This window comes from Chryseobacterium lathyri (genome assembly GCF_003290185.1).
In the GTDB taxonomy this organism is placed as follows: domain Bacteria; phylum Bacteroidota; class Bacteroidia; order Flavobacteriales; family Weeksellaceae; genus Chryseobacterium; species Chryseobacterium lathyri.
In genome coordinates this window covers 1-185412 of record NZ_QNFY01000010.1, presented here as the reverse complement: position 1 = coordinate 185412, position 185412 = coordinate 1, and the positions used below count along the sequence as shown (strand labels likewise).

Annotated in this window: 167 protein-coding genes, 1 pseudogene and 3 riboswitches; of the genes and pseudogenes, 73 read left to right on the top strand and 95 right to left on the bottom strand. The window is 37.7% G+C overall.

The window, feature by feature from the left end:
* Positions 1 to 272: 272 nt before the first annotated feature.
* The 17 genes from DRF61_RS15700 to DRF61_RS15620 all read right to left on the bottom strand — a co-directional run bounded on the left by DRF61_RS15700 (position 273) and on the right by DRF61_RS15620 (position 23308).
* The gene (locus DRF61_RS15700; RefSeq protein ID WP_167409437.1) at positions 273 to 956 is read right to left on the bottom strand and encodes a hypothetical protein; all 684 of its coding nucleotides are present in this window, start codon (positions 954 to 956) and stop codon (positions 273 to 275) included.
* A gap of 1 nt (position 957) precedes the next feature.
* A complete protein-coding gene (rfbD, locus tag DRF61_RS15695; RefSeq protein WP_111958715.1) occupies positions 958 to 1821 on the bottom strand; it encodes a dTDP-4-dehydrorhamnose reductase in 864 nt (287 codons plus the stop codon).
* 73 nt (positions 1822 to 1894) lie between these two features.
* Positions 1895 to 2380 carry an acyl-CoA thioesterase gene (locus DRF61_RS15690; RefSeq protein WP_111958713.1) on the bottom strand — a complete coding sequence of 162 codons (486 nt, stop codon included), beginning with the start codon at positions 2378 to 2380 and terminating at the stop codon, positions 1895 to 1897.
* Positions 2381 to 2443: 63 nt separating this feature from the next.
* The gene (locus tag DRF61_RS15685; RefSeq protein WP_111958711.1) at positions 2444 to 2947 is read right to left on the bottom strand and encodes an OmpH/Skp family outer membrane protein; all 504 of its coding nucleotides are present in this window, start codon (positions 2945 to 2947) and stop codon (positions 2444 to 2446) included.
* Positions 2948 to 3014: 67 nt separating this feature from the next.
* Positions 3015 to 3575, bottom strand: coding sequence for an OmpH/Skp family outer membrane protein (locus tag DRF61_RS15680; protein WP_111958729.1), 561 nt, complete (start codon positions 3573 to 3575; stop codon positions 3015 to 3017).
* Positions 3576 to 3583: 8 nt separating this feature from the next.
* Positions 3584 to 6121, bottom strand: coding sequence for an outer membrane protein assembly factor BamA (bamA, locus tag DRF61_RS15675; RefSeq protein ID WP_111958709.1), 2538 nt, complete (start codon positions 6119 to 6121; stop codon positions 3584 to 3586).
* A 26-nt stretch (positions 6122 to 6147) separates the two neighbouring features.
* Positions 6148 to 6897 carry an isoprenyl transferase gene (locus tag DRF61_RS15670; protein ID WP_111958707.1) on the bottom strand — a complete coding sequence of 250 codons (750 nt, stop codon included), beginning with the start codon at positions 6895 to 6897 and terminating at the stop codon, positions 6148 to 6150.
* A gap of 5 nt (positions 6898 to 6902) precedes the next feature.
* Positions 6903 to 7793 (bottom strand): type IX secretion system protein PorG, encoded by an 891-nt coding sequence (gene porG, locus DRF61_RS15665; RefSeq protein WP_111958705.1) that lies wholly within the window; start codon positions 7791 to 7793, stop codon positions 6903 to 6905.
* A 213-nt stretch (positions 7794 to 8006) separates the two neighbouring features.
* The gene (locus DRF61_RS15660; RefSeq protein WP_111958703.1) at positions 8007 to 10511 is read right to left on the bottom strand and encodes an exopolysaccharide transport family protein; all 2505 of its coding nucleotides are present in this window, start codon (positions 10509 to 10511) and stop codon (positions 8007 to 8009) included.
* Positions 10512 to 10513: 2 nt separating this feature from the next.
* On the bottom strand, positions 10514 to 11371 hold the full coding sequence (locus tag DRF61_RS15655) for a polysaccharide biosynthesis/export family protein (protein ID WP_111958701.1): 858 nt from the start codon (positions 11369 to 11371) through the stop codon (positions 10514 to 10516).
* Positions 11372 to 11399: 28 nt separating this feature from the next.
* The gene (locus DRF61_RS15650) at positions 11400 to 12527 is read right to left on the bottom strand and encodes a glycosyltransferase family 4 protein (protein WP_111958699.1); all 1128 of its coding nucleotides are present in this window, start codon (positions 12525 to 12527) and stop codon (positions 11400 to 11402) included.
* A gap of 116 nt (positions 12528 to 12643) precedes the next feature.
* Positions 12644 to 13630: a glycosyltransferase family 2 protein gene (locus DRF61_RS15645; RefSeq protein ID WP_111958697.1), complete on the bottom strand. Its 987-nt coding sequence runs from the start codon at positions 13628 to 13630 to the stop codon at positions 12644 to 12646.
* Positions 13627 to 14403: an SGNH/GDSL hydrolase family protein gene (locus DRF61_RS15640; protein WP_111958695.1), complete on the bottom strand. Its 777-nt coding sequence runs from the start codon at positions 14401 to 14403 to the stop codon at positions 13627 to 13629. Before DRF61_RS15640 ends, DRF61_RS15645 begins: the two co-directional genes overlap by 4 nt.
* A gap of 11 nt (positions 14404 to 14414) precedes the next feature.
* A complete protein-coding gene (locus tag DRF61_RS15635; protein WP_111958693.1) occupies positions 14415 to 15482 on the bottom strand; it encodes a formimidoylglutamase in 1068 nt (355 codons plus the stop codon).
* Positions 15483 to 15641: 159 nt separating this feature from the next.
* A complete protein-coding gene (topA, locus tag DRF61_RS15630; RefSeq protein ID WP_111958691.1) occupies positions 15642 to 18185 on the bottom strand; it encodes a type I DNA topoisomerase in 2544 nt (847 codons plus the stop codon).
* Between the two features lie 272 nt (positions 18186 to 18457).
* Positions 18458 to 21886 (bottom strand): T9SS type A sorting domain-containing protein, encoded by a 3429-nt coding sequence (locus tag DRF61_RS15625; protein WP_146897148.1) that lies wholly within the window; start codon positions 21884 to 21886, stop codon positions 18458 to 18460.
* Positions 21887 to 22168: 282 nt separating this feature from the next.
* Positions 22169 to 23308, bottom strand: a complete 1140-nt coding sequence (locus DRF61_RS15620; RefSeq protein WP_223557662.1) for an EpsG family protein — start codon at positions 23306 to 23308, stop codon at positions 22169 to 22171.
* Positions 23309 to 23635: 327 nt separating this feature from the next.
* Between DRF61_RS15620 and DRF61_RS15615 the strand changes: the two genes are divergently transcribed.
* The 6 genes from DRF61_RS15615 (at position 23636) to DRF61_RS15590 (ending at position 30878) form a co-directional block, all read left to right on the top strand.
* The gene (locus DRF61_RS15615; RefSeq protein WP_111958685.1) at positions 23636 to 27289 is read left to right on the top strand and encodes an MMPL family transporter; all 3654 of its coding nucleotides are present in this window, start codon (positions 23636 to 23638) and stop codon (positions 27287 to 27289) included.
* A 43-nt stretch (positions 27290 to 27332) separates the two neighbouring features.
* Complete coding sequence (locus tag DRF61_RS15610; protein ID WP_111958683.1) at positions 27333 to 28247, top strand: EVE domain-containing protein; 915 nt, start codon at positions 27333 to 27335, stop codon at positions 28245 to 28247.
* Position 28248: 1 nt separating this feature from the next.
* Positions 28249 to 29388, top strand: a complete 1140-nt coding sequence (gene darB / locus DRF61_RS15605; protein ID WP_111958681.1) for a dialkylresorcinol biosynthesis protein DarB — start codon at positions 28249 to 28251, stop codon at positions 29386 to 29388.
* Complete coding sequence (locus DRF61_RS15600; protein ID WP_111958679.1) at positions 29388 to 29819, top strand: hotdog family protein; 432 nt, start codon at positions 29388 to 29390, stop codon at positions 29817 to 29819. Before darB ends, DRF61_RS15600 begins: the two co-directional genes overlap by 1 nt.
* Before the next feature lie 5 nt (positions 29820 to 29824).
* Entirely contained in the window at positions 29825 to 30268 is a 444-nt protein-coding gene (locus DRF61_RS15595) for a hotdog family protein (RefSeq protein WP_111958677.1), read from the top strand.
* Positions 30269 to 30608: 340 nt separating this feature from the next.
* On the top strand, positions 30609 to 30878 hold the full coding sequence (locus DRF61_RS15590) for a hypothetical protein (protein ID WP_111958675.1): 270 nt from the start codon (positions 30609 to 30611) through the stop codon (positions 30876 to 30878).
* A 74-nt stretch (positions 30879 to 30952) separates the two neighbouring features.
* On the opposite strand, the gene DRF61_RS15585 is transcribed toward DRF61_RS15590, so the two are convergent.
* Complete coding sequence (locus tag DRF61_RS15585) at positions 30953 to 33865, bottom strand: M16 family metallopeptidase (RefSeq protein WP_111958673.1); 2913 nt, start codon at positions 33863 to 33865, stop codon at positions 30953 to 30955.
* Positions 33866 to 34079: 214 nt separating this feature from the next.
* Between DRF61_RS15585 and DarG the strand changes: the two genes are divergently transcribed.
* From DarG to DRF61_RS15500, 17 genes are all read left to right on the top strand, one after another.
* A complete protein-coding gene (DarG, locus tag DRF61_RS15580) occupies positions 34080 to 34484 on the top strand; it encodes a flexirubin biosynthesis protein DarG (protein ID WP_111958727.1) in 405 nt (134 codons plus the stop codon).
* 65 nt (positions 34485 to 34549) lie between these two features.
* Positions 34550 to 35545 (top strand): BtrH-related acyltransferase DarH, encoded by a 996-nt coding sequence (darH, locus tag DRF61_RS15575; RefSeq protein WP_111958671.1) that lies wholly within the window; start codon positions 34550 to 34552, stop codon positions 35543 to 35545.
* Position 35546: 1 nt separating this feature from the next.
* Complete coding sequence (locus DRF61_RS15570) at positions 35547 to 36305, top strand: ABC transporter ATP-binding protein (protein ID WP_111958669.1); 759 nt, start codon at positions 35547 to 35549, stop codon at positions 36303 to 36305.
* Positions 36292 to 37560 (top strand): ABC transporter permease, encoded by a 1269-nt coding sequence (locus DRF61_RS15565; protein WP_111958667.1) that lies wholly within the window; start codon positions 36292 to 36294, stop codon positions 37558 to 37560. The genes DRF61_RS15570 and DRF61_RS15565 overlap by 14 nt, the downstream gene beginning before the upstream one ends.
* Entirely contained in the window at positions 37550 to 37975 is a 426-nt protein-coding gene (locus DRF61_RS15560) for an acyl-CoA thioesterase (protein WP_111958665.1), read from the top strand. The genes DRF61_RS15565 and DRF61_RS15560 overlap by 11 nt, the downstream gene beginning before the upstream one ends.
* Complete coding sequence (locus DRF61_RS15555; RefSeq protein ID WP_111958663.1) at positions 37975 to 39108, top strand: beta-ketoacyl synthase N-terminal-like domain-containing protein; 1134 nt, start codon at positions 37975 to 37977, stop codon at positions 39106 to 39108. The genes DRF61_RS15560 and DRF61_RS15555 overlap by 1 nt, the downstream gene beginning before the upstream one ends.
* 10 nt (positions 39109 to 39118) lie before the next feature.
* On the top strand, positions 39119 to 39658 hold the full coding sequence (locus DRF61_RS15550) for a 3-oxoacyl-ACP synthase (protein WP_111958725.1): 540 nt from the start codon (positions 39119 to 39121) through the stop codon (positions 39656 to 39658).
* 114 nt (positions 39659 to 39772) lie between these two features.
* Positions 39773 to 40030 carry a phosphopantetheine-binding protein gene (locus DRF61_RS15545; RefSeq protein WP_111958661.1) on the top strand — a complete coding sequence of 86 codons (258 nt, stop codon included), beginning with the start codon at positions 39773 to 39775 and terminating at the stop codon, positions 40028 to 40030.
* 87 nt (positions 40031 to 40117) lie between these two features.
* The gene (locus DRF61_RS15540; protein WP_111958659.1) at positions 40118 to 41317 is read left to right on the top strand and encodes a beta-ketoacyl-[acyl-carrier-protein] synthase family protein; all 1200 of its coding nucleotides are present in this window, start codon (positions 40118 to 40120) and stop codon (positions 41315 to 41317) included.
* A complete protein-coding gene (locus DRF61_RS15535; RefSeq protein WP_111958657.1) occupies positions 41314 to 42375 on the top strand; it encodes a beta-ketoacyl synthase N-terminal-like domain-containing protein in 1062 nt (353 codons plus the stop codon). The genes DRF61_RS15540 and DRF61_RS15535 overlap by 4 nt, the downstream gene beginning before the upstream one ends.
* Positions 42376 to 42436: 61 nt before the next feature.
* A complete protein-coding gene (locus tag DRF61_RS15530) occupies positions 42437 to 43192 on the top strand; it encodes a polysaccharide deacetylase family protein (RefSeq protein WP_111958655.1) in 756 nt (251 codons plus the stop codon).
* On the top strand, positions 43185 to 43811 hold the full coding sequence (lolA2, locus tag DRF61_RS15525) for a flexirubin biosynthesis/transport protein LolA2 (RefSeq protein ID WP_111958653.1): 627 nt from the start codon (positions 43185 to 43187) through the stop codon (positions 43809 to 43811). The genes DRF61_RS15530 and lolA2 overlap by 8 nt, the downstream gene beginning before the upstream one ends.
* Positions 43777 to 44418: a flexirubin biosynthesis protein LolB2 gene (gene lolB2, locus DRF61_RS15520; protein ID WP_111958651.1), complete on the top strand. Its 642-nt coding sequence runs from the start codon at positions 43777 to 43779 to the stop codon at positions 44416 to 44418. The genes lolA2 and lolB2 overlap by 35 nt, the downstream gene beginning before the upstream one ends.
* Position 44419: 1 nt before the next feature.
* Complete coding sequence (locus tag DRF61_RS15515) at positions 44420 to 45022, top strand: outer membrane beta-barrel protein (RefSeq protein WP_111958649.1); 603 nt, start codon at positions 44420 to 44422, stop codon at positions 45020 to 45022.
* Between the two features lie 4 nt (positions 45023 to 45026).
* Positions 45027 to 45407 carry an ApeI family dehydratase gene (locus DRF61_RS15510; protein ID WP_111958647.1) on the top strand — a complete coding sequence of 127 codons (381 nt, stop codon included), beginning with the start codon at positions 45027 to 45029 and terminating at the stop codon, positions 45405 to 45407.
* Complete coding sequence (locus DRF61_RS15505) at positions 45404 to 45880, top strand: restriction endonuclease subunit S domain-containing protein (RefSeq protein WP_111958645.1); 477 nt, start codon at positions 45404 to 45406, stop codon at positions 45878 to 45880. The genes DRF61_RS15510 and DRF61_RS15505 overlap by 4 nt, the downstream gene beginning before the upstream one ends.
* A gap of 4 nt (positions 45881 to 45884) precedes the next feature.
* Positions 45885 to 47057, top strand: a complete 1173-nt coding sequence (locus DRF61_RS15500) for a DUF2062 domain-containing protein (protein WP_111958643.1) — start codon at positions 45885 to 45887, stop codon at positions 47055 to 47057.
* A 26-nt stretch (positions 47058 to 47083) separates the two neighbouring features.
* Here DRF61_RS15500 and DRF61_RS15495 read toward each other — a convergent pair whose 3' ends face one another.
* The 8 genes from DRF61_RS15495 to flxA form a co-directional block, all read right to left on the bottom strand.
* Positions 47084 to 47449, bottom strand: a complete 366-nt coding sequence (locus DRF61_RS15495) for a DUF1648 domain-containing protein (protein ID WP_111958641.1) — start codon at positions 47447 to 47449, stop codon at positions 47084 to 47086.
* Positions 47446 to 49128 carry a C45 family autoproteolytic acyltransferase/hydrolase gene (locus DRF61_RS15490; RefSeq protein WP_111958639.1) on the bottom strand — a complete coding sequence of 561 codons (1683 nt, stop codon included), beginning with the start codon at positions 49126 to 49128 and terminating at the stop codon, positions 47446 to 47448. Before DRF61_RS15490 ends, DRF61_RS15495 begins: the two co-directional genes overlap by 4 nt.
* Complete coding sequence (locus DRF61_RS15485) at positions 49115 to 50650, bottom strand: phytoene desaturase family protein (protein WP_111958637.1); 1536 nt, start codon at positions 50648 to 50650, stop codon at positions 49115 to 49117. Before DRF61_RS15485 ends, DRF61_RS15490 begins: the two co-directional genes overlap by 14 nt.
* Before the next feature lie 154 nt (positions 50651 to 50804).
* Positions 50805 to 51689 (bottom strand): LpxL/LpxP family acyltransferase, encoded by an 885-nt coding sequence (locus DRF61_RS15480; protein ID WP_111958635.1) that lies wholly within the window; start codon positions 51687 to 51689, stop codon positions 50805 to 50807.
* 124 nt (positions 51690 to 51813) lie between these two features.
* Positions 51814 to 52068 (bottom strand): acyl carrier protein, encoded by a 255-nt coding sequence (locus tag DRF61_RS15475; protein ID WP_034727052.1) that lies wholly within the window; start codon positions 52066 to 52068, stop codon positions 51814 to 51816.
* 4 nt (positions 52069 to 52072) lie between these two features.
* Positions 52073 to 53293: a beta-ketoacyl-[acyl-carrier-protein] synthase family protein gene (locus DRF61_RS15470; protein ID WP_111958633.1), complete on the bottom strand. Its 1221-nt coding sequence runs from the start codon at positions 53291 to 53293 to the stop codon at positions 52073 to 52075.
* A gap of 100 nt (positions 53294 to 53393) precedes the next feature.
* Positions 53394 to 54125, bottom strand: coding sequence for a flexirubin biosynthesis SDR family reductase FlxB (gene flxB, locus DRF61_RS15465; protein WP_111958631.1), 732 nt, complete (start codon positions 54123 to 54125; stop codon positions 53394 to 53396).
* A gap of 78 nt (positions 54126 to 54203) precedes the next feature.
* On the bottom strand, positions 54204 to 55724 hold the full coding sequence (flxA, locus tag DRF61_RS15460) for a flexirubin biosynthesis tyrosine ammonia-lyase FlxA (protein ID WP_174772323.1): 1521 nt from the start codon (positions 55722 to 55724) through the stop codon (positions 54204 to 54206).
* A gap of 97 nt (positions 55725 to 55821) precedes the next feature.
* On the opposite strand from flxA, the gene DRF61_RS15455 reads away from it, so the two are divergent.
* Entirely contained in the window at positions 55822 to 57072 is a 1251-nt protein-coding gene (locus DRF61_RS15455) for an NAD(P)/FAD-dependent oxidoreductase (RefSeq protein WP_111958627.1), read from the top strand.
* Between the two features lie 81 nt (positions 57073 to 57153).
* Here the strand turns inward: DRF61_RS15455 and DRF61_RS15450 are convergent, their stop codons facing one another.
* The 3 genes from DRF61_RS15450 to DRF61_RS15440 form a co-directional block, all read right to left on the bottom strand.
* Positions 57154 to 57756, bottom strand: coding sequence for a hypothetical protein (locus tag DRF61_RS15450; protein ID WP_111958625.1), 603 nt, complete (start codon positions 57754 to 57756; stop codon positions 57154 to 57156).
* Between the two features lie 12 nt (positions 57757 to 57768).
* Complete coding sequence (flxY, locus tag DRF61_RS15445) at positions 57769 to 59061, bottom strand: flexirubin biosynthesis putative acyl-CoA ligase FlxY (protein ID WP_111958723.1); 1293 nt, start codon at positions 59059 to 59061, stop codon at positions 57769 to 57771.
* 85 nt (positions 59062 to 59146) lie between these two features.
* On the bottom strand, positions 59147 to 60835 hold the full coding sequence (locus DRF61_RS15440) for a M23 family metallopeptidase (RefSeq protein WP_111958623.1): 1689 nt from the start codon (positions 60833 to 60835) through the stop codon (positions 59147 to 59149).
* A gap of 336 nt (positions 60836 to 61171) precedes the next feature.
* Between DRF61_RS15440 and ileS the strand changes: the two genes are divergently transcribed.
* The 7 genes from ileS to trpS all read left to right on the top strand — a co-directional run bounded on the left by ileS (position 61172) and on the right by trpS (position 67947).
* Entirely contained in the window at positions 61172 to 64561 is a 3390-nt protein-coding gene (gene ileS, locus DRF61_RS15435; RefSeq protein WP_111958621.1) for an isoleucine--tRNA ligase, read from the top strand.
* 59 nt (positions 64562 to 64620) lie between these two features.
* Positions 64621 to 65001 carry a TraR/DksA family transcriptional regulator gene (locus tag DRF61_RS15430; RefSeq protein WP_048505480.1) on the top strand — a complete coding sequence of 127 codons (381 nt, stop codon included), beginning with the start codon at positions 64621 to 64623 and terminating at the stop codon, positions 64999 to 65001.
* A gap of 81 nt (positions 65002 to 65082) precedes the next feature.
* On the top strand, positions 65083 to 65328 hold the full coding sequence (locus DRF61_RS15425; protein WP_111958619.1) for a DUF6576 domain-containing protein: 246 nt from the start codon (positions 65083 to 65085) through the stop codon (positions 65326 to 65328).
* 20 nt (positions 65329 to 65348) lie between these two features.
* Positions 65349 to 65534, top strand: coding sequence for a DUF2683 family protein (locus tag DRF61_RS15420; protein ID WP_111958618.1), 186 nt, complete (start codon positions 65349 to 65351; stop codon positions 65532 to 65534).
* The gene (locus DRF61_RS15415) at positions 65534 to 66172 is read left to right on the top strand and encodes a lipoprotein signal peptidase (protein WP_111958616.1); all 639 of its coding nucleotides are present in this window, start codon (positions 65534 to 65536) and stop codon (positions 66170 to 66172) included. Before DRF61_RS15420 ends, DRF61_RS15415 begins: the two co-directional genes overlap by 1 nt.
* A gap of 15 nt (positions 66173 to 66187) precedes the next feature.
* On the top strand, positions 66188 to 66832 hold the full coding sequence (locus DRF61_RS15410) for a SanA/YdcF family protein (RefSeq protein ID WP_111958614.1): 645 nt from the start codon (positions 66188 to 66190) through the stop codon (positions 66830 to 66832).
* Positions 66833 to 66978: 146 nt separating this feature from the next.
* Entirely contained in the window at positions 66979 to 67947 is a 969-nt protein-coding gene (gene trpS / locus DRF61_RS15405) for a tryptophan--tRNA ligase (protein WP_111958612.1), read from the top strand.
* 3 nt (positions 67948 to 67950) lie between these two features.
* Here the strand turns inward: trpS and DRF61_RS15400 are convergent, their stop codons facing one another.
* From DRF61_RS15400 to DRF61_RS15365, 8 genes are all read right to left on the bottom strand, one after another.
* Entirely contained in the window at positions 67951 to 69243 is a 1293-nt protein-coding gene (locus DRF61_RS15400) for a sensor histidine kinase (protein ID WP_111958610.1), read from the bottom strand.
* Positions 69244 to 69915, bottom strand: coding sequence for a response regulator transcription factor (locus DRF61_RS15395; RefSeq protein ID WP_111958608.1), 672 nt, complete (start codon positions 69913 to 69915; stop codon positions 69244 to 69246).
* Positions 69916 to 70089: 174 nt separating this feature from the next.
* Entirely contained in the window at positions 70090 to 70539 is a 450-nt protein-coding gene (locus DRF61_RS15390) for a PepSY-like domain-containing protein (RefSeq protein WP_111958606.1), read from the bottom strand.
* Positions 70540 to 70792: 253 nt separating this feature from the next.
* Positions 70793 to 71488: a YjjG family noncanonical pyrimidine nucleotidase gene (locus tag DRF61_RS15385; protein ID WP_111958604.1), complete on the bottom strand. Its 696-nt coding sequence runs from the start codon at positions 71486 to 71488 to the stop codon at positions 70793 to 70795.
* Between the two features lie 204 nt (positions 71489 to 71692).
* A complete protein-coding gene (locus DRF61_RS15380) occupies positions 71693 to 72283 on the bottom strand; it encodes an RNA polymerase sigma factor (RefSeq protein WP_111958602.1) in 591 nt (196 codons plus the stop codon).
* Positions 72284 to 72480: 197 nt separating this feature from the next.
* On the bottom strand, positions 72481 to 72972 hold the full coding sequence (locus tag DRF61_RS15375; protein WP_111958600.1) for a hypothetical protein: 492 nt from the start codon (positions 72970 to 72972) through the stop codon (positions 72481 to 72483).
* An 83-nt stretch (positions 72973 to 73055) separates the two neighbouring features.
* Entirely contained in the window at positions 73056 to 74336 is a 1281-nt protein-coding gene (gene metK / locus DRF61_RS15370; RefSeq protein ID WP_111958598.1) for a methionine adenosyltransferase, read from the bottom strand.
* 229 nt (positions 74337 to 74565) lie between these two features.
* Positions 74566 to 75516 (bottom strand): LysR substrate-binding domain-containing protein, encoded by a 951-nt coding sequence (locus DRF61_RS15365; protein ID WP_111958596.1) that lies wholly within the window; start codon positions 75514 to 75516, stop codon positions 74566 to 74568.
* 132 nt (positions 75517 to 75648) lie between these two features.
* Between DRF61_RS15365 and DRF61_RS15360 the strand changes: the two genes are divergently transcribed.
* The 5 genes from DRF61_RS15360 to DRF61_RS15340 all read left to right on the top strand — a co-directional run bounded on the left by DRF61_RS15360 (position 75649) and on the right by DRF61_RS15340 (position 79955).
* Complete coding sequence (locus DRF61_RS15360; RefSeq protein ID WP_111958594.1) at positions 75649 to 77136, top strand: catalase; 1488 nt, start codon at positions 75649 to 75651, stop codon at positions 77134 to 77136.
* A gap of 104 nt (positions 77137 to 77240) precedes the next feature.
* Complete coding sequence (locus DRF61_RS15355) at positions 77241 to 78008, top strand: enoyl-CoA hydratase/isomerase family protein (protein WP_111958592.1); 768 nt, start codon at positions 77241 to 77243, stop codon at positions 78006 to 78008.
* A gap of 43 nt (positions 78009 to 78051) precedes the next feature.
* A complete protein-coding gene (locus DRF61_RS15350; RefSeq protein ID WP_111958590.1) occupies positions 78052 to 78474 on the top strand; it encodes a deoxycytidylate deaminase in 423 nt (140 codons plus the stop codon).
* Positions 78475 to 78480: 6 nt separating this feature from the next.
* Positions 78481 to 79395 carry a site-specific tyrosine recombinase XerD gene (gene xerD, locus DRF61_RS15345; protein ID WP_111958588.1) on the top strand — a complete coding sequence of 305 codons (915 nt, stop codon included), beginning with the start codon at positions 78481 to 78483 and terminating at the stop codon, positions 79393 to 79395.
* Positions 79396 to 79436: 41 nt separating this feature from the next.
* The gene (locus DRF61_RS15340; protein ID WP_111958586.1) at positions 79437 to 79955 is read left to right on the top strand and encodes an NUDIX hydrolase; all 519 of its coding nucleotides are present in this window, start codon (positions 79437 to 79439) and stop codon (positions 79953 to 79955) included.
* Positions 79956 to 80015: 60 nt separating this feature from the next.
* On the opposite strand, the gene DRF61_RS15335 is transcribed toward DRF61_RS15340, so the two are convergent.
* From DRF61_RS15335 to DRF61_RS15295, 10 genes are all read right to left on the bottom strand, one after another.
* Positions 80016 to 80474: a heme-binding domain-containing protein gene (locus tag DRF61_RS15335; RefSeq protein ID WP_111958584.1), complete on the bottom strand. Its 459-nt coding sequence runs from the start codon at positions 80472 to 80474 to the stop codon at positions 80016 to 80018.
* A gap of 4 nt (positions 80475 to 80478) precedes the next feature.
* Complete coding sequence (locus tag DRF61_RS15330; protein ID WP_111958582.1) at positions 80479 to 82233, bottom strand: Ig-like domain-containing domain; 1755 nt, start codon at positions 82231 to 82233, stop codon at positions 80479 to 80481.
* A gap of 23 nt (positions 82234 to 82256) precedes the next feature.
* Positions 82257 to 83519 carry a serine hydrolase domain-containing protein gene (locus DRF61_RS15325; protein ID WP_111958580.1) on the bottom strand — a complete coding sequence of 421 codons (1263 nt, stop codon included), beginning with the start codon at positions 83517 to 83519 and terminating at the stop codon, positions 82257 to 82259.
* Positions 83520 to 83672: 153 nt separating this feature from the next.
* Complete coding sequence (locus DRF61_RS15320; protein WP_111958578.1) at positions 83673 to 84602, bottom strand: 2-hydroxyacid dehydrogenase; 930 nt, start codon at positions 84600 to 84602, stop codon at positions 83673 to 83675.
* A gap of 44 nt (positions 84603 to 84646) precedes the next feature.
* Positions 84647 to 84805 (bottom strand): GxxExxY protein, encoded by a 159-nt coding sequence (locus tag DRF61_RS23060; RefSeq protein ID WP_307724886.1) that lies wholly within the window; start codon positions 84803 to 84805, stop codon positions 84647 to 84649.
* On the bottom strand, positions 84729 to 84929 hold the full coding sequence (locus DRF61_RS23055; RefSeq protein ID WP_338065568.1) for a GxxExxY protein: 201 nt from the start codon (positions 84927 to 84929) through the stop codon (positions 84729 to 84731). Before DRF61_RS23055 ends, DRF61_RS23060 begins: the two co-directional genes overlap by 77 nt.
* 190 nt (positions 84930 to 85119) lie before the next feature.
* Entirely contained in the window at positions 85120 to 85671 is a 552-nt protein-coding gene (locus DRF61_RS15310) for an acyl-CoA thioesterase (RefSeq protein WP_048500903.1), read from the bottom strand.
* A complete protein-coding gene (locus DRF61_RS15305; protein WP_111958576.1) occupies positions 85659 to 86411 on the bottom strand; it encodes an HU domain-containing protein in 753 nt (250 codons plus the stop codon). The genes DRF61_RS15310 and DRF61_RS15305 overlap by 13 nt, the downstream gene beginning before the upstream one ends.
* Positions 86412 to 86549: 138 nt before the next feature.
* The gene (locus tag DRF61_RS15300; protein ID WP_111958574.1) at positions 86550 to 88688 is read right to left on the bottom strand and encodes a TonB-dependent receptor; all 2139 of its coding nucleotides are present in this window, start codon (positions 88686 to 88688) and stop codon (positions 86550 to 86552) included.
* 300 nt (positions 88689 to 88988) lie between these two features.
* Positions 88989 to 89759 (bottom strand): WG repeat-containing protein, encoded by a 771-nt coding sequence (locus DRF61_RS15295; protein WP_228452679.1) that lies wholly within the window; start codon positions 89757 to 89759, stop codon positions 88989 to 88991.
* Positions 89760 to 90170: 411 nt separating this feature from the next.
* Between DRF61_RS15295 and DRF61_RS15290 the strand changes: the two genes are divergently transcribed.
* Both DRF61_RS15290 and DRF61_RS15285 read left to right on the top strand, forming a co-directional pair.
* Entirely contained in the window at positions 90171 to 92960 is a 2790-nt protein-coding gene (locus DRF61_RS15290; protein WP_111958570.1) for a bifunctional aconitate hydratase 2/2-methylisocitrate dehydratase, read from the top strand.
* A 314-nt stretch (positions 92961 to 93274) separates the two neighbouring features.
* Entirely contained in the window at positions 93275 to 95542 is a 2268-nt protein-coding gene (locus tag DRF61_RS15285) for an aconitate hydratase (RefSeq protein ID WP_111958568.1), read from the top strand.
* Between the two features lie 49 nt (positions 95543 to 95591).
* Here the strand turns inward: DRF61_RS15285 and DRF61_RS15280 are convergent, their stop codons facing one another.
* Both DRF61_RS15280 and DRF61_RS15275 read right to left on the bottom strand, forming a co-directional pair.
* Entirely contained in the window at positions 95592 to 96269 is a 678-nt protein-coding gene (locus tag DRF61_RS15280; protein ID WP_111958566.1) for a LytR/AlgR family response regulator transcription factor, read from the bottom strand.
* Complete coding sequence (locus DRF61_RS15275; protein ID WP_111958564.1) at positions 96256 to 97284, bottom strand: sensor histidine kinase; 1029 nt, start codon at positions 97282 to 97284, stop codon at positions 96256 to 96258. The genes DRF61_RS15280 and DRF61_RS15275 overlap by 14 nt, the downstream gene beginning before the upstream one ends.
* Before the next feature lie 189 nt (positions 97285 to 97473).
* Here DRF61_RS15275 and DRF61_RS15270 point away from each other — a divergent pair, with 189 nt between their 5' ends.
* Positions 97474 to 99600: an outer membrane beta-barrel family protein gene (locus DRF61_RS15270; RefSeq protein WP_111958562.1), complete on the top strand. Its 2127-nt coding sequence runs from the start codon at positions 97474 to 97476 to the stop codon at positions 99598 to 99600.
* A 69-nt stretch (positions 99601 to 99669) separates the two neighbouring features.
* Here DRF61_RS15270 and DRF61_RS15265 read toward each other — a convergent pair whose 3' ends face one another.
* Entirely contained in the window at positions 99670 to 102414 is a 2745-nt protein-coding gene (locus DRF61_RS15265; protein WP_174772324.1) for a TonB-dependent receptor plug domain-containing protein, read from the bottom strand.
* 290 nt (positions 102415 to 102704) lie between these two features.
* Positions 102705 to 102803: riboswitch (SAM-I-IV-variant riboswitch) on the bottom strand.
* Positions 102804 to 102925: 122 nt separating this feature from the next.
* On the opposite strand from DRF61_RS15265, the gene DRF61_RS15260 reads away from it, so the two are divergent.
* Positions 102926 to 105142, top strand: coding sequence for an outer membrane beta-barrel family protein (locus tag DRF61_RS15260; RefSeq protein ID WP_111958558.1), 2217 nt, complete (start codon positions 102926 to 102928; stop codon positions 105140 to 105142).
* 278 nt (positions 105143 to 105420) lie between these two features.
* On the opposite strand, the gene DRF61_RS15255 is transcribed toward DRF61_RS15260, so the two are convergent.
* The 12 genes from DRF61_RS15255 to DRF61_RS15200 form a co-directional block, all read right to left on the bottom strand.
* Entirely contained in the window at positions 105421 to 106131 is a 711-nt protein-coding gene (locus DRF61_RS15255; RefSeq protein ID WP_111958556.1) for a HesA/MoeB/ThiF family protein, read from the bottom strand.
* Positions 106132 to 106269: 138 nt separating this feature from the next.
* Positions 106270 to 107388, bottom strand: coding sequence for a 2-iminoacetate synthase ThiH (thiH, locus tag DRF61_RS15250; protein WP_111958554.1), 1119 nt, complete (start codon positions 107386 to 107388; stop codon positions 106270 to 106272).
* Positions 107389 to 107402: 14 nt separating this feature from the next.
* Entirely contained in the window at positions 107403 to 108179 is a 777-nt protein-coding gene (locus DRF61_RS15245) for a thiazole synthase (RefSeq protein WP_111958552.1), read from the bottom strand.
* Entirely contained in the window at positions 108176 to 108790 is a 615-nt protein-coding gene (gene thiE / locus DRF61_RS15240) for a thiamine phosphate synthase (protein ID WP_111958550.1), read from the bottom strand. Before thiE ends, DRF61_RS15245 begins: the two co-directional genes overlap by 4 nt.
* A 2-nt stretch (positions 108791 to 108792) precedes the next feature.
* Positions 108793 to 109542 carry a hydroxymethylpyrimidine/phosphomethylpyrimidine kinase gene (locus DRF61_RS15235; RefSeq protein WP_111958548.1) on the bottom strand — a complete coding sequence of 250 codons (750 nt, stop codon included), beginning with the start codon at positions 109540 to 109542 and terminating at the stop codon, positions 108793 to 108795.
* Entirely contained in the window at positions 109518 to 110105 is a 588-nt protein-coding gene (locus tag DRF61_RS15230; RefSeq protein WP_111958545.1) for a thiamine phosphate synthase, read from the bottom strand. The genes DRF61_RS15235 and DRF61_RS15230 overlap by 25 nt, the downstream gene beginning before the upstream one ends.
* The gene (gene thiC / locus DRF61_RS15225; protein WP_111958543.1) at positions 110102 to 111913 is read right to left on the bottom strand and encodes a phosphomethylpyrimidine synthase ThiC; all 1812 of its coding nucleotides are present in this window, start codon (positions 111911 to 111913) and stop codon (positions 110102 to 110104) included. The genes DRF61_RS15230 and thiC overlap by 4 nt, the downstream gene beginning before the upstream one ends.
* A gap of 25 nt (positions 111914 to 111938) precedes the next feature.
* On the bottom strand, positions 111939 to 112145 hold the full coding sequence (thiS, locus tag DRF61_RS15220) for a sulfur carrier protein ThiS (protein WP_111958541.1): 207 nt from the start codon (positions 112143 to 112145) through the stop codon (positions 111939 to 111941).
* Positions 112146 to 112204: 59 nt separating this feature from the next.
* Positions 112205 to 112302: riboswitch (TPP riboswitch) on the bottom strand.
* A gap of 144 nt (positions 112303 to 112446) precedes the next feature.
* On the bottom strand, positions 112447 to 113124 hold the full coding sequence (locus DRF61_RS15215) for an RluA family pseudouridine synthase (protein WP_111958539.1): 678 nt from the start codon (positions 113122 to 113124) through the stop codon (positions 112447 to 112449).
* Between the two features lie 3 nt (positions 113125 to 113127).
* Complete coding sequence (locus tag DRF61_RS15210; RefSeq protein ID WP_111958537.1) at positions 113128 to 113451, bottom strand: hypothetical protein; 324 nt, start codon at positions 113449 to 113451, stop codon at positions 113128 to 113130.
* Between the two features lie 3 nt (positions 113452 to 113454).
* Positions 113455 to 114270, bottom strand: a complete 816-nt coding sequence (gene panB / locus DRF61_RS15205; protein ID WP_111958535.1) for a 3-methyl-2-oxobutanoate hydroxymethyltransferase — start codon at positions 114268 to 114270, stop codon at positions 113455 to 113457.
* Between the two features lie 63 nt (positions 114271 to 114333).
* Positions 114334 to 115047 carry a Crp/Fnr family transcriptional regulator gene (locus DRF61_RS15200; protein ID WP_062652074.1) on the bottom strand — a complete coding sequence of 238 codons (714 nt, stop codon included), beginning with the start codon at positions 115045 to 115047 and terminating at the stop codon, positions 114334 to 114336.
* An 89-nt stretch (positions 115048 to 115136) separates the two neighbouring features.
* On the opposite strand from DRF61_RS15200, the gene DRF61_RS15195 reads away from it, so the two are divergent.
* The 10 genes from DRF61_RS15195 (at position 115137) to DRF61_RS15150 (ending at position 125638) form a co-directional block, all read left to right on the top strand.
* Positions 115137 to 117512 (top strand): heavy metal translocating P-type ATPase, encoded by a 2376-nt coding sequence (locus DRF61_RS15195; protein ID WP_111958721.1) that lies wholly within the window; start codon positions 115137 to 115139, stop codon positions 117510 to 117512.
* A 109-nt stretch (positions 117513 to 117621) separates the two neighbouring features.
* Entirely contained in the window at positions 117622 to 117849 is a 228-nt protein-coding gene (gene ccoS, locus DRF61_RS15190) for a cbb3-type cytochrome oxidase assembly protein CcoS (RefSeq protein WP_111958533.1), read from the top strand.
* A gap of 5 nt (positions 117850 to 117854) precedes the next feature.
* On the top strand, positions 117855 to 120116 hold the full coding sequence (gene ccoN, locus DRF61_RS15185) for a cytochrome-c oxidase, cbb3-type subunit I (protein WP_111958531.1): 2262 nt from the start codon (positions 117855 to 117857) through the stop codon (positions 120114 to 120116).
* A gap of 16 nt (positions 120117 to 120132) precedes the next feature.
* On the top strand, positions 120133 to 120333 hold the full coding sequence (locus tag DRF61_RS15180) for a cbb3-type cytochrome oxidase subunit 3 (RefSeq protein WP_111958529.1): 201 nt from the start codon (positions 120133 to 120135) through the stop codon (positions 120331 to 120333).
* A gap of 10 nt (positions 120334 to 120343) precedes the next feature.
* Positions 120344 to 121225: a cbb3-type cytochrome c oxidase N-terminal domain-containing protein gene (locus DRF61_RS15175; protein ID WP_111958527.1), complete on the top strand. Its 882-nt coding sequence runs from the start codon at positions 120344 to 120346 to the stop codon at positions 121223 to 121225.
* A gap of 97 nt (positions 121226 to 121322) precedes the next feature.
* Positions 121323 to 122777 carry a cytochrome c oxidase accessory protein CcoG gene (ccoG, locus tag DRF61_RS15170; RefSeq protein ID WP_111958525.1) on the top strand — a complete coding sequence of 485 codons (1455 nt, stop codon included), beginning with the start codon at positions 121323 to 121325 and terminating at the stop codon, positions 122775 to 122777.
* Between the two features lie 50 nt (positions 122778 to 122827).
* Positions 122828 to 123280 carry a FixH family protein gene (locus DRF61_RS15165; protein WP_111958523.1) on the top strand — a complete coding sequence of 151 codons (453 nt, stop codon included), beginning with the start codon at positions 122828 to 122830 and terminating at the stop codon, positions 123278 to 123280.
* Positions 123271 to 124026 carry a sulfite exporter TauE/SafE family protein gene (locus DRF61_RS15160; protein ID WP_111958521.1) on the top strand — a complete coding sequence of 252 codons (756 nt, stop codon included), beginning with the start codon at positions 123271 to 123273 and terminating at the stop codon, positions 124024 to 124026. The genes DRF61_RS15165 and DRF61_RS15160 overlap by 10 nt, the downstream gene beginning before the upstream one ends.
* Before the next feature lie 16 nt (positions 124027 to 124042).
* The gene (locus tag DRF61_RS15155; protein WP_111958519.1) at positions 124043 to 124783 is read left to right on the top strand and encodes a hypothetical protein; all 741 of its coding nucleotides are present in this window, start codon (positions 124043 to 124045) and stop codon (positions 124781 to 124783) included.
* 78 nt (positions 124784 to 124861) lie between these two features.
* Entirely contained in the window at positions 124862 to 125638 is a 777-nt protein-coding gene (locus tag DRF61_RS15150; protein ID WP_111958517.1) for a hypothetical protein, read from the top strand.
* Between the two features lie 79 nt (positions 125639 to 125717).
* On the opposite strand, the gene serS is transcribed toward DRF61_RS15150, so the two are convergent.
* The 9 genes from serS to DRF61_RS15105 form a co-directional block, all read right to left on the bottom strand.
* Positions 125718 to 126986 carry a serine--tRNA ligase gene (serS, locus tag DRF61_RS15145; protein ID WP_111958515.1) on the bottom strand — a complete coding sequence of 423 codons (1269 nt, stop codon included), beginning with the start codon at positions 126984 to 126986 and terminating at the stop codon, positions 125718 to 125720.
* Between the two features lie 66 nt (positions 126987 to 127052).
* Positions 127053 to 127562 carry a hypothetical protein gene (locus DRF61_RS15140; RefSeq protein WP_111958513.1) on the bottom strand — a complete coding sequence of 170 codons (510 nt, stop codon included), beginning with the start codon at positions 127560 to 127562 and terminating at the stop codon, positions 127053 to 127055.
* A 26-nt stretch (positions 127563 to 127588) separates the two neighbouring features.
* A complete protein-coding gene (locus DRF61_RS15135) occupies positions 127589 to 128833 on the bottom strand; it encodes an oligosaccharide flippase family protein (RefSeq protein ID WP_111958511.1) in 1245 nt (414 codons plus the stop codon).
* On the bottom strand, positions 128830 to 129966 hold the full coding sequence (locus DRF61_RS15130; RefSeq protein WP_167409436.1) for a glycosyltransferase family 4 protein: 1137 nt from the start codon (positions 129964 to 129966) through the stop codon (positions 128830 to 128832). Before DRF61_RS15130 ends, DRF61_RS15135 begins: the two co-directional genes overlap by 4 nt.
* A gap of 377 nt (positions 129967 to 130343) precedes the next feature.
* The gene (locus DRF61_RS15125; RefSeq protein WP_111958507.1) at positions 130344 to 130832 is read right to left on the bottom strand and encodes a hypothetical protein; all 489 of its coding nucleotides are present in this window, start codon (positions 130830 to 130832) and stop codon (positions 130344 to 130346) included.
* A gap of 101 nt (positions 130833 to 130933) precedes the next feature.
* On the bottom strand, positions 130934 to 131719 hold the full coding sequence (locus tag DRF61_RS15120; protein WP_111958505.1) for a (Fe-S)-binding protein: 786 nt from the start codon (positions 131717 to 131719) through the stop codon (positions 130934 to 130936).
* 71 nt (positions 131720 to 131790) lie between these two features.
* Positions 131791 to 133134, bottom strand: coding sequence for a 4Fe-4S dicluster domain-containing protein (locus DRF61_RS15115; RefSeq protein WP_111958503.1), 1344 nt, complete (start codon positions 133132 to 133134; stop codon positions 131791 to 131793).
* A gap of 7 nt (positions 133135 to 133141) precedes the next feature.
* A complete protein-coding gene (locus DRF61_RS15110; RefSeq protein ID WP_111958719.1) occupies positions 133142 to 134092 on the bottom strand; it encodes an MlaD family protein in 951 nt (316 codons plus the stop codon).
* A 126-nt stretch (positions 134093 to 134218) separates the two neighbouring features.
* Positions 134219 to 136372 (bottom strand): peptidylprolyl isomerase, encoded by a 2154-nt coding sequence (locus DRF61_RS15105; RefSeq protein WP_111958501.1) that lies wholly within the window; start codon positions 136370 to 136372, stop codon positions 134219 to 134221.
* A 260-nt stretch (positions 136373 to 136632) separates the two neighbouring features.
* Here DRF61_RS15105 and lon point away from each other — a divergent pair, with 260 nt between their 5' ends.
* Both lon and DRF61_RS15095 read left to right on the top strand, forming a co-directional pair.
* Positions 136633 to 139038: an endopeptidase La gene (lon, locus tag DRF61_RS15100; protein WP_111958499.1), complete on the top strand. Its 2406-nt coding sequence runs from the start codon at positions 136633 to 136635 to the stop codon at positions 139036 to 139038.
* Positions 139039 to 139278: 240 nt separating this feature from the next.
* The gene (locus DRF61_RS15095; RefSeq protein ID WP_111958497.1) at positions 139279 to 140391 is read left to right on the top strand and encodes an AI-2E family transporter; all 1113 of its coding nucleotides are present in this window, start codon (positions 139279 to 139281) and stop codon (positions 140389 to 140391) included.
* A 66-nt stretch (positions 140392 to 140457) separates the two neighbouring features.
* Here DRF61_RS15095 and DRF61_RS15090 read toward each other — a convergent pair whose 3' ends face one another.
* Positions 140458 to 140697 carry a bacteriocin-like protein gene (locus tag DRF61_RS15090; RefSeq protein WP_111958495.1) on the bottom strand — a complete coding sequence of 80 codons (240 nt, stop codon included), beginning with the start codon at positions 140695 to 140697 and terminating at the stop codon, positions 140458 to 140460.
* Between the two features lie 157 nt (positions 140698 to 140854).
* Here DRF61_RS15090 and DRF61_RS15085 point away from each other — a divergent pair, with 157 nt between their 5' ends.
* The gene (locus tag DRF61_RS15085; protein ID WP_111958493.1) at positions 140855 to 141232 is read left to right on the top strand and encodes a DoxX family protein; all 378 of its coding nucleotides are present in this window, start codon (positions 140855 to 140857) and stop codon (positions 141230 to 141232) included.
* A 97-nt stretch (positions 141233 to 141329) separates the two neighbouring features.
* On the opposite strand, the gene DRF61_RS15080 is transcribed toward DRF61_RS15085, so the two are convergent.
* Positions 141330 to 142688 (bottom strand): acyl-CoA dehydrogenase family protein, encoded by a 1359-nt coding sequence (locus tag DRF61_RS15080; RefSeq protein WP_111958491.1) that lies wholly within the window; start codon positions 142686 to 142688, stop codon positions 141330 to 141332.
* Between the two features lie 207 nt (positions 142689 to 142895).
* Between DRF61_RS15080 and DRF61_RS15075 the strand changes: the two genes are divergently transcribed.
* From DRF61_RS15075 to DRF61_RS15020, 12 genes are all read left to right on the top strand, one after another.
* The gene (locus DRF61_RS15075; protein ID WP_111958489.1) at positions 142896 to 143798 is read left to right on the top strand and encodes a DUF4349 domain-containing protein; all 903 of its coding nucleotides are present in this window, start codon (positions 142896 to 142898) and stop codon (positions 143796 to 143798) included.
* Positions 143799 to 143956: 158 nt separating this feature from the next.
* Complete coding sequence (locus DRF61_RS15070) at positions 143957 to 144826, top strand: TraB/GumN family protein (protein ID WP_111958487.1); 870 nt, start codon at positions 143957 to 143959, stop codon at positions 144824 to 144826.
* A 25-nt stretch (positions 144827 to 144851) separates the two neighbouring features.
* Positions 144852 to 145361: an RNA polymerase sigma factor gene (locus tag DRF61_RS15065; RefSeq protein ID WP_111958485.1), complete on the top strand. Its 510-nt coding sequence runs from the start codon at positions 144852 to 144854 to the stop codon at positions 145359 to 145361.
* On the top strand, positions 145351 to 145959 hold the full coding sequence (locus tag DRF61_RS15060) for a hypothetical protein (protein WP_111958483.1): 609 nt from the start codon (positions 145351 to 145353) through the stop codon (positions 145957 to 145959). Before DRF61_RS15065 ends, DRF61_RS15060 begins: the two co-directional genes overlap by 11 nt.
* Positions 145960 to 146165: 206 nt before the next feature.
* Entirely contained in the window at positions 146166 to 147806 is a 1641-nt protein-coding gene (pgi, locus tag DRF61_RS15055) for a glucose-6-phosphate isomerase (RefSeq protein WP_111958481.1), read from the top strand.
* 3 nt (positions 147807 to 147809) lie between these two features.
* Positions 147810 to 148634, top strand: coding sequence for a class I SAM-dependent methyltransferase (locus tag DRF61_RS15050; RefSeq protein WP_111958479.1), 825 nt, complete (start codon positions 147810 to 147812; stop codon positions 148632 to 148634).
* Between the two features lie 22 nt (positions 148635 to 148656).
* Positions 148657 to 149541 carry a bifunctional 5,10-methylenetetrahydrofolate dehydrogenase/5,10-methenyltetrahydrofolate cyclohydrolase gene (locus tag DRF61_RS15045; RefSeq protein ID WP_111958477.1) on the top strand — a complete coding sequence of 295 codons (885 nt, stop codon included), beginning with the start codon at positions 148657 to 148659 and terminating at the stop codon, positions 149539 to 149541.
* Positions 149542 to 149548: 7 nt separating this feature from the next.
* The gene (locus DRF61_RS15040) at positions 149549 to 150178 is read left to right on the top strand and encodes a 7-carboxy-7-deazaguanine synthase QueE (protein ID WP_111958475.1); all 630 of its coding nucleotides are present in this window, start codon (positions 149549 to 149551) and stop codon (positions 150176 to 150178) included.
* Between the two features lie 176 nt (positions 150179 to 150354).
* Positions 150355 to 151725: an exopolysaccharide biosynthesis polyprenyl glycosylphosphotransferase gene (locus tag DRF61_RS15035; protein ID WP_111958473.1), complete on the top strand. Its 1371-nt coding sequence runs from the start codon at positions 150355 to 150357 to the stop codon at positions 151723 to 151725.
* Between the two features lie 118 nt (positions 151726 to 151843).
* Positions 151844 to 152596, top strand: coding sequence for an MlaE family ABC transporter permease (locus tag DRF61_RS15030; protein WP_111958471.1), 753 nt, complete (start codon positions 151844 to 151846; stop codon positions 152594 to 152596).
* Complete coding sequence (locus DRF61_RS15025) at positions 152596 to 153411, top strand: ABC transporter ATP-binding protein (protein WP_111958469.1); 816 nt, start codon at positions 152596 to 152598, stop codon at positions 153409 to 153411. The genes DRF61_RS15030 and DRF61_RS15025 overlap by 1 nt, the downstream gene beginning before the upstream one ends.
* On the top strand, positions 153395 to 154009 hold the full coding sequence (locus tag DRF61_RS15020; protein ID WP_111958467.1) for an outer membrane beta-barrel protein: 615 nt from the start codon (positions 153395 to 153397) through the stop codon (positions 154007 to 154009). The genes DRF61_RS15025 and DRF61_RS15020 overlap by 17 nt, the downstream gene beginning before the upstream one ends.
* A gap of 33 nt (positions 154010 to 154042) precedes the next feature.
* Here DRF61_RS15020 and DRF61_RS15015 read toward each other — a convergent pair whose 3' ends face one another.
* Both DRF61_RS15015 and DRF61_RS15010 read right to left on the bottom strand, forming a co-directional pair.
* Complete coding sequence (locus DRF61_RS15015; RefSeq protein WP_111958465.1) at positions 154043 to 154351, bottom strand: hypothetical protein; 309 nt, start codon at positions 154349 to 154351, stop codon at positions 154043 to 154045.
* Between the two features lie 94 nt (positions 154352 to 154445).
* Complete coding sequence (locus DRF61_RS15010) at positions 154446 to 155252, bottom strand: M48 family metallopeptidase (RefSeq protein WP_111958463.1); 807 nt, start codon at positions 155250 to 155252, stop codon at positions 154446 to 154448.
* 108 nt (positions 155253 to 155360) lie between these two features.
* Between DRF61_RS15010 and DRF61_RS15005 the strand changes: the two genes are divergently transcribed.
* Positions 155361 to 155912, top strand: a complete 552-nt coding sequence (locus DRF61_RS15005) for a DUF4251 domain-containing protein (protein WP_111958461.1) — start codon at positions 155361 to 155363, stop codon at positions 155910 to 155912.
* Here the strand turns inward: DRF61_RS15005 and meaB are convergent.
* Positions 155909 to 156892: a methylmalonyl Co-A mutase-associated GTPase MeaB gene (gene meaB, locus DRF61_RS15000; RefSeq protein WP_111958459.1), complete on the bottom strand. Its 984-nt coding sequence runs from the start codon at positions 156890 to 156892 to the stop codon at positions 155909 to 155911. The genes DRF61_RS15005 and meaB overlap by 4 nt on opposite strands.
* Positions 156893 to 157033: 141 nt before the next feature.
* Here meaB and DRF61_RS14995 point away from each other — a divergent pair, with 141 nt between their 5' ends.
* Entirely contained in the window at positions 157034 to 157324 is a 291-nt protein-coding gene (locus tag DRF61_RS14995; RefSeq protein WP_111958457.1) for a c-type cytochrome, read from the top strand.
* Positions 157325 to 157345: 21 nt separating this feature from the next.
* Positions 157346 to 157633 (top strand): cytochrome C, encoded by a 288-nt coding sequence (locus tag DRF61_RS14990; protein ID WP_111958717.1) that lies wholly within the window; start codon positions 157346 to 157348, stop codon positions 157631 to 157633.
* A 144-nt stretch (positions 157634 to 157777) separates the two neighbouring features.
* Here the strand turns inward: DRF61_RS14990 and DRF61_RS14985 are convergent, their stop codons facing one another.
* From DRF61_RS14985 to scpA, 8 genes are all read right to left on the bottom strand, one after another.
* A complete protein-coding gene (locus DRF61_RS14985; protein ID WP_111958455.1) occupies positions 157778 to 158767 on the bottom strand; it encodes an enolase C-terminal domain-like protein in 990 nt (329 codons plus the stop codon).
* A gap of 72 nt (positions 158768 to 158839) precedes the next feature.
* Positions 158840 to 159343 (bottom strand): hypothetical protein, encoded by a 504-nt coding sequence (locus DRF61_RS14980; protein ID WP_111958453.1) that lies wholly within the window; start codon positions 159341 to 159343, stop codon positions 158840 to 158842.
* Positions 159330 to 160028 (bottom strand): peptide chain release factor H, encoded by a 699-nt coding sequence (gene prfH, locus DRF61_RS14975; protein WP_111958451.1) that lies wholly within the window; start codon positions 160026 to 160028, stop codon positions 159330 to 159332. The genes DRF61_RS14980 and prfH overlap by 14 nt, the downstream gene beginning before the upstream one ends.
* Before the next feature lies 1 nt (position 160029).
* Complete coding sequence (locus DRF61_RS14970; protein WP_111958449.1) at positions 160030 to 160581, bottom strand: hypothetical protein; 552 nt, start codon at positions 160579 to 160581, stop codon at positions 160030 to 160032.
* Positions 160582 to 160657: 76 nt separating this feature from the next.
* The gene (locus tag DRF61_RS14965; protein WP_111958447.1) at positions 160658 to 162049 is read right to left on the bottom strand and encodes an RtcB family protein; all 1392 of its coding nucleotides are present in this window, start codon (positions 162047 to 162049) and stop codon (positions 160658 to 160660) included.
* A 25-nt stretch (positions 162050 to 162074) separates the two neighbouring features.
* Positions 162075 to 162809, bottom strand: coding sequence for a hypothetical protein (locus tag DRF61_RS14960; RefSeq protein ID WP_111958445.1), 735 nt, complete (start codon positions 162807 to 162809; stop codon positions 162075 to 162077).
* 457 nt (positions 162810 to 163266) lie between these two features.
* Entirely contained in the window at positions 163267 to 163767 is a 501-nt protein-coding gene (locus DRF61_RS14955; RefSeq protein ID WP_111958443.1) for a hypothetical protein, read from the bottom strand.
* Positions 163768 to 163823: 56 nt separating this feature from the next.
* Positions 163824 to 165941, bottom strand: coding sequence for a methylmalonyl-CoA mutase (gene scpA, locus DRF61_RS14950; protein ID WP_111958441.1), 2118 nt, complete (start codon positions 165939 to 165941; stop codon positions 163824 to 163826).
* Between the two features lie 440 nt (positions 165942 to 166381).
* Here scpA and DRF61_RS14945 point away from each other — a divergent pair, with 440 nt between their 5' ends.
* The 5 genes from DRF61_RS14945 to DRF61_RS14925 all read left to right on the top strand — a co-directional run bounded on the left by DRF61_RS14945 (position 166382) and on the right by DRF61_RS14925 (position 170161).
* The gene (locus DRF61_RS14945; protein WP_167409435.1) at positions 166382 to 167905 is read left to right on the top strand and encodes a helix-turn-helix domain-containing protein; all 1524 of its coding nucleotides are present in this window, start codon (positions 166382 to 166384) and stop codon (positions 167903 to 167905) included.
* 128 nt (positions 167906 to 168033) lie between these two features.
* Positions 168034 to 168270 carry a hypothetical protein gene (locus DRF61_RS14940; protein ID WP_111958437.1) on the top strand — a complete coding sequence of 79 codons (237 nt, stop codon included), beginning with the start codon at positions 168034 to 168036 and terminating at the stop codon, positions 168268 to 168270.
* 17 nt (positions 168271 to 168287) lie between these two features.
* Positions 168288 to 168716: a helix-turn-helix domain-containing protein gene (locus DRF61_RS14935; protein WP_111958435.1), complete on the top strand. Its 429-nt coding sequence runs from the start codon at positions 168288 to 168290 to the stop codon at positions 168714 to 168716.
* Complete coding sequence (locus DRF61_RS14930; RefSeq protein WP_111958433.1) at positions 168692 to 169027, top strand: helix-turn-helix domain-containing protein; 336 nt, start codon at positions 168692 to 168694, stop codon at positions 169025 to 169027. The genes DRF61_RS14935 and DRF61_RS14930 overlap by 25 nt, the downstream gene beginning before the upstream one ends.
* A 213-nt stretch (positions 169028 to 169240) precedes the next feature.
* Complete coding sequence (locus DRF61_RS14925; protein ID WP_111958431.1) at positions 169241 to 170161, top strand: hypothetical protein; 921 nt, start codon at positions 169241 to 169243, stop codon at positions 170159 to 170161.
* 57 nt (positions 170162 to 170218) lie between these two features.
* Here the strand turns inward: DRF61_RS14925 and DRF61_RS14920 are convergent, their stop codons facing one another.
* The 11 genes and pseudogenes from DRF61_RS14920 to DRF61_RS14870 all read right to left on the bottom strand — a co-directional run.
* Positions 170219 to 172327 (bottom strand): prolyl oligopeptidase family serine peptidase, encoded by a 2109-nt coding sequence (locus DRF61_RS14920; protein WP_111958429.1) that lies wholly within the window; start codon positions 172325 to 172327, stop codon positions 170219 to 170221.
* An 87-nt stretch (positions 172328 to 172414) separates the two neighbouring features.
* The gene (locus DRF61_RS14915; protein ID WP_146897151.1) at positions 172415 to 173089 is read right to left on the bottom strand and encodes a hypothetical protein; all 675 of its coding nucleotides are present in this window, start codon (positions 173087 to 173089) and stop codon (positions 172415 to 172417) included.
* Between the two features lie 89 nt (positions 173090 to 173178).
* Entirely contained in the window at positions 173179 to 174264 is a 1086-nt protein-coding gene (gene prfA / locus DRF61_RS14910) for a peptide chain release factor 1 (RefSeq protein ID WP_111958425.1), read from the bottom strand.
* A 137-nt stretch (positions 174265 to 174401) separates the two neighbouring features.
* The gene (locus DRF61_RS14905; RefSeq protein ID WP_111958423.1) at positions 174402 to 175697 is read right to left on the bottom strand and encodes an APC family permease; all 1296 of its coding nucleotides are present in this window, start codon (positions 175695 to 175697) and stop codon (positions 174402 to 174404) included.
* Between the two features lie 7 nt (positions 175698 to 175704).
* A complete protein-coding gene (locus DRF61_RS14900; protein ID WP_111958421.1) occupies positions 175705 to 178125 on the bottom strand; it encodes a TonB-dependent receptor plug domain-containing protein in 2421 nt (806 codons plus the stop codon).
* Positions 178126 to 178222: 97 nt separating this feature from the next.
* Positions 178223 to 178331: riboswitch (SAM riboswitch) on the bottom strand.
* Between the two features lie 102 nt (positions 178332 to 178433).
* Complete coding sequence (locus DRF61_RS14895; RefSeq protein WP_111958419.1) at positions 178434 to 181268, bottom strand: alpha-amylase family glycosyl hydrolase; 2835 nt, start codon at positions 181266 to 181268, stop codon at positions 178434 to 178436.
* Positions 181269 to 181592: 324 nt separating this feature from the next.
* Positions 181593 to 182141 (bottom strand): hypothetical protein, encoded by a 549-nt coding sequence (locus DRF61_RS14890; protein ID WP_146897153.1) that lies wholly within the window; start codon positions 182139 to 182141, stop codon positions 181593 to 181595.
* A gap of 598 nt (positions 182142 to 182739) precedes the next feature.
* Positions 182740 to 182907: pseudogene (locus DRF61_RS14885) on the bottom strand (RHS repeat-associated core domain-containing protein); the annotation flags it as partial.
* A gap of 135 nt (positions 182908 to 183042) precedes the next feature.
* On the bottom strand, positions 183043 to 183591 hold the full coding sequence (locus DRF61_RS14880; protein ID WP_111958415.1) for a hypothetical protein: 549 nt from the start codon (positions 183589 to 183591) through the stop codon (positions 183043 to 183045).
* A gap of 237 nt (positions 183592 to 183828) precedes the next feature.
* Positions 183829 to 184302: a hypothetical protein gene (locus tag DRF61_RS14875; protein WP_076354404.1), complete on the bottom strand. Its 474-nt coding sequence runs from the start codon at positions 184300 to 184302 to the stop codon at positions 183829 to 183831.
* Positions 184277 to 185412, bottom strand: a 1136-nt coding sequence (locus DRF61_RS14870) for an RHS repeat-associated core domain-containing protein (protein WP_167409434.1), incomplete at its 5' end; no start/stop codon positions are given. The genes DRF61_RS14875 and DRF61_RS14870, both read right to left, overlap by 26 nt.

Genomic DNA, 185412 nt, shown 5'->3' with positions numbered 1-185412 from the left:
CAACTTTTATTTATTAAAATATTGCTAAGCTTTTTCTCCTGATTCCTGTAAGCTTTTTTAAATACCTATCGCTTATCTAAAAGCTCTTCTGCGCTACTGTTCCACTCTCGTTTTTCAGTGCGGCAAAGATAACAACTTATTCAAACGCAAAACAAACTTATTTAACATAAAATTCATAATTAAGTAATATAAATTCATAAGCTACTGGTAAGCAGGTAGAAAAATTTTAAACTTATGTTTAATTTTCACTTACTTTGATTATCAATATTATCTTATTGCTTATTTTGAACGTATATAACGCTTAAAAATTCTGCATAGGATTTTTCTAAACCTATAATATCGCCGGACTTCAAATTTAAACCGCCTGTTCCGGAAGTATCTGATTTTACTTTTAACGAGGAAGCCTGAAAGTATAGATTTTCATCACTTCCTTTGGGCTGAACTTTAATAGTAGAGCCTAAAAGCTTCTTTGTTGATATGGTATACACTTCTCCTGGTATGATATCCAGAGTAATATAAGATCTGGGGGTAAGCAGGTAATCTTTCTTATTGATATTAATCTTCTGATCTTTATCTGAGGAAGCAAAGACATAAAGCTTTCCATTCTGATCTCTCAATTTTTCTTTGGGAGTATAGTATAGAGCCATCCTATAGTTAGCTGGGTTGAGGGGCTGAGGAGTGCCATCTATATTTTCAAATGGTTTCAACGAAAAGGTATTGGCACCTATTTCTTTTGCTTTTTTATATATTAAGGAAAAAACAGCTGCATCATCTCTTGAAAATCCCTGGACTTCAATTTCTCCCAAATATTCGGCGTCAACTGTAGTTGACGCTTTTTTATACAGGAATTTATCTGTATTGTCGTTGGTTTTTTCAACTTTTGAAAGGTATACACTTTGGGCATGACACAAATGGACACAGAATATGGAAATGGCAACTGCCAGGTTTTTGATCATACTATTGTTGTGTTAATATTTTGACAGATTCTTCAAGGCTGTTTTCCCAATGCTTGAGTTCTATTTTATATATTTCTTCTATCTTATCTAATGACATTGTACTTCTTGCCGGTCTTTTGGCAGGAGTAGGATACTGTTCTGTTGTAAGAGGATTCAGTTTTACTGAAGAGTTTGAAAATTCAGCAATTTTTTTAGCGAAATCAAACCAAGTGGTTTCAGGATAGTTTGAAAAATGAAAAATACCAAAGGTTTTGTTTGGAGTTTCTATAATCCTCATGATTGCTTCTGCGAGATCATTTGCATTGGTAGGCTGCCCAAACTGATCCGCTACAATCCCAAGTTCTTCTTTCTGAGAAAAGAGATTCAACATTGTTTTAACGAAATTCTTATTGAACTCCGAATACAGCCAAGAGGTTCTCAGAATAATAGTTTTTGGATTGATTTCGAGAGCTAACTCTTCACCCTTTCTTTTTGACTCACCATATATTCCGGTTGGATTGGTAAAATCATCTTCTGAGTAGGAAAGGTTTGTATCTCCGTCAAACACATAATCTGTAGAAACATGGATCAGGATACATTTATAATCTACACAGGCCTGAGCAAGATAGGCTACTCCATCAGCATTTACAGCAAATGCTTTATCTTTTTCCTTTTCGGCTAAGTCCACAGCAGTATATGCCGAAGCGTTAATACAATAGTCTGGTTTATTATCGTAGAAGAAATCATTAACCTGATCTTCGTTTGTGATATTCAGAGTCTGGGAATCTGTAAATAGGAACTCGTAGGTATTTTCAAAATCAGGGGCAATTTTTCTGATACAGTTCCCCAACTGCCCATTGCTTCCTATTACTGCTATTCTTTTCATCTATAATTTATTATTTTTGAGGTGTACTGTAATATCTGACTTACAAAACAGGACATTATCCAACATCAGCTGATTATGAATTTTTTGCGTTCTGTGATCTTAAGAATTTCACTCTAGGCTGGAAATCTTTCTGCTCTAAATCTACAAAGAACTTTCCAAAGGTTTCTCTTATGTCCTGGGGGTGAATTTCTGATCTTCTTGTTTTAAGATTGAAATAGATCACCGTAACCCATAGTACAGCATGAACTGTTTTTTCATCCAGGCTTTTCATGAGTATTTCCACTTTAGCCGTTCTGTCCTGCACTTCTATGGTTTTGCTGCTGATCACAACCTGGGTATTATATCTCACTTCTTTTAAATAAGCGATCTCATTTTGAATAGCAATCCATGTACAGCCGGTCTTTTTGGTATATTCTTCGTATGTAAATCCATAAAATGTTTCTACATGATCTTCTCTGGCATTGAACATATAGTCTAAATATTTTACATTATTCAAATGTCCTATCGGATCACAATCGCTGAACCTTACTTTTACGGTCGTTGATACTTCTTTTTCCATAGCGCAAAAATAAAAAAACCGCCTTTAAAAGAGGCGGTTAATTTATAAAACTTTGTTAATTTATTAGTTGATTCCTAATTCTTTCTTAACAGCAGCTGTAGCATCTGCACCAGATTTGTATACTAATGCTGAAGAGTTTGCATCCATGATAAATTCATATCCACCAGCTTTAGCCACTTTCTCGATTGCATCATTCAGTTTTTTCTCGATTGGTCCGAAAGCAACATCCTGTTTAGCCTGAAGATCTTTTTGAGCCTTCTCTTGCATTTGAGCAATTTCTTCCTGAATCTTTTGTAATTCTGTTTCTCTAGCTTTGTTTTCTTCAGCAGTTTTCTTAGGAGCTTCTTCACTGTACTGCTTTAATTTAGCCTGTCCAGCATCTGCTTTTTTCTTGATTTCAGCTTGTTTTGCATCTAAGAAAGCTTTTATGTCGGTATCTGCTTTTTTCTTTTCAGGCATTGCATTAAGAACTCCCATTAAATCTACAGTAGCTAATTTCTGAGCTTTTGCCATACTTACCGATACAACCATTATTACCGCGGCAAATAATACACTTAATTTTTTCATAATTGGTAAAATAAATAATTTAATTTGTTTTTAGATTTTAAATTTAAGTAAAAGTTAATTTAAAAATTTACTTTTTACTTTTGCTGCTTGTTTTTTCTTTCTTATCAGATGCAGCGGATCCTTTTAATAAGATGTTTAATACTTTTTCTGTGTAATCATATCTTGGCAGAAGAAAAAGGACATTGTTATCCGATTTATCAAGAACCGTGCCCAATCCATTTTTCTCAGCCATTGTTTTGACAGCTGTCCAGATCTGATCCTGAAACGGTACTACCAAGTTTGTTCTCAGCTTTGTAATTTCACCATTGGCTCCAAAACGTAAGCTGGTAGTTGTTTTGATATTTTTCTCGAGATCCATTACTTCTTTTTCTCTAAGCTTCAGCTGATCCCCTATCAACAATACTTTTTCACTTTCAAATGCTGATTTTTTTCTTTCGTACTCCGACTGCAGATTTTGAAGTTCAGACTGCCATGTATCGATCTGTGAATTCAATCTTGCTTCTGCTTCTTTGTATTGAGGTAGTTTATCTAAAATATAGCCTGTATCTACAATTCCAACTTTCTGGGCGTTTGAAAGTCCGAAAAGCAGGAACAATACAGATGTGAAAATGATTTTAAAGTTTTTCATATGTGTGATTATAATGATTGGTTCATCAGGAAGTGTGTTTTCCATCCAGATGGCTCTGTTCCGGAAACAGTTTTATCAAATCCGTAAGCAAAGTCAAATCCGATCAAACCAAAAGCTCCCATATAAACTCTTACACCAACTCCCACAGATCTTTTCAGCTGGAATGGGTTGTATGTACTCCAGGAGTTCCATACGTTACCCCCTTCTGCAAAGGTAAGTGCATAGATTTTGGCCGTCTGGTTCATTGAAATCGGGTATCTTAATTCTAATGTAAATCTATTATAGATTGTACCTCCCCCTCTTTGGGTAATATCATCTACTTCTCCTCCGTATGTTGAAGCATTTTCATAACCTCTCAATGGAATCAATTCACGTCCGTCATATCTACCTCCAAATAAACCTGTACCTCCTACATAGAATCTTTCAAATGGCGGAGCACCAAGTTTTTTATTATAACCATCCATGAATCCCATTTCAGCGGAAGATCTCAATACAAGTTTACCTGCAACCTCATTATATACATCAGCCTTGAACTTGATCTTGTAGAATTCCATCCACTTGTATTTGTCAACCGGTGACATGGTAGAGTAATCTTTATTGCTGAACAATGAGTAAGGTGCAGTCAGTTTCGCGGAAACTTCAATATTTGAACCCATTGTCGGGAAAATAGGATCAATACCCGCAGAGTTTCTGCTTAAACCTAAGTTAAGGCTTAAGTTATTGGCATCACCGTAGTATTCTGTAGCATCTCCGAACTGGAAAGGATAGTTATTGAAGGTATATTTTTGGAACTGAAGCCCAGTGTATAACGAGAAATAGTCATCCGGCCAGTTCAGCAATCTGTTCAGACCTACTGAAGCGGAGAAGATATTAAGCTTTTGATCAAGCCCATTACTGTCATTATATTTTACTCTGGAAGTGTTCAAACTTACTGAAAGGGCAGTTGGTCTTGTTCCGAATAACCATGGCTCTGTAAATGAAATACCATAGTTTTGGAAATACTGTCCTGCCTGAGCCTGAATAGACAAAGTCTGTCCGTCTCCCTGAGGTACCGGTTTAAAATCTTTGAATTTAAGGAAGTTCTTTAAAGAGAAGTTATTGAACGTAAGTCCTAATGTCCCGATAAAGCTGTTACCTCCATATCCTGCCTGTAACTGTACCTGAGAAGAACCCTTCTCTACCAGTTTCCAGTTGATATCTACAGTATTATCCTGCTGATTTGGCTGAATATCCTGCCCCACCTGCTGTGGATCGAAGAAGGACATCCCGGCTAAATCGAAGTAGGTTCTTTTAATCTCTGTCTTTTTGAAAAGCTCCCCCGGTTTTGTTCTTAGAGCTCTAAGCACAACATGATCATGGGTAGTTGTATTCCCCTGCCATGTTACTTTATTCCATGTAGCCTGTTCTCCTTCATTAATTCTGATCTCCAGGTTTACAGTGTCTCCTGATACGGATTTTTCTACCGGTGTTACGCTAGAGAAAAGGTAACCGTTATTCATGTACACAGATTTGATATCCGAGTCGTCCTCTTTACCTCCGTCTTCTCCTACTTTTTTATTGAAACCTACGGCATCGTAGATATCTCCTTTTTTGTATCCTAATAATCTCTGTAAATATTCTGTAGAGTAAACGGTATTTCCGGTGAATGTAACATCCCCGATATAATACTTTTTACCTTCGTTAAGCTTTACATTGATTTCGTAATTATTTCTCTTGTTTCTCCATACGGAATCTGAAACAATCTTAGCATCTCTATATCCTAAAGAGTTATAATAGCTGATAAGGCTTTGTTTATCTTCCTGATATTTTTCTTCAATAAATTTTGAAGATTTTAGGATTCCTCCGATACCAAATCTTCTCTGTTTAGTTTCTTTGAATGCCTTTTTTCTAAGTTTTGCATCTGTAACGCTTGGGTTGCCTTCAAATTCGATATGGTCAATTTTTATTCTTTTGCCCTTCTCTACATTGATGGTCCAGTCTACCATAGACGGATCGTTTGCATTCACTTTATCCTGGATGGTAATTTTAGCATCAGCAAAGCCTTTTTTCACGTAATCCTTAGGAACCTTAGTCTTAAGACTGGAAATCAGGTTTTGTGTGATTTTTGTTCCGGGCTTTAGATTATTGTCCTTTATTAGTTTTTCGTTTTTAGATTTACCTATCCCTTTACCTGTGAATTTTACTTCTCCAAGTTCTTTAAGATCTTCAAGGTAGAATCTCAAAATTACGGTCTGCCCTTCAATACTCTGAACATAAACTTCAACTTCTGAAAAAGACTGGGTATCCCAAAGTTTTTTAACAGCGTTGCTGATTTTTTGTCCCGGAATATCTACAGCTTCTCCTTTAGTTAAGCCAGTAAATCTTAAGATTTGTGCCGGCGTATATTTTTTTACCCCATCTACAACAATGTCTTTAAGAGTGTAAGTTCCTGCTTCATTTTCTGCGTGTACAGCATTACTAACTTTAGTGCTGTCCTGAGGAGTTACTTGTCCATAAAAATGCGCCGAAGCAGCAAACATTATGATGGGTAATAGTCTAAACTTCATTTTATCGAGTCTTTCTTTTCTTTAATTTATTGGGCATTTATCTGATCGCCGGTTAAGCCGTATCTTCTTTCTTTATTCTGGTAATCAACAATACACTGGAAGAAGATATCTTTTGTAAAATCCGGCCATAGAACATCTAAAAACTGTAGTTCCGCATAAGCGATCTGCCAAAGAAGGAAGTTGCTTATTCTTATTTCTCCGCTGGTTCTGATCAGCAGGTCTACAGGAGGAAAGTCTTTTGTATAAAGGTAATTTTCGAATAGTTTTTCATCAATATTCTCAATATCAACTTTTCCTTCTTTCACATCGGAACTGATGTTTTTTACGGCATCTAATATTTCGTTCTGTGAGCCGTAGCTTATTGCCAGTACTAAATTGCCTTTTGTGTTTTCTTTTGTGAGTTCTACCACACGTTCAAGCTGTTCTCTCACGAGAGAAGGAAGCTTTTGCAGGTTTCCTATAACATGCATTCTGAGTCCTTTACTAAAGATCTCTTCGGCCTCCAGCAATAAGGTTTCTACCAGCAGATTCATCAATGTACTTACTTCATCTGCAGGACGGCTCCAGTTTTCAGAAGAAAATGTATACAGTGTTAAATAAGGTATATCAATCTCATTACAGGCATTAATGGCATTCCTTACTGCATTAATGGCATTCTTGTGGCCGAAAGTTCTTTCTTCGCCACGCGTTTTTGCCCATCTTCCATTGCCATCCATTATGATGGCGACGTGTTTCGGTAAATTCTGAGAATTTATTTTATCTTTAATCAACGACATATTAATTAATCACAATAGCATGGAGGTCTTCCGAATGAATAGGTAAGTCCTAAACTAAAAGTATTCATCCAGTCCTTAGACCTTTCATCCCCTATATTTCTTTTATTAAGAAGTTCTTGTTCTCTTTCTTTAGAGACCGCATAATAGTTTCCTGACTGTAGCAGCGAACCGCCGGTAGCAGGATCTAAAATATCTGCATTAAAGCTGGACGTCAGATCTTTTGAAAGCAAACGGCTATGATCAAGCTGATCCGTCAGTGTATATCTAAATGTGGCTTCTGCAAATATAGCCCAATTATGGTTAAACTTATATTTTAAACCTACCCCGAAAGGGATATGCATTGTTACTTTTTTTCCTAATGTATATTCCGGAGTACTTTTAAAATCCTGTTCATTAAGAGGAGCCTGTGCTACTCCATCTGCATCTCTTCTAAAATCGTTTACAAGATTGGCTTTAGGGGCATCAAACATCAAAGCACCAATACCTCCAAAGATATAAGGGCTCACCATACTTACCTGTTCATTATTGACAGGGAAAAGGTTGTATTCGAACATTAAGCTTGCTTCGTATACGTTATTTTTTCCGTATGAATTTCTATTCACTCTATATTCTTCTTTCGCAGCTTTATCACTAAACTGGATCTGGTTGTATCCTAAATCCAATCTAACGGTCTGGTGCGGGTTAAAATTAAATCTATATAATAAACCACCATAGAAAGGGAAACCCCAATCTGACATTCTGTCTAAATCCAACGGCTTTTGTAAAATATAATTGGTCCTTCCTATGTCCCCAACTAGGTTACTCATACCCAGACGAACTCCCAATTCGTTTCTTTGTGCTTTAACACTTACCACTCCAAGGAAGGCAAGAAAGCTAAACAATAATTTTTTATTCATAAAAGAATATGGATTTATGGTTATTTTAAAATTTAATTTTTGCAAATATAAAACATTTTTATATTAATGATATTCTTAATGTATAGTTAAAAATAAACAAAAAAACATAATTTGTTATAAAGTAAACGGCAAAGTGCCAAAAATATTCTTTTTTCCTTAGATTACCAATACTGAACGTATAAAAAAACCCCCATTTGCTGAGGGTTTAAAACGCTATTTTTTATTAAATATTGTTTGGACCTTATTTCGGATTTTTATTAATAACGGTTCCTTATAATTTTTATCTTCATCAAAATAGCCGTAGCCATATCCGTAGCCATATCCATATCCATAACCATATCCGTAACCTTGTTTCTTATTGTAATCATTATATATAAGTCCTAAATGACTAATTTCTCCGTTATGGTATTTTTCAGTGATCATCTTCAGCATATATTTCTCGGTATATTCGTGACGAACTATATAAATGTTAGCATCGGAATATTTCATCAGCTCATAAGAGTCAGCTACTAAACCTACCGGTGGAGAATCGATGATAATGAAATCATATTTCTCCTTCAGTTCTTCTAGGAATTTGATATTTCTGCTGCTCATTAAAAGCTCTGAAGGATTTGGAGGAATTGGTCCAGAAGTTACTACATCCAGGTTCGGAATCTTAGTTTTATTGATGACCTGCTCCATCTCTACTTCTCCTGTTAGGTAATTTGAGATTCCATATTTATTATCAATTTTAAAATCTCCAAATATCTTAGGTTTTCTAAGGTCCATCCCAAGCAGGATTGTTTTTTTATCACTTAGCCCTACTACTGAAGCCAGATTGATGGAAATATATGTTTTTCCTTCTCCACCAATAGAAGAAGTAATTAAAATAATTTTTCCTTTACCATCTTCGTTATTGTTTTCCATTAAGAATCTCATGCTTGCCCTGATTCCTCTGAACGCCTCTGATACTGATGATTTAGGCTGCTCCAAAACGGTAAGCATATTTTCGTTGCTGTTGTTGCCGATAACGCCAAGAAGTGGAATCTTTGTTGCACTTAACAGTTCTTTGATGTTTCGGATCTTGTTGTCCAGTACCGCACCGATTAGAATGAGCAGTAATGGAATCAGCAATAAACCAAATATGATTGCTGATTTTATTGCTTTTACATTGGGGCCAATTGGAGCCTGTCCTAAGTTTTTCGCAGGGTCTATTACTGTAATATCAGACTGGTTGGTAGCCACTTTCATCTGCGCCTCGTTCTGTCTGTTCAAAAGACTGTTATAGGTAGCTTCGATCATATTGTATCCTCTTTCCGCATCCAGATATTTTCTTTCTTTTTCAGGATATGAAGTGAGATCTGAATTGGCTTCTGCTACCTGACGGTCTATCTTATTGATTTCATCATAATATTTCGTGTAATAATTTCGTAAAGAACCAGATGAACCCATTCTTGCTTCATTAATCAGCCTGTCTATTTCTTTCATAGGCTCAGAGTTTGGCTTATAGATGGTCGCCATTTCTCTTTTCTTCATATATAAAGCCTTGAGTTCTGTTACAGACGCCGAAAAGAAGCCATCTTCAAAACCTGCAGCATTGGTGCTGATCATTTTATCAAAATCACGGGCCTGCAATGTATTTTTAATATTATTCAGTGAGCTAATTTTACTTACAATATCTGCTTTCTTGGCTTCAAGATTTTTTATTTCCTCTAAGGATTTTTCGTCTCTGTCTTTGATATTATAAAGCTTTTCAGAAGTCTTCAGATAATTCAGCACTGCTGCACTTGAATCCAGTTTTTTGCGGATATCATCTATATTGTTCTGAAGATAAACGTCTGTATTCTTATTGACGATATTTTTGTCTGCCAGTCTTTTCTTCTGAAGTTCGGCTACAGATTTGTTTAAGAAATTTACAGTACTGTTAAGATTAAACCCTTTTTTGGTGATAATCATAATGGTTCCGATTTCTTTGTCAAATTCCACTCCTATTGTAGACACAATACCATTAACACTCTGATTGACAGAACTAAGCTTTATGATAATGTTTTCAACTTTTATTTTAGGAGTCTCTGTATTCTTAAGCAGCCTGAATCTTAGATTCGGGGAGTTGTACCATTCGTTGATCTTTACAATCTTGTTGGCAGGCCTGCTATATCCATTTACGGATTGAAATCCTTCTAATTCGTAATTATATAAATTGGTAGACTGTCCCTCTTCCGGAAGAACCACTTCATAAGAATCTCCACCTTTTGGAATAAGCGTAATAGGATAATCAATCTGCTGAAGATGCTTTTTGTCAATCTGCAGAAACACCGGAGAGTCTGTTTTGTCAATATAGGTTGATTTGATCAATCCTTTGGTGGAATAATTCACAAAAAGATCTAATTCCTTTACCAGAAACTCATTATGAGATCTGGATAACAACATTTTTTTCAGATAAACTCCGTCCTGATTCCCGCTCTGTCCCCAGATAAAGTTGATGGACTGGCTTGGGGTAAAGTAACTGGAGGTATTATTGGATATGCTCAGAGAGAGGTCTGATGCATAAATGTTCTGTGCATAATATTTACTGTATACCCATGAGATTAAGTAGCCGATAAACAGCATAAATACAAACCAGTACCAGTTTTTCACTATTCTTCTCAGAAAGTGCTCGATATCAAATAACGCAAACGATCCGTACTTTTCCTTCTGGGGTTCGTTCTTCCCTATTTTGGTGTCTTTGTCTGGAATCATGGTTAAAGGTTTTTAAGAAGCAGATAAATTGATAATGCTGTAGTAATCACCGATACCCCAGTTGTTAAAGTCTGTACAGGATCTTTACCAAATCCGTTCAAGCTTTTTCCTCTTGTATTCAGATAGATCTCATCACCGTTCTGTACGTAATAGTACGGGGAATTCATAATATCTTCACGGGTAAGGTCTATTTTTGCCACTTTTATTCCTTCCGGCAATTTTCTGTGAATAACAATATTTGTACGGTCAATCGTTCTGTTCAAGCCTCCATTAATAGCTAAAGCTTCTGTAATAGTCAGCGTATTTTTGTGTGCTACTTTTTCTCCGGAAAGACCTGTCGTTTCTACGTCTCCCAAAATATAATACGTGATTCCGTTTGTGTTCAGTCTTACTTCAGATTTTCCTTCCTGAAAGTTTTCATTTACTTTTTCCTGAAGCTCCTGGGTAATATCTTCCAATGTTCTTCCTTCTGCTTTCACATATCCTATTCCGAAAACATTGATATCTCCTTTAGAATCCACTTTCAGACCGTTAAAGTAAAAGTTCACATTTCCGCCAACACCAGAGCCCCCAACGCCTCCAACACCTACTAATGCAGAATTATTGATGCCTCCTGCTCCTCCGGAAGAATTCAGGGATGAATAAAATTGTGCAGCATCTCCCTTGGGAGTGGTTACAATATTGAGATTAAGAATGTCATTCTTTGTAATTCTGTAAGTAGGAATATTGTAGGGAATAAGTCCTTCTTCATTGATTACAAGACTCTCGCTGGGCTGCATATACCTTACATCTTTTTTGGTGATGCAGGATGTAATCAAAAAGGGTAATAATAAAAATAAATATTTCAAGTTCTTCATCATATTGGGATGTTATTTGCAAAAGTAAAAATTAAATTCTTATTTTCTTATTATTTCGTAAATGATAGATAAGATCTGGAAGATAAGCTCCAAAAAAGCCTAATAAAATAATGATAAGTAAAAGGAAATTTATATTGATGTGTCTTAAGTAATAAGCTACAGCTACAATCATCAAATAGTAAACAATAATATAAAATGTGGAACGTCTATGGGTAAGGTCTAATTTAAGCAGTTTGTGATGAATGTGGTTTTTATCTGCATCGAAAGGAGATTTTTTATTGCAGAGTCTTACAATAATTACATTTAGGGTATCCACAATCGGCAGAATAAGAATAGCAACCGCCACTGCCGGTGCAGACTGCAGATGATATCTTGGCACATTGGGAAGTTCTCTGTCTATGAAAATATCAATAAAACAGATCGAAGTAAATGCCAGAAGGAAACCCAGAAGCATGGATCCCGTATCTCCCATAAATATTTTATTGGTCCTGTAATTAGATAAATTATAATATAAAAATGCCAGTACGGTACCTATAATTATAACTGATAAAACCACCAAAGGAAAATTATATTCTCCTAACCTGTAGTAGCTTATTCCGAAAAGAGCACTGCAGATCACAGAATATCCTCCGGCAAGCCCGTCTATTCCGTCAATAAGATTGAAAGCATTGATGAGAATAATAAAAGTAACGATACTGAACAATACACTTATGAAATAGCTCAATTCATAGATTCCAAATATTCCGAACAGGCTTCTGATTCTGATATCGGATCCTATTACAGCTAATGCAGACACCATAATCTGGGCAACAAGCTTCTTATAGGCTCTCATTACAACAATATCATCCATTACTCCTATGTACAGAAGGATAATTAATGAGGCAAACAAAAATTTGTACAGATCAAAAAGCTCATACGCAAAGATGGATGCGCAGATTCCTATTGAATAAAAAATAGCTATCCCGCCAAGATTGGGAATTTTTCTGAGATGGGAACTTCTTATGCCTGGCTCATCCATAAGATTCTTTCTTCTGGAAATCTTAATGATGGTGGGAATAGAGAAAAAGGTAATTAAAAAAGAGAATAGAAAACCTAACCCTATTTTCACGTAAAAAATAGAAATTCCTGATTCGCTTAAGAACAATTCAAAATTCTTCATTTTTTTTTATCAAGCACATCATCAATATCTTAATAAAACTTACTAAAAAAACCCCATAAAGAGTTACCTTTCAATGTTTTATGTAATGACCAAAATAATTGTACTTATCATTTGTGTTATAACAATTTTCTTATCAGCTTCTTTTGTCCTGCAAAAAACAACAGATAAAATATCTTTTTTTTCAACGGCAAAGATAAAAGATAATTCTTACCAAAACGATTATAGTTTAATATATCTCGAATTTTTATTTTCCTTTCATTCATAAAAATCGCCAGTTCAGCATCCATTTTATAAAATGTTTCATTGTCTTTTACAAAAGCGAGATAAGCTAAAAAAGAATATACCCCTTCAAAAATCTGGAAGTTTTTAAGCTCTTTTCTTTTGTGGGAATATCCGGATCCTTCAAATACCTGTTCCACCTCTCTTACGGCTTTCAGGATATCAAGCCCTTTTTCTGTGTGGGTTTTTGTAATAGAATCTGTCCGCTCCAGATACTGATAATGAAAATTCTGTGTCTGCGTCAAAGTTTTGCACTCCAGAAGCAGCTGCGGTATCAGCTGAATATCTTCAAAATGGATTCCTTTTTTAAATCTTTTATGATCAAACAGCTCTTTTTTAAACAGCTTGTTACAGGCAAAATAACTGAGGTCTGAAAAAACAGAAAAATGATCTTCAAGCTCTATTTTTTCAGACATATTAGGAATCTGAGTGAGTTTCTGAGTCACTTTTCCGTCCTGATCTACTTTCTGAATATTGCAGATGACCATTTTAGCCTGATGTTTTTCTGCCAGCTGCTGCATTTCTTCAAACATCGTTTCCATGACATAATCGTCACTGTCTACAAAACCTATATATTCTCCCGAAGCCCTTTCAATACCAAAGTTTCTGGCATCACTCAGGCCTCCGTTCTCTTTGGCGAAAGCTTTTATTTTATCCGGGAATTTTCGTGCGTATTCATCAATGACAAGTCCTGAGTGGTCTTTGCTGCCATCATTAATGACCAGAATCTCAATATCCTGCAGAGTCTGACTAACGAGGGAATCCAGGCATTTTGCCAGATAATTCTCTACATTATATACGGGAACTATAATTGAAACCTTCATTTTATGTTTTCTAAATTAATAATTCCTTTTGCTAAAAATTCACTGAATTTTTGGTAACCCTGCTTATTTAAATGGAGCGGATCTGCATACAGACTTCTGTCTTTATCATAATCAGAGCTTACTTCATCAAAATTCAAAATGGCCACTTTTTTATCCAGCCCGTCATGCTTTAATTCTGTCAGCAAAGCATTCCTGTAATCCGGGATTTTAAATTGGTCGCCCCCATTTAAAACCAATTCAGCACTTCTGTTACTGAGGCTGCTTAGTATATTTTTATTTTTAAAATTTTCTTCGGCTCCAAATTCCGGAAGGGAAACAACAACCGGCTTGATATTATAATGCAGGAGTGTTGTAATAATCATCAACATGTGATGGGTATAAAAATCCGGCCCTACATATGTTGCCGCATCATTAACTCCGGCAATTATGATACAGTAATCAGGCTTTTTCTCAATCACTTTTTTAGAAGAAAACTCTTCACTCTCTTCTTTAAAAAGGTTCTCATAGATTCGTTTGGTTTTGGCACCCGGATTTCCCGATGAATAAATCTCTGAATGGATTCCTTGATCCAAAAGCTTTTTCTGTAAAAGTGAATCCAGGTTTTGCCTTACCACCCAACTATCTCCAATAACGCCGATCTGAAGTCCGTTTTCCGGTTTTGTATTGGAAGAAAAATAGTTTTCTTCACCCGCATAAGCATATTTATTCCAAAAATAAATGAAACTGACGAGTCCGGTTAACAGAACAATGCTTGCTACTAATTTTTTTTTCATCTTGTGTATACTTAAAAAGTCAGCCTGGGATTAAGCGTTCCTCTTTTTGCTTCTTCAAAATCTTTTTTGGAACATGGAATACAGTTTTCTATATTTTCATCTTCTCCGAAATACCATAGATTGCTGAAAGTATCCCGTTTGAAAGCATATTGGTTATCGTCAATCAAAACATAGAACAGTTCATAATGCCTTTCTTTGGGATGGGACCTCTGAATATTGATTCCCTCGATCAGGTACCAGATCATCTGTGCCAGGAGCTGGTGGTTCAGCTGATTTTCAGAATAAATATTATAATTAAAAATTCCTACAGATTTTAAATTCTCACTCAAACCTATTTCTTTCATGTAGGCACAGATCTCTCTTCGGTTCAACCCGTTTACCTGAGGGTTCATGGAAAACGGTTCGCTGAAGCTTTCAACAGCATCGCAGTTTAAGGTTACCAAATCGGTTTTCCTGAAGAAAGGCTCAGTTTTTTCGGTGGAATTCATCATTTCAGCAAGGCGGATGATATCAAACTCAACGTCTTTGATCAGTCTTACTGAATCTGCTTCGTTCAGATGCTTCTGATACCCCAGATGATGATAGTTTTTGATGGAGAAATTCTTGGAACCTAAAATTTTTCCTAAAAAAGTATGCTCATTAATTGTTTCCCCTTGTTGTAGAGAAATAATATTGCTGATTTGGGTGTAGTTTATGTTTTTCTTGTGAAAATTCAATGTCGAAAAGAGTGAGAAAGCAAAATCATTGGATCCGCCGATAATCACCGGAAGGGCTCTTTTGTAATGACATGCCGACAAAACCTCCTGCAAGATATAATGGGAATCCTGAACCGTTTTTCCGGAAACCAGATCTCCAAGATCCACGACAGGAACCTCAAAATCCAGCTGCGAAAGTTTATAAAACTCTTTTCTTACCGCTGTAAAGTCCTGTACCTCTGCATCACCGCCCGCTCCTCTGTAATCTGAAACAAAGAGAAGAACAATGCTGTCTTCTTTTATATCTTTTGTAATTCTGCTGCCGATCTGCCAGCTTTCTGTTTTGAAATTTCTTGGTGAAATGATAAAATCTTCAAAATCCATATTTTTAATCTGAAAACTTGGGAATGGGTTAATTGACTAATTGCTTTCCTGAACAAACATACAAAAAAACCAGAGCAAGTTCATATGCTGTGGCAACTTTTGTTAATAAAAAAAGCCGTCAACACATATTGTTAACGGCTTTGTATACTTATTTTAATATTACTTCTTCTTAGCTGCTGTCTTTTTTACTGCAGTTGTTTTCTTAGCTGCCGGCTTCTTTTTCTCTGCAAAGGCATTTTTATCCTGGTCTGTGATCCATTTTTTCACCTCATCCAGAGATACATCCTTCAGCTCTTCAGCCTCATATTTTGTGTCATCTTTTTTCTTAGGAATCTTGAACATGGCTTTCCCGAATTTAACGAATGGCCCCCATCTTCCGTTTTCAATAGAAATTTTTTCTTTTTCCCATTGCTGGATGTATCGGTTGGCTTCTTTTTCCAGCTTGGCATCAATTAACTCATTGATGTCACTCTGTGAAAGATTATCGAAGTTATATTTCTTAGGAACATTCACAAAAATATCTTTGTATTTGATGAACGGTCCGAATCTTCCTGTTCCTTTAGTTACCGGATCTCCTTTATAAGTAGCAATTGGCGCATCAGCTTTTTTCTTTTCGTTGATGATCTCTTCTGCACGCGCCTGGCTTACAGAAAGAGGATCTTCACCTTTCGGAATGCTGATAAATGTCTCTCCCCACTTCACATAAGGTCCAAATCTTCCTACTCCTACAGAAACTGCCTGACCCTCAAATTCATTAAGTTCGAATGGCAGTTTGAAAAGCTCCAGTGCCTCAGCTAAAGAGATGGTTGCAATATTCTGTCCCGTCATTAGTGAAGCGAAGATTGGCTTTTCTTCATCTTCCGTTTCACCGATCTGAATCATCGCTCCGAATCTTCCGATTCTTGCATGAACATTTTTACCGGTCTTAGGATCTACTCCAAGAAGCCTGTCGCCATTCGCTCTGTCTGCATTTTCTTCTACATCTTCAATTCTCGGGTGGAATTTTGAATAGAAATTGGTCATCATTTCTTTCCACTTCTGATCTCCGTTAGCGATTTCGTCAAAGCTTTCTTCTACTCTTGCCGTGAAGCCATAGTCCAGGATTTCTTTGAAATTATCTGTCAGGAAATCATTAACAACCTCACCAATATCTGTAGGTACAAATTTATTTTTGTCGCCCCCGAATTTTTCTTCAAGAACTTCTTTTTTGATCTTATCTTTTGTAAGAGACATCTTAACCACTTCACGGGTTTGAGGATCTATCTCTCTTTTGTCTACATATTCTCTGTTCTGAATGGTCTGGATCGTCGGCGCATAAGTAGACGGACGTCCAATTCCTAATTCTTCCAGCTTTTTCACCAATCCGGCTTCCGTATATCTTGCACTTGGTCTTGTGAACTTTTCTGAAGCGGTTATTTTTTTATAACTTAAAACTTCCCCTACATTTACTTTAGGAAGCAGTTTTTCATTGTTTTCCTCATCATCGTCTTCTGTCTTTACAATTCCGTAAGCTTTCAGGAAACCGTCAAAAATAATCACCTCCCCCTGTGCTTCAAAATGCTGGGGCAGTGATGCGTTTCCTATTTCAATCACAGTCTTCTCAATTTTAGCGTTTGCCATTTGGGAAGCCAGTGTTCTTCTGTATATTAATTGGTATAATCTGTTCAATTGGGCATCACCGATACTTTTCACCGCAAAGTCAGTCGGACGGATCGCCTCGTGAGCTTCCTGTGCAGAGGCCGATTTTGTAGTATAGTTTCTTGGTGAAGAATATTCAGCTCCATATTCTGAAGTGATCTGCTTTTTTGCGCCTTCGATCGCTTCCTGGGAAAGGTTCACGGAGTCGGTTCTCATATAGGTAATGTACCCTTCTTCATATAGCCTTTGTGCAAGACGCATGGTATTGGTTACGTTATATCCTAATCTTGAAGAGGCTTCCTGCTGCAGAGTAGAAGTGGTAAATGGTGCAGATGCAGAACGTGTTCCCGGTTTTGTTTCAACATTCAGGACTTTAAATTCTGTAGTTTTTGCTTTTTCAAGGAATTTTTCTGCGTCTTCTTCTTTTTCGAAGTCTTTTTTAAGCTTTGCAGCAATTTCCTGCTCAGCTTTATTTAAGAAAATTGCATCCAGCTTGAAGCTTGCTTTCGGAACAAACTCACGGATCTCTTTTTCTCTTTCTACAATTAATCTTACAGCCACAGACTGTACTCTTCCTGCAGAAAGACCTGGTTTTACTTTTTTCCAGAGAACCGGAGACATTTCAAAACCTACGATCCTGTCCAAAACTCTTCTTGCCTGCTGGGCATTCACAAGATTCTGATCAATATCTCTGGGATTTTCAATGGCTTTTAGAATGGCATTTTTAGTAATCTCGTGGAAAACAATTCTTTTTCTGTTTTCGGGTTTCAGTTTCAATTCGTCCGCCAGGTGCCATGCAATAGCTTCTCCCTCGCGGTCTTCATCGGAAGCCAGCCATACCATTTCGGCTTTCTTTACGGCAGCCTTTAATTCTGTTACCAGTTTCTTTTTGTCAGCCGAAACCTCGTAATCAGGACTGAAGGTGGCAAGATCTATTCCCATACCTTTTTTCGGAAGGTCACGGATGTGTCCGAAACTCGATTTCACTTCGAAATCCTTCCCTAAATATTTCTGAATAGTTTTTGCTTTTGCCGGGGACTCTACGATTACTAAATTTTTCGACATTCTAAAAAAATTTTTTGCAAAAGTAAAGCTTTTTTATTATATACATTTTGTTAAAACGGTTTAATTTAATATTTAGATGTGTTTAACATGCGTTCCTGAGGGCATTTTTAAAGATATCAAGTCCTTTAGGGTGTAGGGTTTAGCTCGAAATTTAACTTTAATAAAATAGATGATATAGAATTTTTCATCAACAGTGATAGATGCAAGCATATGCCGTTATAAAAAAGCAGAACAGGAAATTCTGTTCTGCTTTTTATGGCTTTTTAAAGTTTCTACTGTTTAATAATTTTCACAATTTCTTCAGAATTGTTAATTCTTACTAAATATACTCCTGAACTTAGAGCTGACAAGTCTGTTCTTCCGTTTTCAAACTTTCCGGATTTAACAAACTGTCCAGCAACATTATAGATCTGATAATAATAGCCTGTTTTATCTGAATCATTAATATACAGTATATCCTTTACTGGATTTGGAAATAATGATATTTTCTTCTCATTTATCTTTTCCTTCATCTCTGTCGTGCTCAAGACAGCCGCTTCTTTTCCTGCAGCCATAGCCGTAACCTGTAATCTCGGAATGGGACCAGCTTCATTTCCCTGAGCGTCGTACTTCACTCTCACACATCGACAGCTTATTCCTAAATAGGGATCATTATTATCATTAAATGCAATAAACCGGTTGGCCGTAGAAGCTGCATCAAACAAGACATTAACAGATCGCCCCAGATAGTTTGCAGCCAAAGCTGCTGTCCAGACACCAGGATACTGAAAGTTGACTGTATTGAATGTTCCCTGTGGAGACTGATTAGCTATAACATTTCTGAATCCGCGCGAACCCGAATCCGGGAAATTACCAAGTATATAGGATGGACCTATAAACATATACCCTATAGTAGAGGTTGTGGAAGGATTTCTGACTCTATATCCTGCGTAATCTGTACTGACACTATAAAAGGTCGCTATATTTTTATCTTTTTTATACCAGGGCGACTGCCCGAAATCCTGATTAGAAATTAATGCCACATTGGTGACATCCGGGATCCTCCAACCCTCCGGACAAGGATCAAAAGGTGATTTTTTTCCTCCTCTGCCCCATCGGTCAGCAGCAAGATTGGGCTCATTGGCCAACCAGTCCGTCCCATTGGTATAATTAGGCATTGCACCGTTATAAGGAGCAAAAGAACTTGGGATCATATATACCAAAGGATTCTTCACAGAGTAAGACAGTACTTTTGCAATTTTATCCGCTGGTTTATCGGCACTCTGCACAATTGGGGCTGCATAAGTATTATAAGGAACAATATAGTTTCCTGACATATTATTATAGGCAGCAGGAGTTAGTGTAGTATAAGCTATAGTTCCGTTACTCGATGCTATTCCTAAAAACACATTAAATGATGCTCTGTTGTCTGCATACTGAAAGGTAGGAATCGGGTCTTTTCTTCCCCATTGATAATGTAGTCCTGTAGAAGCTCTTATTTTTGCAAGTTCTGCAGCTGTTGGTGTCATCGCATTGGCAACTATCGGAAATGCATCTATCGCTCCCAGGTTCCTGTCCATAAATTCTGTCTGAAATACAGCATCCGCCTTATTTACATAATTCACATAGTTGACCGCTTCAGCCATCGGAAGTTCTGTCCTGTAGTTATAAGATCCTAAAGAGGAATCGGTTATCCAGATATGCCAGCTCCAATACACCGGTGAAGAAATGCTTCCGTTATGAAGCGTCACTACAGCATTCCCACTCTGGTTCGGATTAATCTCCACCGAAATTTTTGAGCTGCTGAGAGTCTCAAGTGAGGCCGGGGAAGGATTAACGACCAACACTTTATTAATCAGGGCTGTATTAGTCGTCCAAAGCACATTTACTTTTAGATTATTGAAGTTGGGGGCATCTAATATTTCCTGATTATTCAAAAGCTGACTTTGCACTGAAAAGGCTTTGCTTACCGGGATTTCCACAATAAAGGGCGTTGAATTTTTAACAGCCTGATAGGTATTAGGATTATTGATTCCTTCTCTGTATTCTGTTTTCGGAGCGAGATATTCAGAAGGAAAATTGTAATCATTTACGATATAAAGAGGGTCTTTGATGCATCGACATCCATTGGCATCGGAAGTATACATTCCTGACATAGGCATATAAAAATATCTTCCTTTAATATTGGGATAATTAGGATCCGGAATATCGGACTGTCCTTTATCAGGGATCATAAAAAGCCCTCTGGTGATAACCGCCGGGGAAGTATCAAAATGCCTGGCCATTGTTGCCGTCCATAAGGCAACGTGATGCTGGTCGGTATACTGCCCCTGGTGGGCATTCCTGATCAACTGTCCTGTTCCCGGAAAAACTCCCATATTATTCCCACCGGCATTGGAAAGATCAAAACCAAAGTTAGGGTAGACCTTAAATCCTGTTATGAATGATGGTACTCCTGTATCTGTAGGTTTAATAATATGATACTTGTTTGCTTCGAAAACATTTTTAGCCATATTGCTTCTGACTCCGAAAGGGGAAAAATCCAGCCTGATATCATCTATATAAGACTGTGAGGCTAAATTCGCTACCAGCATTGACGGTATTCTCCATCCGTTGGGACATGGATCATAGGGAGATTTATCCCAGTAAGGTTTTGCACTTGCATTATTGTTATATCCCGTACTGATGAGTCCCCGGGAATTATCAGACCAAAGGTTAAGTTCTGAAAGCCTGCTATCCGGAATTCCGGCAGCATTTCCAAACCAGTTAACCGGAAGATTGGGGTTGTTGTTGTAATAAGCCTGGCCGCTGTTATCGTCTTTGTTCACATAGATCAGACTTAATGGATTTTTCACAGAAAGCCTGATATTATTGGTTATCTCTGCATTTGCAAGCGGAACATATTTTGTGAGGTTATCAATATTTAAAGCACCGGTAAAGTTTTTCGCGCCTCTATGCCTGATCCTCCCTATGGATCCTGACACTTCGTAGAAGTCGTTCCCTCTTGTTACCAAAGGCGGAATCGGATCTTTTCTTCCCCATTGGTAGAGCAATCCCATACTTTTGCTCCAGTCCGAAGAAGTAATGGAGCTGCTTAAAGCTCCGAGATTACGGTCCATCCATCCCCAATCTGAATCAGGAATCCGCTCAACCGTTCCATCTCCCCTAACTCTTGTGATACTATCAAAACTTTTGTAAGTGGATCCGTTAGTAGGATCATCGGTCACCCAAATATGCCAGCTCCAATAGATTTCACTGTTTACTCTTAAGGCAACCACAGCATTTCCTTTTTTTGCTTTGTTGATGGGAACTTTTATTTTGGCATTTTCATCGGACCCTAAAATTTCCAGCGAGTATCTCTCCCCTGATTTTATCAGACCATGAGAATCTTCCCACAATACCTCAGCTGTCTGGTTGCCGGAAGGGATTCCGTCCCCTTTAATGTATCCGTCCCCCTGCCACATAACATAAGCTTTTCTTACCGGAATCAGCAAACCTTCGCTGTTTTGGCCGGGATCAAAAATATAACTGTTGGGAGCTTTTGTCCAGTCCGAAACGACTGCCCTTCTGTCAGCAGGCTTTGTTAAAGTATCTTTTGCAGATACTGATTTTTCTGTATATCCATACGGAAGATTTTCTTTCAATCCTCTACTATTCCTAGAATAGGTACAAATCGACACTAAGCAAAAAATTGCCGCAAAACTTTTAACTAAATTTTTCATATCCTTAGACTTGTGTGTCATTTACATGAAATACAACTTTTAAGCCTTTATCAACAATAAACAATTAAAAATATGAATAGAAAAACAATATGTTAATTGTATTAATAATAAATCATCATTAAAAGATTATAAATACGAAAACGGCACTTTGTAAAATACAAAAGTAGAGTTTTCAATTGATAAATTTTTATGAGGATAATCACCGTTTAAAAAAAGAGGAATAAGGAATAAAAAAAGACAGCATTGGAGCTGTCTTTATAAAATATAGTCAATAAAATAATTCTAAGGGAGAATGTGATTTTTATAAAGCTCAATGGTAAATCTACCTACTTTAATATTTAAGAAGGAGGAGAAAACAACAAAGTTAAAAATAACAAGTGCAATGATAAAAGCATAAATCATTTTTTTCATGCCACTCGATACTACATACATTGTATTGGGGATCAGCACGTAAGAAAACCCGATAAATGCACCTACAAGTCTGGATGAGAATACCGGATTGTTCCTGAAAATAAAATAAAAGCATATTCCCACAACGGCATAGCTTCTATGGTATTCATAATAGGGATACAGCTCTTTCATCTTGGTATCAAATGCAAAAAGAAAGAACGTCAAGATCATCATCATGGCTTCGGGAATTCCAAAACCTCCATTCAGTCTTTCTGAATATTCATCCATATATCCATTTAATCCATTCACCAAAATATTATCTGAGGCCATACTGTCTAAAAAGCTTCCAAAAGCCCGGTATATCTCGAATGGCGAAAGAAATATGGAGATGATGATCAGGACCAGCATGACGGTTTTACTCAGTGGAATACGGGCCAGCCAGTACATCGGGAGAAACAGGTAGCAAACGGTATGTATACCCGATCCCAGGAATATAAAAAAGAGATAATGCCATAATTTCCGCTCTTTAATGTACCGTACGGCAAAATAAACAATAAATGTCCCCAGATTTTGCCTGATCTGTCCGCTTTCCCCCACAAAAAAGTAAGGAATAAACATGAACAGGGTAAATGTAAAGGGGTAAAAAGTATTATCCTCCGTATATTCTATCTTGAAGAAAACAGCACAGATAGCAATAACCAGGGTAAGCACATAAAAGGGTGCATTAAAGACATTCAGCAATATCTTATTAATGAGTGTATACAGCCATTCCACTTCCAGATGATCCGGACCCTCCATGTGGAGCATCTTCATAAAAATACTGTAATAGCTCTTTGTATCAGAATAAATGTAAATTGCCTTATAACTTCCATAATCCGGGCCTACATTATCCCTGAAGCCCGCCAGTAAAATAAGATAGATCCCCAGGAACCACAACCACTTTTTTTCTACTCTTTTACCAAAAACTTCCTGTACACTAAAGAAAAGCATGTATACGATCGCAACGATGAAATATGGATGTAATAAACTCATGCTAATTTAGTGTTTTTTGTAACCGGTGCAGTACGCACAAGGAAGATGCAAATCTGTAATAAGAGAATGCAGGCAGCAGAAAAGAGAATGCTCCTGCCATTAGAAATCCGTTAATTTTTTCATCATTTTTTTTCAACATATCTAAAACAGATTCTTATTTAGTAATAATATTGGTTTAAAATATATTTTAAGAGGGAACTTTTGCAAAAGTAGAATATTTTTTTATTCTGCCTAGAATATTTTATTGATTTTCAGATAAACTTATAGCTTAAATGTTTTGAACTAATACTGAAAAAATTAAATTTGCAGACTTGATTTCATAATGTAATGCATCGTTTCTTTATATTTTTATATTATCTGATTTCTAAAAACAAGCTTCTTTCAGCAATTCTTGCTTTAGGAATAGCTGTAATATGTGGTGTTTTTGCTTCAAAAATTAACTTTGAAGAGGATATCAACCAGATAATCCCTAAAAATGAAAAGTCCGATCTTACCGCAAAAGTCCTTAAACAGCTCAATTTTTCAGATAAGATCATTGTGATTATAGAGAACAAATCCAATGAGGACAGCTTTCAGCTTTCTGAAACGGCTGATAATTTTCTGCAAAAGATGGAACCTCTGAAAAAATATATAGGTTCTGTCCAGGGAAAGGTGAACGACAGTGAAATCTCGGAAACATTTGATTTTGTCAACCAAAATCTGCCTCTTTTCCTTGATGAAAATGATTACAGGGAAATTGAAAGGAAACTTCAAAAAGACAGTATATCCAAGCAGGTAGAGAATAATTATGTTTCTCTGGTCTCACCGACAAGTCTTGTAACAAAGGAATTCATCAAAAAAGATCCTTTGGGAATTACTTACTTAGGAATCAAAAAACTGAATGCTTTAAACATCAGCAAAGATTTCAAGCTTGAAGACAATTATATAGTCACAAAAGACGGGAAAAACCTTTTGCTTTTCATAGATCCTAAAAATGAAAGCAATAACACCAAAAGCAACGAAGCTTTCATCAATCAGCTCAACCAGATAAAAGACAGCATCAATAAACAGTTTAAAGGAAAAACAGAGCTTAGTTATTTCGGCTCTCCGATAATTGCCGTGGCCAATGCCCAGCAGATAAAAAAAGATATTCAAAATACGGTCATGATCTCCATGGCGGTACTTCTGGTCCTCCTCATCTATTATTTCAGGAATTTCTTTACTCCGATTATCGTATTTCTCCCGACTGTATTTTCGGTATTGCTGGCCCTGCTGATCCTTTATTTTATAAAAGACAGAATTTCAGCTATTTCCTTGAGTGTAGGTGCCATCCTTATCGGAATCACCATAGATTATGCGCTCCATATTCTTACCCATTACAAGCACAACAATAATATAGAAGAGCTGTACAAAGAGATCACACAACCGATTATACTGAGCAGTGCCACAACTGCTGTCTCTTTTTTATGTCTAGTATTTGTACGTTCTGAAGCGCTGAAAGATCTCGGTCTCTTTGCCGCAATTACAGTTATTTTCTCTTCCATTACTGCACTGATCATTGTACCTCAGCTTTATAAGCCCAAGCAGGAAAAGGGTAAGCACAGCATTAATTTTATCGACAGGATAGGTTCTTATCCATATGAAAAGAACAAACCTCTGATCATAGGCTGCTCTATCATTATTATTGCCTGTCTGTTCGGTTTCCGGCATGTGGGCTTCAATGAGGACATTGGTGACCTCAATTATATTCCGAAAGACTTAAAAATAAGCGAGGCCAAACTTCAGAAACTTTCTGATATCACTTCAAAATCCATTTACACTATTTCTTATGGGGACTCGGAGGAAGAGGCACTGGCAAGAAATTCGCGGCTGAGCAACTTTCTTGAGAAGGAAAAACAGCAAGGAAAAATCCTGAGCTATAATTCACTGGGAAATATTGTCCTTTCTGAAAAAGATCAGAAACAAAGGATCGAAATATGGAATAAATTCTGGGATGGAAATAAAAAGGAGCGTACTGTTTCTGAACTGGTAAACAGCGGAAATCAATTTGGATTCAACAGCAATGCTTTTGACAATTTCAATGAAATTTTAAATAAGAGCTATACAACATTAAGCCTCAAAGATTATGAGAAAGTAAAAGCATTACAGATCTCGGAATTCCTGAGCAATGAAAACGGATTTTATACGGTCTCCAATGTTGTAAAAGTAGATGAGAAGAAAAGAGACACCTTCATAAAAGACGTTGAGAAGAACCACGATGCTCTCGCCATTGACCGCCAGCAAATGAATGAGAACTTTTTGGGTCTGTTGAAAAGAGATTTCAGTACGCTGATCAACTATTCTCTTCTGGCCATTATCCTGACCATTATTGTTTTCTTCAGAAATTTTGAGCTTACTGTTCTCACCATGTTCCCTATTGTATTAACAGGAATCGTAACGGCGGGGATTCTTTATTTCTTAGGATTAGAACTAAATATTTTCAGTACGGTAGTCTGTACACTGGTTTTTGGAGTTGGGGATGATTTCAGCATTTTCCTGACCCAGGCCATGCAAAAGGAGCATACAACCGGTAAAAATGAGCTTCCAACTTACAGAACGTCTATTATTCTTGCCGTTTTCACAACTATTCTATCAATAGGTTCTTTGATCTTTGCAAAACATCCGGCATTACATTCACTGGCATTGGTCGCCCTTATCGGGATGTTCTCTGTGATTATCATTACCTCCACGCTGTATCCGTTCTGGTTCAGATTATTAATCACAAACAGAGCAAAAAAAGGACTTTCTCCTATTACTTTCAGACTGTTCTTACGATGCATCATATCATTCTTTTATTATGGTTTGGGAGGATTCGTTTTTTCACTGATCGGAAGTGTATTTATCAAAAGATCAAAAGGAAAAACTTTAGATATTATTAAATTAATTTTAGCTAAATTTTTAACATCTGTATTGTATATTACTCCCTTTGTAAAGAAAAGAGTTATTGGAAACCCTGCGGAAGATTTCAGCAGACCGGCAGTGATTATCGCCAATCACAATTCTTTCCTGGATACACTTGCTATTGCAATGGCGACTCATAAAATCATCTATCTGGTCAATGACTGGGTATATGACTCTCCTGTTTTTGGAAGATTGGTAAGAGCACTTGGCTTTTATCCGGTTTCTAAGGGAATAGAGAACGGGATGGAAAAACTAAAAGAAAAAATTGAACAGGGATATTCCCTCGTTGTTTTCCCCGAAGCAGAACGATCTTATACGAACGATGTGAAAAGGTTCCACAAAGGAGCATTTTATCTTGCAGAACAGTTCGGACTTGATATTCTCCCTCTGTACATTCACGGAAATTCCGAAGTATTGCCAAAAGGAGACTTCATTATCTATGACGGAAGCATTACCGTAAAAGTAGGGAAAAGAATCAGCAAAGATGATCTGAGTTTCGGAAAAAACTATTCTGAAAGAACAAAAAAAATCAATGCGTACTTCAGACAGGAATTTGCAAAACTGCGACATGAGCTGGAAGACGAAAATTATTTCAGGAAAAAATTATTCTTAAGCTACCTCTATAAAGACAGTGAAGTGGTAAAAGAAGTAAAAGATGATTTTAATGCCCATAAATCTGTTTATTTTGAATTGAACAAACATATTCCGAAGGATGCATCCATCCTGCATATCGCAGATGATTTCGGACAGAAGGATATTCTGCTTACCCTTTATCAGGCAGAAAGAAGAATTTTCTCTTTCATTGAAAATGATGAAAGAAGACAAACGGCAAGACAGACTTATTTGGTTAAAAGAAGAAAGCTGAATTATATTAATAATCTTTCGGAAATCAATAAAAATATTGATGTACTGCTGGTTTCAGATCATAATTTTGATATCAGTACACTGAATGAACTTCCTGAGAGAATTATATTCCTGAACACGGCATCCAAAGAGCTAAACAATCCAGATTATTCACAGGAGTTTAATTCACAGGCAATAAAAATATTCAAAAAACAGTAAATAAATATGAAAAGCATATTTTTGTAACCGCTAAAGAATATTAATGAAAAAAAACATACTCATCATTTATTATTCGCAAACCGGCCAGCTGGAGGATATTGTGAAGAACATGGCCCAACCTTTTGAAGCTAAAAAGGAGGAATATGACGTTACCTATTATAATATACAGCTGAAGGAAGACTTTCCTTTTCCTTGGCCGGGCGACGTTTTTTTCAATACATTTCCTGAATCTTACCTTCAGATTCCGAAAGAGATCTTCCCGCCTTCTGATGAGGTCCTGAATAAAAAGTACGACCTTATTTTATTCGGCTATCAGGTTTGGTATCTTACGCCATCTATTCCCATCATTTCATTCCTAAAGAGTGGTTTTGCAGAAAAGATCATGAAAGATACAGATGTAGTTACAATTTCAGGAACCAGAAATATGTGGATGCTTTCTCAGGAAAAGCTTAAGGTATATTTAAAAAATCTTGGCGCAAAACTGGTAGGAAATATTGCTTTAGTGGATAGGCATGACAATTACACAAGTGTACTGACGATCTTACGCTGGCTGACTACAGGGCAGAAAGAAAAATCAGGAATGCTTCCTGCCGCCGGGATTTCGGATGAAGAAATTTCGGGCTCTGTAAAGTACGGAAACATTATAGAAAAGCATTTCAGCAACGGAAGCTTATCCGGCCTTCAGCCTGATCTGGTAAAGAATGGCGCTGTAGAGATCCGTCCTTTTTTAGTAAGAGTAGAAAAAGTAGGCAACAAGATCTTCACCGTATGGTCTAATCTCATTATTAAGAAAAAAGAGAAACGTCCATTGCTGATAAAATTCTTTAAGGTATATTTGATGGCTGCGATATGGATTATTTCACCTGTCGTCTTAGTTTTACACTTACTGACAACCCCTATATTTTGGTCTAAAAGACAAAAACAAAAAACATATTTACAAGGAATTAATTTAAAATAGAATGTACGACGTATTTATAACAAAAGCATCAACATACTTACCTAATAACCCGGTATCAAATGATGAAATGGAGACTTATCTTGGTCTGATAAATGGCGCTCCCTCTAAAGCAAAATCATTGATTTTAAGAAATAACAAGATCACAACAAGATACTATGCTTTGGATAAAGAAGGAAATCCTACCCATACCAATGCACAGATCACAGCCAAAGCTGTTGAAGGATTGTTTGATGAAAACTTCAAAAAAGAAGATATGAAGCTATTGTCCGTTGGAACCACTTCTCCGGATCAGATGCAGCCTTCACATGCTTCTATGGTTCATGGTGAGCTGAATATTGGAAAATCTATTGAAATTAATACCGCTACAGGTCTCTGCAACTCAGGAATGAACGCCCTGAACTACGGATTCCTTTCCGTAAAGGCTGGTGTACAGGATAACGCTATTTGTGCAGGCTCAGAAAGAATGTCTGCATGGATGACTGCAGATAAATTCAATCATGAAGCAGAAAACTTAAAATTACTGGAAGAAAGACCAATTGTTGCCTTCAAAAGAGAATTCCTGAGATGGATGCTTTCTGACGGCGCCGGTGCATTCCTTCTCGAAAATAAGCCCCGAGAAAACGGAATTAATTTAAAAATAGAATTCATTGATTTTTATTCTTACGCTCATGAAATTGAAGCTTGTATGTATGCCGGATGCGATAAGCAGGAAGACGGAAGCCTTAAATCATGGGCAGATTACCCTTCTGATGAATGGCTGAAAGAATCAATCTTTGCTATTAAGCAGGACACCAAAATCCTGGACAAATATATTCTTGTAAAAGGAGCAGAAAGCTTAAGATCTTCTTTTGATAAGCATAACCTGGATCCTGAAAAAATAGACCATGTTCTGGCGCATATTTCTTCAGGCTATTTTAAAGATGGTTTAAAAGACGAATTCGCTAAAAAAGGCATGGACTTCCCTACAGAGAAATGGTTCTATAACCTTTCTGAAGTAGGAAACATCGGTGCAGGTTCTATTTTCATCGCTCTGGAAGAATTAATGAATTCCGGAACGTTGAAAAAAGGAGAAAAAGTATTGTTATGTGTTCCTGAAAGTGGAAGATTTGCCTACTCTTGTGCCCTATTAACGGTTTGCTAATGAAACACCAACTGCCGACATCTGATCAGGATTTTGTGGGAAGCCTTATCCCACAGCGTTTTCCGTTTGTCATGGTTCATGAGCTTACAGAATACTCTGATGATCATCTTGTTTCAGGTTTTGAAATAAAAGAAGATAATATTTTTATCCAAGACGGGACATTCCAGGCTTCCGGCCTTATCGAGCATCAGGCACAGAGTGTTGCTTTACACACAGGTTATAAATATTACCTGTTAGGAAAAGACGCCCCTACCGGATATATCGGAGCCATTAAATCTTTTGAAGCTGAAACCTTGCCAAAAACAGGTGATCTGCTGATCTCGGAAGTATCGATCCTTAATGAGGTGATGGGGGTAACACTGGTGGATATTGTCACGAAACTGAATGGCTCGATCATTGCAAAATCCCAAATGAAAACTGCTGTAAAATAAATGTAATGGAAATCAAGGAAGAGCACCTTATCAATATACATAACTTTCTGCCGCACCGGGAACCGATGCTGATGGCAGATTATATCCTGGAATTGACCAAAGAAAAGGTTGTGACTTCCTTTGAAATAAAAGAAGATAATATCTTTGTCCACAACAACGAGTTGGCAGAAGCCGGCCTGATTGAAAACCTTGCCCAGACCTGCTCATCCATTCTCGGACAGAGCTTCTTTGAAAATCCTTCTGCAGACACCAAGGTGATCGGCTTTATTACCAATATCAAAAAAATTGAGCTGTTTGCGCTTCCCAAAACGGGAGATAAAATTATTTCGAAAGCTTCGCTGATCTCGCAGTATGAAAATATTTGCAATATCTTCTGTGAGACTTTTAATAATGATGAATTATTGATCAGGGCGGAGATCAATCTGTTTATTCAGGAAGTGAAATCTTAAGAATACATTTCAATGAAAATATACAACCGTACGATTACCGTGCGGTTTTTCTTTTTTAGCCCCGATTCGTGAAAAAGTTGTCTTGTTTATGTTTTTTAACCACGGATTGCACAGATGATTATGAAGGAGGGAAGCTGGAGCTTGGGAGAGGAAAGTTATTCAAGAAGTCTCAGAATAACTCTAAGCCAGTTTTATTGTTCTTTTAACCTATCTCATCAATTTGTATAATAAACTATCATACATTGAAATCCTGCCAGTAACTTCCAGCCCCCATCTTCCCTCTTCCCTCCCAAATATTTAATAACCCTTTATTTTCGATATATTTGATAAAAATAATATTATGAGTGTAAAGGTAAGATTCTATTCGTATGACATTGAATTCGATTTTGAAAATTCCGTTGAGTTTCCGATTGCTCCACAGGTTGGTGATGAAGTGAATCTTATTTCATTTTTTAAGTACCGGACTTCCGAAAGACTGGAATATGTTAATAATATGGAAGATCTTTATCTCTACGAAAATGCTGTCGTTTCAGAACGCACATGGTGTAATGATTTTGAGAAAACAGAAATATATTTGCTGGTGAAGCTGAATTACACCAAGAGGAAATAAAGCTGCCTTTCAGATTAGTTTAAACAAAAAAGCAGAGCATCACTGCCCCGCTTAAAAAATTGGTTTCATAAAGGTTAGTACCCGAAGATCTCTTCAAGAGATACCTCCTGGAATGTTCCCATTTTATTGATGGATTCCATATTCAGGTTTTCTTTCTTGCCTATGATCGCTGTATTGTATTTTACAGGCTTGATATCAGCCTCGTAGAAGCTTGTAAGCTGTGGCAGCGTCAGCCCCTGAATTTCAGAATAAATATCTTTTCTGATATCATAATCAACACCAAGCTTTTTCAGTGCCATCTGATTAAAGAATATATTCGTTCTATTGATTCTGTTGGATGCAATCTGCTTCAATGCAGAACCTTTTGAATTCTCAAACTGTGCGGGAATCTGTGGCAGGGATGCCATAAGATCATTCATTGCATTTACAGCCAGAGGAAGCTTATTCGCCTGAGTTCCGATATAATTCGTGATATAGTTCGCATGTCCTTTCTCTGTTGCGTTCGCATAAGAAACATACGCAGAATAAGCCAGTGACTTACTTTCTCTGATTTCCTGGAAGACGATAGAAGACAGTCCTCTTCCGAAATATTCGTTGAAAACATTCGCTTTTCCGAAATTACTCAAGTTCACATTCCCTCCTTTGGCTACTTTAGACATTTCCATCTGAACCATGTCATAGTTTGTAAAATATACTTTTCCTTCTGCAGCAGGCTCCGGATATTCCTTAGCTTTTGCCGGCTGAACAGTGGTTTCTGCAATATATGGTTTAACCGCCTTTTCTAAACCTGACTGATCCTGTCCGTAAAGGAATATCTCATATGGAGACTGGTTCAGTACTTTAATTTTCTTAGTCAGTTCCGTTGCATCAATGCTCTCAAGACGTTCTTTGGAAACAATATCCGTCATTCTGGAATTCTTACCGTATTTAGCATAGTTCGTAAGAGCAGCCATGATTCTTGTCTTATCCTTTTTACCGGCTTCTCTTGCCTCCAATATGGTTTTTACGGTCTTTGCGTAGGTCTCTTTGTCTGCTTTTACATTCGTAAGCCAGTGGTTCATCAGTTCAGTGCCTTTCTTCATATTGGCCTCAAGACCACTCAGTGTAATGATCACCTGATCGTTGGACGTTCTGAAGCTGTAAGAGATTCCCAGTTTATAGAATTCACCTTTCAGTTGCTCAGGAGTATATTTATCCGTTCCAAGATATTCAAAAAGAGTTACCGCGATTGGAAGTTCCTTATCATTATCCGTTCCGAAAGGGAATATATAGCTGATCTGTGCTACGTCATTATACTTATTCTTTACAAAGCTTACCTTCTTATCTTTAATCTGAGAAGTCTGGATCGCTGCTTTATAATCGATAAATTCCGGCTTGATCTCAGATACTTTACTGCTTAAGATCTCTTTAAGGAAAGGTGACTGCGCTTCTCTGTTCAGCTTGATCGGGGTAATACCCGGATTCTGTACGCGAACCAGCTTATCATTCACTCCTTTTTCTTTGTAAACAACTACATAGTTATCTTTGAAAAACTCGTTTGCAAACTTAACAACATCTACCTTTGATATTTTTTCATACTGATTAATATCGTCTAATTCCTCCTGCCATGTTTTCTCATTGATATAAGTACCATATAGGGTCGTTGCCAGTCCGTCAGCAGTTTCCCACGACTTCATACGCTGTACTTTCTTGTCATTGACGATTGCTTTCAGCATCCAATCCGGAAACTGCCCTTTTTTCACTAAATCCAACTGATCTAACAATAGTTTTTTAGCATCATCAAAGCTCTGTCCGTCTTTCGGAGTTACCGACATCGTAAAAGCACCATACGTTTTAAAGGCCGATTCGTAAGCTCCCGCACCTAATACCTTTTGCGTTTGGTTTATATTAAGGTCGATAAGACCGGCATCACCTCTGTTACTTAAAATTTCTGCAACCACATCTGCTAATCTTGCATTCTGAGTTCCATTGGAATCTGATCTCCATGCCAGCGTCATTCTCGGTGTACTCGGGCTTTTTACCGTTCTCGCCACAATGCTTTCCATCGGCTGTTCAGATACCATTTTTTTCATCGGCAGCTCTTTGTACTTGAAAGCTCCAAAATACTGATCTACCAGTTTAATGGTTTTATCAAAATCCAGGTCTCCTACCAAAACAACAGCCATATTATTAGGCACGTAATATGTATCAAAATACTTATGAATAGCAACCATTGACGGGCTTTTCAGGTGTTCTGAAGTCCCGATCGTGGTCTGCTGTCCGTTCGGATGCTTTGGAAAAAGAGCCTCCATCATGGCATAGTTCACAAGACGGCCGTCGTTATCCTGGGCTCTGTTATATTCTTCATACACAGCTTCCAGTTCGGTATGGAAAAGACGCAATACCAGTTCTGAGAAACGTTCTTTTTCCACTTTCAGCCATTTTTCAAGCTCGTTGGATGGAATATTATTTTTATAAACCGTTTCATCTAACCAGGTGTGGGCATTCGTTCCCGTTGCTCCTAATGAAGAAATCGCTTTGTCATATTCATTGGCAATTGCATACTTGGAAGCTTCCTGAGAAACCTCATCTATTTTCTTGTAGAGCAATTTTTTCTTTTCAGGATCCTTTTCAGCTTTATGCTGCTCGTAAAGGTCAGAGATCTGTTGAAGCAATACTTTCTCCTTTGCCCAGTCCTGAGTTCCCAGGTGAGAAGTTCCTTTAAAAACCATATGCTCAAGGTAATGCGCCAGACCTGTATTGTCGCTAGGGTCGTTATTAGATCCCGTTCTTACCGGAATATAAGTCTGAATTCTCGGGGCATCATCATTCTTTGCCAGATAAACCTTCAGTCCGTTTTTCAAAGTATACACTCTCACACCGGACTGGTCATTCTTAACAGTTTCGTAAGTATATCCCTGGCTGTCCGTCACCTTTTGAGTATCAAATTTCTGCGCCATTGCATGCAGCATGCAGAAAAGTGAAACAGAAATAAAAAATTTCTTCATAAGTCTTATTTATTTAAATCAAATTTCAGTAGAATCTTATAAGTCTACTTTCATCATGCACTTGTTACAGCAAACGGCAGATTATGACTTTTTATGTTAAAATTTGAATTTATCTTTAAATAAAGCCCGTTTCGGCATTATAATTTAATATGATTTACATATAATGTATTTTCACTATTTTAGCCAACTGATTAAAAAGAATAATACGGTTTACATGAAAAAACAAGACCTGCCCCAGGATGAGAGCAATCTGAAGTCAGCAAACATGACCGAAGTCTTGTATGTGACGGACGAAAATGACAATTATACAACGGCCAACAGCATTGGATGGGAAGCTAAAAAAGCAGCCCTCGAAGAATCCATGGAGCTTATTCATGAAAGAATTGAAGAGGCCAGACACAATGTGGCCAATAATTTAGTAAGTCCTATTATTTATTTCATGGAACTGAATAAGATGGATCTGGGTGTTCTCGCTTCCTATGTCGGGATGTGGCAGTGGAGAGTGAAAAGACATGCAAAACCAAAAGTATTTAAAACACTAAACCAATCCGTACTGAAAAAATATGCAGATGCATTTGGAATTTCAGTGGATGAATTAAAAAACTTTGACGGAAAATAATAAAGAAATGAAGCATAAATATATGCAGAATTTCATTTCGCCAATGAAAAAGAGAAAAGCAGCAAATGAAACTTAACTTCGAACACCATCAGACCGCGCATTGCGAAAACGGTGTCGCCTCCAATCTGTTACTTAATAAAGGCTTAAAACTCAGCGAACCTATGATCTTTGGGATTGGTTCCGGACTGTTTTTTGTCTATCTGCCGTTTCTGAAAGTGAATTTCGCTCCGGGCTTCAGCTACAGACCGATGCCGGGTGCTATTTTCAGCAAAGCAGCAAAAAGATTGGGCATTAAAATCAAAAGAGAAAAATTTTCCAATCCTAAAGAAGCACAGTCCGCTTTAGAAAGAAACTTAAATCAGAATATCCCTACAGGACTTCAGGTAGGTGTCTTTAACCTTACCTATTTCCCTGAAGAATATAAATTCCACTTCAATGCCCACAATCTTGTGGTATATGGAAAAGAGGACGGAAAATTCCTGATCAGCGATCCGGTAATGGATTATACCACTACCCTATCAGAAGCTGAGCTGGAAAAGGTAAGATATGCCAAAGGTGCACTGCCCCCAAAAGGACATATGTACTACCCGACCTACATTCCAGAAAATGTGAATATTGAAGAAGCTATAAAAAAAGGAATAAAAGATACCTGCAAAAATATGCTGGCTCCGGTTCCTCTTATTGGCGTAAAAGCCATGAGATGGGTAGCCAGAAGCATCCCGAAATGGGCTGAAAAGAAAGGAACTAAGGTCACCAACCACTATCTGGGCCAGCTGATCAGAATGCAGGAAGAGATTGGCACCGGCGGAGGCGGATTCCGGTTTATTTATGGTGCATTTCTTCAGGAAGCATCAGTAATTCTTAAAAATGGTGAATTAAAAGAACTTTCAAAAGAAATTACCGCCATCGGAGATTTATGGAGAGATTTTGCCGTGGATATTGCCCGTGTTTATAAAAACAGGAACTCGAAAAGCGATATTTACAACAACCTTTCAAAATCCATGCTTCATATTGCTGATCTGGAAGAGGCTTTTTATAAAAAACTGAGAAAAGCGATCTGATATGGCAGAGAATATGATTGAGATTAAAAATCTCTATAAAAAATATAAAAACTCCGAAGAGTTTTCTGTCAACGACATCTCGCTGAATATAGAAAAAAACGAGATCTATGGAATTCTTGGGCCGAACGGAGCAGGAAAAACCACCTTGATCTCTATGCTTTCCGGATTGATCAAACCTACTTCAGGACAATTTACGATCAATGGATTATCTCCTCAGAAGGACAGCTTTAAGATCAAACAGATCATTGGTATTGTGCCTCAGGAATATGCCCTCTATCCGACTCTTACCGCTAAAGAAAACTTAATGTTTTATGGAAGCCTGTATGGCTTAAAGCACAAAGAGCTTAAGAAAGTGATCGATGAATCCCTAGAGATTATGGGACTTTCAAAATTCGCAGATAAACAGGTAGAACAGTTTTCCGGAGGAATGAAACGCCGCTGCAACCTTATCGCGGGAACACTTCACAATCCAAAAGTTTTGTTTCTGGATGAGCCGACTGTAGGTGTTGATGTTCAGTCGAAAAAGGTGATCATCGATTTCCTGCAGGAACTGAATAAAAATGGAACGTGCATTATATACACCTCCCACCATCTTTCCGAAGCGGAAGAATTCTGTACCAAGATCGCTATTATCGACAGAGGAAGAATCCATGCCATAGGAACACCGGAAGAACTGGTGTCACAAATCGCAAACGCTGAAAACCTGGAAGACGTTTTCATATCATTAACAGGAAAAGAACTAAGAGATGTTGTTGTATAAACTTTGGAGAAGCTTCGTGAAGGAAATCCTTCTTCTGAAGAGAGATATCGGTGGAATTGTCATTATTTTCGTCATGCCGTTGCTGTTAATTGTAACGATTACTTTAATTCAGGATTCTACTTTCAAAAATCTGGAAGGTTCAAAAATCCCGATCATTTTCATTGACAATGACAAATCTGAAGTCTCAAAAAGTATAAAACAGGAACTGGAAACCAGTAAAACATTCCAGCTGCTGACAAATTACACCGAAAAGTCAGCACAGGACGCCGTCTTTTCCGGAGATTACCAGATGGCTATCGTCATTCCTGAAAATTTAACGAAAGATTTAAATTCAAACATAGATTCCAAGGTGCAGACGATCGTAAGCTCTTTTGGCCTGGAAGGAGATTCTGCAGCCGTTAAAAAAACAGCTGTGAAAGCAAAAGAAATTCATCTGTACTTTGACCCGGCCACCAACGCCGGATTCAAAAATTCAGTCATGAATTCTGTGAATAAAATGGTCTTTGAGATCGAAAACAAAAAGATCTATAAAGCATTTCAGGATCAGCTGGGAACTGAAGAGAACCTTGAAGAAAACAAAAACCTCATCAGCTTCAAGGAGATCACACCGAAAAAAGGAGCCATGGACATAATGCCGAATTCTGTTCAGCACAATGTTCCGGCATGGACTCTTTTTGCCATCTTTTTTATTGTAGTACCACTTTCCATCAATTTAGTCAAGGAAAAAAGTCAAGGCACCAGCGTAAGAGCAAGGATCAGCCCAACTCCTTATTTTGTTCATATTTTAGGAAAAACATTCACCTACCTTATCATCTGTATCATCCAGTTTTTACTGATGGTAGCCGTAGGAATTTATCTTTTCCCATACATGGATCTTCCGGCATTTGATGTCTCTGGAAAGATGTTCCAGCTTATTGTGGTAACTTTATTTTCAGGGCTGGCAGCGATCGGTTTTGGTGTTTTATTGGGAACCATTGCAGATACCCAGGAACAGTCTGCCCCTTTTGGAGCAACATCAGTGGTGGTTCTCGCCGCGATCGGAGGAATATGGGTTCCCGTATTTTTAATGCCTGAATTTATGCAGACCGTGGCGAAATTTTCCCCGATGAACTGGGGATTGAACGCCTACTACGATATTATTTTAAGAAACAGCGGTATCGCAGGAATTGCCAAAGAACTCGCATTACTGTTTGCATTCTATATTGCCATGGTAGCTATTTCTATTTTTTACGAAAGAAAACAAAATGCAGTCTAAAGAAAACATATTAACCTGTACGGAAGAAGTAAGGGTAAGATTCAATGAGACAGATCCGCTGGGCATTGTCTGGCATGGGCATTACATTGTATATTTTGAAGACGGAAGAGAAGCTTTCGGAAGAGAACATGGCCTGACCTATCTTGATATACAGAGAGAAGGCTATGTGACACCTATCGTAAAAAGTACATGTGAGCACTTTCTTCCTCTAAAATATGGGGAAACATTCAGGATCGTGACCACTTTTGTCAATTCAGTATCTGCAAAACTGATCTATACCTACGAAATTTTCAACCAGAATGATCAATTGGTGTGCAGCGGAGAGACCATCCAGGTATTCTTAGACAGCAACGGAAGCTTATGTTTGTATAATCCTGAGTTTTTTCAGGCATGGAAAGATAAAATGGGATTATAATGAAGAAAGAAATTTATATTACAGACTACAACTGTATCACTCCTATAGGCTTTGATGTTTCTTCCAACTGGAACCATCTTGTGGAAGGAAAACCAGGCGTAGCATTACATAAAGTCATAGAAAACCAGGAGGCTTTTTACGCCTCAATTATAAATACTGAAAAGCTGGAGGAAGAATTTAAAAGTAATTTCGACAGCCCGGATTTTACAAGGCTGGAAAAAATGTTTCTTCTAAGCTTAAAACCTTTGGTTGAAAAACATGAAATTACAGAAGAAACCGCTTTTATTTTATCAACAACCAAAGGAAATATCAGTTTATTAAAAAACCAATCGGAAGTACCGGAAGGCGCTTATCTTTCAAAATTAGCACAAAAAATTGCTGATTATTTCGGATTTAAAACAAAACCTATCGTTGTTTCCAATGCCTGCGTGTCAGGAGTAATGGCTATTGCCGTTGCCAAAAATATGATCCAGGCAGGGAAATATAAAAATGCTTTTGTGATTGCCGGCGATGAGGTTTCAGAGTTTGTCATTTCCGGATTCAATTCTTTCCAGGCTATCGGAACAGAACCTTGTAAACCTTACGATAAAAACAGAAACGGAATTAATATTGGAGAAGCCACAGCAGCGGTTTATATTACTTCTATCTTGAACGAAAACGAAAAGCTTAGGTTTAAAATCTCAGGAGATTCCGCAGTAAATGATGCCAATCATATTTCCGGACCTTCCAGAACAGGAGACGGGCTGTATGCAAGCATCAAGAATTCAATGACAGAAGCCAATGTTAACCCGGAACAGATTGATTTTATTTCTGCCCACGGAACCGCTACCATTTATAATGACGAAATGGAAGCCATAGCTTTCAACAGAATGGAACTTCAAACTGTTCCCTTGAACAGTATGAAGGGATATTACGGACACTGTCTTGGCGCATCGGGACTTTTGGAAAGCATTATTTCCATGGAAATTGCCCGGCATGGACTGCTGATTCCTTCTAAAAACTTTAAAGAAATGGGAGTTTCCCAACCTTTGAATATCATTAAAGAAAACCAGTCTGCAACTATTCAGTATATTTTAAAAACAGCTTCAGGATTCGGAGGATGTAATGCGGCAATAGTTCTAGAAAAATGTTAAAATGAAAGGGATGAAGAAAACTGAAAGCTGTATCATAGAACATTCAAAAATAACCGTCAACGGGAATGCTGTTTTTGAAAGCCGGAGCGAAACATTTCATGACTTTGCCAAAGATGCCTATAAAAGTTTAGAGCTCAATTATCCCAAGTTCCACAAAATGGATAATCTGAGTAAGCTTGCTTTTCTTGCTGCAGAAATGGTTTTAAAAAATGAAGACCATAACACAACAGCGGTAGTTCTTGCCAACCGGTCATCCAGTCTGGATACGGATTTTAAATACCAGGAAAGTATCAACTCACAGGAAAATTATTTCCCGAGTCCTGCCGTATTTGTTTACACCTTACCTAACATCTGCGTAGGCGAGATCAGCATTAAACATAAAATGCAGACAGAGAATGCTTTTTTCATTTTGGATGAATTTGACGAGACATTTTTAAATGATTATGCAGAACAGATCCTGCTGTCCGGAAAAGCGGAAAAAGTTCTCTGTGGCTGGACAGAACTTTATCAGGATAATTATAAAGCTTTTGTATATTTGCTAACCTTATAAAAAATGTAATAACATAAATGTAACAATATAACAGTCTAGCAATGTAACAATCCTTACAATCTGATCATTGTTACACTGGTAAATTGATAAATTGCTACATTAATTAAAATAATTATGGAAAACTTAAAAACAGAATTGAAGCACAAAATTATTGAAGTCCTTAACCTTGAAGATGTTTCTGTAGAAGAAATCAAAGATACAGATCCCTTATTCGGTGGTGGTTTGGGCCTTGATTCTATTGATGCTCTGGAACTTATTGTTCTGCTTGATAAAGATTACGGGATAAAATTAGCCGATCCTAAAAAAGGAAAAGAAATCTTCCAGTCTATCGATACAATGGCTGCATTCATTGAAGAGAACAGAACAAAATAATATATTTAATCTAGCAATGTATCAATTTACCAGTATAACAATATTGGTAAACTGGTAAATTGATACATTGTTATATTATAAAGTAAAATGAGTCGAAAAATTGCCATAACAGGAATGGGCATCATTTCCTCCATCGGAAACAATGTGGAGGAAAATTTTATTTCGTTGAAATCCGGAAAACACGGAATTTCAGACATTGAGATGTTTGAAACCCGTCACGCCGGATCTATAAAAACAGGTGAAATAAAATGGTCTAATGAAGAGCTTGTACAACAGCTTCACCTGCCTGAAGATAATAATGTAACGAGAACATCTTTATTGGGCATGATTGCCGCAAGAGAAGCTGTAGAATCTGCCGGAATTTCAGACATTAATGAATACAGAACCGGACTCATCTCTTCCACCAGTGTAGCCGGAATGGATATCACTGAAAGGTATTTCTACTCTTACGAAGACTTTCCTGAAAAGCAAAAATACATCGATGCTCATGATGCAGGTAATTCCTCATTGGCAATTGCTGATTATCTGGGCTTAAAAGGCATGGTTTCTACGATTAGTACGGCATGCTCTTCGGCTGCCAATGCAATTATGATGGGAGCCAAACTGATTAAAAACGGAGTTTTAGACCGCGTGATCGTAGGTGGAACAGATTCCCTTTCGAAATTTACTCTGAACGGATTCAATACCCTGATGATTCTCACGGATTCTTACAATACACCATTTGATAATGACAGAAAAGGATTGAACCTTGGTGAAGCTGCTGCTTTTATCGTTCTTGAGTCTGATGAGGTTGTAAAAAAAGAAAATAAGAAAATACTTGCCTATCTTTCAGGTTACGGTAATGCCAATGATGCCCATCATCAGACCGCATCGTCAGAAAACGGGCAAGGTGCTTTTCTGGCCATGGAACAAGCATTTAAAGTATCCGGACTGGCAAAAGGAGACATCGATTATATCAATGTTCACGGAACAGCTACTCCCAATAATGATCTTTCAGAAGGAATTGCCATGATCAGAATCTTTGGTGAAAATCAGGTTCCGGAATTCAGTTCTACCAAAGCTTTTACAGGACATACTTTGGCAGCGGCAGCGGGCATTGAAGCTGTATTTTCTATTTTAGCGATGCAGCACAGTATTATTTTCCCCAACTTGAATTTCAAAACGAAAATGGCAGAATTTGATTTGACTCCGGTTATAGAATTGAAGGAGAAAAGCATCAACCATGTTCTTTCCAATTCATTCGGATTCGGAGGTAACTGTTCTACTTTAATTTTCTCAAAATCATGAGTGCCGTATACATCAACAGTGCATCCTGCATCTCCGTTCAGGACACTCTAAAAGAAAATTTCTTTCGAGATCTTAATGCTGACCAATCTGTTCAGATCTTAAAAGCTATAGATCCTAACTATAAAGAATTCATTCCGCCTGCGATGATCAGGAGAATGTCTAAAACTGTAAAAATGAGCTCTGTAGCTTCACATTACGCTTTACAGGAAGCTGGAATTGAACAACCGGATGCCATTATTGTAGGAACGGGGATGGGATGTTCGCAGGATTCTGAAAAGTTTCTGAAAAATGTAATTGATAACAATGAAGAGTTTTTAACTCCGACATTTTTTATACAGTCGACGCACAATACCGTTGCAGGGCAGATTGCTCTGGGGCTTCAATGCCATGCGTACAATTTTACCTACGTCAACACCTCTTCATCTTTGGAATTTTCATTCCTGGATGCCAAGCTTCAGATCAATGACGGAGAAGCTGAAAATATTCTTGTAGGGGCGGCAGATGAGCAGACTAACAGAACGATGGAGCTTTACTGTCTGAACAATACCATTAAAAAGAAAGAGGATCTTCCTGCTGATTATTTGCATTCTGAAACGGATGGAGTGATCTGGGGTGAAGGTGCTGCTTTTTTTGTCTTGGGAAAGAATAAGGCTGAAAACTCTTACGCCAGGCTTAGAGATATTCAGATCAGCAACAGATTGGATCTGGAAGAAGCACCGTCTTTTATAACAGATTTTTTATCCAAAAATGATTTGAAACATGAAGATATCGATGCTGTGATCTTAGGTTTCAGTGGAGATGCAACATCTGATGTTTACTATACAAAAGCAATGGACACATTTCAAAATTCAGCTTTGCTGTATTACAAACATTTGAGCGGAGAATTCAATACAGCAAGCGGCTTTTCAACATTTATGGCGTGTCATATCCTCAAGGAGCAACAGATTCCGGAAGTCATGATGATCAATTTGGAAAAGAAAACAGAAGTTAAGAATATTCTTCTCTATAATCATCTCGCAGGAAGCGATCACAGTCTTATGCTGTTGGAAAGAGCCTAAAGATGAAAGGGTAAGAATGAATTTGTAAATTTGTTATTGCCAAAATTCAAAATAACAGAAGATGAAGCATTATCCATTCATTCTATTTTACCTTTTCTGCAATGCATTTATTTATGCGTTTCATGGAAGCTTTTGGGTTTATATAGCTTGTTTTCTGGCGTTTTCTGCAGTTGTAGTCTGGGGATCTTTTGATATAGAGCTCGGATATTTTGTCAACAGCATTACTCATAAAAGAACAAAAACCAATGAAATTGCCCTGACTTTTGACGACGGGCCAACCGAATTCACCCCGAAATTTTTGGATTTGCTTAAAGAACATCAGGTAAAAGCTACTTTTTTCTGCATCGGAAAACAGATTGAAAAATATCCTGAGACCTTTCAAAGAATTATTGCTGAAGGTCATACCATCGGAAATCATACCTTTTCCCATTCCAACAATACAGGATTTTTATCTGTTTCAAAAATGATTGAGGAGATTGAGAAATGTGATGAGATAATGGCAAAAACCAGCACTATAAAAACTGATTTATACCGGCCTCCTTTCGGCGTTACCAATCCGAGCATTGCCAAAGCCATTAAAAGAACCCATAAAAAAAGCATCGGCTGGAATGTCCGTTCGCTGGATACCATTATAGACGATGAAAAGAAAATTTATAAAAGAATAACCAAAGGCCTGAAGAAAGGAAGTATCATTCTGCTTCATGACACTTCCGAAAAGACTTATCGTGTGTTGGCCGATTTATTGTTATTTTTGAAAGATAAAAAATATTCGACGTTTACGGTCGATTCAATTACAAAATCAAAGAAAAATGATTAAAAATATTGCTTTTGGAGCATTTTTATTAGTTTCCGGCTTCATTTCCGCACAGATGACCACAATGTCAGGAGCAGAAGCAAAAGCATTTGTCGCCAAAGTTTCTTCTGAGACCCAGGAGATCAAAACCCTGCAGAGCGATTTTACCCAGACCAAAAAAATGGACTTTCTGGATAAAAATATTGTTACCTATGGCAAAATGTCGTTGAAAACTCCGAATATGCTGAGCTGGAAATACACAAAACCTTATCAGTACAGCATTATTTTTAAAGACAATAAAATTTTCATCAACGATCAGGGCAAGAAATCATCTGTTGATGCGAAAAGCAAAACATTTGAAAAGATCAATAAGCTGATTGTAGGAAGCTCGAACGGGAAAATGTTCAGCGATCCTGAGTTCTCTGTTTCCTATTACAAAAGCGGGAACTCCAATGTAGCAAAATTTACCCCGAAATCGGCTCAGCTGTTAAAATACATTAAACAGATTGAACTGCATTTTCCTAAAAATCAGTCTACCGTTTCGCAGGTTAATATGACAGAAGCTTCGGGAGATACCACCAATATTGTTTTCAAAAACACCAAGATCAATGCAGCGATTGCAGCTTCAGAGTTTAGTTTATAGTCTGATTGTTTTGCTATTTGTTTCCTGCAAAAGCTATCAACTTGCAGAGGCAAAACCGGTTCAGAGTTCTGAAAAAACCGTTGAAAATTTATATTTTTCTTCCGGTGAAGACTATGTGTATAAATGCCAGATGGATATTTATAAAAACCACGTAAGCGGAATTCTGATTATTAAAAAGCTTAATGAAACAACTCATCGGGTCGCCATGACCTCAGATTTTGGAAATAAATTAATTGATTTTGAGATCTCTGAGAATGATTTTAAACTGAATTACGTTCTTCCGGATCTGGACAAAAAGATGGTTATCAGCTTTTTAAGAAACGACTTCCGGGAGTTACTGAAAAGAAAATACCCGGTGAATGAATCTTTTGAAAATGACAATTCTAAAATTTACCTGTCAAAGACTGATCATAAAGCCTATTATCTGTTCTTCAATAAAGAAAACGGACTGTTAAAAGAAATTGTGTACACAAAAAACAATAAGGAAAAAATCGATTTTACTTTTGAGGCAAAAAAACATATCTTCGCGGATAGCTTAAACCTTCAACATAAGGATTTTAAGATCAATATAAAACTATTTCAAATAACCGAAACCGAACAGAATTAACATGAAAAAATTTCTATTTTTAGTCACAGCCTTTATTTCAGGCCTGTCTTTCGCGCAGGTCACTTTTACTCCGGGGATCAGAGCAGGAGCCAATTTTTCTCATTTCTCGAACAGTGAAGAGTTTAACTATTATTATCTGGAAGAATTTCCTAACGCTGCTGAACCTTACCTGGACTACAAAACGAAAACAGATTTTTATATCGGCTTTATAGGAAATATCCGTCTCGCCAAATTTTATGCTTTGCAGCCGGAGATCAATTATTCCAGGCAGGGAGCTAAAATAAGCACGAATGTAAACAACTGGGACGGGAAAACGCTTTCCGTATCTTATCTGGGATTGCAGCTTATCAATAAATTCTATTTCAACCAGTTCAATATACATGTTGGGCCTACTTTGGAATTTGTGGTAGATAAAAAGAATTTTGACCCTGAAAATGAGATTGACCTGGGAATTACAGCAGGTTTAGGCTATGACATTACTAAAAACTTTGGTATCGAAGCCAGGGTAAAAAAAGGTTTTATCCCTGTGGACAGCTATAATAGAAATCATTCTAATGTTGTTTTCCAGACAGGACTTTATTATACATTTAATCTGAAAAAATAAGATCATGCAGACCATTCTTACAGACTTTTATACTTTGGAATCTTATGAAAAGGCAGAAAACGGCAGTTTTACCGCTTATATTCATCTGAATAAAGATCATGATATTTTTAAAGGGCATTTTCCGGGTAATCCGGTAACACCAGGGGTTTGTATGATGCAGATCGTAAAAGAGCTGACAGAAGAATTCACCGGCTCTAAGCTATTTTTAAAAACAGCCTCGAATGTAAAATTCATGGCTATTATCAATCCTTTTGAAACACCGGATCTGAGGCTTCAGCTGGATATTACTGAAAATGAAGAGGATGTTAAAGTAAAAAATGCAACCTCTTTTGGCGAGACTATTGCATTAAAAATGTCTGTAAGCTATAAAAAAATACTTTCATGAAACTTTTCTTATCCCTCATAACCGCTTTTATTTTTTTCTTTCAAAGTGATTTGGAAGCCCTAAGAAGCAGCTACGCAAAAGCTAACCAGTCTAATGCCAATACAGAAGCATTCATCAATCTTGCAGAAAAACAATCCGGTTCGGATGCCGTAACCAGCGCCTATAAAGCTGCTGCAAAGATCATGGAAGCAAAGACTACCAAAAACAACAGGAAAGCTCTTGTAAAAAATGGTGCTACCAGCCTTGAAAGCATTATCAAAAATAATCCGAATAATATAGAACTTAGAGTAATCAGGCTGAGCGTTCAGGAAAATATCCCGAAAATAGTGGGGTACAGAGGCAGCATGAAAGATGATAAAGCATTCCTTATCAATAACTACAGTAAGCAGAACGCAACCCTGAAAAGTTATGTAAAAAAGTTTGCGATGCAGTCCAAGTCCTTTACAGATACTGAAAGAGCTACTATAAAATAAAACAATGACCCTTCCTGAAGTACAAAATGCAATTTCTGAAAAGAAGATCTGTATTTTAATACCTACTTACAACAATGAAAAAACTCTGAAAAGAGTGATAGACGGTGTTCTGGACTACACCGATAGCATTATTGCAGTTAATGACGGGTCTACAGATACTACTCCACAAATATTAGCCCAATATTCCCAGATAACGGTTATCTCCCTGCCTGAAAACAAAGGAAAGGGAAACGGTCTTAAAACAGGCTTCAGAAAAGCAAAAGAGCTGGGCTATCATTATGCGGTCACCATTGATTCTGACGGGCAGCATTATCCCGATGATATTCCTGTATTTGTAGAAGCATTGCTTAAAGAAGATAAGGATGTACTTCTGATTGGTAACCGGAATATGGAACAGGATGGAATTCCCAAAAAAAGCAGTTTCGGGAACAGGTTTTCTAATTTCTGGTTCTGGTTTGAGACCGGAATAAAACTTGAGGATACCCAATCCGGCTATAGATTATATCCATTGCTGAAAATTCCAAAGAAATATTTCACCCCAAAATTTGAATTTGAGATCGAAATCATTGTAAGGACAGCCTGGAGGCATGTTCCTGTAAAAAATGTCCCGATAAAAGTTTTGTATGACCCGGCAGAACGGGTTTCTCATTTCAGACCATTCAAAGATTTTACACGGATCAGTATCCTGAATACTATTTTGGTAACCATAACACTGCTTTACATTATTCCGAGAAATTTCGTGAATAATTTCAAAAAAAAAAGCTTTAAAAGATTCTTAAAAGAGGATGTTCTGGAAAGTGACGGCAGCAACCGCACAAAAGCATTTTCTATTGCTCTCGGTGTTTTTATAGGTCTTTCTCCTTTTTGGGGATTTCACACCCTGCTTGTCATCTCACTGTCTGTTCTCTTTAAGCTAAATAAGGTCCTGGCTTTTATAGCCTCCAATGTCAGCCTTCCGCCATTTATTCCTTTTGTGATTGCTGCTTCTCTATTTTTAGGATCCCCTTTTGTGCATGGGGACAGTAATATTTTGAGCAGTGAACTCAATTTTGAGCTGATCAAAAATAATCTTTTACAATATGTGATCGGAAGTGCTATCCTGGCTACTTCTATGTCTGCTCTTTGCGGGGTTCTAACGTTTATTTTCCTGAACAAACTGAATCCGGAAAATAATTAATCAGCCGTTAGTCTTTTCGTGTGTAATTATTTAAAGACAACATCCGAAAATGATAACGGACACATAATCAAGGTGACAAATATAGCCAGTATGATCAAAACCAGCTGATACTGATAATAGGTCTTCTCTTTATCTTCTTCTTTCACTTCAAAAGTAAATCTGATCTTGTCCGGTTTTCTGATAGCCATCCAGATAAAGATCAAAATAACGAGGTTAAATACAATAGGTGCAAAAAGAAACAGTTTGCTTCCGAACCCGTCATTCTTACCTCCATATCCATGAATAGGGATAACATCAGGAATAGAGCTGTACTTTGTAAGGAGGTAGACTGTGTAAACAATAATTATGATAAAGGGAATGCAGAACAGCAGTTTTATATGTTTGGGAATCATTTTAGCTTCTTTAGAGTTTTCTTCAGGTACTTTTCTACATTTTGTCTGTCCGGAACTGTGGTAATTTCTTTAGTCAGGGCTTTTTCAAATTCAGTTTTCGCTTTTGAAAATTCGTTAATACCCAAATAATATCTTCCAGCCTGATAATAGACCAGCCAATAATCCGGGTTCATAGATTGGTAATAAGGAATAAAATCATCACTTAATGCCATCTTTTTGTTGTCTGTAGCATTGCTCACTTCTGACCCTAACATCTTAGATATTTCATAATTGTTGAATTCTTCCGAATCTGCAAAAGGATCTCTGGCGATATTCAGTGCTGTTTTTGCCTTTAAACTTTCTTCCAATTTTTTTCCGGAAAAGATCTCATTCAGGTCATAACAGACAAATTCTCCCAGCTGATAAGGGTTTGAAGAAACCCACACCAGTCTTTTTTCAGGTGAGAAAATGACCGCATGATGAGCCAGCAGCTGATTGATCGCTTTTTCATTCCCGTAGCCGATCTTTTGATCTTTTAAACCAGATTTATCCCTTAAAATGGCCGCCATTTTTTCAGGATTGAGCTTTTTCTTTTCCTGAAGGAGTTCCTGGAGTTTTTCGTAGCGGTATTCGGAATGGCTTTCTATGATATGCTTTTGGTTTCTTTTGTCTTCTTTATAGGCTTCGGACTGAAAATGATTGGTACAAAACACTTTGCTGGTATTTTCCACCCTGTAAACTCCGAAATTTTCAGGGGATACCTCAATGATCACAGCATTTTTATCATGAGCACTTCCAACCAGAATGGATTCGGAAACAAAAACTTTTCTTTTTTTGGCAATAGCGATGGCCTCCTCAATATTTTTCGCATACTGCAGAATTTCCCGTGTCACAAGAGAAATTGGAGTCTTAGCGGTGAGTGGGATTCTAGATTTTCCTGCGTTAATTGTCACTGTTATCCCTTCTTTATTCATCCCGGAAACTACACCTATCATTCCCGGCCAACTTACGGACATATATGGAATTCCGGCTTCCGGTTCTACAAATTCGATTAGCTTATTTTTAGCAAACTCATCTCCTACATAAAAATCGAAGTTTCTTCCGATGAGCAGCTGCCCATCTTCTGTATTTTCATTCCAGACTGCCAGGGAAGTACAGCCTACCATAGCAAGATCCTGCATGGCATGTCCGATATCGTGAGCGCCGTGAAGATAGAGGTTCCGAAGATATTTTGGGGCAATAAAATTGTATTTATCCGAAGAATACTGAGACAAACCGTACAATTCTGCCTGATAGTCTTCCCTTACATTCAGGTACATTTTCCTGTTATACCATTTTAGAAATCCCCTAAGGAGTTTTTGTTTAAATTTTGATGGAACAAAACCTTCCACTTTAGAGAAGAAAATTTCTTCCTGCTGCTGCATCAGGCTTTGGGTTAAAGCTCCGTTATTATATCCGAGCTGCAATGGATTTCCTTTAATATAAAGTTCCCAAAGCTGCTGTTTATTTTTGGTTAAATAATTCCGGTTGAAGCTGAATGTAGAATCATTGATCTTATTGATCTTTGGTGTCTCCAGCGTATAGCTGCTGACCTCCGGAATATGATGAACCGATTTTGAGATTCCACAGGAAATAAGGGAAAGGATAAGGATCAATTGAATTCCCCGGAATGTCATAGTGAATCTGTTATTTTTTTTCATGGGTATTCATCATTTGTTTCAGGCGTTCATCTACAATTTCTTTTCCGAGAATTTCTGCACAGGTATTAAATGCACCGATCGTTACTCCCAGAATTCCATGCATGTTGACAGACTGTCCTGTCAGGAACAGATTATCGGTCTTGGTACGGGGTGAGACCATTGTTTTAAGCGGATTATCCGAACTTTTCATGTATCCGTACATATTTCCTTCAAAGCTGCCAATATAGTCCCTGTAAGAGAGTGGCGATGAAGTATAGATGCTTTTGATGGAGTGTCTCAGGTTCGGAATTTTCTTTTCTAATGCAGAAATCATTTTTTCTGCTTTTTCCAGCTTGAAATGTTCGTACTTTAATCCTCTATCGTGTTTTTCGGCAACTGTATTTACTGTTTTTTCCCAATCTTTAATCTCATCAAAATCCATATAGGAGATCGCAGTAAGGCTTTCCGCATAATCGGGATAATGTTTTGAGGGCGTGGAGGAAAGCATATAGGTTTCCGGCCAGCTGTCTTTGCTGTAACGGAATGCATTCCAGACCATTTCTTCGGATGAATAATGGTATATGTTATAATTAAAATTTGGCAGTGACTGTGGTTTTAAAACCAGATAAACACTGAAACATGATGAAACAGGTTCCCAGCTCATTACCCGGTTCAGGAAAGATTTCCTCAGTTTTTCTTCTCCAATCAGCTTGATGAAGGAACGGATTTCTATGTTTGAAATAAATTTTTTCGCTGCATATTCTTTTCCAGATTTTGTTGTAACGGAAGACAGCACTCCGGCTTCATCGAAAATAAATCCGGAAACCTCGGAATGTTTATGCACTTCTGCACCGTATTGGCGAAGTTTTTTGATCAGGAGTTTGGTGATCTGGCTTCCTCCTTTAACACATTTGTAGGCACTCTGAATATAGGAGTTTACAGTCAGTGCATGAACATAGAATGGTATATTTTCCGAGTCTCCGCCATATAAAAAATTGGAACCCAGCAATACAGCCTGCAGTTTTTTATCCTGGGTCACAGACTCTATGAATCTTTTGGTATTGAGATGGAGGATCTCTTCATTATAGCTGTCTTTTCCGATCACCTGATATCTCGGAAACTGTGCACAGACATATTGGATCTCTTCGCAGTAACTTTCTAAATTCTGTTTTTCGTTGGGAAAATAGGCTGCAAGCTGTTCAATAAAATTTTCATAACCCTGTGCATGAGGATATTCGTCATTTTCTTCACCAAAAGAGATCTTATCGTAGCCGTCTTCATTCATTTGATGAAGTTCCAGATCATCCATAATCTCAAGATAGGAAAAGAAATGATGGAGATTCTGTCCTTTTGAAAGACCTCCCAGATAATGAACTCCAGTATCGAAGATGAGCTTTTCCCTTGAAAAAGTCTGCAGATTTCCTCCATACTGGTTATTTTTTTCCAGGACACAGACCTTCAGACCTTCTTTCGCCAAAATTAGAGCCGAAACAAGACCTCCCAATCCGCTGCCGATCACAAGTATGTCGTATTTTTTATTCAAAAGGAGAAAAGCTGTGTTTTTATTTCAAAAATTAAGAAATCCAGAGATTACAAAGCAATACCTGAACCTGAATGAAAGGTTTATTTATCTAATTCCTGAATTTATTTAACAATTTGAGTTTATTAATTAGTTTTCAGGGATAAAATTAGAAAAATTAATCAATATCATCCCAAAAATCGAAATAATTGAACCATTGAAGGGGATATTTTCTGATCATGGTTTCAAGATTCTGAACATAAGAATTGAGAAGTCCCTGAGAATCACGGTTTTTAATATTTTTTGCAACCCTTGCGTATAAGTGGTAATGAAGTTTTTTTTCTTTCATCACATACACATAAACCACAGGAACACCTAAACGTGAAGCAATAAGGAACGGACCGGCCGGAAATTTTGCACTTTTCCCCAGCAGATCGGCTTCGAGGTATTTCGAACCTTCGAAATAACGGTCTCCTGTAAAACAGATCAGCTCATTATTTGACAAAGCCTGATTGATCTCAAAAATATGCGACATATCGTCTTTGACATAGATAAACTTAATATTACTCTGTTTTACAGCAACGCTTTCCAGGTATTCTTTAATGACCGTCACTTCCTGGTCTGTAGTGACAAGATTGATCTGGCAATCGAAATCAATGTCAGCAAAGAAATGTTCTGCTATTTCAAAATTCCCGATATGGGCACTGATAAGGACACCTCCTTTCTTTTCAGCCAGAAGGTTGGTGAGATTTTCAACGCCATCAAATTCGTAGGTATATTTCTCTCTTAAACCGGCAGAAATTGCCGTTTTATCAATCAGTACTTTTCCGAAGGTAAAATAGCTTTTAAATACGGAAGCTTTTGATTTCCAATATCCGTAATCCAGTCTTTTCTGAAAATAGTAAAAGATGTAACTGTTGCTCTTTTTCAAGAATAAAAAATAATAGGAAGCTACGAAATAGAGCACAACATATGAACTCCGGATCCCGATATTTCTAATACACCACACGAATATTTTATATCCTAATATGGTTCCTTTAGATTTACCTTTCCACTTGTTCATAAGTCTAATTTATCAATGTAACAGTGTACCAATGTAACAATACTATTATTGCATTTATTCACCATTGGTACACTGTTACATTATTACATTGGTATATTGTTAAAGAATAAAGTTCAATCGATAGTTATGCGTTTTTTTCAGCAATTTTTTGTTCAATAGTAGTATAGAAGTCATCAAATGTGACCATTTTTTTGAAATCTGCCTCTCCTAATTTTACTCCAAAATTAGATTCGATAACCACAACCATATCAATATAGTCCAGACTGTCAAGTCCAAGCGTCTTTTTCAGATTGGCATCATTGCTGATCTCATCACCATCCACTTCGAATTCGTTTACTAAGAAATCATTAACGATGTCAACAATTTTTTCCCTTTCCATGTTTTTAATCAAATTTTTTAACTATTAATGCGGAGTTGGTTCCCCCAAATCCGAAAGAATTTGACAAAAATACGTCAATTTTTTGATTTTTCGTTTTTGAGACCAAATTTATCTTCTTCGCCTCATCGTCAGGGTTTTCCAGGTTAATGTTGGGTGCAACGAAATCGTTCTGCATCATCAGAATTGAGTAAACGACTTCACTTGCGCCTGCCATCCAGCATTCATGACCAGTCATGGACTTGGTAGAACTTACAGGAACATCGCTTCCGAAGATCTCGTATATCGCTTTGGCTTCATTGGCATCACCAATGGGTGTGGAAGTCGCATGAGCATTGATATAATCGATATCCTCTGCTTTTAATCCTGATTGTTTTAAAGCCCTATCCATCGCTAAAGCCGGACCGTCTACATTAGGGGTTGAGATATGTCCTCCATTGGAAGAGAAACCATAACCCACTATCTCTGCAAGGATAGTTGCTCCCCTTTTCTGGGCAGATTCTAAGCTTTCCACAATAAGGCTGGCTGCTCCCCCACTTGGAATAAGCCCGTCTCTTCCGGTATCAAAAGGTCTTGATGCTTTTGTAGGCTCATCTTCCCTTACAGAGAAAACACCGAGGCCATCAAAGCTCGCCATTGAATATTTGTTGGTTTCCTGGGCTCCTCCACAGATGATCATATCCTGAAAACCGTTCCTGATCATCATATAAGCAAGTCCTAATGAATGTGAACCGCTGGCACACGCTGCACTGATGGTAAGATTAATTCCTTTCAGCTTAAAGATGGTTGAAAGGTTCATCGTTACGGTAGAGTTCATTGATTTGAAGATCGCTCCCGATCCCATCAATGTGGTATCTTTCTTTTCTCTGGCAATGTCGATAGATTCTACTACTGCCTGAGAAACGCTGTCGTTTCCGTATAAAATACCTACTTCATGGCTGTCCAGGAAATCCTGGTCTATACCTGCCTGTTGAAGCGCATCACTGGTCGCAAGGTAAGCATATTCGCTTTCCTCACCCATGCTTACACGCTGGCGTCTGTTGAGTAGATTTTTAAGATCGGGCTTTGGTACTACACCTGTAAGGCCTGACCTGAACCCGAATTCTTTTCTTTCCTGTACTAAAGCAATACCGGATTTTCCTTGATATAGGGATTCTCTGACTTCTTCCAAAGAGGTCCCGATGCAAGAATAAATTCCCATTCCGGTAATTACAACCCTATTTTCCATGAGTTCTATTAATTTAACAATGTATCAGTTTAAAGGTAACAATCTTATTAAGGTCACAGCACTATTGTTACACCGGTACATTGTTATATTGTTACATTATTTAAGAGTAAATTCCTCCGTTTATATTTACTATTTCCCCGGTAATGTATGAAGCTTTTCTTGAAGCTAAAAACGCTACTAAGTCTGCTACTTCTTCTGCTTCTCCAAATCTGTTGGCCGGGATCATCGCTTTAAGCTCGTCTTCATTAAAATCCTGGGTCATATCTGTTCTGATGAATCCGGGAGCTACTGCATTTACCGTAATATTTCTTTTCGCAACTTCCTGAGCTAAAGCTTTTGTAGCACCAACTAAGGCTCCTTTTGCTGCAGAATAATTGGTTTGTCCCGCTGTTCCTTTTACTCCGGAAACGGAAACCATATTGATGATTCTTCCGTATTTATTACGAAGAAGTTTCTGGATAAAGAAATTAGTTACGTTGAAAAAACCATTCAGACTTGTATTGATCACACTGTTCCAGTCTTCACTCTGCATCCACATGAATAATCCGTCTCTTGTAATTCCGGCGTTGTTTACGATCACCTCAACAATAGCATCAGGATTATTATCCTGCCATTGCGTCAAAACATTCAAGCTTTCTTCAGCATTGGCTACATCAAATTTAAGGATCTCTCCTGTAGCTCCCAATTCCTGTACTTTAGCCAAAGTTTCTTTAGCCGCTGCCTCGTTTGAAGCGTAGTTGATGAGTATATGATAGTTTTTTTCTTCCGCCAGTTTTATACAGACCGCTCTTCCAATTCCCCTGGAGCCGCCTGTGACAATTGCACATTTCATGTGTTCGTGTTTATTTAGTTTTAGTTTTTTTCCGTTAATTTAATCCTCAAGTGTATAACAATTCATTATCACTGATAATTACATTGCCTTTAAATACTTTTTCACCTCCTCCAGGTAAGGATACATCACCATATCATCAGAGAATGCAGGAATAATCTTTCTTATCTCGTCATACAGCTCTTTGGTAGAAGACGAAACTTTATCCTGAAATCCAAGATATTCAACAGCCTGGATGATTGTAATTGCTTCAATAGCCAGCACTTCAAATGCATTCTCGATTACTTTTCTGCAGATCACTGCTGCATTGGTCCCCATGCTTACAATATCCTGATTATCATTATTATTAGGTATACTGTGTACATACATGGAATTTGAAAGCATCTGACTTTCCGCCGTTGTAGATGTTGCTGTAAACTGAACACCCTGCATCCCGAAATTGAAGCCTAATTTACCTAAATTTACAAAAGGAGGCAATATTTCGTTGATCTTTGCATTTAAAAGGTAGTTCAACTGCCTTTCTGCAAGCATCGTAAGTTTGGTAACAACAATTTTCAGCTTATCCATTTCCAATGAAATATAATCTCCGTGGAAATTTCCGCCGTGGTATACATGCTTGTCTTTTACATTGATGATCGGGTTGTCATTCGCTGAATTGATTTCATTTTCAAGAACGTTCTCAGTATATTCCAAGGTATCCAAAACCGGACCTAAGATCTGGGGAACACATCTTAAAGAATAATATTCCTGGACTTTTTCCTTAAATACTTTTTCCTGCTCTTCAAAGTGGGTATAAAGATGGTCCTCTCTTTTTCTGATCAGTTTGCTGTCTGCCAAATGAGCACGCATTCTTTCGGCTACTTTCTGCTGACCGTAATGTTTTTTTGTACCGTTCAAAGCTTCTGATAAATGATCATCATAAGCCTGAACAATCTCGTTGATCGCACAGGAAAGCCTGATTGAAATATCCGTTAACTGATTGGCTTTATATGCATTAACAATTCCTATTCCGGACATTACAGAAGTTCCGTTCATCAGGGCAAGTCCTTCACGGATTTCCACTGTGATCGGTTCTAATCCTTCTGTTTCAAAAACTTCTTTTGTTGCTTTTCTTTCTCCTTTGTAAAAAACTTCACCTTCCCCGATCAGGACCAAAGCAAGGTGGGCAAGCTGAACTAAATCACCACTAGCACCTACTCCTCCGTGTTCAAAAATCAGCGGTGTAATATCTCTGTTGATCAACTCTTTAAGCAAATGAATAACAGACTGGTGTACCCCTGAATTTCCAAGAGAAAGTGTATTAAGTCTCGCCAGCATACAGGCTTTTACTTCCTGGGCGGGCAGCGGATTTCCGATTCCTGAAGAATGGCTTCGGATCAAATTATACTGAAGCTGATGCGTATCTTCATCACTGATTTTGAACTGAGCCATCGGCCCGAAGCCGGTATTGACACCATATATTACTTTATTTTTCGAAAATTCCTTTAAAAACTGAAAACTTTCTTCCACTCTGTCCAAAAGTGATTCATTCAGCTCGATTTTTTCGTTTTCAATGATAATTTTTTGAAAATCCCTCAGTTCTAAAAAGTTATTTATTTTCATCAATTAAAAGTAATAGTTGCTAATTTTGTAAAATATTAATTAATTGTCACTAATTTTGCGGCAAAGATAGAAGTTATTATTAAAATAAAAAATCAAGATGAGTAAAGAATTTGTTGATGTTCTCGTAATCGGTGCTGGGCCTTCCGGATGCGTATCTTCTTCATACTTAAAGAAGAACAATGTCAACGTGAAAGTTGTTGAGAAGACAAAATTCCCCAGACTGGTGGTTGGTGAAAGCTTAATTCCCAGGGTAATGGATCATTTTGATGAAGCCGGACTTTTTCCGGCTTTGGATAAAATGGGCTTTGAAAAAAAGCTGGGAGCACGTTTTTTACGAGGCGATGAAGTATGCATTTTTGATTTTAGTGACAAGTTCGGGGAAGGCTGGGACTGGACCTGGCAGGTTCCGAGAGCTGATTTTGATAATACTCTGGCTCAGGAAGTTATCAATAAAGGCATTGATCTGGAATTTGAAACAGAAGTTATTGATATACAGTTCAACGGCACAGATTCTATAACCACCGTAAGAAATAAAAACGGTGAAACGAAAGAGATCCACTCTAAGTTCGTAATCGATTCTAGTGGCTATGGAAGAGTACTGCCAAGACTTCTTGATCTTGAAAAACCTTCAAAACTTTCTCCGCATTCTGCTATTTTCTCTCATGTAGAAGATATTAACAGAGAAGAAGGTCAGGAAGGCACTTTAATTTCTTTTGACATTATTGAAACTGAAGTCTGGCTTTGGGTAATTCCTTTTTCCAACGGAAACACGAGTGTAGGCATTGTAGGTCCTACAGAATATATTGAAAGATTGTCTGAAAATGGGGATGTAACGGAAGCATTAAGGAAAGCTATTTCCCTTTCTGATTATTATGTAAAACGTTTTGGCCATGTAGATTTTATTTTTGAGCCAAGACACCTGAAAGATTATTCGTGCTCGGTAAAGCAACTGTTTGGTGACGGATACGCCCTGACAGGAAACGCTTCTGAGTTCCTGGATCCTGTATTCTCGTCGGGAATGGCATTTGCTACGGAATCGGGTATGCTTGCTGCAAAACTGGCTTTAAGACAGCTTAATGGTGAGAAAATCGACTGGCAGAAAGAATACAGTGATTATATTCTTTACGGTGTGGATGTTTTCACGACTTACGTAAAGGAATGGTATACCGGAAATCTGCAAGAGTTATTTTTCCACAGGCCTGAAAATGAAGATGTAAAGCAGAAAATATGTGCGGTCTTAGCAGGCTATGTCTGGAACAAAGACAATCCTTTTGTAAAAAAACATGATACGGTTATTAAAAATCTTGCCAACCTCATCAAAACAGAGAGACAGCAGGAACAACCATAAAAAAGCGGTCTGAAAATTTCAGACCGCTTTTTGTTTTATTTAATTGCTTTTTCAAATATATTATAAAAAAGCAATCAATTATTACTTTTTTTCTTTGTAGTGGTTTGCTTTCAGAGCCAACATTTTTGAAGTCTTTGCATAACATTCCGCAATCCTGTCATTATGGTTGGGAATTCCTATCACATTATCACCTGTTGCTCCAACTCCTTCAACAACCAGTAAAACATGATCGGGATTATTTGTTTCTACAAAGGTCATTCTGGAATCCAATTTTGCAGGCTCGTTGACAACCCCGGCAAACCATCCCTGGGAAATCCATGTAGGCTCTACAATAAGGGTATATTTTGTCTGCTCAATGTTTGTGGCAGCCTTTATATCGATATTTTTATTCCATGAAGCCAAAAATTTATCCGGAAAACTTTTTTCTTTTGAATATTCCCAGTCTTTTCTCCATTTTTCAGATTCTTCTTTACCGTTGGTCTGCTCAATATCCTCCATCCTATCTTTGATATACTGATCCTCACTGATCTTCTTTTTCGCAAAAGTAACGCCATCAAATTTGAAAATTACTTTGATGAATTTCTGATCTTTCAGGAATTTGTAATCTCCGGAAACAACTCTTACCCTTTGAGCCATAACACCGGCAGAAAGAGCAATTAACAAAAGAAATAATATTTTTTTCATCCTCTGGTCTTATTATCTTAAATCTATAAATGTGATTGGTTTTCTGCTGTTCGGATTAAAAACAGTTTTAGACAGAATATCAAAATCTACGATTTCAATTTTAGGACTTACCCTCAGTTTTGCCCTGAAATGATCCCGAACTTCATTAACGAAGGTTTCCTGGTCCTGGTCTGTGCTTAGTTTGATGATAATTTCATCCAAACCGATTTCATTCGACTGAATAACAATCTGATAGCATAATATAGTATTAAAATCATTTAAAATATCATTCATTGCAGGCGGATACAATGTTGTTCCTTTGTACTTGATCATCTGCTGTTTTCTTCCGACAACGGGACCAAGCCTCATGGTATTTCTTCCACAGCTGCAGGGCTCGTAATGCGCCTTTACGATATCTCCTGTTTTAAAACGCAGCAAAGGAACAGCCTCAACACCTAAAGTGGTGATCGTCAGCTCACCGTTCTCTCCTTTCTGCACAGGATTTCCGTTATCATCAAGAATTTCCGTGATAATCAATTCCGGGTGATGATGACCTCCGATCTGGAACTCGCATTCCGTGAAGGCTGTGCTCATTTCTGTAGAAGCATAGGTTGAGAATAACTTAATATTCCATTTCTCTTTGATTTTCTGCGAAAGAATATTGTCTGTAAAATCCTGATTTTTGATGCTTTCACCAATGCAAACTGCTCCGTAGACACTGGAGTTTTTATAGTCCAATCCATGTTTTTCGGCATAATCAATCATCTTCAAAAGAAAAGACGGAACTGTGATGAGGTATTTAGGTTTGTACCTTAGAATAGAATCCCACTGCAGTTCCGGAATACCGGGACCCATTCTTACCACGCTGGCACCCATTTTTCTTAGTCCCAGAAAATAGGCAAGACCTGCCATAAATCTTTTATCGATTGTGGTGATCATCTGCACTACATCTCCTTTCTGAATTCCGGCGCAGGCAAATGAAATGGCTTCATTATAGGCCAGTCTTTCAAGATCACTGTCTGATAATCCGAAAGTTACCGGATCACCCAAAGTTCCTGAAGTGGTGCTGTAGTCTACAATTTTATCCGGTGAAATACAGAAAAAATCATGATTATGTTCCTGCAGGTCATTTTTTGTGGTGGTAGGAATTTTTTGCAGATCTTCTAATGTCTGAATATCCGAGATATTGATACTGTTCTCTTTAAACAGTCTCTGATAAAAAGGCGAATGGGTTTGAAGATACGTTAACAGTTCCTGGAGCTTATGCTCTTGAAACTTTTTAATGTCCTTAAGGTCTGATCTTTCGATGTCCGGATAGAATTCCAATGATTTAATTTTAAGGAACAAATTTATTTAATTAAAATTAAACGTTTGAATGAATAAAAAATTAAAAACAGGAACCCGCAATATTCTACCTCTGAAAAGTAAAAGTCTGTATATTGGTATTTCCGGCCGTATTGGTTGTTGTTACTTTCAAAGTATGTGAACCTGAGCCTTTGGGACATTTCTCATCAAAAACATAGATAAAGTCATCTTTTACCCGGGCAAAGCGGAGCCATTTCCCGTCCAGTTCCGCACGGAATGATATGATGTCACCAATTTTAGTTCTTCCATTCAATCGTAGAGTACTGTTCTTTATAAGCGTTTCGTCCTTCCAACCTGCAGAGACATATGGTAAACTTTGATCTAACAAGAGAGTTGCTGTTCCCAACCTGTTAAACTCTGCTTCTACTTTATCACCGCTCCATTTTCCTTTGACAACATCCGTATCACTTCCATAATCGAACAAAACAACTGTTCTTTCTTTTTCTTTATCCGATAATTTTCTGTTGGGCTTTATTTTCAAAGTATAACCATCATGAACCGGAATATATGGAGTATGAAGAATAACGGTGTTGGAAACAGCATCTGCATTGGAGCTTAGCTTTTCATCCATCTTAAAATTTACAGCATCATACAATGCATTTTTGCTGAGACTGATTTCGGCATTTCCCGTACTTACTGTTTTTGCTTCATCCGGTTTCACCAATTGATCCGAAGAAGTAACCTGCTGCGAATTTCTCGCATAACGGACTTTTGTAATCAGCTTACTTGTATTTCCATTGACGTCCTTTAAAACAATCTCAATATTGTGAACACTGTCATCCTCGAGGCGAATAATTCCTGTTTTACCGGATAAATTGTAATTTTTCAGTTTCATTCCCGGTAATTCAGATAAATGCTGGATGCCCATTTTATCTCTTGAAAACTTTGTGTAATCTATACAGCCATTAATATATCGGGTATCGTCATAGCTCACTTTATCAATGGAAAAGCTATAGATCAGCTGACCATCCATCAACAGCTCTGCCTGATAAATTCCAAGATTAAACCCCTGATTGGCTTTATCCACAGCTTTAACCGCAAAGCTTATTTCCGGTGAAGTAACCTGAATAACATCTGTTGTATATGCATTTCCGGCTTTTTTAACTGCAATTCCATTTGCACCAGGCTCATAGGTGCTGAAACGACGGTCATACCAATATAGCCCGCTGATCGAAGGAACAACACGGTCCGGAATATTAAAGCCAAAAAGCAAAGGATTAATACATTCTTCCGTTTTTGTATCTCTTATCTCAAAATGTAAATGCGGTCCTGCCGAACCTCCGGTATTTCCACTCAAAGCAATGAGCTGACCTTTAGAGACGGGAAACTGTCCGGGAGAAAAAGTGATATCCTGTTCCCATTTTTCGTCTTTATATTGTCTTTCTTTTACATATTCGTCCAATTTATCGAAGTATTTATTTAAATGTGCATATACTGTGGTATAACCATTCGGATGGGTAATATAAACAGCATTTCCGAAGCCGTATCGTTCCACTTTTATCCTGCTTACATAACCGTCTGCAGCGGCAACAACGGATAGGTTTTCCTGGCTATTGGTTCGCAAATCCAAACCCATGTGAAAATGATTGGAGCGGACGGCTCCAAAGTTGGCAGCCAACTGCATAGGAATATTCAGAGGGTTCCTAAAATAATTTTGTGGGTAATTAATCTGAGCACCTATTGTTATTATATTGATGAAACAGATGACGAATAGAATTTTACATAAGTTTTTCATACAGCATTAGGGTTTGAGGTTATTTAAAATTAAGAAATTTTACATAATGATGAGTAAGATTTTTAATTAGTTTTGGCTAAAGCCAAAAGATGGGCTATACTTTTTAAGCGGGCTAAAGCCCGCTTCTATTGATAAAAATGGATGTAAATTATAATAAAAACAACAGTAAAAGTTGGCCTATTCACCATTCACCATTCACTTTTTACCACTTCCCTCATTTATATTTCTGAAATTGAAGTTTTTAATAGATATAAGCTAAATAAAACATATCTTATAAACCGACAAAAATCACTAAATTTGCAGACTTAATTAATCAACGATATTGAGATATTTACAATGAGCCAATTTAAAGAATACAAAAACCTCAACCTTATTGACGTAGCCGAGAATGTAGCGGAATTTTGGAAACAGAATAAAACGTTCAGTAAAAGTGTTGAGATTCGCGAGGGTAATGCCGAGTTTGTTTTTTATGAAGGTCCGCCTTCAGCAAACGGTATGCCCGGAATTCACCACGTTATGGCCAGAGCATTAAAGGATATTTTCTGTCGTTTCCAGACTCAGAACGGGAAGCAGGTTTTCCGTAAAGCGGGCTGGGATACACACGGACTTCCTGTGGAACTGGGCGTAGAGAAAGAATTAGGAATTACGAAAGAGGATATTGGCAAAAAAATCTCTATTGAAGATTACAACAAAGCCTGCCGTGAAGCGGTAATGCGATATACAGACGTATGGAATGACCTTACGGAAAAAATCGGATACTGGGTAGACCTTGAGGATCCGTATATCACGTATAAGTCAAAATATATGGAGACGGTTTGGTGGTTGCTGAAGCAATTGTATGATAAAGAATTATTATACAAAGGTTACACGATCCAGCCTTATTCTCCGAAAGCAGGAACAGGACTATCTTCCCACGAGCTGAATCAGCCGGGAACGTACCGTGATGTTTCGGATACAACGGTTGTGGCACAGTTCAAAGCGAAGAAAGAAACTTCTGAACTGTTCAGTGATGTGGATGGAGACGTACATGTTTTAGCATGGACGACTACTCCATGGACTTTACCTTCCAATACAGCACTTGCAGTAGGGAGAGATATTGAATATGTTTTGGTTAAAACATTCAACCAATATACCTTTGAACCTATCACCATTGTATTGGCAAGGGTTCTTTTACCTAAAGTATTCGGTAAGAAATATGCAGAAGGTACAGATGACGATTTTGCCGGTTATACTGAAGAAAGCAAAGTGATTCCTTTCAAGATATTAAAAGAATTCACCGGAGAAAAATTGGCAGGAACCCAATATGAACAGCTGATCCCGTGGTTTACACCGGAGGAGTCACCTGAAAAAGCTTTCAGAGTGATTATCGGAGATTTCGTAACCACCGAGGACGGTACCGGTATCGTTCACATTGCCCCTACATTTGGTGCTGATGATGCAAGAGTAGCTAAAGAGGCAGGAATTCCTCCCATGTTGATAAAAGACGGAAACGACAATCTGGTTCCGTTGGTTGACCTGCAGGGTAGATTCATTAAAGGTGAAAATGTACCTGAAGTATTTTCAGGAAAATATATCAAGAACGAATATTATGATGACGGAACTGCTCCTGAGAAATCATGGGATGTGGAACTGGCAATCGTTCTGAAGACTGAAAATAAAGCTTTCAAAGTAGAGAAATATGTTCACAGTTATCCGCATTGCTGGAGAACTGACAAGCCGGTATTGTATTATCCTCTTGATTCATGGTTTGTGAAAATGACCGCTGTAAAAGACAGACTGGTTAATTTAAACAAGGAAATCAACTGGAAGCCGAAAGCTACCGGAGAAGGACGTTTCGCGAACTGGCTTGAAAATGTGAACGACTGGAATTTATCCCGTTCAAGATACTGGGGGATTCCGTTGCCAATCTGGAGAACGGAAGATCTTAAAGAAGAAAAGATCATAGGATCTGTAGAGGAATTATACAATGAAATAGAAAAATCTGTTGCAGCAGGATTCATGAAAGAAAATCCGTTCAAAGGTTTTATAATAGGAAATATGTCCGAGCAGAACTATGAATTGGTTGATCTTCATAAAAATGTGGTGGACAAAGTGGTTCTGGTTTCCGATTCAGGAAAAGCAATGAACCGCGAGAGCGACCTTATCGACGTTTGGTTCGATTCAGGATCTATGCCTTATGCACAGCTGCATTATCCTTTTGAAAATAAGGAAATGATCGACAACAATAAAGCATTCCCTGCTGATTTCATTGCAGAAGGTGTTGACCAGACGAGAGGTTGGTTCTATACCCTTCATGCGATCGGTACCGCTGTTTTTGATTCGGTTGCTTATAAAAATGTGATGAGTAACGGTCTTGTTCTGGATAAGAACGGGCAGAAAATGTCAAAACGTTTAGGAAATGCTGTGGATCCTTTCGAAACACTTTCCGTATACGGTCCGGATGCTACCAGATGGTACATGATCTCGAATGCAAACCCTTGGGAAAACCTGAAATTCGACATCGAAGGAATTGACGAAGTGAGAAGAAAGTTCTTCGGAACACTTTATAATACGTACTCGTTCTTTGCATTGTATGCCAATGTGGATGGCTTCAATTATACGGAAAAAGAAGTGGAAAACCGTCCGGAAATCGACAGATGGATCCTTTCTGAGCTTAATCTTTTAATCAAAGAAGTAAAAGCATTCTACGAAGATTATGAACCGACAAGAGTAGCAAGAGCAATCAGCACATTTGTGAATGATAACCTGAGCAACTGGTACGTAAGACTGTGCAGAAGACGTTTCTGGAAAGGAGATTATTCTGATGATAAAATCTCAGCTTACCAGACTTTATATACGTGTCTTGAGACTGTGGCGAAATTATCAGCCCCTATTGCTCCGTTCTTTATGGATCAATTGTATCAGGATTTAAATAAGGTAACAGGAAAAGAAAACTGCGAATCTGTGCATTTAACAGACTTCCCTGTAGCTAATGAAAGTCTGATAGATCAGGATCTGGTGGAAAAAACACATTTGGCTCAGAACATCACGAGCATGGTTTTCTCCCTGAGAAAGAAAGAGAACATTAAAGTTCGCCAGCCCTTACAGAAAGTATTGGTTCCGGTTCTGGATGCGAAAACTGAGGAGCAGATTTTAGCCGTTGCAGACCTGATCAAGCAGGAAGTGAACGTGAAAGAATTACAGCTGATTAATGCTGAGGAAGCATCTCATTTAATTGTAAAACAAATCAAGCCGAATTTCAAAGCTTTAGGTCCTAAATTAGGGAAAGACATGAAAACGGTAGGCGGAGAAATTGCGAATTTCAGCACAGAGCAGATTGCCAGCCTTGAAAAAGAAGGAAAAATAGATATTCAAGGGTATGAGATCACCCTTGATGATGTAGAAATCTCTACAAAAGATATCCCGGGATGGACGGTAACTTCCGACGGGAAAACAACTGTGGCATTAGATTTGACGTTAACAGAAGAATTAAAATCTGAAGGTATTGCAAGGGAGTTCATCAACAGAATTCAGAATCTGCGAAAAGAGAAGGACTTTGAACTGACGGACAGGATTAAAATCTCCATTGAAGAAAACTCACCTTTCATTGAAGATGTTAAGAAAAATGAGGAATATATTTCATCTGAGGTCTTGTCAAATAAAATAGAAATTGTATCTTCACTTTCAAATTTTAACGAAATCGAAATAGATGAGGTTAATTTTAAGATAAATGTCGAAAAAAATTAACATATAGTTATTGTATTTCAAATTCCATTTCATAATTTTATTAAAAAAGAGAAAAGAATATGTCAGACGAAAGAGTAAGATACAGCGATGCTGATTTACAGGAATTTAAAGCTATCATAAGAGAAAAAATAGAAAAAGCAGAAAGAGATCTTCAGCTGATCAGAGAAAGCTTCATCAATGACCAGAATAATGGTACAGACGATACTTCTCCTACATTCAAAGCTTTTGAAGAAGGAGCAGAAACGCTGAGCAAAGAGCAGAACTCTATATTAGCAGGACGCCAGGAAAAATTTGTGCGTGATCTTAAGAATGCTTTGATCCGAATCGAAAATAAAACCTATGGTGTATGCAGAGTGACAGGAAAGCTGATCCCTAAGGAAAGACTTTTAGCCGTTCCTCATGCTACGCTGAGCATTGAAGCGAAAAATATGCAGAAATAAACCGTTAAGGTTTGTAAAAATACTATTGGGTTTATATCGTATTCACGGATACTTTATAAACCTAATTTTTAATGTATACCCATGAGCGAAGTATTAATTTTAGCAATTATTGTTGCTGCAGTTTTACTGTTTTTCAATAGAGAATGGATCAAAAACAGATTCTTTCCTGACCGGCAGAAGAACTACACCATTGATGATCAGTTTAATTCTGATAAACGTGAAAGGGAAAAAGAAATTGACAGAATTTTGAGTAAGATGGGCAAAAACGGGGTTAGTGACCTGTCTGCAAAAGACCGGAAAAAACTCGATGAGCTGTCCAAAATGTAACATTTAAAAAAGAAAAGAAAATGGAATCTATCATAGTACATCCTAAAAATCCTATGGAACTGAGTGCACTGAAAAGTGTTTTAAAAGATATGAACATCAGATACGAGCGTGCTCAGACCAAAAATACGTTCCATACAGAAAAGGTAGCCAAGAAAATCTTTGACAAGAAAAATTCTGAGAAACCTTCTAAACCAAAAGGACAGTAATGAAAAAGATCTTAGCTATAACATTTTTAGTATTGTTAATTGATCAGGCTTCAAAAATTTACATCAAAACCCATTTCAATCTGGATGACAGTGTTACTGTTCTTCCGGGCTTTAAACTGACTTTTGTAGAGAATCCGGGAATGGCTTACGGGCTTCATTTCGGAGGTATTATCGGGAAATATTTCCTGGTGATCCTTAGACTTTTCTTAATTGGAGGAATGGTTTATATGTTCAAAAAATGGCTACAGCAGGGAGCATCCAACTATCTTTTGATCCCAATGGCTATTATTTTTGCCGGTGCCATTGGAAATATCATTGACGGAATGTTTTATGGACTTATCTTCGACAGCGGAACAGTTTACGACCCAAGCATCGACCGATGGATAGGATATGGAGGAGTTTCGAAGTTTGTTCCTTTCGGACAAGGTTATTCTGCTTTTATGAAAGGCTGTGTAGTAGATATGCTTCACTTCCCTCTGGTAGACTGGTATGTTCCTGATAATATCCCTTTGATTGGTGGTAAACACCTTGAATTCTTCAAGTATATTTTCAATGTGGCCGATTCTGCCATTACGGTAGGAGCTGCTTTATTATTAATATTCAGAAAAAAAGCTTTTCCTAACGGACTTGAGTTTTAAAAAACAGTATTCCGGATGAAAAAAGTAATCAAAAATATTTTTAAAATTTTCCTGCTGCTTGTTGTAGCGGGAATTATTTTTATAGCCTGGGCTAACTACAGTATCAGAAAAGAAAGCAGCGCTTTTGTTTCTTACAATATCTCTGATGTTCCTGAAACCAAAGTGGCTTTACTCCTCGGAACCGGGAAGAATCTGAACAACGGCATGCCGAATGCTTATTTCTACAATAGGATACAGGCCGCCATAGACCTGTATAAAAGCGGAAAGATCAAATACATTATCGTAAGCGGAGACAACAGCACCAAAGATTATAATGAACCGGAAGATATGCAGCTTACTTTAATGAAATACGGCATTCCAAAGGAGAGGATTATAATGGATTATGCCGGATTTCGTACTCTGGATTCCGTGGTAAGGGCAAAAGATATCTTTGGACAGCAGAAGCTGGTGATCATTTCACAGAAATTCCACAATGAAAGAGCTGTTTTTCTGGCTAAAAAAAACGGAATAGAAGCTTTCGGGTATAATGCTAATGATATAAATAAATACGCCGGCTTAAAAACCAACCTCAGAGAGTATCTGGCCAAAGCAAAGGTTTACTGGGATTTGCTTTTCGGAGTACAGCCGAAATTCGGGGGAGAAAAGATTATTATTCCTTAACTCTCTTCCTGAAAAATACCCTGCTTTTTAGCTTAAAAATTCTCCGCAATTTTAATTTCACACAAACATCTGTGCAAATCTGTGTAATCTGCGGGAGAATTAATTAAATTTGCAATTCATTAATTTTTTATAAATAATTTAAACAAATGTCAAGAATTCTTACCGGCATTCAAGCCACCGGAACCCCCCATCTTGGAAATCTTCTTGGGGCGATTATTCCTGCTATTGAACTTTCCAAGCAGGAAGGAAATGAATCATTTTTATTCATTGCGAATCTTCATTCTCTTACCCAGATCAAAGATGCGAAGGTTTTAAAACAGAATACCTACGAGATTGCTGCGGCTTGGCTTGCTTGTGGGCTGGATACAGAAAAAACATATTTTTACAGACAGAGTGATATCCCTGAAACCTGTGAACTTTCTTGGCATTTATCATGTTTTTTTCCTTACCAGAGATTAACCCTTGCTCATTCATTTAAAGATAAAGCAGACAGGCTTCAGGACGTTAACGCCGGACTGTTCACCTATCCTATTCTGATGGCTGCGGATATTTTACTGTATGATGCAGAAATAGTTCCTGTAGGAAAAGATCAGCTTCAGCATCTTGAAATTGCCCGTGATGTAGCATCAAGGTTCAATAACCAGATGGGGGAAGTTTTTGTACTGCCTCAGTCTGAGCTTCAGGAAGACACGAAATATGTTCCCGGAACAGATGGCCGTAAAATGTCTAAATCCATGGGAAATATCATTAATATATTCTTACCTGAAAAAGAGCTGAAAAAACAGGTAATGAGTATAGAAACCGATTCTAAAGCTCTGGAAGAACCAAAAGACCCTGAAACAGATAAAGTTTTTGCGATCTATGAATTAATTGCTACTCCTGAGCAGACGGAAGAATTAAGAGCTAAATACTTAGCCGGAAACTTCGGTTACGGACACGCCAAATTAGAACTTTTAAATCTGATTTTAACCCGTTTTGCAAAAGAAAGAGAAATGTTCACTTATTATATGAACAATCTGGATGAGCTGGAAGCAAAACTTCAGGAAGGTGCTGCAAAAACAAGAGTAGTTGCAACAGAAACCATTAAAAAAGTAAGAGCAAGCTTAGGAATTTAAACATTAAGATACCAAAGCATTGTTTTTAGAAAGAATAAAGCAATGCAATCCATCTTCAAACTCATAGACAATATCCCATCCGGGATATTGTTTTGTTATAGTCCTGATGATAGACAGTCCCAAACCGGTAGAACTATGGTCTGAGCCCTGCTTATAAAAGCGGTTGAAGATCTGCACTTTGTCCAATGGAACACCATTACTGCTATTCCGGAAGACGAGCCTGTTATCTTCTATAATGATATTGACAATCCCCTCCTGATTATTATATTTAATTGCATTTTTAAGCAGATTGGAAAGCAGGATATCCGCCAGATCAGGATTAAAATCTGCCCCAAAGAATCCTTTTTCAACAATGCTGACTTCAATTTTTTTGAATTCGATAAAATCCTCATAGCTTTTAACCAGTTCCGCAATCATTTCATTGAAATTTACTTTTGCCATTTTATTGAACTGACTATTCTCTATTTTGGAAAGCATCAGCAGGGATTTATTCAGTCCTGCCATTCTTCTCAGGTCTCCTTTCACTTCAGTAAGGAAATTCATATTCTTCTTGTCAAGATCATCATTCTGGATCTTCAGATCGATCTTATTAGTCACAATAGCCAGCGGTGTCTGAAGTTCATGAGATGCATTTTCAATGAATTGCTTCTGCTGATGGAAAACAAATTCGTTCCGTTTAATCATTTCCTCTATTTCCACATTAAGCTCTTCAAATTCTTTGATAGAATAATTCTGAGGTTCCTGTAGGGAAGAAGCTCCGAACTGGTATTTCTTCAGCCTGTTTAAAATGGCATAGAACGGACGCATGGCTTTGTTCAGCATATACCCATTGACAGCAACAATACTGATCACAAGTAAAATATACAGCACGATTAAAGCTGTAGTCAAGTCATACACCAGCTCGTCCTGCTCTACAGTAGAAGTCCGTATTTCAAGTCTCTGGCGTTTTCCGAACTGATCTATAAAATCGGTCTCAAGTACGCGGTAAGGCTGGTCCTTATCATCATATTCCATATAGAACATCTTGTTATAGAGCCTGTTTTTATCTTTATATTCAGATTCTGAAATAGGCTTGATCTTAAATTCGTTAAATCCGAAATCTTTACTGTCCAACAGTTTAGGATCGTGATATACGGCCTTAATGATTTGTATCTTTCTGTCTTTCAGTCCGTCATCTACATTATCATAAACTTCGTCCAGGATATAGGCATAAAATAGCGCTGCCCAGACCGCAATGATCAACAGCAGAATGCCGATCATATATTTGATAGTGTAATATTTTAAGGAAACTTTCATTTAGACAAATTTATAACCAATTCCGTAAACGGCATGGAAATCGGCTTCTGCATTGAGGCTTTTCAATTTTTTACGGAGATTTTTAATTTGTGAATAAATAAAGTCCAGACTGTCTGCCTGGTCAATATAATCTCCCCAGATGGCTTCAGCCAAAGTCGTTTTCTGCAGCGTTTTTTTCGGGTGGATCACAAAATAGTACAGGAGATCATATTCCTTACGGTTAAGAATCAGATCTTCATTCCCGACTTTAACGGTTCTGTTTTCCGGATCAATGCTGATGTTTTTATAGGTAATTGTATTTTCCCCATCCTGATTCTTTCTTCTGATTACAGACCTGATTCTCGCCATTAACTCAGCAAGATGAAAAGGTTTTGCCAGATAATCATCGGCCCCTATTTCCAGTCCTGCCACCTTATCATCAACAGAATCTTTGGCCGATAGAATAATCACAGGATCTTTCTTATGCAGCTTCCTGATTTCTCTCAGTAGGTCAATTCCATTTCCATCCGGCAGCATAATATCCAGAAGAATACAGTCATATTCATACGAAATGATCTTTTCCAGCCCTGTATTGTACGTAAGGGCAAATTCTACAATAAAACGCTCTGCTTCCAGAAAAGTCTGTACAGTATCTTTCAGTTCCGGTTCATCTTCAACAATTAATATCTTCATCCTTCCAGTATTAGCTTCTATCAAATATATAAAAATAGGGAGGAAGATCGAAGCTTGAAGTTATTTCCGGGAAACAGATGCCCATCCATTATTTACACAATATCAATTGAAAGATATTCAATTGATACTGCAACTTAAATAGCTTCCATCCTCCATCTTCCCTCGTCCCGCATATTAGTCATCAATTCTCTTGAAGTTTCCTTTTCTGTCAAATTCAAGATCCAGGCCGTTGGAAAGTTCTGCTTTATAAGACCATCTTTCTTTTTCTATCTTAACGATATAGGTATTTGGAAAGTTCTTAGCAGCATAGTTCCTGATCGATGCCGGAATAAATGCATAAGGCAGTTTCTGATGTTTTCCGTCCACTTCTTTCCAGTCTCCGCTACTGTCGAATTCTACCTTCATCCCGTTGACCAGATATACCTGGTATTCATCAACACCATAGATTTCTCTGTCTTCGATTGCCGATCCTATAGCAACACCTTTAAAATGGGAGGCAAGGAAATTTTTAGCCGTTTTAGGCAGTTGATTGGCATTGATTGTTTTGTCCTGCGCAAAAATAAATCCGCCTGCCAGTAAGAAAATTAAAACGAATGCCCCGGTGATTTTCCTAAAATTTCTCATAATCTTAAATTTTTTCTGTTTTATTATGGAGCAAAGTTCAGAATCAATTTAGGAAAGAATTAGGAAAAATGAAAAGTGGAGAATGAATAATGAAAAAAAATTGAACCATTAAGATCAGATAAGTGTTTTAAGAAAATTAAGAAAGCTGCTGCTTAATAAAATCATTTGATTTTTTCTTAATTAAACTTAAGATCTTCAATCATCTTAATGGTTCAAAAAAAATAAATTTTGTAGCTATTGAAAGCTGTGTATTTTATAAATATTCTTTAATCTGCAAAAGATGGGTAATACTTTTCAGACCTTCTTCCTGCTTATTTTCTTTATACACATCGAAGAAGATTACATCAATTCCATAATTCTGGGACCCGACAACATCCGCGATCCAGTCGTCACCAATCAGGATACTTTCTCCTTTACTGGCTTGTGCAAGCCCCAATGAATATTCAAAGATCTTCGGATTGGGTTTTCTCACCCCTACAGAATCAGCGCTGGTAATGGTTTTGAAATATTTATCGATTCCTGAAAGGATGCATTTCCTCTCTGTTACTTCCTGGAAGCCATTGGAAATAACGTGCAGCGTATAATCTTTTGATTTCAGATATTCCAAAATGTACTCTGCACCTTCTACCAGCTCGTTGTGGTTGAGGATCTTATCCAGGAAATGCTCTTCAAAATATTGCGAAAGCTCTTCATCATCCACTCCGAAATGTTTGAAAGTATCATAGAAACGGTGTTTTCTCAGGTATTCTTTACCGATAATACCGTCTCTGATCTTTTCCCAAAGGCTCTCATTAATTTCATGATAGACAGAATGGAAGGCCTCAAAGTCGATATTATAATGTAAGGTGATTTCCTGTTTTTCAAAAAGGTCTTTGATGGTAAGGTAAGCGTTCTTACGGTGATCCCAGAGCGTATTGTCCAGGTCAAAAAAAATGTGCTGAATTTTCATACAGCACAAAATTACTCATTTTAATTTTTGGAAATCGGGAAATTCTTGCTTTTGGTTTGTACCAATTCAAGACTTTTAGAGTAACTCAGTAAAAAATCAATTGTTTGTTTCTTAGGTTTCAAAGTTTTCACTTTTAAGGAATCATTTTTTTTCATAGGCGAAAGTATGTTTTCCTTTAAACGTGAATTTTTCGAAAATATTATCCTAACGTGTCAATACAATGTTATTTTCGTCCATGATTTTTCTCAGGTTAATGAGTGCATAGCGTACTCTTCCCAATGTGGTATTGATACTCATATTGGTATGATCTGCAATTTCTTTGAAGCTTAAGCCATCAAAAAATCTTAATTTAATAACTTCCTGCTGATTCTGTGGCAAGAACTGAAGCATCCTTAAAAGATCTTCCTGGATCTGCAGCGTTACTAGCTGCTCTTCAATATTTTCTGAAGGCTCCCGGATCAGATCGAAAATAGAATACTCATCTGTTTCAAAAGTAGTTTCTGAAACTTTAACGTTTTTCGCTTTTAGTCTGAAATGATCAATAATAAGGTTGTGTGCAATTCTTTTTGCCCAAAGAATAAATTTTCCTTCTTCGTTATATCGTCCTTCTTTCAACATCAGGATGATTTTCATGAATGTATCCTGAAAAACATCATTGGCCAGATCTTCATCATTAATTTTGTAAAAAATGAATGTAAACAGTTCTCTCTGATGACGATGAATAAGGGCTGATAGGGCTTCTTCATCTCCTTTCTGATAAAGGGAAATTAGTAGGCTGTCCGTTTTTGATTTCATAACTCTTCTCAATAATAAAAAATTTGCAGACCAGCAATTCTCCAGATATTTTATCTGGCCCTAGCTGTAAATACAAAACAGTTTTTTAGAGTAAAGTAAAATCAATAGGCAGTACAATTATTATATGGTGTAAATATAATAATTTTTTAATAACTGTTAACCTATTATTAAATTTTTACGGGAAAATTAAAAAAAAATCACTTAAACATATCATGAATAAAGACTGTAGGAATATTTAATGTTAAATTAACATTTAAGCCTTTCAGCTCTTTTCCGTTCAAACGGGCCTCTCCGATTGGGAAAGCATAGCCTCCGGTAAGATCCAAAAGGCCGAAAAGAGTAACTCCTATTTTTGGTGCGATATATTTATTAGTTCCTTCTGCCCCAATTAAAAGATAATATGAGTGGTAGAAATCTACATTTTTTTCAAAATTAAGAAGAACATCGGCCTGCAGTTTCGGCATGATCGCAAACTTAGACCCGGCGGATCCCATTAAAGCAGATGCACCCAAACGGTATATCACATCATCATTCTTCAGAAAAAGCAGCTTCCCTCCCAATTCTCCAAAGCTTTGGTTCTGGTATGTATATCCTACGGTGACCATTTTATGCATGGTATACTGTGCCCTTGCCACTATGCTCAGGAAAAATATAAAAAGTACGGTAACTGCTGATCTAAAATTCATCATCTCTAATTATTTAAGGTGTAAAATTAAAAAAAACTGCCTTACCCAAAGATAAAGCAGTCCTATTTATTATTTCTGAAGACAAATTAAATGCCGAAAGCAGCTTTAATTTCGTCTACTTTGTCAAGTTTTTCCCAGGTAAAGAACTCAAGACCTGTAAGGGTAATTTCATTTTTCTGACCTTTATTGAATGTTTTGTCAGCTATATAATGCTCTTTCCCCATATGCCCGTAAGAAGCCGTTTCCTGGTAGATAGGATTTCTTAATTTTAAGTTCTGCTCAATGGCATAAGGTCTTAAATCAAAGATTGAAGTCACTTTTTTAGCAATATCACCATCATGAAGATCTACTTTCGCAGTTCCATAAGTGTTGATATACAAACCGCAAGGTTCAGCAACACCAATTGCATAGGAAACCTGTACCAGAACTTCGTCAGCTACTCCTGCAGCCACTAAGTTTTTAGCGATGTGCCTTGTAGCGTAAGCAGCACTTCTGTCTACTTTCGACGGATCTTTTCCAGAGAAAGCACCACCACCGTGAGCTCCTTTTCCTCCGTAGGTATCTACGATAATTTTTCTTCCCGTAAGACCTGTATCCCCGTGAGGACCTCCGATCACAAACTTCCCTGTTGGATTGATGTGATATTTGATCTGATCGTTGAACAATGCCTTGATCTCTTCAGTCTGCTGAGCTACTACTCTTGGAACCAGGATCTTTTTGATGTCTTCACGGATCTTATCCAGCATTTCTTCTTCAGTTCCAAAGTCATCATGCTGTGTAGAAACCACAATAGAATCAATTCTTACCGGCTTGTGATCGTCAGAATATTCAATTGTTACCTGGCTTTTTGCATCCGGACGAAGGTAAGCGATTTCGTTCCCTTCTCTTCTCAATACAGAAAGTTCTTTAAGGATCGTGTGGGCAAGGTCTAAAGCAAGAGGCATATAATTAGCCGTCTCGTTGGTTGCATAACCGAACATCATCCCCTGGTCACCAGCTCCCTGTGCGTTAGCTTTGGCTTCAAAAGATTCGTCGTTTACTGCTCTATCCACTCCCTGGTTGATATCCGGAGACTGTTCGTGAATCGCGGAAATTACTCCACACGAATCTCCGTTGAACATATATTCTCCCTTAGTGTATCCAATTCCGTTAATAACATCTCTTGCAATAGTTTGAACATCAAGATATGCATCGGACTTCACTTCTCCGGCCAGCACGACCTGCCCTGTTGTTACAAGGGTTTCACATGCTACCTTAGAGCTTTTATCATATGCTAAAAAGTGATCGATTAATGCATCGGAGATCTGATCGGCAATTTTATCCGGATGTCCTTCTGAAACTGATTCAGATGTAAATAGATAAGACATATTATTCTTTGTTTTTTAGATTAAAATATATGAAGAAAAATAAGAATAAATTGCCTAGAAAGAATACTGTTTTAGCATATTTTTAGAGAGGTTGCAATCAGGTCAAATTTTTCCTCGTTTATAAACGTTCGCAAATTTAAGTACTATTTTTTTAATACTAAAGGTTTTTGCTTATTAATTGTAATTTTCTTAAGATTAATGATTTATATCACTTTGCAGTCTTCTTAGTTCATTGCGGTTTGATGCTCACAAATTCCTTTGGATTTACATGATAATTCAGTTTAAGCTCAAGAGATTTTTTGATAGACAGCGCCAGCTCATCAATAATTTTCTGCTTAAAAGTCGGCTTATAGTAAATAATGCTGATCTCTCTGTATGGAAAAGGTTTTTTGAACCTGAAAACATTCTCTTTTTGCTCTTCCGAAAGCTGGCTCAATGCTAATTCCGGCAGAATACTGATCCCTCCCACTTTATCCACCATATGGACCAAAGTCTGAATATTGGATGCTAAGAAATCCAAATTCTTAGGTTTTAATGTATTTTCTTTTAAATGACAGATATTCTCAAACTGGTTTCTCAGGCAGTTCCCTTCTTCCAGGAGCCAGACTTTTTCCACATTCAGTTCTTCAGGTATGATGTAAGAGTTCTTTTTATTCGCTTCCGTATTGGAGCTGTAGATCATCAATTCTTCATTGAAAAGAAAGTCCTGATAAAATTCATCAGCAGAATCATAAGGGGTAGAAATAATTCCGGCATCCAGTTCACCTGCTTTTAAAGCCTTGACAATATTGTCTGTGGTCATTTCTTTTACATTCATCTGGATTTTCGGATTATCTTCCAAAAATTTAAAGATTTCTGTCGGCAAAATAAAAGAAGAAACGGTAGGAATGATTCCTAAATTGATCGTTCCTCCTAAAATATTATTCAAAAGGTTGGCCTTATTTTTCAGCTCATTGACAGATTCTATAATTACCTTTGCCTGATCAATGATTTGGAGCCCAACATCTGTAGTACGGATTGGGTGTGTTGTTCTGTCGAACACTTTCACATCCAGTTCATCCTCAAATTTTTGTATCATCGCACTTAATGTAGGCTGTGTAATAAAGCATGCCTGAGCTGCTTTACCAAAATGTTTGTACTTATCTACAGCGATAAGATACTCCAGTTGCTGAATGTTCATCTGATTAATATTATCTATTACAAAGATAAAATGTTTTTGCTATTTGTAATCAAAAATTCAAGTAAATTTGATATTTAATACGTCTGCATAAGACAGTTTACAAGGGAAATCAACCATACAAATCATAACTATATGGATTCTAAAAAATTAACGCTAAGCAATGGCGCACCTTATTTTGAACATCAGGACTCACAGACAGTAGGTCCCAGAGGGCCTGTCCTGCTGCAGGATTTCATTCTTCAGGAAAACCTTGCGCACTTTGTAAGGGAAAGAATCCCCGAGAGAATTGTGCATGCCAAAGGAACCGGAGCCTACGGAACATTTACCGTAACACACGACATCAGTCAGTATACAAAAGCCAAATTATTTTCAAAAATAGGAAACTCATGCAGAATGTTTGCCCGGTTTTCTACTGTAGGGGGTGAAAAAGGAAGTGCAGATACAGCAAGGGACCCGAGAGGTTTTGCTTTAAAATTTTATACGGAAGACGGGAACTGGGATCTGGTAGGAAATAACACGCCGGTATTCTTTATTAAGGATGCCAAAAAATTTCCAGACTTCATCCATACCCAGAAAAGAGTTCCGAAAACCAATTTAAAGAGTGCCACGATGATGTGGGATTTCTGGAGCCATAATCCGGAATCTCTTCACCAGGTTCTTATTTTAATGTCTGACAGAGGAACACCTTATGGTTACAGACATATGCACGGGTTCGGATCACATACTTTTTCGATGATCAATGCTCAAAATGAAAGAGTCTGGGTAAAATTCCATTTTATAACAAAACAGGGAATCAAAAACTTCACTGATGCAGAGGCAGTAAAGATGGCTGGAGAAAACCCTGATTTTGCACAGGAAGATCTTTGCAACGCCATTGAAAATGGAGATTTTCCGAAGTGGACCATGTATATCCAGGTGATGACGGAAGAGCAGGCAAAAGATTTCAGATGGAATCCTTTTGATATTACGAAAGTATGGTTTCATGATGATTTCCCGATGATCGAAGTAGGTGAAATGGAACTGAATGAAGTTCCGGTCAATTATTTTGCACATGTGGAACAGTCTGCATTTTCACCAAGTAGTCTTATTAACGGAATCAGTTTTTCTCCGGACAAAATGCTTCAGGGAAGGTTATTTTCTTATCCCGATGCCCACAGATACAGAGTAGGAGTAAATGCTCACCAGCTGGAAGTGAATCGATGTCCTTTTGCAGTCAACAACTACCAGAGAGACGGTTTTATGGCAGATTCCAGTCAATACCAGGATAAACCGAATTATTTCCCGAACAGCTTTGATGACATTAAACCGGATCCGGTTTATAAGAATTATGAATATGAGCTGGACAGTGCCCATGTTGCCAGCTATAACAGAAATGAAAATGATGATGATCATTATACCCAACCCGGATTACTGTATACAAAATCGATGACCGCTGAAGATAGAGAGCACCTAATCAGCAACATCGTAGGAAGTATGAGAGGAATTTCCGGGCCGAAAAAAGATGAGATCATCAACCGTCAATTATGTCACTTTTTCAGGACTAATATAGAACTTGGCATGAAAGTGGCATCTCAGCTAAATATCAATATTGATGCTAATATGATGAATCATTCGAAATAGGATTTTGAAGGATTCATTAAGTAAAAGGAAAAAAAACTAATATTTTTTCCTTTTTTTTGCAAAAAATTCATAATTTGCAAAAAATAATATTTTATAGTGGAAAAATGAGTTACGAAAATATATTATTAGAAAAGGAAGGGAAATTAGCTGTTGTAACCATAAACAGACCTCAAAGCTTAAATGCTTTAAATGCAAAAACGATTCAAGAGATAAGCTCAGCCATGGATGAACTTAACGCTGATGTGTCCTGTAGAGTAATCATTATTACAGGAAGCGGCGAAAAATCATTTGTAGCGGGAGCCGATATAAAAGAATTCAGTGATTTTGGACAGGAAAAAGCCGAAGAACTGGCCAGAAACGGGCATAATACCCTGTTCAACAAAATTGAAAATACATCTAAGCCTGTTATTGCAGCCGTGAACGGTTTCGCATTGGGAGGAGGTTTAGAGCTAGCTATGGCTTGCCACATCAGATATGCATCAGAGAATGCAAGACTGGGGCTTCCGGAAGTTACTCTGGGATTAATTCCGGGGTATGGAGGGACCCAAAGGCTTCCTAAATTGGTAGGAAAAGGTATTGCCAACGAAATGATCTTCTCAGCCAAAATGATCCCTGCTCAAAAAGCAAAGGAAATCGGATTGGTGAATGAAGTATACCCTATTGAAGAATTATTAACCAAAACAAAAGAATTAGCGAATATTATAGCCAATAACTCACCAATGGCTATATCAAAGGCCATCCAAGCCGTAAACTTGTCTGACACGGATAAAGGTTTTGAATCTGAAATCAAGTATTTCGGAGAACTTTTTGAAATGAACGACAAGAAAGAAGGAGTTACCGCTTTTTTAGAGAAAAGAAAGCCTAATTTCTAAGATTTTTAATCCAAATTATTTCGAAAAAAACTAATGCTGCGGTATGAATAAGTTTGATAAAGCTTATCTAAAAATGGCCCAAGAGTGGGCAAAATTATCCTACTGTAAGAGAAAACAGGTAGGAGCTCTTATCGTAAAAGATAGGATGATTATTTCAGATGGTTACAACGGAACTCCTTCGGGATTTGAAAACTGCTGTGAAGATGGAGAAGGAAAAACACACTGGTATGTACTTCATGCGGAAGCCAATGCTATCTTAAAGCTGGCCGCTTCCACTCAGTCTGCAAAAGGTGCTACGTTATATTTAACGCTGTCGCCATGCAAAGAATGCAGTAAGCTGATTCTGCAGGCTGGAATTACAAGACTTGTGTATATTAATGAGTATTCAGACGACGACGGGATAGCGTTCTTGAGAAACCATAACATTGAAATAGAACAAATATCGGACTGTGAACTAAAAAAATAAGCACAAATGACCTGGGATGAAAAGATCAAAGATTTTGAAATATTTCTTCGTTTCGAACGAAATTTTTCAGAAAACACTCTCGATGCCTATATTCGAGACATCAAAAAATTAAAAGATTATGCCGAAGTGGATCTGGAAAACGTCGGTCCAGACTCTATCGGTTACGAAAACTTACAGGAATATATCTTCAATCTTTCCAAACAGAAGTTCAGCGAAAGATCACAAGCAAGATGGATTTCTTCGATAAAAGCTTTCTTCAAGTTTCTGCTTGAGGACGAGTTCAGAGAAGATAATCCTGCCTCACTGCTTGAAGGTCCAAAACTGGGATTGTATCTTCCTGACACCTTAAGCCTGCCTGACATCAATAAGATTATTGCAGCCATTGAGTCGCATTCTGACCTCGGAAAGAGAAATCATTGTATCATTGAAGTTCTTTACGGATGCGGATTACGTGTCTCGGAACTTATTGACCTTAAGATTTCGAACATCAATTTCAAAGAACAGTACATTAAAGTAAACGGAAAAGGCAACAAAACACGTTTCGTTCCTCTAGCCGATTATACTGCTGAACTTTTGGAAACTTACATCAAAGAAGTACGTTCGAAAAGCAAGATCAATAAAAAATATGAGGATACGCTGTTTCTTAACAGCCGTGGAACATCCATGTCCAGAGTAATCGTATTTCTGATCATTAAAGAACTTACAGACAAAGCTGGCGTAAGCAAAAAAATATCTCCACACACTTTCAGACATTCTTTTGCAACGCACCTTTTACAGAATGGGGCAGACCTTCGCTATATCCAGGAAATGCTGGGACATTCCAGTATTACCACTACGGAGATCTATACTCATCTGAAAACAGAAGAACTTCGGGACGTGATTTTAACTTATCACCCGAGAAATATTAATATTGCTCAATAAAACGAAGTTCCATCTGACTTTTGAAAAAATATTGTTAACAGATGAAATTATTGAAATACTGCCCAAGCTGTGGCAAAGAAACCCTGCATTGGGATGGCGAAAAGAAATGGAGCTGTCCCGAATGCGGTTTTACCCTCTACAATAACGTTGCCGGCGCGGTAGCTGTTGTTATCCGATATGGTGATAAAATCTACCTTACCAGAAGAAACAGGGAACCTAAAAAGGGAAAACTTGATCTGGCCGGAGGTTTTGTAGATCCAAGGGAAAGCGCAGAGGAAACGTGCAAAAGAGAGCTTTTTGAAGAGCTTCAGCTTGATGTGGATATTTCAAAACTAAAGTATCTTACCAGCCTCCCGAACATCTATCAGTATAAAGAAATTGATTACAATACAATCGATCTTTTTTATGAGTATCGTGTTCAGGAAAAGTTTGAGGTGAGCCTGGAGCTTTCTGAAATATCAGAAGCGACCTGGATTCCTTTGAATGCTTTGGACCTTGATGATATTGCTTTTGAATCTCAGCAGAGATTTTTTGTAGAATATCTGAAGAATAACCGGTAAGTTATTATAAAGAAATTTACTCCCGCAGATTACAATGTGTGGGAGTTATTTTGTTTGATATCAATAAGATTTTGATTTCAGCATATCTTCGAAATACTGAACTAGTAATGTTCTTTCAGCGTCTGTAAGATTAGCTTCTTTGTGGTAGACGATATATCCCGGCATAGGCATCGCTTTGCTTTGGATTGTCTGAATGGATTTGCTCAGCATGCTTTCCTTCAGTTCCTTGTTATATGTACCCCAAACAGAAAAATTGAGATGTTCCCGGCCTTCATTCACATGGCTTTTTACAGACCACGAAATAGGCGCAACATAAGCATATTTGGGATATACTGTTTCATTGGAGTGACAATCGTAACAGGCTCCTTTTATCAAACCCCTGATTTTTTCCGGAGTCTTTTTTGTATCGACGAAGTTAACGGCTGTATTGACAGGCTTATTTACTTTATCAATAGAAATAAACTGCATCAGTGCAAAAACTACCAGCGCCCAGAATAACACTTTCTTTAATGTATTCATAGCTTTATTTTACCGGTGTTAAGACTGCATTTCCGGATTCTGACTTCACTTCTTTATTCAATTCCTTCTGTATGGTGTCTTTGGGGGTTTCTGCAGGAACATCTACAGGCTTAGGAATATTTCCTTTAGGATTATCCAGCGTTCTGGTATCTTTCAGGTCCCAGTCTTCCTTGGTTTCCCATAACGGCCGCACAACAGCTTTTTTGTAGAAGACATAGGAATCTTCAGCAAAAGTTTCTTTTTCAAAATCCGCTTCGTCCCAGAATTTATTTCCATTGTTATCCACCAGTATTCTTACGATATATTCATTAGGTTTCAGGATGTCAAATTTCACGCTGTTTCCTTTGGTATATCTTGAATAAATAACTTTATCCGAAGCATCCAGGAGCTGGATCCAATAACTGGCCTCCGGTGCATTCTGTATATTAAATGCAAGACTTCCGAATTGATCTACCTTTTCTACTTCGAAATCAAAACGTTTTGACTGTACATTTTTAGCGTAATAGGACGATACCGTCTCCTTTGGAATCGTAAGCTGATATTTTTTGCCATTCACAAAATCTGAATGAATCTGAATCTGGTAAGGATCTGTTTCAGAGATTTTAGCAGTAAATTCCTGAGTGGTTAAACTGTCACTTTTAAGAGTCCATTTTTCAGGACTTATCTTATCGATGATATAGCCGGATCTGATATTAAAGTCAGAATTCGGAGCCAATAATGGGCCTCCGCTGTCATTTTCAAGATCCATTGCATTTTTCTTGTTGTATTTATAGAATACGGAAACAGTATCCTGCTTGCTCCCGATATCGTAGCTGAATTTAAGATTTTCAGTAACCGTTTGCCCCACATCGCTTTTTACAGCATCAAACCAGATTTTTACGGTATCCGATTTCGGGCGGTGGGTCACCTTAATGTCCTGAAGCTTTTCGTTTACAGAGGCTACTTTCACATTCTCAGGGTTTCCTTCAAATGTCATGATAACTCCTCCGGGACTTTCTTTCATTTCAAGATATTTCAAAGGCTTTTTGGAAGGATATATTTTTAAATTTAATCCTGAAACAGACTTTTCAACATCTACAGCTTCTTTTTGAAATCCTATTTTTTCTTTTCCCGGATCATAAATAGAATTACTATTCTCATCCTCAAAGGCTATAATCTTATATTTTCCCGGGGTAAGATAGTTAAGTTCATAATACCCATCTTCATCCACTTTGGTAATGTAATAGGGTTTCTGTCTGTAATTCATCGTATCTTTCACCTGGTAAAGCCCTACAACAAGCTTATTTTCTCCTTCTTTCTTTTTAAGTGCTACTGCATCCGAAATTTCACCGCTGATATAAAGATCATCCAGCTTATCTCCCGTAGAAAAAGCAAAATTGAAATACCTAAGAATATTAGACTCATTATTATCAGCAATTGAGTTTCCAAAGTTGAAGTTATAAGTCGTATTGGCCTGGAGGGTATCTTCCCACTGGATCATCACAAACTTATTGGCGATGTTGGAAGGAAGAATCCGCTTTATATTTTTGATAGGCGGAGAAATGATCAGGTTTTTATTGATATCCTTTAAGGTAATATATTCGTCGAAATCCAGTCTGAGCTCATGGATGTCTCTTTTTACATTAACTCTTGTAGTGTCAATATTTGAGCTTAAAAACTTTGGAGCCAGGGTATCTTTCGGTCCTCCCACGGGAGATCCTACTCTTGCACATGAGTGTACAAGAAAACAGATAACGAATAATAGAAGAAGTCTTTTCATATATGTTTAAGCAAAATTAAACATTATTCTCCAAAAACTTCATGTCCGGCATTCAAAGTATCTTTATTGTCGTTCATTACACTGTGCAGCTTATCTTTCTGAGCCGGAAAATCTTCAAATAATCCTGATAAAGCCAATGCTGTATATACTTTCCCTGAATATTTGTTCCCAATAGCTACGATCGTCACTTTTGATTTCAGCAGATGGGCAAATACGGAATTGGTTCCGTGCCACCATCCGTTATGATAAGTAAGTTTCTCGCCATTGTCAAAGATCTTCATCCTGAAACCGAGTCCGTAATTATTCATTCCTGCTTTCTCGTTGCTATACGGTGTGAAAACCATCTGCATCAGATCAGGCTTTAAGAAGTCTTTTGAAAACATGGCTTTTGAGAAGTTATAAAGGTCCCTTGGCGTTGTATACACATTTTTATCACCATAGATAAGGTCAAGCCTGTCTAAAGGATACAGTCTGTTTCCGCCGTAATAAAAAGACTGTGCGGCTGTAGGAATATCTTTCTCCTGAAAAATATAAGTATGTTCCATTTTCAGAGGCTGAAATACCATTTCTTTCATGGCCTGCGGAAACGGAGTTTTGGTGATCTTCTCTATCAGTAAAGCCAGCATCGCAAAGTTGGTGTTGCAGTACATAAAACCTGTATCCGTATCCCTTGCCAGATCTGGTTTGTATTTGATGATCATATTCAGAACATCCTGGTTAGTAATAAAAGATTTTGAAAGTTCTGCCGGAGCCGGCTGTATTTTGGCAATAAAATATTCGTATTTCGGAAGACCGCTTCTCTGATCCAGCAATGTCTGTACAGTGACATTCGGATAAGGAAACCCCGGAAAATATTGGGTAAGGTGATCGGTCAGTTTTATTTTTCCAGCTTCCACCAATTTCAGCATGGCCATAGCCGTCAACGTCTTTGAGACAGAAGCTACATGCAGTGGTGTATTTTTATCGATCGGCATCTGGTTTCCTTCTCTGCCGAAACCTCTGTAGTTTTCATACAGAATATCATCTCCTTTTGCGACGAGTATCCCTCCGCTCAGATCTCCACCTTCCCAGATCTTTTTATAATACTGGTCGATGTACCCTGTGAGTATTCCTTTATCTCCAAACTGATTGTCTTCTTTGGTAAAAACATTGCCCAGATCTACATTTCCGTAGTTTGGAAGATTAGTCGTGTTTTCAGCTGAAGTCTGCTTGGATTCAGATTTTTTTTTACAGGAAATAAAGGATAAAAAAACAGCTACAATAAGTAAAAAATTACGCTTCGTCATGAGTATCAAAAAATGAGCAGCAATTTAATAAAACTCAAAATAAATTTTCAGTTCGGAGCGTATATTATGAATTATTTAACATAAAAGATGAAACTCGCGAAAGGGATAAAGACACAGGCAATGAGTAATTTTATCTTTTGCCTTAGATTTTTCCTAACAGTAGGAAGCAATTATCTTGTCCACGATCACCTGTGCCAGCTTTTCTTTGCTTTGGTGAGTCCATCCGGCGATGTGTGGTGTTACGATTGTTTTTTCAGATTCCAGAAGGTATTTAAGATCTTCATTTTCTGTTTCCAGATTTTCAAAAGATGCCTTTTCATATTCAAGGACATCAAGGCAGGCACCTTTTACTTTCCCTGATTTTAAAGATTCAACTAAATATTTAGTTTCTACGTTTTTTCCTCTGGCTGTATTGATGAAATAAAAGTCTTTTTTCATTTCTGAAATAAACTTTTCATCAATAAGATAGTGAGTTTCAGAAGTCAGCGGAATATGCAGGCTCAGAATATCTGCAGATTGTTTTAGTTCTTCTAAACTGACTTGTGTAGCATATTCATCAGAAAGCCCGGGAAGGATATCATGAAAAATAACCTTACAGCCAAATCCTGAGAATCTTTTTGCTGTAGCTTTCCCCATGTTTCCATATCCTATAAGCCCTACCGTTTTTCCGAGAAGCTCATCTCCCCTATTTTCTTCACGAAGCCAGATTCCGTTTTTCACTTCTTGGGAGGCGATAAAAAGACGGTTCATTAAAATCAACAGCATCCCTACAACATGTTCTGCTACCGAATCTCTGTTCCCTTCCGGAGAATTGATCAACTGAATTCCCAGTTTTTCTGCAACTGGAATATCAATATTTTCCATTCCCGCTCCTACTCTGGCAATAAACTTCAGGCTTTTCCCTTTTTCCAGAAAGTTTTTATCCAGAGGAATTCTGCTTCTGATGATAACTCCGTCATAGTTATCAATTTTATGACAAACCTCATCATAGGAAGATGTGAAATCTTCTTCTAATACAAAATTCTTAGTTAAAAGCTGTTCTGTGATGAGAGGATGGTTTTTATCTAAAAGAAGTATTTTCATAGTTTAAACACAAATGGCACTAATTTATTTCACAAATAACACAATTATAAAGTACCGTTAATCACTCTTTTAACTCCATTTTTAAACTGAAGTGTATTAAAGTTAATTAACATTCCAAGTTTACAATTACTTAGGCGAAGGTATGTAAGTATTTGTGCTAAATGAATATCTTGTAATGATTCTATGGATTTTATTTCCAGCACAAATTTTTTTTTCAATTAAAAAGTCAAGCCTATAACCAATATCCATTTTAACCTCATCATAAACTAATGGCATCGGTTTTTGCCTCTCTACAAGAATATCAAATTTATTTAATTCATAAAACAAACATTCTTCATAAGCACTTTCCAAAAAGTCCCGGTCCTAATGACTTATGGACTATATACCCTGCTTCATAAACAATTTTTGATATATCATTTTCTGAAATATCCATCTTTATTATTTTTTTTCATTTGATTAGGCACAAACCATTTGTGAAAATTCGTGCCATCTATTCGTGTTATTTGTGTTTAATTTTTTATTTTTTATCTTTCTTTGACTCTTTTGTTTCTTCCGGTTCCTGGAATAATTTTTTAAGTTCCACCGATTCCAGGGGCTTCATTCTTCCGGAAAGGATTAATGACAGTTCTTTTCTTCTGAAAGCAGCAGCATGTCTCAGTTTTTCTTCTTCAGTTTCGGGAATCATGTCCGGGATAGGAATAGGACGGTTGAATTCATCTACTGCAACGAAAGTATAAATTCCTTCATTGGTATGAACTTTCTTCTGATTGATCGGATCATCCAACCAAACATCCACATACACCTCCATTGAAGTAGAGAAAGCTCTTGAAACTTTAGATTCCAGAACCACTACCCCACCTTCAGGGATAGGATGATTGAAAGAAACATGATTTACAGATGCTGTTACCACTCTTCTCTCGCAGTGTCTGGCTGCAGAAATAGAAGCACAACGGTCCATTTTTGCAAGAAGTTCACCTCCGAAAAGGTTTCTTAAAGAGTTGGTTTCGTTCGGAAGAACAATATTGGTCATGATCGTCAGAGATTCTGACGCTTTTTTTACTTTTGCCATTGAGTCTTAGTGTTGTTTTGAGCTGCCGAAGCGGGTTTTATGCCTTTTCCGGCTGGTTTTGCTAATGAATCTTTTTTCAGGGAATCTGAAACAGCCGTTTCCGGACCTTGTACCATTACTTTTACGGTGTCTTTTACAATTCTATGTGTAGAAGTCTGGACAGAAACTTTATCAAAAGATTTTTTTCCGAAAAGAAGTTCTCTTTGGGTGAATGCCAGATACAGAATTCCTAAAACAGGAATGGCAAGCAGAAAAATCCAAAGAATAGATTTTTTGAATGTATAATCTTTCTCTCTCTTTTCTTTAGTACTTATTTTTTCACCATTGTTGATATCCGAGAGCCTGATCTCTTCAAGCCCATAAAAGTCCGGATGCCCCGCTTCTATTCTTTTCCCCTTGAAATGCGTCTTATCATCTTCAATATGGATAGCTCCGAGGTTCTGAATTTCCAGAAACTGATCTGCCTGAAGTTTTTTCTTCCAAAAATCAGTCTGGATTTTCAAGTCACTTCTGGAAGCCTCTAAAGACATCTGCTTTTCTCCGGCTATAAAGGCAGCCAGCTCGTCAGACTGTATTTCATAATCCACTGCAAAAACGATCTCGCTTGCAGGCGGAAGAATGCTTCCGTTCTCAGAATTAATAATTGCCTTGGAGTTTTTAAGCGAAAACGCACCGAATCCCGGAACCGTCACAGTTCCAAATTGTTTCAGATATTCTAAAATGTAAGCTGAAATATTCATTTGGCAGCAAATTTATAATTTTTTCGTGACTTTTTGAAGAGATTTGTAGGATATAAAAAAAGACTGCCTGAACAGTCTTTTGATAAATAGGTATAAAATTGAATGTATTAAACCCTGTTTGGCAAATTATCATCCGTATTATTGAATTTTCCAGCTGATCCCGAACATAAAATTAGTTCCTGCCTGTGAAAAATAGTATGGATCTCCACCATAAACCGCTCCGTTGTTTACATATTTTTTATTAAAGAGATTATTCACCAGTAATTTTAAAGCAATATCATTATGGGCTATGGTAAACTGGTACTGCGCATTGAAATCGGTCAGGAAATAATCTTTCAGCTCGAGGTTTTTATCCCCGGTATTATCCAGATATTGTTTTCCGACATATTGATTCGTTAAAGCAAACAGAAAACTCTTGGAAGGATTGAACTTTAGGCCAAGATTGGCAATGACATTAGGCGAAAATGAAATATTGGTATCACCCAGATTCTGAAGTGCTCCATTATTTTTAATTTTAAAATCAAGGTTTCTATTCTGGCTGAGACTGATATTCCCATTCACTTCCCATTGCTTGGAAAGTTTAGCCAACGCTCCGATTTCAATTCCTCTTCTGTAGCTTTTTCCGGAGTTTGTTCTGATGAATGCTCCTACATTATTTAACTGCCCGTTCAGTACTAACTGATTAACATAGTACATATAGTATAAATTAGCCGTAACAGATAAAATTCCAAACTGTTTTTCAATACCGGCTTCAAAATCATGGAGTTTTTCGGCTTTTACTTCATTATCACTCATCAGGTCATCCCTGTTCGGTTCGCGGTGGGCATGTGCGTATGAAAGGAAAACTTTCCCATTCCCGATTTTATAATTCACTCCCGCTTTTGGATTAAAGAAAAGCCAGCTCTTATCAAGATTTCCACCTTCTCCATCTCCGGTATTCAGGATCTTGGTATCATAATCAATATTTCTGATCTGAAGATCTCCGAAAAATTCAAAGTGATCCCCGGTTCTCCATAAAGCTTTTGCAAACCCTGCCAGCTCAGTTTTCACCGAACGGTTTCTGTAATATTCATACTCATTGATCTGTGGAAAATAAACCCCGGTAACATTTCCAAAATGTCTTCCATAGTATTGGTTCGCGACCACACCGAAATTAAGATCTATATTATCCAGCTTTCCGTAAAGTGTAGAAACAGCCCCGTAAAAATCATTATCCAGCCATTTTTTTCTGATAAAATCGGTTATTTCTACCGGAGAGCCATTTACAACCGGTACCGGCAAATTATAATTGGAATAATGTGTAGCCTCTACATCTGTTTCATCAACTCTTTTATAGTTTTCATAGTAGCCTTTTCCTTTCGTATAATGAAGCGTGGTTTCCAAATTCCAGTTATCATTGAATTTCTGCTCCCATAAAAGTTGGAAATGATTCTGTCTGTAATTATCCGTCTCGTTATCATAGAATTTCTCTTCTCCGGTCAACAGATCTGTGTATTGTCCTGAATAATTGAATTTAGGATTGGTTTCCCAGGTTGGCCGGTCAATTCCGTTCCATGCCTGATAAGTTTTTTCTTTTCCTCCGAAAGCCATCAGACGAAGCCTTGTTTTCCCTTCTTCAAATAATGCAGTGAAATTGTAAGAATCCAGTTTTGAAGAAGCTCTGTCAATATACCCGTCAGATTGGATACGCGTATACCTTCCCATCACCGAAAGCCTGTTGTTCCAGAATTTCCCGGAACCTGCTTCCGCTGAATATTTATAGGTATTAAATGAGCCGTAGCTGTCATCGGTTTTGAAATACATCTTCTCATCCGGTTCTTTGGAGATCACATTGATACTCGCACCAAACGCAGAAACCCCATTATTGGAAGTCCCCACCCCTCTCTGAATCACAATCTGAGAGGCAGAACTGGTAAGATCCGGAACATTGACGAAAAATGTTCCCTGGCTTTCAGAATCGTTATAGGGAACGCCGTTCATCATCACATTAATACCTTTTCCTTCTACTCCACGAATTCTGAATCCCGTGTACCCAATCCCGTTTCCGGCATCAGAGGTTGAGATAACAGACGTTTGATTTTTTAAAAGAATTGGAAGATCCTGACCCAGATTCCTGCTGTCTACATCTTTCTGTACGTTAATGATTTCTTTGGCAACAGGAAGTCTTTTGGTAAAGTTGACAGCTTCAATTTCCCTGACCTTCAGTGAATCCTTATTTTGCGCCTGGATAAAGGCTGCAGAGCCTACCGTAAGCCCTAAAAAAAATAATCCTTTCATTCTATAAATTTTTAAAATTTAATGAATAAAAGGGGCGGATTAAATAATGTAGCAATTTACTAATTTAACAGTCTAGCAATGATTGGTATATTGTTATACTGTTCCAGTGGTACATTTTCAAAATTCCCTAAACAGCATTATCTGTTCCAGGTTCATTGGGTATAATCTCAGCTTATTAAAGCACCCCTTTATTTCAACGCGAAATTACAAAAAAAAAGTGAGATAGGATCTTCCGATACTCTGTGAATGATAAGATCTGCATTCTCAATTTAATCTGAAAGAGATATTCTTATACAAAGATTAATAAGTCTTATTTCTGGCATCGATATAATAATAGTTCTTTCCGTCTTTCGTCACGTCAAACATTTTCCCCATTTTCCAGCTGAAATTCCTTTTTATATTGGAATATTCAAAAGGAACAATCACTTTATTATTAACATCAATTACTCCAAACCTGTCGTTGTGGGAAGCCACAATCATTGGATCTGCGGTATCATCACCTTCCAGAATATATAAATACTGATACTGGGGATAGATCTGGTAATCCCTGTAATCTGCTGCGTTCACGAATCTGGACTTTTCAATGATACCGTAAAATCCGTTTAAAACGTATGCCTGATACAGCTGCTGCTTATAATCCTCCAACTTACATTTTCCGAGATCCGAATCTTTGAACTGATAAACTCTTTTCCCCGCCTTATTCACCCGGTAAGAAATCATATCCTTTTCTACGGTAGCATATTCTTTAGTTCCGAATTTTCTTATTTTTTCGTTGGGAGAGTTCAAAAGATTACAATCTTCATAAAAAAAGACGGCAATATGGTATTCAGGTTTGATAATAAATTTTCCGTTCTGATTAACGTAACCAAATTTTCCATCTTCTTTTTTAGGGATCAAAACCGGAAGATCCGGATTGATGATCACCAGATCCGGGTTTGGCTTAGCCACTGCAGATCCCTTTTTCACTACAGTTTTAGTTACATTTTTAATCGGTAGCTTCTTCACGGATTTCGTCTGTGAAAAAACGAAAACCGAGATAAATACACACCAAAAATTCAGGATATTTTTCATATTCATCATTTGCCTGCAAAATTACGGCCAAAAATAGAAATTATCAAATTCATATTTATAAAGAATCTAAATAATTTCATTCTGATAAAATACTAAAAAATTCGTAAATTTGGAAGCACTTTTTAAGTGTTTGATAATCTAAAAACGTTTTGGAGATATAATTTTGATAGGAATGCTGTCAAAAAAGTGTATAAATCTTACCCAAAGAGAGTTTTTCAGCAAGACAAATCGCAGGTAAATTACTTACATTCTATTAAAGGTCAAATATATCCCACTTTGAAACGGAACATTATTTCACATTTTTAAAGGGGTAGATTATGTTGTTGATGACTATACTTGTTTTTTTGCAGCAACTTTAGTACTGACAACTGCCTTACATCTACTTTTAAAATTTAAAAGACTTCTATTATTATGAATATGTATCAGGATTACATCCAAGAGATTGAAGAAAGAAAAAACCAGGGACTCAATCCAAAGCCAATTGACGGTGCCGGATTACTAAGCGAAATCATTGCACAAATTAAAGATCCGGGTAACGAATATCGATCAGATTCTCTTAAATTTTTCATTTACAACACCTTACCAGGAACAACAAGTGCTGCAGGCGTAAAAGCTAAGTTTTTAAAAGAGATTATTCTGGGAGAATCCGTAGTAGAAGAAATATCTCCGGCCTTTGCTTTTGAATTATTATCTCACATGAAGGGAGGACCTTCTATTGAGGTACTGCTTGATCTGGCTTTGGGTAATGATATCTCTATTGCCAAGGAAGCGGCAGACGTTCTTAAGACACAGGTTTTCCTTTATGAGGCAGATACCAACCGTCTGAAGGAAGCATTCAATAGCGGTAACGAAATCGCCAAAGAAATTATTGAAAGCTATGCACAAGCAGAGTTCTTCACTAAACTTCCGGAAGTTGCTGAAGAAATAAAAGTAGTGACTTTTATCGCAGGTGAAGGTGATATCTCGACAGATTTACTTTCTCCGGGGAATCAGGCGCACTCAAGATCAGACCGTGAACTTCATGGTAAATGTATGATCACTCCTCAGGCGCAGGAAGAAATTAAAGCTTTGCAGGCACAGCATCCTGATAAAAGTGTAATGCTTATCGCAGAAAAAGGAACCATGGGTGTAGGTTCATCCAGAATGTCCGGAGTGAACAACGTAGCTTTATGGACAGGTAAGCAAGCAAGCCCGTACATCCCATTCGTGAATATTGCTCCAATCGTTGGAGGAACAAACGGTATTTCTCCGATTTTCCTTACTACGGTTGACGTTACCGGTGGTATTGGCCTTGACCTTAAAAACTGGGTTAAAAAACTGGACGAAAATGGAGAGCCAATCCGTAACGAAGCTGGGGAACCGATTCTTGAAGAAGCGTACTCCGTTGCTACAGGAACCGTTCTTACCATCAATACAAAAACAAAAAAACTTTATAACGGTGACCAGGAGCTGATTGATATTGCTAAGGCATTCACTCCACAAAAAATGGAATTCATCAAGGCTGGCGGATCATATGCAATTGTATTCGGTAAAAAGCTGCAGACATTTGCTGCAAAACTTTTAGGAATAGAAACTCCTCTTGTTTTTGCTCCGTCAAAAGAAATTTCCCACGAAGGACAAGGTTTGACTGCAGTTGAAAAAATCTTCAACAGAAACGCAGTCGGAACAACTCCGGGAAAAGTTTTGCATGCCGGTTCAGACGTTCGTGTACAGGTTAATATCGTTGGTTCTCAGGATACAACAGGTTTGATGACCGCCCAGGAACTTGAATCAATGGCAGCTACCGTGATTTCTCCAATTGTTGACGGTGCTTATCAATCCGGATGTCACACTGCTTCTGTTTGGGATAAAAAGGCGCAGGCCAACATTCCGAAACTAATGAAATTCATGAACGAATTCGGTTTGATCACAGCCCGTGACCCGAAAGGTGAATACCACGCTATGACAGATGTTATTCACAAGGTTCTTAATGATATAACGATAGACGAGTGGGCGATCATCATTGGTGGTGACTCCCACACAAGAATGTCTAAAGGGGTTGCTTTTGGAGCAGACTCAGGAACAGTTGCCCTTGCACTGGCTACAGGTGAAGCATCTATGCCAATCCCTGAATCCGTAAAAGTAACTTTCAAAGGAAACATGAAAGAGCACATGGATTTCCGTGATGTTGTTCATGCTACTCAGGCTCAGATGCTTAAGCAGTTTGGTGGGGAAAACGTATTCCAGGGTAGAATCATTGAGGTTCACATCGGAACACTTCCTGCTGACCAGGCATTTACCTTTACAGACTGGACTGCGGAGATGAAGGCAAAAGCTTCCATCAATATTTCTGAGAACGAAACCCTGATCGAGTCATTGGAAATTGCAAAAGGCAGAATCCAGATCATGATTGATAAGGGTATGGACAATCATAACCATGTCCTTCAGGGATTAATTAATAAGGCTGATAAGAGAATCGCTGAAATCAGATCTGGTGAGAAACCAGCTCTGACACCGGATGCGAATGCTAAATATTATGCTGAAGTTGTTGTTGATCTTGATGCCATCGTTGAACCGATGATTGCTGACCCGGATGTAAACAACGAAGATGTTTCTAAGAGATATACTCATGATACCATCAGAGACCTTTCTTATTACGGAGGCGAGAAAAAAGTGGATCTTGGATTTGTTGGATCTTGTATGGTTCACAAAGGCGATTTGAAAATTGTTTCTCAAATGCTTAGAAATATTGAAAAACAACAAGGTAAAGTTGAGTTTAACGCTCCGCTTGTTGTAGCCGCTCCAACGTATAACATTATTGATGAATTAAAAGCAGAAGGAGACTGGGAATTTTTAGAAAAATATTCAGGGTTTGAATTTGATGATAATGCTCCTAAAGGCGAAGCACGTGTTGAATACAAAAACATGATGTATCTTGAGCGTCCAGGCTGTAACCTTTGTATGGGGAATCAGGAAAAAGCGGCTAAAGGAGATACGGTACTGGCAACTTCTACCCGTCTTTTCCAGGGAAGAGTAGTTGAAGATTCAGAACGTAAAAAAGGAGAATCTTTATTGGCTTCAACTCCGGTGGTTGTTCTTTCTGCTATCATTGGAAGAATTCCTAATATTGATGAATATAAAGCTGCCGTTGAAGGTATTGACCTGACTAAATTTGCTCCACCTATTAAAGAGTTAGTCCAGGTTGGTCATAGTATAGCTTAACGTTAGGTCGTAGGACTGTTTTAAAATTATATAATTGAAAGATTTAGTCCTTTAGGATTTAAATCTTTCAATTTTTGTTTAGAACCTTTCTATTTAAGACTGCTTTAGAATTATTTAAAATAAAAATATAGAAAGAAATTCCAATTTTTTCTTAACTTGATAGAAATATAACATTCTGATTATTTATCATAATTATCCTTTTTATGAATTGAAGGAACAGAATTTGATGAATTAAGTAACAATGATATTTTTCCGTTTTAAAATAAAATTATTGACGGAAAAGCTTATTTAAAGAAGAAAAATTAAATTAAGATATGACTTTTGATATTGATATGATCAAAAAAGTGTACGAACGCTACCCGGAGAGAATTGCTGCGGCAAGACAAATCGTGGGAAAACCTCTTACACTTTCAGAAAAAATCCTTTACACCCATCTTTGGGAAGGTAATGCTACATCAGCACATGAGAGAGGAAACTCTTATGTAGATTTTGCACCGGACAGAGTGGCCATGCAGGATGCAACTGCGCAGATGGCGCTTTTACAGTTTATGCAGGCAGGGAAAGCTAAAGTAGCTGTTCCTTCAACGGCTCATGCCGATCACCTGATCCAGGCAAGAGTAGGTGCTGAATCAGATTTACAGGAAGGAATCAACAAAAACTCTGAAGTTTTCAACTTCCTGAGCTCTGTATGTGACAAATACGGAATTGGTTTCTGGAAGCCGGGAGCCGGTATTATTCACCAGGTTGTACTGGAGAACTACGCATTCCCCGGAGGAATGATGATTGGTACAGATTCTCACACCGTAAATGCAGGAGGTTTAGGAATGGTGGCTATCGGTGTTGGAGGTGCTGATGCAGTAGACGTAATGGCCGGAATGGCGTGGGAGCTTAAAATGCCAAAACTTATCGGGGTAAAATTAACCGGTAAAATGAGCGGATGGACTTCTGCAAAAGACGTTATCCTGAAAGTAGCAGGAATTCTTACCGTAAAAGGTGGAACAGGATGCATCGTGGAATATTTCGGAGAAGGGGCACAATCTCTTTCAGCAACTGGTAAAGGAACGATCTGTAACATGGGTGCTGAAGTAGGAGCAACAACCTCTACTTTTGGATACGATGATTCTATGAGAAGATATCTTGCGGCAACAGGAAGACAGGATGTGGTAGATGCAGCTGATAAAATAGCAGAACACTTAACCGGTGATGCTGAAGTATACGCCAACCCTGAGCAGTATTTTGATCAGGTAATCGAAATTAACCTTTCTGAGCTTACTCCACACTTAAACGGACCTTTCACTCCGGATTTGGCGACTCCTGTAGCGGAATTCAGAGCTAAAGCTGAAGCTAACGGATGGCCGATAGAAGTGGAATGGGCTCTTATTGGCTCTTGTACCAACTCTTCTTATGAAGATCTTTCGAGAGCAGCTTCCATTGTGGAAGATGCTGTAGCAAAAGGAGTTAAGCCTAAAGCGATCCTGGGGATTAATCCTGGTTCTGAGCAGGTAAAATTCACAGCAGAAAGAGACGGTTTCCTGAATTCTTTCAGAAAATTTGAAAACGCAAGAATTTTCACCAATGCCTGTGGACCTTGTATTGGGCAATGGGACAGAGAAGGAGCTGATAAAGGAGAGAAAAATTCTATTATTCACTCGTTCAACAGAAACTTTGCCAAAAGAGCTGACGGTAACCCGAACACGCATGCATTCGTAGCGTCTCCGGAAATGGTAGCTGCAGTAGCAATTTCAGGAAGATTAGATTTCAATCCAATTACAGATACTTTAACTACCGAAAACGGTGAACAGGTAAAACTTGATGAGCCTAAGGGTTCTGAATTACCATCCAGAGGATTTGCTGTTGATGATAACGGATACCAGGCTCCATCTGAAGACGGATCTTCAGTTGTTGTGAAGGTAAGCCCTACTTCGGACAGACTTCAGTTACTGGAAGAATTCCCGGCTTGGGACGGTAAAAACATTGAAGCCGCCAGAGTTTTGATCAAAGCTTTCGGAAAATGTACTACTGACCATATTTCTATGGCTGGACCATGGTTGAAATACAGAGGCCACCTCGACAATATTTCAAACAACATGCTGATTGGAGCTGTAAATGCCTATAACATGGAAACCAACCGTGTTAAAAATGAATTAACGGGTGAATATGGTGAAGTTCCGGCTGTACAAAGAGCTTATAAAGCTGCAGGAATTCCTACCATCGTTGTTGGTGACCAGAACTACGGTGAAGGTTCTTCAAGAGAGCATGCAGCAATGGAGCCTAGACATCTTGGGGTAAAAGCTGTATTGGTAAAATCATTTGCGAGAATCCATGAAACAAACCTTAAAAAGCAAGGGATGCTTGGAATCACTTTCGCTAATGAAGCTGATTATGACAAAATTCAGGAAGACGATGTGGTTAATTTCTTAGATCTTGATCAATTCACTCCAGGAAAGCAGTTGACTTTAGAATTCATTCATACGGACGGAACTAAAGATATCATCATGGCTAACCATACGTACAACGATCAGCAGATCGACTGGTTTAAGGCAGGTTCTGCTCTTAACCTGATTAAGAAACAGGAAAATTAATTGTTAGATTTAATTAATCATAGAAAAGCGGCTTCCTCGGAAGCCGCTTTTATTTTCGTGTATTCAAAAGATTTATTCTGTAGTTTTCTCCGATTGGAATTTCATGCAATGGCAGTATTACCTTTTTAGGACCAATGCTTTTAATTTTGTCCACATTAATAATAAAAGATTTATGAATCCTGATAAACTTTTCAGAAAGCTGGTTTTCCATTGATTTCAGAGTATCCAGTACGATATACTCTTCATCCGCAGTGCGAATATTCACATAATCTTTAATGCTTTCAATATAGTGGATATCATTGAAATTAATGCGGTGTTGCTGCCCTGATGATTTTACAAAAAAATGAGATTCCATCTCTCCGTGAAAAGAAAAGCGTTCCTGGGCCTTCAACGCACATTTATAAAATCTTTCAAAGGAAACAGGCTTTAAAAGATAATCTATGATATTGTGTTCGTACCCTTCTAAAGCATACTCGGAATAGGCTGTCGTCAGAATATATTTCTTCTTTTCTCCAACAATCTTCATAAAGTTGATTCCTGTGAGTTCAGGCATCTGAATGTCCAGAAAGATCAGATCTGCATCATGGGTCTGTATATATTCCAGGGCTAAAATGGGATTTTCAGTAGAAAAAACAAGTTCAAAGAAAGGTATTTTTTCAACATACTTTTCCAAAAGAGAGACAGCCAGCGGTTCGTCATCTACAATAATACATTTAATTTTTTTCATGCCGTAAATCAATTTTTAAATCTACAACAAATTCTGTTTCTGAATCATTGATGATGAGTTGATGCTTATGAGGATATAAAATCTCTAATCTTTTTTTCACATTCTGAATGCCAATTCCTGAACCGGAGTCTGCCATTTTTTGTTTTTTAAAGTTTAAAAGATAAAAATGTAATACCTGTTCATTATCAGAAACCTTTATTTCAAAACCTTTCCCTCGAAAATCGCCATGTTTAAAAGCATTCTCAACAAATGGGACCAACAACATTGGTGAAATATTAAGCTCCGGATGAGTAATCTCTTTTGTCATAACCAATAATTCAGGTTCCTTGATTCTAAGCTTCTCCAAAGCAATTAAACTATCAATATATCCCATCTCTTTATCCAAAGAGATCACATCTTTTTCCAAATCTTTTGTACTATACCTCAACAATCGGCTTAATTCTTCAATGGCAGGCAACGCTTTTTCAGAATTTTGATAGACCAATGAATAGATATTATTCAAAGAATTAAAAATAAAATGTGGATTGATCTGCGTTTTCAGCGCCTGAAGTTCCGCCTGCTTCTTCTCAATCATTAATTGTTTCTTGTCATTTTCAGCTACCCCATATTTTTCTAATATCCATAAGATTCCCCCAATAAACACTGTTAGAGAGGCATTATATATATTATCTGCTAAATAAAATAAAAGTTCCGCATCCTTATTATAATTCCGGAACCCGAGAGTAAGTGGAAGAATAATTTCCTCGATCCCATAACGTACAAATCCAAAACATAAAATAGCCAGCAGAAAAACAAAAACTGCAGAATAAAGCTTCTCCAGCTTAAATACTTTGGGAATGATGATAAGGTATAAAATATAAAATGTTAAAATCTCTGTAATAAAATAAGTAATACTCAGGACATTCCACTCAAAGCCCCTACGCTCTGGGAAAAAAAAATTCGGCATAATGACATTGCCTACAAAGTTGAAAGCCCAGTAGATGACCTGAAGCCAGATAATTTGTTGCTTTTTCATTTTCAAATATAATTCTCTACTGGATACTATAAGGTACTTTCTCGACAAAACACCAAAAATTCCCGATGAAACCGGTTTGGTCCGTTAAAATGAAGCATTCATCTAGTCTCTATTTCCAGAGGATCTTCTATCCTATAATTTTGCTCTATAACGTAACACAAAGTTATTAGCAATTATTATAAAATAAACATGAAAAGAATACCTATACTTATCTTCACCTTATCCTGTACATTATTATCTGCACAGTCCGTAAATGATACAGCAAAAGTAAAAACAATTGAAGCCGTATCATTGGAAGGCAATAAAAAAATTATAGAACGCAAGGTTGACCGTCTTGTTTATAATGTTCAAAATTCTATGGTTTCCCAGGGAAGCTCAGGAACAGAAATTTTAAGCAATACACCTATGTTAAAAGTAGAAGAAGATAAAGGTCTTCTGTCTATTGCAGGGAAAAGCGGGGTTTCTGTCATGGTGAATGACCGTATGCTAAATCTTTCCGGATCGGAGCTGATGAACTATCTGAAAAATTTACGTTCTGAAAATATTGCTAAAATTGAAGTGATCACAACACCTCCCGCCAAGTATGAAGCACAGGGTAACAGCGGAATCATTAATATTGTTTTAAAAAAGAATCAGAATACCGGATGGAGTGGTTATCTGAATAATTATTATAAACAGGCAACTTTTGCAGGCTTTGGCGGAACTGCAGGTCTGAATTATCAGAATGAAAAAGTAAAAGCTTCTTTAAAGTTCCGGGGATATGATGAAGAAAAACAATCCATCGAGAATTATACGGTTATCAGCAATCAATCCTCTGTAAGCAGAGACCAAAGACGTGATATGAATGATGGGTTAGGTATCAATCTAAGTCTTGACTATTCATTGAGCGACAAGTCTGTTATCGGACTGATCTATGATATGGCAAGAACTCATTCTAATATGGATATCCATTCTTTTCAAAATTACTTTACTGATGATATTTCTACACTAAAAACTGCCACAGAATCCAAACACCGTTCCACCTCGGATTCGCAAATGCTCAATCTCTATTTTGATCAGAAGTTTGGTGAACATAAATTAAGTCTGGGGGCTAATTATTATGGAAACTCGCCCGATACAAATGTCAATTTTATAACCACAGATCTTGCTGATCATTCTACTCAAATTGTAAGAAATCTTTCATCGGTAGATTACACAATTTATTCAGGGCAGGCAGATTTAACATTAAATTTAAAAGGCTTACAGTTAGAAACAGGTGTTAAATACAGTCAGTTTTCCAATAGATCGGATATTGGGTATTTTAATCTGGTTAACAGCGATTATATCATTGATCCGAAAAGGAGTAATCTTTTTGATTATGATGAAAAAAATTATGCCGTCTATATCAGTGCAAGTAAAGATTTCGGAGAGAAGTGGTCTGCAAAATTCGGTTTACGTTACGAGTATGCGCAGACAACGGGATTTTCTGCGACCACCCAATCTCAGTCTGAAAACAATTACGGAAAACTTTTTCCCACAGCTTATATTTCCTATAAAGCCAATAAAAATAACCAATTCAGCATGAATTATTCCCGAAGAATTAACCGTCCAAATTTCCGTGCTCTTGATCCTTTCAGATGGTATTCTAATCCACTTAGTTATTATGCCGGAAATCCGAGCCTTCAACCTTCATTTAATCATAATCTGGAATTTAATTATATTTTTAAAAATAAATTTTCTGCCAACCTTTATTATCAGAGAAGTACAGACAATTTTGACCAGATTACTTTCCTGGATGGAATTTACCTGAACAGCACCTACCAAAACTATTATGATCAGGATAATTATGGGCTTAATCTTACTTATACAGACACTTTTTTCAAGATCTGGGAAAGCAATATTTCGACCTCCTTCAGCTATAGCGAAACTCAAATTACCAACTTTAATGCAAGTCCCAAAAATGGGCAGTCAATTTATTATTCTGCTAACAATACTTTTAGATTAAATAAAACAAAAACCCTCTACTTTTTCCTGAATTACTGGCAATCCCTTCCTTCAAAAAGTGGTAATTCAACATCAAAAAGCAGTGCCGGATTAAATGCAGGAATCAAAGTCAGCCTTATGGAGAAAGCATTGCAGATGAATCTTTCTGTGAATGACATTTTCAGGCAGGGCGGCTACAGAGGAAGTGTTTATTTTACAAACAATACACAATCTTTTGATAATTACTGGGATGCAAGAAAGCTAACCGTAAGCATTACTTATAATTTTGGGAACCAAAAGGTCAAATCTAACAGCAGAACGGTCAATTTTAAAGAAAAAGAAAGAGCAGAATAATAAATTCTGCCCTCATTTAACAAAAAACAGAGATTCCTTCTCTGTTTTTTGCTTTGCTTTTTATGTATTTTAAAATTCAAATTCTACTCTGGCAAACAGGAAACGGCCTCCTATACCATACTGAGAAACCTGCCTGGAATACACAAACTGATTATCCGCTGTCAAAGAGCTGATATTCGGACTTTTCGACGGAAGAATATTGAAGATATTATTACTCCCTATCGTTGCAGAAATATTGTTATTGAAGTCATAGCCTACGGAAAGATCGGTCACAAAACGTTCATTCAGAACAAAGTGTTCTCTGCTTTCAGTAACTCCGTCAAAGTTGGCATCCAGCACATCAGCATCTGTCACTTTTCCAAAATAGGAATTTCTGAGGGAAACCGTAAGTGCTGAAAGTTTCAGGGTATTGGCAAGTGTAGCTTTTATACGTGGAACAGCTTCTTCAAAATACACTCTGTTCGGCTCAGAGAAATAATTATTGATCTGACTTACCAGTTTAGGCGAAGCATGGATATCACCAACTCTTCTGGTCTGATTAAAATTAAGTCCCAGGTTATTTTCCAGAGATATCCCTTCCGAAATTCTTGTATTCTGAGAAACTGTAATATCCAGTCCTTTTGTCTGGGAATCTACCGCATTAGCAAAGAAATTCGCAGCACTGGCTCTTGCAAGATCGAACGCTCCCTGTAGCACGGCTTGGTCTGAACCCGGCGCAAAACTTCCTTCCGGACGGTAGAATAAATCGGTAAGCACTACTCTATCTTTAATTTTTATAAGATAGGCGTCTGCCGTAAATACCAGACTTAAAGCCGGAATCTTCCATGTAATTCCTGTACTGTACGACTGTGACGTCTCCTGTTTCAGTTTGGGAATTCCCAAAGCCTGAGCTGCTTCGGAATTATTTCTAAAAGTCCCTACCTGGGTAGTTTCTCCTTTCTGGATCAATGTAGAGGTTGAACTGTAATAGATCTGTGCCAGAGATGGTGCTCTAAAACCTGTAGAAACTGCACCTCTCCAGTTAAAGTTTTTAGCCAGCCTTACATTCGTTGCCAGCTTATAATTAAAGGTAGAACCAAAGTCAGAATAATTTTCAAATCGCACAGCTCCTTCTACCAGCCACCAATCCGTAGGTTCAATTTCCACATCAGCATAAGCGGCAACACTGTTTCGGCTTCCGGAAACGGCGTTATCCGGGCTGAATCCGGGGAAAACCTGTGATCCGGCTGGTCTTACAGCTCCAAAAAAGTCAGTTACTTTTTCACTGTCAGGGGTAGCAGCAGTCACTACACGTCCAAAAATATCATAAGAAACATAGGAGTTTTCATTACCCGCATTTACTTTATAGTTTTCATAACGGTATTCCCCTCCAAAAGCCACATTCAGGCCATGAAGTACATCATATTTTTTTGAGAAATCAAGATTCAGCGTATTTTGTAAGAATTCTGAGCCTCCTGCTTCAAAGGTTCTTGGAGAATTTTCTCCTAAAGAAGCATTAAACGTGTTCACCACTCCAAAATTAAAAGCATTTTTACCAAAAGTATTGCTCAGATCCACATTCCAGCCATTCCATTTTCCTTTGATTCCTCCAGCCAGGGAATAATCATTCACATTGGCTTCAATTTGCGGCAAGTATCCATTCGGGGTAACGGCATTGATGTTTCTTTCTGTGTTCGGAAGACGGTAAAATCCACCTGCATTTCCCAAACGGTAGCTGTATCCTCCAAAGGAATACACTTTCCAGTCTTCATTAACCGGAATTTCAGAGTTGAAAAAAAGCTGTGCAGACTGCAGCTTGGACTGTCCTGCCCTAAGGCTGAAATCTTTTCTTTCCAATCCTCTGTAGCTAAGCTCCTGATTTGTAAAGTCTTTTCCTAGTAAACCCTGCAATGCTGCAATGCTGTTAGCTCCTGATATCTGGTTTTTAAAATCCTGCGAAAAATAATCAACCTGTGATGCATATTGCTTGACTGTATTGATGATCTGCTGAGTGTTGGAAGTATTGGTAATGTTTTTATATAATCCATCGATATTCACTCCGTTCTGCAATGCTCTGTAATTAATGGCATTATAAGCATTAAAGATGGGTCCCTGACGTTCTCCAGCTCTTGAATATGGATCACGGTATTGTACGGATCCAGTTACATTAATGAATCCCTTTTCACCTATTCTCGCTCCATAGTTGAGGTCTGCAGATATGGTCTGCCCATCTATTCCTCCGGAAAAATTATTGGCAACTGGTGAAGCATATCCTCCCAGAAAAACCTGTCCCGATAATCCTAGCCGTCTTTTAAGTCCTAAATTCACAACTCCGGCAATGGCATCAGAACCGTATTGGGCAGAAGCACCATCTCTCAGTACTTCTATTTTATCCAAGGCAAATGCAGGAATCGCATTAAGATCCGTTCCCACCGAGCCTCTTCCCGGTGTCAATGTAACATTAATCAACGAAGACTGGTATCTTCTTTTTCCATTAAGCAATACCAGCACCTGATCCGGGCCAAGTCCTCTTAGCAAAGCGGGATCCACGAAATCAGTTCCGTCGTTCACCGTATGTGAAGTAGAAGAGAAAGAGGGCACCACGTAATTAAGGGCCTGACTTATATTATTAACAGGACTTTGTCTTAAGATCTTTGAGATATTGATGATATCTACCGGAACCGGAGTTTCTGTAAGAGATCTTCCGGCTCCTCTCGATCCCAAGATCACTACATCATCGATCTTTTTGGATGATGCAGAATCCGACTGTCCAAAATAAAATGCTGAAATGAATGCTGCTGAAGCTATGATTGTTTTTTTGTTGAAAGTATGCATGTGTTTTTCTATTTTTTATTACTGATTGTTTGGTTGATTTCAGTCCATAGTTTTCCTGCAACCTTTATTTTAAGGTTACGGTCAAAAGCCTGAATGATTGAATTATTTTTTAAAGAAGTCTAGAAACAACAACACATGTGCATGTGAGTATGGCATGAAAGCAGGTCAGAATAACGAAGTGATACTTCATGATCTGAGAAACGAAAATTTAAATTGGTCTTGTGGTTTCCCTTGTCTTTAAACATTGATTTTATTTTTAAAACAAAAATGTCAAGATGGGAAGAAAATAGAGAATAAACATTTTTTCCGGGCATGCCGGCTTATCTATTTCAGCACCTTGCTTGTTTTTGCAGGTTGCTATCCCATCTATGAGATTCTTGATAATTACGTGGCAAAGATATAATTATTTCGGAAATAAAAAAATAAATGCTTAAAAATTTAACTTTTCGCAAATTTCATCGTAACAAATCGCCTTTTTTTACGTCTAACTGAACAGTAGTAAAAAAACATTATGAGAAAAACTATATTCACGCTGTCTTTGCTGGCGTCTTTTTTTGCTTATTCACAGGAAAAAAACAATAACATCCCAGACAAGGAGAAACAGATTGAAGGCGTAGTCATTACCAAAACTAAAAAAGCCGTTGAACAGAAAGCAGACCGTACCATTTTTGACTTTTCCGAACAGCCACAGCTTAATAACGGGAATGTTCTGGAAGGTATAAAGAAGCTTCCGGGACTGGTTTCCACAGATATTGCCGGAATGATGTATCAGGGAAAAATCCTGGATGTTTACCTGAACGGAAGACCTTTAAATATTACTTCAAACGAACTGAATTCTTTTCTTGAAGGGATGCCTGCCAACTCGGTAGAAAGAATAGAAGTGATCACCCAGCCGGGAGCAGAATATCCGGCTACCTCAGGAGGTGCCATCATGAATATCATTACAAATAAGAATGCCAATAAGTATTTAACAGCAACGTATTCTGGAAATTATTCGTTTACCAATTACGATAAATTCAGAAGCAGAACCACCAATTCTCTAAATCTGAATGCCAGAAATAAACTTTTCGGATGGCAGCTGAATGTTGGTCAAAACTATCGCGAAAGTATGCTGAATGGCGATCAGGATGTTCTTCTTCACAACAATACGGACAGAATTGGACGCGGATATTTTGCAAAATCAGGATTGACTTTTGATCTTGGACAGGACAGATTATTGCTGAACTACGATATTTATCACAACAATAATGACAATTATACAGCCAGTACAGGACTTGCCGACATCCCTGTCAGCCTTAATCCTGTCACGTACCGGGAAGCTGATTATGAAGCATCCGATGTTGCCCATACCAACAACCTGAGGCAGGAAGCTGTTGTAACGTATCAGAAGCGTTTCAGCGAAAAGTCTCAAAAGCTGGACTTCCAGTTTGGATATACTAAGGCTACATCTAAATTCTCCCAGGACAATTTCTTCCAGAGAGGCTTTTATACGGATATCTGGCAGCCTTTCCTGAATGTAGGCGGCGAAAATGTACTTGATAATAAATCGGATATGAGGGTTGCTAACTTCAAGGTAGATTATTCACAGCCGATCAAGCTTCTGGACGGTGGAAAAGTAAGTTTGGGAGGTTTATATGAGAGACAGGATTATGATACGGAAAGTAAAGACCTGACCAACCTGGAATACCAAAGACAGACGGCTTCTACCTACCTTGAATTTCAGGCAAAACTGAAAAAGTTTGACTTTACTTTAGGAGCAAGAGCGGAAAATTATGATATTTCCGGGATTACAAGAACCATAAAGGATAATGCTGTTCTGGAAAGAGATTTAACACCTTTCAATAAATTCAAGCTTTTTCCGAATGCAAGCGTACAGTATAGCCTGATGAACCAGGTGTATGTTGCAGCGAATTACAATAAAAAAATCACGCTGCCAAGCATTTCTGCCCTGAACCCGAATAACGTCATCTTTGCCAGCCCGAATACGGAAGTTACCGGTAACCCGGATCTTCAGCCTACGATTTTTGATAATTATGAATTGAAAGTTTCGGCGTTTGATTATGCCTTCATTGGGTACAGTGTAAGTTCTGCAAAAGATCAGGTAGCACAGATTATCATGAAAAACGGGAAGAACCTTTACAATAAGCAGGTGAATATTTCGAATATGAAAATTCATAACTTTAATGTAGGTCTTCCTGTACCGTTTATGATTTTCAGCAAGCCGATGAGCGAGATCATGAAGTTTAATTTTAACCCTGACAAAATTAACTTTATGTATCTGTATGCCGGTTACCAGAAACACGATATTGATAATTTAAATAATAAAGGCTTCTGGATCTTTAATATCATGACCCAGCTGCTTTTACCGAAAGACATAAAATTGACCGCTAATTATAGCTATCTTACTCCAAAAGCCGGATATTTCTACTTTACGGCTGATAAACCATTCAACAATAACCTGGATATCACGTTGACGAAGAAATTTATGAACAACCGTCTTACGGTTTCCGTTTTTGCGAATGATATTTTCAACGGGCAGGTGATGCAGGTATATTCCAATCCGCCTGAAGGCCAGCCTGTAATGATCAGAAGTAAGTATGACACGAGAAACTTTGGAATTTCTATCAATTATAAAATTCCTACCAAGAATAAACTGGCTAAGGAAGATCCAAATATTCTGAATCAGACTAAAAAAGAAGACACAGGCGTTATGCAGCAGGCACAGTAATTTTTTAGAATTAAAAATCATAAAATGAGGCAGTAAAGAAATTTTACTGCCTCATTTATTTAAAACAATATAATTTAAACTGAGTCCGGGTAGGATATTCCTTTTTTAAGAATGTCATGAAGTTTGAAGCCAGAAGAGGGAAGACATTGTCCCTAAAACAGAACTACAGTAAGCTTTATTAATCTTTATGCCTTCATCAAATTTTTAATAAGTGTCAACTATTAACTTCCAGCTTCCCTCTTCCAGCTTCCTGCCCCTTAACCCCGACCCAGGTTAATTTAAAAATCTATGGTCTGGAATCTCCAGTTCAGAGTATCAATAAGGGTAAGCTGATTTGCTTGCACAGGAAGTTCTGTGATGATCTTTAAAACCTGCATAGCCATCATACTCCCTACAATGCCTGGCAATGCTCCCAAAACTCCGAGACTGTCGCAGTCAGGCAAATTTTCGTCAAAAGGTGGTTCCGGAAAGAGGTCTCTAAGGTTTTTACTTCCTTTATAATTGAATACGGCGGTTTGTCCCGAAAATCCCAGGATACTTCCGTACACCAACGGTTTTCCAAGCTTAACGCAGGTATCATTGATCAGATATCTGGTGGTAAAATTATCGGATCCATCTATTATAATATCGTACTGTGAAAGGATTTCTTCTGCATTTAAGCTGTCGATTTTTATATCAATTCCAATAAACTTTACCTGATGATTAAGCTTATCGGCAAATGCTTCCGCACTTTTAACCTTTGAAATCCCAACTGTATTTTCATTGTGAATGACCTGGCGGTTCAGGTTGTGAAGTTCCACCTCATCAAAATCTGCCACACCTAAAGTTCCGACTCCTGCAGCGGCGAGGTACTGAATGACCGGACTTCCTAAACCTCCTGCCCCAATGACAAAGACTTTGGAAGCCATTATTCTTCGTTGCCCATCCAGACCAACTTCTTCGATAAATATCTGCCGGCTGTATCTTGTAAAAATATCTTCGCTTTTCATTCTAATTAAACACTTTGAACCATTATGTTTTTTTAAGAGTTTAAGAAGTATTAAGATAAGCTCTGCTTTAAGGTTTAAAAATCTATTGATTTTTCCTAATTAGACTTAATGACTTCAATGTTCTTAATGGTTTAATTTTTAAATTCCGCTATATGCAGGATCCCAATCTTTCATCACTGGATCGTAACCGGCTTTTCTGATGCTGGCTTTTACTTCTTCCATACTTCGTTCGTCGCTGGTTTCAAATTGTTCCAAAGATTCTACATCTACGGCATAACCTCCCGGGTTTGTTTTAGAAGCCGCGCTCATGGCTGTTGCCCCAAGTGAGATGATATTGTCCCTGAATTTTTCATTTTCTCTGGTAGATATGGAGATTTCCAGGTCTTCATTCCATATTCTGTAGGCACAGATCAGCTGTAGCAGGTCCTTATCTTCCATGATAAAATTGGGTTCAATGATTCCTTCTGCAGGCCTCAACCTTGGAAATGAAACTGAAAAACGGCTTTTCCAGTATTGCTTCTGGAGATAATCAATATGGAGGGCATTGAAAAAACTGTCTATACGCCAGTCTTCAAGCCCAAGCAGCACACCAAGTCCGATCTTATGAATTCCAGCTCTTCCAATCCTGTCCGGGGTGTCTAAGCGGAAATGGAAGTTTGATTTTTTCCCTTTAGGATGGTATTCTTTATAAACCTCCTGATGATACGTTTCCTGATACACCAACACCGAATAAACACCTTCCTGATGAAGCTGGAAATATTCCTGTTCTGATAAGGGCTGTACTTCAATCGAGATATTGGCAAAATGAGGTTTCAACAGGCGGACAGCGTTTAAAAAGTAAGAAATTCCTACTGTTTTACTGGCTTCTCCACTTACCAATAGAACGTGATTAACACCCATAGATTTCAGAACAGAAGCTTCTATCATCAACTCAGTATCAGAAAGGGTTTTCCTCCTTACATCATTATCCAGACTGAAACCACAATACGTACATATATTCTGACATTCGTTGCTGACATACATCGGTGCATAAAGCTGAATGGTTTTTCCAAAGCGTTTCTGGGTCAGCTGGCGGGTCATTTTTGCCATCAGTTCCAGTTCCTGTGCGGCGGCGGGAGAAAGCAGATTTAGAAAATCATCTAAGGTTCTGTTTTTCTTCCGAAGGCTGTTCAGAACATCTGAATGGGTTACTTTTCCGAGTCTGATTCTTACCTCATCCCAATGATAACGTTCAAAAACATCTTTAAAGCTGTTCATTGTTTTCTGCTATTTTATTCAAATAAAAAAGAGGTCAAAGGACTTGACGCTTCGGCGTGATCTGCTATTGCCCCTAATCCCGATTCAAAGGCTCTTCTTCCGGCAATAACCCCTTCTTTAAACGCCAAAGCCATATTGACAGGGTTTCTTGCCACAGCAATTGCGGTATTGACGAGAACCGCATCAGCTCCCATTTCCATTGCTTTTGCTGCATCAGAAGGTGCCCCGATTCCCGCATCTACCACAACGGGAACATTGCTCTGGCTGATGATGATCTCCAGGAAATCTAATGTTCTCAATCCTTTATTGGTACCAATTGGAGCTCCTAAAGGCATTACTACAGCAGTTCCTGCATCTTCAAGACGCTTGCAAAGTACAGGATCGGCATGGATGTATGGCATTACGATAAATCCCAATTTAGCCAGTTCTTCTGTTGCATACAGGGTTTCAATAGGATCAGGAAGAAGATATTTCGGGTCGGGATGGATTTCCAGTTTCACCCAGTTTGTTTCCAGGGCCTCTCTAGCAAGTTGCGCCGCCAGTACGGCTTCTTTTGCGGTTCTGGCCCCCGAGGTATTGGGAAGGAGGTGAACATGGGTTTCTTTTAATGAATCCAACAGTCCGTCTTCTGCTGCACCGGAATCTATTCTCTTCAGTGCCATGGTGACCATATCTGTTTCCGAAGCGATCACAGAAGTCGCCATTTCGTTTAGGTTTCCGAATTTTCCGGTTCCCAGGAACAGTCTTGAATCAAATATTCTCTCTGCTATTATTAATTTCTGATTATTCATATCATTGCTTTTTTAAATTCACTGATAACAGCCGGACGGTTGGTGATTTCTCCCGAGACTGCAGCACCATATATTCCGATCTGCTGAAGAGGTTCAATATCCTGAAGGACAACTCCTCCGATGGCATAAATTTTCGGAATGGCTATCGATTTGTCTTTTAAATTTTTAATAATATCCTGATAGCCTTCAAATCCGAGGATCGGGCTTAGCTTTTCTTTTGTAGCGGTAAATCTCAGAGGTCCTAAACCGATATAATCGCATGGTTCACTGATTCTCTGAAGGACATCTGAAAGGGTATTGGCTGTTCCTCCGATCATTTTATTTTTACCTAAAACGTGCCTCGCCATTTCAATGGACATATCTTTCAGTCCCAAATGGACACCGTCTGCATCAATTTCTTTAGCCATTTGAACATGGTCATTAATGATACAGACCGTCTGATATTCTGAACAAAGTTTTTTTGAAATTTCACAAAGCTGAAAAAATTCGTTTTCATGAGCATTTTTCCAGCGAACCTGCAGCCATTTTATACCATTATCTAAAGCTTTCCGGATATTAAACTCCTGTTCTTCTTTGGTCTGTCCCTGAGATATGTATTGTAATTTTTCCATGATTAAACTGAATGAAAACCCAATAAAGAGGGGTTACTTTTTAAAAATTTTTCGGTATATAACTTTCCTTTCCTGCAGGCATCTTCCAGACTTTCCCCTTTCGCCAGCCAACCTGCAATTGCTGAAGACAGCACGCATCCTGAACCGTGTTTCGGATAGTAGCCAGAAGACTCATCAAGATTCGGCTCCAATGAAACCTCTTCTCCATTCCGGATCAGGATATCTGTACCAATTTTATCTGTTCTGTGACCGCCTTTAACCAGTACAGCACAAAAATTTTCGCTTTGATCTAAGAGGCTACTTTCTTGCAAAACCCTGTATTCATTATAGTTGGGTGTAATAAGATCAATTTTTTTTAAAACATCTTTCAAAAGAGGTAAGGTTTCCAGATCAAAAAAAGAAAATTCTGAAGTACTTTTTAATACCGGATCCCAGATGATCTTTGTTCCGGCATTATAGAACCGTATTGTTTCTATGATCTTTTCCAGAAATATCGCATCTTTTATTACTCCGATTTTTATAGCTTCAACAGGGTATTCTTTCATCAAGACACTTATGGATGTTATGATCTCGTCTAAAGGCCGCCACTCTATGCTTAAACACCGGGATTCCGTCTGAACGGTCATTGCTGTGCAAACACCCAGTCCCATTACACCAAGCTGCTCAAATGTTTTTATATCAGCCAAAACACCTGCGCCACCTGAGGGATCAAATCCCGCAATGGTCATCACGAAAGGACGTTCTGTCTGCATTTTTTAAATATATTTAATGGCTGGTCGCTGTTCCATACCGCACCTAATAGTGCTGCTCCATCTGCTCCGTTTTCAAATACTGTACAGATGTTGTTTTCGTTGATTCCTCCCAATGCAATTAATTTTACTTCCTGGTTAGTTCTATATCTCAATTCTTCTATTAAAGATGAATCTTCCCCATACCCCTTTTTAGAGATGCTTGGGAAAACAGGACTGAAAAATGAATATTCCCATTCTTTTCCTAGTGCATTATACGTTTCCATATCATGAACCGAAGTGGAAAGAATGTTTTTTCCGATATGGGATTTATAAATCCCTGCATTCCGGTCCGCTTCTCTGAAATGAAACCGGGAAATATGATGATCCTTCCCCAAATCATAATATCCGTGTAATACCAACTGGGAATAAAATTCCTCATCAATACCATACAGGAAATTTTTCATTTCTTCCCGGCTTATCATTGGTTTTCTTATATGAAGCAGGTCCAATCCTTCCTGAAACAACTGATTGATGATCTCTGTTTCGTTTTGAACTATTGTTTCGGGAGTGATAACCAGGATCATATATAAATTTCTTTTCCTTTTTCAATAAATTCCTGGGATTTATCCAGCATGCCTTTTTCTGCAGAATCGCGGATTTCCTGGGTAATTTTCATAGAACAGAATTTTGGACCGCACATGGAACAGAAATGGGCAATTTTAGCACCTTCCGCCGGCAGCGTTTCATCGTGATAAGCTCTTGCCGTATCGGGATCCAATGAAAGATTGAACTGGTCTTCCCATCTGAATTCAAATCTGGCTTTGCTCAAAGCATTATCTCTGTATTGCGCTCCGGGATGACCTTTCGCCAGATCTGCAGCATGTGCAGCTAATTTGTAAGTAATAACTCCAACTTTTACATCTTCTTTGTTGGGAAGACCCAAATGTTCTTTCGGAGTTACATAGCAAAGCATTGCGCATCCGAACCAGCCGATCATTGCCGCTCCTATTCCGGAAGTAATATGATCATAACCTGGGGCAATATCTGTCGTCAAAGGACCTAAAGTATAAAATGGTGCCTCCTGGCATACTTCCAGCTGCTTATCCATATTTTCTTTGATCATATGCATTGGTACATGGCCCGGCCCTTCTATCATCACCTGCACGTTGTGCTTCCATGCGATCTTGGTCAGTTCCCCTAAAGTTTCAAGTTCAGCAAACTGAGCGGCATCATTGGCATCCGCAATAGATCCAGGACGAAGACCATCTCCCAAGGAAAAAGCTACGTCGTACTTCTTCATGATCTCACAGATTTCTTCGAAATGGGTGTACAGAAAGTTTTCTTTATGATGGTAAAGACACCATTTTGCCATAATAGATCCCCCTCGTGAAACAATTCCTGTTACTCTTTTTGCTGTAAGATGGATATATCTTAATAAAACTCCGGCATGAATAGTAAAGTATGAAACGCCTTGTTCTGCCTGTTCAATTAAGGTATCTTTAAAAATTTCCCATGTTAGATCTTCCGGAACACCTTTTACCTTTTCAAGAGCCTGGTAAATGGGAACAGTACCAATAGGAACCGGGCTGTTTCTGATGATCCATTCCCTTGTTTCGTGAATGTTTTTTCCCGTAGAAAGATCCATAATGGTATCAGCTCCCCAGCGGCAGGCCCAAACCGCTTTCTCTACTTCTTCTTCAATACTGGATGAAACAGCACTGTTTCCGATGTTAGCATTAATTTTAACCAAAAAATTACGTCCAATAATCATTGGCTCACTCTCCGGGTGGTTAATGTTGTTTGGAATGATTGCTCTTCCTGCCGCAATTTCATCTCTTACAAACTCCGGGGTGATCTTACCTTTCGGAGTATTGGCACCGAAACTGTTCCCGGGATGTTGAAATGCCATATCCTGGGAAACCGTATCCAGCTGCTCGATCCTCTGATTTTCCCTGATGGCTACATATTCCATTTCAGCGGTAACGATTCCTTGTTTTGCATAATAGAGCTGCGTAAGTTCGAAGCCTTCTTTTGCCACTTTCGGTTTGTGATCGTAGGCAAAACGCAGGTCATCAAGACGTGAATCTGCAAGGCGGGCTTTTCCGTATTCTGAGGTGATTCCGTTCAGGATATCCACATCTTTTCTGTCCAGTATCCATTGTTCCCTGATTCTTGGAAGTCCTTTCATGATATCGATTAATGCATTTTCGTCCGTATAAGGACCTGAGGTATCATAAATGGTTACAGGTGCATTATCTTCCAACGTCCCATTGCTAAGCTTTGTGGGACTGAGGTGAATTTCACGCATTGCTACGCTGATAGGATGTATTTTTCCTTCAACATAAATTTTCTTGGCGTTCGGAAATGGCGAACAAGTGATTGAATGAGCCATAAGTTTTTGTATTATTAAATGAAAATTATCCGCCCTGAGTGGCAGTAATGATTAAAACTGAATCTTTATCTTTAAGGGTTGTTTCTGCCCAGTCGGACAATGGAATAATACGGTTGTTGAGAGCCACGGCTATCCCTTTTTTCTTTCCGGGTATTTCCATAGCCATGAGTGCTTCCAGATTATCGGGAAGTACTTCAAATGTTTTCGTTGTGTGGTTGATTGTAAGTTCCATTCCTAATTATTTTAAAATATACTTTAGGAATGGCCATTATTGCACAATAGAATGTACAGCAAAAGTCATTTACTTTTCCCTACGCTGGTATAATCCAGATCAGGTTCAAAGGGTAAAGTCTCAGTCTGTATATCTACAGACACCCCTAAAGTTGTGACGAAGGTAGTTATTTTTTCAGAATAGGCAAAATTGAATTTGTTTTAAAAATAAAATGGCCATCTCAATATTGAAATGACCTTATTTTATTTTTAAAAGATTCTATACTCAAAATTTTACCTAAAAAGATTGAATGAAGTAATTTTTACTCTTCACAAGCTCTCCAGATAGCATCATTCTGCGGAACGGGAGCTGTAATTTCTATTTTTTCTTTAGTTACCGGATGAATAAATTCCAGTTTCCGTGCATGAAGATTAATCCCGCCATCCGGATTGGAGCGAGGCGCTCCGTATTTCAAGTCGCCTTTTATAGGAATTCCGGTTTTCGACAGCTGAGCACGGATCTGGTGATGCCTTCCGGTTTCCAGATCAATCTCAAGGAGCATATAATTATCTAAGGTTTTGATCACATGATAGGTCAAAATCGCTTCTTTTGCTCCTTCTGTTACCTTTGGAAAAACAATGGCCTTATTATTTTTTTCATTCTTCTTTAAGTAATGAACAAGTCTTTGGCTCTGAGGGATCATTTCTTTACCCACAACAGCCCAATATGTTTTTTTTACTTCCCTGTTTTTCACCATCTGGGTAAGGCGGGAAAGTGCTTTGGAAGTTTTAGCATAGATAACCAGACCCGAGGTTGGGCGGTCTATACGGTGAACCAAACCGAGAAAAACATTTCCCGGCTTAGCATCTCTTTTTTTGATAAAATTCTTAATGGACTCCAGCAAAGATTCATCGCCGGTTTTATCGCCCTGAACAAGCTGTCCTACTTTTTTGTTAACCACCAGAAGATGGTTATCTTCATATACAATCTGCTCTTCCATACATTACGAACGCCTCGGTCTGTTAGTCAAAGAAATAACAATTCCTCCAAGAAGACCGATTGTTTTAAGCATTGAAAGTTTAGAATCTGCCGGTAAAAATGCCCCGATGACACAAAGTGCTGCCGCTGCATACATACCATACATAAAGTTTTTATTAGGAAGCGTAGGTGCCTGAACGAAGAAACTTGCTCCTATCAATACATAAAAGACTTTTCTGGAGAGAAGCTCGTTAATTTCCGGAGAAAATAAATTGAACCAACCTACCGCCATACATATGATTGCTGCGATGGATAAGATTCCCTGAAGTGATTGTTGTTGATTCATCATCAATTAGTAGCTTTCATTTTCATTAGGGAACTCAACACTTTTCACATCTTTCACGTACTGGGCAACCGCACCTGTTATTTCTGTGTACAGATCAAGGTATCTTCTTAAGAACTTCGGACTGAAGCCTTTGTTCATCCCAACCATATCGTGGTATACAAGAACCTGTCCGTCACAATCAGCTCCTGCTCCAATTCCAATAGTCGGAATAGAAATACTTTCTGATACTTTTTTCGCTAAATCAGCAGGAATTTTTTCTAAAACAATTGAAAAACATCCTAATTCTTCCAAAAGCTGTGCGTCACTGATCAGTTTTTCTGCTTCTGCTTCTTCTTTAGCTCTTACTTTATAGGTTCCGAACTTATAGATAGACTGTGGTGTCAATCCCAAATGTCCCATAACAGGAATTCCTGCATTGATAATTTTTTTGATAGATTTTGAAATTTCTTTTCCTCCTTCAATTTTTACAGCATGAGCACCACCTTCTTTCATCATTCTAACTGCAGACTCCAGCGCTTTCTCAGGATTACTCTGGTAGGTTCCGAATGGAAGGTCCGCTACCACAAGAGCTCTGTCAACTCCACGAACAACACTTTGAGCATGATAAATCATCTGATCCAGCGTGATGGGTAAAGTCGTTTCAAAACCAGCCATCACATTAGCAGCAGAATCCCCTATCAAAATAGCATCTACCCCTCCGGCATCTACCATTTTTGCAGTAGTAAAGTCGTAGGCAGTAAGCATTGTTATTTTTTCCTTGTCGAATTTCATTTTCCGCAAGGTTTCAGTCGTAACTTTTTTAATTTCAGAGTGAACAGACATAATGTATCTATTTTTTAAAAGTTAAAAAGTCGGCTTTCGCCGACTTAAGTTTTTGTATGATTGTTATAAAACTACGTGACCTAGTTTCATCAGTTTGTCGTGGTTCAAAATTTTGATGTTTCTTCCGTCTACTTCTATGAGACTGTCCTGTTTGAATTCAGAGATCAAACGGATGGCACTTTCTGTAGCAGTACCGATGATGTTGGCAATTTCTTCTCTGGTGAGCGAAATTTTAATAAACCCTTCAGGATCTACGCCCAGTTTCTGTTCCAGAAGTATCAGGATTTCAGCCAGTCTTTCTCTTACCGTTTTCTGCGCAAGGAAGGTAATGGTATTAGATGATTCTCCCAGTTCGTAGGAGATTTTCTGAAGCATTGCAAAGGAAAGCTGCGGATCTACCTCTAAAAGATACATGAAAACATCTGCCGGAAGGAAAATGCATTCAATGTCTGTCATAGCCTCAGCCTTTGCCTGGAAGTTTTCCCCGCAAAGTAGTGAACGATAGCCGATAATATCCCCCTCTTTGATAAATCTTAAGATCTGGTCTTTTCCAAAAGCTCCGGACTTGGAAAGCTTGGCAGCACCTTTTTCTAAAACGTATACTCCTTTTGGCGTTTCTCCGTCCTCGAAAATGGTGTCGTGCTTCTGAAAACTTAATTTTTTCTTGCTGTTAATATATTTTTCAAAATCAGTGCTAGAAAGTCTTTCCTTAAATGATTTATCATTAAAAACTCTGGCGAACCTCTCTTCAATTGCAATCTGTTGTTCCTGCGACATTTTATATGACATTTATCACAAAAATAGAACTTTTTAACGCGATAAACAAAAAAAATTGTTATAATTTTGTAGTTCAATATATTATGGTGGTGAGCGAGAACTGTTTTCATTGTGGTCAAGGTATAGAAAAGGAGCGAATTTTATTTGATGAAAAGACTTTCTGCTGCAATGGCTGTAAGTCTGTTTACGAAATTCTGAATCTCAATGATTTAACCAATTTCTACGAACTTAATAAAAGGGCCGGAATCCGCCCTGATGAGAGCTCTTCTCAATTTGAATATCTTGACACCCCTGAAATCTTCGAAAAAATCACTGATTTCTCAGAAGGAAAAACAAGTCTCGTTACGTTTAAAATCCCTGTAATACACTGCTCTTCATGCATATGGCTTCTGGAAAGCTTACATACCCTGAATGAGCACATCAACTATTCTCAGGTAAACTTCACCAGAAAGACTTTACAGATCTCATTCAATCATAACGATCTCAAATTAAGCGAACTAGCTAATTTCTTAACCAATCTCGGCTATAAACCCGTTATCAGCCTTGAAACCGCCGATAAAAACGTAGATCACCTTGACAAATCTCTTCTTATAAAATTTGCCATTGCCGGATTCGCATTCGGAAACGGGATGTTCCTTGCCTTCCCTGAATATGTAGGGGGTGAGGATTACTGGATGGAGCATTATAAAGGACTCTTCAGAACACTGATGTTCCTTTTAGCCTGTCCTGTTGTATTTTATTCTGCTTCGGATTATTACAAATCTGCCTGGTATGGGTTGAAAAACAAGATCGTCAACATCGATGTTCCGATTGTCCTGGGAATTTTTGTTCTTTTTGGACGAAGCATTTACGAAGTGGTTACAGATTACGGTCCTGGATATTTTGACACATTGTGTGGATTGCTGTTCTTTATGCTAATGGGGAAAATTTTTCAGAAAAGAACGTATAGCGCTTTATCCTACGACAGAGATTATAAATCATTTTACCCTATTGCAGTTACCAAAGTAGATTTTGAAGGAAAACAGAACAACATCCTTCTTTCTGAGATTAAAGTGGGGGACAGAATTCTGGTAAGAAACCAGGAAATCATTCCGGTGGATGCCATTCTGATTAACGGGGAAGGAAATATAGACAACAGCTTTATCACGGGAGAAAGTGAAAGCATCAGCAAGCAGCCGGGTGATAAAATTTTTGCAGGAGGAAAGCAGATAGGTTCATCATTAGAGCTAGAAGTAATTAAAGATGTGGATCAAAGTTACCTGACACAGCTTTGGAATAAGGAAGCTTTTAAGAAGCATGAAACAGGTCTTGACACACTGACCAACAACGTCAGCAAGTACTTCACATTCATCATTTTAGGCATTGCATTAATCTCAGGAATTTACTGGTCATTTATTGACCTTAAAATCATGTTCCAGGTTATTTCAGCCATTCTTATCATTGCATGTCCTTGTGCACTAGCCTTATCTGCTCCGTTTACTTTCGGACACATCATGAGAATCTTAGGACGTAATAAGTTTTACGTGAAAGATACCTTAACGATTGAGAAAATTGCAAAACTTGATACTATTGTTTTTGATAAAACAGGAACTATTACCCACAGAAAAAAATCAAACATAAGATATGAAGGTTTTGAAATCAATGAATTTGACAACCTGAATATCAAAACTTTATTAAAAAACTCCAACCATCCGCTTTCTAAATCTCTGTATGAATTTATAGAGGTAAGTGATGACTATTTCCCTGTTGAAAATTTCCAGGAGATTTCCGGAAAAGGATATGAAGCCAGTGTAAGAGGAAATATTTATAAAATTGGCTCCGCCCGTTATAATGATCAGGAGCCTAAAAACCTTGAAACAGCTGTATACATCAGCAAAAATGGCAGACTTTTAGGTAAATTCATCTTCAAAAATGAATACCGTCCGAGATTAAAGGAGCTATTCACGAAGCTTACCAGCTACCAAATATTCATCCTGAGCGGTGACAACTCTTCAGAGGAAAACCAGCTTAAGGAACTTATCCCTACATATCAGGGAATGACCTTCAACCAGAGCCCGGAAGACAAGCTGAACTACATCAAAAATCTTCAGGATCAGAACATGAAAGTGGCTATGCTGGGAGACGGACTGAATGATGCCGGTGCACTGAAGCAAAGTAATGTGGGAATCGCCATCGCAGATGACACAAACAGCTTTACCCCTTCTTCCGACGTGATCATGAATGGCGATAAGGTAGTCACATTAGATAACTACCTGAATGTTTGCAAAGGATCTATTACTATTGTAAAAATGACATTCATAATCAGTTTTCTCTACAATATCGTTGGTTTAAGTTACGCAGTTACAGGTCAGATGCATCCGCTCTTCGCAGCAATCATCATGCCAATCAGTTCCATCACTGTGGTTACATTCACTACTCTTTCCACCTGGATTTTGGGCCGCAAATATTTCAAAAAACAGGCGTAGAAGCCCTTATTTAGACTGATTTTAAATTAGCTGAAATCCGCATTTCGTGATGAATGTCATTATTTTTCACTAAATTTGAACCCCGAAAATAGGTTAATTTTGTTGTCCAATGGATATTCTATATTTAATGATCCTCTGCAGTGTTTCTTTAGCTGCGATTTTCTTGGTCGTATTTATAGTGTATGCCCGAAAAGGACAGTTTGAAGATGATGAATCTCCGGCTGTCAGAATCCTTTTTGATAATGGAGAAATCAAGGAAAAGGATGAAAAAGGCGACAAAGATAAAGACGAGAAAAAAATAGGAGAAAATAATAAAATTGAAGAAAAAAGTGAATAGTTGATATGGAAACACAAAAGTTTAGTTATGACAACAGTATTGTCCGTGCGTTCCTTTATGCGACCTTAGTTTTCGGTCTTATAGGATTTACGTTCGGGCTTACGGCGGCATTAATGCTTTTCTACCCGGAATTGCCGGAATTTATATTCGGTACAGATGATACAACCATCAAAAGTCTTGCATCAGGCAATATTCAAGGGTTAATAAACACTCATGGTGCATTTGGTTTTGGAAGAATCAGAATGCTTCATACCAATACTGTAATTTGGGCATTTGTATGTAATATCGTTTATACCGGTATTTATTACTCATTACAGAGATTATTAAAAACAAGAATGTACAGTGATACATTATCCTGGTTACATTTCTGGACCTGGCAGTTTATGATCGTTGCTACGTTCGTTACGTTCTTTATGGGGATCAATACTTCAAAAGAATATGCTGAACATGAATGGCCGATCGACATATTGATTGCATTCTCCTGGATTGTTTTCGGAATCAACATGTTCCTTACGATTTCAAAAAGAAGAGTAAGACACCTTTATGTAGCTATCTGGTTCTATATCGGTACATGGATTGCCGTGGCTATGCTTCATATTTTCAACAATCTTGAAGTTCCGTTATCTTTCTCCGGCTGGAAATCTTATTCAGCATATGCAGGGGTAAAGGATGCTATTGTACAGTGGTGGTACGGTCACAATGCCGTAGCTTTCGTACTGACAACTCCGGTTCTTGGTTTAATGTATTACTTCCTTCCGAAGGCAGCAGACAGACCGGTTTTCTCTTATAAACTGTCTATTATTCACTTCTGGTCATTAATTTTCGTATATATCTGGGCTGGTCCTCACCACCTTCAGTATACTGCTCTTCCTGCATGGGCGCAGGCAGTGGGAACAGGTTTCTCTATCATGCTTATCGCACCGTCATGGGGAGGGATGCTAAATGGACTTCTTACGCTGAGAGGAGCTTGGGATAAAGTAAGGGAAAATCCTATCCTTAAGTTCTTCGTAGTAGCTGTTACATGCTACGGTATGGCAACATTTGAAGGTCCGCTTTTGGCAACTAAAAATATCAACAAAATTGGTCACTTTACAGACTGGGTTATCGGTCACGTACACTTAGGAGCTCTAGGATGGAATGGTTTCATGGCATTCGGGGTTATCTATTACTTGGTACCCATTATGTGGAGAACAAAAATTTGGTCTGTAAAACTAGCTAACTGGCATTTCTGGTTAGGAACATTAGGAATTATTTTCTATGCAGTACCAATGTATATTTCAGGATTTACACAAGGTTTGATGTGGAAACAGTTCAACCCGGATGGTACTTTGATGTACAAAAACTGGCTGGATACGGTAACTGCAATCATTCCTTACTTTAAGATGAGATTCTTAGGAGGTATATTCTATATTTCCGGGGCTATCCTAATGATTGTTAACGTAATCGCTACCGTAAGAAAAGGTTCATTCCAGAAAGATGTTCCTGCTGAAGCACCTGCATTGGCCAACATCGGAAACAAACGTAAAGAAGGTGAAGGTACTCACTTATGGCTTGAAAGAATGCCTGTATTATTAGGTATTTTATCTTTCTTCACGATTTCCATCGGTAGTTCAATTGAAATTATCCCTACACTATCCCTTAAGAAAAGTGTTCCTACGATATCAGCAGTAAAACCCTATTCACCACTTGAACTGGAAGGTAGAGATATTTATATCCGTGAAGGATGTAATGCCTGTCACTCCCAGATGATCAGACCTTTCAGGGATGAGATTACAAGATTTAATGGTAAAAACGGACAGTATTCTAAAGCGGGAGAATTTGTATATGACAGACCATTCCTATGGGGTTCTAAGAGAACAGGACCGGATTTACATAGAGAAGGAGGGAAAAACCCAAGTTCTTGGCATTACAAGCACATGTATAACCCAAGATCTACCTCTGCAGGTTCTATCATGCCTCGTTATCCTTGGTTAATTGCTACCAACCTGGACAGATCCAAGATGGTAGACAAAATGAAGCTGATGAAGAATACATTTGAAGTTCCTTATACGAAAGCTGAAATAGATTCTGCCAACAACTGGGCAGACAACCAGGCATCAAAAATCGTAAAAGACATCTTCTCTGAAGCTAATGACCTTAAGGTAGCTTATGCTAAGAGACCTCAGGGAGAATTGGAGAAAAAAGAGATCGTAGCTCTTATTTCTTACCTTCAGAGATTAGGAACAGATATCAAGACTACAGAAATAAAAACAGCAAGTACTAACTAAACATTAAAAGGTTCACATGATTCCTCAGAACTTTAAAGATATATTATCCAATACAGAAAACGCTGGTCTCTACCAGACGCTGGCTCTGATTTTCTTTATGCTGTTCTTCATAGCTCTGGTAATCTATGTTTTTAGCAGACCTAAAAAATATTACAAAGAGGAAGAAGAAGCTCCACTTGGGGATGATGAGGATGACGATTTTAATTTAAAAAATTAAACTATTTATTATGAAACAAAGAACACCTGTTGTTGTAAACATCTTAATAATAACTGGACTTTTAATAGTTTTTTATTATTTGTTTGTACAGAGCTACTCGTTCCTAGCTTCACCTTACTTCTGGGGAACTGTTGTGATCAGTGCTATTTTAGCATACATCCACAGTGCTATTGGAGATTTGATTGAAAATAATAAGTTCAAAAAACTATCTCCGGAAGAAAAAGCAGCTTATCTGGCAGAAAAGAAAGTGCCTTTCTTAAGAAGGATGTACGACAGTGCATTCAAAAAACAGTCTGCTACAGAAGAAAAAGATATCCTTATCGATCATGGTTTCGATGGGATCATGGAATTGGATAACCAGCTTCCGAAATGGTGGGTAGGATTATTCTATTTTGGGACTGCTTTTTGTATTGTATATATCGCAGCATATTCTTTCACAGATTTCGCACACCCGTTGAGCGAATATGAGCAGGAATATAAGGAGCAGATGGCAAGCATTGCAGAATATGAAAAGAATCAGCCTCCTGTAACAATAGAAACAGCTAAATACTCTGCCGACAATATCGCGGAAGGTAAAGAACTATTCAAAACCAACTGTGCATCTTGCCACAAAGAAGACGGTAGCGGTGGTATTGGTCCAAACCTTACGGATAACTACTGGATCAATCAGCCAGAGAAAACTTTATTTAAAAATGTTTTCCATATGGACTGGAATGGTTCTCCTACCAACCCTGCGATGAGAGCATTCGGTAAAAACGGAGAAGTTTCAGGAGCAGAGATTGAAAAGATTGCAGCTTATGTATATCACATTAATCAGGAACAACCGCCAGTGACTCAGGCTCAGGGAGGAGCAGCTCCTCAGGGAACCGAAGCGCATTGGGAAAAAGAATAATTTTAAAAAAATTAGAAACATATGAAAAAAACATAATTTGTTATTAGATTAAAATAGTAACGAATTATGTTTTTTCTTTTTTAAAATATAGTATACTATGTCAGATATAGAAGAAATAGAAGTACGAGGCGGACAGGGACAGGTTCTGGATCCTGAAACTTACAGAGATTCTATCGGGACAATGGAGCAATCCGGTAAAAGAAAATGGGTATTTCCGAGAAAACCCAAAGGAAAATACACCAACTATAGAAACATTGTAAGTTATACTTTATTAATTATTTATTTTACGGTGCCATTTCTCAAAATTAATGGCAACCCATTCTTTTTGTTTAATGTTATCGATAGGGAGTTTTTCATTTTCGGACAGCCTTTCTATCCACAGGACTTTTTTATCCTTACTCTAGGTGCTATCGCGTCCTTAATATTTATCATCATTTTTACGATTGCGTTCGGAAGAATTTTCTGCGGATGGATATGTCCTCAGACAATTTTTATGGAATCTATCTTCCGTAAAATTGAATATCTTATTGAAGGGGACCGAAACAAGCAGATGAAGCTGGACAGACAGGAGTGGAACAGCGAAAAAATCTGGAAGCGAAGCCTGAAGTGGTCAGTTTATGTTATCATCTCCCTGATCATCACTCACTTTATGCTGATGTATATCGTGGGGTATAAAGAGATCTTCAAAATTATATCAGAAGGACCGTTTGCCCATCCTACCAACTTTATTATAATGGTCCTGTTTTCAGCAGCATTTTACTTTGTATTTGCATGGTTCAGAGAACAGGTCTGTACTTTAGTTTGCCCATACGGCAGACTTCAGGGTGTTTTGATTGATAAAGATACGATTAATGTTTTCTACGACTTTAAAAGAGGAGAAAACAGATCGAAATGGAGAAAAGGTGAAGACCGTAAGGCTGCAGGAAAAGGAGACTGTATCGACTGCCATCAGTGTGTGGTTGTTTGTCCTACAGGAATTGATATCAGGGACGGACAGCAGCTGGAGTGTGTAAACTGTACCGCATGTATTGACGCGTGTGATGAAGTAATGGAAAAGGTAGGACTTCCAAAAGGATTGATCCGATATGCATCGGAAAATGAAATTGAAAACCAGACCGAGTTCAAATTCACAGGAAGGATGAAAGGTTTTGCAGTGGTTCTTGTTTTATTGGTTGGGTTCTTAGGGTTTCTTCTTTACAACAGAGGAGAAATGGAAGCGAAATTCATTAAGCCCGCTGGAAGTACATTCTTTGTAAGAGACGGTAAGATTACCAATACCTATAATTATACATTCCTCAATAAAACCAACGACAAAAAGATTGTGACGATAAAAGTTCTTGAGCCTGCACACGGTGAGATCACGTACAGTGCATCCAGCAAGATCCAGGTAGACAGAGATAAAATTTCGAAAGGAACAATCAATATCAGCTTCCCGGAAAATGATATGAAACTTTCAAAACAAAACATAACCATCGGTGTGTATGATATGAAAGGAAAGCTTATAGATTCTTATCAGACGTATTTCGAGGGACCATTTAAATTACAATTTTAATTAAAAAGCCTCAATAATGAGGTTCAAAACAGATAAAAAAACCGGAAGAAATGAAAAACTTTAGCTGGGGACACGGTGTAGTCATTGCATTATTTGCATTCATTGTTTTTATATTATCGATGCTATTTCTTTTCCCGAACGGGCAGAAAAATTCTGAAATGGTAACCGATAATTATTATGAAGAGGAACTTAAGTACCAGGATGTCATTGATGCCAAGAAAAGAGCTGACGACCTGCAGGAAAAGCCGGTATACAGTCAGGAAAAAAACGGAATTAAGATTACTTTTCCAAAAGAATACAATAATACCAATACTACGGTAAAGTTTGTTTTAAACAGAACCGACGATCAGAATTTAGACATAAAAAAATCTGTACAGCTTGATGCCGCTCAGTCTTTTTTTATACCGGGACAGGTATTAAAAGCAGGAAATTATACCCTGAGACTTATGTGGATGAAAGACAAAACAGACTATAGAATGGATTATGATGTGATATGGAAATAGGACTTATTTTATCGGCAATTGCATTAGGATTTGCTTCCGGTTTTCACTGTATCGGAATGTGCGGGCCTATTGCTTTATCGATGGGGTTGACTAAGAAACAGGCTACTAATTTCTATCTTCAAAATTTAACCTATCAGTTCGGCAGGATTTTCACTTATTCTTTATTAGGTGCCATATTGGGAATTGTAGGAGAAGGTTTTGAAATGGCTGGCTTCCAGCAATATCTTACGATCGTTGCAGGAATTCTTCTGATTATCATGGCTTTGTTTTCATTTGGAGGAAAAGATTTTGCCTCTAAGATTCCTTTTCTTTCTAAATTTCTCTTTTCAGTAAAATCAAATTTAGGAAAGCTGCTTCAGAAAGCAGATTACCGCTCAAGGTTTACAACCGGGCTTCTTAACGGCTTCCTTCCGTGCGGGATGGTTTATATGGCTCTTACAGCCAGCCTGGCAGCCGGAGGAATATGGCAGGGAGCTTCATATATGGCTTTATTCGGACTCGGGACACTCCCATTCATGTTTGCTGTAGTTCTTGCCGGCAATCTCATGAATCAGGCTTTTAGAATTAAAATTTTAAAAGCAGTTCCTGTTATTATGATTATTTTAGGAGGATTATTTATTCTGAGAGGCCTTGAACTGGGAATTCCTTATATTTCACCGAGAGCCGAAGCTATGACGATTTCTAAAGATCATAACGGCAATTGCCACATTGAAGGCCACGACCATAGCTCAAGCAACTGTCATTAAATAGCTAACTAATTCCATGAAAAATATCCTTTTTTTATTCATTGCAGGTCTTTTTGTTCTGCAATCATGTACTATTAACTCTGAAATTGTCTATCACAAAGATGCTGCATCAACTTCTGTTACAGACATCGATATGAGACAATTTATTTCTGAAATGAAAGCTATGACTCCCGATTCTCTGAAACAGCAGAAAGAATTCGGAGAAATGGACAAGTTGCCAACGATTTGGACAAGTTTTCTGGATGTTCAGAAGCAAAGTGGCAAGCCGCAGACTACAGATCCCGATTCGATAAGACTCATGAAAAAGATCTTCATGAAAATGAACAAGGAAAATAATGAGCCGGCCGGACTTTCCTTAAAAATGGATCGCTTTACCCAAGCGGACTATCAGATGCTGAAAAGCTATAACAAGAAGGAAAAACTTCCGCTGGACCAGAATATTTTCAATAACTGGGACGGACAAACATTAACGATCAACACGGAAAATTTCAATCTTAAAAACATTGAAGAAACTCTTAAAAGCAAAGCTTCTAAAGACGAGGCTGAAAAAGTGGAAGGAATGGTTACCATGTTTTTTAAAAGTATAGAAACAACCCTGAAATTTGAAAACAAAATAAAATCTATCACCGGAAAACATGATTGGGTAAAACAAACCGATAATTATACCGTTAAAATTGATTACGATCTTAAAGCGATGTATGATAAAGAGGCCAGACTCAGGAATGCCGATAAAAAAATTGTTATCGTTACAGAATAAAAAACGGGCTGAAATTTCAGTCCGTTTTTGGTTGGTATCTGTTTTGTAATACATAAGAGAACACAAAAAATTTCAGTAATGATTAAACAGATAAATTTTTTATGGGCTGCTATCCTTGTCATAGTTCTCCAGTCCTGCTCTATCAATACAGAAACTACCTATTACAAAGACTCTGCTACCAGCATGCAGTCTAATATCCTGATGGATAAAAGTGTAATGGGAATGATGAGCATGATGGGTTCTGATCCAAAGAAACTGAGCGACCTGGATAAATTGCCTACCGACTGGACAAGTCTTTATAATGTTCAGAAGCACGGAAGAATAACTCTTAATGAGGATTCGGTGAAGGTGCTGAAAAAAGTCTATATGAAAGTGGATAAAGATAAAAACGAGATCATAGGCCTTTCCTTGAAGTATGATAAACTTATGCCCGCAGAAATTACCCAGCTTCTGGCCAGCGACAAACGTCTGAAAAAGATCCCCTTACAGGATATTGCAGTCTGGAATGGTAAATCTCTGATTATTAATACTGATAAATTTAATTCTGATGGAATTCTCAAAATGCTGGAAGAAAAGGAAACGGAAGAAAAAACAGTTCCTAAAACCAAAAGTGATTCCATTGAGGCCTATGGCAAACAAATGGCTTCCGGAATGGCAGGAATGCTGAGAATGTTCAATCTTACATTTTCTAACAGGCTTAAATTTCAGAAACCCATCAAAAGTATTGAAGGCAAACACGATTTCGTAAAACAGATCGATAACAAAACAGTTGAAATTGTTGTAAGATCCAATGATCTTGTGGACGGCAAAAACCTTGTCAATAAGGATAAGAAAGTGGTTATTACTACTGAATAATTGACCTCTAAGACCCAATATAAAATCCCCTTCCAAAAATGAAAGGGGATTATTATTATACTGAAATTGAAATATAATTTTAGTTAATCAGATCGAATCTCGCATATTCTGCAATTTTCTTAGGAATTCTGATTCCTTCAGCGGTCTGGTTGTTTTCAAGCAATGCAGCCATAATCCTTGGAAGGGCCATTGCAGAGCCATTCAGTGTATGAACCAACTGAGATTTCCCTTCTGTTTTGAAACGGCATTTCAGACGGTTTGCCTGGAAAGTTTCAAAATTAGATACAGAGCTTACTTCAAGCCACATTTCCTGCGCAGCACTCCAAACTTCAAAGTCATAGGTCATTGCTGATGTGAATCCCATATCACCACCACAAAGTCTCAACACCCTGAACGGAAGCTCAAGATCCGTAAGAATTTCCTTGATGTGCTCCACCATTTCCTCCAGCGCAGCATAAGAGTTCTCAGGCTTTTCAAGTCTTACAATCTCTACTTTTTCGAACTGGTGAAGACGGTTCAAACCTCTTACATGAGCTCCGTAACTTCCCGCTTCTCTTCTGTAGCACTGAGAGAAAGCTGTATTTTTGATAGGAAGATCCTTTTCTTCAAGCAATACGTCACGGTAAAGGTTCGTTACAGGAACTTCAGCTGTTGGGATAAGATAAAGATCATCCAAACCAATGTGATACATCTGCCCTTCTTTGTCAGGAAGCTGTCCTGTTCCGTATCCTGAAGCCTCATTAACCACATGAGGAGGATTAACCTCCATATAGCCTTTTTCCACATTCTTATCCAGGAAATACTGAACCAAAGCTCTCTGAAGCCTTGCCCCTTTTCCTAAATAAACAGGAAAACCTGCTCCAGCGATTTTTACTCCAAGTTCAAAATCAATCAGATTATATTTTTTGGCAAGCTCCCAGTGAGGGATCGCTCCTTCTCCAAGTCCTTCTACATCGTGAGACTGGAAAATATTCTCGTTGTCTTCTGCAGAAGCTCCACTTTTCACTAATTCAAACGGAATATTGGGAATCTGGTATAAAATATCCAGTAAAGCTTTTTCTGTTGCATCTAATTGGGATTGCAGTTCTTTACTCGACTCTTTGAATTGTGCTGTTTTAGATTTTGCAGACTCCGCTTCTTCTTTTTTTCCTTCTTTCATCAAAAGTCCAATTTCTTTGGAAATTTTGTTGATCTCGGCAAGCTGGGAATCTAATTCAAACTGTATTCTTTTTCTTTCGTCGTCGGCAGCAACAGCGTCGTCTACCAACCCAAGATTCTTGAATTGTCTTTTGTTAAGACCTTCTAAAACGCGTTCTTTATTGTCGCGCAAAAAATTGACTTGTAACATTTTATTGAGATGTTAAATATTAGATGTTAACTTAAAAAGCTAAGCTAACAGTTTTGCAAATTTAAATTATTTTATGATAGTAATGGTATTTATAGCATTGGGTGCATCCGCAGTCTTGGTAAATACGACTTGGTTATTGTAACGAACTTCCGAGACCTGAAATACCGACGGTGTCCAACGATATTTAATCTCCATTGAATCAACAGTAGTTATCACCACATTGTTCTCTGTTCTGCTCAATGCGAATGCCAATTTAGAATGATATGTTCTGTTATCGGGGCTTAATGAGTCCAATGTTCTTCTTTTTGCTCCCCTTAAATATTCAAAGTAGTATATAGAGTCTGTAGTTACTTTAAGGGGTACAGATACCGGAGCCACGTCCGCAACACCAAAAGCATCATTAACCGCATAGGAAGAATAGGAACCTGTCTTTTTTGCATTCAGCAGATCCTGTCCCGCACTGTTTTTTACATAAATGTTCAGAATCTGATCAATTCTCTGTAAAGAATCATCATCGCTTCCGCAACTAACGAACGCAAAAAGCACAAACAATAATCGAAAACCCGAATTCTTCATAAGACAAAGGTAATAAAGATTTGTAATTAAGGAAGTTTCTTCAGATACAAAAAGAAAAAAATAAGATAAGATAAACCTGATATAAGTATTGTTGATGTCATGGCAATACCCATCCCTAAAGTTCCATATACAGGTATTAATAAATATGCAGCCACTGCAAGGAAAATAAGAGAAGCTATACCCACCCAGGTATTGATTTCTACTTTACCCACTGCCGGAAGAAGATTCCCATAAAGATTTCTGGTTAACATTCCTATATTGAATCCTATTAATAAAACCATCAGTAACTCCGAATTATCAATATATGCAGTTCCGAAAAAATATTTTAAGATGTAGCGATCAAAAAACATAAAGAAAATAAATATACCAATACAAACAGGTATAAATACTTTATGGAAATTAATTACATAAGATTTTAAAAATGTTTTATTCTGATAGTTTTTAGAGAGCAATGGTAAATCGCTTTGCAAAAAACTAATGGCTAAAAAGGTGATATTGGATGGTATCAGAATGGCAACACGGTAATTGGCAACAGCAGTTTCATTCATTAAAAACCCGAGTAAAAGAATGTCTAGAGAGAACATAGTGTCGGAAATAAGAGATGTTGCAGCTGTAAATGCACCATACCTCCACATTTCCCTGTAATTTTTAGGAATGAACTGATGAAATGAATAAATCTCTTTGTTCAGCCAAAACAATGAAAGATATGGTGTGATGGCAATGGCAATCAGGTAACCATAAAACTTAAAGAAATAAGTGAGAATAAGAATTAAAATCAATCCTCCGATATTAACCACATTATTAACTTTTGCAAATATCCGGTTCTTACCCGTAATCCGGTAAAAAACCTGAATATGGCTCACAAAATAATATCCCGCCAATCTTACCACACCAAAACAGAAAATAATAAAGATATTTTCATACTTTTTATAATAAAAAAGAGAAACACATAAAAATAAAATAATCAACAAGATTTCAAAGAACAGCCCTTTGAAAAAAAAGTAGGAGGAAATTTTCCGCTTTTCAGTCTCGTCAGTTGAAATTGATCCGAACCGCATTAAACTCTGTCCGCTTCCAAAACCTGTAAACGGCATAAAAATGGTAAGTACCGAAAGAGCAATACTTAATACTCCAAATTCATTTTCAGAAAGCAACCTGATCACCAATAAATTTCCTGCAAATCCACAAATTTTAGCAATCAGGAAAGATAAAAAAACGTAATGCCCTTGATTATTAAAAAAGCTTCTCAAAAAATCTTTCAAGCTTTTCATGGCTTCTTATTTTTACAAATATTTTCATAAACTTCAGAAAACTTCCGGCCAATAATTTCTTCTGAAAAAGTATCTTTTGCATATTGAGATAGTAAAGAAACACTTTCATTTTTAGGTTCTTCTAAAATTAGACTCATTGCAGAAAACAACTGTTCTTCATCTACCTTTGGAAGTAAAATGCCCGCATTTTCAGGAAAAAATTCGCTGATTCCACCAACATTTGTTGATATCACCTTAAGACCACAGGCAAATGCCTCTGCAATTACACAAGGCTGATTTTCGTCATCGCTAAAAAGAATGAAACAATCGGATTTTTGCATTCGCTCAGCGACCTGGGCTATAGTTTGTATTCCAAAAATTTCTATTCTGTCTTCAGCTTTTGCATTTTTTACTTCGTCTTTCAAAGTGTCAATATTCCCATCACCTCCCAACTGTAAATTAAACCGATATCCTTTTGACAAGAGCTTTAATGCAACCTTTAATATTTTATCTGAGTTCTTTCTGGGAATCAAATTGGAGACATGGATAAATGTAAAATCAGAACCTGATTTTATTACCGGCTTAAAAAGGTTAGTATTAACCACATTGGGAATAACTTTCATTTCAGTGGTTATACCAATTTTCTTTAGTCCTTTTTCTAAATCACCACTCACAGGCAATATCTTCTCTGCAGCGTTTCCAATGATTTTGGCAATCAATTTTGTAATAAAAGGAGTGCGATTACGATTTACTTCCCTCAACGCTGTCCAATGTTCAGTAACTACAAACGGAATTTTAAATTTCTTCTTTAGATAAACAGCAAAAAGCATAGAATTATGCATTACATTAGCATGCACCAAATCCGGTTTCTGCATTTTATGATAGCCTTTTTTATACGCCTGCATTCTCCGTAAAAAATTCTGAACAGGATTTTTTGAGTTTTTATAATAAATAATACAGGTCCTGATACCGTTTATCGTCCGATCATCCTCCAGAAACTTTTGCTTTTGATTAAAATCACCAATGGCATGAACTATTTCAACATCATGTATTTTTGCCACAGCCTCAGCGTGACGCTGAACAAAATTTCCATTCGTAGGCTCTATTTTATTGGGAAACCATGATGAGATAAACAGTATTTTTTTCTTTTCCAAAATTTTATCTAGATGTATATTCACGTAAAGTCATTAATCGACCTTCAAATAATGGTTAAAATTAGTGAATTCCTATCTTTAATCCGAATAATTCCCAAAAATATCAGCATAATTAAAGGAAGTTAGTATACCATTAATTTTCAACGTATAATAATTCATTAATGATAGATTAAATACTTCCACAGGAGCAAATTCTGTAATCCTTTCGGGTATGCAAATCAAGGATAATGTGGAATAAAAGCTGTTTCTATTGCAGTAGCCCAGCAGAGGTACTAAACAAAAGAACCTTACATTGAAGACTTTATAAAGACTGTTTTCAACAGAAAACTGCCTAAGGCTTCAATCTAAAGTTCTGATCGATTGATTTTTATATTCGCTTAAGCTATACCTGCAGCCCAGCTTTTTTCCAATGGCAGTAAAAAGTGGCTTAAAAAGTCCAGGTATGTATTTTTAGAGAAGTCAAAAACCTGGATGTCTTTTGGCAGTTCACCGCTTCTCAGCTGAGATTTAAAATCCTGAAGCTTCAATGTTTTTACCTCCCCGTCTTGTACAAAGCTGGCTTTCATCCTGTCGAAAAGTCCAAGCTGGTATTCTTCATCAATTTCGCGCATGATCTTCCCTAAGGCGTCAATACTACAGCCTGAAGCCATTTCTTTCTCTTCATCCACACAAACCACGATAAATTGATTTTTTTCAATTTTAAAGGATGAAGAAAGCGGTTTTCCGTGTGCCGCCCAGGTCGCCAGGAAATCGAAAAGCTTTTCGGTAATGGCCTTAGCTTCTTTGGTTTCAAAAGGTCTGGATGCCGGGTATATAATAACTCTGTAGTCGCTGGTTTCTACTATGCTGGATTCTTCAATTTTCATATCCTGTCAATTTTAAAGTATAAAATTAAGAAATATTCCTGATTTTATGATAAAGAAAAACCCAGACCTAAGCCTGAGTTTTTTCTTATTTTCTGCTGTTCTTACAGATCTTCAGCTTCTGCAAGAAGTTCTACAATATCTTTTACAGCTACTTCTGTATTTTTATTAAAATGTTTTACACCGTCCGTCATCATTGTGTTACAGAAAGGGCATCCTGTAGCAATGACTTTTGGCTCGAAAGACAAAGCTTCTTCCGTTCTTTCGATATTGATGTCTTTATTTCCTTTTTCTGGTTCTTTAAACATCTGTGCACCTCCTGCTCCACAACATAAACCATTGGTTTTGCAGCGTTTCATTTCAACAAGTTCTGCATCCAGTTTTTCAAGGAGCATTCTTGGAGCTTCATATTCGCCGTTGGCTCTTCCAAGGTAGCAAGGATCATGGAAAGTGATTTTTTTCCCTTTAAAGGCACCTCCTTCTATCTTCAGCCTTCCTTCCTCCATCAAAGTTTTAAGGAACTGAGTATGGTGAACGACTTCAAAGTGACCTCCAAGGCTTGGATATTCATTTTTCAGGGTATTGAAACAGTGAGGGCAGGCAGTGACGATCTTTTTCACTTCATAAGCATTCAGGACCTCAATATTAGTAAGGGCCATCATCTGAAAAACAAATTCGTTTCCTGCTCTTTTTGCGGGATCCCCGGTACAGCTTTCTTCCTGTCCGAGAACTGCAAATTCAACTCCTATTTTGTTTAATATCTTGCAAAATGCTTTTGTAATTTTTTTGGCTCGGTCGTCAAAACTTCCGGCACATCCAACCCAAAATAAAACTTCCGGGGCCTTTCCTTCGGCAGCATATTCTGCCATTGTTTTTATATTGAAATCCATTTTCTCAAATTTACGAATATGCCAATGTACCAGTTTACCAATGAATTGCTACATTGTTACATTATTTTACATTAATTCTCATTTGCCCAATTCAGACGGTCTGCCTGGTTATACTGCCAAGGAGCAGCATTGTTTTCTACATTCGTCATCATCAGATTCAGTTCCTGAGGGGCAGCGGACTGCTCCATCACAAGGAATCTTCTCATTTCGAAAATGATAGAAAGCGGATCCAGCAATACCGGACATGCTTCTGTACATGCATTACATGTGGTACAGGCCCAAAGCTCTTCTTTCGTAATATAATCATTCAGAAGCTTCTTACCGTCGTCTTCGAATTTTCCGTTCTTGTCTATATTTCGTCCTACTTCTTCGATCCTGTCTCTTGTTTTCATCAGAATCAGTCTCGGAGAAAGTTTTTTACCTGTAATATTAGCTGGACATACGGCAGTACATCTTCCGCATTCTGTACAGGAGTATGCATTAAGCAACTGCACCTGGTTAAGATCAAATATATCTTCTGCTCCAAATTTAGACGGAACATCTGCTGTTTCGCCTTCAGCCGGTGCAGCATAAGGGTCTGCGTTAGGGTCCATCATCAGTTTGATCTCCTTGGTAACAGAATCCAGGTTATTGAATTTTCCTTTTTTCTCAAGGTTCGCAAACCATGTGCTTGGAAAAGCCAAAATAATATGAAGATGTTTTGAGTAATAAAGATAGTTCATGAAGAAAAGAATCCCCACAAAGTGGAACCACCATGCAAATCTTTCAACAAAAATCAAGAAGCCATTGTCAAAACTGAATACTTCCAGGAATGGAACAAAAAGCATCTGGCTAATCGGGAAAGAACCTATATGATGAAAGCCTTCTGCATTTCTTGCCTGCAAAACAGATTCTGAAGCATTCATGCTAAAGAAAGCTACCATCAGAGCGAACTCTATGATCAGAATCCAGTTGGCATCATTTTTTGGCCAGCCAAAAAGTTCTTTCATATTAAGCCTTTTTACGCCATAGAAGTTTCTTCTGATAAAGAAAATAACAACTCCGATGATTACTAAAAGAGCCAGCACTTCCAATGTTGCCGTAAAGAAACTGTAGAAAGTATCTCCGAAAATGGAAGCCAGAAATCTGTGGGTTCCAAAGATTCCGTCAACAATAATTTCTATCAGTTCAATATTGATAATAACAAAACCTACGTATACAAAAAGGTGAAGGATACCTGCTACAGGACGTTTTCCCATTTTGCTCTGGCCCATTGCCACTGTGGCCATGGTTTCCCAGCGCTCGGCTTTCCTGTCGCTTCTGTTGATTTCTCTTCCTAACCTGATATTCCTGTAGATCTTTTGCAGGCTTTTTGCAAACAGCCCGAATCCTGCAATTAATAAGATCAGAAAAATAATGTTATCGATGTATTGCATAAGGTGATTAGTCTTTATTGTTCTTACCGAAAACTGAGAAATTAATGTATCTCTTAGGGTTTGCTTTCATGTCTTCAATCAATGAATTCAGGTTAGTGGAAGCAGAGTTCAGGTTATTGTAAAGCTGCTCGTCCTTCATTAATTTCCCTAAGCTTCCCTGTCCGTTATCGACACCTGCTATTACCTGGTTAAGTTTTCCTACGGTAGCGTCCAAATTAGCAATTGTCGCATTCAGTCTTTTAGTATCAATGCTTTCTGCAAGGTTCCCGTATTTATCTAATGTCACCTTCCCACTTTGCATGGTAAGGCTTGCATCGTCAAGTACTTTTTGAAGTTTAGGATCGTTATGTCCCACAAGAGTATTTACACTTCCTGCTGTAGTCTGCAAAGCACCTACCGTCTTATTAAGATTGGCAAGCAGCGCCCTGATTTCTTCTCTGTTTTGTGCATTGACCACTTGGTTTGCATTCGCCATCAAAGAGTCTACTCTGTACAGAACAGTCTGCAACTGATCTTTAACAGGACCTACCTGAGAAGAAAGGCTTCCTAATGTTCCCAGTTTGAAAGATCCCTGAAGCGTATCACCGTCTTTTGCAGTTGGACCTCCATACATCAGGTTTACTCTCATTTCTTTTCCTGACATCAGGCCTGGTTCAAAGATTTCAAGGGTTGAATTTTTGGAAAATTCGAATTTGTCATCTACCGTAATTTTCACCACAAAACTGATCTTTCCGTCTTTTGCTGTTCTAGGAATGATCTTATCAACCTGACCTACTTTCAAACCATTAATGGAAACCGCAGATGACTGCGCAAGTCCTTCCACATTATCGTATTTTGCGTAAAATATATTATCGGTAGTAAAAAGACTTCTGCCTTTCATGAATTGAAACAACACCACAAAGCCTACAATAGCTATAAGTGCAATCACACCAGCTTTTAATTCTTTACTGAACTTCACTTGATAAATTTTTTCTAATGAGCAAATATAACACATTTTAAATTAATCTTTTTCTTTATTGTTCTGCGTTAAATACAAAAAAGCGGCAGAAAATTCTGCCGCTTTTATATCTGTAAAATTAAAATCTTACTGCTGCTGATTTCCCAGCTTGTTCCAGATTTCAATTCTGTAATCTTTGATATCTGCATTATCCTGAAGACTCTTCATCCAAGCCTGTCCGAACATACTTGCACTTCTCTGGGTAATAGATTCCGTAAACTGCTTAAGGTCACCCGGCTGCTTGTTCACTGTTTCTGATTTTTTGATCAATACATAAACTCCTGTTCCTCCTTCAATAGGGTTAGAAAGTTTACCTTTTGCAACTCCAAAAGCAGCACCTGCAACTTTAGGCTCCATAGCACCGGCTACTGAAGGGTTAAGCATATTAACCTGAGCAGATTGTTTTGTTGAAGCAAACAGTTTTGCGATCTGGTCTAAGCTTGAAGCTTTAGCGCCGGCAATTTTATCAGAGATCTGTTTAGCCGCCAATTTATTTTTAACAACCACCTCGATCTGATCTCTTACAGATTCAGGATCTGCAAGACCTGCTTCCTGTTTTCCGTTAAGATATGCTACGATTTTATCTCCTGTACCTTCTACAGTAAAGAATTCTGTATCTCCTTTAGTTCTTTTCTTATCGAATGCCCATGCCAGGATTTCTCCGTCTTTATCTGTCCCAAGTCCCTGAAGCTGCCCGTCGAATCTTTTAGCGGCTTTAGGATTAGAGAACTGATAGTTTCCTTTTTTAGCAATATTCACGAAATCGTTGAAAGATTTCCCCTGAACCTGCTGAATGAATCTTCTTGCTTTTTTATCAGATTCGGCTTCTGTAGCATCTGAAGGTTTAACTTCTTTTACAAGGTTAGCTACCTTATAGCTCATAGCACCGGCTTTTTTATCTTCAATATTGATGATATGGTATCCGAACTGTGTTTCTACCACTCCTGTAGCGCCTTTAGGGTTATTTGCCAGATAGGTAAGGAACTCAGGAACGAAAGGTGTTTCTGGAGTTGTCCAGCCTAAACTTCCACCTTGTGCTGCAGAGTTAGGGTCATTAGAAAGTTTCAGGAATTCCGTAAATTTAGCAGGAGTAGCCTTCACAATAGCTCCGATAGAGTCTGCCAATTTCTTAGCCTGTTCCTTAGATCTTGCTACACCCTGTCCTGCAGGGCTTCCTTTGAAAGCGATAAGAATATGTCTTGACAATGTAGAATCTGAAGTCTTTTTATCCAAAAGTTTCGACACTACATAGAAATTTTGTTCTTTGTAGGGCCCAAAAGTCTGTCCGATAGCTGCAGTTGCAATTTGTCCCTGAATTGTCTGAGGCAATTGGGCAGGCGCTGAATATTGATTGTTGAAAGGCATATCAGAATTAGCCATCACGAACATAGAGTCGTTCTTTGTATTCTGGAAGTTCTCTGTTCCTCCACTTGCATCCGTACCACCTGAGAAAAGCTTATTGATCTCTTTCTGAGCCGCTGCATCATCTGCCGGGCTAGGCTTAGAAGGGAAATATACAATTCCGATGTTTCTGCTTGGCTCCGCTTTAAACATGACAGGGTGTTGCTTGATATAGTTTTCAAGGTCTGCCGTAGTAACGTTAATTTTCGTTTTTTGAAGGTATGCTGCATAGTCGATCTTTACAAAGTCGATATCAGCCAGCTGGTCTCTCTGCTTCATAAGCTCTTCAGCTTCTTTTTTGCCAGTAGTGATTCCCGCTGAAATATTAGTAAACACCTGTCTTGCCATCAGCCTGTATTCCACAGTTTTTCTGGTCTTCAGCCATTGGTTGTAGCCTTCCGGGTTGGTGTTCTTTAATGTTTCAATTTCTTTTTTAAGCTCTTGAGTTTTAAAATTACCTTTCTCATCAAAGAACTGTTGGTTTTGAGCGAACATCTGATCATACTGGATCTGATTCCAGAAATAATCATCAGTCATTTCAAAGCCCAATTTCTCAAATTGTTGTTTGATAAGTTTAGATTGTACAAGTAACTGCCAAGCCTGCTCTTCAAGTCCCGTTTTTGGACGGCCCTGTTGCTCAGCCTGCTGCTGCAGTACGAAAAGCTGATCATTGAACTCTTCGCGGGTGACTTTCTCACCGTTTACTTTTCCTAAAACATCAGGATTTTTTCCAAAAACCTTGTCGATGCTGTCGGGATTTACCAGAAACGCTAAAAGCGCCAATGCGATCACTCCCATCAAAAGCCAAGGCTTACTCCTAATCTGTCCTAAAATTGCCATTTTATATATTATAGTTTTTTATCAGTTTGCGAAAATACACATTTTTAAGAAATTAGAGAAGCAGAACTCCTTTATTTTAATTTTTAAAATGAAAGATTACTAAAAAAAGGAAATTTTGACCATATTTTTTAGCAAAAAACAAATGGCATAGGTATTGTGCAATTTAGAGAACTATAATACGCTGCACGTTTTCAGCGCATATTGTAAAATATCATTTTAACGATTTAAAACGAAGATGACAATTTGTCATTTGATTAACTATGACAGAATTTGAAGATATTAGTTTAGAGGAAATGATCAGCGATGGGTTTGACATTGTAGCCGAGGAGATCAATCTTTCAGACTTTTCGGAGACGGATAAAAATTCCGAACAGAGAATATTCCCTATACTTCCCGTAAGAAATATGGTCATGTTTCCGAATGTGGTAATTCCTATTACTGCAGGAAGAAAAACATCGATACAGCTTCTTGAAGAAGCACAGAAAAATGGTGAGTTCATTGGAATCGTGAGCCAGAAAAACTCAGATTTGGAGCAGCCAGCCGAGAAAGATATGTACCAGACCGGTACATTGGCAAAGATCATCAAAATCATCAAACTTCCTGAAGGCAATATTACAGCTATTACTAAAGGTTTCCACAGATTTAAAATAAAAAGAATCGTAGAAAGCCGGCCTTATTTCAAAGCTGAAATCACAAAACTGAAAGATTCCAGGCCAAAAAATAAGGAAGAATATGAGGCTTTACTTGAGAATATCAAAGATCTAGCCTTGAAAATAATCGAGCTGGACCCTAATATTCCAAATGCGGCCAATTTCGCTATCAAAAACATTAATAATAATGATGATCTTCTGAATTTCATCTGCACTAATGCAAGCTTTCCTTCTACGGAAAAACAAAAGCTGCTTGAGGAGAAAAGCCTTATGGAAAGGGCTAATAAGTGCTATGAGATGATGCATGAGGATTTCAGAAAACTGGAACTGAGAAACCAGATTCATCAGAAAACATCAAAGGATCTTGACAAACAGCAGAGAGAATATTTTCTGAATCAGCAGATCAGGACCATTCAGGATGAGCTGGGAGGTGGCCCGGAAAGCGATGTCGAGGATCTTATCAATAAGGCAAGAAGAAAAAAGTGGAATCAGGAAGTGGAAGATCATTTCCAGAAAGAGATCAGCAGACTGCAGCGCCAAAACCCGAATTCGCCGGACTATAACGTTCAGAGAAATTATCTTGATTTCTTCACAGATCTTCCGTGGGAAACCTATACAAAAGATGTTTTTGATATTGCCAAGGCTGAAAAAACTTTAGACAAGGCTCATTTCGGACTGGAAGATATTAAGAAAAGAATTCTGGAGCACATGGCTGTTTTAAAGCTAAAAAATAACATGAAATCCCCTATTCTTTTACTTGTAGGGCCTCCGGGAGTAGGAAAAACATCTTTAGGAAAATCGGTTGCTGATGCCCTGGGAAGAAAATATGTAAGATTATCTCTGGGCGGACTTCATGACGAAAGTGAAATCCGTGGACACAGAAAAACATATATTGGAGCCATGGCAGGAAGAATCCTGCAATCTATCAAAAAAGCAGGCACTTCCAATCCGGTAATCGTTCTTGATGAAATTGACAAAATCGCTCAGGGGCTTCACGGTGACCCAAGCTCTGCCCTTTTGGAAGTTCTTGATCCTGAACAGAATAAATCTTTCTATGACAATTTCCTGGAAATGGGCTACGATTTGTCCAAAGTGATGTTTATCGCTACGGCAAATTCACTGTCTACGATCCAGACGCCATTGTTAGACAGAACGGAGATCATTCAGATCGCCGGATATACGATGGAGGAAAAAACAGAGATTGCAAAGAGACATTTGATCAAAAAGCAGCAGGAAGAAAACGGTTTGGATGCGAAATCATTCAAACTCGGAAATTCTGAACTTAAACATATCATTGAAGCACACACTTCAGAAAGCGGTGTAAGAACCCTGGAAAAAAGGATTGCATCCATTGCAAGATGGGTTGCCCTTCAAACTGCTTTAATGAAAGAATATGACCCAAGGATCACTATTGAAAAAATAGATGAGATTCTTGGTGTTCCAAGACCGAAAAGCCTGTCTGAAATCACCGGGGTACCTGGCGTAGTTACAGGTCTTGCATGGACCAGTGTGGGTGGAGATATTTTATATATTGAAAGTATTTTAAGTAATGGAAAAGGAGGTCTTACCATGACCGGAAACCTGGGTACCGTTATGAAAGAATCTGCAACCATCGCCTTGGAATATATCAAAGCTAAACATGACGAGCTTGGAATAGCGCAGGAAGAGCTGGATAAGAAAAACATCCACGTTCACGTCCCGGAAGGGGCAACACCGAAAGACGGGCCGTCTGCAGGTATTGCTATGCTAACGTCAATGGTTTCTTCATTCAAAAATAAGAAAGTAAAACCTCATCTTGCGATGACAGGTGAAATTACGTTAAGAGGAAAAGTACTTCCTGTAGGCGGAATCAAAGAAAAGCTTCTTGCAGCCACGAGAGCAGGAATAAAAGAGGTAATTCTTTGTGAAGCGAACAGAAAAGATGTGGAAGAGATCAAAAAAGATTATTTGAAAAACCTGACTGTACATTATGTGAACAGAATGGAGGAAGTAGTCGACTTTGCGATCGAAAAATAATTCAGAACATATCATATCAACTCTCAATAAGGAAACGCATCTCAGATTATATTTGAGGTGCGTTTTTTGTCATTAAGCTCAGCTGCAAAAGCACAAAATAGTTAAGATTAATTTAAAAAAACATGTACCACACGACACTATCCTATGGCTTCTCTTTCAAAAAGAATTATGTTAATTAACCCAAAATACGTCTTTAATTAGACGGGTTTTCTTATTTTTATGCAACAGATTTGAAAAATTATGAATTTTCTTCGACTTCCTTTTCTTGTTAACCTTACGCTTGTAGTTATTTCTATTATTGGCTTGGGTTACCTGCTGGCACTCGGACAGAGCATATTAGCTCCTTTCTTCTTAGCTTTTTTAATGGCTATGCTCTTTCTTCCCGCCGCCACTTTCATGGAAAGAAAATTAAGATTTCCAAGATCCATATCAACAATGACTTCGGTTTTTGTGATGCTGGCTATCTTATCTGGGCTTATTTATTTTTTCGGATCACAACTTTCTGATTTCAGCAAAGACATTCCCCATCTAAGGGATCAGGTGACGACTGTTTTCAGTAATCTGCAGCACTGGATTTCAAAAACCTTCAATGTAAAGATAGATGAGCAGCTGGATTATATTAACCAGGGCTTGAACAAGCTGCTTTCTTCCTCGGGAGTAATCCTTGGCTTTACTTTCGGAATATTTTCAAGCGGTTTTGGCTTTATCGTATTTTTCACCTTGTTCTTTATTTTTATTTTAAATTACAGAAGGGTTCTTAATAATTTCATTGTAACCGTTTTTAACGAAAAACATAAAGCAAGTGTGCAGGAAGTGGTTAACGAGATCAGAGTCATGACGAAAAAATATATTTTCGGGCTTTGCCTACAGGTTTTGATTGTTTCAATGCTCTGCACCATCCTTCTTACTGTTTTAGGAATAAAATATGCCATACTTCTGGCTATTTTGACAGGCTTATTAAATGTAATTCCTTATCTGGGAATATGTATTTCCCTCTTAATATCATGTTTTATTGCCTTTGCAACCGGCGCCCCTTCTACCTGTGTATACGTAGCAATCGGGTATATTGCCATACATATCATTGACGGAAATATTGTCCTTCCGTTTGTTGTAGGTTCAAAAGTAAAGATCAATGCTCTGTTTTCCTTCATCGGAATTATTTTAGGCGAACATCTTTGGGGGATCGCAGGAATGTTCCTCTGCATTCCGGCTATTGCAATCATTAAAATTATTTTTGAAAGAGTAGACGGCTTAAAGCCATGGGGCAAGCTGCTCGGGGAAGAAGAAAAGCCGAATAAAAAGAAAAAGAGCTACAAGATTTCTAAGAATATCACATTGAAGGAAATGGATTGACCATTGACAATGAGTTATTACAAATAAAAAAAGCTGCCTCCATTGAGACAGCTCCTATAGTTGATCTTATAGTGCGCACAATGGGCTCATTCCGCTTGGACAGGTCTGGTTACACGGAATATATGCATGGCTATCAGGACAATATCCCAAATCGTCGCCACCACCACCTGGACCACCTAAACACGGGTCTCCCGGCGGAATAATACACGGGCAGCCTTCCGGTCCTATATCACAGATAGGAGGTTTTCCTCCGCCATGAACTTTCTTTAAACTCTCACGATTTAATTTTTGAAGATTTTTCAGCATAATACGATTGTTTAGTTTTGATTTGTATAACAAATATATTAAATGAAATTAGAAATTATTCCAAACATAGGGATAAATATGAAATATTAACAAATTTTAATAAAAACAGACTTACGAATAGCATTTTTGTTTTACATTTGATATAAAATCAACAATTATGAAAATCGTAAAATTTATCTTTGCCCTTCTTTTCGGGCTTATGTTTATCAATGCCGGATTAAACAAATTCTTTAATTATATGCCAATGGAAAAGCCAACGCCTGAGCAAATGAAACTTTTTGCCGCATTTGGAGAAATTCACTGGCTGATGCCTCTGGTGGGAATTGTAGAAGTTGTTGGCGGGCTATTATTTATTTTCCCAAAAACAAGAGCATTAGGAGCCATTGTCATTTTACCCGTAATGGTGGGAATTGTGGTTCACGTATTCACAATAGACAAATCTACCATGGGAATGTCCATCGCAGGAGCTCTGTTCCTGATTAATCTTTGGATGATTATTGATAACAGGGAGAAATATAAGGCTTTGATTAGCTAGGAAGTTATTGATGAATGGTGAATTATCAATTAGCTTCGCTGTCAATTTTATATCCTGAGATACTCAGTAATGACAATTCACCATTCACATTAAAAATCTATACAAATGCACTGAATCCTGTAATTGATCTTCCTACAATCAGTGAATTGATTTCTTTTGTTCCTTCGTAAGAATAAATGGCTTCGGCATCTGCCACAAATCTTGCCACGTCATACTCAAGAAGAATACCGTTTCCACCCATCACTTCTCTCGCCCTGGAAACAATATCTCTGGTTCTCAAAGTACAGAAAACTTTGGCCAGGGACGCATGTTCATCCTTTAAAATTCCTTCATCCTGCATTTCCGAAAGCCGGAAGACCATAGTCTGCATGGCAGTAAGGTTGGAAAGCATTTCCACAAGATGTCCCTGGATCATTTGGAATGAAGCAATAGGTTTTCCGAACTGTTCTCTGGTTCTGGTATACTGTAGTGCACTTTCATAGGCCCCTCTTGCACAGCCTGTAGCCATCCATGCCACTCCTGCCCTGGTCATACGCAGAACTTTTCCGGTATCTTTAAATGAATTGGCATTCTGGAGATGGTTTTCTTCGGTAACCAGGCAATCAGTTAAAGTGATTAATCCGTTTTGAACAATCCTTAATGCCATTTTCCCTTTTATCTTTTCTACGGAATAGCCCGGATTATCTTTTTCCACAATGAAGCCCTTCACTTCACCGCTGTCCAGATCTCTTGCCCAGATAATGACAAGATCAGCAAATGTTGCATTCCCGATCCATTTCTTTTGTCCATTGAGAATCCAGCCCTGCTCTGTTTTTTTACAGGTAACGGTAAGACCGCCTGCTGCTCCGGACCCTACTTCAGGTTCTGTGAGGCCAAAAGCACCTATTTTTTCGAATTTCTGCATCTGGGGAAGCCACTTCTGCTTCTGCTCCTCTGATCCGCAGATATAAATAGATCCCATCGCCAGCCCTGACTGCACACCAAAAAATGTAGCAATAGAGGCATCAATTCTCGCCATTTCCATGGCAATGACACCTTCCATCAGAAAAGGCATTCCCGGACAGCCATACCCTTCATAGGTTACACCACAGATATTCAGTTTCTGAAATTTCGGAATGAGTTCAAAAGGAAATTCATCCCTCAGCCAATAATGATTGACCAAAGGTTTCACTTCTTTTTCCATAAACGTTCTTACTTTAAGCTGAATCTCCCGTTGTTCCGGAGTAAGCGTATGGTAGATGTCGTAAAAATCACCATCAATGGGAGGAAGCTCCCGTTTTTTCTTATTGGGATCAAGCATTTTCATCATTCCGTTCAGCTGTTTATCATCCAGCTTGGAGAAATTCTGCATCAGCTTAGGCAGATCAACTTTTTGAGAAATAGCACTCAGCTGGTCAAAATCTATGGATCTGAATAATTCTATAGCGTTTCTGATTTTGGAAAAAGTATTTGACATAGTAATGTTTTGTGGGATTGATTTGTAAAAGTTAAGCAAAAACTGCTCCGAAAATAAGTCATTCTATGAGGTATTATTTTACAAAACACTCATTCACAGTAAATTAAAACTGAATATTTCTTTACAAACTTTTTGCGATTGATTTTCAAATATTACAATAGATCCTGCCTGAACTTTGACCTAAGAAAACCCACAAAAATCAACGCTATGAAAACGACTTACATTAAATTATCCCTGTCAGCAATTCTTTTATCAGGAATCTATTCATGTAAAAAAGGAGAAGCCGTCTCCACTGAAAGCTATGCTACAGATTCTGCTGTTGCCGTAGTTACAGACAGCGTTTCCTCTGTAGCCACTATGACGGTAAAGGACAAACAGTTCATTAAAACAGCTGACGTAAATATGGAAGTCAAGGATGTCTATGAAGCAACCGTTTCCATTGAAAAGACAGTTCAGGATCTCGGAGGATTTGTAGCCCACAGCAATCTTCAGAGCAATGTGATCTCACAGGAGGCCTATAATACTTCCGATAATGACGCGATGCTGATCAAAAAGTACCAGACAGAAAATACGATGCAGGTACGCGTTCCGACGGAAAAACTTGGTGAATTGCTTGTGAAAATTAATGATAAAAAACTTTTCCTGAACTCCAGAACGATCAATGCCGAAGATGTAACCTCCAACATCAAATATGCAGAAATGGAAGGCAAAAGAATTAAAAAGACAGGCGAAAATATCGATCAGCTGAAAACAAATAAAGACAAAGTACAGCTGGACAACGACAATATGGCGGAAGGAAATCTGCAGCAGCTTGCCAATATGGATACCACCGACAACATTAAATACAGCACGATAGATATTTACATTAAAGAGCCTAAACTCCGTATTGCAGAAATTGCAGTAACCAATACCAGAAATATTGATAATAAATATAAGTTTAACTTCATATATGACGCTAAAAATGCTTTTGTAGAAGGATTTTACCTGATTCAAAAGATCGCAGTGGGACTTATCACCATATGGCCACTTTTATTAATCTTAGCCACCGTTGTATACTTTTTAAGAAAAAGAAAACTGACAAAACCGGAATGCACAAAAATTCAGGAATAACAAAAGCAATCCTAACCAGCTGGTTATCATCATAATTTTAGATTTTACAGACCTCCTTCACAGGAGGTTTTTTATTTTTTTTCAAAAAAAACTGTAACGATCATTATCCTGCCCTTACCTACTGTTTAAAGAATGAATAATAAAAAAACTTTAATCATATGAAAAATTTAGTAAAACTTGGGTTCGCAACGTTATTATCGGCAACCGTTATGACAGTAAAAGCTCAAAATACCAACGCGGAAAACAGTACACTTTGGGAAGTTTCCGGAAACGGTCTTACCCAACCTTCTTATATTGCAGGAACCTGTCATATTATGTGCAGCCAGGATTTTGAGATCAAACCGAAAGTGATGAAAGCCCTTGAAAAATCTGATAATCTTGTGATGGAAATCAATTATACAGATCCCGCTGAAATGACAGCCATGCAGAAAATGTATCAGACGGATAAAAAACTATCGGATCAGCTTAGTCCTGAAGAAACAAAAGAGCTGGATAAAATCCTCGCGGACTACGGAACAGATTTGAAGAAGATGGACAATTCCAGCTCACAGGCATTGTATGCACTAATTTCGATGAAAGCTATACCGTGTCCACAAACTGAAGTAAAGCTGTATGAAATAGAACTCCTCAAAAATGCGCTGAAAAGTAAAAAGAAAGTCTTCGGGCTGGAAAAAGTAGAGGACCAGATGACTTCAATCAATAAAGCCTACAATCTGAAAGCAGTCATTCAACAGTTAAAAATGGGAAAGGAATATGAAATCCTGCTTAAGAAAATGATCACTGCCTTTAAGAAAGAAGATGTACAGTCCCTTTATACCCTTTTTAAAGATGATAAAATGATGAATGCCGAACAGGAAAAAACCATGCTTACAGACAGAAATAAAAACTGGGCAGAAAAAATGCCTGAGATGATGAAAAAAGAAAGTGCTTTCTTTGCAGTAGGAGGTGCTCATCTGATGGGAGAAAACGGAATTATCCAGCTTTTAAGATCCAAAGGATATACTGTAAAACCTGTATCAAGCCTATAACATCTAACCAAACCATGAAATTATTGTGAGCAGCCAGACTGAAACCGATTTTTTAAAGCTCGTCAATCAGCATAAAGGTATTTTATATAAGGCCTCCCGGATCTATGCGGATTCTTTGGAAGACCGGGAAGACCTCCAGCAGGAAATCCTTATCCAGCTCTGGAAATCTTACCAGAACTTCAAAGGCAACAGTGAGTTCTCTACATGGATGTACCGGGTCGCAATTAATACCGCTATTACTTATTTAAAAAAAGAAAAAAAACGGACGGATAACCAAACGGATGTACCCCATCATTTTGAAGTCCAGAATGAAGACTATAACCCTTCAAAGGACCGGCAGCTGGAAGTTTTCTACACTGCGGTCCAGGAACTTAAAGCGCTTGAAAAAGCTATTATATTCTATTTCATGGAAGGCATGTCTCATAAAGAAATTGGTGATAACCTTGGCCTAAGCGAAGGTAATGCCCGTGTAAAACTCAACAGAACCAAAGAAAAAATACAGCAAATCATAAAAAAATCAGGCTATGAATTTTGATCAATTAAAAGAACAGTGGAATAATGAAGATGGTGAAAACGTCAACATTCCCAACACCATAGAACAGTTAAAGAAAAGCAAGCATCCTATCGAAAAGATCCAGAAAAGCATGAAATCGGAATTTCCAATGCAGATCATTGCCGTTATTCTTATTGCATTCTTTCCGCAACAGCTGGATTTCCCTTCATCGCAGTATGTTATTTATTATACATCCTATGCGATGCTTGTGGTCATATCTTCTTACTATCTGTTCGGATTCTATAAATTTTATAAGCAAACCGAACTGTATACCGGAAACACCAAAAACAGCCTCTGGAAAATATACCACGAACTGAAGCTGAACATGGAAAGATACCAGTCTTTCGGATTTCTACTTCTTCCCCACTTTATGATCACTTTAGGATTGGAGTTTTACAATATATTTCAGAAAAAAGGAATGCCTTTAGAAAGTTTTGCAGATTCTTATCAGCGGGCTTTTATCCTGATTGTACTTCTCGGAACCGTAGCGATTGTAGCCAGCATTGTTTTATGGACTCAATACTTTTACGGACGCCACGCCAAACGTTTGGAAAATATACTTAACGAAACGGACGAATAGTTTTCCTGATCCATCTTTTACAAAACAATAACCATGAAACCTCAGACTTGTTCTGAGGTTTTCTTTTTAAAAAATTGTTATTTATCGCGTTCAAATTTATCTGAGGTTTTATTTTTCCTTAAATTTGCACATCAGAAATAAAATGATAAGGATTTTAAACATTTAATCCTGCCTCTTACTTTCTGAACCTATATAATTTCTAAGATATGCTATCAAAAATAAATCCTATACAAACTACCAGCTGGAAAGCTCTTGATGACCATTTTGCAGGCAACGACTTTGATTTGAGAAGCCTTTTCCAGTATAATCCTGACCGTTTTAAAGAATTTTCTCTACAGAAAGACAATTTCCTTTTTGATTATTCTAAAAACCTTATCGATACAAGAACGAAGGAACTTTTACTTCAATTGGCAGATGAATGCCAGCTGAAAGATGCTATTTCTAAGATGTTTTCTGGTGATAAGATCAATGAAACAGAAGGAAGAGCAGTATTACATACAGCCTTAAGGGATTTCTCAGATAAAGAAATCATTGTAGACGGAGAAAATATTAAACCTCAGATAAGAAGAGTTCTTGACCATATGAAAGCTTTCTCTGAAAAAATTATTTCAGGGGAACACAAAGGCTTCAGCGGAAAAGAAATTACCGATGTGGTCAATATCGGAATCGGAGGTTCAGATCTTGGACCGGTAATGGTTTGTTCAGCTTTAAAACATTTTAAAACAAGATTAAATGTTCATTTTGTTTCCAATGTTGATGGTAATCACATCGCTGAAACTGTTAAAACCCTGAATCCTGAAACTACATTGTTCATCATTGCTTCCAAGACTTTTACCACTCAGGAAACAATGACGAATGCCAATTCTGCAAAAGACTGGTTCCTGAAAGCAGGAAAAGAAGAAGATGTTGCTAAGCATTTCGTTGCCTTATCCACTAATGTTGAAGCAGTTAAAAATTTCGGAATTGCAGAAGAAAACATTTTCGAATTCTGGGACTGGGTAGGCGGAAGATATTCTCTTTGGAGCGCTATCGGCCTGAGTATTGTTCTGGCAGTTGGCTATGACAATTTCGAGCAACTTTTAAAAGGTGCAAATGATACCGATCAGCATTTCCAGACTGCAAATTTCTCTGAAAACGTTCCGGTATTAATGGGACTTTTGGGTATCTGGTACCGTAATTTCTACGCAGCGACAAGCTACGCAATACTTCCTTATTCTCAATATCTGGACAGATTTGCAGCTTATCTTCAGCAGGGAGATATGGAAAGCAACGGAAAATGCGTAGACAGAAACGGAGAGTTCGTAGAATATGAAACGGGACCTATTATCTGGGGCGAGCCCGGAACAAACGGCCAGCATGCTTTTTACCAGCTAATTCACCAGGGAACTGAACTTATTCCTGCAGATTTTATCGCTTATGTAAAAAGCAGCAATTTAGTTTCTGATCATCAGCCCAAGCTTTTGGCTAACTTTTTTGCACAGACTGAAGCACTTGCCTTCGGAAAATCTGAAGAGGAAGTAGAGGAAGAATTAAGAAGCACTGGAAAATCCGATGAAGAAATTGATAGGTTATTAAACTATAAAGTCTTCCACGGAAACACACCTACTAACTCTATATTATTCAAGGAATTAACCCCTTTTTCATTAGGCCAGTTAATTGCCATGTATGAGCATAAGATCTTTGTTCAGGGGGTGATCTGGAATATTTTCAGCTTCGATCAGTTCGGGGTGGAATTAGGAAAAGTTTTAGCCAATAAGATCCTTCCTGAGCTTGAAAACAATGAAGCAATCAGCTCTCACGACAGTTCTACGAATGGATTGATTAATTATTATAAAGGAAACAAGTAGCAGATGTCTGCATTACGGTCATATTATTATAAGCTTCCTCCCGGCCTCAGGCTTCTGGGGCGGAAAATTTATTATTTTCCGATAGATTTTTATGAAGGAATTACGGGAAAAAGATCAAAAAATGAACCTAAAAAAGGAGACATCTATGTAGGAGGCAGTGACTTTATTCCTCATGGGATCCGTCAGGTAAATGCGCTTAAAAAATATATAGGCTTACAAAATACAGACCATGTTCTGGATGTGGGATGCGGGATCGGAAGAACGGCAGTAGCCCTTACCGGCACCATTGATAAAGGAACATACGACGGTTTTGATGCCGTAGAAAAGGGAATCAACTGGTGTAATAAACACATCGGAAAAAAACATCCGAATTTTAAATTTCAGTTTACCCCGATTTATAATGACCTGTACAATACTTTCAGCCAAAAAGCAGAGAGTTTTACATTTCCTTATGATGAGTTACGGTTTGATAAGGTATTTCTATTCTCGGTTTTCACGCATATGCAGATACCAGAGATCAAAAGGTATCTTAGTGAAATCAGCAGAGTGCTGAAAAACGACGGGCAATGTCTGGCCACATTCTTTCTGTATGATGAAACTCAAAAAGAATATGGCACAATGCCGTTCCCACATCAGTATGAAGGCTACAGGCTTATGGATGATAAAGTGACCGCAGCCAATATTGCAGTAAGCATCCCATTGCTAAACGAGATGGCCGCAGAAGCAGGATTAAAAGTAACCACCATAAAAGGAGGATTCTGGAGAAACGATGTAGAAAAGGAAGGAGCTGATGAATTCCAGGATATTGTTGTATTCAATAAAATCTAAATAAAAAGTAAAAAAAGTAAAAATGGCAGAAATTCTTGACGGACTTAAAGTATCCAAAGAAATAAAGGCAGAAATCAAGGTGGAAGTGGAAAAAATCCTTGAAGGCAAGAAAAGAGCACCCCATCTGGTGGCTATTCTTGTAGGAAACAACGGAGCAAGCAAAGCCTATGTGAACAGCAAAGTAAAAGACTGTGAGGAAGTAGGATTCCGTTCTTCGCTTTTAAAGTTCCCAAGCACCGTTTCCGAGTCTGAATTGCTGGAGAAAATTGATGAATTAAATAAATCTAAGGAAGTAGACGGTTTCATTGTACAGCTTCCTTTACCGGACCAGATCGATCAGGAAAAAATCATTTTGGCGATTGATCCAAGAAAAGACGTAGATGGTTTCCACCCTGAAAATTTTGGGAAAATGGCATTGGAAATGGACACTTTCCTGCCTGCTACTCCTTTTGGGATCCTGACATTACTGGAAAGATATAATATTGAAACCAAAGGAAAAGACTGTGTAATTATCGGAAGAAGCAAGATCGTAGGAAGACCTATGAGCATCCTGATGGGAAGAAAAGATTTCCCGGGTAACTCTACCGTGACTTTAACACACTCTTATACAAAAGACATCGAAGAATACACAAAAAAAGCAGACATCGTTATTACCGCATTAGGTGATCCTCATTTCTTAAAAGGAGATATGATCAAAGACGGTGCAGTAATCGTGGATGTGGGTATTACAAGAGTAGACGATGACTCTCCAAAGGGATACTACCTTGCAGGTGATGTAGATTTTGACAGCTGTGCAGCTAAAGCAAGCTGGATCACACCCGTACCTGGAGGAGTAGGCCCTATGACCAGAGCCATGCTGATGAAAAATACCATCATCGCTTACAAAACCTCAGTCTATAACGACTAATTTTAAAATGAACAAAGAAGAAGATATTTTATTAAAAGAAGGTAAAATGCTCCCTGTAATGGAGCATTTTTACACTTTACAGGGAGAAGGAGCACATACCGGAAAGGCATCTTATTTCATCAGATTGGGAGGCTGTGACGTCGGATGTCATTGGTGTGATGTAAAAGAAAGCTGGGATCCGAACCTTCATCCATTGATGAATGCAGAGGAAATTGCAGAAACTGCTGCAAAGCACAGTAAAACAATTGTTTTAACCGGCGGTGAACCGTTGATGTGGAATTTAGATATCTTAACGTCAAAGCTAAAAGAACTGGGATGCACTATCCATATTGAAACCTCAGGAGCATATCCTCTGAGTGGGCAGATCGACTGGATTACCCTTTCGCCTAAGAAAACAGGACTTCCGAAAGAAGAGATCTACAAAAAAGCAAGTGAGCTTAAAGTGATTATCTTCAATCAGCATGACTTTACTTTTGCTCAGGAACAGGCGGCAAAGGTTTCTGAAAATTGCAAACTGTATATGCAGAGCGAATGGAGCAAGCGTGATGAAATGTACCCAAAGATCACTGATTTTATTTTAGCCCATCCGGAATGGCAGGCTTCGGTTCAGACTCATAAATACCTGAATATTCCATAAGATTACTTTTAAATTCACCGAAATGCTGGATCAGAATATTTTTTATTCATATGATTATTTTTTTGCCTGACATACTTAAATAATAGGAGAGAAAGTTTATAATATTCATAGAATCCCGGAATATACCGCAAAAATTATGTACATTAGATCTTCGTATCCGTTATAAATACTGATAGATGCAGAGAATTCGATACTCTAGATACCTGAAATCGATTATTATTTTGCTTGACCTTCTGGTTATTGCATCTATCTTCATATTCTTTTTCATAAGCAGAAACGAAAGCTTAAGATATCATAAGGAAACATGGTACCAGAATATTTTTTCCCTGGTATTGCTTTTTTTGTTCTGGATGCTTCTAAGCGGCAGGACAAAAATTTATAATATTCAGAGGAATCTCACCTATACTTTGTTTCTGGAACGCCTTCTTATCCATTTTCTGTTCTTTATACTCGGCGTTCTGCTCATTGGAAAAGTAAGCAAAAATGTATTTTTTAATTCAGATATTTACTGGCTTTCCTTCTATCTTTTTTTCTTTATTTTCCTGGCGAAATCAATCATTTATTTTATTATAAAATATTTCCGTTCATTGGGGATCAATTATAGAAATGTGATGTTTTTGGGGGAAACAGGTTCTACAGAAATTCTGAAGAATATATTTCAGGACAGAAAAGATTACGGATATAAAATATTTGAATACGGAACTTCTGATATAAAACCAGCCGAACTCGTTGAATTTTGGAAAAAAAACGGAATCCACACTCTGTTTTTATCTACAGAAAACCATTTCACCGAAAATCTTGAAACTGAGATCTTCAAACTGGCTGAAGACCATAAGGTCCATGTCTCATTAATTCCGAGCATTACACAGAGCGATTTTTTCCTGTACGATCTTGGATACATTCAGACACAGCCTATTCTCAGCCAGGCAAAATACCCTTTGGATTATTACTCCAATTTCCTGGTTAAAAGGATTTTTGATATCGCTTTTTCTATCCTTATATTAGTTTTACTAGGTTCCTGGTTATTTCCGATGATTGCAATTCTCATAAAAATAACATCTAAAGGGCCTGTTTTCTTTGTTCAGAAGAGATATGGTTTCCATGAAGAAGTATTTTCATGTCTCAAATTCAGAACCATGATCGTTAATGATGAATCAGCTACGAAAACTACGGAAGAAAATGATGTCAGGATCACAAAAATCGGACGTTTTCTCAGGAAAACCAGCCTTGACGAGCTTCCCCAGTTTATCAATGTTTTGAAAGGGGAAATGTCTATTGTGGGACCACGTCCGCATATGCTTTCTGTAGATAACTTTTACAAACCTAAGATAGGAAGATACAGCTTAAGAAGTATGGTGTCGCCTGGTATCACTGGCCTTGCCCAGGTAAGCGGACTGCGAGGAGATTATGGAGATGTGGAGGTTGAAATGAAAAAAAGAATTCTTGCAGACACATTCTATGTAAGAAACTGGAGTTTTGTTTTGGATCTTATTATTATTTTAAAGACCGTTTTATTGGTGATCGGCGGTGATAAAAACGCAAAATAAATAAAACAAAAGGCTAAGACTGAAATTGAGGAACCATATTTGCTTCTAGGTTAAATAATCCTCCGATGAGCACCTGAGGTCTAACCTGAATTAAATAAAAAAAGTCTAATTTAGCAGCATGTTAAAAAAGTTTTTTACAGCAATAGGAGAATACATTATCCTTCTAGGTAAATCCTTGCAGAAGCCCCAGAAAATGAGGGTTTTTTGGAAGCTGTTCATGAGAGAAATCAATGATCTCGGCGTCAATTCTTTTGGGCTTGTGATCTTCACTTCTATATTTGTGGGAGCCGTTGTGGCTATCCAGATGTTCAATAATTTTGATTCGTCTTCTTTTCCTATTCCACCTTCATTCGTGGGATATGCCACAAAAGCTGTTTTGGTATTGGAATTTTCACCGACAATTATCAGCTTGATCCTGGCAGGTAAAGTAGGATCATATATTGCCTCAAGTATAGGCACCATGAGGGTTTCAGAACAGATCGACGCATTGGACATTATGGGAGTAAACTCTCCGAATTTCCTGATATTGCCCAAAATTTTTGCCTGTGTGATTTTTAATCCTTTGCTTATTGCCATCAGTATTGTATTCGGTATCGGAGGTGGCTACCTGGCAGGTATTCTAACTGGAAACTGGACAGAAAATGATTATATAGTAGGTATCCAGATGTATATGCCAAATTTATTTGTATACTATGCATTTGTAAAAACCACAGTGTTTGCTTTTATTATTGCTACGGTACCTTCTTACTTCGGCTATAATGTAAAAGGAGGATCGCTGGAAGTAGGTAGAGCCAGTACTCAGGCCGTAGTATGGACCATGGTATTTATTATCATTTCGGAATTAATTTTAACCCAATTAATATTAAGCTGATGATTGAGGTAAAAGATCTTAAGAAGAGTTTTGACGAGGTTGAAGTACTGAAGGGAATTTCAACTTCTTTTGACAAAGGAAAGGTAAACCTGATCATTGGGCAGAGTGGTTCCGGAAAAACTGTTTTCCTGAAAAGCTTATTGAATGTTTATCAGCCATCATCAGGAGAGATCCTGTTTGACGGCAGGGATATCAACGTCATGACGCGTGAGGAAAAACAGCATCTGCGTTCAGAGATCGGAACGGTATTCCAGGGTAGCGCACTTTTTGATTCTCTTACGGTGGAAGAGAATATCATGTTTCCGCTGGATATGTTTACCAACCTTACTTTCAGAGAAAAAAAGAAAAGAGTATTTGAAGTAATTGGCAGGGTACATCTTGATAAGGCCGGGAGAAAATTTCCGTCTGAAATTTCCGGGGGAATGCAGAAACGTGTTGCCATTGCGAGAGCAATCGTGAACAATCCTAAATATCTGTTCTGCGATGAGCCGAACTCCGGTCTTGACCCCTATACTTCCAATGTCATTGATGATCTTCTTCTTGAAATCACCAAAGAATATAATACAACAACTATCATCAATACGCACGATATGAATTCCGTGATGACAATTGGGGAGAAAATTGTATACCTGAGACTGGGGATCAAAGAATGGGAAGGAAACAAGGATATTCTCATTACTGCGGGCAATAAAAATCTTATTGACTTCGTTTATTCTTCAGAACTGTTTAAAGAACTGAGAGAATATTTACTTGAAAATAATAAAACGATTGAAAATACAATCTCTAAAATAGATGATAATGAAAAAGGTACTTAGTATAGCATTAATCGGGTTTTCAATGTTCGCTTCTGCGCAGATCTCTCTGGCAGGAAAAGCCAACTTAATATTCCCGACAGGCTCTCCTTCATGGAAAAACATTAAAGGAACGGTAAATGAAGCCATTGAGGGAACAGGAAAAAACAATGCAGGTTTTAACGTGGGGCTTTCTTTAAAAATAGGACTTCCGACTGCACTTTATGTAATGCCGGAATTATACTACACTCATTTCAAAAATGAATTCACTACGGAGAATACTACTTTTGATGTAAAGAGCAACCGTATCGATATGCCTGTTCTTTTAGGGTATAATCTTTTAGGAGATATGCTCGGAGTTTTTGTAGGACCGGTAGCAAGCTATAATTTAAGCAAGGAAGATACCTACAATGATTTTAAAGAAAACGTTAAAAACAATTTCACAGTAGGATACCAGTTCGGTGCGCAGCTTGAAATTAAAAAGCTGATCATTAATGCACGATACGAAGGGGCTTTCAGCAAAGATGAAAGAAACTTCATCAATAAGGTCTCCGGATCAGAAATCAGATATGACAACAGACCGAATCTGTTTTTGGTAGGCGTAGGTTATAAGTTTAAATAATTTGAAAATAACACTATAAAAAACCCTCAAATATTAAATTTGAGGGTTTTTATTTTGCTGAAGTTCCGCTTCCCGTCTGGCAATATCTGCCGCCTGTTTTTCAAGATCTTCTTTTTCTTGCTGTAGTCTTTTGAATTCTCTTTTCTTCTCTTCAGCCTTTATTGCGCTTCCTTTGCTTACATATCCTACCATTCCGCCAATAATAAGGCCAATTCCGACTCCGGCCATTACACCCATCATGTGTGAGATGGTAATTCCTCCCACCGTAAAATCAGTGGTCAGATAAAAAAGCAGTGCCGACACGGCAAGCAGTATAAGTCCAGTAATTGATAAACTTTTCATAAATATTGTGTATAGTGGTTTACATTGAAAAAAGCCTTACCCAATTTAGTGAAAAATTCAATAAGGCTCTATACAAGATTAAATTCTGGAATAATTATATTTTCCCTCCGGCTGCTTTATAGTATTCCAAAGCTTTTGGAAGGTTTTTATTGATATCTGAGATCCTTGTTTCAGGATTCGGGTGGGTAGATAAAAATTCCGGCTGTCTTGAGCCCGATGCCGCCCCTTCCATTCTGTTCCAGAAAGGAATCGCTTCTCTCGGATCATATCCTGCCATAGACATCAGGTATAGTCCCATCTGATCTGCTTCTGATTCCTGATTTCTACCATATTTCAACAGAGCTACCTGCGATCCGATAGGATATACTTTTTCAAAAATACCGGCCCATTGTGAGTTGGAAATTGTTCCGCCCAGAATAGAACCTCCATACTGCGCAACCATAGCCTGCGAAATTCTTTCATTGCCATGCCCTGCCAAAGCGTGTGAAACTTCGTGTCCCATCACAACGGCAAGACCATTGTCATTTTTTGTAACAGGAAGAATTCCTGTATAAACGGCAACTTTACCGCCAGGCATACACCAGGCGTTCAATTCATTGCTTTGTATAAGATTGAATTCCCAGTTATAATTAGCAAGATCTGCAGATCTTCCTATACTCTGGTAATATCTTTCTGCTGCACTTTTTATTCTGCTTCCTACACTCGTTATTCTTTTTGCATCTGCAGTTCCTGTGATAATCTTAGATTTAGACAATGTCGTTTTATATTCCTGAGCAGACATTGTTAATATTTCCGAATTATTTGCAATCTGTAATGAAGACCTGCCCGTAATTGGATTAGTAGTACATGCTACAGTTGACAAGGCAACTGCTCCTATTCCTAATAGATGTGTAAATTTCATAGTTGTTTGAGTGTTAATAATTCAACATTTACAATTTTTATTCCAAAATGATTCAGAAGGAATATATTTGCATACATTTTGCTATTTAAATTTACAATTATTACAGTTATGAAAAAGTATATTTCACTTATATTTATTTTTGGATTTCTTTTTTTCTTTCAAAGCTGCTCCTCACAGGCTTCATTAGATTCCAAAACAGTTGATGCACTTGTAAGTTCCCAGGAATTTACTTTTCATGCACAAAGAGCAAATCCTATGAATTATGATGTTATCAATGTAATGGGAGCTATCCAAAACGCACCGGCAACAAGAATGCTTCAGCTAGACGGTGGAAACTATACAATAGAGCTTAAAAAAAATACTATGGAAGTAGTTCTTCCCTATTTTGGAAGACAATATAATCCCTCTTACAATACATCTGACAATGGATATCGTTTTACATCCAAGGACTTCACTGTCAATAAGGCTCAGAATAAAAAAGGAAACTGGATCTTAAAGATTAAGCCCAATGATACAAGAAATGTTGATGAGATTATTATAGAAATTTTTAAAAGCGGTAAAGCATTTGTTTCTATGAGAAGTAATGACAGACAGCCTATTACTTATGACGGTTATGTTTCTAAAAATGAGGAAATGCCAAAAGAAAAAGAGAAGCTTTAGTCTTTAGATAGAAATTTTTCAACAAACAGTTTTGCTTCAGTGCTGGGATTAGAAACCATTTCCGAAGCATTTTTTTTGTGCTGTATGTAAGCAGCTTCTACAGAATCGCTCCTTTTCATCATAGCCAGAATATATTCCTGAACCCAATATTCAAAGCGTTTTTCTGCCTGCTGGGTGCGGACTTCGTTAAAACGTGAGGTTTTCTTTTTCAGATCTATGAATTCATCAATTTTGGTGCATATTTCTTCCAAGCCTTCATTGTAAAGGGCAGAACCTAATAATACCGGGATTTTCCAGCCTTTTTCTTTGGGAGGGATAAAATCCAGTGCCCGTTTCAATTCCAGCCTGGTATTTTTGGCTTTCTGAAGGTTTTCCTTTTCTACTTTATTGATAAAGATAAGATCTACCATTTCCATAATACCCCTTTTGATACCCTGAAGTTCATCTCCACCGCCAATAATTTTCAGGAAAAGAAATACATCCGTAATATCAGCTACAAGTACTTCAGACTGCCCTACTCCAACTGTTTCGATCAAAATATAATCATATCCTGCCGCTTCGCAGATCATCATGGTCTCAAAGGTGGTATTCGCAACACCGCCAAGAAATCCGGAACTTGGTGAAGGGCGGATAAAGGCATTTTCTTCTTTTGCCAATTCTTCCATTCTGGTTTTATCTCCCAAAATGCTTCCTTTGTTAATGGAAGAACTGGGATCGATGGCAAGAACAGCAACTTTTTTGCCGTTAGCAATAGCAAGTCTTCCGAAATTTTCAATGAATGTGGACTTTCCTGCACCGGGAACTCCGGTGATTCCTACCCGTATGGAATTTCCTGTGAAAGGCATTATTTTCTTCAGAAGCTCTTCTGCCTGGGTCCTGTGCTCGGCTTTCTTGCTTTCGACTAATGTAATAGCTTTTGCGATCAGGCGTTTATTTCCTGACTGTATTCCTTCCATTAGTTCTTCTGTAGAAAATTTCATTGATTCAAAAATATAAAAATAACCTTCAAACTCCCATACAAACGGGTATTAATTTTATTTCTTCTAAATTAAAACTAGATACTACCTCATCATCTGGAAGGGGAAATTCCTACATTTGTTACGAATCAAAATTCAAGAAACATGAAAAAAATATCCGCTGCTGCATTATTTACCTGCCTATTACTGGCTTCCTGTACACCAAAAGCTTCTACAGCCGGACCTATAGGACCCGCCGTTTCTACTGCAGAACAAATAGCTCAGGGAAAAACAATATTTGAAAATTCCTGTGGCAGATGCCATAAGCTTCCGGATCCTACAGCACACACTTCTGTACAGTGGGTAGGAATTATGAATTCAATGGCTCCGAAAGCGAAACTGAATGACGATCAGCATCAGTGGGTATATGACTATATTGTTTCTGTGAAAAAATAATCACCAAATCAGAATATGGATATGAAAAAAGTAATCTTAAGTATGACCGCAGGTGCTGCGTTTATGGTATCATGCGGACCTAAAAGCGTTGCCGTAACAGGGCCAAAGTACACCGCATCTGAGCAGCTGGTTCAGGGAAAAACTATTTTTGAAAATTCATGCTCCAAATGCCACAAGCTTCCGGATCCTGCTAAGCATGATGACCAAGGATGGATCAAAACATTAAGCAGAATGGCTCCGAAAGCAAAATTAAGCGATGAGCAGCACCAAATGGTATATGATTACCTGATTTCTGTGAATAAGAAGTAGCATTTTAGAGTTGGAGAGTGAAAGAGTTGGAGGGAGATAGGGTTTGAGAGTTGGAGCGTATCAGTGTTTAAGCAATGTTATTCACTATTCACTATTCACTATTCACTATTCACTATTCACTATTCACTATTCACAATAAATAAATTATAATTCTATCCCAAGTCCCGGTTTTCCCGACAGGATAATGTTTCCGTTTTTTACAAAATTTCCGGAGGCATAGTCATTGGAAATAAGATTGGCGCCATCAAGGTCGGCAAAATCAGTAAGGCCCGCCAATACACAGCCAGCAGAGATCCCAACCGTGGATTCCGTCATGCAGCCTATCATTGTTTTATAACCCAGTTCTTTTGCTTTTATAATCATCTCCAATGCCGGAGTGAGTCCACCGCATTTCATCAGTTTGATATTGACACTTTTATAATAAGGCAGGAGCTCTTCCAGGGAATTAAGATCTTGGGAATCTTCATCTGCCATCCAATTGGCAAAACCTTCTTTTTTTAAAACTTTATACTGGTCAACCGGTCTTGGCTGTTCCAAATAGGAAAATTGTAGGACATCTTTATTTTCCTGAAGCCAGATACAGTCCTGATCTGTAAAACTGGCATTGGAATCCAAAGCAATATTGAGGTTTAATCTCAGCAGCTTTTCGATATTGTCTTTATGCAGCCCTTTACATTTTACTTTGAATCTGTTCCAGCTGCTTTTTTCTATTTTCCGGATCTGATTTTCAATATCTGCTACTGAAATGGTAATGGAGCTTTCTGCCAAGTTCCCGGAAGGAATATGATTTAATTCTGTAAAGCTTCTGTTTTCAAGTTTTCCGAAAAGATCCCAATAGGCACAATCTAAGGCGGACATTAAAAACGGATGCAGATCCAGCGTTGAAAGAAAGTGAAAAAAATCTTTGGGATGAACAACAGTCCGCTTTTCAAGTAACGGCTGTATCTCTTTTAATCTGATGATAAAGTTTTTCAGATCAATATGATAATAATCTATGGCAACACATTCACCATATCCTTTACAGTTTAAATAAGATAATTCTATCAGTAATGCTTCTCTTGTGTCATAATTACCATAGGCAATCGAGAAAGTTTCCTTTAGCTGAAGCTTTTTAAGTTCATAATTAAGTTCCATATATTAAAGCTACAAAAAAAGGACCTTAAAAAGATCCTTCTGTAATGAGTGAGACGTCATTTAAGAAAGTAATTACTTTTTTCCTTTCTTTTTAGTTTCTGTCATTTTGCTTTTAATAAATTTCTCCCTGCTTTTCAAAAAATCAATCATAGCCTGGTTATAGCTGTATTTTCTTGCTTCTTTTAAAGGTTCCAATGCTTTTTTATATTCCAACCTGATTTCAAACAACAGCGATTTCTGTATCAATATTCTTGCTTTGTCTATTCCTTTGATTCTTAAAGCATAATGAATCAGTTTTTCTGCTTCATCGAGGTCTTCATTGTCCAAAAGACATTTGATATAATGCTGTGGTGTGTTGAGATTGGCTACATTACACTGCATGGCTTCTTCGAAATACATTTTTGCCCTTTCGTAATCGGTCAGCATTTCGCTGTATATTCTTCCCATCAGGCAGAGGCTGTCCGCGTCTTCAGGATCATAGGACAGGGCATAGTTCAAAGCTTCCAGGCAGTCCGGAAGGCTGTATGGATAATTATCCAGGGCTTCAAAATAATATTTACTTTTAGTTAAGGTCATTTCTGTCGTTTTTTAATTCTCTTTTCAGAATGTTTCTCTGTTTTTTAAATGATTTATCCTGATAGTTCTTTTTAAAGTCCGCTCCGGAAAATGTACGGACCGGATTTCCTCTCTGCACCTGCAGATGATTGTTCCATGTATCCTGCATTCTTTTTTCAAGCTGTTTGATATACAATCCGGTTACTTTTTCTTTCAGCCGCATAATGGCCAGCTTTTTATTCTCCAGCTGTGACCGGGAATCCTGTGTAAATACACTTTCTCCGGTGGGTATATGAACGGCCCGAACAGCGGTGTTGACTTTATTTACATTTTGTCCGCCGCTTCCCTGGCTTCTTGTGGTCTGAAACTGAATATCTTTTTCATTAAAATTGATTTTCTCCAGCCCCTCCAGCTCGAAAACACCGATAAACCAGTTGCTTCTTTTATGGAGTTTCCTGAATGTGCTTTTACCGGTCCAGCATATGCTTCCTAACCATGTTTTTAAAAATGGATCCAGATCTTTTGCTTTTAGAAGAATGGTTACAGATTTTAAAGTCAGGTTTTCATCGCCGTTTTCACGGTGAATGATTTCGTAATCTATTGTATTGTTTTTAATTTCCTCAAGGAAGACCTTCAGAATTTTAGCGGTGACCCACTGGCACTCTAAAGGCCCTCTTCCTGAGGTTATTTGTATAAGCTTTTCCATTTTACTTTACTTTAGGTATTTCACTTAATTTTGGATGACCAATAGGGTCGATCCCTTTTTGCAGTAAATCTTTAGCAGCCATTACAGCCCAGCATTTATCACTGGAATGGATGTTTCTGTAAAACGTCAGTAAAAGTTCAGGTTTAACAACGGTAAAGCCATTGATTTCAATCGTCTCCAAGTCATTCCTTTCGAAGAAATCTATAGTAATTCTATGAGATTTTCCGTTTTCGAGTTCCATTGTCTTTTCATATCTGCGGAAATTCTCTTCGCTCTGTAAATGATCATAGCGGGTCCATACTTTCTGAAAACCTTCCTGCTGAAGAATCATAACTGTTTCTGCTGTGTTTTCTTTCTTTACAAAAACATCAATATCCTTATGGTCATGGGCATGCTTGTATTCCGTATGTCCTGTTTCTGACATGAAATGCCAGGCCCAGCCTCCCGATATGATGACTTTATCTTTTAGTTTATTTAAAATTTCAAGCCCGTGCAGAATTCTAAATTCCGGCCAGACTTCTCCGTATCTTTTTATGTTATGAGGTACTCCCATTTTTTAATTTTAAAATAATTCTTTATTAAACCTTATAGGTTTTTGAAACCTATAAGGTTGTAAAGTTTAAGACTCATTATTTGTCCATTCTCACAATTCTGGGCTGAAATGTTCCAAGGATATCCACCAATTCGCTCTGAGCATTCATCACTTCGTGAATGTCTTTGTAAGCCATTGGCGCCTCTTCTGTATTTCCTCCCATCAAAGTGACTTTCTTCAGCTTAAGCTCTTTTTTGATATCATTCTGAGTAAAAAGGCTTCTGCATTCTCCTCTCGAATGAGCTCTGCCGGCTCCGTGTGACGCTGAATTCAAAGCATCCGGATTTCCTTTTCCACGAACGATAAAGCCTTTTGCCGTCATGGATCCGGGAATCATTCCCAGTTCATTTACGTTAGCCGGAGTTGCGCCTTTTCTGTGGACAATCACTTCTTTTCCATTATAGATTTCTTTCCATGCGAAATTGTGATGGTTCTCGATTTTTGCTCTTACTCTTCCGCCGACAGCTTTTACCAGTCTTCTATGGATGTCATCATGACAGGCAGAGGCATAATCTCCGGCAAGGTTCATTGCGGTCCAGTATTCCAGGCCGAGATGGGTATTCAGATCCAGCCAGGCGAACTGTTGGGCTTCTTTTGGCAACGGACACTGATCTGCAGCAACTCTTGAATAGTATTGTGCAATCTCAGCTCCTAAACCTCTGGAACCGCTATGTGAAAGTATTCCCAGATATTTTCCTTTTGGAAGGCCGATCTGGCCATCTTCTTCCGTAATTTCAACTTCTCCGAATTCCACAAAGTGATTCCCTCCGCCGGAAGAACCCATTTGTTTAATGGCTTTTCCTTTTAATCTCCTTAAAACCGGAATCATATCGAAGGTATCTCTCTCAAAGATTTCATGATCTATATGAGATTTATGGATTTCGTACATCCCGAATTTGGTGTGTTCGGCAAGAGCTTTTTCATATTTATCTCTTGCTCCGTCAAGATATGAAACCGGTATATCCAAAATACTGAGACTCATCCTGCAGCCAATATCCATGCCTACTCCGTAAGGGATCACTGCGTTTTCTACCGCAAGAACACCGCCTATCGGAAGTCCGTAACCGCTGTGTGCATCGGGCATTAAAGCGCCCTGCGTTGAAATCGGCAGTTTTAAAGCTGTGTACAGCTGGTTTTTGGCTTCTTCAGAGATATTGTTTCCAAAGATCTGAAAGGAAGCACGCTGTGTATTGAGCACCCTTTTTTCTGTTTTCCTGGATGAAAGCAGCGATTCTGCAATCTGCCCGAAAGTCAGGTCTTTTTCAAAGTTCTCCGGGTTGAGGAGGATTTCTTTTAAAATAGATTTTACATGGTGAATATTCTTCGTTGCAAAATTTCTTTTCATAACCTCCAAGGCCACATTGACGCTTTGATTGTTCGGATAACCGAGTTTTAATATATCTTTTCCTTTTAGTTTTAAATTTCCCATTGTTTTTTGTTTTAAATAATTGGACTTATAAGTCCTCAAAATAATCTGCAAGCTCTGTTGCAGACATGATATAGGCAGTATATTTTCTGCTTTTGATAAGATCAGTTTCATAATCTGCTTTCCATGGTTTTGGTCTACCATAAATTTTTTTCCGGATAATTCCCGCCACTTTATATTGCCTTAAATAGGATCCCAGTTCATCACATTCTTTTTCCAGTTCAGAATCCAATGGTTTGTAATGGGTGATCATATTGGGTCTTACTCGGAGGATAAATCTCCAGGGTTCAATAAATTCGTAGTAGATATCGTTTCTTTTCCGGAATGGATTGTATTCTTCTTTTTTAAGAAAGTACTGTCTTTCTCTCTGTGTGAATCCTAACTTTGGATCATTCCATCCCAATGAAGAAATCCTTTTGAGTTTCTGTTCTCGTTCCACATATATTCTTCTTCCAGACTTTTTCTTTTTTTTCAGGAATTGTCGGCTTTCAGAATACATGTAGGTGTTGATTTTGTTCAAAATCCCTTCGAAAAAATCTGTATCTTTGGATCTTTTCACATCATCCCGGAGAACAAAGAATCTTACAAATCCTCTCTGATAAGGATTTTCCAGCGGAATCCAGGGAATTTTCCTTCTGATATCCCACAGCTTTTCACTACGATTATATTTTTTTCTTATCTGTTTTTCTACATCTTTTCTACCTGCTCTTTTTCTGCTTCTTGCACTTCTCAGCCGAGGAAACAGAAGATTATAATTTTCCATAAATTATAAGAAACAAGATGCCGTTACAATATCCAGATTTTGGATTTGTGCACATCTTTTCTTACTCAACTAAAATATAAGTTGATTGATTTTACGATAATAAACAGCATAAAATAGATCATAAAGATCTTTTCACCTTGTTCTTAATGACACTAAAAAATTTCGGGGAAACTGGAGTTTAAATACTGCGCAATAAAAAACCCGAAATCTTTACGACTTCGGGTTTTGATATTTCGTTGTACTATTATTCTAAGAGTATACCAAACCACGAAGCCTTACCACCATAAGCGGTACTCCAGCTGAAGAATTTTGATTCGTTTTGAACATTGCTTCGTTGTTTTTTAATGGGTTAAACTTGATTTTCAGGTGCAAATATATTAATTTTTCTGAATATTCAAATTTTTTAAATAAAAAAGCCTGAATAATTTTATATCCAGGCTTTGCTTTATTGGGATGATTAATCTTTTGATCCTAAGCTATCCATCTCGTCGTCCATCCCTTTAGTTTCATTGGAATGGTAAACTCTTTCTGATCCCAGAAAATAGATATTATGCCTTGCTTTGGCAATGATTCCGTTGTATTCCTGCTCCGACATACCTTCAGGAATGCTGTCCCGTGCTTCTGACGGTTTACGGTAAACTTCAAGTGCACCGTTTTCATTTAAAACAGTCTTGGCGACCTTAGCCTGCTGCAAGTCATCCGCATACACAATAACATTGCTTCTGCCAATACTGTGCTTGTGGTAAGCCTCCAGCATTTCTGCATCGTGAGCAAAAACGTATTCAAAAAATTCTTTTGTTTGTTCATCCTCCTGATAATGATCAGCTGACAATCCGCTTTCTACCTTAGATTTTGAAACAATAATATTTGCTTCATCAAAACCTTTTTCTTTTAAATTCTTTTTAATTTCCTCTGTATCTACAGTCACCGGAAATACTGAAACTACTGTATAGGCCATAATGAAATTTTTCACTTAAACTATACAAAAGCTGTGCAGTTATTCTATAAAAAATGTTAATTTAAAAATCTTTCTAAGATTTCCACCGCACATTTAGGAAGATTGGTTCCCGGACCGAAAATAAAATCGGCACCGTTGGCATACAGAAATTCGTAGTCCTGCTGTGGAATAACGCCTCCTACCACAATGGTCACATCATCAGCTCCCAGTTTTTTGAGTTCTTCGACCACCTGAGGGACAAGGGTTTTGTGCCCAGCTGCCAGTGAGGAAACTCCAAGAATGTGGATATCATTTTCTACGGCCTGTTTGGCTACTTCTTCAGGAGTCTGAAACAATGGTGCCACATCGACATCAAATCCCATATCTGCGAATGCAGTAGCTACTACTTTGGCACCTCTGTCATGTCCGTCCTGCCCCATTTTCGCAACCATCAATCTTGGTCGACGGCCTTCTTCTTCTTCGAATTTCTGAGTCAGATGAAGGGCTTTTTCAAAATATTCGTTTTTTCCGGCATTCATAGCGTATACTCCAGAGATTGTTCTAATATTGGCTTTATATCTACCGAAGGTTTCTTCCATGGCATCGCTCATTTCACCAAGAGTCACTCTTCTTCTTGCTGCTTCTATACATAATGCCAGAAGATTTCCTTTCCCTGTCTTTGCACTTTCACGGATCTCGTTCAGGATTTCTGTAACGGCTTGAGGATTTCTTTCTGCTTTTATTTTTTCAAGTCTTTCGATCTGTTTTCTGCGGACTTCTGTATTATCGATATCCAGGATCTCTATTCCGTCCTGTTTTAAGACTGTTCTGAATGAATTTACGCCAATAATAAATTCTTCACCACTGTCGATTTTAGCCTGCTTTTTAGCGGCTGCTTCTTCAATCCTCATTTTTGGAATTCCGGCTTCAATGGCTTTTGTCATTCCTCCTTCCTGCTCTACCTCATCGATGTATTTCATCGCTTCCTCGATCATTTGCTGGGTAAGGCTTTCCACAAGGTTACTTCCACCCATAGGGTCTACAACGTCGCAGATCCCGCTTTCCTGCTGGAGGATAATCTGGGTATTTCTTGCAATTTTTGCTGAATAATCTGTTGGAAGTGCGATGGCTTCATCCAGAGCGTTGGTATGCAGCGACTGGGTTCCTCCTAAGGCTGAAGAAAGAGCCTCAATAGCTGTTCTTGTAATATTGTTAAAGGGTTCCTGTTCTGTAAGAGACCAACCAGAGGTCTGTGAGTGGGTTCTTAATGCTAAAGATTTTGCATTCTGCGGGTTGAACTGCTTTAAAAGAGTTGCCCAGATGTATCTTGCAGCACGCATTTTTGCAATTTCCATGAAATGATTCATCCCGATTGCCCAGAAAAATGAAAGCCTTGGGGCAAAATCATCAACGTTCATTCCGGCTTTAATTCCTGTTCTTACATATTCAAGACCGTCTGCCAAGGTATAGGCCATTTCCAGTACCGGAGTGGCGCCTGCTTCCTGCATATGGTATCCTGAAATGGAAATAGAATTGAATTTGGGAATATTTTGAGCAGTATATTCAAAAATATCTGCAATAATTTTCATGGAAGGCGCCGGCGGATAAATATAGGTATTCCTCACCATGAACTCTTTCAAAATGTCGTTCTGAATGGTTCCCGAAAGCAATTCCTGCTTTACACCCTGCTCTTCAGCAGCCACAATATAGAAGGACAAAATTGGAAGTACAGCACCGTTCATGGTCATGGATACAGAAATCTGATCTAATGGAATTTCATTGAAAAGGATCTTCATATCTTCCACAGAATCGATGGCGACACCTGCTTTACCTACATCTCCTACTACTCTTGAGTGATCGGAATCATATCCTCTGTGTGTTGCGAGATCAAAAGCAACTGATAATCCTTTCTGTCCTGCTGCCAGATTTCTTCTGTAAAATGCGTTTGATTCTTCTGCAGTAGAGAAACCTGCATACTGCCTTACCGTCCATGGTTTCTGTACGTACATGGTAGAATATGGGCCTCTGAGATAGGGTGCAATTCCTGGAGAAGTCTGTGTTAAAGATTTATTTTTAACATCTTCTGAGGTGTAAGATGATTTTAATTCTAACCCGTCTTTTTCAAAGTTATAGATCTCTCTTTGCTGAGGCTCTATGCTAAAATCCGGAGTTTTCACAGAAATTGTCTTTCGCATTCCAATAATTTTTGTCTCCGTAAAGTTAATTTTTTTGAGCGAAACATGAAACTTATGTTAACGTACAGTTTTCCTTACCTTTAAGCATAAAAAAGACAGGACAAATGCCCGGTCTCTGTTATTGAAATACTTACTTATTATTATATTATTTCAATTTCTTTATTCCCATTTCATATAAAGCAAATGCTATAAGATCCGTATTTTACCTGATCAGTTGCTCTTCCGGCACATTGAAACATATGCATAAATTACAGTTTGGAATTCGAGATGCTTAGTATTTGATTATTTACAAGCTTATTTTTTTAATACTTTTGTAAGAAAGCAGGTATTTAATGAAAAATTTTTTATTTTTTCCCTTTCTATTCTTTTCTACATTAATTTTCTCACAAAATTCCGTTGACGATTCAAAAAAAATATCACAAACGGAACTCGTAAAGGCTATGAGGAGAATTCAGCAGGCGCAAGATAAAAACCCAGACTCTGCTTTGGCAATCGCTAATTCTTATCTGCCCACATTTAAAGATCATAATTCTTTGGCAGAACTTTACCTGGAAATAAGCACCTGTTATTATTTTTTAGGAAAAAACAATGAAGCACTCTCATTTGCCCAAAAAGCTAAAGACGTTTCATATCTTGGCGAAAATTATAATCAAAGAGTACGAATTTGCGGGCTTTTAGCGAACAGATACAGAGATATCGGGCTTATTCCGAAAGCAAAATCTTCCTTGAAAGAAGGGTTGAACGATGCTGAAAAAATTCATGATCCACAGGAAAGCAACTGGGTGAAATCCCTTCTTCTCACAGAATATTCAAAAGCCCTTACTGAAGAAAAAAAATACGATTCCGCAAGTATTTACATCACAAAATCTTTAGATGCACTTTCCCATATGAAAACATCCGATAAGGTAAAATTTCAGTATACGGTTACGTATTTGGGAGCTGGAGTGAATTATGTTTTTGCCAAACAATGGGAGAAAGCAGAAGCTATGCTGGAAAAAGCAATTATTTCTGCGAAAGGTACAGAGTGGGAGCAATATCATATTTCTTCTGCCCAAATATACCTTTCTGTTATTTATACCAACCGGAAAGAGTATCAGAAAGCTATTGATACATTGATAAGTGCCGAAAAACTTACTGAGCCTAAGGATCCTAAAAGAGTAGAATTATATCATTATTTAGCCCAAAACTATCTGGCTGAAAATAATTTGAAGGAGTATAAAAAGTATAATGAACTATACCAAACCGCGAGAAGCAGTCTTTCCGCAGAAAACCAAAAAGCGGTCAACAAATCTGTACAGATTTTGGATAGTATTATAAAAGAAGAGGCCGACAAAAGAAAACGTACGTATAATTTTTTGATGGCACTTGGCATTTTTACGGTTCTGAGTCTGGCGGGAATTATTTTTTATTATCAGCGTAAGAAAGCAAAACAAAAGCAACTCTTCCAAAACATAATTTCCAAGCTTGAACAAAAGTTAAAAGAAAACAATAGCAGTACTTTTATTCCTAAGGAAAATCCTCTGGAATTGGTGATAGATACTACAGAATCGCAAAAAGACCGTACTATTCCGGAAGCTGTTGAAAAAAAAATATTGCAGAAATTGAAAAAATTTGAGCAGTCCGAAAAATTTATTAATCCCAATCTCAGTTTATCTTCCCTGGCATCTGACCTTAAGACCAATCCACGCTATCTTTCAGAAATCATCAGCCAACATTATGGCAAAAACTTCAATACTTACATCAATGAACTTCGTATAGAATATATATGCAGAAATATACTGGAAGATTCTAAGTATAGAAAATATAAGGTAGGTGCCCTTGCTGAAATCTCCGGTTTCTCTTCCGCAGAAAATTTCTCAAAAATTTTTAAAAAAATCACGGGAATTTCGCCTTCTGTTTTTATTGAAAATGCGACTAATGAAAATAAAATACAAACAAAAGATCAAGATCAAACAAATACCTGATAATAAACCAGTTAACTAGATTTTTCATGCTGTAAGATTCCGAAATTGACAGGTATATAAATAGGGTTTCATAAATAGTCGGGATAGTTTTGTTCCAATAAAATTATTCTAACAGAAAAAACATATTTATGAAAAAAGCATTATTTACTGTCGCTATTTTGGCTTCGGCAGTTTATTTTGCTCAGGTAGGGATAAATATATCCACTTCCAAAGCAACCTTAGATGTTGTAGCAACTCCTTCTGATATTACTAAGACTGATGGACTGATTGCTCCAAGGATAACAGGTAATGAGCTCAAAGCAAAAGATGCATTGTACACTCCCAATCAGTATACAAAGCCTGAAAAAATCTTGTCATCATTCTAAAATAAAGATCAGCAAAAATGAATTTTAAAGATATCCATATTGGAAATTTAATCCGCCAGCATATAGCGAAATGCAACATAGAAATATCCCGATCGTGTGATTTTTTCAAATGTTCTGAAAGAGAAATAGAAGCCATGTATAAATCCAAAACCCTTGATACGGATATTCTTCTGAAATGGAGCAAATTACTGAAATATGATTTTTTCAGGATATATTCCCAACATCTGGTTCTTTATTCCCCACCCAAAAGTCAAAACTTCAATCAAAGAAGAAATTCAGACAGTCTCAAACCTGCAGAATTCCGGAAGAGCGTCTACACAAAAGAGATTATAGATTTTATCCTCCACCTTGTTGCTTCCGGAGAAAAAAGTAAAACACAGATCATTGAAGAATATAAAATACCAAAAACCACCTTATACAAATGGATAAAAAAACATCAGAGATAGATACAGATTTTCCCGATTATATTAAAATATATTCTGACCTCATCATCATGAAGCATCCTGACAAAATAGAGGAATGCCACTATTATCTTTCCAAAAAAAAGCTATCTACCCTGGAGGTCATCAAACTGAATGAGATTATTTTCGGAAAGGTATATACTAATCAAAAATACCGTTCCTACGATCATTCAACAATAATAGCCATACTGGATTACCAAAAAACGAACAGGATGAATGATTCTGAGTTAGCCAATCATTATAGCCTCAGCAGAAACACGGTAAAAAAATGGAAAGAAAAATTCAGCAAAAAATAATTTATTTATAAAATTCAACTCTTTATACCTATTCCAGTGCTTACAAAATGTATCAAAAAGAGCTTACTATACAGGAACAAGAAAGAGCAATCAAATAATTAATTATCAAACAGTTATAATGAAGTATTTATCTGTAAAATTCAGAATTTTACAGATAAAAAGCTTTCTTTCTGTTTAAGAGACTACTACTTTTGCTTCCAAAATCAGAAACAGATGAAAAGAATTTTTTTACCCTGCCTTGTTTTATGCATGGCGAGCGTATCGGCTCAAGTAGGAACCGGGAATGTAGGAATCAATACCTCAACTCCTGAAAAAACGCTGGATGTAAACGGTGATTTCAGATCTTCCAAAACAGATACATCCACTAATACCCAATATTTACTGGAAACCAACACCACCTTGGCCCCAGAATATAATATAGCCGGAGTTATCAATCCTTCAGATGGAACAGGGAGCATATTTGCACAGACTAAAAACATTTCCTCTTTTAATACAGGTACCTCCGACGGTGGAGCAGCATTAGACTTGATTAATATGCCGGGGTATAGCGTAGCGATGCTTACAAATTCAAATGGAAGTCTAAATTCAAATATGACAGCAAGTCAGGGTGGCTTTTCTATGAGTTCACAGGATACCTCTACAGGAGTATATACCTCTTTTACTGTTCCCAATAGCATATATCTAGGTCCTTATTTTATGTACAAGGACAATACAGGAACTACTACTGGTGAATATTACCTTCCCAGAAATTACGGACTAAGGGGGCAAGTCCTTGTAACCCATGGTAAATCAACTGCTCCTGGAAATGTTGCGGGAACGCCAAATGATCTGGTGTGGAGGGATGTAGCTGATCTTATTGTTTTAAAATCTCCCGGAGGCAATTGCTATAAAATTACCGTAACCGATGCCGGAGTTCTGGGAACAACCCCTGATGCTGACTGTATGGTAGATCCGTATAATCCCGCCACTTATTCCAATACTTCAAGAATGGCCAGCGGAAACAACACGCGTACTACAACCAGTCCGGAAAAAATAATGGAAGAGCAGAAAAAGCAGATTGAAGAAATACAAAAGCAAATGAATGAGATCAGAAATCAGCTGATACAAAAGAATAAAACTAAAAGCACAAAGTAAAATATACAATAGTTTCGGCCGCTCTCTGAGCGGCCGAAACTTATTATTTACATTCTATTATTTCAATTTTGTTATTCCCATTTCGTACAGGGCAAAAGAAATAAGATCTGCATTTTCACTGATCACCTGGTCGGTTGCTCTTCCGGCTCCGTGACCTGCATTTTTCTCAATTCTTAATAAAATTGGATTTTTACAGCCCTGCTTATCCTGAAGCTCTGCTCCGAATTTAAAAGAGTGTGCCGGAACCACCCTGTCATCATGATCACTTGTAATGATCATTGTGGAAGGATAGCATGTTCCTTTTTTCACATTGTGCACCGGAGAGTATGATTTAAGATATTCAAACATTTCTTTGCTGTCTTCCGCAGTCCCATAATCATAAGACCAGCCTGCTCCTGCTGTGAACTTATTGTACCTCAGCATATCCAGAACGCCTACACCCGGGAACGCTACTCTTGCAAGATCAGGACGCATGGTCATTGTTGCTCCTACAAGCAGCCCGCCGTTCGATCTTCCGGATAATGCCATATATTCTTTTGAAGTATAACCTTTGCTTTGCAGATATTCTCCTGCTGCAATGAAGTCTTCAAAAACGTTTTTCTTTTGTGTTTTTGTTCCTGCATCGTGCCATTTTTTACCATATTCACCACCTCCGCGGATATTTGGCACTGCGTAGATTCCTCCGTTTTCCATCCAGATCGCATTCACTACAGAGAATGAAGGCTGAAGGCTGATATTGAAACCTCCGTAAGAATACAGGATCGTAGGGTTTTTACCGTCTAGCTTTGTTCCTTTTTTATAGTTGATCATCATTGGAATCTTGGTTCCGTCTTTTGAAGTGTAGAACACTTGCTCTGAAATATAATCTTCCGGATTGAATTTTACTTTAGGCTTCTGATAAACTTCTGATTTCCCTGAATCTGCATTGAATTTGTAGGTCGTTCCCGGTGTAATATAGTTGCTAAAAGAGAAATAAAGTTCTTTTTCCTCTTCTTTTCCTCCGAAACCTCCTACGTTTCCTTTTCCTGGAAGAGCAATTTCCCTGATCAGTTTTCCTGTTTTGTCAAACTGCTTTACCTGATCAATAGCATCAACCATATAAGTAGCAAAGAAATATCCGCCTCCTGTAGATATTCCCAATACATTTTCTGTTTGCGGGATAACATCTTTCCAGGTTTCCGGTGAAGGATTGGTAATGCTGGTTTTTACAAGACGCATGTTCGGGGCATCTTTATCTGTAAAGATGAAAAGATCATCCCCCTGAGTGTCTACAATACTGGCATTAATATCAAAACCTTTATTAATCTGTACAAAGTCACCGCCTTTTTTTAAGTCTTTGATATACAATTCGTTCCCATTGGTTGCATTGGCTGCAGAAATAATCAGGTACCTTTGGTCTTCAGAAACCCCTGCTCCAAGATATCTTCTGGGTGTTTTATCTCCTCCGAAGATCAATTTGTCTTCAGATTGCTTTGTTCCTAATTTATGGAAATACACTTTGTGCTTATCTGTCATTCCCGAAAGGACCGTTCCTTCTTTCGGTTTATCATAGCTCGAATAGTAGAATCCTTCATCACCCTGCCAGGAAATTCCGCTGAATTTTACATCTACCAATGTTTCATCAATCTGTTTTTTGGTAATGGCGTCTATGATAATGATCTTATTCCAGTCGCTCCCGCCTTCAGAAATGGAGTATGCTGCCAGGTTTCCTTTTTTATTGAATGACAGATTGGAAAGAGAAGTAGTTCCTTTTTCTGAAAATTTATTAGGATCTAAAAATATCTCCGTTGCTTTAGTCTTATTATCTGTTCTGTATAAGATAGACTGCGCCTGAAGGCCATTATTTTTATAATAGTACGTATAATCTCCTTCTTTGAAAGGTGCTGAAATTTTCTCATAATTCCAGATCTCGGTTAACTGATCCTTGATTGTATTTCTGAACGGGATCTTTGAAAGATAATTCTGGCTGTAAGCTACTTCATCATCTACCCATTTCTTTGTAGCGTCAGAATCATTTTCAAGATCTCTGAAAGGGTCTGCAACCGCATTACCAAAATAAGTATCTGTCTGACTTCCTTTTTCTGCTTTAGGATAATTCATTTTTTGAGAATAAATAGTTGCTGAAAACAAAACTCCAGCAGTTAATAACATAGGCTTAAAATTCATAATCAAGGGTTTTCTCAAAAATACGTAAAGTATACGAAATAAAAAAAGCCCTGAAACCAGAGCTTTATTACTATTTTTCAAAGATCATTATTTAGATCCGAAACTATCAAAATAGAAATCTGTCAATCCCGCAACAATTTCATCAGGGCTGCCGTTCCAGTAGTATGTTTTTCCACCTTCGTTTAGCTGGTACAAACTGAACTTTTGCTCCGTTATCACTGTTTTATCAGCATTTTTAAAAGCCTGTACACTTTGAACAAGGTATTTTTTAAGGTCTTCAGGCTTAACGTTTTTCATATCCCCTGTTGGAATATCAGAAAATTTAGCCGGAACCTTGAAGCTGACTGAATAATTAACCTCAGCAATTTTCTGATCCTCTATATATTCATTCTGGACAATTTTTACGTCTTTAACGGAAAGTTTTCCATTTTTAAAATTTTCCATCATAGCAGTGAAATAATCTTCGGCTTCTTTTCTACAGGCATCTGCCGTAGTTTTGGAAAAAGCAGATAAAAAGTTGTCGGTGGTTTCTTTCATCATATCCCTGGAAACGGTTTTAAAATCTACCTGATAAGCATTTTCTCCTTCTACGGTAGGTCTTAAATAATCATTCAGCTTAGAAAGTACAGCATCATCGTTTTTAACGAAAGTTCCAAAATACATTTCAAAGACTTCAGAAGGTTTCTTCACTTCTGTCTGAGCCAGCAGATTTTGACTTAACAATGCCAGCATCATGAATATAATGACCTTAAAATTGTTCATATTATTTTGTTTTAATTCAATGTTTTTTTGAATGAATATACAGCAAAAAAAAGCTCCTGGATTTCAAGAGCCTGATTTATAATTTATTTTTAATAATTTTCTTCTTCTCCCTTCATCTTCTCTGCATTTTCCGCCATGATGACTGCATCTATCATTTCAGAAATATCTCCGTTCATATAAGCATCGAGGTTATACATAGATTTATTGATTCTATGATCTGTCACTCTCCCCTGAGGATAGTTGTAAGTTTTAATCTTTGCGGAACGGTCTCCCGTAGAAACCATTGTTTTTCTCTGTGCAGCAATATCTCCCTGAACTTCCTGAAGTTTAATATCATATAATTTCGCACGAAGCATTTCCATTGCGAGCTCACGGTTTGCCAGCTGAGAACGGGCCTGCTGACATACAACCACTAAACCTGAAGGCTTGTGAGTAAGCTGTACCTTAGTCTCTACTTTGTTAACGTTCTGTCCACCGGCACCTCCTGAACGGGATGTCTGCATTTCGATATCTGCAGGATTGATCTCCACATCCACTTCTTCAGCTTCCGGAAGCACTGCAATGGTGATGGCAGAAGTATGAACTCTTCCCTGAGATTCAGTTTCGGGAACACGCTGTACACGGTGAACTCCGGACTCGAATTTCATGATTCCGTAAACACCTTCCCCTTCTACTTTCATGATGAGTTCTTTGTAGCCTTTTGCTGCTTCGTTAGAATCCGTCACTTCATGTCTCCATCCTTTTGTTTTGAAGTACATGCTATACATTCTGTAGATGTCTTCCACAAAAATGGCCGCTTCATCACCTCCTGTTCCGGCACGTAATTCTACTATGATGTTTTTATCATCTGCAGGATCTTTAGGAATCAAAAGAACTTTTAATTCTTCTTCCAGGCCGGGTATTTTAGCCTGAGCTTCCATTTTTTCCTCTTTCGCAAGGTCTACAAGATCTCTGTCTGAACCGTCGGCGATGATCTCATCAGATTCTTCAATCGTATCCAGGGCACCTTTATACTGGTCGTAAACTTTTACAATCTTTCCTAAATCACTGTATTCTTTATTCAGAGAAGAATATTTTTTTTGATCTGAAATGATATCAGGCTGTATAATAAGGTCGGCAACCTCATTATATCTTTGTTTAATAGCTTCTAGTTTTGGAATTAATGATTTAGACATTCTGCAATTTTTGAGAGTGCAAAGATAAGAATTTATTAATTCAAATTAAAATTCCTTTGACCTGCCAGATTCATATAATTTTTTGAATCATTAGGATTTATGGTGTTTTTTTTAGAATAAACAGAATATTTACCCTGTCAAGGTTTTTTAAAAAATTTCCTGTCAATGACATATAAAATCAGTCCAAAAGCTACAATTCCAAGTCCTATAATGCTTTCTTTAGGATTATGGATGAGTGTAAAGTAGAGGATATACATACTGAAAAGCAGAAAAACTGTTGGAAAAATGTAAAATATATTGGATTTAAATATTTTCCGCTGGTCTTTTTTAAGAAAGAAAACCGTCGAAATAGAAAGGCTGGCAAACAGTTGAAGAATAAAAGCGGTATACACAAAGATCTCTTTAAAACTTCCTGTCAGAATGATCACTGAAGCAATCACTGCATGAGCAAAAATAGCCCTTACAGGAATTCCTTTTTTATTATTGACAGCAAGTGATCTCCACAAATGGTTTTCTTTCGCAAAAGCCTGTGTAAGTCTTGAACCTACCCATAAATAGCCACTGATGGTAGCAATCAGCTGTAAGGCAATAAAAACATTGACGATTTTCCCAAAACCGCTGCCCAGCATATTCCCTGCGGCTTCCCCCATGACATCTTCTTTCCCTGCCAGCTGGCTTACAGGTGCATGTTTCAGCATGATAAAATTAACCAGCAGATAACTTACTGTGACAAAAACAGTTCCCACAATTAAAGCTTTAGGAAGATTTCTCTGAACGTCTTTTATTTCTCCTGCAATGTAAGAAGCAGAATTCCAGCCGGTATAGGAATAGGTAACAAAAACCAGGGATGTAGCAAAAGCTGGAAGCATAATCTCGTTCTGCCAGCTGTCAGTGAATTTCAGGCTGTTTCCTATCTCAGATCCTGAAAGCACAACGCCAAGAATCACCAGTATAATAATAAAAGCAATTTTGATAAAGGTAAAAAAATTATGAAACCTGCTTGATGTTTTAAGGCTGAACGATAAGCTCGCTGCCACAAGAAAAATGAAGCCTATGGCAAAACCGTTTCCAAAAGTATAATTAAACGCTGAAAGGTATTTTGACATTGCCAGTGCCGCCAAAGCAACAGGCGCAGAAAACCCGATGATCAGAGAGATCCAGCTCACCAGATAGCCAAATACCGGATGATAGGTTTCTTTAAGATAAATATAATCTCCGCCGTTTCCTTTAAAATAAGATCCCAGCTCGGCATAGCAAAACGCTCCGAACAGGGCTAGGATTCCGCCGATGATCCACAACAGGAAAATACTGTAGGTGTTGGTAATATCAGACAGCTGAAAGCCTAACGTGGTGAATATTCCTGTCCCTATCATATTGGAGACAACAATTGCGGCAGCCGTTTTCCAGCCGATCTGATGTGTAGCAGTACTCATTTAGCAGTTAAAAATTAAAATTAAGTCTTCCGAAGAAATAACTCCCCAGCGTTCCCATCTGGACCGGCGCATATTTAAACACGCCATAGTATGAATTTTCATAGATCTGAAGGTCCGGAAACACATCAAAGGCATTATTGGCTCCTATGGTAAGATTAATATTTTTCGTTATATCATAGCCTACACTCACATCTGTAACCACTTTAGAAGAGAACTTCTGAACTTTTCCAAATGGGTAGCCATCTCTTATGACCTGGCCAAAATACGTATTTCTCACCATAAAATTGAATTTTCCAATTGCATAATTCAATCCTAAGGAAGCTTTTGTCTTAGGAGAAAGTGTTTCGATGATATTGATCTGGTCCGGTCCGAAATATTCATCCTGGGAAGGCACTAAGTTTTCAGGAAAATGGAAATCTGTGATTTTGGTTTCTGTATAATTTCCTGCCAGATTGATATTTAAATTTCCTCCGCCCAGTTTCCAATCATAAGTGATAACAACATCTACTCCTTTTGTTTCTGTGTCTACTGCATTAGCAAAGAATCTTCCGCTTTCTACGTCGTACTGGGCCAGTCTCGGATCTTCGATATTACTGGTGATCACTATTCGGTCTTTTACTCTGATCCAATATCCGTCAACTGTTACAAACAGCCTGTTGGCAGGTTTCAGGGTAAGGCCTGCACTGGCATTGACTGATGTTTCCTGTTTTAATTGATCAAATCCAAGCGCTCTGGCTGCATCACTGTCATTCCTGAAAATCCCTTTGGTGACAATTCCCGATCCTGAAGTGGAGATGTCGGCATAGGAATTATTAAAATACTGCTGCTGAAGCGATGGAGCCCTGAAGCCAGTTCCTACTGATGCCCGTATTGCATAATCTTTTACAAATTCATACCTCACGGCCAGTTTTCCATTCAGCGTATTTCCAAAATCCGAATAATTTTCAAATCTTCCTGCCAGATCTATGTTCAATTTTTTAGCGATATCATAAGAAACATCAGCATATACGGCTGTTGAATTCCTGGATTTCTTTAAAGCATTGTCCGGAGAAAACCCGATAAATGATTGTGAGCCGCCATTCCCCTCCACGGTAGATCCGGGAACCGCAGGATTTCCATTGATATCATACCGGGTGTAGGAAGCTTCATCTCCCGGTTTGATCTCGTACTGCTCAAAACGGAATTCTCCCCCAAATGCTATATTAAACTGATTCAGATTTTTAGAAACATCAAGATTCACCGTATTCTGAAGAAAGCTGTGCGCTCCTGCATAAAAGCTCGTTGGAGATTTCGCCCCTAAAGATGCATTATTGGTATTGTCTACATTATAATTGAAAGTATTGCTTCCGAAAGTATTACTTACATCAAACAACCAGTTGTTAACATTATATTTTGCTCCTACAGCATAAGAAAAGTCGTAAACCTGCGAGTTCAAAGAGGCCTGAAATCCGTTTGGATAGATAGAAGAAACTACATTATCTTTTTCTCCGGGAAGCCTTCTGAAACCGAAGCCTTTTCCTTGTTTAATACTGAAACCTCCAAAGGAATACAGCTTAAAGCTTTCACTTAAAGGGTATTCAGAATTAAAAAACAACTGGGCCTGCCTGATTTGTGCATCCCCGATTTGAAAATTAAAGTCATCCCTGGTGAGGCCTCGTTCTCTAATAATCTGATCATCAGCAGCTCTGGCCGCGATAGGATCATTAGCAAATTCATAGGCAAAATTATCTCCGAAAATGTCCAGATCATGATTTTGAGTTCTTGTGGTCTTTCCTCTGTGGCTCAATTGCAATGAAAGGTTTATATAACTTTCCTTTTTCCCAAGAGAAGATCCGTAATTGATTCCGGCCTGATAGGTTTCACCATCATTTCTTCCGCTAATTCCATAGGATGCTGAAGCTGATGCTCCTATATCTTTCTTAAGAATAATATTGACTACTCCTGCAATGGCATCAGAACCATATTGTGCTGCTGCACCGTCTCTTAACACTTCTATCCTGTCAATAGCGATTACCGGAATTGTACTGAGATCTGTTCCTACAGAGCCATTTCCAACGGTATTCTGATAATTGACCAGTGAAGTGGTGTGTCTTCTTTTCCCATTGATGAGTACCAAAACCTGATCCGGCCCCATTCCTCTCAAGGTTACGGGATCAATATGTTCTGTCCCATCAGATGCTGACTGCCTTACAGAATTAAATGACGGAATCACATAATTCAGCAGATCCTGAACCGTAGTCTGTGGCGCAGATTTCTGTAGCTTTTCTATATTGATAACATCTACGGGAACCGGTGTTTCCAGTTTTGTCCTTTTCGTATTGCGGTTTCCTACGATAATTATATCTTCGATCTGATTTCCTTTTTCCTGTTCCTGTGCATTCACCAAAACAGCTCCCAGGAGTATAACAGACAGGCTTAATTTTTTCATCTTTGTCCTTGTAAATTAATCATAAATATTCCCCACGGACCTCATCCGCAGCTATAAAAGACTTCAAGAAATGGAATTGTTGTCAGAATATTGACTTTTCTCATCTTCCCCAAACTGGGTTGGAATTAGCACCTTTACACTTTTTAGAGTCGTGCAGGTTGCTAAGGTTTCATAGGGCCAAATCCCTCCACCTTTCTTGATAAATCTACTGCAAAAGTAGACTAATATTTTTAATTGGCAAAAATTAGATTTATATATTCTGTAGTGTTTTATAAAAAAGAGGGACGATGTTTATCGTCCCTCTTTTGTTATTTAATAATCATCTTCTGAATGGCAGTGCCTGTTTCAGACTGCAGGTGAACCAAATAGGTTCCCGGCGGGTAATTCGCTTTCAATTCATAAGTTCCGTTTTCGGTATTCAATTTAATTGAATCTATTTTTTTACCGCTCATATCAAAAATAACAATCTCTCCGTTTTTGGCTTTGTGATATATTAATTTTGCTACACCGTTTTTCACAGGATTATCTGCAATCTGAAGCGAGAGTTTATTCGCAGCATTTACATCAGATGCTGACAGTGCCCCTGCATAATTCCCAAAAATCCTGAACTCTCCCGGTTGTAAGGTAATAGGAGCTGTTGTAGAAGCAATATTAGAAACAGAGCTATCCATCAGGTTCTGCCACTGCCCTGTATAAGGGAAGTAAGGAACAACATTTTGAGCGGCAGTGGTATAATTCGCCAAAACTACCACATTCTTCATTCCGGCTATTGAATTGTCATATACATAAATTCTGGTGATCAGCCCTTCAGGATCGTTGGTAAGATTGTTAGACTCTACAGTATATGTTTTGGATTTGAAAACCGGATAAGTATTTCTGATATTGATAATTTTAGCCCAGGTATCATACACTGCTTTTCTGTTGGCGTTGGTATCATATCCTAAAGTAAAGGCAACAGGTTTTTCATCTGTACGGCATCCGCTGCTGATTGTACCGTCTGCACATCGGTTGATGCTGAATTCATAGCCCAATTCACCAAACTGCCAGATCATTTTCGGGCCTGGAATGGTAAAGAATGTTGCTCCGAAAGTTTTCATTCTTTCAAGAGCAGTGTTCAGATTGGTAACGTTGTAACTTCCATTAACCGCACCATACGCAAGGTTTTTAAACATCAATCTTTCTTCATCGTGACTTTCCCCGTATCCTACAGCATGCATATTGGTAAAGCCGTGAAGACTGTGGTTCATTCTGTCATAGTTACTGTTTTCCTTATAGCCCATTGTGTTTTGGTTGTAAGGCTCAGTCTGCTTATTCCAAAGCATTACCCCTTTTCCTTCGGCAATTCTATAGTTGGCCCACTGCTGCTCTTCAGCATCGGTTCCTAAATGTTCAAATATCATATAGGAATTTGGGTCTATAGCCCACTGTTTGTCGGCATAATTTTTCATAATATCTACTCTGTCCTGCTGGTAAGCATTGGTACAGGTTTCATCATTTTCAGAGCAGTTCTGGGTAAATCCTTTCGTAAGATCCCAACGGAATCCATCAATATGGTACTCAGTCAGCCATTGCTGAAGACTTCTTTCAACATAATACTGCGTTGAAGGACTTGAGTGATTAAAATCATTAAACACATTATAGGAATGCTTCGGAACCTGATTAAAATAAGGATTATTGGCAGCGATATCACCAAAACCGTCTCCATCCGGATCAATATTCCACAGTCTAGCCAAAGGTGAACGTCCTGTCGCGTGATTAAATGCAATATCTAAAATAACCGCTATCCCATTCTGGTGACACAGGTCTACAAATTCTTTAAATTTTTCAGAAGTTCCGTAAGCTTTGTCCAGGGCATAATGGAAAGAAGTATTGTATCCCCATGAAAGATTGCCTTCAAATTCCATAATAGGAAGAAGCTCTATAGCATTAATATTTAAATTCTTTAAATAAGATATCTTGTTGATTAATGACTGCCAGTTTTTTTCCTGTGTGAAATCCCTCAGTAATAATTCATAAACCACTAGATTTTCTTTAGCAGGTCTTTGAAAGTTGGTCACCTGCCAGTTGTAAGGCGGCTGCCCGGTTTTAAACATAGATACTTCAAAGTTTTGTCCTGCAGGAAACGGAGGTAAATTAGGATAGGTGGCAGCTGAAATCCACTGATCATCATAGGAAGATAAGATCTGAGGTGAATAAGGATCCGCTACTTTTCTCAGATCATTGGTTCTGTACTGGAAAGTATATAACTGTTGTGGAGTCAATCCGGTCAGCTCTATCCAGTACAAATCAGGATTTGTAATATCCCGCTTCATTAAATAAGAGTCATTCACCGTCCAGTTATTAAAGCTTCCGATGACATGTACAAAGTTTTTATGAGGGGCATAAAGTGCGAGACCTACTTTTGTATTATCTGTAGGATTATAATTGATTCCCTGTCTGATCCAAGCCGGAATTGCTTCAGAAATGACATTTCTTGGGACCTGCAATATGAATGTAGCATTCTTAGTATTTGAATTGGCTGTTGCAATCAGTTCCATATTGGCATCCTGAGTCACCGTATAGTTATAATTATACGACTGTGAAGGAGTTGAAGTAGAATTTACTACTGCTCCGTTTGCTTTTAGCTGAAATGTTGAGGCAACATTGGTGGACGCCGTAATATTGACTGAATTTCCTGCCGGAACTGTAGTCAGACTATTCGCAGCCGGATTGGTTAAGTTCAAATTTAAGATCCCTACATTGACAAATATATCGGGAGAGGTTTGGTGAGCTCCGGTTTTATCTTTTAATAAAAACCCGAACCTTCCGATTCCCGTTCTTCCATAAAAAGCAGTAGGAGTAAAGGTTAGAGAATATGTGTCTGTCCCTGAATTGTAAGTGAGCTTATTCAGCTCATTAGAATTATTCCAGCTGCCGTTTGTAGGACAGTCCTGGCTGTTCTGATAGTTAGTGTCCAAAGACCAGGACCAGATATAAATGGCATTATTTGAAACACCCCAAGCAGTTTCATCGATTTGATTTCCCGGTATGCTTAAAATAATCTGATCCGTCTCATCAAAAGCAGCGGGTGTAACCGTATAAGTTATTTGTCCAAATGCCAGAATAGTAAGAAACAGCAGTATTGTAGAATAAAATTTTTTCATAAAATTGTTTTTTTCAAATTAGCCAACTACTAAAGTAATTTATTTTTTGAAATTATTTGTTTTTTGTATGAAAATATAATTTCCAATTTAAATATCATCAATAACTTTAAAAAGTTGAAAAAGATAGCTTATAATAAATATGACCCCCTTTTTAAATATATTGCTTGAATTATTTTCCTAAAATCCATTGTAATTATTCTCTATTGTTATACACCCCATCTTCCAATATCGGGCATATACATCCTAATCTCATGAAGTTCCTTGCCATTGTATTTATAATTAATAAAGCCACTAGATAGTGGCTTATTAATTAAATTCTATATTTTATTCATCATCTTCTACATTCTCATACTTATAATCTGTTAGAACTAGTATTCCAAAATATTTCCATTCAAACTGATCTTGATAATTAATCTTTAATATTAATGTTTTTTTTGTTTTTTGAAGTATCTCAATAGAATTAATTATTTTATGATGAGAAGGATATTTTCCATACGGTGAAGAAGCTATAAAGCTTTTAGAATCTTTTTTTACTAAATTAAATTCATCGAATATTCCTAATTTTATTTTTTCCTGCGATTTAAAACTCTCAGCCTTCAAACATATTATTCTTTGAAAAATTTTGCTTGCATTGTCATACTTGTATAAACTTTCTTTGTCAGAATCATATTTTAAATATTCATATTTCATCTTAGAAGTATCTTGCTTAAAATAATCAAATATTCCTAAGTTAATCTTTTCATTATTTAATATTCCTGATTTATAAGTTACAAGAATAGGGTTGTAAAACTCTAAAATTTGCCCTTTTACTATATTATTAGTAAAAGATAATAACAGGATAAATAAAAATACTATTTTAATTTTTCTTGTCATTTTTGTTTTTTTTTGCATCTCTAACTTGTATTAATTGATTCATAATCATTTCAGCAGGAGATCCTGGTGTACGTGGGACTATAAGTTTAAAACCGTCAGCTCCATATTTAATATGATCTCCGTCAGCACCTCCTGTTGAATCTTCTATATGCGATTTGATTTCATGATAAATTGCTTCTGCTAAATCATAATTGCTATATCCAACTGTTTTTGAATTACCTGCATCATCTGTTCGCTTTGTGCTATATGTTGAATCACTATTATTTCCTTTAAAATAGTTTTCATTTAAAGAAACCAAATGAACTTTTTTATCTCCTGATTTAGATATGTCTAGATTATTAAATTCAGAAGAGTTAACATACCCTGAAGGAATTGATACTTTACCATCCTTTGCAAGTCCCATAGATTTAACATCATGAATTGCTTCTGCTACAGTGGAAGAACTAGTCCCAAAGTTTTTAGAATTTATATAAATATCTTCTGTTTTTACTAGTCCCATGTTTATCCCAAATTCTTTTACCTTCTGCTGTCTTATAGAGTATTTCTTTAGAAGCTTTAAAAGAATCATTGCAGTTAGGATAATAATATCCTTATTGGACCTACCATCTGGATCTATAAATCTGATATGATTGTTATAAGCATAGGTATAGGGCGACCATCTTCTTGATTTCTCAGCTAATGGATCCACCACTCCCCATCTTCCCAAATCCGGCATATACATCCTTGCCCCATAATCATACATCCCCGTCTCTTGCAACTCCTTCCCTCTTTACTTATAATTCTTATACTTTCCAACTCCAAATATCATTTTAATGATCCATTTTAAATTTTAAAAATATAGCGTTGAAAATCAACGCTATATTTTATTACAACTGCCAGATCAAATCATGGCAATAGATAATCACTTAGTATAATCTTGTAAAACTAAAACGCCATAACCGTTAAAATCATAAATGTCTGAATAGTTAACTTTTAAAATTATATACTTTTTGCTTTTTTCAAGTATTTCTATTGATCTTATTTTTTCAATATGACTGGGATAATTTCCACTAGCAGAGGAAACTGTAAAACATTTCTCAGATTTTTGAGTCAAATTAAAATATCTAAATACACCTAAAAAATTTTCAGAAGAAGTTAATTTCCCTGGATTTTTAAAATTTAAAAATAATTTAAATTTATTGTGTTCTGTATCAAATAAGTAAACAGTATCATCATCAGAACTGTATTTTAATAAATTTATATTCTTTATATTCATTTCATTAGGATCTGGATTATAGTAATCCAAAACAACTTTATTGACTTTTTCATTATTAGCTATTCCATTTGAAAGATTGCTAATAATTATAGGAGTAAAGAGTTTTAGATCTTGACCTTTAATGAAATAGAAAAAGCTAAATATTAAAAAAAACAATATTTTACTTTTTTTCGCTATATTTTTTATCACTCTCATCTCTTAATACTTTATTTAGTTGTTGGTCATATATAACTGTTACCAGATTTCAAATGATTCATCCCGAAAGGATAATAATTGTTGCTGTCTACAATTTCAAGAGCACCTGCGCTGGTTCTTCCAAAGCTTAGCCTTGCATTCTAAATAATTTTTTATTGTAAACCAATGTAATTGCAGTGGTTTATTTTATCTGCTCAAAGTCACAGACTTTGCGCAGCGGGGAGCGAGAAAAATCCCTTATTCGCTTTTACTACAGTCGCTCTCCATAAAAATATGAGCTTTATTAAAATCTGGAATGAATTTTTTATCTACGAAGTAGAGTATTCTTTCATCAATTGTTGATTGCCTACCTTTCTTTAGATTAGAGATATCTTGATTTGTCTTTTCAAAAAAAGAATCGAAAAAGTTAATAATTTGCTTATCTTTTTCTTCACCCAAATCATAGATTATTAAAGAACCTTTATAATGATAAGTCTTAATTCTGTTAGAGAGATTATCATTGTAATTCATTTTTGCAAGACCGAACAGGTATTGATTGTTACATTTTTTAATTAAGCTTATTTCAAAAAAAGCGAACTCTTTTTCAGCAATTATTTTTTCTACATAATTATAAAATTCCTTCTTTTGGTGGGTCTGAGCAGAACATCCAAAATTCAATAAAAGAATATATAATAAGATAACTAATTTAATCTTTTTTAAATTTTCCTTCATAAGCTTTAATTATTTGTGTGCTATTATATATAATGGTTGTATTGTGTGCTGGCGCATAAATAAAGTTAACTGCATTAGGCATAGTTTCTGCAGAAACTCTATCTCCACTATTCTTTTTACTTAAAACCTTAGAAGTATAACCATTCGCCTTAAACGGAAACTGTGACATCCGAAATCCACTAGGGTTTAAAGGACCTGAAATTTGGTCAGGACTCCATGTCCCAGGATGCAAATGTCCTTGTAATTTAACATTACTTCCCTCATAAACGGGACTTGTAGACGTTTGCTGATTAGATGTATATACAACAGTATTATCTTTACCATTTACTTCAGCTGTCTGTATCCCAAATTCCACATTTACTTCTCCCGACTTCATCCAATCGCCTACTTGATTAAGATAATCCATACCTTTTGCTTCATCTCCTTTAAAGTCCAAATATGTCTCTCCAGTTGTTGAATATTGATGAGTATTCTCTTTGATAAAGCCTTTTTCACCAACTTCAAATCCACCATCATTTTCAGTCTTTAGATTTCCACTACTATCAAAATTCTTTTCAGTATAAATCACATCTGTTTTAGATTCAGCCATCCATGTAAGATTGCCACTTTTATCCATTTTGTATATATCCGTTGCTTGTCTTCCATCAGGGTCAATAAACCTTATTGGATTATTGTATGCATAGGTATAAGTACTCCAACGACGAGAAGTTTCCGCCAATGGATCTACAACACCCCATCTACCGATATCGGGCATATAGAACCTTGCCCCATAATCATACATCCCACTCTCCTGAAGCTCCTTGCCATTGTACTTATACTGGTAACTGTAATTCCCAGGTAAACTGTTATAGCTGCTATGCTTTAATCCAAATGGATAGTAATTGTTCTCTTCAACTACTTCCAGGCCCGTACCATTATTAAAGTAGCTCAATCTTACATTTCCTAAATGATCAATATAATTATAAATATACTTATTTTTTTCAAAATCAAAATAACCCTCTGGTGTCGGTACAAACTTTAATGTTGGAACCGTAGGAACCGTTGAACCAAATGTTTCCAGATTGTTATATTGAAATCCATCTAAGTAATCTGTATTCTGTTCAGCACCCG

Coding starts and splice junctions, on each gene's coding strand:
- DRF61_RS15375 (WP_111958600.1), bottom strand. CDS start 72,972: ATGATGAATTTTAGATCAGCAGTTACCGTACTTTTTATATTTTTCCTG.
- DRF61_RS15480 (WP_111958635.1), bottom strand. CDS start 51,689: ATGAACAAGTGGAAAGGTAAATCTAAAGGAACCATATTAGGATATAAA.
- DRF61_RS14940 (WP_111958437.1), top strand. CDS start 168,034: ATGAAAAAAGCATTATTTACTGTCGCTATTTTGGCTTCGGCAGTTTAT.
- DRF61_RS14985 (WP_111958455.1), bottom strand. CDS start 158,767: ATGGAACTTAATTATGAACTTAAAAAGCTTCAGCTAAAGGAAACTTTC.
- DRF61_RS15635 (WP_111958693.1), bottom strand. CDS start 15,482: ATGGATTTTGAAGATTTTATCATTTCACCAAGAAATTTCAAAACAGAA.
- DRF61_RS15070 (WP_111958487.1), top strand. CDS start 143,957: ATGAAAAATTTAGTAAAACTTGGGTTCGCAACGTTATTATCGGCAACC.
- DRF61_RS15165 (WP_111958523.1), top strand. CDS start 122,828: ATGAAAAACTTTAGCTGGGGACACGGTGTAGTCATTGCATTATTTGCA.
- DRF61_RS14955 (WP_111958443.1), bottom strand. CDS start 163,767: ATGGCCTATACAGTAGTTTCAGTATTTCCGGTGACTGTAGATACAGAG.
- serS (WP_111958515.1), bottom strand. CDS start 126,986: ATGTTACAAGTCAATTTTTTGCGCGACAATAAAGAACGCGTTTTAGAA.
- flxB (WP_111958631.1), bottom strand. CDS start 54,125: ATGAAATGTGCAATTGTCACAGGCGGCTCCAGGGGAATTGGAAGAGCG.
- DRF61_RS14970 (WP_111958449.1), bottom strand. CDS start 160,581: ATGGGAGTACCTCATAACATAAAAAGATACGGAGAAGTCTGGCCGGAA.
- DRF61_RS15095 (WP_111958497.1), top strand. CDS start 139,279: ATGAATTTTCTTCGACTTCCTTTTCTTGTTAACCTTACGCTTGTAGTT.
- DRF61_RS15275 (WP_111958564.1), bottom strand. CDS start 97,284: ATGAAAAAGCAACAAATTATCTGGCTTCAGGTCATCTACTGGGCTTTC.
- lolB2 (WP_111958651.1), top strand. CDS start 43,777: ATGCAGCGATTGCAGCTTCAGAGTTTAGTTTATAGTCTGATTGTTTTG.
- ileS (WP_111958621.1), top strand. CDS start 61,172: ATGAGCCAATTTAAAGAATACAAAAACCTCAACCTTATTGACGTAGCC.
- DRF61_RS15410 (WP_111958614.1), top strand. CDS start 66,188: ATGAAAAAAGTAATCAAAAATATTTTTAAAATTTTCCTGCTGCTTGTT.
- DRF61_RS15125 (WP_111958507.1), bottom strand. CDS start 130,832: ATGAAAATTGAAGAATCCAGCATAGTAGAAACCAGCGACTACAGAGTT.
- DRF61_RS15565 (WP_111958667.1), top strand. CDS start 36,292: ATGTTGTTGTATAAACTTTGGAGAAGCTTCGTGAAGGAAATCCTTCTT.
- DRF61_RS14890 (WP_146897153.1), bottom strand. CDS start 182,141: ATGACAAGAAAAATTAAAATAGTATTTTTATTTATCCTGTTATTATCT.
- DRF61_RS15080 (WP_111958491.1), bottom strand. CDS start 142,688: ATGTCAAATACTTTTTCCAAAATCAGAAACGCTATAGAATTATTCAGA.
- DRF61_RS15650 (WP_111958699.1), bottom strand. CDS start 12,527: ATGAAGAATTTTGAATTGTTCTTAAGCGAATCAGGAATTTCTATTTTT.
- DRF61_RS15535 (WP_111958657.1), top strand. CDS start 41,314: ATGAGTGCCGTATACATCAACAGTGCATCCTGCATCTCCGTTCAGGAC.
- topA (WP_111958691.1), bottom strand. CDS start 18,185: ATGTCGAAAAATTTAGTAATCGTAGAGTCCCCGGCAAAAGCAAAAACT.
- DRF61_RS15010 (WP_111958463.1), bottom strand. CDS start 155,252: ATGAAATTTACACATCTATTAGGAATAGGAGCAGTTGCCTTGTCAACT.
- DRF61_RS15660 (WP_111958703.1), bottom strand. CDS start 10,511: ATGATTCCAGACAAAGACACCAAAATAGGGAAGAACGAACCCCAGAAG.
- DRF61_RS15625 (WP_146897148.1), bottom strand. CDS start 21,886: ATGAAAAATTTAGTTAAAAGTTTTGCGGCAATTTTTTGCTTAGTGTCG.
- DRF61_RS15120 (WP_111958505.1), bottom strand. CDS start 131,719: ATGGATTTCAATATAAAAACAATGGCAGAATATGCTGCCGAAGGAAAG.
- DRF61_RS15545 (WP_111958661.1), top strand. CDS start 39,773: ATGGAAAACTTAAAAACAGAATTGAAGCACAAAATTATTGAAGTCCTT.
- thiS (WP_111958541.1), bottom strand. CDS start 112,145: ATGGAACTTACAATCAACCACACAACGAAAACATTTGAAGTACTTCCC.
- trpS (WP_111958612.1), top strand. CDS start 66,979: ATGTCAAGAATTCTTACCGGCATTCAAGCCACCGGAACCCCCCATCTT.
- DRF61_RS15050 (WP_111958479.1), top strand. CDS start 147,810: ATGTCTGCATTACGGTCATATTATTATAAGCTTCCTCCCGGCCTCAGG.
- DRF61_RS15455 (WP_111958627.1), top strand. CDS start 55,822: ATGAGTAAAGAATTTGTTGATGTTCTCGTAATCGGTGCTGGGCCTTCC.
- lolA2 (WP_111958653.1), top strand. CDS start 43,185: ATGATTAAAAATATTGCTTTTGGAGCATTTTTATTAGTTTCCGGCTTC.
- DRF61_RS15215 (WP_111958539.1), bottom strand. CDS start 113,124: ATGGAAGAGCAGATTGTATATGAAGATAACCATCTTCTGGTGGTTAAC.
- DRF61_RS15015 (WP_111958465.1), bottom strand. CDS start 154,351: ATGAAAAGTTTATCAATTACTGGACTTATACTGCTTGCCGTGTCGGCA.
- DRF61_RS15505 (WP_111958645.1), top strand. CDS start 45,404: ATGAAACTTTTCTTATCCCTCATAACCGCTTTTATTTTTTTCTTTCAA.
- DarG (WP_111958727.1), top strand. CDS start 34,080: ATGAAAAAACAAGACCTGCCCCAGGATGAGAGCAATCTGAAGTCAGCA.
- thiC (WP_111958543.1), bottom strand. CDS start 111,913: ATGGCTCATTCAATCACTTGTTCGCCATTTCCGAACGCCAAGAAAATT.
- DRF61_RS15595 (WP_111958677.1), top strand. CDS start 29,825: ATGGAAATCAAGGAAGAGCACCTTATCAATATACATAACTTTCTGCCG.
- panB (WP_111958535.1), bottom strand. CDS start 114,270: ATGTCTGTTCACTCTGAAATTAAAAAAGTTACGACTGAAACCTTGCGG.
- DRF61_RS15035 (WP_111958473.1), top strand. CDS start 150,355: ATGCAGAGAATTCGATACTCTAGATACCTGAAATCGATTATTATTTTG.
- ccoS (WP_111958533.1), top strand. CDS start 117,622: ATGGATATTCTATATTTAATGATCCTCTGCAGTGTTTCTTTAGCTGCG.
- flxA (WP_174772323.1), bottom strand. CDS start 55,724: ATGAAAATAAATAACTTTTTAGAACTGAGGGATTTTCAAAAAATTATC.
- DRF61_RS14915 (WP_146897151.1), bottom strand. CDS start 173,089: ATGAACAATTTTAAGGTCATTATATTCATGATGCTGGCATTGTTAAGT.
- DRF61_RS15640 (WP_111958695.1), bottom strand. CDS start 14,403: ATGAAAAAAAAATTAGTAGCAAGCATTGTTCTGTTAACCGGACTCGTC.
- DRF61_RS15150 (WP_111958517.1), top strand. CDS start 124,862: ATGATTAAACAGATAAATTTTTTATGGGCTGCTATCCTTGTCATAGTT.
- DRF61_RS15255 (WP_111958556.1), bottom strand. CDS start 106,131: ATGAAAAGCGAAGATATTTTTACAAGATACAGCCGGCAGATATTTATC.
- DRF61_RS15330 (WP_111958582.1), bottom strand. CDS start 82,233: ATGAAAAGACTTCTTCTATTATTCGTTATCTGTTTTCTTGTACACTCA.
- DRF61_RS15230 (WP_111958545.1), bottom strand. CDS start 110,105: ATGATCCTGGTTATCACTCCCGAAACAATAGTTCAAAACGAAACAGAG.
- DRF61_RS15245 (WP_111958552.1), bottom strand. CDS start 108,179: ATGAATAATCAGAAATTAATAATAGCAGAGAGAATATTTGATTCAAGA.
- DRF61_RS15430 (WP_048505480.1), top strand. CDS start 64,621: ATGTCAGACGAAAGAGTAAGATACAGCGATGCTGATTTACAGGAATTT.
- DRF61_RS15180 (WP_111958529.1), top strand. CDS start 120,133: ATGATTCCTCAGAACTTTAAAGATATATTATCCAATACAGAAAACGCT.
- DRF61_RS15495 (WP_111958641.1), bottom strand. CDS start 47,449: ATGATTCCCAAACATATAAAACTGCTGTTCTGCATTCCCTTTATCATA.
- DRF61_RS15155 (WP_111958519.1), top strand. CDS start 124,043: ATGAAAAATATCCTTTTTTTATTCATTGCAGGTCTTTTTGTTCTGCAA.
- DRF61_RS14960 (WP_111958445.1), bottom strand. CDS start 162,809: ATGGAAAATTATAATCTTCTGTTTCCTCGGCTGAGAAGTGCAAGAAGC.
- DRF61_RS15670 (WP_111958707.1), bottom strand. CDS start 6,897: ATGTCGTTGATTAAAGATAAAATAAATTCTCAGAATTTACCGAAACAC.
- DRF61_RS15450 (WP_111958625.1), bottom strand. CDS start 57,756: ATGAAAAAAATATTATTTCTTTTGTTAATTGCTCTTTCTGCCGGTGTT.
- DRF61_RS15440 (WP_111958623.1), bottom strand. CDS start 60,835: ATGAAAAACTTATGTAAAATTCTATTCGTCATCTGTTTCATCAATATA.
- DRF61_RS14880 (WP_111958415.1), bottom strand. CDS start 183,591: ATGAGAGTGATAAAAAATATAGCGAAAAAAAGTAAAATATTGTTTTTT.
- bamA (WP_111958709.1), bottom strand. CDS start 6,121: ATGAAGTTTAGACTATTACCCATCATAATGTTTGCTGCTTCGGCGCAT.
- DRF61_RS15645 (WP_111958697.1), bottom strand. CDS start 13,630: ATGAAGGTTTCAATTATAGTTCCCGTATATAATGTAGAGAATTATCTG.
- DRF61_RS15380 (WP_111958602.1), bottom strand. CDS start 72,283: ATGAAATCAAAAACGGACAGCCTACTAATTTCCCTTTATCAGAAAGGA.
- DRF61_RS15260 (WP_111958558.1), top strand. CDS start 102,926: ATGAGAAAAACTATATTCACGCTGTCTTTGCTGGCGTCTTTTTTTGCT.
- DRF61_RS14875 (WP_076354404.1), bottom strand. CDS start 184,302: ATGAAGGAAAATTTAAAAAAGATTAAATTAGTTATCTTATTATATATT.
- DRF61_RS15550 (WP_111958725.1), top strand. CDS start 39,119: ATGAAGAAAACTGAAAGCTGTATCATAGAACATTCAAAAATAACCGTC.
- DRF61_RS15005 (WP_111958461.1), top strand. CDS start 155,361: ATGAAAAAGTATATTTCACTTATATTTATTTTTGGATTTCTTTTTTTC.
- DRF61_RS15490 (WP_111958639.1), bottom strand. CDS start 49,128: ATGAAAAAAAATAACAGATTCACTATGACATTCCGGGGAATTCAATTG.
- DRF61_RS15685 (WP_111958711.1), bottom strand. CDS start 2,947: ATGAAAAAATTAAGTGTATTATTTGCCGCGGTAATAATGGTTGTATCG.
- DRF61_RS15690 (WP_111958713.1), bottom strand. CDS start 2,380: ATGGAAAAAGAAGTATCAACGACCGTAAAAGTAAGGTTCAGCGATTGT.
- DRF61_RS15700 (WP_167409437.1), bottom strand. CDS start 956: ATGATCAAAAACCTGGCAGTTGCCATTTCCATATTCTGTGTCCATTTG.
- DRF61_RS15615 (WP_111958685.1), top strand. CDS start 23,636: ATGCATCGTTTCTTTATATTTTTATATTATCTGATTTCTAAAAACAAG.
- DRF61_RS15655 (WP_111958701.1), bottom strand. CDS start 11,371: ATGATGAAGAACTTGAAATATTTATTTTTATTATTACCCTTTTTGATT.
- ccoN (WP_111958531.1), top strand. CDS start 117,855: ATGGAAACACAAAAGTTTAGTTATGACAACAGTATTGTCCGTGCGTTC.
- DRF61_RS15295 (WP_228452679.1), bottom strand. CDS start 89,759: ATGAAAAATATCCTGAATTTTTGGTGTGTATTTATCTCGGTTTTCGTT.
- DRF61_RS14900 (WP_111958421.1), bottom strand. CDS start 178,125: ATGAAAAAATTAAGCCTGTCTGTTATACTCCTGGGAGCTGTTTTGGTG.
- DRF61_RS15335 (WP_111958584.1), bottom strand. CDS start 80,474: ATGAATACATTAAAGAAAGTGTTATTCTGGGCGCTGGTAGTTTTTGCA.
- DRF61_RS15350 (WP_111958590.1), top strand. CDS start 78,052: ATGAATAAGTTTGATAAAGCTTATCTAAAAATGGCCCAAGAGTGGGCA.
- DRF61_RS14990 (WP_111958717.1), top strand. CDS start 157,346: ATGAAAAAAGTAATCTTAAGTATGACCGCAGGTGCTGCGTTTATGGTA.
- DRF61_RS15425 (WP_111958619.1), top strand. CDS start 65,083: ATGAGCGAAGTATTAATTTTAGCAATTATTGTTGCTGCAGTTTTACTG.
- DRF61_RS14965 (WP_111958447.1), bottom strand. CDS start 162,049: ATGGGAAATTTAAAACTAAAAGGAAAAGATATATTAAAACTCGGTTAT.
- DRF61_RS15025 (WP_111958469.1), top strand. CDS start 152,596: ATGATTGAGGTAAAAGATCTTAAGAAGAGTTTTGACGAGGTTGAAGTA.
- metK (WP_111958598.1), bottom strand. CDS start 74,336: ATGTCTTATCTATTTACATCTGAATCAGTTTCAGAAGGACATCCGGAT.
- DRF61_RS14930 (WP_111958433.1), top strand. CDS start 168,692: ATGGATAAAAAAACATCAGAGATAGATACAGATTTTCCCGATTATATT.
- DRF61_RS15470 (WP_111958633.1), bottom strand. CDS start 53,293: ATGGAAAATAGGGTTGTAATTACCGGAATGGGAATTTATTCTTGCATC.
- DRF61_RS15200 (WP_062652074.1), bottom strand. CDS start 115,047: ATGTCGCAGGAACAACAGATTGCAATTGAAGAGAGGTTCGCCAGAGTT.
- DRF61_RS15270 (WP_111958562.1), top strand. CDS start 97,474: ATGAAAAGAATACCTATACTTATCTTCACCTTATCCTGTACATTATTA.
- porG (WP_111958705.1), bottom strand. CDS start 7,793: ATGAATAAAAAATTATTGTTTAGCTTTCTTGCCTTCCTTGGAGTGGTA.
- thiH (WP_111958554.1), bottom strand. CDS start 107,388: ATGAACAGCTTTAAAGATGTTTTTGAACGTTATCATTGGGATGAGGTA.
- DRF61_RS15090 (WP_111958495.1), bottom strand. CDS start 140,697: ATGCTGAAAAATCTTCAAAAATTAAATCGTGAGAGTTTAAAGAAAGTT.
- DRF61_RS15045 (WP_111958477.1), top strand. CDS start 148,657: ATGGCAGAAATTCTTGACGGACTTAAAGTATCCAAAGAAATAAAGGCA.
- ccoG (WP_111958525.1), top strand. CDS start 121,323: ATGTCAGATATAGAAGAAATAGAAGTACGAGGCGGACAGGGACAGGTT.
- prfA (WP_111958425.1), bottom strand. CDS start 174,264: ATGTCTAAATCATTAATTCCAAAACTAGAAGCTATTAAACAAAGATAT.
- DRF61_RS14935 (WP_111958435.1), top strand. CDS start 168,288: ATGAATTTTAAAGATATCCATATTGGAAATTTAATCCGCCAGCATATA.
- DRF61_RS15325 (WP_111958580.1), bottom strand. CDS start 83,519: ATGACGAAGCGTAATTTTTTACTTATTGTAGCTGTTTTTTTATCCTTT.
- lon (WP_111958499.1), top strand. CDS start 136,633: ATGACAGAATTTGAAGATATTAGTTTAGAGGAAATGATCAGCGATGGG.
- DRF61_RS15305 (WP_111958576.1), bottom strand. CDS start 86,411: ATGAATATTTCAGCTTACATTTTAGAATATCTGAAACAATTTGGAACT.
- DRF61_RS15340 (WP_111958586.1), top strand. CDS start 79,437: ATGAAATTATTGAAATACTGCCCAAGCTGTGGCAAAGAAACCCTGCAT.
- DRF61_RS15085 (WP_111958493.1), top strand. CDS start 140,855: ATGAAAATCGTAAAATTTATCTTTGCCCTTCTTTTCGGGCTTATGTTT.
- DRF61_RS15360 (WP_111958594.1), top strand. CDS start 75,649: ATGGATTCTAAAAAATTAACGCTAAGCAATGGCGCACCTTATTTTGAA.
- pgi (WP_111958481.1), top strand. CDS start 146,166: ATGCTATCAAAAATAAATCCTATACAAACTACCAGCTGGAAAGCTCTT.
- DRF61_RS15475 (WP_034727052.1), bottom strand. CDS start 52,068: ATGGAAAGGGAAAAAATTGTTGACATCGTTAATGATTTCTTAGTAAAC.
- DRF61_RS15590 (WP_111958675.1), top strand. CDS start 30,609: ATGAGTGTAAAGGTAAGATTCTATTCGTATGACATTGAATTCGATTTT.
- DRF61_RS14920 (WP_111958429.1), bottom strand. CDS start 172,327: ATGAATTTTAAGCCTATGTTATTAACTGCTGGAGTTTTGTTTTCAGCA.
- DRF61_RS15280 (WP_111958566.1), bottom strand. CDS start 96,269: ATGAAAAAAATTAAATGTATTATTGTAGATGACGAACCGCTGGCTGTC.
- DRF61_RS15610 (WP_111958683.1), top strand. CDS start 27,333: ATGAAAAAAAACATACTCATCATTTATTATTCGCAAACCGGCCAGCTG.
- DRF61_RS15420 (WP_111958618.1), top strand. CDS start 65,349: ATGGAATCTATCATAGTACATCCTAAAAATCCTATGGAACTGAGTGCA.
- DRF61_RS15355 (WP_111958592.1), top strand. CDS start 77,241: ATGAGTTACGAAAATATATTATTAGAAAAGGAAGGGAAATTAGCTGTT.
- prfH (WP_111958451.1), bottom strand. CDS start 160,028: ATGGAAAAGCTTATACAAATAACCTCAGGAAGAGGGCCTTTAGAGTGC.
- DRF61_RS15555 (WP_111958663.1), top strand. CDS start 37,975: ATGAAGAAAGAAATTTATATTACAGACTACAACTGTATCACTCCTATA.
- DRF61_RS15510 (WP_111958647.1), top strand. CDS start 45,027: ATGCAGACCATTCTTACAGACTTTTATACTTTGGAATCTTATGAAAAG.
- DRF61_RS15105 (WP_111958501.1), bottom strand. CDS start 136,372: ATGGCAATTTTAGGACAGATTAGGAGTAAGCCTTGGCTTTTGATGGGA.
- DRF61_RS15300 (WP_111958574.1), bottom strand. CDS start 88,688: ATGAAAGGATTATTTTTTTTAGGGCTTACGGTAGGCTCTGCAGCCTTT.
- DRF61_RS15395 (WP_111958608.1), bottom strand. CDS start 69,915: ATGAAGATATTAATTGTTGAAGATGAACCGGAACTGAAAGATACTGTA.
- DRF61_RS15310 (WP_048500903.1), bottom strand. CDS start 85,671: ATGGCAAAAGTAAAAAAAGCGTCAGAATCTCTGACGATCATGACCAAT.
- DRF61_RS15075 (WP_111958489.1), top strand. CDS start 142,896: ATGAAAACGACTTACATTAAATTATCCCTGTCAGCAATTCTTTTATCA.
- DRF61_RS15140 (WP_111958513.1), bottom strand. CDS start 127,562: ATGAAGAATTCGGGTTTTCGATTATTGTTTGTGCTTTTTGCGTTCGTT.
- DRF61_RS15540 (WP_111958659.1), top strand. CDS start 40,118: ATGAGTCGAAAAATTGCCATAACAGGAATGGGCATCATTTCCTCCATC.
- DRF61_RS15390 (WP_111958606.1), bottom strand. CDS start 70,539: ATGAGAAATTTTAGGAAAATCACCGGGGCATTCGTTTTAATTTTCTTA.
- DRF61_RS15530 (WP_111958655.1), top strand. CDS start 42,437: ATGAAGCATTATCCATTCATTCTATTTTACCTTTTCTGCAATGCATTT.
- DRF61_RS15020 (WP_111958467.1), top strand. CDS start 153,395: ATGAAAAAGGTACTTAGTATAGCATTAATCGGGTTTTCAATGTTCGCT.
- DRF61_RS15290 (WP_111958570.1), top strand. CDS start 90,171: ATGAATATGTATCAGGATTACATCCAAGAGATTGAAGAAAGAAAAAAC.
- DRF61_RS15560 (WP_111958665.1), top strand. CDS start 37,550: ATGCAGTCTAAAGAAAACATATTAACCTGTACGGAAGAAGTAAGGGTA.
- xerD (WP_111958588.1), top strand. CDS start 78,481: ATGACCTGGGATGAAAAGATCAAAGATTTTGAAATATTTCTTCGTTTC.
- darH (WP_111958671.1), top strand. CDS start 34,550: ATGAAACTTAACTTCGAACACCATCAGACCGCGCATTGCGAAAACGGT.
- DRF61_RS15265 (WP_174772324.1), bottom strand. CDS start 102,414: ATGCATACTTTCAACAAAAAAACAATCATAGCTTCAGCAGCATTCATT.
- DRF61_RS14925 (WP_111958431.1), top strand. CDS start 169,241: ATGAAAAGAATTTTTTTACCCTGCCTTGTTTTATGCATGGCGAGCGTA.
- DRF61_RS14895 (WP_111958419.1), bottom strand. CDS start 181,268: ATGAAAAAATTTTATTCTACAATACTGCTGTTTCTTACTATTCTGGCA.
- DRF61_RS15570 (WP_111958669.1), top strand. CDS start 35,547: ATGGCAGAGAATATGATTGAGATTAAAAATCTCTATAAAAAATATAAA.
- DRF61_RS15600 (WP_111958679.1), top strand. CDS start 29,388: ATGAAACACCAACTGCCGACATCTGATCAGGATTTTGTGGGAAGCCTT.
- scpA (WP_111958441.1), bottom strand. CDS start 165,941: ATGCGAAAGACAATTTCTGTGAAAACTCCGGATTTTAGCATAGAGCCT.
- DRF61_RS14945 (WP_167409435.1), top strand. CDS start 166,382: ATGAGGAGAATTCAGCAGGCGCAAGATAAAAACCCAGACTCTGCTTTG.
- DRF61_RS15365 (WP_111958596.1), bottom strand. CDS start 75,516: ATGAACATTCAGCAACTGGAGTATCTTATCGCTGTAGATAAGTACAAA.
- DRF61_RS14980 (WP_111958453.1), bottom strand. CDS start 159,343: ATGACCTTAACTAAAAGTAAATATTATTTTGAAGCCCTGGATAATTAT.
- DRF61_RS15620 (WP_223557662.1), bottom strand. CDS start 23,308: ATGAGTTTATTACATCCATATTTCATCGTTGCGATCGTATACATGCTT.
- DRF61_RS15030 (WP_111958471.1), top strand. CDS start 151,844: ATGTTAAAAAAGTTTTTTACAGCAATAGGAGAATACATTATCCTTCTA.
- thiE (WP_111958550.1), bottom strand. CDS start 108,790: ATGGAAAAATTACAATACATATCTCAGGGACAGACCAAAGAAGAACAG.
- DRF61_RS14995 (WP_111958457.1), top strand. CDS start 157,034: ATGAAAAAAATATCCGCTGCTGCATTATTTACCTGCCTATTACTGGCT.
- DRF61_RS15040 (WP_111958475.1), top strand. CDS start 149,549: ATGAACAAAGAAGAAGATATTTTATTAAAAGAAGGTAAAATGCTCCCT.
- DRF61_RS15415 (WP_111958616.1), top strand. CDS start 65,534: ATGAAAAAGATCTTAGCTATAACATTTTTAGTATTGTTAATTGATCAG.
- rfbD (WP_111958715.1), bottom strand. CDS start 1,821: ATGAAAAGAATAGCAGTAATAGGAAGCAATGGGCAGTTGGGGAACTGT.
- DRF61_RS15135 (WP_111958511.1), bottom strand. CDS start 128,833: ATGAAAAGCTTGAAAGATTTTTTGAGAAGCTTTTTTAATAATCAAGGG.
- DRF61_RS15210 (WP_111958537.1), bottom strand. CDS start 113,451: ATGATGAATCAACAACAATCACTTCAGGGAATCTTATCCATCGCAGCA.
- DRF61_RS14905 (WP_111958423.1), bottom strand. CDS start 175,697: ATGAGTACTGCTACACATCAGATCGGCTGGAAAACGGCTGCCGCAATT.
- DRF61_RS15515 (WP_111958649.1), top strand. CDS start 44,420: ATGAAAAAATTTCTATTTTTAGTCACAGCCTTTATTTCAGGCCTGTCT.
- DRF61_RS15680 (WP_111958729.1), bottom strand. CDS start 3,575: ATGAAAAACTTTAAAATCATTTTCACATCTGTATTGTTCCTGCTTTTC.
- DRF61_RS15400 (WP_111958610.1), bottom strand. CDS start 69,243: ATGAAAGTTTCCTTAAAATATTACACTATCAAATATATGATCGGCATT.
- DRF61_RS15175 (WP_111958527.1), top strand. CDS start 120,344: ATGAAACAAAGAACACCTGTTGTTGTAAACATCTTAATAATAACTGGA.
- darB (WP_111958681.1), top strand. CDS start 28,249: ATGTACGACGTATTTATAACAAAAGCATCAACATACTTACCTAATAAC.
- DRF61_RS15285 (WP_111958568.1), top strand. CDS start 93,275: ATGACTTTTGATATTGATATGATCAAAAAAGTGTACGAACGCTACCCG.
- DRF61_RS15060 (WP_111958483.1), top strand. CDS start 145,351: ATGAATTTTGATCAATTAAAAGAACAGTGGAATAATGAAGATGGTGAA.
- meaB (WP_111958459.1), bottom strand. CDS start 156,892: ATGAAATTTTCTACAGAAGAACTAATGGAAGGAATACAGTCAGGAAAT.
- DRF61_RS15320 (WP_111958578.1), bottom strand. CDS start 84,602: ATGAAAATACTTCTTTTAGATAAAAACCATCCTCTCATCACAGAACAG.
- DRF61_RS15585 (WP_111958673.1), bottom strand. CDS start 33,865: ATGAAGAAATTTTTTATTTCTGTTTCACTTTTCTGCATGCTGCATGCA.
- DRF61_RS15235 (WP_111958548.1), bottom strand. CDS start 109,542: ATGCAGACAGAACGTCCTTTCGTGATGACCATTGCGGGATTTGATCCC.
- DRF61_RS15385 (WP_111958604.1), bottom strand. CDS start 71,488: ATGAAAATTCAGCACATTTTTTTTGACCTGGACAATACGCTCTGGGAT.
- DRF61_RS15115 (WP_111958503.1), bottom strand. CDS start 133,134: ATGCAATACATCGATAACATTATTTTTCTGATCTTATTAATTGCAGGA.
- DRF61_RS15160 (WP_111958521.1), top strand. CDS start 123,271: ATGGAAATAGGACTTATTTTATCGGCAATTGCATTAGGATTTGCTTCC.
- DRF61_RS15500 (WP_111958643.1), top strand. CDS start 45,885: ATGACCCTTCCTGAAGTACAAAATGCAATTTCTGAAAAGAAGATCTGT.